The organism is Novosphingobium rhizosphaerae (genome assembly GCF_050920675.1).
GTDB classification, from domain to species: Bacteria; Pseudomonadota; Alphaproteobacteria; order Sphingomonadales; family Sphingomonadaceae; genus Novosphingobium; species Novosphingobium rhizosphaerae.
The window spans coordinates 3,429,640-3,658,116 of sequence record NZ_CP137861.1; the positions used below are offsets into that span (position 1 = coordinate 3,429,640).

Sequence of the window (228,477 nt, forward strand, 5' to 3'; positions counted from 1 at the left end):
AGCCCATAGGCATACGTGCGGGCGTTCAGCAGGTTGTTGGCAAAGGCCTTGATCGTGAAGCGGTCGATCGTAAGCGCGGCGGTGAGGTTCACCTTGGCATAGCCTTCCTGCTGCAATTCGCTGTTGCGCTGCGCCGTGCCCACGGCGTTCACCGCATTGAACGGCGAGAAGTATTGCCGCGAGAAATAGGCGACGTTTGGCGACACCGTCAGCCCGGTGCTGCCATTGCGGAACACGGTCACGTCAGCGCCCGCCTGCGCGGTGAAACGCGGCGCGAACGGCAGGTCGTTGCCCGCCAGATTGGTGCTTTGGAGCGTCAGTTCCTTGTACGTGGCGTGAAGATACCCGGCCGCCAGGTTGAGGACCAGGCCTGGCCCCACCCGCAGCCGCGCTTCGCCTTCGGCGCCATAGACTTCGGCCTTGGGCGCGTTGACCAGGTAGGACACGGGCCCCGGCCGCGTGTCCTGCACCTGCTGGTTGCGATAATCGTAATAGAAGCCGGCCATGGACAGCGTCAGCGCATTGCCGAAATAGCGCCCCTTGAGGCCGACTTCATAGGCGTTGACCCGTTCGGGCTCGATGTAGTTGATCCCCGCCGAAGAGGTATAGCCACCGCCGTTGAACGCGCCGGAACGATAGCCACGGTTGTAGCTGGCATAGACCAGCGTGCCGTTGTCGAACGTATAGCCCAGCGAGACACGCCCGGTGAGCGCGTTGTTGCGGCCATCCAACTGATAGCGCGCCGCCGCGTTATAGGCACAGGTCCCCGGCACCGTCGGGCAGGGCACGGTGGTTGCCAGCGGCGTCTGCGTCCCGCCGATATCGCCGGCAAACAGATAGGCGTAGCCATCGCGGTACTGGCTGCGGTCCCAGGTGTAGCGCGCGCCAAGCGTGAGGGTGAGCTTGGGCGTCAGGGCATAGTCGCCCTGTGCAAAGATGGCGTAAGAGCGGCGCACCTGGCGATAGTGCTGGAAGAAGCCGCCATTGATCGTTGGTGCGATCGCCTGGCCGATGTTGAACGTGTTGTCGGTGATCGTCTCATCCCAGCCATAGAAGCCCCCGCCCACCAGCTTGAGCTTGCCGGCGTCATAATTGAGGCGCGCTTCCTCGCTGAATTGCTGGAATTTCGACTGCCAGTTGATGTCGAGCACGTCGAGCGGGGAACCATCGGCGGCCTGCTGCAGGTTCTGCTTGCCGCCATCGCGCGAGGTGATCGAGGTAAAGGTGAGCGCGGGCGAGAAGCTGTAGGCGATCGTGGCCGAGGCGCCATAGGCCTCGGTCTTGTTCAGGCCGATGCGGTTCTCGTTGACCTGGAAGAAATCCAGCCCGCTGCGGTAGGGCTGCAGCCCCTGCACCGCCGCCTGGCTGCCGCGATCGCGCCCGCCATAGACTTTGAGCTTGATATCGAGCGGCCCGTTGCCCGGGCGCATGCGCAGCGTCAGGCGGCCCTGCAGCGTATCCTGCGAATTGGCGTCGCGCCCGCCGGGATAGACATTCTGGATCTGGCCGTCGCCCTTGGCATAATTGCCGGCGATCCGCACACCCAGTTCGTCCTGCACCATCGTCGCTTCGACCGCAGCCTGCGCGGTGAAGGTGTTGAAATTGCCATAGCCAACCTCGCCATAGCCCTGGTTGCCACTCAGCGTGGGGGTCTTGGTGATGAAGTTGATAGCGCCGCCCGTCGTGTTGCGCCCGAACAGCGTGCCTTGCGGCCCGCGCAGCACTTCCACGCGTTCCATGTCGAACAGGCCCATGCCGTGCGCGGTGCGGCTGGCGAGATAGATATCGTCCACATAGACGCCGATCGGCGACGCCTGGTTGGAGTTGTATTCGTTGGCCACGCTGATGCCACGCAGCGAGAAGTTGGGCTGGGTCGAGCCATAGGGGCTGCTGACCTGCAGGTTGGGCACGGCGGTTGCCAGGCTGGCGGAATTGGTAATTCCCTTGCTGCTCAGCGTGTCTCCGCCAATTGCCGAAATCGCGATCGGCACGCGCAGGATGGATTCCGCGCGCCGCTGCGCCGTGACGATGATCTCGCCCTCGCCGGCTATCCCGCTGGTTGCTGCCGGCGCCGCCTGATCCGGCGTGGCAGGCGCACTGTTGGCATCTGTAGTGGACTGCGCAAATGCCGACATGGGAAGTGTCGACGCGCCCCCCGCTAGCAGCGCAGCGATGATCCTGGCTTTCATGGTGCCTCTCCGTCTGTTTCAAGGCTCTGTCCCGGCCTTTTCCAGTTGACGGTGTAGCGCAGCATTTCGCGCAGCGCGTTGCACCGACTTGCCGCGCTTTTTGACATTTCTTGCGCACCGCACGGCAGGCATCGGGCGATCTGATACGCCCCCGGCAAGAGCGCGACCGCAGGGCATCGCGCCGACCAAACGGAGAGCGACATGGAGTTCGAAGCGTCTTTTTCGATGACCATCGGCGGCCAGGCAGTGACCGGCAAACACGGCTTCGACGTGGTCAATCCAGCAACCGAAGCCGCGATCGCCCGCGCCCCGGATGCGTCACGTGACGAACTCGATGCCGCGGTCGCGGCGGCACGGTCTGCCTTTCCGGGCTGGGCGGCCACCGCGATCGACACCCGCGGCGCGCTGCTCGTGCAACTGGCCGATGCGCTGGTGGCGGAAATCGACGGTTTTGCGAGACTGCTGACTGCCGAGCAAGGCAAGCCGCATGCCGACGCCCGGACCGAGATCCTCGCCTCGGCCTATTGGCTGAAGGGGGCGGCCAGGCTGGCGCTGCTGGCCACCGTCAACGAGGACAGCCCGGAACGCTATAGCGAGACGCGGCACGTTCCCATCGGCGTCGTCGGCGCCATCGCGCCCTGGAATTACCCGATGGTGCTGGCGATGTTCAAGGTCGGCCCGGCGCTGCGCGCAGGCAACACCGTGGTCCTCAAACCTTCGCCGTTCACCCCGCTGACGACGCTGAAATTCGGTGAGCTGGCCGCACGCATTCTGCCGGCCGGCGTGCTCAACACCATCAGCGGGGGCGATCAGCTCGGCCCCTGGCTGACCGAGCATCCCGGCATCGACAAGGTGAGTTTCACCGGCTCCACCGCAACCGGCCGCCGGGTGATGCAGAGCGCTTCGGCCACGCTCAAGCGCGTCACGCTGGAACTGGGCGGCAACGATCCCGCGATCGTGCTGCCCGATGCCGATGTGGAGGCGCTGGCCGAGCCGCTGTTCTGGGCAGCGTTTGCCAACAACGGCCAGGTCTGCATCGCCACCAAGCGGATGTACGTGCACGAACGGGTCTATGATCGGCTCAAGCAGGCACTGGTCGCCTATGCCCGCACGGTGAAAGTCGGCAACGGCGCCAAGCAGGGAACGCAGCTTGGCCCGGTCAACAACGCGGTGCAATTTCGCCGCGTGCGCGACCTGATCGCCGATGCACGCACACAGGGCTACCAATTCCTGACCGGCGGCGAACCGCACGCCGGGCCGGGCTATTTCGTGCCGGTGACGATCCTGGACAATCCGCCCGAAGCAAGCCGCATTGTCCAAGAAGAGCAGTTCGGCCCCATCCTGCCGCTGCTCAAGTTCAGCGACGTGGACGAGGTCATCGCCCGCGCCAATGCAAGCGAGTATGGCCTGGGCGCCTCGGTCTGGGGCACCGACGAGGACGCTGCGCTGGCCGTGGCGCGGCAGATCGCCAGCGGAACGGTGTGGATCAACGAGACCCAGCATCTCAGCCCGCTCGCGGCCTTTGGCGGCATGAAGCAATCGGGCCTGGGTGTCGAAGGCGGCACCGAAGGGCTGCTTGAATACACCAACGCCCAGACCCTGGTTCGCCGCCGGAAGGCAAGCGACTGCTAGGCGGCGTGGGCAAATTCTTCGAGCCTGCGGGGCGGGCCATCTCGCCCCGGGGCAACCGCCGGCGCCCGGCAAGCTCTGGCCATTTGGCCAGCAAAGCTCAGATGGATTGGATGGTATAGGCGAACCAGGCTTGTTCCGCGTGGTCGTAAAGCTGGAGCACCTGGCTCTCCGCCGTCAGTGTATAGTGGCTGGACGAGCCGCGATCGTACCCACGGGCCGTGTTGCCATCGATTTCGAGCGAAACGAATGCATCGTCGCCAGCATCGTGCAACTCGGGAAGGGTGCCGCCGAATTTGGCCGAACGATCGCCGTCTTGGCCTTGGAGGCGGCCGCCCCGAACCTCTGCCGCGATTTGCAGGTCCTGCCCGGTCGTATGGTCGTGGACACCTGCCACCTTCTTTTCGAAGATGAAGGCGTAGGCTGCGGCGGCGATCATCGCGCGAGTGTGCGGTAGCATTCCCACCAAGTGGGAGCGGCGGCGCCAAGATGCAAGCGGGCTACTTGCCCGCAACGCCTTTTGCGAGAACGATCTTTCCCGCAGATGCCTGGAGATCACCGTTCCGGGCGCTGCGCACCGCCTGGCCGTTGGATCGCCATGATCGGCGGCGCTGGCCGGCCGGTGCGGCGTTTTATAATTTCAGGTTATAAGATGATCCGTTCATTATATTTCACTTGATCACGCTGCCGCGCCATTCCGCCCCCACAACAAAACACCACCATGGTGGAGAGGGCAACGAGGCGAGCCAGCCTTACGGGCTGCTGCGGCGGCAACACCTCTTCGGCGATGGTGACCTGGAGGTGTACATGAAGGGCTTTTCAACGATCCGGTGCAATCTGCTCGTCGGTTCTGCGCTGGCGATCTATGTGATGGGCGGAGAAGGCACGGCGCAGGCGCAATCGGCTCCACCCGCGGATCAGCCGGCGCCGGCCGAACCCAAGCCGCAAGAGATCGTGGTGACCGGTTCCTACCTCGGCAACATTCGCCAGGAAAACCGCGCGTCGCCCATTCTTGCGGTGGACAACGCCGCCATCGCGCGCACCGGCTCATCCTCGATCGGCGATCTCACCCGCTTCATTCCGCAAAACGTCGGCAGCACCGGGGGCTTGCAGGATCTTTCCAAGGGCGGCGCCGATACGCGCGATACCCGCTCTGCCAACCTGCGCGGTCTTGGCGCCGGCTCCACCCTGGTTCTGCTCAATGGCCGCCGCGTGACCCCGCAGGGCGGCGACGATTACGTCAACCTCAACAGCCTTACCCCCGACATCGCGATCCAGCGGGTCGAAGTCCTGCTCGACGGGGCTTCGTCAACTTATGGCGCCGATGCGGTGGCTGGCGTTTTCAACGTGTTGACCGACACCCGGTTCACCGGCCTGAAGGCCAGCGCCCAGTTCACCAGCGTGGCGAAATCGCCGGCGTGGAACGCGCAGGCCATGCTGGGCGTGGGCAACGATCGCTTCCACACCGTGCTTTCGGGCTCCTATCGGTTTCAGGACAATCTCCAGAATTCCGATCGCGCGGTCACCAATTTCTTCAACCCCACGGCGGCCGGCTATCCCGGCAGCTATCTGCTGACCGGCCGCCCGCTTACCGCCACCGGGGGCCATGTGGTGATCAACGGCAACGATTACACCGCGCTTTACGATGCCAACAAATCGGCCACCGGCACGCTCAAGGTGGTGGACCCCAATTGCGGCGCGGATGGCACCAACAGCGTCTATTCCCCCGCCAGTGGCGCCACGTTCGGCCTGGGCAACTGCCTCTACAATTTCCAGCCCAAGAACCCGATCCGGCCGCGCGCGCGCAGCATCAACATCCACAACGACACTACGTTCGAAATCAACGACGCCAACACCCTGTTTGCCGAAATCAGCTATTACCATCAGGATTCCCAGCGGTTTGGCGTGCCGTCCTATGCGCAGAATGCCGGCAATGCGACGATGCCCGCGTCCAATCCCTACAATCCGTTTGGCGTGGACGTGCTGTTCTATGGCCGTGTCATCGGTGCTCAGGGCTTTCCGGGTGGCTACGAATATCGCGTGATGCGCGACACGGTGAACCAGCAGCATTATGTGGCCGGGGCGCGCGGCAGCCTGATCGGGCGATGGAAGTACCTGGCCACCGGCACCTACTCGGCCTCGCAGACCATCGCGCGCGATCGCGATACCGACATGAACCTGTTCCAGGCCGCCCTGCGCGGCTATGGCGGCCCTAACTGCAACACCAATTTCCTCGGTGGTGGTAGCGGCGCCGTGGCCGGACAGGGCAGTTGCCTCTATTACAGCCCGTTCCAGGCCAACCTTGCGCAGATGGATCCCTCGCTGATCCACAATCTGCAAAGCGACGTCTTCACCGATTTCAAGCGCGAATACTACATTGCCGAAGCGGTGGTGAACGGCCCGCTGGCCAGCATCGCCGGCCACGAGATCAACGTGGCGCTGGGCGCGCAATATCGCCGCGAGAAATCGACCACCACGTATTCCGACCTGCTGCTTTCGGGCTATGGCGGCTTCTTGGGCAAGCATCTCAACACCGCGTTCTCGCGCGAAGTGAAAAGCGTGTTTGCCGAAGCGAACTACCAGCCGATCGACAGCCTCACGCTCAACCTGGCGGCGCGATACGAAGACGCCGGCGGCTATAGCAAGGCCGTGCCAAAGGTGGCGGCCAATTGGCGCCCGACCGAATGGTTCTCGCTGCGCGGATCGTACAGCAAGGCATTCCAGGCGCCCACGCTGGCCAACGGATCGGCCTCGTTGATCGGCACCAACGTGGTCAATGTCACCGACCCGGTCGATGGCACCACCTCGTTCCGCACGATCCAGACTTATGGCAATCCCGATCTCAAGCCGCAGTCGTCCACGGTCTACAACATCGGCGCCACATTCGTGCCAAAGCGCGGCGCGCGCTTCTCGATCGATTACTGGAAGTATCAGTTCAACAACCAGATTTCGACGCAGAACCCGCAGCAGGTGGTCAACACCGCGCCCAACGGCAGCGCGGTCATCCGCGATCCGCTGACCGGCACGCTGCAATCGGTGATCGTGACCAGCTTCAACGCGCCCAGCGGCACCAAGACCGCCGGCCTCGATCTCCAGGGCCAATATGCGTTCGATGCCGGCCCCGTCCAACTGACGCTGCGGGACACGCTGACCTATCTCTTGGCCTATGACGTCGATACCGGCGTGCTGCTGCGCGATGCCAACGGCAAAGTGACGGGTTCGGTCGTCTATGATGGCGTAGGCTATCGCAATGCCTTCACCCAATCGCCCACGTCATCCTCGGCCGCGCCACGCTGGCGCAGCGTGGCCGGCATCGACGCCGGGTATGGCCCTCACACGCTGTCCCTCACCTGGCGCTACACCGCCGGCGTCAAGGACGATTACGGGCAAAGCCTCAACACCTCGGGCAGCGGCGCGGTGGTGCCGACCGTCGCCACCAGCGTCAGCGCCTTTTCCGTGTTCGACGCGCAATATAGCCTGAATTTCGGCAAGGAAGATCGCTATGCGCTCACGCTCGGCGTGATCAACATGTTCAACACCGCGCCCGGATTTGCCAAGTACAACGGCTACCTGCCCTCGATCGCCGATCCGTTCGGACGGCAGGTCTATGCGCGCATCGCGGCCAAGTTCTGACGATGGGTGGCGGGCTTGAGCGCAGCATTCCAGCCGGGGCCGGCGCCTTTGCCGCCTGCCTGCTGGACGACGCGCGCAGCGCCCGCCACCATGCGCCGGCCGCACGATCGCCCGTGCGGTTCCCTCTGGCGCACAGGTTCCGCATGCCCCGCACCCCCAGCCTTTCCACTTTGCGCCAGTTCCGCATCCTCGCCCAGGCGGCCAACTTCAGCCGTGCGGCAGAACTCGTGCATGTGTCGCAGCCGGCCCTTTCGCGCACCATTCGCCTGCTGGAAGAAGATCTCGGCGCCCGGCTGTTCGATCGCAACCGCCGCCATGTTGCCCTCACGCCGGCTGGCGAAGACCTGCTGCGGCTGACCGAGCGCCTGATCGCCGATTTCGACGACGCGTTCGATCAACTGGGCCAGACGTTGTCGGGCCAGCGCGGCCGGATCGCCCTGGGCGTGCTGCCGTCCTATGCCGTGGGCGACCTGCCCGGCGTGCTCAGCCGTTTTCGCGATGCCTGGCCCGGTGTCGATGTCACGGTGCGCGAGGGGCTCGCGGGCACGATCTACCAGAACTTGCGCGAAAGGCTGATCGATCTGGCGGTGATGACTCCGCCCGACGACGCCGGGGAGGACTTCACGTTCGTGCCGCTGTTCACCGATCCCTGCGCGCTGGTCTGCCGCGCAGGAGAAGCACCGGCCGATCCCGGCTGGCACAGCTTTGCCGATGCCCCCTTCATCGCCATGGCGCCCACCAGCAGCGTGCGCCAGATCACCGATGCGGCCCTGGCCCGCGCCGGGCTCGCCCCGCGCCCGCTCTATGAATGTGCACAGCCCGCCACGCTGGGTGCCTTCATCGCCGCGGGCCTGGGGATCAGCGCGCTGCCGCTCTCGTGCCGTCCCATGGTGGGGGCGCATGATCTGGAATGGCATCGCCTGGATGACAGCCGGGCCGAACGAGTGATCGGCATTGCCCATCTGTCGGGCCGCAGCCCCTCCCCCGCCGCCCAGAACATGCTGAGCCTGCTGACCGCCAAGGGAGCATGCTGATGTCGGTTGCAGCCGTCCTGCCCGTGGGGGTTCTGGCGCTGGGGGCGCTGGCCATCGTCGGCGTGATGCTGGCGGTCATTCTCACCAACCGGCTTTCCCCGCTCGCGGCAATGATCCTGGTGCCGGTGATCGGCGCGATCCTGCTGGGCCAGGGGGCCGGCGTTCCGGGCTGGATCATCGCGGGCGTGACCAAGATCGCGCCGGTGGCCGGCATGTTCGTCTTTGCCATCCTGTTCTTCGGCGTGGTCAGCGATGCCGGACTGCTGGCCCCACTGGTAGGCGCGGTCTTGCGCCTGGTGGGGCGCAAGCCGTCGCGCATTACCATGGGCACCGCGCTTTTGGCCTTGCTGATCCATCTCGATGGGTCGGGCGCGGTATGCTTCCTGATCACGGTGCCGGCCATGCTACCGCTTTACGACCAACTCGGCATGGACCGCCGCATTCTGGCCTGCTGCGCCTCGCTGGCTGCCGGCGTCAATTTCCTGCCGTGGACGGGGCCCACCTTGCGCGCCAGCGCCGCGCTGCATCTTACCCCGGCCCAGATTTTCACGCCGATGCTTCCGGTCCAGCTGGTCGGCCTCGTCTTCGTGTTCGCCGCAGCGTGGTGGATGGGACGAGGCGAGGAACGACGCCTGGCCGCCTTGCCCGGCGCGCCAGCGGCGGCCGATGCCGTGCCGACCGCCCCGGCGACCGCGGACCCGCTGCACCGCCCGCGCCTGTTCTGGCTCAACCTGGCGATTACGCTCGCGGTCATTGCCCTGATGGTCACCGGCGTGGCAGAGCCGGCCGTCGTCTTCATGGTCGCTTTCGCCCTGGTCCTGACGATCAACTATCCGCGTGCCGAAGAGCAGCGTCTGCGGATCGAGGCACACGCCCGCCCCGCCATGATGATGGCCGGCGTCCTGTTTGCAGCGGGCGCGTTTACCGGCATCATGAACGGCGCAGGGCTGATCCATGCTCTGGCGCAATCCAGCGTCGCGCTGGTTCCCGAGGGCATGGGGCGGAGCATTCCGCTGCTGGTCGCGCTCACCGCCATGCCGCTCAGCGTCGTGTTCGATCCCGACAGTTTCTATTTCGGCGTCCTGCCGGTGGTGGCGCAAGTGGCCGGCCATTTCGGCGTGCCCAGCGTGCAGGTGGCCCAGGCCGCGCTGCTCGGCATGCACACGGTCGGCTTTCCGATCAGCCCGTTGACCCCGGCCACCTTCCTGGTGGCAGGCCTGAGCCGCATCGAACTGGGCGCGCACCAGCGCTTTGCCTTTCCCTGGCTGCTGGGCGCCACCCTGGTGATGACCGTGGCGGCGCTGGGCATCGGCCTGATCGGCATATGAGTGAGAAAAGCATGAGAAGCATACGCATCGGTGCCGGGGCCGGCTTTGCCGGAGACCGGATCGAGCCGGCCGTCGAATTGGTCGAACGGGGCGAACTGGATTACCTCTGCTTCGAATGCCTGGCCGAACGCACCATTGCCCTGGCGCAACTTGCGCGGCGGCACGACCCGTCCGCCGGCTATGATCCCCGGCTGGCGCGTCGGATGCGCGCGGTGCTGGGCCCGGCCATGGCCCGCGGCGTGCGTATCGTGTCCAACATGGGGGCGGCCAATCCCTTGGCGGCCATGAACGCCGCGCTCGACGTGGCGCGCGAGATGGGCCTGGGCGGCATTCGCATGGCCGCCGTGCTGGGAGACGATGTCCTGACCAGCATTGCGGGCCAGGATCACCCGCTGATCGACCGCGAAGGTTCGCTGGCCGATCTGGCGCCGATTTCGGCCAATGCCTATCTCGGCGCCTTTCCCATTGCGCGTGCCCTGGCCGAAGGCGCGCAGGTGATCTTCACCGGCAGGGTGTGCGACCCTGCGTTGTTCCTGGCGCCGATGATCCATGCGTTCGGCTGGGCCGAAGACGATTGGACCAGGCTGGCGCGAGGGACGGTGGTTGGCCACTTGCTGGAATGCGCCGGGCAACTGACCGGAGGGTACTTTGCCGATCCGGGTTACAACGACGTGCCCGGCCTGGCGCGGCTGGGCTTTCCGCTGGCCGAAGTGGGCGAAGACGGCAATGCCGTGCTTACCAAGGTGGCCGGCACGGGCGGGCAACTGACGCTCGCCAATGCGCGAGAGCAGGCGATGTACGAAATCCTCGATCCCGCCCGCTATCTGCAGGCCGATGTTGTCGCCGATTTCACCACGCTCCAACTGGCGCAGGCCGGGCCCGATCGCATTGCGGTTTCCGGGGTTACCGGCCATCCGCGGCCCGAAACCCTCAAGGTATCCGTCGGCTATGAGGACGGCTTCGTGGGCGAAGGGCAGATCGGCTATGCCGGGCCGGGCGCGGCGGCGCGTGGGCAACTGGCGCTCGATATCGTGGCAGAGCGGCTGGCCTTGCTAGGCCTGCCGCTCGATGAAGTCCGCTACGACCTCATCGGTGTGAACTCCGCCAATGTCACGGGCCGGGCGCCAGATCCGGCCGAAGTGCGCGCGCGCGTTGCCGCTCGCTGCGCCGACCGCGCCATCGCGGCAGAAATCGGCGCGGAAGTGGAGGCGCTCTATCTCAACGGGCCCTCTGGCGGCGGCGGCGTGACCACCACGCTGCGCGAAGTGGTGGCCGTTGCCTCCATCCTCATCGGGCGCGAGACGGTGACGCCTTCCATTGTCCACGGGGTCAGCTGATGCAGCTGCGTGACCTCGCCCATGCCCGCACCGGCGACAAGGGCGACACTTCCCAGATCTGCGTCTTCGTGCGCGATGCTGCCCAGTTCGCGCGGCTCGAAAGGCTGTTGAGCGCCGAACGGGTGGCCGCGCACCTTGCAACGCTGCGGCCGCAGCGGATCGAGCGCTTCGTGCTGCCCAATCTGGGCGCGGTGAATTTCGTGTTGCACGGGGTGCTCTCGGGCGGCGTCACGCGCTCGCTGGCGCTCGATGCCCACGGCAAGACGCTGGGCGCGCAACTGCTGGATATGGAGATCGACGATGCGTAGCGCCCTTCTGCTCGGCGGTGCCCTGCTGGCCCTTGCCTCTGGCGCGCAGGCGCGGGTCACGGCCATCCATGTCGAGACACGCACACCCGCTCCGCTCACGCCCGGAGAGCGCCCTTACGAGATCATCACCGGCACGTTCGAGGGCGATGTTTCGCCCCAGCGCGATGCGATCATCACCGATATCGCGCAAGCGCCACGCCAGCCGAATGGCCGAGTGGCCTATAGCGCCACCTTTGCCATCGCCCGGCCGCTCAAGGGCGGCAGCGGCGTGCTGTTCTACGATGTTCCCAATCGTGGCAATGGCAAGGTTGGCCCGGACGAAGATGGCCACATCCGCGTGATCAGCGGTTGGCAGGGCGATCTCGCCCCGGCGCCGGGCGTACAGACGGCCACCGTGCCCACGGCCAAGGGCCTCACCGGCCTGGCCCTTGCCCGCGCCACCGATCTGGCGGGCAGCACTTGGGGGCTGACCGGCGGCATTGGGCGCCCGGTGCCGCGCCCCCTGCCCGTTGATCTCGACCCGGCCCATGCCCGGCTCTATCGCCAGGGCAGCGATGCCGCCCCGTTGCAGCCGATCCCGCCGGATCAATGGGCATTTGCCGATTGCCGCGCCGCGCCCTTCCCCGGCACGCCCGATCCGGCGCGCATCTGCCTCAAAGGTGGGTTCGATCCCGGCCAGGCCTATACCCTGGTCTATCAGGCGCGTGACCCGCTGGTGCTGGGTATCGGCTTTGCCGCCACGCGCGATCTTGTCGCCTTCCTGCGCCATGCCCGAACCGATGACCATGGCACGCCCAATCCGCTGGCCGGGCAAGTTCGCTGGAGCGTGGTCAGCGGCACGTCGCAATCGGGAAATTTCGTCAAGAGTTTCATCAACCTCGGTTTCAACCAGGATGAAACCGGCGCGCGGGTGTTCGATGGCGCCAACCCCAATATCGCCGCGCGGCAGGTGCCGCTCAACTTGCGCTTTGCCGTGCCCGGCGGAGCGGCCACCCTGTTCGAGCCTGGCAGCGAGGGCACCCTGTGGTGGACGCGCTATGCCGATACCTTGCGCGGGCGTGGGCGACACAGCCTGCTCGACCGCTGCTCCGCCACACACACCTGCCCCAAGATCATGGAGACGTTCGGTTCTACCGAGCTGTGGGGGCTACGGCTTTCTCCGGCGCTGGTCGGCACCGATGCGCGGGCGGATGTGCCGATCACGGCCAACGTGCGCCGCTATTACTTTCCCGGCGTTACCCATGGCGGCTCCTACACCGGGGGCATTTCGCTCGATGGTGACAAGCCCTGGCCTGGGGCACCGGTCTGTGTGCTGCCCAACAATCCCAACCCCTCGCTGCCCACCATGCGCGCGCTGCTCAAGCGCCTGGTGCAATGGGTCAGCACCGGCCGGCCCCCGCCACCCAGCCAGTATCCCACGTTGGCCCACGGCGATCTCGTCGCGCCAACGGCCGCCACTATGGGCTGGCCAGCCATCCCCGGTGCGCCGGTGCCGGACGGCAAGTTGAACGAACTGCTCGATTACGACTATGGCCCCGGTTTCGATTATCCCGATCTATCCGGAGTGATCACCCGGCAACCTCCGGCCATTCGCCGCACCATTCGCTCGTTGGTGCCGCGCGTGGATGGCGATGGCAACGAATTGGGCGGTGGGGTGCCTTCGGTCCAGCACCTGGTGCCACTGGGCACGTATCTTGGCTGGAACGTGCTGGCCCATGGCTATGGCGCAGGGGGCCCATGCGGGTTTGCCGGTGGTTTCATTCCGTTCGCCGTCACCCGCGCCGAACGCCTGGCCAAAGGCGATCCGCGCCCCTCTCTCGAAGAACGCTATGGCACGCACGCCGGGTTCGTCGCGCGGATCAAGGCCGTGGCCGCGAGGCGCGTAAAGGAAGGCTGGCTGCTACCTGACGATGCCGCGCGCCTCGTGGCCGAAGCCGAGACCAGCCCGGTCCTGCGCCAGCCTTGAACGGACCCGATCAGGTCCGCACGCGCCCATCGGCGCCACGAATGACATGTTGGCCTCGTTGGCGGTGGACAGGTAATCGATGAGGCCACCGCCATGTTCGGCCACCCGCGCGGCATAGCGGGCGAACAGTGCGCTCCCGCCTCACTCCCGACAAACAGACGACGATGCGCTTTCGCCGTCGCCGGCCCGCGCATGGGGCCATTGCGGATAGGGGCACAACAGGCGGGTTCGGCCCGGCCATGGGCTGTCTTCGCCCGCCGTGGCCGTGATTGCCTTGGGTGCCACACCCTTTTCCCGCCAGGCGACCAGCGAGGAGAAGATGTCAAAGCGATCGGTGGCGGGGCCACCGCGCCCGTGGTTCATGCCCGGCACCGCGTAGAAGCGGATGAACCGTGCCGACTTGCCATGTTCGTGCCGATCCACGGCCGCCAGCCAGCGGATCGTGTCCAGCACGGAAAAGACCGGGTCGCTCACGCCATGGAACAGGATGATCTTGCCACCGCGACGGTAGAACGGCGAAAGATCAGTGGCATCGGCGTGCATGAAATCCACCGGCGCTTCGTGCAACGGCCCCCATGGCACATGCGCGGCGCGATAGGCCTCGTCGATGTCCGCGCCAAGCGCATAGCGGGTGAGCGACGTGACGTTATCGGCCACATCGAGCGGCGGGGAGCGGAATACCGCCGAATTGCTGGGCGCGCCAAGGCGCAGCAACGCGCCGTTGTTGATGGGAGAGGCATAGGAACCCATTTTCCAGATGCGCCATCCTTGGGTTACGCCATTTGCCGTCTTTGCGCCGATTCCGGCATCCCACGCCCAGTCGGAATAGATTGCCTTGCCATCGCGGGTGTGCGGCCCACCCATCACCTGGCGCAGCGCCGCGACCTGCATGGGCAGCAGGCAATCAGGCGTCTTTTGCGCCGGGTCATCGCCATGGCACGTGACCTTGGCGAGTTCGGGAACGACACGCGCCGTGGTGCAGGCGGTGAAGTGCTCGATCATGCCATCGGTGCGCCCGTCCAGGCTATCGCAGGCCTTGAGGATCGCCCCTTGCGCCAGCAGGATGTCCTCGTCGCTCATCGCCTTGTTGACGAGCGGCAGGCCATCGCTGCCGACCTGGCCCATGGCCTTGGCCACGGCGGCAAAGGCCTGTCCATCCCAAAGCTGTGCGATGGACGCGTGGGCAAGGTGGAAACCTGGATACCCGATCAAGGCGGCATCGAATTCCTGCGGGAACCGCTGCACCGCCATCATCGCTTCCTGGCCACCCTTGGAACCGCCGACGAAATAGGTGAACGCAGGCGCGCGGCGATAGTAGGCGCGGATCAGCGCCTTGCCCGCCTTCACCACCGGGCCGATATAGCCAAAGCCATAGTTGTGGCGCGCTTGCGCATCGTGGCCGAACGTCACCACGCCCTGGCGCGCGGGATCGGTGTTGACCGCATTGTCATGCCCGGAATCCGAAGAAACGACGGCATAGCCCTGCCCCAGCGCGGTTACGCCCGGCTGGCTGGAAAAGCCGCCCGCCGCATCGCCAAGGTTGCCGTCAGACCCGCCACCTCCTTGAAACACGAAGCGGCCGTTCCACCCTGTCGGCAAGCGCACGTGGAACTTGATGGCATACGTCTGCCCATTGGCACCGGCGCGCTCCTGCATCTTGCCTATCACTTCGCAATGGGCGGGCATGGCCGGCGTGGATGATGCAGGCCGGCCTTCTTCTGCGGGGCGCGCTTGCGCAGGCGCCGCCTCGCGAAAGGCGGCAAGCGACAGCGTGGTGGACGCATCGGGAAAGGCCACCCTGGACAAGGCGGCGCAATCCTGCGCGGACGAAACGGGCGCGGCCTGCGCGGGGCTGGCCCAGGCCAGCAGCGTTGCCAGTGTCAGCGGGGCCATTGCCAGATCGTGCTTCATCGCCGCTCCTTCGCTCTGTTCTTGATCGCTATTGGGTTATGCTAAATAACACGGTCCGCGCAGGGCAACCGCCGGCGCCCCTCTTGCCCAGGCCGCATCAGATCGAGATGGACATTTCCATGGACAATCCGTTCCTCGCCTATCCCGGCTATCTTCTGCGCCGCGCGGCAAGCAGCCGCCTGGCCCAGTTGTCGCAGCATCTCGAACCCATGGGCGTGGGCGTTTCGGAAGGCTCGATCCTGGTTCTGATCGGCCGCAATCCGGGCCTGTCGCAGGCGGAATGCGGGCGTTTGCTGTCGATCAAGCGCCCCAACCTCAACCCCATCATCCGCCGCTTCGTGGAACGTGGCCTGGTGGTGACCAGCCCCGGCCGCGGGCGCATCCAGACGTTGAACCTCAGCCCCGCGGGCAAGGAACTGGCCACCCGCATCGTGGCTGAATTCTCTGCCCACGAGGCGCGCATCTATGCGTCGGTGCCAGAGCATCTGCGTGCCGAACTGGTTCCCTTGCTGCGGGCGCTGTGGTGCCCGCCTTGATCGGCTGCGCCGACAGGGCATGAGCCCTGCCGAGGCAAGCCAAGCCATCAGAACGTCTTGCTGAGGCGCACGCCATATTCGCGCGGCGCGCCATAGAGTTCGTTCTTGCCGTTCTGCCCGGCCACGTAAAACTTGTTGGCCAGGTTGGTGCCATAGACCTCAGCCTTGAAGGTCCCCATGTCGAGCGTGATACTGCCCTGGAGCAGGCCACGCGCGGCAATCAGGTCGGTAGAGGCCTGGTAGGTGGGATAAGCCCACTGCGAACCGATATAGGCATAGCCCAGGCGCGGGGTCAGCGTGCGATCCCCACCCAGTTCGATGCGATAGGCTGCCGAAACGTTCCACGTCCACTTCGGACTATAGAGGTTGGGCCCGCCCGCGGTGCTGGTGATCACATAGTTGAAGCAGCCCGTGCCCACCGTGCCGGGGGTGCCCGCCGGGTTGCACTGCGGCGTGTTGACGCCCGCCGGGATCGCCCACTTGTTGACCAGCGACAGCGCGCTGAGCGAACTGTCGACAAAAGACAGGCCACCATCGACCGACAGGGCATCGAACTTGCCCTGGAAGCTGGCCTCGAAGCCCTTGATATCGGAATTGGCGAGATTGACCACGCCGCTCTGCCCCGACAGCGGGTTGATCACGTCCATCTGGAAGTTGTTGTACTTCATGTAGAACGCGCCGATCTGCGTCTTCACGCGGCGACCGAACAGGGTGGACTTCCAGCCCGCTTCGTAATCCCACACCGTTTCCGGGGCGAACGTGCCGCCCGGCGGATTGATGCCGCCGTTCTTGTAGCCGCGCGCGGCAAACACGAAGAGCAGGTTGTCGGCATCGGGCTTGAAGTTGAGCGCCAGCTTGCCGGTCATGCGGCCATCGCCTTCGCTGCCGGTCTGCGGCACCAGCACGGTGGCGCCCACCGGCGGGGTGGACAGGACCTGGTCGATGGTGGAGCCGGCCGCCGCGCGATAGACCGCGCCAAAGCCATCGACGTGGAAATGCGAATAGCGCAGGCCGGCATCGACCGAGAACTTGGGCGCGATCTGGTAGCTGGCCTGGCCGAACACGCCGAGCAGGACCTTGTTGGTCATTGGCTGGGGCAACGTGGTGAACGCCCCATTGGTGCTGTTCCAGTTGCGCAGATCGATCTTGTTGCGCTGGGCATAGCCACCCAGCACATACTTGAACGCCCCGCTATCGGGCGAGATGATGTTGATTTCCTGGCTATAGACCCGCTCGCGCACATTGTTGGCGCCAACCACCTGGTTCTGCACTTTGCCCAGCGCGGCGAGCGCCGGATACGTGGACCAGTTGGTGGGATTGATCGAGCTGGCGTCGGTTTCGGTCACCGCCGAGAGGCGCTTGTTCTGGTACGCGGTAACCGAGCGCACGGTCAGCCCGCCGTCGAACTGGTATTTCGCTTCCAGCACCGTGGCGAACGCGCGCTCGAAATTGGCGATCGGCGAGTCATAGCTGACCGTCCAAGGGGTGTTGGTGCGGCCCACGACATAGGGATTGTTGGCCAGAGTGGTGTTGATCGGCTGCAGTGCGAAGCCGCCGGTGCGGCGCTGCACCGCTTCCACTTTCAGGTTGGCCTGGAACCCGCCGGTCTTGAACAGCGCCTGCACGCGGCCGTCGATCTCGTTGAGCCGCTCCGGCTGGTTCTTGGCCGGCCCGACATCCTTGAACCAGGCATCGTGGCGGTTGAACAGGCCAGAAGCGCGGATGGCGAAATTGTCGCCCACCGGCAGGTTCAGCGCCCCGTTGATGCCGGCATTGTTGTAATTGCCATAGTTGGCTGCGGCATAGCCACCCAGCTTGCCCAGTTGCGGTCGCTGCGTGGTGAGATAGACGGCGCCACCGGTCGAGTTGGCGCCCGAAAGCGTGCCCTGCGGTCCGCGCAGCACTTCGGCCCCGGCCATGTCATAGAACTGGCCGTTGGACACGATCGGCGTCTGGAACACGCCGTCGATATACGTGGCAACGCCGTTGGTCACCTGGGGCGAGGCAGATGCCAGGCCAATACCGCGGATGTTGAAGCTGTCGGTGATACCCGAGCGCGAAATGGTGATGCCCGGGGCGGCAGTCTGCAGATCGAGTGCGCGGCTCACGCGCTTTTCGGTCAGCGCTTCACCCGAAAGCGCGGTAACCGCGATGTTGACGTTCTGAACGCTCTCGCGCCGGCGCTGCGCGGTCACCACGATGTCTTTCACGCCGGGCTCGGTCGCGACGGCGGCCGGCTCTGTCGTTTCCGCCGCGAAAGCCGTGGTCGATGAAAGGGCCGAGCTGCTCAGCAGCGCGCAAGCCACCAAAGGTTTCACTCGAAATCCGGTCATATTCCCTCTCCACACCTGCAGCGCGTTTCGCGCCTTCAAGTTATGTTATATAACATATGATGGAGCTGATCCAGTGGCCTGTTGTGGCGCACGAAAGAGATTTTCACCTGTGGCCGCGCGGCAACACCTGCGCGTGGAAACGCGCCGGCAGCGGCCAACGCTCAATGGACGCGCAGCAGCTTGTCCGGGTTGCGGATGACGTAGATCGCCTGGATCTCTCGATCCACGACCAGCAGCGCGGTGGTTTGCAGCAAGCCGTCAGGTTCCCTGGTAATGAACCCCGGCAGCCCATTGATCACGGTAAAGCGCACGAGTTCCGAAGGGGCACGGCGCAACCGCGCCAAGGCCATCTGCGCGCGCAGATATTCGCTCGCGCCGTGCAGCACACGCGCCACCGACGGGCGCTTCCCACCGCCATCGGAATGGAACTGCACGTCCTGCGCGAGCAGAGCGCTCAATCGCGCCACATCGCCTTTCTGGGATGCTTCGAAAAAGGCGATCGCGATGGCCTTGCCTTGGCCGTGATCGATCGGAAAACGTGGGCGGGCATCGCGCACGTGCATCCGGGCACGCCGGGCACGCCGGGCGAGTTGGCGGCAAGCCGGCTCGTCCCTGTCGAGGATGAGGGCGACTTCCTCGAAGCTTTCCCCGAACACGTCGTGCAGCAGGAACGCCGCCCGCTCCAGCGGGGAAAGCCGTTCGAGCGCCAGCAGCAGAGGCAAGGTCACATCGTCGTCCAGCGCTTCGTCCACGGTCGGCTCGGGCAACCATGGCCCGATATAGCGCTCGCGCTGAACGCGCGCCGATTTCAGGTGATCAAGGCACAGCCGTGTTACGATCCGGCGCAGGAAGGCTGCCGGCGTGGCCACCTGGCCATGGTCCACGGCCTGCCAGCGCAGGTAGGCTTCCTGCACCACGTCCTCGGCATCGGCCATCGTGCCCAGCATGCGGTAGGCAACGCGCAGCAGGGTGGCCCGCTGCGCGTCGAAGATCTGGCCAACCGTTTGGCTCATTGCCAGCCCAGTTCGGGTGCATAGACGTTGAAGCCCACCGCCAGGCGATTCCAGCCGTTGATGACGTTGATGGCCAGCGTCAACTGTACCTGCTCGGCGGGCGTGAACTGCGCCGCCAGGGCGGCATGAACGGCATCGGGCGCCCTGCTGGTGGCGATCTGCGTCATGTGTTCCGTCCAGTCCAGCGCGGCGCGTTCACGGGCGCTATAGCACGGTGCCTCGCGCCATGTAGCCACAAGGTGGATGCGCTGCTCGCTCTCGCCTGCCTTGCGCGCGTCGAATGTGTGCATGTTCAGGCAATTGGCGCAGCCGTTGATCTGCGACGCGCGGATTTTCACCAGTTCGAGCAGCGACTTTTCCAATCCGCATTCCGCAACCTTCAGGGAAAAGGCAAACCACGCTTTGAAAACGTCGGGCGAAGCGGTGTAGAGATCGAGACGTGGGGTCATGATGGACATCCTTTCAGAGGGGGATGCCGTCATGACGAGCCTGATCCGCGGTTTGTGACATGGCGCACCAAATTTTCATGCGAGCCAAGCAGGTTCGGCGCGAAGCCGGCTTATCCGGCCGCGCGCCAAGGCGGCGCCCGTGCCCGCAGGCGCAAGCCAGGCTGGCGGCGTTCCGCTGCGCATGGAGCGGCAGGCCTCGCCATAGGAGTGTCAGGACTTAAGCGTTTCCTGGCACGTGGCCATGATCGTCTGGCGAAACCAGCGATGAGCCGGGTCAGCATCAAGGCGGGGGTGCCACATCGTGCTGATCGTCAGTTCCGGCGTCGACACTGGCAGCGCGAAGCCCCGAAGCCCTCTGGCGGCGCCCTGTCCGTCACGAAGGCAACTGCGTGGCACAAGCGCGACCAGGTCCGTGTCACGCGCGATATTCAACGCATCGATAAAGCTTGGCACGATTGCCGCGATCTCGCGTCGCAAGCCGATCGCATGCAGGGCATCGTCCACCGGCCCACGTGAAGCGCCGCGCCGCGAAGAGACCACATGCCGACAGGCCGCGTAGATTGGGGGCGTGATCGGGGCATCGAACAGGGCATGATCGGTTCGGGCCGCGCCGATGAAGCAGTCACGAAAGATCAACTGGCTGCGCATTTCAGGTGCTGACGAGCCGGTCGTCCCGATCTCCAGGTCCACTTGCCCATCGCGCAACGGTGCCGCCGCCTTGTTGGGCTTGGGGGCAAAGCGCAGGCGCACGCGCGGGGCGGCCTTGGTCACCGCCACGACCAGCGCCGCCGCGAACATGGCCACAAAGCCTTCGTTGGAGCGGATGGTGAAAGTGCGCTCCAGCAGCGCTGGGTCGATCGAGCCAGTCGTCGGGCCGAGAACCGCCCGCGCCTCCTGCGCCAGCAGGTGCACGCGCGTGGCCAGTTGCTCGGCATGGGGCGTCGGCACCAGCACACGCCCGGCCTGGACCAGCAGCGGATCGCCTGTCGCCAGGCGCAACCGGCTGAGCGTCCGGCTCATGGCCGATACGCTCAGCCCGAGACGCCTGGCCGCCCCCGTCACGCTGCGTTCCGCCAGCAGCACATCGAGTGCAGCGAGCAGGTTGAGATCGATCGGCGCCATGCCTCAGCTTTAGCGGCCACTGGCGCAGCGTTCAACGCAACCATGCTTTGCATGGCGCGCGTCTGGTGCAACCCGCCGCCAAGGCCCACAACCGTCAAAGGAAACAGTACGGGAACTTTGGCATGGAAGCAGGAAGGATCCTCCTGGTGGGCGCGTCGCGCGGCCTGGGCCTGGCGATGGCCGATGCGTTCATCCAGAAGGGTTGGCACGTGATCGGCACCGTGCGGGACGATGGCAGGACCGCCCTCCACGATGTGGCCGACGCCCACCCCGATCAGGTCACTATCGAACGGTTGGACATCACGGTGCCCGAGCAACTGGCCCGCTTGCACGCCAAACTGGCAGGGCAGGCGCTCGATATCCTCTTCGTCAACGCCGGCATCGCCAGCGGGCGGGCCGACGAAACGATTGCCGAGGTGGCAACAGACGAATTCGTGCGCGTGATGCTCACCAACACGCTCGGCGTGATGCGTGCGGTTGAGGCGTTTGAGGATCTGGTTCGTCCCGGCGGGGTTATCGGCGTCATGTCCTCTGGCCAGGGCAGCATCGCCAACAACACCAAGGGCAGCTTCGAAGTCTATCGCGCCAGCAAGGCCGCGCTCAACCAGTCCATGCGCAGCTTTGCCGCCCGCCGGCCTGGCGACCCACGCGCGATGGTGCTCATGGCACCAGGCTGGATTCGGACCGATATGGGCGGGCCCAAAGCCACGTTCAGCATCGAGGAAACCATCCCCCAACTCGTTGCGACGCTGATCGCGCAGCAGGGCACCCCCGGCCTGCGCTTCATCGACCGACACGGGGCGAGCGTACCGTGGTGATCGCCCGGCCGTCCCTCTAAGAACCGACAATGCCTGACTACGGCCAAGGCGTGGCGCCAGGACTGCAACGAAACCCGCCCCCACCCATCGCTGGGTTTCAGGGTATGGCCCTAGGCACCGTGGACGAATTCCACAGGGCGCCTAGGGGTTGATCAGCTTCAACCGCACAAGGCTTTCGGCGCTCGCCAGGATGGCTTCTTCCCGCGAACGTGGCGACCAGCCAAGCAATCGCTTGGCCTTGGCCCCGCTTGCATTCATGTTGATGCCCAGATGCGGCGCCACATTCTTCATCACCGGATTGAAGAGAGCCATCGTGCGGATCAGCCAATTGGGCAAAACGCGGGTCGACACTCCGGCCGCCGACTGACCCATGCGCACTTTCAAAAGCCTGGCGATATCCACCATCCACAGGCTTTCCCCCGATGTGGCCAGGAAACGCTCGCCCTTGGCCGCCGGATCGATCATCGCGCGCAGGTGCAGATCGGCCACATCGCGGACATCGACAACACAAGTGTTGACCTTGGGGCAGCCTGGCTGACCATCGAGCATGCTCTTGATAAGCCGGATTGAATGCGAATAGTCCGGCCCCAGAGCAGGGCCCAGAACGGTGGTGGGATTGACCGTGGCCAATTCAAGCCCATTGCCTTCCTGCTTGATGAAGTCCCACGCGGCACGCTCTGCCAGCGTCTTGGACCGCTGATAGTGGGCCACCTTGCCCGACAGATCGCTCCAATCCGTCTCGTCAAACGGGCGGCGGTGGTTGGGTGCATGGCCCATGCCGATTGCGCCAAACGCCGAGGTGAGCACCACGCGCTTGACCCCCGCATCGCGCGCCGCGCGCAAGACGCGCAAATTGCCTTCCACTGCTGGCCGAACCCAATCTTCCTCATGCGTCTGGGTTCCAGACGGCGTCGGGGAAGCCCCATGGAGCGCATAAGTGCAGCCCGCCGCTGCCTCTGCCCAGCCAGCGTCGGCGGTCAGGTCGGCAACGATGAATGACAGTCGATCGCCCGGTTCAACACCGCCCGTCCTGAGATTGGCGAGGACTTCGTCACGGCGCGCCAACGAACGCAGGGTCGTCTTCACCCGGAATCCAGCGCCCAGCAGCGCAATGATGCAATGCTGGGCGATGAACCCCGTGCCACCGGTTACGAGCACTTGCTTTTCCGTCATTGCCGTTTCTCCATGCTGGCGGTGCCGGCGTAGATAAGACAGGCACAGCGGACGGAGAATGCTTCAAAGTCCGGTATTCATGTGCGATAGTACGGAAATGCGCGTTGATCCTTTCTCCGACATTCTCAAACTGGCGAAAGCGGAAAGCCTGGTGACCGGCGGCTTCACCGCAGGCGGCCGCTGGGCCATTCGCTTTCCGGCGCCCAAGACGATCAAGTTCTTCGCTGTGGTGAAAGGCAATTGCTGGGTGACGCTCGATGGCGAAGCACCGATCCATTTCGAAACCGGCGACGTCGGGCTTTTGTCCGCCCCGCGCGCCTTCGTGCTCGCCAGCGATCCCGATGCTCCCGCGCTCGATGCTATGGACCTGTTCTCGGGCGCCGGCAGGACCGAAGCGCAACTCGGCGATGGCGGGGATTTTGCCCATATCGGTGGCCACGTCCTGCTCGATCCCGGAAACGGGCCGTTGCTCGGCAGTATGTTGCCGCCATGGATCCATGTTCGGGGCAAGCAGACTCAAGCGGCAACATTCCGCTGGCTGCTCGACCGTTTGAATGATGAACGGCGCTCGGCACTGCCGGGAGCGGGGCTTGCGGCAGGGCAACTGGCGCAGCTTCTCTTCATCGAAGTCATGCGCGCGCACATCGGCAGCCCCCATGCGGATCGCGCAGGCTTGCTGCGGGCATTGGCCGACCCCCGCCTGATCCCGGCCATCCGCCTGATTCATGGCGATCCAACGCGGCCCTGGCAGTTGACCGATCTTGCGGAAGCCTGCGCCATGTCGCGCACGACGTTTGCCGAGCGCTTTCGCACCGTTGCGGGCGTCACCCCCCTCTCGTATTTGACGCAATGGCGCATGCGCCTTGCCGAACAGGCGCTACGGGAGACAAGGGACAGACCCGTTGGGCTGATCGCCCAGGCCGTCGGCTACACCTCGGAAAGCGCGTTCAGCAATGCCTTCAAACGGGTGACGGGCACCTCGCCAAGGGCGTACCGAAACGCATGGAGACCCGCCGCCAAAACCTGAGCCCCCATGTTCAGGCTGGCATCAGGCCAGCTGCGATCGATTTCAAAGCGCAGCCTATGCCATGTGTCAGGCGGCCACGCTATGATCGACCAGGCCATCGGCAACCCAGCGTCCAAGCCAGTTGCCTGCAGTGCGCACGCCCTCGTCCTCGCCCAAGGCAAAGGCGAGCTCTCGACAAAGCGCATCGAAGCGCATTCCGCCAAGCAACCGATGGGCAAATTCGCTTTCGAGAGAGTCGAGCGTGCGAAAGCAAGCGATGTGCGCCTGTCGCCAGATCAACACGGTCGTGACCTGGGGCATCAAGCACGGCATGGGAATGTCCTGTGCCGACGTGTGGGCCGACCAGATCGCCGGGGCATTTGTCCGCAAGGGCAGCAAGCGGGCGGTTGGTACCCATTTGAGCATGGCCCGGTCCCAATCGATGCTGCCAAGCGAAGCCACCTGCAAAGGGGCAGCATCGGGCCCCACAAATGCCTCGGCCAATCCCAGTTCCAGCGCGGCCAGTTCTGCCACGGCCGGATCGTCGGGCCATTGCACGGCGAGGCTTTTGGGAAAGTTCTCCGCATAGTGGTCGAGCGACCAGCTATCGGGGGCGCATGCATCGATATGGAATGCCGCACAAGCGTGGAAATTCTCTGATCTCAACCACTTCTCGGTGTTTGGAAAGCTTTCCGCCAGGCAGGCCAGCAACGCGGCCCGATGGTTGTTTTGATAGACCAGGAGGCCCGCTTGCGCATCCGGCGCAAAGCGGGCCGCAGCGCGATCCGAGCCGGTCGCCAGCCAATCGCGAAAATCGGCCTGGAGCGTGCCGAGCGTCATGCTGCCATCCGGCGAGAGGCAAATGCCCGCGCTTGATCCAGTTCTGCCAGCAATTCGGCCAGCGGCGGAATGTTGTCATCGCGCTCGATCATCACCGCAACCGGGCCCACCAACGCCATCACATGCGCAAACAATGCCCAGACTGCGGGCGCGACGGGCTGGTCGTGCGTGTCGATCAACAACGTCTCGCCTTGGCTGTGGCCGGCCAGATGGATCTGCCTGACCCGATCCAGCGGCAGCCCCGCAACATAGGCAATGGGATCCAGGCCGTGATTGATTGCGGAAACGTGGATATTATTCACATCGAGCAGCAGTCCACACCCGGTCCGGTCAGCCACCGTGCGCAGGAACTCCCATTCGCTCATGTCCGACTGCGGATAGGTCATGTAGCTTGACGGATTTTCCATCAGCAATTGCCGGCCCAGCGCATCCTGGGCGCGCGCCAGATTGGCGCAAACGGTCTCCAGCGCTTCGGCATTATAGGGAAGCGGCAGGAGATCGTGCGAATTGAACCCCGGCGCGCGCGACCAACTGAGGTGATCGGAAACGAACAGCGGCTCGATCTCGTCGGCCAGCGCACGCAGACGGGTGAGATAATCTGGATCGAGCCCGTGGGCCGAGCCCACCGACAGCGATACGCCATGCAACGCCACAGGGTGGCGCTCGCGCACTTGCCGCAGGATGTGCCTTGGCCGCCCGCCCGCAACCATGAAGTTCTCCGAAATCACCTCGACAAAGTCTACCGGGACGGCGGTTTCCAGAAATTCGGCATAGTGCGGCTTGCGCAGGCCAAGACCGAAGCCGGAAAAGGTGGGTAGTGGCACGATCGCTCTCCTCGCACCTGCGCGCCGCCGCCCGTTGACGCAGGCAGCAGCACGCAGGCCGTTTGCTTCAGCGGGGTTACTTGGGCTCGGTCAGGCTCCCGCCGGCGGCCTTGCAGGCCTTGACTGACAGCGACTTGAAGCCCTGCCCCTTGCAGTCGTTCTGGCCCTTGCAATCGTGATTGCCGGACTTGCAATCCGACGTGCCCTTGCAACTGTTGACGCCGTAGCAGTGAACCGTGGTTGCGCCGCTGGCAGCCATGGCCGGGGTGGCAACCGCAGCAGCCGAAACGGCGACGATGGCAGCCGAGGCAGCCAGGCTGAGGCTTGCGTTGAAAGTGTTCATCATAGTGCTCCTGGGACGTGCATGTGCCGGGTGTGGCACCTGCTATTCGTCGCCGTGCCGGGCGCGGTTACAGCAGCGCGAAATTTACCAGCGCAGCAGGCGTGGGCCGACCAGCGCGCCCGCCAGGGCGGCCAGGCCGATGCCGAGCGTGTACCAGGTCAGCACGAAGATCGCGGAAACCTCCGGGCAGTGGAGGCAATAGAGCGTTGCGCCCCAGGCACCGGCCGTCAGCCCCGCCGTTGCGCCCGCCGCTCGCAGCCGGGTCGGCGCAAGATGCCGGAACGACCAGAGCAGGCCGCCGAAAATCGGCATCGACAGCAAGAACACCAGCGACGAGCATACGGTCCAGCTGTGGCCCAGCCACATCGCCAGCCACTGTGTCGGTGGTGCTCGGCTCATCTCGAAAAGGCCGATTACGGCAAGCGACAGGACCGGGATGACCATCAGCCACATCCAGCCGAGCTTGCCGCTATCGGGACGGGCAAGGCGTGCCGTCGCCACGACCGCGCAGCTGCCCAGCGAGACCGTATAGCCCCACTTCATCCAGAACGAGTAATGCTGGATGGCCAGGGCCAGCTGCGGGTTCAGCCCCAGCAGCCACACGATCGGCACGAGCGCAAGGATCGCCCCCGCGCCGATCCCGATGGCGAGGCGACGCCCGACGGCATGACGCGGCACGGGTTTCACGTCCTTGGCCAGCGCCTGGATCAGTTCGTCGGTGTTCATCCTAGATCTCGCCTCTGATACGGGCCGCGAGCGCTTTCAAGCCGCGGTGCACCGACACTTTTACGTCTGATTCCCCCATCTTTGCCCGCGCCGCCGCCTCTGAGGTATTGAGACCTTCGAGCCGGGTTGCGCGGATCGCCTGTGACTGCTTGGGTGGCAGTTCATCCAGCAGCCGGTCGACATCCAACCGCGCGTTGCTGGCATCCTCGAACCCTTCGGCGACAAGAATGTCGTCCAGCCCTTCGATCGTGCAGGTGCGGCCGCCGCGCCGAAAATGGTCGACCATCTTGTAGCGCGCGATGGCAAACAGCCAGCCACCGAACGGGCGATCCCGGTCGAACGTTGCCCGGCGCGTGTGCACGGCGATCAGCGTTTCCTGGACAAGGTCGTCGATGTCGTCGCGCCCGTCGCGCATCCGGCGGCGATAGAACGCCTCGAGCACTGGAACGAGCGCGCGCAGGAACTGGGTCTGGCAGGCCGTGTCGCCGTCCAGTCCGCCAATCATCCACGCCTTCAGTTGGGATTCGTCCGCTCGCATGTATGCTCCCGCCCCATGCTTCGCTGCAAGCTGCCCAACGGTTACACGCCCGATCACAAAAAAACGAAAAAAGATTCTGTAACCGGTTCCGCCCAGCCTGCGAATTGCCCCTTGCCGTTCTGGACCGGATCACCGTCCGGGCGGGCAACACCGCTTTTCCATTCGCAGGAGCTTCATCATGACCATTACCCAAGCCGCCGCCGCCGTCGCGCTGTCTGTCGCGCTGGCCGGAACGAGCGTTCACGCCGCCGACGCCCCCAAGACGGAGAAATGCTATGGCGTGGCACTCGCCGGCAAGAACGATTGCAAGGCCGGTGCCGGCACCAGCTGTGCCGGAACTTCCGTCAAGGACTACCAGGGCAACGCCTGGAAAGCCGTGAAGATCGGGACCTGCACCGCGATCAAGACCCCGCACGGCATGGGCTCGCTCACCCCGCGCGGCTGACCTTGATGGGCCCGGGCGCCGATGCCAAGCCGTCCGGGTCGCACCGCATGCCCCGTTGCTGGAGGCCAAAACGATGAAAATGCTGATGACTCACTATCAGCGCGCTACCGATCTAGCCGGGCAGCTGTTGCCGGACTGGCTTTTGCTGCTTGTGGCCCGGCTGGGTGCAGCGGCAATTTTCTTCCTGTCCGGTCGGGCCAAGGTCGAAGGTTGGTTCACGATTACCGACGGCACCTTTGACCTTTTCGCCACCGACTATGCCCTGCCGCTCATCCCGCCCCACATCGCCGCCTATGCGGCAACCATTTGCGAACACCTGTTTTCGGCGCTGCTGGTGCTCGGTCTGTTCACCAGAGCCGGGGCACTTGGCCTGCTCGGCATGACGCTGGTGATCGAGGTGTTCGTCTATCCTGATGCCTGGCCAACCCACCTGAGTTGGGCAGGCCTGCTCCTGCCTTTGCTGGCAAAGGGCGGCGGCCGCGTTTCGCTCGACAACCTGCTGCGCCACAAGTCCAGGCTGGCGCATGCCAAATAACGGCGATGGCCATTTGAGTAGCCCCTGGTCTTTAGCAGAGGTTCGTCTCCTCGCTCAAAAGCGAGCGCGTCCGGCGCCGGACCTGTAAAACCCGCGACCAAGCCCGGCAGGACGTGTTTGATTGCGTCGAGATGTTCTACAACCCGGTGCGCAAGCTCGCCAGGATCGGCATGCCGTCCCCCGCGAGTTCGAACGGCAGCAGATCCTGACAAACAAAAGGCGTCTAGAAAACTAGGGGCTATTCAGTATGCCCCAGTTCACCTGGCTCGCTGTCCCTTCGGCGCGCTGCTTTATAATGGCCAGAATATTGCTCTGAATGTCGCCCAACAGGATTTCGCCCCAAAGCTGGGCGTATAGATTGACGTGCGTCTTCGCGATGTAATGCGTCCGCAGGGTCAGCAACGTCCGGTTCGCGGCCAAAGGGGTCAGCGTGTAATCGCCGGTATCGATCTTCAGGAATTGCCCGTCCGGTGCAATATGCCGGTCCGTGTAGTCCTGGAGCGAGCTGTTGGTGAAGGCAAACGACCATCCAAGCCGCCGTCCCGGTTGCCATTGGATGATCCGCTCCTCGAAATTGATGTGACCACCCCAATAGGCGGTGCGGATGGCGCCCACGCCATGCCCACTCATTGTGGTTGCACGCGGACGCGGCAGGCGCAGGATGCTTTGCGTGAAATTCCATTGCCCTTCGTCGCCCCCAATATGCGCGTTGGCTACGGCAAATGGCCAGACTTGCGCGGGCGCAGCCTCGATCACGATCGAGCGGGTGAGCGTGACCGGCTGCTCGGTGATCGGGATCCGGCTTTCCACGCTGCCACACATCAGCGGCAAAAAGAGCAGCGAAGCCTGAAATCGAGCCGGATGAGCCCGCCCTTTGCGCACGCGACGCAGGATGTAGACGCCAAGCCAGCCAAAGGCCAACCAGATGGGTGCCAGCATGACAAGGCAGATGACGCCCTCGCGCAGGAATATTGCCGATCCTGCGCAGACAATCGCGCCGAACACCGGCGGCACTGAAAGGTAAAAGGACCGTGGTCTCTCCAGCGCGGGATCCCCGACATAGCAGATCAAGGCGCAAAGATAGGCTGGCAGAACGGCCAGGAACCACAGGCTGGCAAAGGCCACGCTGTTCGCCTTGCTGGCGTTTATCAGGATATAGGCGCTGAACGCGATGGCCAGTGCCAGCGTGAACCCCGCGAGGATGCGTCCGCGATAGAATGGAGCCTCGGTCATAGTGCAAACTCCGGTTTGGCGACCATCAGCCAGAAGATGGCGATGACGCCGACAAAGGCAGGCCAGCCCAAGGCGAACCACCAGCGCGCCAGGCGATAATAGTGCCGGGGCAATTCGGTCCCGTCTGGCGTGGCTTCGGCGATGCGGCGCATGGCGATCTGAATGGCCACCACCGGCAGCCAGCAAGCCCCCACCAGGATGTAGAGCACGATGGCGGCTACCAGCCATGGCGTGGTCAGCGGAAAGCCGGCCAGATGGGCCAGCCATACACCTGTCACCGGCTGCACAATGACGGCGGGCGTGGTGAACAGCCAATCGGCCAGTTCGACATTGCGGTTCACCACGCGTCGCGCCGCAAGCACACCCGAACGGTTGGCCATCCAGCCGTGAAACGCCGTGCCAAGGCCAGTGCCGAACAGCAGCGTCGAACTGAGGATATGGATGGTTTTGAGAAGCAGGTAATCAGGCACGGGGCTTCTCCATCGCGTTAATGGCGAGAGACAGGCCGAGGACGGCGAGGTTCTTGACCAGGGCTCCAAAGGGATCGCCCCAGAGTTCGGGCGCGATGGCGGCAAGGATCAGGCTGTAGGCAACCATCAGCGCGACCCCCACCAGTGCGGCCCCGCGGCAGCGCAGGATCAAGGCAAGGGCAACCGTCATGTCCGCCAGCGATCCGGCCCAGACGGTGCCAATCGCGGCCTCCCCCGTCAGGCCGAGGCGGGCCAACAAGTGGGTGTTGCGCCCCATGGGCGTGAGCAACAGTGGCACCAACCCACCGGCCAGCCAGACGGCTGCCAAAAGCCCGCGCAGCGCAGGCTCCATCGGCACCAGGCGGGCGGCCAGCACATCGCCGTGCGTCGCCGGATGAGCGGCCAGGAATTGCGCGACAGGTTGCGGCAAAAAACCCAGTGCAGTCACGAATGGCTCCACCGGCGCGGCATTTCCTGCCTCCAGCATCGTGAGGCTGTCGCGCGTCACCGGGCCGATGCCCAGAGAGGCGACGGCCCGGAGCATCCAGCGCGGCACCGGCAGGCTGCTGGCCACGCCAAGGCCCAGCCAGTGTCGCAGAATAGCCATCAGGTCCAGGATACGCATCGGTTGGGGTCCCACCGCATCCACCACCAAACTCATGGGTAGTGGTCGCTGCAAAAGGCGCCAGATCGCATCCACAAGATCAGCGATGGCGATGGGCTGCACCATGCCGCCGCCTATGTCGGGCATGAGCGGCAAGGCGGCCAAGGCGCTGAACAAGGCCGTGCTGCCCCCACCCCGCCCCACCACCAGCGAAGGGCGGACAATGGCCCAGCCCAGGTCCAGCTTGGTCAAGTGCTCGTCCGCTGCGCGCTTGCTGCGGTGATAGGCGGTGGTGCCCTCACTGGCACCGAGCGCCGAAATTTGAACCACCCGCGCCACGCCCGCACGTGCGGCGCCATCGAACAGGGCGATAGCGCCTTGGGCATGGACGCCATCATAGTCCGCCCCGGCAGCCAAGACGCCTGCGCAATTCACCAGCGCATCATGGCCACACAACCGCTCGGTCCAGACAGTTGCATCGTCCCGGGCAAGATCGCAGGCAATATCTGCGCTGCGCCGCCCAGCCACCGTCACCGCGCAGCCTTCGGCGCGCAGCCGCCCGGCCAGATGCCCGCCGATGAAGCCACCGCCCACGATCATCACACGCATCGCGGCTTCCTCAATCCATGTTTGGCTGTGGGACACGCCGCCATACGGCCAGGCCCAGTGTAACGGCATGGGCGGGCTGCGAGGCAGCAATCGGGATCAACATGGTTGGCTCCTTTCCCGAGTTGCGGCCGGGATGACCGCGTCATGCCCCCGGCTTCGCAACTGGCATGCCAATTGCGAAGATTGCCGGAAAACCGGGACTCTTGCCGGTGAAGACCTCGTGCGAATGTAAACGACGTAAACGGAAACGCCTGCTATGCCGTCAACGATGGATACAGCCCTTGGCATCATGGCCTATGTCGGCGCGCTGGGCCTGACCGCACTGGCGAGCTTGCTGCTGGCAGGCTTTGTCGCGGCCAAGGCGCGTGGTTTGCCGGGCGCATGGACGCTGGTGATATTCCTGTGCGGAGTGGCGCTGTGGAGCCTGGCCATGGCCGCTCCGGCGATGCTGGGCGCCAGGGCAGCGCCCTTTACGCTGACCGTGATCGCGCTTTCGCCATTGCCAGCTGCAGCCTTCGTGCATCTGGTATTCGCCTTCGCGCTATGCGGTGCGCTGCGACCGGTGGCTTGGACCAGTTATAGCGTGGCGTGCTTGGCAGTGGTCGCAGGCATTTGTCTGGGCGTGGGACGAATCGTACCCTGGCATGGCTTTGCGGGGGCCTTTGCGCCCTCGCTGGCGGGCTGGGGAGTGCTGGGCGTTACGGCGGTGCTGTCGGTGGCGGGCCATGTCCGCCTGTTCCAGACATGGCGTCAACAGAGCGGGCTGCATCGCGATCAGGCCGGCGCTGTGTTCGTGTCGAGCGGGATCGGACTTCTCGCGCTTACCGGCTTTGCCTTCCCCGCGCTGGGGATCGAGGCATATCCTTGGCCGGTGCTGGCGCTGCCGCTCTATTCGGTGGCCCTGGTCTACGCGGTGCTGCGGCATCGTTTCATGGCGGCCGATGTATGGGCGCGGCGGGGCTTGGCGTGGATCCTCCTTCTGGCGGGCGCGGGGGGCGCGGCAGCGCTGATCGCCACTTTGCCACTGGCGCTTGCCGGTCGGCCAGAGGGCTTTGTGGCGACATGGGCGGCCTTGGCGGGCGCCATGGCGCTTGGGCTTCTGGTTATGGCGCCGCTCAAGCGGCTGACCGACCGGCTGGTGTTCCCAGGCGCCCAGCTGGATGTGGAGCCATGGCGCGATGCCCTGGCGCAGGTGGCAGACGAGCAGGCGCTGGGTGAACTGGCCAACGCCATGCTGCGCCAGCACCTGGGCCTCGCCGCCGATGGGCCGGGGTTGGCGGTTAAGGGAGGGGCCGTGACGCTGGCCGGATGGGGCGATGCACCCGCCGCGCTGCGCCATACCGCCGCCCGCATCGCCGCGCTGGTGGAGGAAGCCGCTCGCCGCCTTGCCAGCGCACAGCGCATGGTGGAAGCAGAGCGCGAAGCGAGGCTCGCGGAACTGGGGGCGTTGGCGGCGACGATCGCGCACGATCTGCGGAACCCATTGGGCATTGTGCAGATGGCAGCCACCGGAGCCCCACCCGAAGTGCGCATGGAGATCGGCGAGCAGGTGGGGCGCATGAACGCGCTCGTCACCGACATTCTGGATTATGCGCGGGCATGGACCATTACGCCGCGCCCCATCGAACTGGCACCTTATCTGTCCGGATTTGGCGTGCCGGTGGATGTGCCCGAGGGCATGATGCTCCACGCCGATCCCGCCGCCTTGCGCCGTGCCCTGGCCAATCTGGTGGACAACGCCAGGGCGATGGGCGGTGACTGCATGATCATTGCCGATTGCTGCAGCATCGAGATTTGCGACAACGGCCCCGGCATCGCGCCTGAGATCGCCGAAAGCCTGTTCAAGCCCTTCGTTTCGCGCCGGGCCGGAGGCACGGGCCTCGGCCTCGCCATCGTCCGCCGTATCATGGAGGCGCATGGCGGCACTGCCACGCTGGCCCGGCGCGACGGGTGGACCACCTGTTTTCGCCTGACATTCGGGCCTGATTTGCGAGAGCGCCGATGATCCTGCTGGCCGATGATGAACCCGCCTTTCAGCGCCTGACTGCAGGCTGGTTGCGCACGCAGGGACATGAAGTGACCACGGTGGGTGATGGCGATGCCGCGCAAGCCGTCTTTGCGAAGCAGCGGCCCGATGTCGTGCTGCTCGATCTGGCGATGCCGCCACATCACGATCCGCAAGCGGGCATTGCGCTGATCTCCGCCTTTGCGCCTGCGCCGGTCGTGGTGATGACCGGCCACGCTGATCAGGCACTGGCCATGCAGGCGATCGAGGCGGGCGCCTGGGATTTTCTCGCCAAGCCGGTCGATCCCGATCTGCTCCGGGTCGTCGTCGCCCGCGCGGCAGAACGCGCGAGGCTTGCGAAGGAATTGGCCCTGCTGCGCGCGCGGGATGAAGCCAGCGAGGACATGGGCCTGATCGGGCAATCCCCGCCGATGGTCGCCTTGCGCGCGCTGATCCGCCGCGTGGCCCCTACCAACATGCCGGTCATGGTACTGGGGCCCAGCGGCACCGGCAAGGAACTGGTAGCGCGCGCGATCCACGCTACCTCGCCCCGCGCCAAGGGTCCCTTGGTCCCGGTACATTGCGGGGCGGTGCCGGCGGACTTGCTGGAAAGCGAGTTGTTCGGCCACCTGAAGGGCAGTTTCACCGGTGCCCATGCCGACCGTGCTGGCCTCGTCGAAGTGGCCCATGGCGGTACGCTGTTCCTGGATGAGATCGGCGAGATGCCGCCCGCCATGCAGGTCAAGCTGCTACGCTTCCTGGCCGATGGTACTTATCAGCCGGTTGGCGCACGCGAGATGCGCAAATCGGATGTGCGCATCGTCGCTGCCACGCATCGCGATCTTGCCGCCGCCGTCGCCGATGGCGTGTTCCGCGAGGACCTCTATTATCGGTTGAAAGGCCTGGTGCTGTCCACGCCAAGGCTGGACGAACGCGGGGCGGACAAGGCGTTGCTGGCGCAGATATTCCTTCGCCGCGCAGCACCCGGCATCAGCTTTGGCGTCGCCGCATTGGAGTGGATCGCCCAGCGCACCTGGCCTGGCAACGTGCGTGAATTGCGGGCAGCCGTGGAATGTGCAGTGGCCTTGGCGCAAGGCACTGCGATCAGCGTCGAGGACCTGGCCTTTGCCACCGGTGAAACCGCGCCCGTTACCTTGCCTGCCGCGAATGTGACCCTGGAAGAGGAGGTCGCCGCGTTGGAGCGCCGCCGGATTATTGAAGCGCTCGAGCGTACCGGCCACAACCATACCCACACCGCCCGCGACCTCGGCCTCTCGCGTGTCGGGCTGCTGAAGAAAATGGACCGCATGGGATTGCGGTAGGCGCCGCCAAGCACGACACTCATGCTCCTCACAAGGCACGCGAACCGGTCATATGCTCACCGTCATGGCAGAGCGTTGGCATGCCAGGGCTTGGGACCTTCCTACCGTACCCAGCGCTTTCGGCAATCGACTGCGTTGCGGAGAACAGCGGGCCTGCCACTGTTCGCCGGTGAACGACAGCGAGCAAATCTTTCAAGATGCTTTGGGTGCAACCTGCAGTGCGGCAATCTTCGTTTCGCAGAAGGGGGTGATGAGAGTTTTGTTCAATCGCCCAACCAATCGGTTATGATCTCGCCGCGATGCCCCTCTGGCGCCAGTGCGGCGCGCAGCGCTTCCAGCAGAGGCGGCAGAGCCTGCGTGAAGGCGTAGGGCGGGTTGACGATGAAAAGGCCAGCGCCATTATAGATGCCGGGCTGATCGCGATCGTATAACCAATGCTCCACCGTCAGAAATTTCGGGATGTTGAGCTTGCGCAACTGCTCCTTCCACCGCGAATGCGTGGCACGGTCTTTCAGCGGATACCAGATCACCATCACACCATGCGCCCATTTGCGGTAAGCTGCGGTGAGAGTGGCGGTGATCCGCGAGCGTTCGTCCGTCTGCTCATAAGGCGGGTCGATCAGCACCACGCCGCGAGGCGTTCGGGGCGGCACCATCGCCAGCCAAAGCTCGTAAGCGTCTCGCCCATGCACGGCAGCGGATGTATCACGCATCGCGCCGCGCAGGGTATTGACGTCCTCGGGATGCTTTTCGTTCAAGATCAGGAGATCCTGCGGGCGCAGCAACTGGGCCAGAATCCGCGGTGAGCCGGGGTAAAGGTGCAGTTCGGACCCTACATTCACCGCCTGAACGGCGGCACGGTAGGGATCCAGCAAGGGGTTCGGGTCGGCAAAGGCCCGTAGCACGCCCTGCGTGGCTTCCCCGGTGCGTTGGGCCTGCTCGCCGTCAAGGTCGTACAACCCACAGCCGGCGTGGACGTCGATCAGCGTCAGCGCACTCTGTTTTTGCTGCAAAGCCCGCACAAGGGCGATCAGCAAGCAGTGCTTCACGACATCGGCGCTATTGCCAGCATGGAAGGAATGGCGATAATTCATTGTAATTCAGTATCCTGACGATCTGCCTCTAGAGGAGTTGCAGGGCGCAGTTGCCGCGTGCAAGGCGATTGAAGAGACCAATCGGGTGCTCCTATAAAGTCAGGCGGAAACCTTCAACGCACTTCTGCGCGAGGCCGAAAGCCCGCGTTGGCGATCGTCACCAGAGGCGTAGGAGGCAAGGCTCGATCGGCAGACACCCGGCAGCACAACGAGGTCGGCGCCATGCCGGCCGCTCCGTGCCGATGCTGCTGCCCCCCTGATCCGGGTCAACATGCGCGCCGGCCAGTTTCGAACGGCATCGGCGAACGGCACCAGGACCCCGCGCGAACCGCTTCAAGCCTTGAGCGCATCCGGGTTGGACAGCACGATCCGGCGCATCACCGTGCGCAATGCGGTGTCGAGCTGGGCGCGGTCTTCGCTCGACAGATCTTCCAGCCATTCCTCGTACATGTGCGTGCGTTCCTCACGCACCATGGCGTAGATCGCCTTGCCTTCGGGCGTGAGCGAGATCAGGCTGCTCTTGCGGTTGCGCGGGTTGGGATCACGCTGGATCAACTGCCGCGATTCGAGTGCCGCCACGGCACGGCTCACCTCGGAACGATCTACAAACGCCGCCTCGGCAATTTCGGCCGCGCTACACTGCTTCATCAGTTCGACATGCGAGATCACGCGCCATTCCGCCAGCGACATGGCCGCGCGATCGCGCACGTGCTGCGACGTGACGCGGTCGATCATCTTGGCAAGCAGCAGGATGCGATAAGGCAAGTGGCTCGGCCCGAAGAGCTGCCAGCGGCGCTCTGATGCCGCCAGCATGGCGTGCCCGTCCCCCTCCACGAGCAAACTGTCGCTCGCGAGGAGCGCGTGGCTGGGATTTTCGCTGGCGCTGTCCGTGTCCATGCCGATTGCCATAGCCAAAAGATTGCCCCTTGTCATGCCGGACTTGTGGATGTATCAACAACTGACATAGTGAGAAATCAACAACTCACAAAATCACCCAGGAGAGGATCGCTTGGCCGAATCCCAACCCCCTGCGCCGGCACACCCCCCGGTGTCGGCGCCCCCCTTTGCGCCCGACCATCCGTTTGCGCCGCGCTGCGAATTTGCCTTCACCATTTCAATCGATCTGGCGGGCCTGCGCTGGATCGAACCCTCAGCCATTGGCGATACCCGCGCCGCGATCTATGCAGCCAACGGCACGATCGAGGGGCCGCGCCTCAATGGCCGTGTCATCCCCATGTCGGGCGGTGACTTTCCGCTGCAGCGCCCCAACGGCGTGATCGATTTCGATGCGCGCTACTTGCTCGAAGCCGATGATGGCGCGGTCATCTATATGCAGAATCGCGGCTATCGCTGGGCGCGCAGCCCTGAAATCGCAGCGCGCATGGCGCGCAACGAGGATGTGGGCAGCGATGACTACTACATGCGCGTGGCGCCGCGATTCGAAGCGCCCGAGGGGCCGCATGCGTGGATGAGCCAGCACGTGTTCATCGGCGTGGCGGAGAAAATACCCAACGCCAACCGCATCCATTACTTCGTGGTGCTGTGATGGACGCAGCCGCGTTTGCTCCGCTGATGCGCCCCGGCAAGGATCCCCATACCGCGCCGGGCAAGCCCCGCCTGCCCCCGCGCGACCATGCGATCGAGCAGGACGCCGGGCTGGCGATCGAGCGTAACTTGGCGATCCCGCTGCGTGATGGCGTGCGCATCTATGCAGATGTCTATCGCCCGGCAGGGTCGACCGGCCTGGCAGACCTGCCCTGCCTGCTATCGTGGAGCCCCTATGGCAAGCACGCCCGCAGCAACCGGGTGTTCTGGCCGCATTCGGGCGTCGATCCTGCTTGGCTTTCGCCACTGACCCCGTTCGAGGGCGCCGATCCCCTCGCCTGGTGCCCGCGCGGCTATGCCGTGGCAGTGGTGGATCCACGTGGTGCCTGGCTTTCGGAAGGTGATTTTCACCACAACGGCGCGATGGAGGCGCAGGATTGCGCCGACACCATCGCCTGGCTGGCCGAGCAGCCGTGGTCGAACGGCAAGATCGGGATGACCGGGGTTTCCTACCTCGCCGCGATCCAGTTCTGGGTCGCTGCGCTGGCCCCACCCGCCCTGGCGGCGATCAATCCGTGGGAAGGCTTTACCGACTGGTATCGCGAATTCGCCTATCATGGCGGCATTCTCGAAACCGGGTTCCTGCCCCGCGCATCAGACAACATCGCCTATTCGCTGGGCCAAACCGAAGACACCTGGGCCAATGCCCAGGCCCACCCGCTTTACGATGCCTTCTGGCAAGGCAAGGAAATCGACCTTGGCGCGATCCGCACGCCGGCCTGGGTCGTGGCAAGCTGGTCGGACCACGGGCTGCACACGCGCGGCACGCTTGAAGCGTTCAAGGCCATTGGCAGCCCGCAAAAATGGCTGACCGTGCACGGCCAAAAGAAGTGGGCCAACTATTACCGCCCCGAAAGCCAAGCCGGGCGCGAGGCGTTCTTCGATCACTTCCTGCGCGGCCACGAAACCAGGCTGCCCGCCTGGCCGCGCGTGCGGATCGAAGTGCGCGATCGCCATGATGCCGCCGTGTGGCGCGATGAAGCCGAATGGCCGCTCGCTCGCGCCGTGGCGACACCGCTATGGCTCGGCGCGGATGGAGGGCTGCACGAGGCTGTGCCGGAAGCGCCAGGCAAAACGGCTTATGACGCGCAAACTGGCAGCGCGGTGTTCGAGCATCGCTTTGCCGAAGATACCGAGATTACCGGCCATGCCAGCCTGCGGCTGTGGGTGGAGGCCGACGGCGCCGACGACATGGACCTGTTCGTTGCCCTGCAAAAGCTTGACGCCACAGGTGCGCCGGCAGGGCAGACGTTCTATGCCTTTTTTGAAGACGGCCCGGTTGCCTTGGGCTGGCTACGCGCCAGCCATCGCGCCACCGATCCGGCGCGCAGCACGCCGCTTCAACCGTTTCATTTGCACACCACCGAACAGCGCCTGAAACCCGGCCAGATCGTGCCGATCGACATCGAAATCTGGCCATCATCCACCCGCTTTGCTGCCGGGGAAAGCCTGCGCCTGGTCATCCAGGGGCGCGACGTACCCGATAAAGGCCTACCCGGCCTGCCCTTTGCGGCCCACGCGCAGACCCGCAACGCCGGGCGCCACGTGCTGCACCTGGGCGCTGCGCACCCGTCGCACCTGCTGCTGCCGGTCGTGCCGGCCAGGGAGGAGTAGCCATGGACAGTGCCGACGATCTTGCGCTCCATGCCGAGCACGCGTTCGACATCCGCATCAATTTCGACAAGCGCTGGGTCTGGCCCATCTCGGGCGGAGCCAGCGCCGGCTACACCTCGGTGGGCGCCGGCTGCACCGTTTCCGGGCCGCGGCTCAACGGCCGGCTGGTTGATTTCAGTGGCGCGGATTGGCCGGTCGTGCGCGCCGATGGCGTGGTCGAACTCAACGCGCACTACATGATCGAGGCTGACGACGGCGCCCAGATCTATATCCACAACCGTGGCTATGTGCATGGCCCGCTGCGCCTGCCGGGCATGGCCGAGGACGCGCCGCCAATCCCGCGCTATTTCCGTTGCACCCCCTATTTCCGCGCCCCGACCGGGCCGCACGAATGGCTCAACCGCAGCGTGCTGATCGGTGTCGGCGCGCGGCGACCACACGTGTCGCCCGGCGATCCGCCAGACCATTCGCTGTTTCGCTACTACCTCGTGCGTTGATCGGGGCCGGCCACCGGCCCGCCCTCTTCCGCCCGAGCATCGTCATCATAACCACAACCCCGAACATGCAATCGGGGAACCAGAGAGGACGCCATCATGAAGGGTAAGACTGCCTACGCTTCCGCCCGCCACGCCAGGCTGCTCGCCAGTGCCGCGCTTGGCCTTGCGGCGATGCCATCACTTGCGTCGGCGCAAGATGCGCCCGCCGCAACACCGGTCCCTGCCGCCGATCAACCCACCAGCGCCGAACGCGCCGAAGAACAGGCAATCATCGTCACTGGCTCGCGCCTTGCCAACAGCTCGTTCAACGCGCCCACCCCGGTCACTACGCTGGGCACCGAGCGCCTGCAAAAGATGGGCGCGACCAACATCGGCGAGGCATTGGCCACCCTCCCCTCGTTCCGCGCGTCATCCTCGCCCTCCAATTCGACGGTGGGGTCCAACATCAGCCCGGTCAATGCTGGCGCCCGCATCGCCGATCTGCGCGGGCTTGGCCAAAGCCGCACGCTGGTGCTGGTCGACAGCCGGCGCTTTGCCCCCAGCACGTCGACCGGTACGGTCGATCTCAACCTCATCCCGACGCTGCTGATCGAGCGGGCCGATATCGTTACCGGCGGCGCCTCGGCGGCCTATGGCTCCGACGCGGTTTCGGGGGTGATCAACATCATCCTCAACAAGCATCTCGAAGGGGTGCGCAGCAATTTCGAATATGGCGTGACCGATCGCGGCGATGGCAACAATTATGTGGCCCAGATCGCCGCCGGCACCAGCTTTGCCGATGGTCGCGGCCATGCCGTGTTTGGTGCCGAATACGACAAGGATCTGGGCGTGGGCGGGTGCTATACCCGCACCAACTGCTCGAACGAGGTCGGCAACCTGACGCAGACCGCCGGCGTCAACGGGCGGCCCGCCAACAACATCGCCTATAACGTACATACCGCGACGCTCACACCCGGCGGGTTGATCACCGGCGTCGTCAACGCCGCCGGCACGCGCTCGGCCGCGCGCGGTGGCCCGCTGGGCGGCTTGCAGTTCGACGCCAATGGCAACGCTGTGCCGTTCTCGTATGGCCAGAATGCCGGCGCTTTGTTCATGGAAGGCGGCACCGGTGCCGGCCTCAACAGCTTCTTCGGCGATCCGGCACTGTCGATCCCGGTCACCCGCTACAACGCCTTCGGCCATTTTGAGTACGAAGCCTCGCCCGCCTTCACCGGCTTTATCGACATGAGCTATGGGCACGTCACCGGCTATACCAGCGGCCCCGAAGTGCGCGATGGCGGTTTTCCCGGCAATGGCAGCCTGATCAAGATCGACAATCCGTTCCTGCCCGATGCGATCAAGCAGACGATGCAGGCCAACGGCATCACCGGGCTGGTCATCGGCAAGCTGGGTACCGATTTCGGGCAGATGGACAGCGTGTCCAAGCGTGACACATTCCGCATCGTGACGGGGGCCAACGGCAAGCTCGGCGGCAACTGGGCATGGGATGCCTATGTCCAGTATGGCGTGACCGATTATACCCAGTCCACCGTCAACGATCGTATCACCGCCAATTATGCCAAGGCGATCGATGCCGTGGCCGATCCGGTCACGGGCAAACCGATCTGCCGCGTTGCGCTGACCGATCCCAATACCGCGTGCCGCCCGCTCGACATTCTCGGCCAGGGCCAGTTTTCGCCCGAGGCCAAAGCCTATGCCTTTGGCACGACTTACCAGCACACCCGGTTCAGCCAGTGGGCAGGTGCCGGCAACGTGCATGGCACGCTGTTCGAAGGCTGGGCCGGGCCGATGACCGTGGCCACTGGGGTAGAAGCACGGCGCGACCAGTTGTCCATCACCGTCGATCCGATCTCGGCGGCCAACGGCTTTTACGTGTATAACGCGACGCCCACGCGCGGCCATGTGACCGTGATCGAAGGTTATGTCGAAGCCGGGCTGCCGCTGCTCAAGGACAGCCCGCTCGGCCGTAGCCTCGACCTCAATGGCGCGATCCGCCGCACCCATTACGAGACCGCCAACCTTACTGTATCCAACAGCTTCAACGCCACGACGTGGAAGATCGGCGGCACCTATGCGCCGATCGACGGTGTGCTGCTGCGGGTCACGGAATCCCAGGATATTCGCGCGCCCAACACGGCAGAGCTGTTTACCACCCCGGTAACCGGCGTGGGCGCGCTGTCTGACACCAAGACCGGCTCGCAGGTGTTCGCGACGATCTACACCGGCGGCAACATCAATCTTCACCCGGAAAAGGCGCGCACGTTTACAACCGGGATCACGCTGCAACCTTCAGGCGCGCTGCGCGGGCTGCGGCTGTCGGCGGATTACTACAAGATCAGCATCCGCGATGCGATCGCCACCTTGGGCGCCCAGGTCATCGTCAACACCTGCAACACCACTGGCGCTACCGATATCTGCGGGCTGGTGACGCGCAACGCCAGCGGCATTCTCCAGTCGGTGTCGGTGCTCTACCTCAATCTCAACCGCCAGGATCTCAAGGGCCTGGATTTCGAAGCCAGCTATCACACCAACCTCGGCGCGGAATCCGCACTCGATCTGCGCGCGCTTGCCACCCACACCATCAAGCTGACGAACAGCGCGGTGCTGATGCCGGGTACGACCACGCCGGTCAACCGCGCTGGCGACAACGGGCTCAACGGGGTGCCATCGTGGGTGGTCGACGGGTTCGCCTCGGTGACACTGCGCCGCCTGACGCTGAACCTGCAGGGGCATTTCATTTCGGGCGGCAAGTACGATGCCTCGCTGATCGGACCGGAAGACCCGGGCTACAACGTCAACCTGGTGAACAGCATCAACATCAACCGCGTGCCGTCCCGATTTTACACCAATATTGGTGCCAGCTTCGATCTGATCAAAAGCGGATCACGCACGCTTCAGGTCTATGGCAACGTCACCAACCTGTTCGACGTGATGCCGCCGCCATTGTGGAACGGCAACAACAACTCGGTCTATTACGACGTGATCGGCCGCCGCTATCGCGTGGGTGTGCGCTACAACTTCTGACCGATCCAGCCGGTCGCGGCAAACGGGGGCCTGCCGGCAGGCAGGCCTACACCCGCCCTTTTTCGGAGTGCATGCCATTTCCGCCAACGCACCATCGACCGCCACCCTGAACCGGCGCACCGTGCTGGGCGGCGCACTCGCCAGCGGCACGCTATGGCTGGCCCCGTCCATTCGGGCCGCCAATGCCGGCGTGGTGCGCACCACCAGCGGGCTGGTGCGCGGATCGGTCGAACAGGGCGTGCACGTCTTTCGCGGCCTGCCCTATGGCGCAGATACCGGCGGCGCGCGGCGGTTCCTGCCGCCGGCGCCGCCGCCGCAGTGGCCCGGCGTGCGCGACGCGCTGGCGTTTGGCGATCGCTGCCCCCAGCTTGCCCCGCCCGGCGCCCCCGTCGAAGCAGGCGTGCGGCAAAGCGAAAACTGCCTGGCCCTCAATGTCTGGACGCCTGGCGTGAACGACGGGCAGCGCCGTCCGGTCATGGTGTGGATTCACGGCGGTGGCTTTGCCCTGGGCGCGGGCGACGCGCCGGTCAACGATGGGCTGCGGCTATGCCAGCGCCGCGATGTGGTGCTGGTTTCGGTCAACCACCGCCTCAACGGATTTGGCTATCTCCATTTCGGCAATCTGGCAAAATCCGGCACGGCGGTGTCCAATGTGGGGCAACTCGATCTTGTCGCCGCGCTGCGCTGGGTGCGCGCCAATATCGTGGCGTTCGGTGGCGATCCCGGGCGTGTCACGATCTTCGGGCAATCGGGTGGTGGTTCAAAGGTCGCTGCGTTGCTGGCGATGCCGTCAGCGCGGCCTGTTTCAGCGCGCGATCCTGCAAAGCGGATTTGGCACTTATACCATCGCGCCAGACGATGCGGAGCGCCAGACCCGCGCGATCATGGCCGCCCTCGGCCTGGCGCCAACCGCGCCCGATGCCTTGCGCCAGGTGCCGGCCGATCGCCTGCTCGATGCCATTCGCCAGGTAACGGGCGGAGATCCCACCCGCGGGCCGGGCGTGGTGGCCGATGGCATCGTTGTGCCACACACCCCGTTCGGCCCCGGTGCACCGCCTGTCGCGCCAGATGTTCCCCTGCTGATCGGCCATACTGCAACGGAAACGACCGGGCTGTTTCCCCCGCCCCGCGCCTTCACCCTCGATTGGCCCAGCCTGCCGGAGATGCTCCCCGCCGCGGTGCATGACGCTGCGGGCTTGATTGCGGGCTTTCGAAGCCTTCACCCTGGGGCAAGCGCCAGCGACACCTATTTCGCCATCACGACCGAGCTTGGCATGGGCCGCAACGCCCGCATCGCGGCCGATCGCCATGCCGCCCTCGGCCGCGCGCCGGTGTTTGCCTATCTGCTCGATTGGCCGGTCATGCCACAGGGTGGCCGCATGCGCAGTCCGCATGGCCTCGACCTGCCGCTGGTGTTCGATACCCTGTCGCGCGCGCCCGGCGCTATTGGCCCGGATTATGCCGCTGCCCAGCCGCTTGCCGACACGATGAGCGCGGCATGGACGCACTTTGCCCGCCACGGCAATCCCAATGGCGCGGGGGTGCCACATTGGCCAGCCTATCGCCTGCCACAGCGGGAAACCATGGTGTTCGCCGCGATATCAGCCGCTCGCGCCGATCCACTGGGCGCGGAACAGGCCCTGATCGCACGGTATGCAGCATGATGCGCGGCTTCACACGCGCGCTCGGTCTCTGCTTGAGCCTGCTCTGCAGCGCCCCGGCCAACGCAGCCCCCGCTTCCCCGCTCATCGCGCTGCCGGAAAGAACCGCGCAGGCGCCCGTGGTCCCCTGCGCCGCCCTGGTTACCCCCATCACCGCGCGCGCTGGCGCGATTGCCTATCGCGTGATCAGCGCCCGCGAACAGGAAGCCACCTGCCTCGTCACCGGCTATGCCGCGCCGCAAACCCAGTTCGTGCTGCGGCTGCCCTTGTCGGGCTATCGCGGCCGGTTCCTTCAGGGCGGGTGCGGCGGCATGTGCGGCGTGATCGGCGAGACCATCGTCCCGCTATGCAGCAATGCCCATCTGGCCGATGGCGGCTTTGCCGTCGCTTTTGACAATGGCGGCCATTTCGGGGCGGGCATCGGGGACGCGACCTGGGCCAGTGACCCGGAGTTGCGGATGCAGTTCGCCCACAAGGCCACCCATGCCACGGCCTTGGCCGCCAAGGCGATCGTCACACACTTTTATGGCAAGCCACCCACGGCCAGCTATTTCGTCGGCTGCTCGGGCGGTGGGCGTGAGGCCCTGATGGAAGCGCAACGCTATCCTGATGATTTCGATGGCATCGTCGCCGGTTCCTCGGTCTCCATGCCTGCCGCCATGCAACTGTTCCTGTGGGAAGCGCAGCACGGGCTCGACGCCAGCGGCCATGAGGTGTTCACCACTGCCGCCGTCACCCTGCTCCACCACGCGGTGATCGACCACTGCGATGCGCTCGACGGCATTCCCGATGGCCAGATCGACGATCCACGCCGCTGCGATTTCGATCCGGCCACGCTGCGCTGCCCCGATAGCGGCGACAGCAATTGCCTTACGCCACCACAAGTCAGCGCCGCGCGCGCCTATTACCAAGGGCCTACCGCGTCCGATGGCACCGCACTGTTTCCCGGCGGCGCGCCCTATGGCAGCGAACTGGGCTGGGTCGGCGCGGGCGCGGCCACGCAGACGGGTAAGTTCGCCGCCGAAGCCTTTATTGCCCGGCTGCTCCTCCCCGATGGCCTGCCGGCCAACTTCGTTTGGCGCGACTGGCGCTTCACCCGCGCCAGCCTTGCTCGGTTGCTCGCCGCAGGGGCGCCGTTCGACGCGACCGATCCCGATCTCACCCGCTTTCACGCCCACGGCGGCAAGCTGATCCTGTGGCAGGGCCTGGCCGATAATGCCGCCGGCGCGCGCGGCATGCTCGACTATTACCAGGCAGTGCGCGACACCATGGGCGGCCTGGCCGCCACCCGCGCGTTTGCCCGGCTATTCCTGGTGCCCGGTGGCTATCACTGCCAGGGCGGCTATGTGCCCTATGAAGAAGACTTCCTGGGGGCAATGGTGCAATGGGTCGAACAGGGTCGTGCGCCCGATGCGGTGCCGGCCATCGCCCGCTTGGCGGATGGCACGCTGCGCGAGCGGCCGCTCTATGCCTATCCCACGGCCACGCACTATCTGGGTGGCGACGTCAACCGCGCGGCGTCATTCGCCCCGGCCCCACCCGCTTCCGAACCGGCCGATGGCTTTCCCTGGCCAGGCTCACACGCCAGAACCACGTCTCAAGCCAAGGGGCGATAAGCCCGCTTGAGCACGGCAGCGCGAATGCGGGTGTAATGCGGCCCGACGAAATCATAGAACACCAGGCTGTTGAGATAGCGCCGATCACCGCGCCGCATCGGCCCGGCGGCAAATTCCGGCAAGTCGGTCAGCGCCAGGAACTCGGATTCCAGCTCCGCCGCCAACACCTGGCTATCGTGAAAGCATTGCCGCACCGTGATGGTGCGCTGGGTGTGCTGCTTGATCGGGCGATAGAACGCCACGATCGCCGCCCGGCCCACCAGTTCGGTGCCGTTGCCGATCACCAGCCGCACATCGGGGGCATAGAAATCGCACAGCGCATCATAGTCGCTGCGGTTGAATGCATCGATATAGGCAGCGAGGCGCGCCTCGGGATTCATGTCCGGCCTTTGCCGAACCGGGCCGACCGCACACGCACAAAGTGCCCGTCTTCAATATCATAGAGCACGAAGTTCACGCTCTCCCGCCAGTCACCCGCCAGCATCGCGCCAGTCGGCATATCAGGCCAGTCACGCCGCGCCACCAGGCTTGTGCGCAATTCGGCGGCAATGCGACTGCCATCAGGCGCGCCGACAAACGTCAACAATTCCAGCGATTCATCGAGATAAGCTTTTACCGTGCGATAGAAATCGAGCACCGCGGCGCGCCCAACGACTTGTGCAGCCTGGCCGGCAAAGACCACATCCTGCGCGTAATAGGCGCCAAAGCGGTCAAAATCGTTGCGGTTGAACGCGGCGATATAGCCTTCGAACCAGGCGCGCAGATTGGCACTCACGCCGCCGGCTCCGCCACGAAATAGTCCTGGCGCAGGGTGCGCGCGGCCAGCAGGAACATCACCGCGGCAATGAAGAACACGCAGACCGATGCCATCAGGGCGGAACGCAGGCCGCTGGCAGAGGCTGCGGCACAGGCCTGGTGCGCGGCATCGAGCGCCCCCATGCCGGGCCGCGCCGCCGGGCAGCGCGCCAGGTAATCCGCCGCACCATAGGCGCGCGTGGCGAACCAGTCGCTCATCCAGCCCACGAACGTGGGTCCGCCACCATAACCCACCAGGGTGTAGAACATGCCGAATACCGCCGCCCCGGTGGCGCGCATACGGGGCTCCAGCAGGTTCTGGATCATGCCCGTGGTCGGCCCATAATACAGCAGCAGGAAACAGCCCGACACGATCAACAGCACCGTACCCGTGATCGGCGATGCAGCATTGAGCGCGATCCAATAGGAAAATGGCGCGATGAGCAGCCCGATCGCCGCGCCCCAGGCCGGCCAGCGTCCATCGCCACGCCGCGCCAGCCAATCGGTTCCGAACGAGCCGATCAGCAGCCCGCTGCCCAGCGCCAGCGCCGAAATCGTGCCATAGAGCGTGCCGGCCGTGCGCGCCGGCAGATCATAGGCGCGGCTGAGAAAGACAGCCAGGAACTGCGAGATCGAACTCATCCCAAAGCCCGCCAAGGCGCCGCCGGCGATCACGTAGACTAGTGCCGGCTTGCGTCCCACCACCTTGAGAAACGCGCGGAAATCCGGCGCCGGGCGCGGCGTGGCGGCCAAGCCATCGGCAAGCCCCCGACGCGGCTCGCGCAGCAACAGCACGACGAGCAGGCCGATCAGCAGACCCGGCAAGCCCATCACCACGAATGCCGTGCGCCAGCCCCACATTCCAGCCACTGCACCGCCAACCGAGGCGCCGACAAACGTGCCGATCGGCGAGCCGAGCAGGATCAAGCCCATGACCGAGGCGCGCCGCTGCCGTGGAAACAGATCGCCGACCAGCGACGAGGTAGCCGGCTGCGATCCCGCCTCACCCATGCCCACGCCGATGCGGCACAGCATCATCTGGACAAAGCTGCCGGCAGCAGCACATGCCATGGTCATTCCTGACCAGAACAGGATCGCCGCGGTGATGATGCCCAGCCGCGAACGGCGTTCAGCCAGTCGCCCGATCGGCACGCCCAGCAGCGCATAGAGCACCGCGAACGACAATCCCTGCAGAATGCCAAGCTGGAAGTCGCTGAGCGCCAGGTCGCTCTTGATCGCCTGGGCGGTGACCGCAAAGACCGAGCGATCGGCGAAGTTGAACGTCGCCACCAGGAAACTCATGGCGATGAACGTGCGGCCATACCTTGGCGACAATAGCCGCTCGTCTTCATCGTTGCGCATCGCTCTCCTCCGCACGGCATCGCGCCGCGCTTGTCTCGTGCAGCGCCGCTGCCATGGCAGTCTTGCACCTTCGCCACCGTTGTGGAGGAAGGTTGGTGATTAATCAATACATATCTCGAACAGCCCCGCAGCTCGGCGTCCCCTTGGCGGAAATCATCCTCGTCCGTTAATCCGGCCCGCGATAACGGTTCCACGCGATCCGGCGCACTTGGCGGGGGTCGCTTCCGTCGCGATCGGTGAAAGCGAAGACGTGCGTTGCCCGGCCTGCCTCATTGTATTGGGCCCAACCCGGTGAAATGCCTTGGGCAAAGTCCAGGAAGACCTGCCGGAAGCGCCGGCTTACCTCCCTGGAGCGCCGTTTGCGGAACAAGTCGAGCAGCCCGAGTTCCCCTTCCCCGGTCGTGCCAAACAGCATCGGCAGGTCGAGGCCGTGCGTCGCTTCCCCGAACACCAGCCGAGTGAGTGGCGTGGCGTAATCGAAGCGATAGACCCAGCAATCGCTGAACTGCGCGTGCCCCTCGCCAATCTGGATGGTTGGCAGCCAGAAATTGAGGTCTCCGGCGATGTCCACAGCGGTCCGGCGCGAAGGATACCCCGGATAGGCTGCGGCGATGCGGGTTCGGAGCGCGGGTTCCTCGCTGGCAAACATCGCCTCCAGCCGGTTTACCCGGCTGCACAGCACGGGCAGCGCCTTGTCGAGCATGGCGCCTTCGCGCGACATGGTGCCGATCACCAGGGGGACAGGATGAGCCTTGCCCTCGCGAAACGCGTCAATCGGGTGCTGCGGCAGGAAATCGCCGTCGATCACCGGCGAACTCGGCAGAAAGCCGGGGTATCGATCTGGTGCGATATCGTAGAAGAAGCGCGCCGCCACCGCGTTCAAATCCTGCGCAGGCAGGCGCTTGAGCGCGCGCGCCGCCACGTCCTTTGCCTCTGGATCGACACCCAACATGACCAGGAGTTCGCGGGCGAACTGCTTATGCCGCTGCGGACTGTGGACGCTGATGCCGGCGGCGCTCATGGCGAACACGCGATGGAACAGCCCCCGCGCAGCCGGAATGCCCATCAGCGTCACCGCCGACATCGCCCCGGCAGACTGGCCGACGATCGTGACGTTGCCGGGATCGCCGCCGAACGCATGGATATTTTCCTGCACCCAAGTGAGCGCCGCCACTTGGTCACGCAAGCCCAGATTGCTGTCGATCGGGTTCTCGTCGGTCGACCAGGCGCTGAAATCCGAAAAGCCGAAAACACCGACGCGGTAGTTGAAGCTGACGAAGACGATATCGCCTTCAACGACCAGATGCTGACCGCGATAGAGCGGCGTGCGGCTTCCCCCCAGCGAGAAGCCGCCGCCGTAGATCCACACCACCACCGGCCGTGGGCCTTTGCCCGCATCGAGCGGCGCGGAGACGTTGATGGTCAGGCAATCCTCGTCCATCGGCGTCGTGCGCCCCGCGCCGCCGATCGGCTCGAAACCGCGCTTCTGCACCGGGAGCGCACCGAATTCGTACGCATCGCGGATCCCCTGCCAAGGCTGCGGCGGGCGCGGACCGCGAAACCGCCAGTCGCCAACCGGCGGCGCGGCATAGGGAATGCCGCGCCAGGTGCGAACGCCGCCATCGACGACGCCCCGCACCGTACCCGATCGCGTCTTGATAAGAAGATCAACGGGTTGCGTGGGGTTTAGCGCCATTGTGTCCACCTCTCATCGATCGCGCTGCGCGGTCGGGGCCGACGAGGCCGCCAGCGGCAGCCCCGTCGCTCCGGTCAGGCCGGCAGCCGAAGGATCGGCTTGATGGTCTTTCCGCTCTCGCTGTCGCTGACCGCCTGGTTGATGTCGGCAAAGTCGTAGAACTTGACCAGTCGATCAAACGGGAAACGGCCCTGGCCGTGAAGCGCGATCAGTTCCGGGATGAAGACCTGCGGCACGGCATCCCCCTCCACGATGCCCATGATCCGCTTGCCCGGCACCATCACCATGTTCACGTCGAACTTGGCCTCGGTGCCAAGCTTGGGCGCGCCGACGATACCGCAGGTGCCCAGGATGGTCAGCGCGTCGATCGCCTGGCGCAGAACCTCGGGCCGTCCGCTGCTTTCCAGCGTGAAGTCCGCACCGCCTCCGGTGATTTCCTGGATCGCCGCCACCGGATCGGTTTCCCGGCTGTTGACCACATGGGTGGCACCCAGTTCCAGGGCCAGTTCCAGCCGGCTTGGCGTCACGTCCACCGCGATGATCTTTGCCGCCCCCGCAACACGGGCGGCCATGATCGCGCTCAACCCCACTGCGCCCGAGCCGAAGGCGGCAAAGCCGGCGCCAGCCGGCACCTTCATCGCGCGCAGCACCGCCCCCGCGCCGGTCTGGATGCCACACCCCAGCGGGCCAAGCAATTCCAGTGGCGCGTCCTTCGCCACTTTGACGACATTGCGTTCCTGCGCGATGGCAAAGCTGCCGAACGACGACTGGCCGAAGAAATGATCGTGCAGCACATGCCCATGCGCGTCGCAAGTGGCGGTGGAGCCATCCTTGCGGCCACCCCCGAAGTTCAGGCCGAAGAAATCGGCGCAATGCGCGGGATGCCCGGACAGGCAGGGATTGCACACGCCGCACGACGCGAAGCTGAGAACGACATGGTCGCCCGGCGCCACCGCGGCAACGCCAGCACCGATCGCCTCGACCACGCCCGATCCTTCATGGCCGAGCACAGCCGGAAGCGGCACTGGATAATACTGATCACGCACGATGATGTCGGTGTGGCAAACGCCCACCGCGACGATCCGAACCAGCACTTCGCCCGGCCCGGGCGCCGCGATCTTGGCGGTCTCGATTGCAAAGGGAGCGCCTTGTTCGCGAGCGACGGCGGCGGTGATTTCACGCATTTCGGTCATCATCATCTCCTGGGTGTTCTTGGCTTGGCCTTGCTGCGGCGAGGCGGCGGATCAGAACGGATAGGCGGGCGCGGCGGCCTTCACGGTCAGCCACTGCCAATGGGTGAATTCCTCCCAGTTGGCCGGGCCGCCGATCGACGATCCGTTGCCCGACGCACCAACCCCGCCAAAGGGATTGACCACCTCGTCGTTCACGGTCTGGTCGTTGATGTGAACCAGCCCGGCGCGCAGTTGTTCGCCCAGCGCCATGGCGCGGCCAACGTCGTTGGAGATCACGGCTGCGGACAGGCCATATTCGGTGTCGTTGGCCATCGCGATCGCCTGTTCGTCGGTATCGAACGGAACCAGCACGGCCACCGGCCCGAAAATTTCCTCGTCGAACGCGGCCATGCCGGGCGTCACGCCTTCCAGCACCGTGGGCGCAAGGCAGAGGCCATCGACGGTGCCGCCCGCCGCCACCCGTGCGCCAGCCGCAACGCTGCGATTAAGGATATCACGCGCATGATCAAGCTGTGCCTGGTTGATCAGCGGGCCGACCGCGACAGCGCCCGACATCGGATCCCCCGCCGGCAGCGCCCGCGCCTTGTCTGCCAGCTGCGCGGCAAAGGCGTCGAAGATCGCGCGATGGACGAGGATGCGCCCTGCCGTCATGCAGATCTGGCCCTGATGCAGCCAAGCCCCCCAAGCCGCGTTGCGCACGGCCAGATCGAGATCGGCATCCTCAAGCACGATCAGCGCATTCTTGCCGCCAAGTTCGAGCGAGACCTTCTTCAGGTGCCGGCTTGCGGCCTCGCCCACCTTGCGGCCCGCAGCGGTCGAGCCGGTGAACTGGATCATCGCGACATTGCGATCCTCGCACAGCGCGGCCCCCGCCGCGCTGCCACCCGGCAGCACCGCGAGCACCCCGGCCGGCAACCCGGCCAGTTCGAACAGGCGCGCGATCACATAGCCGCCGCACACCGCCGTGCGCGGATCGGGCTTGAGCACCACCGCGTTGCCCACCGCCAACGCCGGTGCCACCGCTCGCATGGCGAGGTAGAGCGGGAAGTTGAACGGCGCGATCACCCCGACCACGCCAAGCGGGCGACGGCGGGCAAGGCTCAGCCGACCTGCCTCACTGGGCAGAACCAGGCCCTGCGACTGATGCGGCATTGCGCCGGCCAGCTCGATCGCCTTGACGGTGATGGACAGCTCGAACTCCGCCTTGGCACGCACCGAGCCGCTTTCGCGCATGATCCAGGTGACGATCGATTCCCAGTGCGCACGCGCCAGCGCCGCCGCCTTGGGGAAGACGCTGGCCCGCACATCGGGAGCGGCCGTGGCCCAGCCGGCTTGCGCGGCGCGGGCTGCCGCCGCCGTGCGGACAACCGTTTCCGCATCGGCAGAGCCCGCACGCCCCAGCACCGCGCCGGTGGCCGGCTCGATCACGTCATAGCTATTGGCAGCCTGCACCCAAGCGCCATCGAACAGGCGACCATCGAGATGCCCATCGTCCAACAAGGTCGTCATATCACTCTCCGCTTGTTTTATTCAGATGATCGAGCAGCGCGGACGTGAAGGCAGCGGGCTGTTCGAGATTGGACAGGTGCGCCGCGTCCAGGATAACGCCGGTCGCGCCCGCGATTCCCTCGATCAAGGCCCTCGTCTGCTCGGGCGGGGTGGCGGGGTCCTGCGCGCCCCCGATCACCAGCGTGGGCGTTTCGATCAGCCCGAGCAGTGGGCGCAGGTCCATGTCCCGAATGGCAGCGCAACAGCCCGCATAGCCTTGTGGGTCGGTGACATGCAGCGTGGCAAGGATGGCTGCGGTATTGTCCGGATCGGCGCGAAAGGCGGGCGTGAACCAGCGCTCCACCACCGCGTCGGCAATGGCCGCCATGCCCTGGCTGCGCACCGTGGCGATCCGCGCATCCCATGCCGAGGGCGGCCCCAAATAGGGCGCGCTGTTGGCGATGACGAGACGGGTGAGCCGCTCGGGCGCATAGACACCCAGCCACTGCCCGGTCATGCCGCCAAGGGACAGGCCACAAAACGCGAACCGGGCAAGCCCGAGCGCGTCGGCCAGTTCCAGAACGTCGCGACCCAGCCGGTCGAGGCCATAGCCGCCGGGCCAGGCATCGGAGGCGCCATGGCCGCGCGTATCATAGCGAATGACGCGGAAGTGCTGCGCGAGAGGCGCCAGTTGCGGCGTCCACATCGTGCGATCGGTGCCCAGCGAATTGGACAGGATCAGCGGCGGCGCCGCCGGATCGCCATCACTGGTCCAGGCCAGGCGGCAACCATCGCCAAGGGTGAGATGGTGCGGGCTCATACGCGCTCCACCACCAGCGCCAGGCCCTGGCCCACGCCGACGCACAGCGTCGCCAATCCCAGCTTGCCACCGGATTTCTCAAGCTGATGCACCAGAGTCATGGCGAGGCGCGCACCCGACATGCCAAGCGGATGGCCGAGCGCAATGGCGCCGCCGTTCGGATTGACGCGGGGATCGTCGTCGGCCAGCCCCAATCCCCGCAGCACCGCCAGCCCTTGCGAGGCAAAGGCCTCGTTCAGTTCGATCGCGTCGATCGCCGCCAGCGACAGCCCCAGCCGGGCAAGGAGCTTCTGCGTTGCCGGCACGGGGCCGATGCCCATGATGCGCGGGGCAACGCCGGCACTCGCCATGCCCAGGATTCGTGCACGCGGTGTCAGGCCATGGTCGCGAACCGCCGCCTCGCTGGCGACGATCATCGCTGCCGCGCCATCGTTCACGCCCGAAGCATTGCCCGCCGTCACCGTGCCATCGGGCCGAACCACCGGGCGCAGCCGTGCCAGCGTGTCGAGCGTGGTATCGGCACGCGGGTGTTCGTCGGCATCGGTGCGCGTCTCGCGGCCCTTGCGGTCGGTGATCGTCACCGGCACGATCTCTTCGGCGAAGAAGCCGGCCGCCTGCGCGGCAGCGGCGCGCTGCTGGCTGCGCAGCGCGAACAGGTCCTGATCGGTGCGGTCGATGCCGAAATCGGCGGCCACGTTCTCGCCCGTCTCCGGCATCGAATCCACGCCATATCCCGCCCGCATGCGCGGATTGACGAAGCGCCAGCCGATCGTGGTGTCGTGAATTTCCGCCTGCCGGGAAAAACCGCTTTCCGCCTTGGCCAGGACGAAGGGAGCGCGGCTCATGCTTTCCACGCCCCCCGCGATCAGCAGGTCGGCGTCGCCAGCCAGGATCGCGCGGGCGGCAGTGCCGACTGCGTCGAGGCCCGATGCACAGAGCCGGTTGATCGTGACCCCGCCGACCGTTTCGGGCAGCCCGGCGAGCAGCGCTGCAATGCGCGCCACGTTGCGATTGTCCTCGCCCGCCTGGTTTGCACATCCCAGGATCACATCATCGACCGCTGCCGGATCGAAAGCGCCGCGTTCGACCAATGCCGCGATCGGCACCGCCGCAAGATCATCGGCCCGAACCGAAGACAGCGCGCCGGCATAGCGGCCGATCGGCGTGCGCACCGCATCGCAGAGAAACGCAGCGGTCACAGCAATGCCTCCGCTGCCAATGCGATCTGGAGCGGGGCACCGGTTTTCGCGGTCACTTCCTCTACCGAAATGCCGGGGGCCAGTTCGATCAAGCGCAGCCCGCCCTTTGCGCGATCGACCTTGATCACCCCCAGATCCGTGACGATCAGGTCGACACAGGCCCGCCCCGTCAGCGGCAAGGTGCAGCGTTCCAGGATCTTGGGCGTCCCGTCCTTGGCGACGTGGTCCATCACCACCACCACCTGGCGGACACCGGCGACGAGATCCATCGCCCCGCCCATGCCCTTCACCATCTTGCCCGGGATCGTCCAGTTGGCGAGATCGCCATTGGCGGCAACTTCCATCGCGCCCAGCACCGCCATGTCGATATGGCCTCCGCGGATCATCGCAAAGCTGTCTGCCGAAGAGAAGAAGCTCGACGTCGGCAGCGCGGTGACCGTCTGCTTGCCGGCGTTGATCAGGTCGGGATCCTGCTCGCCGGTATAGGGAAACGGGCCAATGCCCAGCATGCCGTTCTCGCTTTGAAGCGTGACGGTGATGCCCTCGGGCACATGGTTGGCAACCAGCGTCGGGATGCCGATACCCAGGTTGACGTAATAGCCGTCGCGCAGCTCGCGCGCCGCGCGCGCTGCCATGGCATCGCGGGTCCAGCCTTTCGCATCGGTGCCCATCAGGCGTGCTCCCTTTCGCGGGTCGTCAGCTTCTCGATCCGTTTCTCGTTGATCGTCGCGCGCACGATGCGATCGACATAGATGCCCGGCGTGTGGATGCAGTCGGGATCGAAGCTGCCCTCCGGCACGATCTCTTCCACTTCGGCCACCGTCACGCGGCCTGCGGTTGCCATGTTCGGGTTGAAGTTGCGCGCGGTCTTGCGGAACATCAGATTGCCCGCCGGATCGGCGCGCCACGCCTTCACGATCGCAAGGTCCGCGCGCAGCCAGGTTTCGCGCACATATTCCTCGCCCTCGAACGTCTCGACCGGCTTGCCCTCGGCCACCACGGTGCCAACGCCAGTGCGCGTGTAAAAGGCAGGAATGCCCGCCCCGCCGGCGCGAATGCGCTCGGCCAGCGTGCCCTGCGGGTTCAGTTCCAGTTCCAGTTCGCCAGACAGGTATTGCTGCTCGAACAGCTTGTTCTCACCCACATAGGACGAGATCATCTTGCGCACCTGCCGGCTTTCCAGCAGCATCCACAAGCCGAACCCATCGGCACCGGCATTGTTGGAAATGACGGTCAGCTGCCGGACGCCCGATGCCCGGATGACGGGAATGAGGCTTTCGGGATTGCCCGAAAGGCCAAAGCCGCCGGACATGATCGTCATCCCATCGAACAGCAGTCCATCCAGGGCGGCGGCCGGGCTGTCATAGATTTTGCTGGTCATGCTTGCGTCCGTTATCCGAGATCGCCACCCGCGACGGGCAGCACCGTTCCGGTGATGTAGGAAGCCTCGTCCGAGGCGAGGAACAGGATCGGCGCGACCTGCTCCGCGATGGTGCCATAGCGTTTGAGCAGCGCCGACTGGGTGACCTGCTCGACCACGTCCGTCATCCAGGCCTGCTCTTGCGCGGTATCGCCATCGGGATTGCGCGGCACCCGGCGCGGGGGCGCCTCGGTCCCGCCGGGGGCGGTTGCAACCACGCGAATGTTGTTCGCGGCATATTCCATCGCCAGGCTTTGGGTCAGCGCGTTCACCCCGCCCTTGGCGGCCGAGTAAGGCCCCCGGCGGATGCCACGGGTGGCGTTGGACGAGATATTGACGATCGTACCGCGCCCCCTGGCAAGGAAATGCGGCAGCGCGGCGTGGCAGCACCACAGCGTTGGCATCAAGGAGCGGCGGATCTCCGCTTCGATCTGCGCGGGTTCGAAAGCATCGAACGGGCGCATGCGGATCGCTCCACCAACACCATTGATCAGGATATCGAACCCGCCGAACCGGGCAATCGCCTCGGCCATCGCCGCCGATGCGCCTTCGTGGGTTTCCAGATCGGCAACGAAGGCGGCGGTTTCGCCTTCGGCGGCTGCGGCCACTTCGTCAACGAACGGCGCCCGATCGACGAACAGCACGCGTCCGCCTTCCAGGGCAGCGCGTTCGGCAACGCTGCGGCCGATGCCCTGCGCCGCGCCGGTCACCACCAGAACCTTGCCGGCAAAGCGTGCCTGCGCGCTCACGTCGGCACCGCTTCGGTCGGCGCGAACTTCTCGTAATGGAAATGCGCCGGTGCCAGCCCCCGGTCGCGCAGCGCGGTGCGCACCGCCTCCACCATCGGTGGCGGCCCGCACAGATAGAGATCGCAATTCCCCACATCGAACGGCACGCCGTCAAGGTGATCGGTGACATAGCCATGGCGCGGATGCGCGGCATCAAGGCTGCTGATGCATGCGCTCCAGCTGAAGCCCGGCAGCCGCGCCGCCAGTGCGTCAAGCCGATCGGTTTCCACCAGATCGCGCTCTTCGGTCACGCCATAAAGCAGATGGAGCGGCGCATTGCAGCTACGGTCGGCCAGCACTTCCAGCATCGACAGGATCGGGGCAAGCCCGGTGCCGCCGGCCAGCAGCAGGACCGGCCGGGTGACATCGCGCAGGAAGAAGCTGCCCTGCGGGCCGACCATCGACAGCCGATCACCAGGACGCGCGGTTTCCACCAGCCAGCGGCTCATCCGCCCGCCCGGCACATTGCGGATCAGGAACTGGGCCTCGGCGGCCCCGGGCTTGGAGCTGAACGAATAGGAGCGCGACTCCTTCGTGCCGGGCACGAACAGGTTCACGTATTGCCCCGGCAGGAAAGCCAGCGCCTCGGGCTGGTCAAGCGCGACGCGCAGTTGGATCGTGCTTTGCGAAACAAGCTCCACCGAGACAACTGTGCCCTCGTGCGCCTTGGGCGCCACCTTGCACGCCTGCGCAGGCACCGGCACGGCAACGACGCAGTCTGACGCGGGCACCATCTGGCAGGTCAGCACCAGCCCCTCGCCCACTTCGTCGGCGCTCAACGCTTCCTCGAGATAGTCGTCGCCCATATCGTAGCGGCCCTGCTCGCAGCGGCACTTGCAAGTGCCGCAAACCCCGTCCGAACAGTCCATCGGCAGGTTGACCTTCTGCCGATAGGCGGCGTCGAGCACGGTCTCGCCGGGATTGCAGTCGATGATGCGGGTGGCGCCGTCCTCGAAGGTGAGCGCGATGCGATAGGTCATTCCAGCCTCTCCCGGCCAGCGTCGCGGATCACAGGTGATAGATGTCCACGACCTGGTGAATATAATCGTTTTTCAGCACCACCTTCTTGGCGGTGATCACCGGCGTCTCGCCCGACACGTCGAGCGTGTAGAAGGACGTGCCGAAGAACTGGCTCGTCACCGCATAACGATGGCTGAGCGTGTGCCAGTTGAAGCGCAGATCCACCGCGCCTTCGCGTTCGGCCAGCAGTTCGACATTGGCGATCATGTGGCTCGTGCGCGGCTCGGGCGTACTGGCGCCCGAACGCTCGGTCTTGATGCGAAAGACGCGGTCTTCCAGCCCCTGCCGGTTGGGATAATAGATCAGCGAGATGTGGCGCTGTGGATCTTCGACCAGACGGTCATCGTCATCCCAGGCCGGCATCCAGAACGTTGCGTCCGGCGCATAGCAATCCAGCCATGCATCCCATTCGCGATCATCCAGCAGCCGTGCCTCACGGTGCAGGAAGGCAAGCACGTCCTCGCGCGCGATCGGGCGCTGCAGCAGCGCGGTCATGCCACGGCCCTCAGGCTGGTAGCTGGCGGCACCGCCGCGCCATCGCCGCCCCCATCACCTTCCGCTTCGATCGCCGCAAGCAGCGCCTGTGCCCAATATTCGTGCTGGCGCACGAACAGGCCTTCGTCCTCGCTGCGCTCGCCGCTCAGGATCGGCTCCAAACCCATCGCACGGGCATTGTCGTCCGGCCCTTCGATCCAGCGCGTGGCGCCGCGGCTCAGGTCGTTCCACAGACTGCCGGCGCCAGCATAGGCGGTCTGGCAAGCGCGGAACTCCTCGAGATCGTCAGGCGTGCCCATGCCGCTGACGTTGAAGAAATCCTCATACTGGCGCAGCCGCAGCGCCCGCTCGGTGGCGCTTTCGCCCTTGGGCGCAAAGCAATAGATCGTCACTTCGGTCTGATCCACGCTGATCGGCCGCACCACCCGGATCTGGGTGGAAAACTGGTCCATCAGATAGACATTGGGATAGAGGCAAAGGTTGCGCGTCTGATCGACGATGAACTTCGCGCGGGCTTCCCCCAGCCGCTGCGCCAGCGCCTCGCGATGGGCATGGATCGGCCGCACTTCAGGGTTGAGCAGTTGCGTCCACAGCAGGATATGTCCGTTTTCAAAGCCATAGACGCCGCCAACGCTTTTCGACCAGCCATTGGCATCGACGGTGCGCGTGCCTTCCTCGTCGTAGTCCCGATGCGCCATGGTGGCGGCATAGTTCCAGTGGACCGTGCTGACATGATAGCCGTCGGCGCCGTTCTCGATCTGGAGCTTCCAGTTGCCGTTGTAGGCGTAAGTCGAACTGCCGCGCAGCACTTCGATCCCGTCGGGCGCCTGGTCGACGATCTGGTCGATGACCGTGCGCGTCGCGCCGAGATAGTCGGCAAGCGGCTGCACGTCTGCGCGCAGGCTGCCGAACAGGAAGCCGCGATAGCTTTCAAAGCGCGCGATCCGCGTCAGGTCGTGCGATCCGGCCGTGTCGAAGGCGTCGGGATAGCCGCCGCTCTTGCCGTCTTTCACCTTGAGCAGCCGGCCGGTATTGCTGAACGTCCAGCCGTGGAAGGGACACGTGAAGCTGCCCTTGTTGCCATGCTTGCGACGGCACAACGTGGCGCCGCGATGCGCGCAGGCGTTGATGAACCCGTGCAGTTCCCCGCCCTTGTCGCGCGTGACGACAACCGGGGTGCGCCCGATCCAGGTGGTGAAATAGTCGTTCGGCTCGGGGATCTGGCTTTCGTGCGCCAGATACACCCAGTTGCCTTCGAAGATGTGCTTCATCTCCAGATCGAAGAGATCGGGATCGGTGAAGACATCGCGGCGGCAGCGGAACAGGCCGGCCTCGGGGTCGTCGACAACCGCGCTGGCGATGCGTTCGGCAAGGGTCGAAGTCACGGTCGGGCTCCTCTCAGGCCAGGGCGGGCTCGGCAGCCGCACGGCTGCGGGCGGAAAGCTGTTCGTCTTCGGCGCCGGCGGCGCGCTGCAGGCGGAAATCAAAGGCGATATAGGCGCTGTCGCCCTGACGCTGCGGCACCGGCAGCAGCCCCTCGCGCGTACCAAAGGCGAAATCGTCCTTGGCGAAGGGATCGTCGCCGAAGTTGATCTGCGTGGTCAGCGTACGATAGCCCGGCGCCTCGATGAAGAAATGGACGTGGGCCGGGCGATTGCCGTGACGTCCCAGCGCCTGCATCAGCACGTCCGTAGCTCCGCCCGGCGGCACGCTGTAACCGTTGGGCATGCGCGAATGAAAGCTGTAGCGCCCGTCCGGGCCCAGCTTGATGCGGGCGCGGTTGTTGAACGGCGTCTGCTCCCCGGTCGGGTCGAAATGCGAATACCAACCCTTGGAGTTCGCGTGCCAGACATGCAGGATCACGTCGGAAACCGGCTCGCCCTCCGGCCCGATGACCCGCCCGTTCATATAGAGCGCGCCGGTATCGTCAGGGTCCTTGCTCAGGTTGACATCGCCTTCCACCAGCGGCGCACCGGCGACGTAGAGCGGTCCTTCGATGGTGCGCGGCGTACCGCCGGTCAGCCCCGCCGCGGTATCCTTGGCGTCCATGAACAAGTCGAGGAAATGCTCCAGCCCGGTCCCGGCCACGAGCAGGCCGAACTCGTCCGCGCCCTGCTGCAGGAAGGTGACGGCCTGCCAGAATTCGCTTTCGCTCACGTCATGACGGACGATAATCGCGGCGGCAGCTTCAAGGATGTCGCGCATGATCGCCTTGACGCGCGGCGAACCTTCAGCGCTGCCGATGCCGGCCGCCGTGTCAAAAAGGGCGTGGACCTCGTGGGTCTTGACGAAACTGTCGTCCATTTTCTCTCTCCTTGTCGTCCGGCGCCTGGGACGCCTGTCGTTTGCTTGCGGATCAGCGGTCGTCGTCGTGCAGCGAGGATGGATGCCGGCAGAGCGGCGTGACGCGGATCGCCATGAACGGGTAAAGCGGCAAGCCGACCAGCAGATCGTGCAGTTGCGCATTGCTCTCGACATCGAAGATGCTGACGTTCGCATAGCGCCCGACCACCCGCCAGATATGGCGCCAGGTGCCTGCCCGCTGCAGTTCCTGGAACCGAGCCTTTTCCGCATCCTTGAGCCGCTGCGCTTCCGCCGGATCGAATCCCAGCGGGATGGCGACGTCCATTTCAACCTGGAACAGCATCAGCCGCGCGCTCCCAGCACATGAAGCGTCGGAGCCGTGCGGTCACGCCGGAAGCGGGCGAGCCGGTCTTCGTCGATGGCAACGCCCAGGCCAGGCCCGTCGGGCACTTGCAGCGCGAAATCGGCATAAACCAATGGCTCCTCGAGAATCTCCTCGGTGAGCAGCAGCGGCCCGAACAGTTCGGTCCCCCAGGCCAGGCGCGGCAACGTGGCAAAGAGCTGCGCAGAGGCGGCCGTTCCCACGCCCGCCTCCAGCATCGTGCCGCCATAAAGGCCCACGCCAGCTGCATCGGCGATGGCGGCCACTTCGCGCGCCGGCAAGAGCCCGCCCGACTGGGCGATCTTGAGCGCAAAGACGCGGGCGCCGGCATGGGCGGCGATCGTGAAGGCAGATCGCGGGCCGTGCAGCGCCTCGTCCGCCATCAGCGGAAGGGCATGCCGCGCCGAAAGACGCGCCATCGCGGCCAGCGCATCCCGGGCGACCGGCTGCTCGACGAGATCACATCCGGCTTCGGCCAGCAAGGCCATGCCGAGATCCGCCTGGGTCTCGTCCCAGCCCTGGTTGACGTCGACCCGCACGCTGCCGCGATCGCCGATCGCACGCTTGATCGCGGCAACGTGCGCCACATCCGCGCGCACGTCGCGCTTGCCGATCTTCAGCTTGAAGATGTTGTGGCGCCGCGCGGCGATCATCGCCTCGGCCTCCTCGATGTCGCGCCCGGTATCGCCGCTGGCCAGAGTCCAGGCGACCGGCATGCTGTCGCGCACACGGCCCCCACCGATCAGGTCCGCAGCCGGGATGCCCAGCCGCTTGCCAGCCACATCGAGCAGCGCGCTTTCCACCGCGCTTTTGGCGATGCGGTTGCCCACGACGTGGCGAGAGATCGCGGCCATCGTTTCGGCCACGCGGCCCAGATCGCAGGTCGCCAGGACCGGCGCGATATAGGTGTCGATCACCAGCTTGATGCCCTCGGCGCTTTCCTCGCCATAGCTGAGGCCGCCGATCGTCGTGCCTTCGCCGATACCCTCGATGCCATCTGCGGTACGGATACGCACCAGCACGATGGTCTGGCGGTGCATCGTCGCCATTGCCAGCACATGCGGACGGATCGTCGGTAGATCGACGAGAATGGCTTCGACCGACTGAAGCGCAACCTTCACAAGCAATTCCCGAAATTGGTGTTCGATGCCGGCTAGGTAGGATCCGGGAGGGCACGCGCCAAAGACTATTGCAGTCTCCATTCGATACCTATTAGGTATGGTGCATGATAAACCTGCGCCAGCTTCGCTATTTCGTCGCCGTTGCTGAAGAGCGGAACTTCACCCGCGCGGCAGACCGGCTGCACATCGCGCAGCCCCCGCTCAGCCGGCAGATCCAGCAACTGGAGGCCGAAATCGGCGCCCCGCTGTTCGATCGCGCCGCAAGACCCTTGCGCCTCACCCCCGTGGGTCGCCTGGTGTTCGAACAGGCGACGCAACTGCTGGGAAGAATGGGCGAAATGCGCGACATGGTGGCCCGCGCGGTGAAGGCCGAGCAGCGCCGTTTCGCCATCGGCTTCGTCGCCTCCACCATCTATGCACGGCTGCCACCGCTGATCCGCGAGTTCCGTCGCCGCGCCCCCCAGGTCGACTTGTCCTTGGGCGAACTGGTCAGCCTCGATCAGATCGCCGCGCTCAAGGAAGGGCGGATCGACGTCGGTTTCGGCCGGATCAGATTCGAGGATGACGCCGTGCGGCGCATCGTTCTCCGCGAGGAGCGGCTGGTCGTGGCCATCCCTGCGGAGCACCGGCTGGCGACGGCAACGACACCCCTGTCTTTCGATGAACTATCCGGCGAGCCGCTCATTCTCTATCCCCGCGAGCCGCGCCCCAGCTATGCCGATCAGGTGCTGAGCCTGTTCCGCGACCGCGGCATTTCACCCCGCATCGCCCACGAGGCACGCGAGTTGCAAATCGCCATCGGGCTGGTCGCCGCAGAGGAAGGGCTGTGCATCGTGCCGGAATCGGTGCGCAAGTCGCTGATCGACGGCGTCACATTCCACGATCTGGCCGAGCCCGCGACATCACCGATCATCATGAGCCACCGCGCCGAGGACCACACCCCCGAGCTGGCACTAATGGCCGAAATCGTCGCGCGCATGTACAGCCTGTGGGGCTACGCGGTGCCGGACAAGATCCTCAAGCTGGCCGGCCTGAGCGCCGATGCGCTCGTGCGGCCAGAGGCTTCCACACCCTGAAAGTATCGGCCACATATCGACATGGTCTTGGACGCTATCTCCGACCATCTGCCATGTCCCTGGTGAAGCCGCACCATCGGCCACATCGCCGCCGAACCGGCCGCAGGGAGAGAAAAAGATGAAAACGCCGCTCGTGGCAGCCAGCGCGCTTGCCATTGCCTGTTTCCCGACCATGGCACTGGCGCAAGACACGGACGGCACATCACCGCACTGGTATGTTCGGGCAGCGGTTGGCCACATCACCTTCGACGAAAAGGCGCAGGTCAAAGTGGGCGGCGAGCCCCTTCCCGGCGCCAACGGTACGCTGTCGAACAACACCACGCTGACGACGGAATTCGGCTACCATCTCACGCCGCACCTGTCTTTGGCGGCTACGCTGGGCATCCCGCCGGAAACCACACTCACCGCGGCCGGCTCGCTGGCGGGAGCCGGCGTGCTGGGCAAGGTGCGCTATGCGCCGGGCAGCTACACCCTGCGCTATCATTTCGGCGCACCCGGCGCCCGCATACGGCCTTACGCCGGCGCTGGCCTTAACTGGACGATCGTTCTCAAGAATCACGATGGCCTGCTGCGCAACATTCGCGCTTCGGACACCACCGGCCCGGTCGTGACAGGCGGCGCCGACATCGCCCTAAGCCACCGCCTGGGTGCCTTTGCCAGCGTTATGAAAGTCTGGACGCGGACGAACGCCAGCTTCGACATGCCGACCCCGGCCGGGCTGGTGCCAGGCACCACCCGCCTGCAGATGAACCCGACCCTGTTCCAGGCCGGCGTGCAGGTCCGCTTCTAAATCCGTCGGGAACGCCCTGCCGAGGTCTACACCCAAGCACCGCCCAGCAGAGCTCAGCAGCTTCAACCGCGGCTTGGCGCAACATCGGCATGCGATGGTTGGGGAGTTGAAGGCAAGCGCCGTCGCCATTCAAGCACGGTGGCGCTATGGCACGGCATGATGCAGATTCTGATCGATGCCGACGCCTGCCCGGTGAAAGAGGAAACCTACAAGGTTGCATTCCGCTACAACGTACCGGTGGTTGTGGTCAGCAACAGCCCGATCCGCGTGCCACGCGATCCGCTGATATCGCGCAAGGTCGTGAGCGACGCGTTCGACGCGGCCGACGACTGGATCGTCGAGAACACCGTCGCCGGTACGGTTGTGATCACCGCAGACATCCTGCTGGCCGACCGCTGCCTGAAATTGGGGGCCGCGGTGATCGCACCGAACGGCACCCCATTTACCAGCGCCTCGATCGGCAGCGCCATCGCCATGCGGGCGATCATGTCCGATCTGCGCGCCGGCGGTGAGCAGGTTGGTGGACCTGCCCCTTTCAGCAAGACCGATCGCTCACGCTTTCTGTCCGCGCTGGATCAGGCGCTAACCAGACTGCGGCAACGGAGCGGATGACGGCGAATTGTCCATTTTCACGCCCATTCGATACGCTCAGTGCGTGAAATTGAAGCGATGATCTGTCGGTATTTCCGGCTGTGATACGCTTGCCCTCCTGCTTCAGGCGACGCTTTGTGCGCGCTGAAACCAAGGTAAGATCGTCTCGTGATTGGCAGATGAATGATTTGCCGTTTGAAAGGGGCGGGATGCGAGCGATGAGCCCGACCTCTGAAAGCGGCAGCGATCGACCAGGCAACGCGCGCGGAATGGCAAGGATTGGCGTAAGCCGATGTCCTCGTGCCGCATCGGAACAGCATGGGTGGGTCGGGGCGCGCCATCTGCGTCCGTTGCGCTGGTTTGCAAAAGTCAGACGTTGACTGACAACCCGAAATTCAATCTGCCTTTCGCAACAGGCGGATCCGGACCAGACCGATGCGGTCCATAGGAATAATGGTCAGGCGTTCGTCTCCATTGATGACTCGCCCTGCCTTCCAGCCATCTTCGGTGAAGCGCCCTTCCTCGACCCGGTCGATTTCGACGAGGCCTGCCCTGTCAGCAAAATCAACCGTGAACCCACGACCCATTACCAGAAAGCTGCCGTTGCCCTCATCAATGACAAGGCCAAACGGGCGACCATCCCCTGGCGCTGGCTGACCATGCTCGGTTTCGCTGGGCAATGGCGCAGGCACAGGCGGGGCCTGAAGGCCAGCATCGAGCAACATTTGCTTGAGCAACACCTGCGTCTCACGCACCGTGATTGTATAACCGCCCAGATGAATTTCGGTCAGTTTCCCGTCGTCGATCAGAATTCCGGCAATGCGCTTCTGCGCCTGTGCCCGCGTGATCACGTCATCCATATTGGCCAGCATTGCATAGGCCTGCGCCAACTGACCGTCCGGCTTGCCGTCCTCGATGCCAAAGATGGAATAGCCGAGCGCGCCATGCTGGCCCAAGGCCCAGAACAGATTGCCGGTGCGGAATTGCGCCTCGGGCACAAAGAGTGGCTTACCCGCGTGATCATAATCGGCCAGCGGCACCTTGGCATCGGGTACGTAGATGTCTGGCGAAAGCATGTCGAGCGAAGGGGCTGCCGCCTTCCATACGTCCAGCACCCGCTTGGCAGGTCCGCCGCTGGGATATTGCCCAGCCACTGGCTGCCCATCCTGCGGCCCCAGCCAACCATTGACATACATGGGTAGAGGTAGGGCCTTTTTGCCCTCTGCGGCCAGCGCCTCCATATAGCGGGCGAAATGCCACGCCATAAACACTTCTTCAGCCTGCCAGTCCGTGCCGAAGACCTGCGCCCAGGTTCCACTGCCGCGGCGCCCCTGACGCGCCCACAAATCTGCCAGTTCGGGGCGCAAAGCCTGCCAGTGCGCGTTCAGATATTGGAGCAGGGACGCGGGTACCTGCTGCCCCCAAGCGGCATTCGCTAGTGATGAACGGTCCCGGCTATCATGCAACATGCCGGTTTCGTTGTTGACCTGCACCATGATGACGCGATGATCAGGATCGGCCTGTGCCAGATGCTTCATAAAGGCAGCAAAAGCGCGCCGATCAGCATTCAGCAGTTCGGGCGAAAAGACCGACAAAACAGGCTTGGGCATGGCGCCCGGATAGGTAAACGCTTCTGCAAACTGGCCTTTTGCCACGGCACGGGGGAAACGGGCAGGATTGGCGCGCACCCAAGTCGGCGCATAGGTCGAACTGGCATTCTTGAACGCTCCGAACCAAATCAGCACCAGCCGCATATCGTGCTGACGGGCCCGCGCAATCTGGGCATCGATCAGAGTATAATCAAAACGACCTTCCTGCGGTTCGAAGTCTTCCCAACTCACCGTGCTGACCACAGTGCGGACGTGCATCGCTTTTAATTTGTCCCACACCGGCTGCATATATTCGGAGTTGGAGGCGCTGGAATTGTGCAATTCGCCACCAAGCGCGAGGTATGGCTTGCCATCCACAAGCAGCTGGCGATTTCGGATGACCGGCAATTCCTCGGCATGCGCAGCAGGAAGGAGCGCCCCCGTCGCCAAGGCCATCAACGAGCCCAGCAGAATCCTCTTCACAATGCATGCCCTCTTCGATGTTTGCTCAATGGCGCGCGAAGCCTAAGTAGAACAAAGGTTCTTATATGACAATGGAGGCTCTTGCCGCGTGCGATCCAATTTGCGGGGCGACCGCATGTATGGCCGCTTTCGAGACAAGCGGGCGTTCGAGTGCCAAATGCCTGACGGCTTGACCTGATCAAAACTCGCCCTTTGGCATCGTTGGTCCCTGCACCTTGAACCAACTCGAAGCAACGGTGCCCCAACAAGTCAAATGCCGACCAAAGTGGTCGTTCTGGACTCTCCGCGAGAAAAGCCGAGGGCCAAACGGAATTTGGCCCCTTGCGGGCAGTCCACCAATTCAAGCTGCCCGCCGTGCCCTGTGACCAACGCGCGGGCGATGGGCAGGCCAAGGCCCGTGCCACCTTGCGCGCGTTTGCTGGTGAAGAAGGGTTCGAAAATGCGCGCGCGGTCTGATGGGGCGATGCCGCTGCCGTTGTCGGCTATGATCAGTTCCAGCGATCCCGCAATGCGTTTGCCTCCGAGGCTGACTTCGCTGGCCCCGGCCGCCTTGGCATTGTCGAACAGGATCATGAGCACCGTTTCCAGTGCCGCCCCGTCCATCGCAACCGGTGCTGTCACATCGCTCTCGTTGAAAATCACGCGGAAGTCTGGGCTGCCAAGGCCATCGGCAAGGCGAACTACCACATCCCGCAGATCGCAGGCCGCATCCCCGGGCCGCTGCATGTCGGCCTTGGCCAGATCGAGCAGGCGCGAAATCAGGCGGCTGAGCCTTTGAGTGTCTTCCGCCATATTGGCCAGGAACAGTGCGCGTTCCTCGACCGACATGGTCGCGCCATGGTCCTGTAGAAGTTCGATGCCGCCGGTCAGGCCGGCAAGCGGTGTCTTGAATTCGTGCGCTAGCGCGGCGGCAAAGTCGCGCAAATAATGCGATCGCGCCTCGATCGCGCTGGCCATGGTGGCAAAATCGCGGATCAGGCTGTCGATCTCATGCACGCGCAGCGTTGGTTGGGGGGGATCGGCCTTGCGACCTTCGGCCAGAGCGCGGGTGGCCAGGCTCAGAGCCTCGATCGGGCGGACGATCGTGCGGCCGAGCAGTGCAGTCATCATTACCAGGAACAGGAAGATGGCCGCGGTGCCTGCCGCGATCTTGCCCCTGTCTTCGTACATGCCGCGAAACAGCGCGCGTGGCGAGCGTGATGCAAGCACCACCCCAACCACGCGGCCGCCCGCGATGATCGGGCGCGCATGGTGCAGGCGAATATCGGTGGCGCGGCTGATCCATTCCAGCGGATAAGGATGCATGTAGGAGCCGTTGTGCCGCAACGTGGTGATCGGCCGGCCAGCAAGAGCCGCCCGAACCTCTGGCAGCGCGGCCAGGGAGCGCCCTGCATCGCGGCCATTGAGCACAATACCTTGACTGTCGAGCAGCAGGATCGAGGCCAGCGTCGCCTGTTTGGTCTGGTCCACAACCGGCGCCCACGCCTTGGCCATCGCAACGGCGGCAGGATCGGGGCGCAGCGGCGTTGGCACAGCGTCGGGCCGCTCGCCCAGCACGGGGCTGGAGCGCAGATCGATGCTGGTGGAGATGGCCCGATCATCGAGATCGGACGGATCGGCCGATGCGCCCGCGCGCGCTGGCGCCCCACCTGCACGAAAACCCAAGGCCGCGCTGGCGGCCAGGGCTGATCCTTGCGCGATCAGCTCGGCCTCGGTGCGGCGGACCAGCGCGTTTTCATAGACCCGCAGCCCGATCGCCGCGACACCCGGCAGCGCCGCCACCAGCAAAAGCAGCGCGAACATGATAGTCCGCAGCCGCATCACCGGCCACAACGCTGCGGCAAAGCGCTTCATCCCGCGCAGGCACCCAGCCGATACCCGATGCCCGTGCGGGTTTCGATCACGTCATGCCCGCCCCGTTCGGCGAATTTGCGACGCAGGTTGCGGATGTGGCTGTCAATCGTGCGGTCGGTCACGGCAAAGCCTGGGCCGTGCAGCCGATCGATCAGCGCCTCGCGCGAGAGGATGCGGGCAGGTGCCGCCGCCAGCGCCAGCAACAGCGAAAATTCGCTGACCGTCAGCACCACTTCCTGCCCATTCCAGAATGCCTGCCAGCCGCCCGTGTCGAGTTGGAGCAATCCATGCGACAGGTCATGGACTTGGCGCGTAGCAGGGCTGGCGGCGGCGCTGCGCCGCAGGATGGCGCCCGCGCGCGCCACCACCTCGCGGGGCGAGAACGGCTTGACCACATAGTCATCGGCCCCCAGCTCGATCCCCAGGATGCGGTCGATTTCCTCGTCACGCGAAGAAAGGAACAGGATCGGCACCGCGCATCCCATGGCGCGCAGGCGGCGGCAGACTTCCAGCCCGTCCATGCGCGGCATATTGATATCCAGCACCACCAGATCGGCCCCCGCGCCGGCCAGATTGGCAAGAGCGTCTTCGCCGTCGATAGCCTCGGTCGTCACCATGCCGGCCTTGGCAAAGGCAAAGGCCAGCAACTGCCGGATATGCGGATCATCATCGACAAGGAGCACCTTGTGCGGGTTGCCATGCGGATCGTTCATGCGCCGATCTGTCATGGTCTGGCCTCTCCGGTCAATGCGACCGATGCGTCGGTCGGCAGCTCCAGCCCCAGGGCAAGGCGCAGCGCGTGAACATCGCGCGTGCGACAATCAAGCACATCATGGGTCTGCGGGGCCAGCGCCGCCTTGCGCAATATGCTGCGCACTTGCGCAAGGCGCCAGGCATCCAGCAGGGCCCATTTGCCCTGGTCCAGATCATCGCTGACCCGGGCTTGCACATTCTCGCGCAGCAGGCGGGCCCACAGGTGGATCGGTTCGGGCGCGGGGCGCATTTCAAGTTCTGCCGCAGCGACCATCGCCGAACTGCCCATGCTTTGCAGATAACAGATATCGAGCGGCGCCCCATCGCCACCCAGTTCGCGTGCATGGGCGATGTTATAGCGTGCCGAAATGGCATCCAGGTCGACGAAGCTGCAGCCCACCAGCAGGGCCAGTGCCGCGGCTGAATTTGCGTTGATCAGCCAGGCCGCGCTCTTGCCGGCGAGCATGCGCCAAAGCACGAGCATCAGCCCGAGCGCCACCAGCGCCATCCACAGCAGCGCGGCGATGCGCATTTGCGTGAGCGAATAGGCGGCGATGTAATCCATCGTCCGCAAGGCGGCATTGCCAACCAGCAGAACGTTCTGCGCTGTCCACAAGACGACCAGACGACGCACCAGCGGCATCGCCGCCGTTTGCGAGCCGGGGCGCAAGGCCACCAGCACGAACCCGGCGGCCAGCAGCGCCGTCACGATCAGCGGATAGGCTCCGCGATGGGCATATTCTGCCAGCGTCATGCCTTCGGGCAAAGCCGCCAGGCCCCAAAGCCACGCGAGGTCCATCGCGTTTTGCAGGGCAAACAAGGCGTTGAAGATGATCAGCGAAAGGCGCACCGAGTTCGGTGTCACGCCGGGCATCGGCAGATCCCCACTACCGTCGAACGTGCCGATCAAGCGCAGCGCCATGCGTGGGCGCAACAGGCTCCAGGCAAATGTGAACCATACCGCACCAAAGACGAGACGACCCACCAGGTCGGCACGGGGCGAGAGCGACGACATGTCCGCCAACCATGCTGCGATGATCGGGTTGGCCGAAGCAAACAGACCCAGGATCACGAGGCTGCCGACTGCCGGCAACACCAACTGCGGCAGCGCGGCGCGAATCTGGCCTTTGCCACTTTTGCGGCGCACCTTGAGCCAGCGCCGCAAATCGATGGCAGGCGCGACAGTCGAACGCAGGGCATGCAACAGCAGCCGCTGCGCCCAGCACCAGGCATCGCCAAACCGCGCGGCTGCCGGCACCATGGCGCCAAGGCCGGCAAAGATCCAGAACAGCCCCCACGCCAATGCGCTGGGCATCACCACCATCGCCAGCGCCATCAGAGCAGCCAGCCCGAAACAAACCCGCGCCCGCCCATCGCGCCATACGGCGGGCCGCGCCAGCAATGCCGCTGCCAGCAGCACGAGTTCGAGCAGGCCGAATGCACCAGGCCCGGCATGCCACCCTTTCAGCAAGGCATCGAAAGCCACGGCAACCACAAGGCCCAAAGCCAACTTTCTGCAAAAACTGAATGCACGTCCCTGCCGCATCGCACAAACCTCCACCGCATGTGCGCCGACATGGCCCAGGCGGCGTGAGGAGCCTGACAAGACCGACGTGCTTTTCCGGTCAGGCGCTCGTGCAGATTGTGTGCAGAGGCTCGTTCACAACAGACGCTTGCTGGTGATGCCAAGGCACGTCGATCCACAGCCTCGCATGTGCAGCCCACGGTTCAAAGCCGCCGCTATGGCCGCCGCTCATGCGCGTGAGTTGAGGCGTCGGAACCTGTCGTTCGTTCAGAGCGACGAGTCCGGCATGGCCCGGCGGTAGAACTCCGCAGGCCGGAACGCGGTCTGCGCCTCGCGCTGACCGGTGCCTTCGATCCATCCCGTGTCGAGCAAGCGGCGGCGGAACGCCGGTTTGTTGACCGCCTTGCCGATGATCGCTTCGTGCACTTCCTGTAAGTCACGCAAGGTGAACAACTCGGGCAAGAGCGCCAGCGCAACCGGTGCATAGTCCAGCTTGCCGCGCAGGCGTTCGATCGCCAGTTCGATGATGGCAGCGTGATCGAAGGCCAGCGGCGCTTGCAAGCCTGCCACCGGCGCCAGCAGCAGGTCTTCTCGCTTGGCAACAGCATCGGCCAGGCATGCTGCAGGCATCAGGGCAAAGTAGGCGACGCTGACCACGCGCATGCGAGGATCGCGGTCGGGATCACCGAACGTGTAAAGCTGTTCCAGCCAGCCTTCCGCCATGCTGGCTTTCTCCATCAGAACCCGGCGCGCGGCCTGTTCCAGCGTCTCGCCTGGGCCGACGAAGCTGCCCGGGAGCGCCAGGGATCCGGCAAAGGGAGGGTGCGCGCGCCGCTGCACAAGCACGGACAAGCGCCCCTCAACCACCGTCATCAACACGAGATCGACCGTCACCGCCACTGGTGGGTAATCGGCAGGATTGTAAAGTTCGGGAGCAGTCTCAGCCATGCCTCACACTTAGATGTTGACGACATATATGCAAAATGGATATTAGAGTTCTATCGCGAGCCGGGGAGTCCGCCTCGCCTGACCATTCGAGGGAGTCTCGAACATGAGCACGATCGATTTCGGCGTCTTCATCGGACGCTTTCAGCCGCTGCATTTGGGCCATGAACACGTCATTTCCCATGCGCTGGAGCGGGTCAAACACCTGATCGTATTGGTCGGTTCGGCCAACGTCGCGCGTGATCCGCGCAATCCGTTCACCTATGCCGAGCGCGAAGCCATGCTGCGCCGCGCTTTCCGCCATGAAATGGCCGAGGGCCGCCTGATCGTCGCTCCGCTCGATGATCACCTCTATTCCGACACCGCCTGGGTTGCCCAGGTGCAGCGCGTGGTCCGCGGCATTGTCCTGGACCATGGCAATCATCATGGGTTCCAGAACCACGGGATCAGCGATTTCCGGGTGGCTCTCACCGGATACGGCAAGGATGCCTCTTCCTATTACCTGAAGCTGTTTCCCGAATGGGAAAACCTCCAGATCGACAGCCAGTACGGCACGTTCTCTTCCTCTCATGTCCGTCGCCGCTATTTCCAGCGTATTCCCGAAGTGCCAGCCACGATCCTCCCGGCCAGCGTTGCCCAGTTCATGCAAGAATTCATGCTGGGCGAGGTGTTTCGCGGGCTGCTGGAGGAAGCCGAATATCTGGAAGCCTACCCTGCGCAGTGGGGCAAGGGCCCCTTCGTGACGGCCGATGCGGTCGTGGTCCAGTCCGGCCACATCCTGCTGGTCGAGCGCGGCGGTCATCCAGGCAAGGGCCTGCTGGCACTGCCGGGCGGCTTCGTCGCGGCGGACGAGCGCATCCGCGACGCAGCAATCCGCGAGTTGCGCGAAGAGACCGCGATCAGTGATGGCAAGGGGCAGATCCCGCCCGCCATGCTGGCAAGCTTCATCGAGGATGCCCGCACCCGTGTGTTCGATGCGCCCACCCGCTCTCTGCGCGGCCGCATCATCACCCATGCCTTCCTGTTCCGCCTGCCCGAGCGGCGCAAGCTGTTCAGCGTCAAGGGGGGCGACGATGCCGCCCATGCGCGCTGGTACCGTTTCGGAGACCTCAGCCCGGACATGTTGTTCGAGGATCACTGGGCGATCATCGAGGCAATGGCCGACCTTTGAACGCCTGTGCGGGGGAGTCCCGCCCGGCCTGATCGTGTGAGGAGTTCACATCATGACCAATCCCATCCTGGCAACCGACAGCTACAAGCAGAGCCACTTCCTGCAATACCCGCCCGAAGCGCGCGCGATCAGTGCCTATGTCGAGGCGCGGCCTAACGACTTTGCCGACCGCGTGTTGTTCCTGGGGCTGCAACCCTACCTGATGGACTACCTCGGCCGTCCGGTGACGAGAGCCGACATCGAAGAGGCGGAAGCGATCTGCGCAGGCCACGGCGTGCCGTTCAACCGCGCGGGCTGGGAAGCGATTGTGGCCGATCACGGCGGCTACCTGCCGCTGGATATTCGCGCGCTGCCCGAAGGCACCATCGTGCCCACCGGTACGCCCCTGGTGCAAGTGGAAAACACCGATCCACGCATGCCATGGCTGACCACGTTCGTGGAGACCGCCCTGCTCCGCGCGATCTGGTACCCCACCACCGTGGCCACGCTGAGCTGGCAGTGCCGCCAGATCATCCGCGCCGGGCTGGAAAGGACCAGCGAGGAGCCGGATGGGTAGCTGCCGTTCAAGCTGCACGATTTCGGTGCACGCGGCGTCAGCAGCGCGGAGAGCGCAGCGCTGGGCGGCATGGCCCACCTCGTCAACTTCATGGGCACCGATACCATGGAAGCTCTGCTCGCCGCGCGCCGCTACTACGGGGCGGACATGGCCGGCTTCTCGATCCCTGCCGCCGAGCACAGCACGATGACCAGCTGGGGCCGCGAGCGCGAGGAAGCGGCCTACCGCAATATGCTCGATGCTTTTGAGGGTGAAGGCCGCCTGGTGGCAGTCGTCTCTGACAGCTACGACCTTGATGCGGCGCTGCAAAGCATCTGGGGCGGCGCGTTGCGCGAAAAGGTGCTTGGCCGGAAAGGCACCGTGGTCATCCGTCCCGACAGCGGCGATCCGGTCGAAACGCCGGTGCGCACGCTGAAGACGCTGTGGGAGGCTTTCGGTGGCAGGGTCAATGCCAAGGGCTACCGGGTGCTCGACCCGCATGTGCGCATGATCCAGGGCGATGGCATGACCATCGCCACCATCGCGCAATTGATCGATCGCGTGGTCGCAGAAGGCTTTGCCATTGACAACATCGCCTTCGGCATGGGGGCCGGAATGCTGCAGAAGGTCAACCGCGACACCTTGCGCTTTGCCATGAAGGCCAATGCCATGCGCGATGCACAAGGCCTGTGGCACGACGTCTTCAAGAACCCTGCAACCGACCCTGGCAAGGCCAGCAAGGCGGGCCGCCAGGCGGTTGTCCTGCGCGAAGGCAGGATGGTTGCCGCAAGGCGCGACGATACGTTGCCTGGCCAAGACCTGATGGTGCCGGTCTGGCGCAATGGCGAGTTGCTGGTGCGGCACACCTTCGACGACATCCGCGCCCGGGCCGCAGCATGACCGGCAAACAAAACGTAAGGGCGCTGGTGGTCACACCGCCGGCGCCCTTGCCACCCCCCGGCGATCGGCTGCGCATATTCCTGGCGGGCAGCATTGATGGAGGGCAGGCGCCAGATTGGCATGCCGAGGTGATTACCGTGCTGGCCGATTGGCGATGTGGCCATCTTCAACCCTCGTCGCGCATCTAGGTCGTGAACTCATAAATGGCGCCCCGAGGCGGCAGTTTCCGACGCACAACCTCCGGCCGGCTAGCGCCAACCAAGTGAGCCTTGGCACACAAAACAACCGCAAGCCCGCCCATTATCCCAGACTGCCCGCAAACCGTTCTGCCAGACGACCAAGCTTGAAAGCCTCGGATACACAGTCAACGAACGCGCGGGTTTTGCCGGGCAGCAGCGTCCGCGAGGCGAAATAGATCGAGATCGCTCCCGCGTCGGCGTACCATTTCGGCACCAGTCGAATGAGGGCGCCGCTTTCTAGATCGTTGATGACATCGGCCACAACAAGCATCGCAACGCCCAGGCCCAACAACGCGGATTGCCGCATCGCCGCCGGATCATTGAAGACAAATGCCTCCTTAAGTTGCACTGGAATTTGCTCTCCAGCGGCGTCCCGCATGATCCAGTGCCGTACCCGTCCTGACTGGAGCGAGCGCATGACGATACCGTCCAGGTGAGCCAAATCAGCCGGGTTGGCGGGGAGGCTGCGTCCCGCCATATAGGCCGGCGATGCCACCGCAATAATGTGAGCCGGGGCCAGATTGCGCGCCACGACGCCCGGGGACAATTCGAACCCGCCACCGATAGCGACATCGTAGCCTTCGGCGATGATGTCGACCTGCCTGTTCTCGAAATGCCATTCTGGACGGATGGCGGGATAGCGCGCGATGAAGCCGGGGAGAAGCGGCAGGATGTGCATGGTGCCCAAGGTCGGTGCCATACTCACCTTGAGCACGCCGGACGGCGCACCGCCAGCCCTCGCCACGCCTGCAATCGCCGCCTGTATGTCGCTCAGGCTTCCTGAAATCGCCTGTCGGAACGCTTCGCCCGCTTCCGTCAGCGTCAACCTGCGCGTCGAGCGGTGGAAGAGACGGACGCCCAGATTGCGTTCCAGCATGGCGACATTGCGGCTGACGGCAGCCGGCGTGATCGCGAGGCGGCGGGCCGCTTCGGAAAAGCTGCCATGATCAGCGCTGCGAACGAAGGATTCCAGATTGGCGAGCGTCTCCATAGCCTCATATTCAATCATCAATTGAAGATAATGCAAGCCATATACGGCTAATCGTTGATGTTAGCATGGGTCATATTCCCTTCAGCAACACAACTGGAGTGAAGATGATGACGACCAACTCCCAACCTCTCCTTGGCAAGGTAGCCTTGGTCACCGGCGGCACCCGTGGCATTGGCGCAGCCATTGTTCGCCGCCTTGCCCGCGATGGCGCAGACGTGGTGTTCAGCTATGCCGCTTCGGCGGATCAGGCTGCAGCCCTTGTGCAGGAACTCGAGGCCCTTGGTCGTCGCGCATCGGCCGTCCGCGCGGATCAAGCAGTCGCCGCCGAGGTCACTGCGCTCGTACGGGATGCACATGCCGCTTTTGGCCAGCTCGACATCCTCATCAATTCTGCAGGTGTCTTCGTCACCGGAATGGTCGATGATGCAGAGGCTGACCTTGCTGCGTTCGACCGTCAGATTGCGGTGAATGTAAAGGCAGTCGCGACAGCTGTTCGGGCGGCGGTGCCACTCCTCAGCGATGGCGGACGCATCGTCTCGATCGGCACGACCGGCGCTGTTCACGTCCCCTTTGCAGGCGCGGCGGACTATATTGCCACGAAGGCCGCAGTGGCAGCCTATAGCCGTGGTTGGGCACGCGACCTTGGTCCGCGTGGCATCACTGTCAACGTGGTTCAGCCCGGCGCGATCAATACCGACATGAACCCGGAAACCGGCGACTTTGCGGCCATGCTGAGCGGCCTTGCTGCGCTTGGCCGCTATGGCCAGCCGGAAGACATCGCCAATGCCGTCGCGTTCCTGGCCGGACCGGACGCCAGCTATATCACGGGCGCCACGCTCAACGTCGATGGCGGCCAGCTCGCCTGAGCGCGCGCTTCCCAACCACAATACGCACATCGAAGGATGAAAAGCATGACGAGCATCGGAATCATCGGTGCGGGGCAGATCGGCAGTGCCATCGCCCGCGCCCTGGCCAACAAGGGCATTCCCGCAACGATCGCCAACAGCCGTGGACCAGAGAGTTTGCAGGATTTCCTTTCCGAAGTCGGCCCTGCCATCACGGGCGGCACCGTCGCCGAGGCTGCCACGAAAGACATCGTCTTCGTCGCGGTAAACTGGTCGCGCTTGCCCGAGCTGTTCGCAACCCTGCCCGATTTTGCCGGGCGGATCGTGGTGGATACCAACAATCCCATCGAGGCGCCGCTATTCAAGCCGGTCGACCTGGGCGGGCTCGCCTCATCCGAGGTGGTGGCGGGGCTGGCGCGCGGTGCGAAGCTGGTCAAGGCCTTCAACCACTTACAGCCCCAACTCCTGTCCGGCGACCCGCACAGCGAAGGTGGTAGGCGCGTCTTGTTCTATTCGGGCGACGATGCACCAGCCAAGGAAGAAGTCGGCGCGCTCATCGACCGGCTGGGCTTTGCCGGAATCGATCTGGGTGCGCTCGCTATCGGCGCCCGCCTCGTGCAGTTTCCGGGTGGTCCGTTGCCCGCCCTCAACCTCGTCAAGTTTGGCTGACCTCCAGGGCGCCCAAAAAGGAATGTGCCATGACTGACACCACAGCCACACAACCCGCCGCAGAGCCAGACTATGACGCTCTGCTTCGCGCCAATCTTGAGCGCATCTTCAACGAGCGCGATCCAGCGCGACGCGACGCGGCCATCGCAGACCTCTATGTAGTCGATCCCGTCATGTACGAACCCGACGCCATCGTGGCAGGGCGCCAGGCCATCTCGGACGTCGCCGGAAAGCTCCTCGACAACTTCGGCCCGGATTTCGCGTTCGTGCCGGAAGGCAAGGGTCTGGGCCATCACGGAATGGCAACGCTCCGTTGGCACGCTGGTACACCCGGCAATCCCGCAACAGTCATCGGCGCTGATACCGCAGAAATCATCGACGGTCGTATTGCCCGGCTCTGGGTGCTGCTCGATCTCTCTCCGAACAATTGAAACACGCTCTGCATAAGGACGTTTTCCCATGACCGATCTTTTCTCCCCGTATCACCTGGGCCGACTCGCGCTTTCCAATCGTCTCATCATGGCCCCGATGACCCGCAGCCGTGCGCAGGGCGACGGCACTCCCGGCGCGAGTGCCGCGATCTATTATGGCCAGCGCGCCAGCATGGGCCTGATCATCAGCGAGGGTACGCAACCGTCTGACGACGGGCAGGGCTATCTGACCACGCCCGGAATCTACACGCCCGCCCATGTCGCCGGTTGGCGCAAAGTCGCCAATGCCGTGCATGCCGGGGGCAGCCACCTGTTCATCCAGCTCATGCATGTCGGCCGGATGTCACATCCTGACAACACGCCGCATCACCGGCAGGCGCTGGCCCCAAGCCCGATTGCGCCGGGCACGCCGATGTTCGCGGCCAGGGGCATGCTGGATATTCCCGTTCCACGCGCCATGACGCAGGCCGACATCGACCAGACCATTTCCGATTTTCGGCATGCCGCGCGTAGCGCCATCGAAGCAGGAGCTGACGGGGTCGAGATCCACGGCGCCAATGCCTATCTGATCCATCAGTTTTTGGCGCCAAGCGCCAATGCCCGCACCGACCGCTACGGCGGACCGATCGAGAACCGCGCTCGCTTCGCCATCGCGGTTGCGGCGGCCGTGGCAGACGAGATTGGCGCCGAGCGCACGGGCATCCGCTTGTCACCCGGAATGGCGATGTGGGGCATTGATGAGGGGCCGGACAGCGCCGACCTTTATCGCCATCTGGTAGCGGAGCTCGACAAGCTCGGTCTCGCCTATCTGCACATCACCCATAATGTGCCCGATGGCCTACTGCGCGAACTGCGAGCAGCGTGGCACCAGACCTTCATCCTCAACCGCCCCGGACGGGCGCGCGACACGATCGGTGCCGACATCGCGTCAGGCCTTGCAGACCTCGAATCATACGGCGTCATGGTACTGGCGAACCCCGATTTCGTTGAACGTGTCAGGGCAGATGCACCGCTCAACCAAGGCGACCGTGCGAGCTTCTTTGGCGGGAGCGATGCTGGCTATATCGATTATCCATCGATGGGAAACGCCACCGAAGATCAGCACGGGTGACCACCAGGATTCTCAATCTCGTGTCAGAAAAACCATCATGACCAACTTCATCACCGGCGGCCTACGTCGCCCGCTATGGCATAGCGCAGGGCCACCGATCATGCGGAAGACTGAACACTACCCTGGCAGCCTGCCGACCGAAATCTTCGACGGCCTGCGTGCCGGACTTGCTGGCAACCGGGCGCAATTTTTCCGCGTCTTGCATCGTATTTTAGGGTAGCCCGGCGCGCTGCCGGAGGGGGCACATGGCGGAGAGGGTGGAATCGAAAAAATCGTATAAGTAATTGTTTTGCAAAGAAAGAAAATTTTTCGCGCTTTACCCCACATTTCTGCCCCTTGATTGTCTATAATCGATAAATCACAACAACTTGTGCATTCTCCTCAGCCTTCAGACTGCCATGCCATCAGCCTGAGCAAGATCGCGATTTTCTGTGGGAAAGAACTTGGCCATGCTTCCTTCAAGCCGTTGACTCCAGTCTTTAGAAGCCATGGCGGGCGCCTAACAGCTAGCATCGCGATAACTATGCGGGCCAAGCGCAGCCGCCTTGCCTATAAAGAAGAGTCGGATCGACCTTGGTCAAGACGCTGGCAGTACGATTCGCAGTAAACCAGCGGGATTTCGCCATGATGGTACCAGTGGCGAGCCACTTTGCAGCAAAGACCTGCTCGATGGACTTCGTGGCCGACACGTTCGGCGCTTCCCGTCGGCTGCGCATCCTGGCGATCCACGATGGCGCCTGCCGCGAGAACCTGTGCCTGGTGAGGGACACCAGAAACTCGGGCGTGCAGGCAAGCATCTCGATTCTGCTGCTGCACTGCTGATCGCCGAGAACGGCAGGGGTATCGCCCATACTGTTGGTCGATAGCCCTTACAGGCTCTCCAGCGAAATGGCCGCCTGTTCCCGATGCTACCGTAATTCGTTTGTATGGCCTTAGTGCTGGCTGCGGCTTTAGCGCTGTTCTACCGGGACAGAAAAGCGGACTGAACGCCGTTGTTGCTCAGCGCGCCATCGCTTGCATGAGCGCGGTAGAGGTGTCGTCGGACAGTGCCAGGTCGCGCAGCCGGCGAATTTCTCCCGCACTGCGCGCTGCCCGCCCATGTTCGGTCACGATGCGCTCGTAATTGGCCAGACCGCGTTCGAATGTATCACCATAGCCTTTGATAAGGCGCTGGCACTTGACGAGCTCGAGCGCAGCCTCGCCGTCTCGCCGCAGTTCGGCCCGCACCAAATCGAGCCAGTGCTCGATGCGCGCCTGCTCTTCGGCGTAGCGCAGCGAGCGCCGGCGCAGAATACGCATGCTCGCCACCATATGCAGCACCAGGAACCAGCGCAGGCTTGTCGTTTCAACATGACGGCCTGCGCGGAAGAACCAGCCCAGCAGTTTCGACAAGCCCTGGCTGGCCAGAATGCGGCGGCCGATGCCTGCGGGCAGGGTTTCGCACACTTCCTGAAGGCGCGGGTGCATGAATTCCACGATCGAGACGACCTGGTCGGGCTGGGCCTTGATCTCGCCACGCACACGCGCGAAGCGGCTGCCCCGGATCTTGAGATCGGCCACCCGGATCGTGTCCTCGTAGGCCATCCACAGCGCCAGATGGCGTGCCGCTTCCGCCGTGACGGCATAGGGCGCCACGTCCAGCGCGGCGCAGGCCTCCAAGCGATCGAGATAAAGCGCAGCGTAGTCCGCGTCCTGATAGTCCATCAACTTGGCCACCCCGTGCAGGGCATTGGTCCGCGCGGCATTCGGCAGCGTGCGGGTGATCCGCGCCGCCAGCACGCGGCCGCGATCGGTCGTCGGCTCGGGCGCGGCGTGGACCGGCGCATCGGGCACGGCAACGGGCCCCTGCGCCTGCTCGAACCCGTCCTGGAAACCGCGCAGATTGCTCTGCACGGCAATGCCGCTTTGCTCGATCGCCTGGCGGAAGGTTTCGACCCGGAACGGCAGGGCGCCGCTGCCGGCCAGGGCGCCGAACATCACCGCGCTGATCACGCTGCCCGATCGTTCGGTCGCCGCGTCCATGTCGAAGCCGACGAAACGCCTGGACCGCTTGTGCGCCGCCTCGATGATCTTGTCGCTGTTGCCGCGCCCATCGCCCATCGCCTGCTTCTCGCCAATGGCATAGATGCGGTGGGTGGAACCGATCAGCGTGGTGCGCGCGGCGGTGGAAAACCCGCGCAGCAAGGCGCGGCCCGCTTCCATAAGTTCGGACGCGATCACCACGTCCACGTCGCCCGGCATGGGCATCTGCGCGAAAACGGGCACGCGGCCCGAGCCATCGGGCCGCGCCAGTTCCACGTAATAGACGGTCGATCCCGTGCGCTGCGCCACGCCGGGCACCGACGTGCCCTGGGCCAGCCAGCCTTCGGCGCGGGCAACGTCCTGGATCCAGTCGGCCAGGACGCCCCCGCCCTGCCCGCCCAACGCGAGAACGGCGATGGTCAGGCGATCTTGTGTTGCGACGGACATGGTCATTCTCTTGTTTGGGGTGCCTGGGCGATGGCGTGTCAGAATGCGCGCGCGGCGCGGCCGCGTTCGGCGGCCAACTGCCGGCTGGCGATGATCGCGCCGCCGATCCGGGCCTTGAGCCGTTCCAGCCGGCCGGGATTGGCCACGATCTTCGCGCGGTAGAAGCTGGGGCAGAGCACTGCGGCATGGCTGACTTCGCCGCACAGACCGCAGCCCACGCAGGAATTCTCCACATGGGCCACTGGGTCCTGCCGCAGCGGGTCAGGGTTGGGCTTGATCGTCAGCGACGGGCAACCCGAAAGGCGGATGCAGCTGTGGTCCCCGGTGCAGGTGTCGCTATCCACGCCAAAGCGTTCGCGCACGACCCGCTTGCCGGCCTTGAGCGCGGCAGCGGTGACCTTCTTTTCGCGGCGCTGCTTGTTGAGCATGCATTCCGACTGGGCGACGATGACCTTCGGGCCCTTTTCCGGCGTGGTCAGCGCCTCGCGCAGCAAGGACGTCATCCGCGCCAGGTCATACGTGCGGGTCGTTTCCCGAACCCATTTCGCGCCAACGCCGCGAACGGCTTTGGTAATCGGATTGCGCGTCTCGCGACTGGCATTGTCGGCCCGCGACGACAGGATGTCCTGCCCGCCGGTCGCCGCCGAATAGCCGTTGTCGATGATCATCGTGACGGTGTCGTCCTTGTTGAACACCGCGTTGCCGATGCCGGACGTCAGGCCGTTGTGCCAGAACCCGCCGTCGCCCATGATGGCGATCGAGCGCTTGCCACCTTCGCCGTCCTTGGGCTTGAATGCCGAAGCCCCCGCCGCGCCCAGACCATAGCCCATCGTCGTGTTGCCGATGTTGAAGGGTGGCAGGATCGAGAACAAGTGGCAGCCGATGTCGGCCGAAACGTGCGTAGGACCCAGATCGCGCTCCACCAGCTTCATCGCGGTGAAGATCGGCCGTTCCGGGCAGCCGGTGCAGAAGCCTGCCGGCCGCTGCGGGATTTCCTGGGCAACGGGCGCCGGCAGCGGATCCAGGGCGTCGGGGGCCGGCGCCAAGGCGGGTGCCTGATCCGCCAGGAACCGCGACAGGCCCTTGCGGATCACGTCGGCGGTATATTCGCCCGAGCGCGGCAGCATGTCCTTGCCCAGGATACGGGTGTCCAGCCCGGCGCGACGCACAAGCGTGTTGAGCTCGTGCTCGATGAATTCGGGCTGGCCTTCCTCGACAACCAGGACCGTACGCTTGCCCGCGCAGAACGCGGCCACTTCGTCGGGGATCAGCGGATAAGTGACGTTGAGGCAATAGATCGGCAGCTGCGCGGCGCCATAGGCATCGGCCAGCCCTAGGAGTTCCATCGCGCGGTTGAGGTTGTTGTAGAGCCCGCCCTGGACGATGATGCCGATGCCCGCCTCGCTCTGTGCCGGCCCGAACCATTCGTTGAGCCGGTTGTCGCGGACATAGGCCACGCCGGCTGGCCAGCGCTGCTCGATCTTCTCCACCTCGTGGAGGAAGTTGGCGGGGGGCAGCACGATCCGGTCGGTATCGCGCACCGGCGCCGCGGCCGCCTCACCCACGGTGAGCGGCGGGCGGCGGTTGTCCTTGGCCACGAACGAGCCGGTCATGTGGCACGATCGCACGCGCAGTTGCAGCATGACGGGCGTGTTCGACGCTTCGGAAAGGCGGAAAGCCTGTTCCACCGAATCCACGATGCTCGGCAGGTTGGGCCGGGGATCGATCAGCCACATCTGCGATTTCATCGCGAAGGCGTGGGTGCGCTCCTGCATGATCGAGGAGCCCTCGCCATAGTCCTCGCCCACGATGATCAGCGCGCCACCGGTCACCCCGCCAGAAGCGACATTGGACAGCGCGTCGGACGCGACGTTGGTGCCCACGACGGACTTCCACGCCACCGCCCCGCGCAGCGGATAGTTGACCGAGGCCGCCAGCATGGCCGCCGCCGTCGCTTCCGAAGCGCTCGCTTCGAAGTGCACTCCCAGATCACACAGCAGGTCGTTGGCATCGGCGAAGACATCCATCAGGTGGCTGATGGGCGAACCCTGATACCCGCCGACATAGGCGACGCCCGACTGCAACAGGGCCTTGGTCACGGCCAGAATGCCTTCGCCGGTGAAGACTTCGCCTTCGCCCGCCGTCAGCTTGACCACTTCACGCTTGAACGACCGCTCCGCCATGCCGGGTTACTCCGCAACCAGCGCGAGCACGCGGAGCGGGCTGCCCGACCCGTCGCGGATCTTGAGCGGCGCGGCGATCACCACCGCGCCGGTCGCCGGCAGCTTGTCGAGGTTTTCCAGGCACTGCAGGCCGTACTTGCCCGCCCCGTGCAACAGAGTATGCGCCGGATACATCGGGTCCAGCAGATGCGCCTGCCCGGCATCGGTACCGATCGTCTCGACGCCGAAGCCCAGCACATCGCGTTCTTCAACGAGGTAGCGCACCGCGCAGACGTCGGGGCCCGGCGTATGGGCGCCGTCCTCGCGGCGATTTGTGTAGCCTTGCGCATCGCGCTTGGACCAGTCGGTGCGGAACAGCACCCAGCCGCCGGCGGGAATCGTGCCGTGCTCGGCTTCCCAGGCCTTGATGTGTTCGGCCTTGAGCAGGAAATCGGCGTCGACCGCACATTGCGCGGAGAAATCGAGAACGACGGCCGGCGCGACCAGCTTTTGCGCGGGCACCTTGTCCACCGTGTTGTCGGCCAGATCCTTGCCCGAAACCCAGTGCACCGGCGCATCGAAGTGGGTGCCGGTATGCTCGCCCACCGTGAAGTTGTGCCAGTGCCAGGCCACGCCGCGTTCGTCATACCGGGATATTTCCGTGCGCGAAAACGCTGCCGTCTGGCCGAATGGTTCGGGCAAGACCAGCAAGGGCGTGTCTTCGGACAGCGTCTGGGTCAGGTCCACGACAGCGATGTCGCCTGTGGCAATAGCATGTGTGAAGGCAGCGAGAACGTCAGTCATGGACTCGGGCTCCTTTTCGGACCATTACCCCAAAGACTATCCCATTAACTTGCATATGCAACTAAAATGTTTTTGACCGCTGACTGCCGCTTGGAGTTTTGAATGAGTGAGGATCTGCGCCCCTTCGGCAATCCCGGATCGGAAAAATTCCGTCTCGATGCCTACCCGTTTTACCTACTGAATCGCGCGGCCAGCCGTTACAACGTGGTCATAGAAGCGGAGCTGCGCACCGTAGGCATCGATATTCCGACCTGGCGCGTGCTGATGATCTTGGGCGAAAAGGCTCCACTCGCGATCGGCCAGGTGGCCAAGTCTGCCGTGATCAACCTATCCACGGTCATGCGCATCGTCGAGCGCATGGCCAAGGCGGACCTTTTGGTCTCCGCCCCCAGCGAACAGGACGGTCGCGTCACCGAGCTGGAGCTGACCGACCGGGGGCGCGAAGTGCTGGCCGCAGCGCGCAAGGTGACTGCGCCGCTCTACGACAAGATCATCAAGGGCTTCTCGGCAGCAGACTTCGCGCGCATGCTGGACATCCTCGCGAGGCTGCACGACAACTTGAATTGAAGCCGCCGCGATCGGCCGCAACGCCGGCGCAGAGCATCAATTAAACTTGCACATGCAAGTTTATCGATGTACGCCTGGGATCTACCCAGGAGGCGTGATCATGCGTATCGCTTGTCTCGGCGGCGGACCCGCCGGCATCTATTTCGCGATCTCGATGAAGTTGCGCGACCCCTCGCACGAGATACACGTCTTCGAGCGCAATCGCTCTGGAGACACGTTTGGTTGGGGCGTGGTATTCTCTGATCAGACACTGGCCAATCTGCAGGCGAACGACCCGGTGAGCGCGGCCACCATTGCCGACAGCTTTGCCCACTGGGACGATATCGACGTCACCGTGGGTGGAAGCACGGTAACATCCTCGGGACACGGCTTCATCGGCATCGGCCGCAAGCGCCTACTCCAGATTCTGCAGGCGCGCGCGGCGCAGCTTGGCGTCGTGACGCATTTCGAAGCACAATTCGATGCCGACCTTTCGCCCTATGCCGATTTCGACCTGATCGTTGCCGCCGATGGCGTCAATTCCATGATCCGCGCCGCCAATGCCGACAAGTTCGAAGTCGACATTGAAACCCGGCGCAATACGTTCTCGTGGCTGGGCACCACCAAGCTGTTCGATGCCTTTGCCTTCATCTTCGAACAGACCGAGCATGGCTGGATCTGGGCGCACGCCTATCGCTTCGATGCCACGCATTCCACCTTCATCGTCGAATGCGCGCCGGAAACCTGGCGGGGCCTGGGCCTCGACACGATGGAGCAGGCCGAATCGATCGCGCTGTGCGAGAAGATCTTTGCCCGCCATCTCGACGGTCACCGGCTGATTTCCAACGCCACGCATCTGCGCGGGTCGGCCGCATGGATCAACTTCCGCCGCGTGATCTGCCGGCAATGGTCGTTCGACAATGTCGTCCTGCTGGGCGATGCCGCGCATACCGCGCACTTCTCGATCGGGTCGGGCACGAAGCTGGCGCTGGAAGACGCGATCAAGCTGGCGCAAGTGCTGGATCGGCCCGGGATCATCGGCCGCGAGGAACTGGCCGCAGCGCTTGCCGAATACCAGGCGGAGCGCCATGTCGAGGTGCTCAAGATCCAGAATTCCGCCCGCAATTCGACCGAATGGTTCGAGACGATCGACCGCTACCTCGGCTTCGACCTGCCCCAGTTTGCCTATTCGCTGATGACCCGCTCGCAACGCGTGAGCCACGAGAACCTGCGCCTGCGCGACCGCACCTGGCTGGAAGGCCTAGAGCGCTGGTTCTGGGCGGGTAACGAAGGGCGCAACACCCCCGTCCAGCCGATGTTCACGCCCTATGCCCTGCGCGGGCTGACGCTGCCCAATCGCGTGGTCGTGCCCGCGATGCTGACCTATTCCGCCGATCCGGACGGCTATGCCACGGACTTCCACAACGTGCACTATGGTGCGCGGGCCCTGGGCGGCGCGGGCCTGGTGGTGACGGAACTGCTCGCGGTGAGCCCTGAAGGCCGCGCCACGCCGGCTTGCCCCGGCCTGTGGCACGAAGGACAGACCGAGCGCTGGGCCGCCATCAATGCCTTCGCGCATCAGCATTCGGCGGCGAAGACCTGCGCGCAGATCGGCCATTCCGGCGCGCGGGCGGCCTGCCGCGTTCCGGGCGAAGGCGTCGGCTACGACGTGCCGCTGGCAGAGCCCTGGACCACGGTTTCGGCCAGCGCCCTGCCATGGCGCCAGGGTGGCTTGGTCCCTCGCGCGCTTGCGCAGGGCGAAATGGCCGGCATCGTCCAGCAATTCATCGCCGCCACCGAGCGCGCCCATCGCGCCGGTTTCGATATGCTGGAACTCCAGGCCGGGCACGGCAGCCTGCTGTCCAGCTTCATCACGCCGGTAATGAACCGGCGCGACGACGCATTCGGCGGCTCGCTCGAAAACCGCATGCGCTTTCCGCTTCAGGTCGTGGCCGCCGTGCGCGCAGCCTGGCCGGCGGACAAGCCACTGGCGGTGCGCCTCTCCGCCAACGACTGGGTAGGCGAGGAGGGCGTCACGCCAGCCGAAGCGGTCGTCATCGCGCGGCTGCTCGGCGAAGCCGGCGTCGATATCGTCGATGTCTCGGCCGGCGAAACCGCGCCCGAGGCGCGCCCGGTCTATGGCCGCATGTTCCAGACGCCCTTTGCCGACCAGATCCGCAACGAAGCGCGCATTCCCACGATTGCGGTGGGCAACATCGCGGACGCTGACCAGGTCAATTCGATCCTCACCGCCGGCCGCGCCGATCTCGTGGCCCTGGGCCGCACGCACCTGTTCGATCCGGTCTGGACGCTGCGCGCGGCCGTTGCCGCCGGCCACGAAGCGCAGACGGTGCCATTGCCCTACGTGACCGGCCATGCCATGGCCCAGCGCGCCGCGCAGGCGCCTGCGGCCGTCCGCGCCTGAGCGCCATCGTCCCATCTCATCCGGTCCGGAACACTGACCCATGTCTTTCACCACCCGCGCACAAGTCCGTTTCGCAGACGTCGATCCTGCCGGCATCGTTTTCTATCCGCGCTACTTCGAGATGCTGAACTGCGCGGTGGAGGACTGGTTCGAGCAGGATCTCGGGGTGGATTTCAAGACGATGCATCTTGAGCACCATATCGGGGTGCCCACGGTCAGGCTGGAAACCGAATTCTTGGCGCCGAGCAGCCTGGGCGACCGGCTGGACATCACGATCGCGCCCCGGCAGCTGGGCCGTACCAGCTGCGCGCTGTCCATCGAATTTGCGGGCAACGGCGTGACCCGGCTGCGCGCGCAGGTCGTGCTGGTGTGTATGGACCTGCACAGCAAACGCCCCATCGCCTGGCCCGAAACTTTGCGCACGGGGATCGAGCGAGGCCTGCCCGCGCCGATCGCGCCTGCCGCCTAAGCCCGTCAGATCAGCCGCCGGCGCAACGCCTCCGCGACGGCGGCCGAGCGCTTGTTGACGCCCAGCTTGCGATAGATATTGCCCAGGTGGAACTTGACCGCGCTCGCCGAGAGGCCAAGGTCGCGGGCGATCACTTTGGTGGAATGGCGCAGGGCGATCCCACGCAAGACGGACAGCTCGCGCGGTGCGAAGGCGATGCCGCCCGATGCATCGAAAGCATGCGCCGCGACGGTGCGCACCACGCCCGCGCAAAAACTGCGCACCCCCCGCCCCGCCGCGCGATAGGCCGGCACTGTCTTCATCGCATCGACCACCGGCAGCAGCGCCGGGCCCTGCTCTGCAAACGGCAGTACGATCCCTTCCGGTTGGGCCATCACGATCGCTTCGTAAAGGCGCTCGGCTGCCGCTTCGACGCGGTCCTGGTCGAACAGGCCCAGCGCCTGGATCACGAAAACGCGGATCGTCGTCACCGCGCGCCCGCTGTCCAAGGCCTGACGCTCCAGCCGATCCGCCACCGCGCGCAGCGCTTCGGCATCCTTGCCCAGCAGCGCGTCCTGCGCCTGAAGCAGCGCGGCCTCGTCGCGCGCGCGCCAGCCGACGCGGCTCGTGGCGATCGTGTCGGCCAGCGCCGGCACCAGATCGCGGCCCTGACGCCTATCCGCCACCACGCCCGCGTGCAGGATGCGGCAGAAGTGCTCGATATCGCCCAGCCGGCGCCCACGCATCAGGCGCATCGCGCGATCGAGCAGTTCCAGCGCGCGGGCATGGTCGTTGTGCATCAGTGCCGCCCGCGCACCCACGCGATAGCCGATGACGAAGGCATCGGGCCAGCCGTCGTGCGCCTCCAGATCGCGCAGCGCCGCATCGATCCGGTCAAACAGGCCTTCGGTTCGGCCGCGCTCCAGCTCCACCTCGCACAGCACGCATTCGCCAACGGCCCGCAGCCCGACGTCATCGGGCAGGGTGCGCGCAAACATCGCGCCGGCTTCGGTCGCCAGGCGGCTCGCCCGGCTCAGCTTGCCTTGCGCCAGGGCAATCATCGCATCGACCAGCATGGCCGAACCAAGCCCGTAATGCGCCGTAGCGCTTTCGTATTTGCGGCACGATGCCTCGATCTGTTCCTGCGCCAGGGCAAAGCGGCCTTGGCGGAAATAGTGCAGGCTGCGCAGCGCATAGACGAAGGCGGCATTGATCCGGTCGTTGGTATAGGTCGACCAGAAAAAGCCCTCGGCCAACTGGGCCTCGGTCAATTGGGTGTGCGAATGGAACGCCAGCACGTGCTGCGCGATGATGAAATCGGCATAGACCCGCGATTGCGACGGTGATTGGTAGGCCAGTTCCTCGGTCACATATTCGCGCGCTGCGTCGAGCAGGCGCCGCGCTTCGGGGAAATGCCCCTCCTTCATCAGCATCACCGCCTGGGTTATGGTCACCTGGCCGGACTGCGCCGCCTGCGGCTGCTCGGCAAAGTCGGGCAAGAGTTGCGACAGGGTATCCCGCACCCGCGTGTAGCCCGATGCGCCGAGCAATTCGCCGCTGGTAAAGGCTTCGAACGCCAGCCGCGCCAGGGCCTGGTCGCCGCAGTCCCGCACCAGCGCCATCGCAGCATCGGGCGCGCGCCGTTCGACGTGATAGTGCAGCGCCTCGCGATAGGCCTGCGCGCGGTCTGCCGGCTTGCCCTTGTCCAGTTCGCGCCGGGCAAACCCGCGCAGCAGCGCATTGGCGGAAAACCCGCCGTCCACGCCGCGCCGCACGCTGATCAGCGGCGCCAGCTGGCCCAGTTCCATCAGCACGGGAAACGCAAGGCGCGGTGCCAGCAGCCGGCCCAGGTATCGCTCGTCGACCCATTCGAGCATGGCCGTCTGCGTCAACGCCAGTTTGGCGTCCACGCTCAGCGCCTGCCAGATTCCTTCGCGCATGGCGGCTTCGAGCAGACCGCCGGCATGGTCGAGCACGGCCTCGACCGAACAGGGCCCGTCAATATCCGTCGCCACCGCTTCGGCCAGGGGCCAGCCGGAGGCAACCCCGGTACCTGGCCGAGCGGCAAGGTGCATCGCGGCATAGGCAGCCGCCTCGGCCGGATCGAACAGGAATTGCGCCGGGTCGAGGGAGCGGGTCAGATGGGGCGAGCGCACTTGCGCCAATAGCGCCGCGCAGGGGCGGCGCGAAACCAGCCAGACCTTGAAGCGTTCCGGCGTCCACAGCAGCAGCTGGCCAAGCGCCTGCCCCACGGGTTCGACATCCAGCGCGTTGGCATCGATCACCAGGATCAGCGGCCGCCCGTTAAGGCCGGCCAGAACCTGCCCGATGGCATCGGCCGTCGGCAAATCGCCACAGGCACCCACGGCCTGCGCGATGGCCCGCTCGAATACGCCGCCATCGCCCAGATCGCCGGCCCGCAGCGTCAACCAGCGGAACGAAGCCGCGCCTGCGGCTGGTCCGCGGACGTGGTTCGCGAGCAGCGTGGTCTTGCCCAGGCCCGTGGGCCCGAAGACCTGCACGATCCGCTCGCGCCCATCCGTCGCCAGCAGATCGGCAAACCGCGCCAGGCGCACATCGCCGCAGATCGGCACGGGCGGCCGCGCGTGCTGCGGTGCAGCGGGCCATTCAGCTTGGTTTCCCCCGGGACCGGCTGTCTCCAAAGCTTCATCCGCTGCCGCTACCCGAACGGGAAGACCGCGCCCGGTCATGGCGTCTGGCACGCAAATGGGGGCAGGAGAATCCGCATGGGGCGGACACTAACGCCCCGGCGCGCGGCGCTGCAAGCGCGCGCTGGGCCGTGACTGGCCGAATATGCACGATCCTGTCCATTCTGGCCCGTGCCTGCCGCCCGGCGCACCCGCTATCCTGCACTGCGGCAGACGCGTTGCCGGGCAATGCGTGGGGTGATGGAGGCGCCGATGTTGATGGATGTGGCAATGCGCTATTTCTACGAGGCCGCGAACCAGGGCTCGATGCGGCTGGCCAGCGAGAAACTGGGCGTCGCCGTCTCCTCGATCAGCCGGCAGATCGTCCAGCTGGAAGGTTATCTCGGCGTCAACCTGATCGAGAAAGGCCGGCGCTCGGTCAAGCTCACCGAGGCGGGCGAGCTGACTTACGACTTTCACCGCACCCAGATCGCGGAACTGGACAGCCTGCGCACCAAGATCCAGGACTTGCGCGGCGTGCGCAAGGGCTCCATCCGCCTGGCGGTGGGCGAAGGTTTCCTGTCGAGCGCGTTCTTCCAGACGATCGACGCGTTCCACAGCAGGAACCCCGGCCTGCGCATCGAAACCCATGTCGGCTCGACCAGCGAGATCGTGCGCATGGTCCAGGACGACGAAATGCACATCGGCCTGGTGCTCCAGATCGAGCCAGAACCCAAAGTGCGGGTGCGGCTCTCGCTGGCCCAGCCGCTGATGATCATGGTCCATCCCTCGCACCCGCTGACGCGCAAGAACACCGTCACGATCGCCGATCTGGCCCAGCACGACTTGTGCCTGCCGCCCCGGGGGTTTCGCATCCGCCAGATTGTGGGCCAGATGGAAGCGGTGGCGGGCATCCATCTCGAACCCGCGCAGACCACCTCCTCGATCGCGATGATGCGCGATCTTGCGGCCGAGGGACGCTTTGCCACCGTGCTGCCGCAGATCGCAGCGTTCGGGGAAGTGTCCGCCCGCCGGCTGGTGGCCATCCCATTCGAGGAGACCGAGGCCGATCCCGTCTCGGTCCACCTCATCACCCGCCTCGGCCGCCATCTGGAAGGCGCGCCCGCCAAGCTGCTGACCGTGCTCGAAGCCAAGATGCGCAGCTGGACGCACTGATCGCGCAACGAGATCGCCCCGCGCGCGCAATGAACGCGGCCTAGACTGCGAGGCGGACATGCGCGAAAAGGACGAGAACGTGAAGCCCGCATACTGGCCATCCGAATGGCGCGCGCCGCTGCCGCCCGTCCAGCCCTGGAGCGGCGCCAGCGAAGCGCTGATCCGGCCCGAAGACGATCCCTGGGTCTCGCCGGCGGAACGCTCGGATTTCGATACGACCCCAACGTATTCCGAAACCCTGGCATGGCTCGCTCGGCTGGCAGACGCGTCACCGCTGGTCCGCCTCTACGATTACGGGCTGTCGGCCGAAAGCCTGCCGCTGATGCTGGTGGTGGCCAGCACCGATCATCGGCGCATCGCGGCCCGCTTGCAGGGGCAGCGGCCGGACCTCTTCGCAGCAGCGGAACCGATCCGCGTCCTGAGCGAATGCGGCATCCACCCCGGCGAGATCGACGGCAAGGATGCCAGCCTCATGCTGCTGCGCGACATCGCGCTGGGCGGCAAGACGGACCTGATCGTCGGCTGCGACTGGTATTTCGTGCCAGTGCTCAATCCCGATGGCCACGAACGACGCTCTGCCTATAGCCGCCCCAACCAGCGCGGGCCCAATGTACAGGGCTGGCGGGCGTCGGCGCAGGGGCTCAATCTCAACCGCGATTTCGTCAAGGCACAGTCGCCGGAAATCCGCGCCATCCTGCGGCTGCTGACCCAGATCGATCCCGACCTGTTCATCGACATGCACGTGACGGACGGGCTCGATTACCAGTACGACATCACTTTCGGTTTCCAGGACCCGCTCTATTCCGCCTCTCCGCAAATCAGCGCTTGGCTGGAGCAGACCTATCGCCCGCAAGTGGATGCGCATATGCAGGCGCAGGGCCATGCTCCCGGCCCGCTGATCCTTGCGGCCGACGACCGCCGGCCGGAGCTGGGCCTGATGCTGCCCGCCTTCCCGCCCCGCTTCTCCCATGGATATGGAGACTTGCGCCATATCCCGACGGTGCTGGTGGAGAACCATTCGCTCAAAACCGTGCGCCGGCGCGTGCTCGGCACTTATGCGCTGCTCGAAGCATCGCTGCGCGTAGCCGTGATGCATGGCGCAGACTTGCGCGCTGCGCTGGCGGCCGATCGCGCCCGGCGCGAGCCGGAGCCGATTCTGGCCTGGGACATGGCGCCCGCGCCGGTGCGCACGATCACCTTCCACCCCATTGCCTCGAAGTTCTACGAAAGCCCGGCATCGGGCGCGCAGGAAGTGCGCTGGCTGGGCACGCCCCTGCCGCCCGTGGAAACGCCAGTGTTCGGATCGACACCCGCCACCCGCATTTCCCGCCCGCGCGGCTATTGGGTGCCCGCAAGCGAATTCGACGCGCTCGACCGCCTGCGCGCCCACGGCATCGCCATGGACATCGCGCCCGACTGGATCGAGATCGAAGTCGACATGCTGCGCCTATGCGACCTCGAAGTGGCCGGCGCCGTCTCCGAACGGCGCGTTACGCTCAAGGCCGGCGTGGCGCAGATCGAGCGACGCCGCGAACGCTTTGCGCCAGGTTCCGCTTTCGTTACCACGGACCAGCCGCTGGGCGACCTCGCCATCCACATGCTGGAGCCGACCTGCGCGGATTCACTGTTCGCGCAGGGGCTGATCGCCGGAATGCTCGACCCGGTCGAATATCTCGAAGCCTATGTCGTGGCGCCGATGGCCGAGGAAATGCTCGCCACCGACCCGGACCTGCGCACCGAATTCCAGGCAAAGCTCGCGGCCGACAACGCCTTTGCCGCCGATCCCATGGCGCGGCTTAAGTGGTTCTATCTGCGCTCCCCCTACCGCGACGAGCGCCACATGCTCTACCCCGTGGCGCGCTGCTGACCGGGGCCTAGGCCAATTCAACAGCGGTTGATTGGCCGAAACGGCCGGGAACGCCTCAAACAGCGGGACCTCGGATCAAGTCCGGGGTCCCGCTGTTTCCACGCGCAACGCCTAGGCCCCACGCAGCGCCTCGGTCTGGGCCTCGTCCACTGCGTCTCCGGCGATCGCCACCTTGTAGACCGCTTGCGCTGCCTCGCGCGACACATAACCATCGCGCACGTCTGCCAGCACCGCTGCGGGGTCGCGCTCCACCGCCCGGCCATAGCCCGCGCCGCCCGCGCCGCGCGCGATGGCGCGGTCTCCCACTGCTACGGGCATGCGATAGGTGCCCACGCGCTTTTCCTCGGGCGTCCCGAGGCGCACGATCATCTCGTTGGTCTGCGGCTGTTCGCCGCCGGCCAGAGCCCAGGGCTTTTCCTTGGAGCGCTTGGTGATCGAGAGGAATTCGCCGTCCTGGGTGAAGCGAATCACCCGCTGCGTGCCCATGCCGCCGCGCTGCCGTCCGGCGCCGCCCGAATCCTGCTGGATTTCGAACTGCTCCATCATCATGCCGGTCTTCATCTCGATCACTTCGATCGGCGTGTTGCGCACCAGACTGCCGGAAATGTGGTTGGTGGCATTGATGCCGTCGAACCCGGCGCTGCCGCCCCAACCCACCGGCTCGTTGTTCGACACGGCGTACATCGCTTTGGTGACGGGGTCGGTACCAATCATCATGAAGCCCAGCGTGTCCCCACCCGAACAGGCCGCGATGCGCTCGGGCATGCCCTGCGCCAGCGCCTTGTAGACCAGTTCCAGCGCCAGGTGGGCCGGCCACTGCGTGAACGTGGCGGCGGGATAGACCGCGTGGAACAGGTTGCCTTCGGGCGCGATCACCTGAAGCGCGCGGAACGAACCGGCGTTGTTGCGCTGGGCGGCCGACGTCAGGGACTTGAGCACGAACTTGCAGACCGTTTCGGTCAAGCCGATCGGAATGTTGATCGGCCCGCGCACCGCCGGCGACGAGCCCGAGAAATCGCAGGTCAGGCCATCGTCGTCGATCGTGACTTTCACGTGGATCGGCACCGGATCATCGGTGATGCCATCGTCATCGACCACGTCGCTCGCTTCCCAGGTGCCGCGCGGCAATTCGGCAAGCGCGCGGCGGACCAGCGCATCGCTGGCCAGCTTGATGCGGGCGACCGCTTCGTCAAACGCGGCGCGGCCAAACTTGGCGAGCACGGCGTTGAGCCGTTCCACCCCAGTGCGCGTTGCCGCCACTTGCGCATCGAGATCGCCCATCACCGGGCCGGGCATGCGCGAATTGAACTTGATGATGTCGATGATGTCCTTCACTGGCGCGCCATCCTTGTAGATGCGGGTGCCGGGAAAGATCAGGCCTTCCTGGTGCATGTCGGTGGAATCGAGCACATAGCCCGGATCCTTGGCGCCCAGGTCCATCCAGTGCGCGCGGATGCAGGTATAGGCAAAGGGCTTGTCGTCCCCTGCGGCAAAGACCGGCGCAAACAGCGTGGCATCCAGCGCGTGCGCCGAATTCCAGTAGGGATAGTTCATGATGAAAATGTCGCCCGGACGCATCGTCTCGGCGCCGGCAAAGGCCACGCCCTTGCGGATCGCATAATCATTGGCGCCGAGGAAAAACGCCAGGCCCGGCGCATCGGCGATCAGTTCCAGACCAGCGTCGTAGATCGAGATGCCGAAATCCAGGACCTCGTAGATCACGGGATTGAACGCGGTGCGGATCAGCGTGCGGCGCATTTCCTCTGCGGCCGAAACGAGATAGCTGCGGATGACTTCGATGGTGGCGCCATCGAGCGGTGCGGGCTGGTTCACGCGATCCCCCTGCTGAAGATGATCAGATGGCCGTATTCGTCCACGGCAACGGTCTGGTCGGAATGGATGACGGTGGTGGTCGTGCCCTCTTCCACGATGGCCGGGCCATCGAAGCGGTGGCCCGCGCCCAGACGCCCGCGTTCGTAGACGGTGAAGGCGGTGCGCTGGCGAAGCGCGAAGCAGAACGCATTGCGCGTGCCCGTGCTCGCTGCGCTGGTCGGACCTTGCGCCGTGGCGATCAACGGCAGCGTCGGCTTGGGCATCACCGCACTGGCGCGCACCCGCAGCGTCACGATCTGCACCGGCCCGGTGATCGCATGGCCATAGCGTTCGCGATGCAGATCGTCGAAGCGGGTGCGCAGCGCGGCCAGATCCTCGCCTTCGCCCAGTTCGATTTCCAGCGCATGCTCCTGCCCAGCATAGCGACATTCCACCAGGCGCAGGTAGCGGCGCTCGGTGTTGCTGCCGGTCTGGCCTTCGAGCTGTCCGCGCGCTTCTTCAACAAGTGTTGCAAACTTCGCTTCGATCGCCTCTCGCGCGGCGGGTTCGAGCAGGCGCAGTTCGGTCAGCGCCACATCGGTGACGATGTCCGACATCAGCATGCCCCAGGCCGAGAAGACTGCCGGGGATTGCGGCACGATCAGTTCGGCGTTCATCACCTCGCGCGCGATGAGCGGGGCGATCATCGGCCCGGCGCCGCCGAACGCCAGCATCGAGAAGTCGCGCGGATCGCGGCCCCGCTCGACGGTGATTTCGCGAATGGCGCCAGCGGTGCGGGCCACCAGCACGTCGAAGATGCCGGCGGCAGCGCGGTCGATATCGATGCCGAGCGGTGTGGCGACGCGATCCTGCATGCCCTGGCGCGCGGCCGGCACGTCAAGGTCCACGGTGCCGCCCAGGAACGTCGCGGGATCGAGGAAGCCCAGGATCAGCGCGGCGTCGGTGGTGGTGGGCTCCTGCCCGCCCCGGCCATAGGCGATGGGCCCGGGCTGAGAGCCTGCGCTTTGCGGCCCCACCTGGAGCAGGCCTTCCTGCACCCAGGCAATCGAACCGCCGCCCGCACCGATACAGCGGATGTCGAAGATCGGGATCAGGGCCGGCAGGTCGGCCAGCGGCGCCTCGTGCATGACCAGCGGCTCGCCATCCTCGATCACGGCGGCGTCGAGCGAGGTGCCGCCGTAATCGAGTGTCAGCAGCCGGTTGCGTCCGATCGCCCGCGCCAGCTGGCCCGCGCCGATCAGCCCACCCGCCGGCCCCGACAGCACGGTGTAGATCGGCGCCTGGCGCGCGGTCTGCGCGGTCATCGCGCCGCCGGCAGACCGCATGATCAGCAGTTTGCCCGCAAAGCCCGCATCGACCAGCCCGCTTTCCAGCCGGCCGACATAGTCGTTGAAGATCGGGTTGATATAGGCATCGACCACGGCGGTCGCCGTGCGTTCGTACTCGCGATATTCGCGGGTGATCGCGCTGGAGGCCGAGACCGCCAGTTGCGGATAGGCCGCGCGGATCAGCGCCGCCGCGCGTGCCTCGTGCGCGGGATTGCGATAGCTGTGCAGGAAGCAGATCGCCACCGAGCGAATGCCGGCCTCCACCAGCAGGCGTGCCGCATCGAGCACGGCGGCTTCGTCCAGCGGCTCGATCTCTATGCCCTGCGCATCGATCCGCCCGCCCACGCCATGGCGGTGCCGGCGCGCCACGATGCTGGGCGCGTGCTGATAGCGATAGTCGTACATCGAAGCGGCGGGCACATCGGCGCGGCCGATTTCGAAGATGTCGCGAAAGCCGGCATTGGTGATGATGCCGGTTTCCACGCCGCGCCGCTCGATCACGGCGTTGAGGCCGAGCGTGGTGCCGTGCACGAACAGCTCCGTATCCGACAGCGCCACGCCCAGCCGGTCGAGCGCGGCCAGTACCCCGCGCACGGGTTCGTCGGGCGTGGTCGATGCCTTGGCCAGCCGGGTCGTGCCGGTTTCGGAATCGAACAGGATCGAATCCACAAATGTGCCGCCGATATCGACTGCCACACGAAATCTCTTCATGCACGCGCTTCCCGGATCTGGATGAATCCCTCGAATACCGCGATGATATTGCGCAAACGGACCAAGAAGCGCCGATGTCGTTGCATCTGACGCAAGACCCGCTGCCCACCCTTGCCGCGGCCCACGCATCTGACACGATCGGGGGCACTATTCCCTTGGCCGGCCATGCTTTGGCGGCCGCCGGAGATCGATCGAATGCCCATGTTGAAGAGGATTGCCAGCATCGTCGAGCGCAATCCCGAGCGTCCCCCCGAAGCCGGCGCGCTGCGCAGCTGGCCGTTCCTGACCATGGTCCTGGTCGGGGTTTCGATTTCCGTGCCGTTCTTCGCGTTCGGCGGCACGTTGGGGCAACACGCCGATTTCCCGACCGTGGCCGCCGGCATCGTCATCGCCAGCGCGCTGCTGGGCCTGTGGGGCGTGATCACCGGGCATATCGGGCTGGTGGCGCGGCTGCCCACGGCGATGATCATCCAGCGCACGTTCGGACGGCAGGGGTCGATCGCCATCGTGGCGATGATGGTGCTTTCCTCGTTCTGCTGGTTCGGGCTGCAGACGCAAATCCTGGTCAAGAGCCTGGCGGCCATCCTGCGGACGCAACTGAGCTATCAGTTCGACGAGCGGATCGGCGTGGTCCTGGTCGGCGCGCTGATCGCCTCGACCGCCGTGATCGGCGTCAAGGCCATGGGCAAAGTCGCGGTGGTCAGCGTGCCGCTGCTGCTCCTGGCCACGCTCGTGCCGCTCGGGATCGGACTGGATCGCCACGGTCTGGAGCCGCTCCTGGCGATCCGCCCGATAGCCGAGCCCATGGGCCTCGGCATGATCGTGTCCACCGTGATCGGCGCCGAAGTGTTCGGCTGCTCGATCAACCCCGATCTCAGCCGCTTTCTCAAGACCTCGCGCGACAACGTGACGGCGATGACGATCAACTATGCCGTGGCCTTCCCGCTGCTGCTGATCCTCGCCGCCGCGCTGGGCACGATCTACAACAACGCCGATCTTGTCGCGACGATGCTGGCGGCGGGCATTGCCCTGCCCGGCAGCCTGATCATCATCCTCGCCACTTGGACCAGCAACGACAAGAACCTCTATGCCTCGGCACTGGCGCTTTCGGCGCTGTTCCCGAAAGTGGAACGCTGGCAATTGGCAGCCCTCGCCGGCATTCTCGGCACATGCCTCGCGGCCGCCGACATTCTCGGCCATTTCATCGTCATGCTCACGTTCATGGGCCTGCTGATCGCGCCCATGTCGGGCGTCTATGTCGCCGATTTCCTGCTGCGCCGCAGCCGCTACACCGACGTCGACGCGCCGGTGCCCGCGTTCCGCGTGCCACAGCTGCTGGCCTGGCTGTTCGGCATTGCCGTCGGCGTTTCCACGCTGCCGGTGGCCAATGTCGGCCTGGGTCTTGCGGAAATCACCCACGCCCCCACCATCGATGCCCTGCTGGCCGCGATGGTGTTTCTGTTCGCAGCCGATCGCGTGTCCCGCGCGCGGCCAGCCATCGCCTGACCATCACGGAGCGACCATGACCAGCACGCAAAGCCCCATCGCCCGCATGTTCGCGTGGTGGAACGAAGCCTATCACCAAGACGCCTTCACGCCGACCGGCTTTGCGCAGCACTTCACCGAAGATGCCCCGTTCCTGGTCGATGGCGGTCTGCGCGGCACCGGGCCCACAGAAATCAGCGCCCATTTCGCCCGTATCCGCCAGGCAACCGATACGGTGGAATTGCAGCCGCCCATCGCCTTGCTCAGCGACGAGACGCAGGGCTTCGTCCACTATCGCTGCACCTTCACCGCCGACGGCCTCGCCGGTTCGGAAGTCTGCATGGCCCACGCGCGCTTCCGCGACGGCAGGATCGCGCGTTTCGAAGTGATGGGCCGACCCGAGGAGAACTGACGGCGCGCCCGCGATTACATCAGCGGCGCCAGGTACTTCTGGGCATCGGCCGCGGTGCGCAGCGGGTCGGTCGGCACGTCGTATTCCACGAAGAAGTGCTCGACTCCCGCGCGTTCGGCCGCCGGGATGATCCTGCGGAAATCGACCATCCCCGTGCCGGGATCACGCACGCTGCCGTCTGCGGCAATGTCCTTCATGTGAACCATGCGGAACCGACCCGGATTCCGCGCGAAATAGCCGCGCACATCCACCCGGGCCTTGGTTGCCCAGGCCAGGTCGAGTTCGAACTTCAGCCTGGCCGGGTCGGTCTCTTTCAGGATCAGGTCATAGGGCACATCGCCGCCCAGCTTGCGGAATTCCTGGTCATGATTGTGGTAGGCCAGCTGGAACCCGCGATCGTGCGCGGCATCGGCGGCGCGGTTGAGCGCGGCAATCAGTTGCTTGATCTGCGCCAGCGATTGCAGCTGCGACGGCCAGGTGATCTGCCAGGTGATGTATTTCTGTCCAAGCGGGCCGGCCTGCTTGGCGCAGGCATCGATCAATCCCTCAACACGGGTGAAATCGAAGGCTTCGATGAACTTGCGCTCGAACGTCGCCCGGTCAATCCGGCCGGCCACGCCATCGTCGAACACTTCGTAGAGGCCCGGCGGCATGATGTGCTGCGAGGGCGAGACCAGGCCATGCCGGTCGAACACCGCGCGCACGAATGCGGGGTCGCGTCCGAAGCTGCCCAGCGTCTCGACTTCGCGATAGCCCATCGCCGCCACTTTGGCGATCGTGCCTTCGAAGTCGGCATCGAGCAGGGTCATCAGGGTATAGAGCTGGATGCCCAGAGGACGCCGCGGCGGGCGAGCCAGCGTCGCACCGCCGCCCAGCAAGGCCGCCGCTCCCACTGCGGCAGTCCCGCCGATCAGGCTGCGGCGCGACATCGCGAAGGGGTTCATCATAGCGCTCCTTGCTTCATCTGGTCCGCGGCAAAGGCAGCGGCGCGCGCGGTCAGCGCCATATAAGTCAGCGACGGGTTCTGCGCGGCTGAAGCGGTCATGCAGGCACCATCGGTCACAAAGACATTGGCCGCGTCGTGGCAGCGGTTGTGCGCATCGAGCACGGCCTGCCCCGGATCGGCCCCCATGCGCGCGGTGCCCATTTCGTGGATGGCCAGGCCGCCGGGCCCAAGGTCGGCGCTGGTGACGATGTCGGTGCCGCCCGCGCTCTCCAGCATAGCCTTGGCCTCGACAGCCATGTCCTGGGCCATGGCATGCTCGTTCGCGTGCCAAGTAAATGCCACGTCGAGCAGTGGACGGCCCCAGCGATCCAGTTCCTTGCCCAGCGTGGCGCGGTTGTCGGCATAGGGCATGCATTCGCCCATCGCGCCGATGAACATCTGCCACGGCCCCGGCCTACGCAGCCGGTGCTTGAGCGCGGGGCCGATGTCCTCGCCCTCGCCGCCGCGCGTCCACATCTGGCGCGAGGCGCTGCCCTGATAGCCATAGCCGCGCCGGAACGGCCGCTCATCCGCGCCGCCCTGGTCCGAGAGATTCTGGAAGCGGGGAATATAGATGCCGCTCGGGCGGTTGCCCCAGGGCATGCGGTCGGTAAAGCCGGGGATCGTCGCCAGGCCGAACGGCCCCATGACGTGATCCATCAGATAGCGGCCCAACGCGTCGGACCGGTTGGCGAAACTGCGCCCGCTGGCAGGATCGAGCGAATTGAGCAGGATCTGCGTCGTCCCCAACGTGGAGGCGTTGAGGAACACCACGCGCGCGCCCAGCGTCGTGCGCGCCTTGGTCTTGGCGTCGATCACCCGCACGCCGGTCGCCCGCCTTGTCGCGGGATCATAGACCAGCGAATCGACGATCGCATCGGTCATGATCTTGAGCCGGCCGGTGGCGCGCGCGGCGGGCAGCGTGGAACTTTCGCTGCTGAAATAGGATCCCGTCGAACAGCCGCGAATGCACGGGCCGCAATAGTGGCAGGGCTGGCGATCGCCGAGCGGCCGGGTGAGCACCGCGCTGCGCTCGTTGATCATCGGGCGCCCGGCGAACTTCTCGGCAAGGACCGCCTTCACATGCTCTTCCACGCAATTCATGCCGTGCGCGGGCATGAATTCGCCATCGGGCAGCGTGGCTATGCCGTCACGGTCGCCGTTGACGCCGATGAAGCGCTCGACATGCGCGTACCAGGGCGCGAGGTCGTCGTAGGTAATCGGCCAGGCGATGCCATGCCCGTCACGCCCGGCCTCGCTGAAGTTCAGCGGGCTGAGGCGGAACGACGCGCGGCCCCAGGTGATCGAACGGCCGCCCAGATGATAGCCGCGAATCCAGGCGAATTCGGCATCCGGGTGCGTCGCATAGGGATTGTCGACGTCATCGACGAACCAATGGTCGTTGGCATCCGAAAGACCGACCAGTCGCGATTGCACCGGCTTGCGCGCGGCATAGCGGCGGCGGTCGCCAAAGCCGCGATAGGGCAGCTGAAACGGCGCGAGATGTTCGGTGATATAATCGGTGCCAGCCTCCACATGGCGCCCGCGCTCCAGCAGCAAGACCGAAAAACCACGCTCGGTCAGCTCCTTGGCAGCCCAGCCACCCGAAATACCGGAACCGACGACGATGACGTCCGCGTCCATCACGCCGCTCCCTTCGCCGCAGGGGCGATCGCCGGCGGCGCGGCATCGGCGGCGCGCGGCCCCGGATCAAGCGAGAGCGAAATGCCCCAGACGTTGAGCGCGGGCGCCCGCCCGCCTGCGCCAAATGCGGCGCAGGCGTCATAGGCGCCAGGCACAAGATTGAGATCAAGCTCCTCGGTCGCGCCGATCTCGCTGGTGTAATAGCCATAGACGGTCAGCTTGCGCAGCGTCGGCGCCTTGAACCGCCGCCCGTCGTAAAGCGCCACGGCCGGATCGCCGCCGGCCGCGAACGCTGCCATGACGAGATCCAGCTCGGCATCGCAGCGGCGCTGTTCCTCCGGGCTCATCCAGTGCTGGTGCATCATCTCGATAAAGCCGGTAACCCCGGCTTCCTTTGCCCCCCGCGTGGTGTCGGCCGGAATGATCAGCTCCACCAGGCGATCGAGCGCCGCATGGCGCGCAGGCGCAAAGGGGGTGTAGGCCGGCGGCGCCAAGGCAGAGGGGGCCGCATCGGCCGCCATGGCATGATGGTCATGCCCCGCCATCGCCCGCGCCGCGCCGGGCGCAACCAGCGCCGCGGCGGCAATCCATTTGAGCGTTTCTCTACGATGCAACGGCAATACTCTGCTAGGGGAAAAGGCCGGCGGCGGGGAAAACCACCGCCGGCCCGAACCCGATCAGAACTTCACGCCCAGTTCCACGCCATACTGGCGCGGCGCGTTGTAGCTGGCCAGCGTGGACGTGCCATAGGCGTGGGCGCCCACCGCCATCGGCGTGCGCTCGTTGCTGAGATTGCGGCCGATCGCGGAGAGCGCCCAGGCCCCGCGCTGCAGCGTGACTTTGGCATTGAAGAATGTCTTGGGCCCGGTTTCGAGCGAATTGGCCACGTCCCAATAGACATTGCCGCGGTGCGCCATGTCACCGTGCACGACCAGCGTGAATGCGTCCGACAGCGGCGCTTCATAATCGATCCCCGCCTGGGCGGTGAAGCGGTAGATCTGCGGAATGACGTGGTCGTAATAGGTATCGGGGTCTTCGGGCAGGTACGATTTGATCTTCACGTCGGAATAGCCGACTGAACCCGACAGGCTGAGCCCGCGGGTGGGCCGGATCGTCAGTTCCGCCTCGGCACCCAGGACCCGCGTCTTGTTGATGTTCGAAATCGCGGTGTAGATGCCCACGCCTTCGACCACGCGCGAGGTGGAGAACTGTTGCCCGCGGAAATCGGTGTAGAACAGCGCCCCGTTCAGCGTCACCATGCTGCCGGCCAGATTGCTCTTGAACCCCAGTTCGTAGTTGTCGGCCGTTTCCGGCTTGTAGGTCAGGAACATCTCCGCGCTGCTTGGGTTGAAGCCACCCTTGCGATAGCCGCGCGAATAGCTCGCATAAGTGAACAGGTCGGGCGACCACTTGTACGATACCGAAGCCTTGCCCTGCGGTTCGGAGAACTTCTGCTTGAGCTGCTTGGGCCCGGTCGAGGCGGGATCGAGATCGTCGTAGGTCTGGTGCTCCCAGTCGTAACGGAAGCCGCCGGTCAGCTCGACCCGGTCGGTGATCTGGTAGGAAACCTGCCCGAACAGCGCGAAGGTCTTGTAGGTCCGCTTGGTATCGCTGTGCGAGAAGAACACCGGCGGATTGCCGGCATAGCCATAGTTGCTGGTGTAGAAACGCCGCTCGTCCTGATAATAGCCACCCACGTTCCACTTGAGCGGCCCGGCGCCGTTCGAAGTCAGGCGCAGTTCCTGCGACCAGGTTTCGTCGAGGAAGAAGACGTTCTGCGTATAGTTGTCGGCCGCCGAGAAATCGCCGTCCGCCGTGGTGTAATCCCGCCCGCGCGAATAGGCGGTGATCGCCGTCAGCGTGGCGAAATTGGGAATGGTCCAATCGCCCTTGAGCGAATAGGCGCGCAGTTTGGTCCGAACGATGCCCGGCTGGTTCTCGCTGGGATTGGGCACCGTATCGCGGAAATCGACATCTGGCACCGGAGCCAGCCACAGGCCGCCGACCTTGCTGTCGGTGGTCGAGGCGCTCAGCGCCAGCGTGAAGTCCGCGGTCGGCGTGAAGATCAGCGATCCGCGCGTGGTCACGCCCTCGCCGAAATCGGCATTGAGCGGGTTGGCCAGATTCTTGATCAGGCCATCGCCTTTGTAAGCCGTGGCACCGAACGTGAAGTAGAGCTTGTCCTTCACGATCGGGCCGGAAATGCTGCCGATCACCCGCTTCTCGTTGCCCGAGAGATATTGCGCCGAAACACTGCCGGTGAAATCGTTGGTCGGCTTGCGCGTCACGATATTGATCGCGCCGGCAATCGCACCGCCGCCATAGAGCGTGCCCTGCGGCCCGCGCAGGATCTCGATCTGCGAGACGTTGACCAGTTCCTGCTGAAAGAACATCTGGCCGGGCTGGACCACCCCGTCCACCACGGTGGCAAAGGGAAATTCGCCGTCGCGGCCAAGGGTGGTGAAGCCCCGGAACGATACCGTCTTGTACCCCGGATAGAGCCCGTCGAGCACGACGAGGTTGGGCGTCAGGCGCACGGCGTCCTGCAGGGTGCGCAAGTCCGAATTGGCGATCTTGGCGGCGGTGACCACGCTGATCGGGTCGGCCACGGTCTGCGCCGTCTCGTTGCGCTTGCGCGCGGTGACGGTGATTTCATTGGGCGCGAGCGTGTCGGACGCGTCTGCCTGCGGGGCTGCCTGCGCAAGGGCGGTCGTCGGCGCGAGAGTCGCCGCCGTGAGGGCCGCTGCCGATATCGCTGTCAGATAGTGCATCTTCATGATCAAAACCCCCATGAGCCAATTCGGTCGGCACCACCGCACCGGACGGCACGTGCCACGTGCTATTGCTGCTCCTGCCTGCGCCGTACGTCTTGCCGCGCACGGTCGCATCGCTTGCGGCACGGCGCGCCCTTCGCGCGCACCGGGTGAACCGCTGCCTGGGTGCGATGGTCACAGCAATGGCACGCGGGATCAATGCGATCGCCATCCCGCTTTCATTGTCGCTGGCGCAAATTAGGTCGTGGGGATCAAGGCAGGCTGCCGCTTTAGGAAAGTGCCCGCGTCCGGACTGCCGAGTGAATTTATGGGCACGCGGAGGCGCGGATATCCTATTTGTCCGGAATCGCCCCAGTTGCGGACATTGTCTTCTCGCCCAATCCAACGATAGAGTAGACCCGCCAGCGTGACGGAATTGGTAGACGTATCGCAACAGCGATCCCGGCAACGGGTGTGGGTTCGATCCCCTACCGCTGGCAACTCTCGCCCACTTGCGGACCATCGCCATATCGACGAAAATAGTCCCGATGGATCGTTCCCCCTTGATACACCGGCAGGGATGGCGCGGAGCGGCAATCGGCACTCTGATAGCGCTTGCGGCGATCGTGGCTGCGGTTTGGTTAGGGGGAGCAGGTCACGGCTCTTATGTCGCTGCTCGCGCACTTTTCCCGTTCTCTATGCTTCTGACGTTGCGCGAACGGAGCATTGGGCCAATTGGGATCGGCGTGGGTCTGGCTCAGTTTCCGCTGTACGGCACACTGATTGGCAGCGCCATAGCCACAAAAAATTACCGCGCCGTTGGTGTTGCGGCGGCTGCCCACCTCGTTGCCAGTCTCGCCTGTTTTTCGGGAACCCTGAGTGCTTTCGCTTAGCGAACGAATGACCGCTTCCCACCACTTGACGACAAAGGCACCGTCGCCGTGCAACGGTGCCTTCGCGCGCAAGAACAGGGGTTGGCGTTACGCCCGAATGGTGGCGATCGCTTCGATCTCGATCAGGAATTCGGGCATGGCCAGCGCCTGGACGCCGACGATGGTGTTGGCAGCGGGCATGGCACCGCCATAGAACGCGCCCAGTTCGGGACCGATCGCGCCCAGCATCGACACGTCGTAGTTTACCACGAAGGTGCGCAGGCGCAGCACTTGCGCCGGGCCGATGCCCAGCGAGTCCAGCACGGCCTTGATATTGGCCAGCGCCTGGCGCGCCTGAAGGCCCACGTCGCCGACGCCGACGACGGTGTAATCCTTGTCCCAGGCGACCTGCCCGGAGAGATGCACCGTGCCGGTGACCTCATCCAGAGTGGCATGGGAGAAACCGTATTGAACGCTGGGATAGAGCGTTTCGGGATTGATGCGGGTGCTGGTCATGTCGAATACACTTTCGCGAGGTTGCAACGATCAATCGACCAGTTCGAGCTGGTGGCCCCACGGGTCCTGAATATAGAGGTTCTTCTTGCCGGCGAGCGGGCCTTCGCTGATCTCGATCACTTCCATCGGCGTGCAGCCATGAGCGGCGAGATAGCGCGCGGCCTTCTCGACATCGTCGACCTTGAGGCCCAGGTGATGGCCACCCCAGTCGCAGTTGCGCGGCAGCACGGCGCCGCGATCGGCGGGCTTGTCGTATTGCACCAGCTGGAAATTGAGATTGGGCGTCAGCTTGAGCATGATCAGCCGCAGGCAGGCGCCTGGCACGTTGACGTGCGCGGCCATCCAGTCGCGGCCATCGGCGCCCACCGGAATGTCGGCCGCGTCGATCGGCCCCATGCGGAACAGTTCGCTTGCCCCGAGCACGTCGATGTAGAATTTCGCCACGGCATCGGCATCCTGGACCGTCCATGACACATGGTCGGCCTCGATGAAGACGGGACGGTCAAGGGCGGGCTCGGTCATGCGCATCTCCGGGCTGGGAACGGCTGTCAGCCTAAGCCGGGCCTTGTGCGCTGCAATGGCGGGCCTTGAACGAAAATGTTGCGCGCCGCGCAACATCCCGGGCCCGCGTGCCGCTTATGCGGGCCCGTCCAGCATGTCCGCGATCGAAACCGCGCGGGCGGGGAAGCGCGCGCGAAACCCGGCGACGTCGCGCTCGGCACAGCCGCGCGCAGCGGCAATGCGGCGGATCAGCGCATGTTCGCAGCTGCGCCCCTGGCACAGGCCCATGCCCGCGCGGCAGCGCAGCTTGATCGCACTGGCACCATAGGCCTGGCCGAGATGGCCGGCATCGGCAATCGCGGCATCGACCGCGCCGGCGGAAACATCCTCGCAGCGGCACAGCAGCGTTTCGCCCGCTGCCTCGGGCAGAAAGGCACACGGATCGGCAACCGCCCGCAGCAGGTCGATGAAGCCCTGCATCCGCGCGCGGGCGCGGCGCACCTGGCGCATGGCACGCTGCGCCGCCGGCTCGCCCAAGGCGCCGGCATCGCGCGCCATGCCGATCCCGGCCAGGGCGCCCTCTGCCATGGCGGCATCGCTGCCCGCCACGCCGGTCGTCTCGCCCGCGACATAAAGACCAGGCACGCTCGCGCGCATCGCATCATCGTGCACGGCTTCCCAGCCGCCGGCCGGACCGGACCAGCGCACCCGTGCGCCGATCTGCCGCACGAGATCGGCTTGCGGCAGGAAACCATAGCATTGGGCAGCAACATCGCAGGCCAGGGCCTCCTCGCCGTGGGTGCCGGCAATCACCACCCGCATCACGCCCTGGTCCGATCCTTCGCAGCGCACGACAGGCGCGCCGAAACGCACCGGCACGCCAGAACGTCGCAGCGCGGCAAGGCCGGCTGCTGCCGCCAGCAGCGGCGCGGGCGTCCACAGCGCGCGGGCCAGATGCGCCAGCGCGGCCTTGGCGATCACGGCAAAGGGCTGGGCAAAGCACACCGCATCCACCCGTCCGCCCGCCGCCACGATCTGCTGCGCCAGCACGATCATCAGCGGATGGGTGCCGAACAGCACGATACGCTGGCCAGGCAGCACCTGCTGTGCCTTGACCAGGGTCTGCACCGCGCCCGCGCTCATCACGCCGGGCAGCGTCCAGCCCGGCAGCGCCACCGGCATGTCATAGCAGCCCCCCGCCACCAGCACGCGCCGCGCCCGCACGTCGCGCAGGCCCTCGCACCCATCGGACAGGGAAAGGACGAAACCGTCCGCCTCGGGCGCAATGCCCAGCACCGAAACGCCGCCCCGCCAGTGGAGCGCCTTGTTCGCCGCCACGCGCGCGAGCAAGGCGCGCGCCTGGCGGTAGGGCGCACCATCCAGCCAACCGGCCACCGCGAACGTAGCGGGCGGCTGGCGGAGGATCTGGCCGCCCGGCCGCTGCTGCTCGTCGACGATGCAAGTGGAAAGCCCGGCCGCCAGTGTGCGCTCGGCCGCCGCCAGCCCGGCGGGACCGCCGCCGACGATCGCCACGTCGTAGGCGCTCATGCCGCCGCCTCCGGATCGCCGGTGGCGATGCGCAGGCCCGGCTCGACCGGGACAAGGCACGCCCGCAGCCGGCGCCAGGGCCCGTCTCCGCGCGCGATCCACACGGTGCATTCAGCGCAAGTGCCCATGTTGCAGAACATCCCGCGCGGCCGCCCCCCGCGATCGTCGCGAAACCGCCGGGTGTCCGAAGCCAGAACCGCCACCGCGACGGTTTCACCCGGATGGGCGCGCAAAGCGACTCCGTCGATCAGGACCGTGATCGACGCCGGGCGCGCGACATTGTCTTCGACCCGCTTCATGGCAGCACCGCAAAGGCATCGAGGTGGGCAAAGCGGCGCGGCTGGAACAGCGCCAGCGGCCCGGCCCCGATCCCCTGCGCGCTTCCTTGCGCTATCGTCTGCGCGAGCAGGCGCGCCAGCACCGGGCCCAGCGTGAACAGCGAGCCGCCCGCCGCGACGAACAGGCCTGGCGCCGCTGCAATCTCGCCCACGATCGGCAGCTGGTCGGCCGAAATGCAGGTCGTGCCCGTCCAGGTCCGCAGCAGCGCGCGGCGCTTGAGCAGGGGCATGACGCGCGCCGCCACGGCCAGGTTGGCGCGCAGGTTCGCCCTGTCCATAATCGCGGGCTGGTCCAGATCGGGCGTGCCGTCCGCGCGCTTTGCCAGCCGGGAAGCCCAGCCGCCGCCGATCAAAAGGTTGCCGTCCTCGGTCTGCTTCATCGACAGCCGCGCGCCGACATGCTGGATCAGGTAGGGCAACACCGGCTCGGTCCGGTCGGTCACGCTCATCATCAGAGGCGCGGCATAGAGCGGCACGTTGAGCCCGAGCAGCCCAGCCAGGTGCGGCACCCGGTGCCCCGCCGCCAGCAGGACGCGCGGCACCTGGACGGCAAGCGCGCCATCGGGCCCGTCGAGGGTGACACGATAAGTGCCATCGCGCGCCATGGCCATGGCGGTTACCGCCGTGCCGGTGCGGATCTGCGCGCCCTGCGCCTGGGCACCAGCGGCATAGGCATCGACCAGAATGCGTGGATTGGCATGGCCTTCGCTTTCCAGCCAGGCCGCCCCGGCCAGCGCCGGCGAGAGACAGGGTGCCCGCGCGCGCAACTGCGCGGCATCGAGCAGTTGCGTATCGAGGCCCAGCGCGTTCTCGCGCGCCACCTTGAACGCGAGCAGGTCCATGTCCGCTTCGGTTTCGGCCACCATCAGCCCGCCGTGCATGGCCACGTCGAGCGGGCGGCCCAGCAGGTTTTCCAACCCGCGCCATTCCTCGATCGCCAGGCGGTTAAGCGTGACGATGCGCGCGCCGTCGGCGGCAGCCTGCTCGCCCTGTTCCAGGAAGCGGCGCTCGATCTGGAAATGCAGCGAGCCAGCGTTCTGCCCCGAAGCGCCGGCATTGGGATGCCCGCGCTCCACCAGCAGGACCTTGAGCCCCAGCCTCGCCAGATGCCAGGCCGAAGCCGCACCGACGAGGCCGCCCCCGACGATCAGGATATCGAAGCTGGTGGGTACGGCCGCCATGGTCAGATCATATCGAGCTTTCGCAGCGTCGCGGCAATGCTTTCGCGATCGGCCTGGCTCACCGCCAGCAGCGGCTTGCGCACCGCGCCGCCGGGCAGGCCCATGGCATCGAGCGCCGCCTTGAGAATGGCGGGGCCCGAACCGAACCGGCCGATCAGGTCTGGCGTGTACCATTCCTCCATCAGCACGCGGTCCTTGCGCCCGCATTCGCGCGCGCCCTCCACGTCGCCGGCCCAGAGCTTGTCGTAGAAGCCGGTCTGGTTGCGCCCCAGCACGCCGCCCGCACCCATCGTGCCATCGCCGCCGTGGACGCGCAGCATGGTCAGGCCCAGTTCGTCCATCGGGAAGCCGAACACGCGCACCTGCTCGTGCAGCGCAAAGAAGGTTTCGGCAAAATGCGTGAAGCGCGGCGTCGATTGCTTGATCGCCACCACCGCGTCGATCTCGGCCAGGCGGCGCAGCAGATCGAGCGGCATGTCCACGCCCGTGCCCGGCGGCCAGTTGTAGACGCAGATCGGCAGATCGATCGCCGCGCCGATTTCCTCGTAGAAGGCGACGATTTCTTCGCCGCGCGGGCGGATATAGGGCGGCGGCGTGATCAGCACGCCTTCAAAGCCGCAGGTCGCTGCATGCTGGGCGTAGGCGATCGTCTCACGCGCGGTGAAGCTGGAACAGCCGGCGATCAGCGGCAGGCGCTTGCCCATCTGCGCGCCGGCGACGGTGAAGAGGCGCGCCCGCTCGGCCGGGGTCATGCTGGTCCACTCGCCGGTCGTGCCGGCCAGCACCAAGCCATGCATGCCCTGGTCGACCAGCCATTCGAGCAGCAGGCCGATGCCCTGATCGTCCAGGCCCTCTTCCCCGAGGAACGGCGTCGTGATCGCAGGGATGTACCCCCGCCAGTTGACCCGCGACCGCTTGCTGACTGCCATTCTTGCGTCCTTGTTCCTGACCTGCGCCGCCCCGGCCGAGCTTTTTTGAATCCCGGCTCGGTTGCCCGCTTTCATCACGACCGATGCCAGCGGGTCAGGTTTCCAACAATGGCGCGTATCGGGCGAATGCGTTGCATCGTGCGCAACGTAAGCGAAGCGCTCAGGCGGACGGCGCAGGAAGTGGCCTGCACAACGAGACGGCCACCGTCACCACGGCATTGGCGATCAGCGCCACCAGCCCCATTTCCCAGTGTGGAAACCACCGGCCGGCCAGCGTTCCCAGCATCGGTACCCACAACACGGCATAGCCGGTCGCCAGCCCGGCCAGCACCGCCGCCGCGCTGGTCCGGCGCAGCAGGAATGCGCAATAGACCCCCGGCGCCAGCATCCCGATCGCCGCATAGGCAGAGAGCCCGATCTCGACCAGCGAGCCGCCGGCGCCGAGCGTGAGGTAAAGCGCGATGCCGGCAAACCCGATCATCGACAGGCGCGATACCAGCAGTTCGCGGCCCTCGTCCATCGCCGGCACCAGCGGGCGCACGATGTTGCGCCCAAAGATCGCCCCGCAGGTCAGCAGCAGCACGCCGCCCGGAACCAGCGCCAGCAGCGATGCCGTGCCGGCCAGCAGGCCAAGCATCCAGGCCGGATAGCGTTCTCCCACAAAGGCCAGCAGCAGCGCATTGGGATCGCCGCCGGGCGCCTGCGTTCCGGCGAGCAGCGCGGCAAAGCCCAGCAGGATCACGAAAAAGTACGAGAGCGAATAGATCGGCTGGAACACCGCATTGCGGCGGATCGTGTCGCCGCTGTCGGCCGAAAAGCACAGCTGAAACATGTGCGGGAAGATATAAGTCCCCAGCGCCACGTTGATCGCCGAGGTCACCAGCCAGGTGACGTCAAGCCCCAGTTCTGGCTTGAGGCCGGGAAAGCGCACCGCCTGGGGAAAACGCTCCGCCACGGCGCTGAACACGCCTAGGATCGAACGCTCGCCCACCGCGTCCGCGATCGTCGCTGCCAAGGCGATCACCACGATCAGCATGAGCACGTCCTTGACGCCGGCGGCAAAGGCGGCCGAACGCAGCCCGGCCAGGAACACGAACAGCAGCATCAACACGACCGCGACAAGCGCCGCCGCCGCCGGGCTGACTTGCGGCCCGGCGGCAAGCCGCACCACCAGCGACAGCGCGGTCAGCTGAATCTGGACATAGACCACCAGCGCCACCAGCCCGGCAGCGGCGACGCACACGCCCAGCCAGCGCGCACTATAGCGGTGCGCGAAGAAATCCGCCTGCGTCACCAGGCCGTGCTGGCGGCCATAGGCGTGGATCAACGGCGTCAGCCAGTATCCCACCGCCGCCGCCAGCGAAACCGAGCAGAACGCCAGATAGGCCGGCGCGCCATAGGCCCAGGAAAAGCCTGAAATGCCCAGCACCGCGAATGTCGTATAGATTTCGCCGGCATTGAGGAACCAGAACACCAGCGTGCCCAGCTTGCGCCCGCCTAGCGCCCAATCCTCCATGCTGCGCGCGCGTTGCTGCCGGAGGCGGCCGTAGAGCATTGAACCGGCCACGGTGCCGCCCACGATCAGCAGGATCAGCGCCAGGATCATGCGCGTGCCCCGCCCTTGCGATCGATGCGATAGCGCAGCGCCAGCACCAGCGTGGCGAACACGATGCCCGCCATCTGCCAGGCCATGCCGAACGGCAATCCCAGCGGCCGCAGGCTCACCCCGTTGGCCCAGGGCGCCAGGCCGAGCTGCCACACGAAGGGCAGCAAAAGCAGGCAATCGGCTTTGCGCAGGCCGCCATCGGCGTTCGGGTTGTCCACGGAATCTGTCATGCTGGCGGCCCTGGTTGTGTCGCGATCAGCCTGACCAAGGCGGCCGTTGCATTCAATGACGAATTCTGCGCGCAACCGTTGCGATCAAACGAACGTTCGCGCGCCGTCGGTTCAGCGCTCGCGCCGCACCGGCTTGTTCCACTGGCGCAGCTGCGCCTCGATCCGCTTGAGCAGCCGCAGCGGCGCGCCTTCCAGCTGGCGGCCGGAACGCAGGACCAGACTGGTGGTCGTTTCCTCGATCGAATCGTCGGAGATCGGCACGCTCACCATCGTGCCTTCGATCAGTTCCGACCACACCGAAATCTGCGGCAGGATGGCCAGAGCCGTCCCCGCGCGCACCGCGTCCTGCATCACATGGATGGAATTGGAGGTGATCAGCGGCTGGAGATAGACTTTGTAATTGGCTTCGGCGGTGCCCAGGATCTGGCGGATGCGAAAACTCGCCGGCGGCAGGCAGAGCGGCGCGGTCGCCAGCTCGGCAATGGTCACGGTGGATTTCTGGGCAAAGGGATGGTCGGGCCGCATGATTGCCATCAGCGGCTGCGCGATCACCGCGCGCACGTGGATTTTCATGTCGTTGGGGGTGGAAAACACCAGGCCGAAATGCGCCTCGTCATCGGCGATCATGCGCAGGATTTCCTGCGTCGAGCCGGTCAGGATATCCAGCCTGATCTGCGGGTTCTGTTCGGAAAACTGGCTGACCAGCCCGGTGAAGGACTTGCCGGCAAAGCCTTCGCCGATCGCCGCGGTGACGTGGCCGGTGCGCACCGACCGCAGTTCCTCCAGCTTGGAACGCAGCGCCTCGCGATCGGCCAGCTGGTTGCGATAATGCGCGATGACGATCTCGCCCGCATGGGTCAGGCGTACGCCGCGCCGCCCCTTCTCGATCAGCGCCAGGCCATATTGGCTTTCCAGTTGGGCGATCTGCCGGCTGATCGAAGAGGGCGCTACGTTGAGCCGGTCGCCCGCCGCCCGCATCGAGCCGGCATTGAGCGCTTCCAGCAGGTACCGCATTCCGGCTTCGGACAACGCCCTCTCCTTTCATGCCGGCCATAGCAGGTCAGCGCGCGGGATCGAAGTCCCTCACCAGGCGAATGTCCCGCGAGCTCGCGCCCACCGCGATCCGGTACGTCCCCGTGGCCATGCGCCAGTCTTTCGCGGCTTCGTCCCAATAGGACAAGTCACGTGACGCAAGCGGAAACGACACCGTCGCCGCCTCACCCGGTGGCAGCGAGACGCGGGCAAAGCCCTTGAGCTGGCGCGGGGGTTCGCCCGCCGCCGCCGGCATCGCCACATAGAGTTGCGCCACTTCGTCGCCCGCGACGCGCCCGGTGTTGCGCACGTTCACGCGCACCGTCCAGCCCTGCCCGTCGCGCACCAGCGTCAGGCCGGAATAGCCGAACGTGGTATAGGACAGCCCGTGGCCGAACGGATAGAGCGGCGCGATCCGCTTGGCATCGTACCAGCGATAGCCGACCAGGATGCCTTCGTCATAGCGCGCGGTCGTGCCGATGCCCGGATAGCGCGCGGGCTGGTCGGTGGGGCCATGGGTTTCGTCGGCCGGAAAAGTCACCGGCAGCTTGCCCGACGGATTCGCCTTGCCGGTGAGCAGCGCGGCGATTGCATCAGCGGCCTGCTCGCCGGGATACCAGGCCGCAAGGATACCGGCGACTTTGTCGCGCCAGGGCATCAGGACGGGGCCGACCGTGTGCAGCACCACCACCGTGTTCGGATTGGCGGCAGCAACGGCCTCGATCAGCGCATCCTGGTCGCCCGGCAGCCGCAGGTCGGTGCGGTCCGCCCCTTCGGAGACGTGATCGGCGACGAACACCACCGCCACCTGCGCCTGCTTCGCGGCCGCGACGGCTTCGTCGATCAGCGTGCTGTCGGGCGCCTGCCAGCCCAGCCGCACTTCGTTGGCGGACAGCGTCGGCGCGTTGGAATAGGCGAGGTCGAGCGCGACGGCTTTGCCCGCTTCCAGCCAGACAGTGCCGTGGGTGACGAGGCGGAAGCTCTGCTTGGGAATGGTGACGACGCGCTGGCCGTCGATGGTCAGCGCCATTTCGCCCCCGCCGTTCAGCGAAAAGCGATAAGTGCCGGTGTGCCGCGGGATGAAGCGCGCAGTCCAGCGCGCCGACCACAGCGCCGGCAGCCCGGCAACGCCCGCCTTGAGGCCTGCCTCGGCATAGTCGATCGTTGCTTCCTTGCGGGTGACGACCGGCTGCCCGCTCCAGTCCGGCGACGCGTAATAGCGCGCGGTCAGGTCGTGAAACGCGCTGGCCGGCATAGCCGGCAGCGGCGCAATGCCCAGAGTGCCACGGGCATAACGCACCGCAACGCGCGGTCCCAGCGCCGCTTTGAGCGCATCGAGCGGCGCCCGCACCCCGCCGATGTCCTCGGTCTTGACGAAACCGCCATAGCGTTCGGACGTCTGCACATTGGCGCCGGCATCGTCGCCGATCACCGCCACGCTCGCGACTCTCCCCGGCCGCAGCGGCAAGATCCCGCGCGCGTTGCGCAGCAGGACGGTGCCTTCCTCGGCGATCCGCTCCGACAGCGCCAGATGCGCCGGATCGCGCACGTCGGCATTGGCATTGCCGGTTACCGGCCGATCGACCAGGCCCAGGCGGAACATCGGCGTGACGATCCGCGCCACCATGCCGTCGATGTCTGCCTGGATGATGGCACCGCGCGCGCGTGCCGCCTTGAGTTCCTTCACGCCGTAGAATTCGGCGAAGCCGAACGGGCTCACCCCGCCCGGCATCGAGATATCCAGCCCGGCCTTGACCGCCGCCACCGTGCTGCGATGGGCAAAGTACCAGTCCGCTACCACGAAGCCGTCAAAGCCCCAGGTCTTGAGCTGGCCCAGCGTTGCGGGGTTTTCGCAGGCATAGCGGCCATTGACGCGGTTGTAGGCGCACATGATGGAGCCGGCCCTGGCCGACTTCACCACGGACTCGAACGCCGGGAAATAGATTTCGTGCAACGCCCGCTCGGGCACCAGCGCGTCGGTCGCTGCATAGGCCGGGCCGTCGCCCAGGCGCAGCCATTCCTGGTTGTTGGCCACGAAGTGCTTGGGCGTGGCGATTACGCCCACGGACTGGATACCGGCAGTGATCGCACTGCCCAGCTGGCCGGCCAGATAGGGATCCTCGCTCAAGGTTTCGGCCAGGCGGCCCCACTTGGGCGTGCGGATGATATTGATCGTGGGCGCGAGGACGACATTGCGCCCTTTCCCGGCATGCTCAGTGCCCAGCGCCTGGCCATAGGCCTGCATCAAGGCGCGATCGAACGTCGCTGCACCCATCACCGGCGCGGGAAACTGGGTCACGCCTTTCATGCCGTTGCCAACGCCCGCCGGCCCATCGCCCATGCACAGGCCTGGCAGGCCCAGGCGCGCAATGCCGCTGATATGCCCGACACAGGCATTGACGCCCGTGCCATTGGCATCGAGTTCCGTATCGCCCTGGAGCAGCCGCAGCTTCTCCTCGTCCGTCATTGCCGCAACCACCAGCGCGGCCCGCTCTTGCGGCGTGCGGGCAGCGTCCAGCCAAGGCCGATCCCCGCCGCCACCCTCTGCCGCCGCCCACGCCGGCGACGCGCAAAGCGCAGCACTGAGAATGGTACGGGCGATCCCGGAAAGCATGGCTTTCCGGGATCGGGCAACCAACTGCGACCCGTAGGGAGAGAACGGGGTGGTTGCCGCCATGGTCAGAACTTGACCATGGCCGAAAGGCTGACGGTGCGGGGACGATTGGTATAGTATCCCAGCGGATAGACGCCCGGGACGATCTCGTTGAAGTTGATCGTCGTCTGGTCGTTGAACAGGTTCGTGACGTTGAGGTTGACCGACCAGGGCCCCTTGTTGACACCGGCGCGCAGCCCCACCAGCCAATAGGAGGGCAGCGTCTGGTAGTTGCTGATCGTCGAATTGAACTTCGTGGCCGTCGAACCCTGGTAGCTGGCATCGGCACCGACCGACCCTATCAGGCCCGAAGCGTCGATCGGCGCGGTATAGGCAATGCTGGCCGAACCCGTCACTTCCGGCACATAAGGGATGCGGTCCCCCTTGCGGCCGGTGCTCGCCACGGGATTGTCCCGTGCCAGCTTGGCCGTGTTGTAATTGCCCGACAGGTTGATTTCCAGGCCGTGGATCGGATGCGCCTCCAGCGTCATTTCGAAGCCCTTGACCGTGGCCTTGCCGCCGTTGCCGGTGTATCCGAAGGAAACCGTCCCGTCCGTCGCTTGCTCCGAAACCTGGATGTTCGTCCAATCGATGTAATAGACCGCACCGTTCAGGAACAGCTTGCGATCGAGCAGAGTGCTCTTCACGCCCCATTCGTAGCTCCACAACGAGTCCGAGCCATAGCCATCGGGGATCACCACGTTGGCCAGCGCGGCAGCGGTCTGGTCGTTGGTGCCGCCCGAACGATAGCCCTGAGCGATCTGGATGTAGGTGTTGACCTGGCTGCTCAGCTTGTAGGCCAGGTTGAAGCGGCCGATCAGGCCGTTGTCCTTGGTGTGGAGCACGGGGCCAGCGCCCGCGCCGGTGCCGCCGCCGAACGCGACATTGGCCACCGAGACCTGCTCCAGCTTGAAATCGAACAGGCGGCCGCCGGCGGTGAACGTCAGGCCGGGCACGAATTCATAGCTCGCCTCGCCGAACAGCGCGCGTTCCTTGATGCGCGTATCGACCGTGCGATCGAGGAACTCGCCCGCGTTGGCCGGAATGTTGCCGGTCGAGTCCGCCTTGGGCCAGGCGCTGTGGTAAAAGCGGTTTTCGTTCTGGAAGAACCCGCCGACCAGGATCTGGAACGGCCCGTCGAAGCTGGAGGCGAAGCGCAGCTCGCCACTGTCCACCCGGCGGTGCTTGTCCTGCTTGAGCGCGCTGAGACCGGTGGTGCCATAGGGCAGGCCCAGGAACGCCTGCGCCGCCAGCGACGCGTCGCGCACGAAGCTGGTGTCGCGCACGAAGCGCGATACGGTGCCGGTAAATGTGCCGAACGGCTGCTTGTAGTTGACCGTCGCGTTGTAGATCTCGCTCTGGTCGCCATAGGGCGCGCGCACCTGGTCGGCCTGGTAATGGGCGGGCAGCGCATTGCCGTCGTAATCGAGCTTGTTGTAGTAGTTCTTCGCGTCCTGGTGCACGTCCTGGTACATCGCCATCAGGTCGACGGTCAGGTCGGGCGTCGCCTGCAGCCGCGCGGAAAGGCGGCCGGCCTTGCTCTTTTCAGCGTTGGCGCCTTTCTGGAAGCGGTTGTCGATCCAGCCGGGCAGATCGGCATAAAAGCCGGAGGCGCGCACCGCGAAGACGCCCGGCACGATCGGCAGGTTGACCGCGCCATCGGTCTGGAGGCCCAGCGAGGCGCCCTTGGTGGCGCGCAGCGCGGACTGGGCATAGCCGCTCACTGCGTCGACGTCAGCCTTGGTGGTGATGTAGCGGATCGTGCCGGCCATCGAGGACGCGCCGAACGTCGTGCCCTGCGGGCCCTTGAGCACTTCGACCCGGCTGATATCGAACAGCTTGATGTCGGGCGCCTGGCCGCCGCCGTCCTGCGAGTTCTCGCCGGTGATTACCGTCTCGTCGAGATAGAGCCCCACGGTGCTCGCCCCGGCGGAGTTGATACCGCGGATCACATAGCGCTTATCGCCCGGACCTTCGTCCTGGACCGAGAGCGCAGGCACCGCATGATAGAAATCGGCAAAGTCGATCGCGCCCTTTTCCTTGAGGGCTTCGCCACCCAACGCCTGGACCGCGATCGGCGTATTCTGGATGGTGGTTGACGTGCGCTTGGAGGCGGTGACGACGATGTCGCCGCCGGTGCTTTCGGTCGTGCCGGCGGCTGCGTCCTGCGCCAGGGCGGGCGTCGCGCCCAGTATGCAACATGGCACGCAACACAAGGCGGTGCCGGCCAGGAAACCGGAAACGGACAGCGTGCGCGACCTGCTCTGCTTGATGCTCATGGAATCCCTTTCCAGATTTTATGCTTTTACCCGGCGCGACAGCAAGTGTCCCCACATTCACCGGACAGGGCAAAGCTCCCATGCGCGCGCTTGCGCTTCAATGCAGGCCAATCGCGAACTTCGTTGCGAACAGAGCAACGCACTCTAGGCGTCAGTTGCCGCCATAGGTGCGCCGTGCCACGTCTTTTTCCAAAACGGGCTCCATTCGCGCCGCAATACCGGCGTCACAAAAAAGAAGGGGGCCAAAGCCCCCTCCCCTTGCGCGATTCTGGTGGAAAGGCTTCAGGCCTTGACCACCGGATGGCGCAGCGTGCCGATGCCTTCGACCGTGGCGACGATCGTGTCGCCTGGCCAGACCCACTCCTGCGGGTCCATTCCGGCGCCCACGCCCGCCGGCGTCCCGGTGGCGATGATGTCCCCCGGCTCCAGCGTGATGCCCTGGCTGATGTCGGCCACCAGCTCGTCCACCTTGAACAGCATGTAGGCGGTGTTGCTGCGCTGCTTTTCCACGCCATTGACGGTCAGCCACAGGTCCAGCGTCTGCGGATCGGGAATCTCGTCGGCCGTCACGATCACCGGCCCCATCGGCGCATAAGTATCCTGGCCCTTGGAATAGATCCACTGGCCGGCGCGGCGATTGTCGCGCGCGCTCATGTCGATGCACACGGTGTAGCCGAACACATGGGCCAGCGCGTTCTCGCGCGCCACGCCCTTGGCGCGGGTGCCGATCACGGCGGCCAGTTCCACTTCCCAATCCAGCTGCTGCGTGATGGCGCCATCGTGGCGGATCGGTTCGCCCGGCGCGATGACGGCCGTCGGCGGCTTGGAAAAGATCACCGGCTGGCGCGGCAACTCGGGCGAGGTATCGAGCGACTTGGCGCTTTCGGCGACGTGCTCGGTATAGTTGAGCCCGATACCAAAGATGTTCTTGCGCGGGCGCGGAATGGGCGCAAGCAGCGTGACGTTGACGAACGGGATGGCCGTGCCCAGTGGAAACAGACCGTCGGCCTCGGCAATCAGCTTGCTCGCCAGGGCCACCGCCTGCGGACCGAGGTCGATGAATTCCAGCATGGTCGCGGGAAAGGGCACGCCCATTTCCGCGCCGAACGCTTCGAGATCGAGGACATGTTCGCCGCCCTGGGCCGAGACGAGCGCGCCGAGGCGGGCTTCGGCTTCGACATGGGCGCGATAGGTTACAAGACGCATGGGAAATCTCCCTGTTGGATCAGGTGCAAAGGCTGCGAATGGTTTCGGCGCCATCTGCGCCGGCCGGTTGTGGCGTCAGGCCAGTACGGGCTGGTGCCCGCCGTTTTCGGCCAGGGCTTCCTCGCGATAGAGGCCCAGCGCGCGCATCACGGGCAAGTCGTTGAACGTGAACAGGCAGGCGTCCTCACGGTCGGAAGCATTGGCATGTTCGTGCCAGGCCCAGGCCGGCACCACGAAAATGTCGCGCTCCTGCCAATCGAAGCGCTGGCCGTTGATGATCGACCAGCCGCTGCCCTTGGCGCATTGGTAGACGAAGCTGCCGGTCTGGCGGTGCGCCTTGGTCCGCTCGCCGGGGCGCAGCATCTGCATCGAAGCGCCAATCGTCGGCATCACCGGGCCGCCGGTATGGGGGTTGACGTATTCCATCATCACCCCGTCATAGGGTGAACCGTCGGTCACCCGCGCATAGTTCGAGAGGGCCTCGTAGGTCGGCGCCCATTCGTATTTCAGCAGCGGCGAATAGGCCTTGGACCAGGCCATGCCCGCCGGGCGCAGGCCAGTGCCGGCCCAGGTGGCGGTAGAATCATCGACCGGGTGCGAGACGGCCTGCTGCAAGTCCGGATGGACTTCGTAGAAATTGGCTTCCAGCGCGTTCATCAGCGGAATGTCGAGCCCGTCCTGCCAGATGCACGCGGTGCCGTCCTCGGCCACCCCATGTTCGTGCCAGGTGCCGTTGGGCGTGAGCACGAAGTCATTGGCACCCAGCGTCATCTTGTGCCCGTCCACATTGGTGAACGCGCCCTTGCCCTCCATGATGAAGCGCAGCGCCGAGGCCGAATGGCGGTGGCTCGAAGCCAGTTCGCCCGGCCCCATTACCTGTAGACCGGAATAGAGCCAGCCGACCGCCGCCACCACATCGGCCCGCCCCGGATTTTCCAGATAGACCACCCGCCGCCCGGCTTGCTCGGGTGTGACAAGGTCGAGAGCGCGCATCACGTCGTCACGCAATTCACGATAGCGCCAGATATAGGGGATTGAGGTCGAGACCGGCTGCCACGGCTCGATCTTGTTGGCCACCGTCCAGAGCGCCCCAGTGCCCAGTTCGCGCAGTCGCCCGTAATAGGCCACCAGTTCGGGCGTATCGGCCACATTGGCGCGACCGATCATGTCCTCACGGTACTGGTCGTAACTTTCCGTGGCCATGGTCCGCCTCTGCAACTGGTTTCCAGAGGCCTAAAAGAATTTGGAGAAACTGTCAAATGCAAGTATTATCGGCTGCGAAGAGACCAGATTTCCTGAGTTTTCCAATGTGGAGCGCCAATGAATCAGCCCTCTTGCCACGCGGCCCCATTCAGGGCCGCCGTCGTCCAGGCCGCCTCGATTCCTACCGATTCCATGGCCTCGGCCGCCAAGGCCGCCGACCTCGCGCGCCAGGCTGCAGCCGGCGGCGCCAGCCTGATCGTGTTTCCCGAAGCGTTCCTGGGCGGCTATCCCAAGGGCGCTTCGTTCGGCACGCCGGTCGGCATGCGCAAGCCACAGGGCCGTGACGATTTCCGCGCCTATCACGCCGCCGCCATCGATCTGGACGGACCGGAAGTGGCGCTTTTGGCCGAAGCGACAGCCGAAACCGGTGCTTTCGTGGTGATCGGCGTGATCGAGCGTGATGGCGGCACGGTCTATTGCACCGCGCTGTTCCTCGACGGCAAGAAGGGCTTGGTGGCCAAGCATCGCAAGCTCATGCCCACCGGGGCCGAACGCCTTATCTGGGGTTTCGGCGACGGGTCGACCCTGCCGGTCATAGACACGCCGCTGGGCCGGATCGGCGCGGTGATCTGCTGGGAAAATTACATGCCGATGCTGCGCATGGCGATGTACGATCAGGGCATCACGCTCTATTGCGCGCCAACCGCCGACGATCGCGACAGCTGGGCCGCCACGATGCAGCATGTCGCGCTCGAAGGCCGCTGCTTCGTGCTCTCTGCCTGCCAGCACATCACGCGCGGCGCCTATCCGGCCGATTACGACTGCGCGCTGGGTGACGATCCCGCCACCGTGCTGATGCGCGGCGGATCGTTGGTGGTCGATCCGCTGGGCCAGGTGCTGGCCGGCCCGGACTTTTCCGGCGAAACCATTCTCTATGCCGATATCGACCCCGGCCAGGTCGTGCGCGGCAAGTATGATTTCGACGTGGTTGGTCACTATGCGCGCCCTGACGTTTTCGAACTGGCAGTCAATGTCGCGCCGCGCCGGGCGGTTTCGCGTATCGGCGGGGAATAGGTCATGGAATTCGATTTTGCCAAAGTCAGCGCCGCCGATCGCTACAAGCTCATGGGTTCGTCGATCACCCCGCGCCCCATCGCGTGGGTCACCACTGTCTCCGGGTCAGGCGCGCGCAATGCCGCTCCATACAGCTTCTTCAACATGATGGGCGCCGATCCGCCGCTGGTCGCACTGGGCATGATGCGCCGGCCCGACGGCAGCTACAAGGACAGTGCTGCCAATATCCTGGAAACTCGCGAATTCGTGGTACACCTCGTCTCCGAGACCGACAGCGCGGCGATGAACTTTACCTGCATCGACGCACCGGCCGAATTCGACGAACTGACAGCAGCCGGTCTGCCCACACTGCCGTCCAGCGCGGTCGCCGTACCACGCATCGCCAGCGCGCCCGTTGCGATGGAATGCCGTCTCCATGAAGCGGTCGAAGCCGGGTCGACGACCATTGCCATCGGCAAAGTGCTTCGCTTCCATATCGACGATGCCTTCATCGACCCCGAGCGGCTGCACGTCGACACATTGGGCATGAACCTCGTGGCCCGCGTTCATGGTGCCGGCTGGTACGCACGTACCACCGACCTGTTTCAGATGACCCGCCCCACTTTCGAGCAATGGGCTGCCACGGCGGGGGAAGAGGACCGGGATATGGCGACACCCCCGCGTTAAGGCCGCGGCCAATCAATCCAGCCAGCCAAACGGTCCTTGTCTTTCCACAATGGTCGCTGCGCCAGTGGCCATTACCAAGCGCGCAAGATCGGATACCATTGGACAGGCGTGTTTCACCAATCCGGTTCTTATCGAAACCCCATTCTTGCTGATTTTTTCTTTTTCGACACCATGATACGATGCGTCCGCGCAACCGTAGGGAGAACAGGCGATGCCACGCCGAACTGCTCGCCCGCCGTGATAAGTTCGATCGGGCATAGCAAACGTTTCCTGCAACTGGGCAACACGGCAGTGTGGAACTTTGCCGACAATGCTCCTTTTCAGGCGATCACGATTGGAGCTTGGGCAGCCGATCCGTGCCATCGCGCGGTCAAGTCATGCCTTTGCATCTCACCGAGGAATTGTCCCACGACATCACCCAAGCGTTTGATCTTTCCAATTTGCATAGCGTCGTGCAGCGGGCCAGCAGGCGCATGGGCTTTGACCATTTCGCGCTCAATTTCGATCTTCATCAGCATCACGCATCGCCCGATGGCGTGCTGCTGCACGACTATCCCGATACCTGGGCGCAAGTCTACGTGGCGTTCGACCTGGCCGGCCAAGATCCGGTAAGGCGAGCGTGCGACAAAAGCCTGACCGGTTTTGCCTGGCGGGACCTGCCCCATCTCATCCCCATGACCAAAGGCGATCGCCAGATGCTGGCCATAGGTCGCGAGCTCGGCCTTGCCGATGGCTATACCATCGGCCGGCATCTTCCCGGCGAATCAAGCGGCTCCTGCAGTTTCGTCGTGCGCGCCGAGCGCAGCCTGCCACAAGGCATGCTGATGGTTGCCGAGCTGATCGGCGCTCTCGCCCTCGCCGCAGCACGCCGCCTCACCGTCGGACCAGCCACGCCGCCGCCGGTCCGGTTCACGGATCGCCAGCGCGAGTGCGTGCTGTGGGCAGCGCGCGGCAAGACGGCCTACGAAACCAGCATCATTCTAGGGATCAGCGAGGAAACGGTCATCCAGCACCTCAAGATAGCGCGTGAACGCAGCGCGCTGCATTCGCGCTCCGAACTGACGTCCTTTGCCCTGCGATTGCGCAAGACCATCTACCCCACGGACCCGGCGCTATCGTGGAGCTACGCCTACCAGCACCGCGCCGATGTCGAAAACCGTCTCAAGCAGGCAGGCGTACGCATTGCCGCCTATCTCAATACCGTACTCGATCCAGGGGCCACGGAACCCTGAAGGAACAGCAGGTTCCAGCCGGTGGCCCGATGGATTTTTTGCACCATCGCGTGAAGCCAAAGCATGGCTTGCGCGTTCGGGCACAGGACAGCAGCCAACAGCAGGAACAGCCTATGACCACCGTCGCCGATGTGATCGTGAAAACACTCGAAGCGGCGGGCGTCGAACGCTGCTACGGCATTCCGGGCGACACGCTCAACCACATCACCGATGCCATCCGCACGAGCGGAATCCGCTGGGTCCACGTCCGACACGAGGAAGCCGGCGGCTTTGCCGCCGGGGCCGATGCGATGCTGACCGGCAAGCTTGCCGCCTGTGCCGGATCGTGCGGCCCGGGCAGCCTGCATTTTATCAATGGCCTGTTCGAATCCCACCGCAATCGCGCCCCGGTCGTGCTGATTGCCAGCCAGATCGTGCGGGACGAACTGGGCTTCGACTTTCCGCAGGAGGTCGATTTCAAGGCGGTCTATGCATCCTGCAGTGTGTTCTGCGAGGAAATTCGCACACCAGGACAGGCCCGGCGGATGACCGCGATGGCAGCGCAAGCCGCACTGGCCAAGCGCGGTGTGGCGGTGCTGATCGTGCCTGCCGACGTGTCGAGCGCGAAGGCCGCAGACGAACCGGACTTTGCCGTGCATCACGCCACTCCTGTCGTTCGCCCTGCGGACGCGGAACTGGATCGCCTTGCAGCGGCCCTCAACAGCGGCCGGCGGATCGCGATCTACGGAGGGTCGGGGTGCGAGCAGGCACATGATGCCGTCGTGGCGCTGGCCGACCGGCTGCGGGCGCCGGTGGTGCGGACATCGCGCGCCAAGGACTTTCTCGAGCACGACAATCCCTTCGATGTCGGCATGACCGGCATCTTCGGCAGCGAGTCCGGCTATCACGCGCTGGTCTCCTGCGACGTGCTGCTGCTCCTGGGCTGCGACTTTGCCTGGCGGCAGTTCTATCCCGAAAAAGCCACGATCCTGCAGGTCGACCTGGATGGCACGCACCTCGGCCGACGGCATCCGGTCGACATCGGCGTTGTCGGCGACATCGCGCCGACACTCGAGGCCCTGCTGCTGCGGATCGCTCCACGCGACGACAATGCCTTTCTCGACGAATGCCTCGAACACCACCGCAAGGCACAGGCGGCACAGGCGAAGCACGCCACGGTCGGCAAGGGCGGCGCGATCCACCCGCAATATCTGACCGAGACCATTTCGCGCCATGCCGCGCCCGACGCGGTGTTCACCGCCGACGGCGGCTCACCCATGGTCTGGTCGCTGCGCCACATTGCGGCAACCGGCCGGAACCGCACGGTGGTCAGCCTGACCCACGGCACGATGGCCAATGCCATGCCGCAGGCGCTGGGTGCCAAGGCGGCCTTTCCCGATCGGCAGGTCATTGCCCTGTCCGGCGATGGCGGCCTTGCCATGTTGCTGGGAGACCTGCTGACCGCCGTGCAGGAAAAGCTGCCAATCAAGGTCGTGGTCTTCAACAATGGCGCACTCGATTTCGTGGAAATCGAGCAGAAAGTCGAAGGCTTGCTCGACGCCTATACGGAACTGGTCAATCCCGACTTCGCGCGCGTTGCCGAAGCGATCGGCTTTCGCGGGCGGCGCGTGGAACATGCCGAAGACCTTGACGCTGCTGTACAGGCCTGGTTGCAGGAGCCGGGTCCGGCGCTGCTCGACGTGGTCACTGACCGTTATGAACTGGTGATGCCACCGGCGGTCAAGCCCGGGCAAGTCGCGGGTATGGCGCTCTATTCCGCCAAGGCCGTGCTGGGCGGACGTGGCCGCGATGTGGTCGGGATCATCCGGAACCTGATCGCGTGAGCGGGCGCCCTACCCTCACCCAAGCGCTGTGGCGCGATCATGCGCTGTCGCGCAATGTGTTGTTGTTTGTGGCGCTGGCCGGAACCATCGGGTCCATTGCGGCAGGCCTGGACCATCCCCGCGCGTGGTGGTTGCTGTTCCTGTTCGTGCCCTTGTTGCTGATCACGGTGATCGACCTGGCGCAGACCCACCATTCGCTGCGCCGCAACTATCCCGGTTCAGCGCGCCTGCGTTGGTTCTTCGAATGGCTGCGCCCGTTCCTGCGCTCCTACATCGTCGAAAGCGATCTCGATGGGCGGCCGTTCAGCCACGACGAGCGCGCCCTGGTCTATGCCAGAGCCAAGGGCGACGTCTCGACCCATCCGTTCGGCACCGAACTCGACGTCTATTCCGAGGAGTACGAGTGGCTGCCCCACTCGATGGCGCCGACCCGCCAGGCCGAACGCTACACCCGCGTCACTGTCGGAACCGATCAGTGCAGCAAGCCCTACCGGGCAGCGCGGCTGAACATTTCCGCGATGAGTTTCGGCGCGCTCAGCGCCAATGCCATCGAAGCGCTCAACCTGGGGGCAAAGATCGGCGGCTTCTATCACGACACCGGTGAAGGCGGCCTGTCCCCCTACCATCTCAAGCATGGCGGCGACATCGTATGGGAAATCGGTTCGGGCTATTTCGGCTGCCGCGACGCCAAGGGCCATTTCCACCCCGAGCATTTTCGCGAACGCGCGAGGCACGATGCGGTCGTGATGACCGAGATCAAGCTCAGCCAGGGGGCCAAGCCCGGGCATGGCGGATTGCTGCCCGGTGCCAAGGTCACCGCTGAAATCGCGAAAATCCGTGATGTTCCCCAAGGCGAGGATTGTCTCTCGCCAGCCTATCACACCGCCTTTTCGACCCCGCGGGGCCTGCTCGAATTCGCTGCCCGGATGCGGGAGCTGTCGGGCGGGAAGCCGGTCGGCATCAAGCTGTGCGTCGGCTATCCGCACGAACTGTTCGCGGTCGTCAAGGCCATGGTCGAGACGGGGATACTGCTCGATTTCATCGTCATCGACGGGGCCGAAGGAGGCACCGGCGCCGCCCCGACCGAACTTTCCGACCGCGTGGGCATGCCGCTGCGCGAAGGGCTGATGCTGGCCCGCAATGCACTTGTCGGCACCAACCTGAAGGGCCGGGTCAAGCTGGCCGCATCGGGCAAGGTCAATTCCGGCGCTGCGATCGCGATGAACGCGGCGCTCGGCGCCGACTGGTGCAACGCCGCCCGGCCGTTCATGTTCTCGCTCGGTTGCGTGCAATCGCTGCGGTGCCACACCGATACGTGCCCGACGGGCATCGCCACCCAGTCCCTGGCGCGCCAGCGCGGGTTGGTCGTGCCGGAAAAGGCCGAACGCGTCGCCCGGTTCCAGAAGGCAACCCTCGACGCCTTGCATGACATCGTGGTTGCAGCCGGTCTGAACACGCCGGACGAATTCACGCCCGACAGCCTGCGCCAACGAATCAATGCATCGGAGATGCGCTCGTTCGACGAGCTCTACCCGTTTGTGGCTCCGGGTGAATTGCTCGACGGCGCGCGCGATCCCCGCCTTGCCGCATGGTGGCGCCAGGCCGACCCGGAAAGCTTTGCCAGGCGGGCATGACGCTATGCCGACAGCTTGGCCCAGAACTTCCTGGCCTTGATCCAATGAGGCGCAATGCGGCTGTGGGTCGGTGTTTATCAATCTGCGGCCTTTAGCCGACCCTGCTCGATCAATCGCGCTTCGCCAGATAGATCGATAGCCTACATGCATTCGCTGATGCTGCTCCTTCAGGCGCTGCCACGACGCACACGCGCATCATACGATGCCCGATGAAAGGAGACATCCAGCGCATCATTTGGCATCAGCTCGCCCGCTGATTGCCCATTGCCAACCGAAGGCGCGCCGCAATCGCCGAGTTCCCGAACTCTTGGGCATGCACTTTCGAACTGCGTGATCAGCCTTGAAAGAGAGGTGGCAAAATGCTACCTCTAAGTGCAGAGGTGAGGTATGGCCCAATCGATCAAACTTGCCGATGACATCATGAAGATCGTACGCCGGGAATCCGAACTGCAAAGCCGGTCGGTCGCTGGCCAGGTCGCGCATTGGGTGCGCATTGGTCGCGCGATCGAGCTGTCCGGTCATTTCGATCATGCCAGAATCACCGCGGCCCTTGCAGGGCAAATCGAGACCACGGCACTCACCAGTGAGGAAAAGGACGTCTGGCTCGACAGCTTCGTCGAAAAGATGGGACAGCCCGGGCCTGACGAAAAATCCTATTTCGCTGGTCGGCGACAGCTTGGTCTCGGCGTCGGCCTCGATGCCGCTGGCAATCTCGTACGCGGGAAAACTGCAAGCGAGGAATGAAACCGACACTGATCGTACTTGCCGGGCCGAATGGCTCCGGGAAGTCCACGCTCTATCAGGCTCGTGTTGCCCCCAGCTTCGCCGGCCCGTTCATCAACGCTGACATCATCCAGCGTGAGGAACTCCGTAATCCTTCACCACAGGCATCCTATGAGGCAGCACAGATCGCCACCGCGCGCCGAGCCGAATATCTCGCGCAGGGTCGGGATTTCGTAACCGAGACGGTCTTCTCCCATCCATCCAAGCTCGCGCTCATAGACGAGGCTCGCTCCAGCGGCTTCACTGTCATCGTGATGCATGTCGGCGTCAATACGCCGGAGCTGTCCGTAGCGCGTGTCGCCGCGCGCGTGGAGGAAGGCGGGCATATTGTACCGGAAGACAAGATCCGCGCCCGCTACACGCGCGGCGCGCCTCTCATTCGAGCAGCGATCCTCAAGGCTGACCGCGGCATGGTTTTCGACAATTCCCCCCTCAACCAGCCGCCGAACCATTGCCTCACTTTCTCGGATGGGCGGCTGGTCTTCGCTTTGCCTCATCTTCCAAGGTGGATCAGGTCTGTCTACGCGGCGGACCTGGTTATTTAGGATCGCCTTAAAAGCCGCCATATACGTTTTCCAAACCCACCCTGAAACCGACCCTTTGTTCATATCGACTGCCGACGCTGTGCTATTGCCACGTTGGCGCGGCTGAGCCATCCGCAGAGCAGCACCCGATAGGCGCCTCCCCCATTTGTCAATTGACGTCTGGCGCGGGGAAATCGGTCGAATGCGTAACGGCATGCCATGTAGAAAACTCGGCCTGAAGGCTCGCGATCTTTTCAGAAACGAAACGCGAGGCATCCGATCCCAAGAGCAGATGCGCAGGCGGATCCTGCGCATCAACAAGTTTCAGGACGGCTGCCGCCAACCGCACCGGATCGCCCGCCTGATGGCCGCTGATAGCTTCGCGCTTTGCCCGGATCGGGTCCATCAGCGCGTCGTAATCAGCGATTGAGCGCGGCGCCCGGACCATCGAACGCCCGGCCCAATCGGTGCGAAAAGATCCAGGCTCGACGGCAGTGACATGAATGCCCAGATGCTTAACCTCCTTGCCCAGACTTTCGGAAATGCCTTCCAGCGCGAATTTGCTGCCATGGTAATAGGCCAGTCCCGGCAGTGTCATCAAACCGCCCATCGAGGTGATGTTGAGAATGCGTCCACGGCGCCTCTGCCGCATGAAGGGCAAAACAGCCTTAATCGCCGCCACCGCGCCGAAGACATTGACGTCGAACCGGCGCCTCAGCTCATCTATCGTCGATTCCTCGACCAGCCCTTCATGGCCATAGCCAGCATTGTTGACGAGGACGTCAATCGGCCCGATTTCGCGCTCGATGCGCTCCACGAGTGGCGGAATTGCGGCATCCTGCGTGACATCCAGTAACACGCGATGCGCCAGCTCGGGAGACAGCGCCTCGAAAGCGGCGCAATCCTCCTCGCGCCGTAGACTGCCGACCACCGTATCGCCAGCACCCAAGGCTGCCGTCGCGATAGCTCGGCCGAAACCGCTGCTGACGCCCGTGATGAACCATATGCGCATGGAAACTCTCCTGCCTGATGCCGTGGGGCGGATTTACTCCGGCGCCAAACGTGAGATAATCGACGCAATTTTCCTCATCATGCTGAGTAAATTTCATCAATGAGCAGCATCGGCCCCGGCGACCTCGCCAGCTTCCTCGCCATTGCTCGCCATGGCAGCTTTCGCCGCGCAGCCGACGCCATCGGCTGCACCCCCTCCGCCCTCAGCCACGCCTTGCGGACATTGGAAGAGCGGCTGGACGTGCGCCTGTTCAACCGCACCACCCGCAGCGTTACCCTGACCGAAGCTGGAGCGCAGCTATACGCCCGCCTTGCCCCCGCCTTTCGCGACATTGACGACGCACTCGACGATCTCAACAATTTCCGGGGCACGCCCACCGGCACGCTCAGGCTCAACGCCGCGCGCTCCTCTGCCGAAATGGTGCTGCGCCCGATGATCAGCCGCTTTCTGGTGGCATTTCCGCAAGTCCGGGTCGATCTGGTCATCAGCAACGGGCTGATCGATCTGGTTTCGGGCGGCTTTAATGCCGGAGTCCGCTTTGGCGAAACCATTGCGCAGGACATGATCGCCGTCCCCATCGGCCCGCGCCAGCGATCGGCGGTGGTAGCCTCGCCCGCCTTTTTCAAGCGCTACCCGATCCCCAGGATGCCCCAAGACCTCAAGACCCTACCTTGCATCCGCCTTCGCTTCGAAAGTGGCCGTTACTACGCCTGGGAGTTCGAACGCGACGGCGTCGATCTGACTGTTGATGTCGATGGTCCGCTGTCGATGAACGATCAGTCGCTGATGATCGAGGCCGCGCTGGATGGTGTGGGCCTGGCGTATGCCTTCGAGGGACAAGTCGCCGATCTGGTCTCTGCGGGGCGGCTGGTGCGCGTGCTGGAGGATTGGTGTCCTCCTTACAACGGCTTTCATCTCTACTACCCCAGTCGCCGGCAACTCCCTGCCGTGCTTCGGGCCTTTATAGATTTTTGCCACGAGGAGGCGCACGTAAAGCTTTGATGATGCTGGTGCTCATAACGCCTTAAGAGCAGTCATTCGCGGCTCCTGCATGCTCCGTCTGAACAGGCCGTTGATTCATCGCGCCGAGATCAGGGATGATCGGCCCGCACGTCGGTATGCACGTGGATGGCGCGCAAGCTGTGGCAGGAAAGGGACATTGGTCGGAAGAGGTCGTTTTACCTGCTCTTCCGCGCAGAGTATCATCGCCCTTCCGGGTTTTTACCGTCGGACGTGTAAAAGATGTTGATGATCCTCGCCGCCATCGCTTCGACACTGCCTCAACAGGTGAATGGTCTGTCATGGATGGCAGGTCATTGGCTGGAATGCACGCCTCGCCATGAGACGTCCGAAATCTGGACCGATGCCCGAGGCGATGTGATGCTGGGTGTGAGCAAATCGGTACGCGGCAACCGAGCGGATTGGGAATTCGCGCGGATCGAGATCGCGCCGGAGGGACTCACCTTTTTCGCCCATCCCAAAGGGCAGGCGCCAACCTCTTTCCGCGCCATATCTGTCGGCCCTGGTCAGGTGATATTCGAGAATATCGGCCACGACTTCCCGCAGCGCGTGATCTACACGCGCCACGGCAACCGGCTGACGGGACGCATTGAGGGTATCATCGAGGGACAGGCTCGCTCGATCGAGTGGAACTATACCGCCGCGCCGTTGAACGCCGCATGCCCGGCCATGACACAGTGATTCCGACCTGGCGCGATGCTTATCAGGCATGATCGTGCTGATCTTCTTTCCGATACAGTTCACTCCGATCGCGCGGGACCGTCTCTTTTGCTCACGGTTTGCTTGTGAAACGAAAGGGCCGATCTTCGGAAGGAATCCGCATGCGCACGCCCGCCATCTTCGTCGCCCCGGCCCGCCCCTCGCGGGAAGTCTATTTTGCCAATGCCGCGCATGGCTTGCCCAGTGCGCCCGTGCTTCAGGCCCTGCAGGACTATCTGGTCGAGGAAGCCGAGTGGGGCGCCGCTCAAGCAGCGCAACGCCATGAGACACAACTGGCCGAAGCCTATGCCGCTGCCGCCAGGTTGATCGGCGCGGATGTGGATGAAGTGGCCTTCCTGGAAAGCGGCAACCGCGCGCTTCAGGCGCTAATTCTTTCGCTGCGGCTGGAACCGGGCGACCATGTCCTGGTCGATCGCAGCTGCTGGGGCGGCACGCTGGGCATGCTGGCCGATCTGCCCGGCGTGGTGGTGGACGTGATGCCCGCCGACGCCAATGGCCGCGTTGATGTGAGCGCCACGGCGGCAATGGTCCATCCGGCCACGCGCTGCATCCTGCTTACTTGGTGTCCGGCGACTAGCGGCATCGTCAATCCGGCGCAGGCAGTGGGGGCTCTGGCCCGCAACATCGGCGTGCCCTTTCTGATCGACGCCTGCCAGATGCTGGGGCAGCGGCCGGTCGATGTGCGGGCTTTGGGTTGCCACGGGCTGGCGGCCAGCGGACGCAAATGGCTGCGCGGACCGCGCGGCACGGCGCTGCTCTATGTCGAGCGCGATTTTCTGGCGGCCCATCCCGCCGTTATGGCCGACCAGATCGGGCGCCCGCGTTTGGATGCGCGCATGCATGAGCCGGGTGAAGCCAACCAGGCCGGGCGTATGGCACTGGGCGTGGCGATCCAGGCCGCGCTGACAGTGGGACTGGAACCCATCGCCGAACGCCTTGGCGCCCTGTCCGGTCGCCTGCGCGCAGGCCTGAGCGCACTGCCCGGGGTCACGATGATGGAAAGCGGCGAGGACCTTTCCGCCATCGTCGCCTTCCGCATTGCTGGCATCCCTGACGCTCAGGTCATGGCCGATCTGGCACGGCGGGGCATTCGCATCGGCGTTTTGGAAAAGGCGCATGCGCCCATCGATATGGCGGCACGCGGACTGGACACAGTGCTGCGCGCCGCTCCGCAGGTCTATACGAGCGAGCACGACGTCGATGCGCTGGTGCAGGCCGTGGCCGATTTGGCGGGCATGGCCTAGAACCAACCTACCCTGCTGCTCATCAGCTCTGCGGCCGAAAGCCCCATTCACCCCTTGCACAGCCGCTCCAACGCCACGTCGATACGCGGGTCATCCATCATCGCCACATTGAACCGCATAAACCCCGAGGCCGTCTGGCTGCTGCTGAAGACATTGCCCGGCGCCAACACGATGTCTTCCTCCAGTGCACGGCGCGCGAGCACGGTGGCATCAACCCCCTCGGGCAGGCGACACCACAGGAAGATGCCCGCCGAAGGCTCGATCCAGGGCGTCAGGCCAATGGCTTTCAGGCGACGGATCGCATTGCCCCGCGCATCGGCAAGCCGGGCGCGGATCAGCTCCATATGGCGGCGATAGCTGCCGTCGGTCAGGATCTGGTGGACCAGGTTGGCGCCCACGGTATTTCCGGGCATGCCGGTGGCCATGCGCAGGTCGGCCAGGCCCGCGATCCAATCTGCCCGCGCCGCGACATGACCGACGCGCAGGCTGCCCGAGAGCGACTTGGAGAAGCTGCCCACGCGGATCACCCGTTCCAGTCCGTCGAAACTGGCGTAGCGCGGGGCCTGGGTGGTTTCGAAATCGGCGAAGATGTCGTCCTCCACCAGGACCATGCCGGCGCTTTCGGCAATTTTCAGCACGCGCCGTGCCACTTGCGCCGAAAGTGTGGCGCCGGTGGGATTGTGGATCGCCGAATTGGTGATGTAGAGCCGCGGCGCATGAGCGGTCACGGCCTCCGCGAAGGCTTCCACATCGGGTCCCTGCGGCGTGAAGGGCACGCCGATCACCCTGGCGCGGTGCGCGCGCAGCAGGGCGTGGAAGTTGAAATAGGTTGGGTCGTCCACCAGCACCACATCGCCCGGTGCGATCAGATAGCGACAGACCAGATCGATCGCCTGCGTGCCCGAGGCGGTGAGCAGGATCTGATCGGGTGAGGTTTCGATGGTCTGATCCGCCAGCCGCCGCGCGATCAGCTGGCGCAGCGAACCGAGCCCTAGCGGTGAGCCGTAGCCCAACAGCGTGTCACCATCGCCATGGCGTGCCAGATGGCGCAATCCCTTGCGCAGCAGTTCTTGGGGCAGCCAGCTTTCAGGCAGCCATCCGCTGCCGGGCTTTAGCGCGCCGGGCCGCCCGTTGAGCGAGAGACGCAGCGCCCAGATCGGATCGACCTCTCTTTCGCGCTCGGGTTCAGCATCGGCGATCGTGAAAGGGGCGAGCACCGGTGCTACATAGAAGCCCGATCCGGGGCGCGCATGGATCGTCCCCCGCGCGGCGAGGCGCTCGTAGGCTTCCACTACCGTCGATTTGGAGAAGCCCGAACTGTCCGCCATCGCCCGCACCGATGGCAGGCGTGCGCCCGCTGCCAGCGCGCGGCGCTCGATCCGGCCCTGGATCAGGGCCATCACCTGTTCCACCTTGGTGCTGCCAGGCGCGTGCTGCGGCTGCAAGTGTACTCTCCATCATATCAGTACGGTTCATTACTATCGTACTGCATTGTCCATGGCACGGCCAGCCCCTGAAGTTCAGAGGCAGGCTCGTTCCCGCATGGAGTTGAGATGATGAATTCCCAAGGCTTGTACCGCTTCAGGCAACATTCCACCCCGATGCTGTTCGCCACTCTGGCGGTGCTGAGCGGCTGGGCCGTGCCGTCCAGCGCGCACACCGATCCCTTTGGCGAGCGGGTTGAGATCAAGGTGCACCGACCCGCCGCGCCGGTGCGCAGCGACGCCATGGCGCGGCATAACATCGCGCGTTTGGGAAAGGCCGCCATGCAGGCCTGCGGCGCATCAGACGAAAGCTTAGCCCAGGTACAAGCGGCGGTGCGCCGGTCCCCTTGCTGGCATCAGGCGATGGATAGTGCCGTCCGCCAAGTCGGCGATACACAGCTGAGCGCATGGTGGGCCGCGCATCGTTAGCGTCCGCGCGCGTGACGTCAATTTCGGTATAGATCGAGATGAGCGCATGGGGTGGAGCATGCCCCACCCCATGCGATTTCGATCTCGGAGCCCGACCCGCAGGACTTTCAGCCGGGTCGAACGAACAGGTCGACCATGGCACAGTTATGCGCTGCGGAGCCCGCGTCAGCGAAGCCGTGCGCGGTAGCGAACCGGATCGAACGCGCATTGTCGGAATTGTGATACCTGCCTTGAAACGCCGGAGGGTGTTCAAATCGGGCGTGGCCCGGGTAACAGCATGATGATCAAGGCTGGGTCACCGATGCTGCTGATGCGATCGGCAAGGTTCCACGGCTGGGTTTTGCGCTTATTCTCCATGACGCGAGCCAATCTCCTGCCACTTTGACCCAAGCATGGCTGCCGACGCGACTTTGCGCAAAGCAGCTCGCAACCGATCGACCTAGGTCGTGAACTCATAAATGGCGCCCCCGAGGCGCCAAAATGGCGAACATATCGGGCCAAAGTGCCCGCCGCGAAGGCTGGTAGCCTTTGCAAGGGCGCTTTGGGCTGAGATGGAAGCCATTTTGGCGTCCCTTCGGGATTTGACCCAAAGGCCCCCTCGCAGCGTCGAAAGCACTGGAAATATTGCCCATATTCCTGCGCGCTTTCTCCTCGCGACGGGGCCTTTGGCCCCAAACCTCGGGGGCGCCATTTATGAGTTCACGACCTAAACAGCAGTAAGTCTGTTTTCTACTCGCTGACTTCGAACTGCGAATGAGCCGCGAGTGATACAATCGTTCACTGTCAATGCGGATGCGTGGACGGCGTGAGTGGCCTCGAGCCAGGAACCACGTGAATCGCCGTCGAAGCTGCGGATCTTGGGCGCGCGACGATGCATCGAAAGTGGACCGTCGAACAAGGGCACAGGTCAGCCGGCGCGAATATTGCTTTGTGGTTAATCACTCCTAAGCACTCGACCTATAGCCAGTCTACATGAGACTGACGACCATCACGAACTGGGCTTATGGCGTCACCGTCGTATTGTCCCTCATTTCCGGGGGAACGATGCTGCTCGCTTCCCACGCCCAGGATGAGGAACGCACAGCGGTTGCCGAACGCGCCTTGCTGGATCGAGCCGCTGAAAAGATCGTGGAAGAGGAAGGTGCTCTGAGCGGTCTAGCTCGGCAATTCGTCATCAGCGGAGATGCACGAGATCTGGCTGCCTATCAGCAAGCAGGCCAAGGCCTGCGTTCGGTGGAGCAGCGCATGCGCGGCATGTTCGATGCAGGCGCATCGTCGGACGAGTTGGACGCGCTCAAAGCTGGCATGCTAGCCATCGACGAGCTTCAGGACGAGCAGCAGGAGGCTATTACCGCACGCCGGAAGGCCAACAAGTCCTTGGCCATCGAACGGCTGTTCGGGGCCGATTACGAACGCGATCTCGACCGGGCAATGGCCCAGTTCGACAAGTTCCAATACCAGCTCGATCAGCGCACCGAAACGGAGGTTGCCGGTGCCACGGCCCTGGCGCGAATTTGGAGGTCAGCCTCGGAAGCGGCGCTAGCCGTCACCGCTTCCCTATTCCTCTGCGTGATGTATTTCATCTTCCGCAGGCGGGTAATCCATCCGGTGGTGAAGCTCAGCGATGTGGTGGCGCGACTTGCGGCGGAAGATTACGCCGCCATCCCGCCCGAGTTCGCCCACGTCGACGAGATCGGTGATATGGCTCACGCCATCCGAACCTTTCGCGACAATGGTCTGGCGCGACAAAGGCTGGAGCAGGAACGCAGCAGTGATCGCGCCATCCGTGATATGCTTTCGCGCATGACCCAGCGCATGCAGGCCAGCGACACCTTTCACGATCTCAAATCCGTGATCGAATGCTTTATCCCGGAGATCGCGCCGGCCTATGCTGGCAGGCTGTATCTGCTGGATGAAACGCGCCAGGTGATGGTCGAGGCGGGGTCCTGGCTCTCTCCCACTTCTTCCCCGCCGGAATTTCCGCCCCTGTCTTGCTGGGCGCTGCGGCGCGGTCTGCCGCATCGGCCCGGCGGTGACGGCATAGATATTCCATGCGCCCATATCGAGGAGCAGGATCGCTCGATCGACTCGATTTGCCTGCCCTTGACCTCTCAGCGCGAAACGCTGGGCCTGCTCTATTTGGAGAGTCATCGCGCCGGTGAGAGCGATGCGGCTTCCGAAGCCAATCTTACGGTGCTGGCGGAGAACATTGCTCTGGCCGTCGCCAACTTGCGCCTGAGGGAAGCGTTGCGCGCCATGGCCATGGCCGATCCGTTGACCGGGCTCGCCAATCGGCGCCACCTTGAGGCGGTGTTGGAAGCTGAAATCGCCATGGCGCAGCAGCATCCCCACCCCCTCAGTTGCATCATGGTCGACGTGGATCATTTCAAACGCTTCAACGATACTTACGGTCATGATGCCGGCGACGTGGTGTTGCGTGAGGTGGCATCCGCCCTGAAAGGCTGCTTGCGGGATGGCGGATTTGCCGCACGGGTTGGCGGCGAAGAGTTTCTACTCCTCCTTCCAGGTCTGTCAGTGGAACAGGCCATCGACCGCGCGGAACTGATGCGTCAGCGGATCAGCGAACTGAAGTTGCGCGTGGACGGCGGCGACCTGGGGACGGTGACCGCCTCATTTGGCGTTGCGGGCACACCCGAGATTTGTGAGCCGCACAAGGTTCTTCAGACCGCCGATGCAGCCCTACTCCGTGCCAAGAAAGCCGGACGCAATCGCGTTGTCTGCGCCCAACCACGGCTGGACAAGGCGCACGGTTGATTGCGCCCCTATAGCCGACATTCTTCGTTCCGAAGACGATTGTTAGAAGCCGCCGTTGGCTCATTCAGCTGAACGACGGCGAGCCATCTGCCCAGCCGGACGCTTGCCAGAGGATGTTGAACTGTTCGCGCAGCAGCGGCTGCATCGGCGCGGAGAGATCGTCCACGCGTAACTCTGGCAGGAATAGCTCGGGTTTGCGGATACTCCGGCCGCTGCCCCGCGCGCGGGTGAGTTCGACATCTTCCACGCCGCGAAAGGCGATCGACACCAGTCCTGGACCAGTCAGCCCGACCTCGATGAGCACGCTGGCGAGGCGTTCGAAATGGGTGACGATCTTGGTCTCAAGCTCCCGGCCATTGACCGCGACCTGCGGATCGTCATCGATCCGCTCCCCGATCATCGCCTCATATTCGATGGCGCCAGGCCGCACGAAGCGGGTGCGCCACCGGGTTTCCGGATTGTTGTCGGTCGGGATCAGCGGAAGCCCATAGCTCCACCATTGGCGCTTATCCGAGCCGGATTGGACGCGAACCTGCATGTCGGGCGGAAAGCGCAAAGCGGCCGTTATAACGAGCTTCGGATCGATCGCCGGCCGATCCATGGCGGCAAGTGGCAAGATGCGCAGCGTCATGCTGAGCGTAGCGACTATCTCGGGGAGTCCACCGCACATCCGGTCCATCGCCAACTTATTGACCGCGGTCCCAGCTGCTTCCCATCGGGGATCGACCTGTGGGGCGGCGAGCGGTGGGGCAGCGACGCGAATTCGTGACCGCCCGACCTTCTCGAAGGCGTCGATCGCATCGATCAGGGCAGTTGACCGGCTGTCGAGCTCCTTGACGGCGGCCATGGTCGCCGGCTGCATGCCGCGCCGGACATCTTCGTCCGTCTTCACCCAGGCCATATTGTGATTCTGGTTCATGACGTGGACCCGCTCATAGACCAGCTCCATGAGCGACTTGTTCGCCGCGCGAACGGCTAGAGCTGCCTTCTGAAGTACCTCGTCCTCGAAATCGAACGCGGCGCCCGCCCAGGTGGCTGCCATCTCGTCGAGCGGATCGAGCGCCTTGCGCGGGTAAGGCGTCCCGAAATTATGTTCGCGCAGAAACAGGCGCAGCGACTCAGGGAGCTGCGCGCGATAGCGCCACAAAAGGCGACGTTCGGCGGCCAGGGGTGGAGCGTCGAAACTGGTCGTAGGCTCACCCCCCCCTAGCCGCACACTGGAATGTCGATGGCTGGGAAGCAGCGGTCATCCGAGATGCCTTCGCCGCGTGGTGGCTCTGCCCAAATGCGGTCGTTCCAACGTGTCAGAGCCGGGGCGGTGTTGGGCCCAGATGGTGGCGAAGGGTCGGGCTGTTTTCGGGTGGCAAGATGACGGTATCTGTCATCTTACAAGGAATTCTGCACACAGACTGTCCCATGCAGACCGTTTCGGACATCGAACGCGTCAGTTCGACATTCTATTTTTCTTCAAAGTGATCTTCTTTGGCAAGCAAATGCCGATCTTTGGCGATCAAGTCAGGCCGGCTTGAACCCGACATGAGATAGGTCCGCCAGAAGTCGGTGGTGAAACGGGCGACGGCATCGACGATATGCGCAGTGGCGCGCATGACAGGCATCCGTTTCGACTGGCCGCCCAGCATCATGTGATTGGCATCTTCGAGAACGAGCAGATACTTGCTCCCGGTCGGCATGGCCGCAAACGGCCGGGTACGATCCTGGGGCGCCACACTGTCGAGGAATGGCAGTTCGTCGCGTGTGCCCGTGATCGAGAAGAAGGGAATGGCGATCCCTCCGAAAGCCGAACGGTCGTCCTGCCTCAGTGCTGGTTGCGGACTGAGCGCAATCGCCGCCTTGATACGCGGGTCGTGCATGATCGCCGCGCCGCCGTAGCGCGCGCCCGACACGGCCAGCACCGTCTGGGCGCCAAAGCTGTGGCCCGCCATGCCGACGCGGTCCATATCGAGCCGTCCGAGATCGCATGCCCCTTCACGCCCGCCCTTTGCCAGCCGGTCGAGCACGAAATGGACATCGTCAACGCGCGCTTGTAGCTGCTGGCCGTTCATGGCGCGGCGCAGGCCCTGCATCGGCCGCATCCTGCCCTTCCAGATCGCTGCATCGCTGCCGGCATGCTCAATATTGACGGTTGCGAAGCCTGCCTCGGCCCAGACCGTCACCCAATCCGTTCCGGCGTCAAGGCTGCCGCCCAGGCCATGGCTGAAAAGAATGACAGGGACTTGGGCGCGTCCTTCGGGCATCCGTATTCGCACCGGAACGGGACGACCGCTTCTTGTCGCGTCGGTCCAAACCGCATTGCAGATGGCGGGCGCGGCGAAGGCCTGAGCCGGAGAAAAAGCGGCGGCGCTTATTGCCACGGCGGCTGCAGCGAAAAGCGGTTTCATGGCGCCAACTCCTGGGTCTTCCGGTGCTGTAGGACAGTGCCCGGCGGCGAGAGCGCGATGCGCACGGCGTAGCGCAACCCTTGCGCGGTTTTCATATCCTGCAACAGGTCGCGCCATTCGCGAACGGCCAAGCGCACGGGATTGGTTTCAAGCCCCCTGCCCTTGAGCCCGAACACCACCGGTTCCTCGGCTCGCTCGGCGCGGAAGGTCCCGAACAGGCGGTCGAAGACGATGACCACGCCGCCGTAATTGCAGTCGAGATATGCGTCGTTACAACCATGGTGCGCGCGGTGGTGGGACGGCGTGTTGAGCAGCCATTCGAGCGGCCCCAAGGACAGCTTAGCCTCGGTATGGAGGAAGAACTGGTAGCGCAGATCCAGCGCCAACAGCAGCACCACGAGCCGAGGATCGAACCCGACGAACACCAGCGGCACATAGCATACCCATCCCGCCGACAGGAGGTTGGTCCAACCGAGCCGGAGTGAGGAAAGCAGGGTCATCTCCCCGGGTGAATGGTGAACGGCATGCGTCGCCCATAGCCAGCGGACCCGATGGCTGGCGCGGTGGAACCAGTAATAGGCGAACTCGACCGCCAAGAACCCGGCTACCCAAGTCTTCCAGTCGTCGAGCGGAAGATGGATGGGGGCAATCTTCCACGCGGCATCGAATACTGCCCCGATGACCACACCATTGAGGATGGCGGTCGGAATGTTGCCGACGGCAAGGCCAAGCGTGGTCAGCGCATTGCCGCGATCGTAGCCGCGCCCGCTGCGCAAGCGCCAGACGATCTCGGCGAACACCAGCCCGACCACGACCGCCAACCAAGCCGGTGAACGGGTGAGCAGTGCGTCCACGTCACATCCCTCCCCGCATCGCCCGCGCGTTGGCGCGGAAGGCGGTGAGTTCGGACTGATCGACGAATCCATCGTGGTTGGCATCGGCCATGTCGAACATCGTGGTCGGCGCATGCGCCAGTTCCTGTTGCGTCACCCTGCCGTCATGATCGGCGTCGGCGCTCGTGATGAGTGCATCCATCTTCGCTTTCGCTGCGGCAAAGGCCGCCAGACGGGGAAAATCGGCGGCACTGATCACGCCGTCGTGGTTGCGATCCAGTTCGGCGAACCGGGCGCTCCGGCCCGCCATGAATTCATCGCGGCTAATGCGGCCATCGTGGTTGGCGTCCGCGCCGGCGAACATGTCGGCAAAGCGGCCACCCCTTTGCGCATGGGCCGTGCCGGCGATGGCAAGGGTGGCGGTCGCGGCGATGAAGAGGGACATTCTCATGATGCTATCCTTGTGAAAGTCGGCCCGGCCATCTGGGGGGAGAGGGCGAGATGGCCGGGCCGCGTGGCGGGGCGAGCTCAGTTCTGGGGCGGGGTCGAGCTCACCGTTCCCGACACGGTGCCGGTGCGGCCATTCGGGCCGGTCACAGTCGATGAGACGCTGCTTGTACCATTGCCGTTAGCAGTAACGCTGGTCGAGCGGCCCCAGGTCTGGCCATTGTTGGTGGTGTGCGTCGCGCCGCCCGAATAGGTGCCATTGACCCAGCTACCACCGCGCGTCGTCGTGGCGCCCATACCCGAATTGGTCTGGATGCCGCGGGTCACACTTGTGCTGCCAGGCTGGCGGTCGACGCTACGCGACAGGGTGCCGCCACGGCCGCCAGTACCCTGGACCGAAACCGCGCCGCCACGCGGCCGCGCTTGCACAGGAACAGCGGCAAGGCTGGCGGCGACGGTAGCGCCGGCAACGAGAGCGATAGCAAATTTCTTCATGGCAAATCTCCAAAAAGTGGATCGGCCGTTCTCGTCCGATACCGTCAATCTGGAATGTCGGTGTAACCCCTTTGCGAGCGGCGGATGAGCGTGTGTGAAGAAATGTAATCATGCCGATCGTCACTTTTCCTCGCCGCGTCCCACAAGCATGATGGGCCTATGGACAGCCAGACCGTCATTGCCGTCGTCGAGGACGATCCCGAGATCGGCCCCCTAGTTGCAGCCCTTTTGCGACGGGAGGGGTTCGAGGCGGAATTGTGCCCGACGGGCGAAGCATTCGACCGCCTGCGCGCGCGACGGCGGGTCGATCTCGTCGTGCTCGACGTCATGCTGCCGGGCGAGGACGGGCTTTCGATCTGCCGCCGGCTCCAGGCGGAGGGCGAAGTGCCCGTGCTGATGGTCACTGCGCGCGGCGATGACATCGACCGCATCGTCGGGCTGGAGATCGGCGCCGACGACTATCTGCCCAAGCCGTTCAACCCGCGCGAGCTGGTGGCCAGGGTCCGCGCGATCCTGCGCCGCACCCGCGACAGGCATCGGGTTGCCCCCATGCCAGCTGCCGAGGAACGCTGGCGTTTCGAAGGGTTCGAGCTCGATCTGGCGCGACGGACGCTGATCGATCCTGCAAGTAGGGAAATCGAGCTCACTGGGGGTGAATTCGACCTGCTTGCGGCCTTCGTGCGCCATCCACGGCGGGTGCTTTCGCGCGATCAATTGCTAGACTGGACGCGCGGGCGCGATGCGCAGCCCTTCGACCGCGCGATCGACGTGCAAGTGGGCAAACTGCGTCGGAAGCTGGAAGCTCATCCGGTTGGAGCAGGCCTGATCAAGACGGTGCGCGGCGGGGGCTATTGTCTTGCCGCCCAAGTAGAGCGTGGTTGAGCACCATGCAGCGCGGCACGCTCTCCTTCCGCATCACGGTGTTGCTGGTTGGCAGTTTCGTCCTGCTGCAGCTTGCGGTGTTCGCATTGACATGGACGCCCGGACGGGATGAGCCTTCGGGCGGCGGCGGGCTCCCCAGCGTCGCGCAAGTGCGCGCGATGGTCGATCTGATCGCGGCCGTGCCTCCGCCACGCCGCGTCGCGGCCGCGAAGGCGTTCGACGGCGCGCTCTATCACGTGTTGGTCCAAGGCGGCCCGCTGCCCGCCACGGTTGAAAGCGCGCAGGCCATGAACATCGGCCGCGTCTACAGCAGGGGATTGCCTGGATATCGCCTGTCCGTAACCGGACGTGCGGCACGGTTTCGCAGGCTGGCGCGATTAAACCCCTGGCCTGGATGGATGTCCGATCCGCTTGCCATCCATGTCACACTGGGCGGCGACCAGCCCGCCATGCTGACGATCGAGAGTCAGCCGTCACAGCCGGTTCGCACCCTGCTTCGCCAGCGCGCGGCGCTACTCGGGGTTGGCGGAATCGCGGCGCTGGTGGCGCTTGCCTTCGCGGTGCGCGCGACCACGCAGCCAATGGCACGGCTGGCCCGCGATATCCGCACCTATCGCGGCGAACCGGATTCCCCCGATCTCGCCGTCGCAGGTTCTCCCGAACTGCGCGAGCTGGCGCAGGCCTATAACGAGATGAAGGGCCGTATTACCGAGCTGATGGCCGAGCGCACCCGTGTCCTTGCCGCAATCGCGCACGACATGCGCACCTATATCACTCGCATCCGCCTGCGAGCCGAGTTCATCGACGACGCGGAGCAGCGTGAACGCGCCGCGCGCGACCTCGACGAGATGGCGGCCCTGCTCGAAGACACGTTGCTCCTCGCTCGGGCCGAGGCCAGCAGGGCCGGGATGCGACGGTCCTTGGATCTCGCCGCCGAGTTGCGCCGCGCCGTGGAAATTCACCAGGAAATGGGCGATGCCGTAGTTTTGTCGCTTTCGGTCGAGCAGGCAAGCGTTGTCGCCGCGCCGCTTGCGGTACGCCGTACATTGACCAACCTGATCGACAACGGCCTGCGCCATGGCACGCAGGTTGTCCTGTCGCTGTGCGAGGATCGAGGGCGGTGGCGGATCGACATAAGCGATGATGGGCCGGGCATAGCGGCCGATAAGCTCTCCGGATTGGGCCAGCCGTTCGGCAGAATCGATCCCTCGCGCGATAGGAGCGCCGGTGGCGGAGCAGGGCTTGGGCTGGCGATTGTCCGTGCGCTGATCACCGCCCAGGACGGCGAGATCGCATTCGCCAATCGGGACAAAGGAGGCTTTCTGGTCAGCATTTGGCTTCCGGCCAGCCTTTAGCATACCTGCTAGGCCACCCCACTCGCATCAACATTGGCCAATGGCGTCTCAGCGGCAGAGCCTGTCCCCTCCATAGCCTGAGAACCAATATCTAACGGTCGGAAGCGTGCAGATGAGCCAAGTCGATGTAGGGGAGCTCTGTAGGGTTGAAACCCAATCAGGCCATTGAAAATTATGCGATAGGCTGATTCAAAGGGCTTCCATGAAGGATGGAGGCCCTTTTGATGTCGCGCTCGTTGTTCTGGTTGTCGGATGATGCCTGGCTGGCGATCGAGCCGCACTTGCCAAAGAACCAGGCTGGAGCGCGGCGCGTCGATGATCGGCGGGTAATTTCGGGCATTTTCCATGTGCTGAAGTCCGGTTGCCGCTGGTGCGACTGCCCGGCGGACTACGGGCCTTCGACGACGATCTACAACCGCTTCAACCGCTGGTCGCGGCGAGGCTTCTGGACGAAGTTGCTCGACACGCTGGCTGAAGCGGGCGCAGTCACGAAGAGCACCGCGATAGACAGCACCTACATCAAGGCCCAGCGCTCGGCGTTTGGCGGAAAAGGGGGCGTCAGACGCAGGCGATCGGCCGTTCTCGCGGCGGCTGGACAACCAAGGTCCATGCCTTGACCGACGTGCTTGGCCGCCCCTACGCGCTGATGCTGACCGCTGGCAATGTCAGCGACGTAAAGGCTGCGCCAGCGCTGCTCGAGCGCGCCGGGCGAATGCGCTACTTGCTTGGAGATAAGGGCTACGATGCCAACAGCTTGCGCAAGGTCCTGCGAGACAACGGCACCAGCCCCGTTATCCCCGGCAGGCGCAACCGCAAGCGTGCCATCCGCTACGATCAGCAACGCTACCGCAGCCGACACCTCATCGAAAACGCATTCTGTCGGATCAAGGACTTCCGCCGTGTCGCGACCCGTTACGACAAGCTTGCCGCAAACTTCCTGTCAGGCGTCGCGTTGGTCGCCGCGCTCGCTTTCTGGCTCTGATTGAGTCATCGTGTAATTGCGGCTGCTTCCCTCGGACCTCGGCAGAGGCGCACACTTCTGGTTGTCGAATCCTGAAGGAAGGAAACAGCCATGAAGCATTATGCCGGACTGGACCTGTCGATGGAAAGCACGCAGCTCTGCATTGTTGACGAAAATGGGCGGAAGCTCGTGTCGGAGAAGGTCGAGAGTTCTCCGGAGCCGATCGCCGCGATGCTGGGTCGCTATGGCCCAGTCGAGCGGGCGGTGATCGAGACCGGGCGCATGTCGCCGGCGATCTGCCTGGGTCTACGCGAACTGGGTGTCCCGGTGGTGTGCATCGATGCCCGGCAGGCGCACCAGAGCCTGAAGGCGATGAAGGCGAACAAGACCGATCCCCACGATGCCGCCGGGCTCGCGCAACTTGCGCGGACAGGGTTCTACAAGGAAGTGCACGTCAAATCTCCGGCCGCCCATGGCGTGCGCAGCGTGATCACCGCGCGTGGCCACCTGGTCGAAGCACGTGTCCGGCTCGACAACATGATCCGCGGCCTTTGCGCCACTTTCGGCTACCGCCCTGGTCCCGGACAAGGGAGAGCATTCCTTGAGCGGATCATGCAGGCTGCCCACATTCCCGGCTTGGGCGAGGCAATCGCATCCCTGTTGGGGGTGCGCGCCGAACTGGTCGAGCAGATCAAGGAAATGGATCGCCGCCTGCGCATCATCGCCAGCCAGTCGCAGGCCTGCGAAATCCTTATGACTATCCCGGGGGTCGGCGTGCAAACATCCGCCGCGTTCGCCGCTGCGGTGGATGAGGCGGGCCGCTTCCGACAATCCCGCAATGCCGGCGCTTACTTCGGTCTGGTGCCCAGACGCCACCAATCGGGCGAGCTCGACTGGACTGGCCGGATCACCAAGCAAGGGGACGGAACCGTACGCAAGCTGCTCTATGAAGCCGCCAACTCGATCCTCACCCGAAGCCGGGAAACCTTTGCTTTGAAAACGTGGGCCATGAAGATCGCCAAGCGCCGGGGGCTCAAGAAGGCCCGTGTCGCGCTTGCGCGCCGCCTCGCGGTGATCATGCACGCCATGCTGCGCGACGGCACTTTGTTCCAGGCATGAGGTAGGGTAGAACTCGTTTGCCAGCGGTGAAGCGTCAAAGCTGATCCGAGGGCGGTGTCCCGCGAGGGAACGCAGGGACGAACGATCTGCGAAGGTTACCGGATGGGCCACCAAGCCCGCTTCGAGTCAATGCAACGTTCGCCTCTGTGAGACCCGATACAGCACGGCCAGGCCTAGCCTCGGTCAGTGCGGACAGATCCATGAACCCTCAAGGGATCACACCGCCTCGCTCTGCAATTACAGATCAACCCTAGTACCAGTGGGCGCCTTGAGGTCTCGACCACCATGTTTGATGGTCTGTCGGCCGACGGCATTTACGAAAGCACTCTCATCATGCACGACAATCTCGATAGGCGCTACGCCGCCATATTCGAACTCTATCCTCAGCGCCTTGCGAAAGAAGGTCGTTACTGGGATAATTGCAGAGACTGCGTCCGTCGGGACCTCAAGATCCAGGCCGTAAATCTCAGGCAAGAACATGAGGTTGAAGGGGAATTGAGGCGTCACGACAAGATGCTTACCGCGCACCACCACCAAGAGGCAGTTGCTAGCGCCACCTATCCTTGACATCAGGCCCCGGAGTGACTTCCCCGAACAGCCCTTCTCAGCAAACTGAGCATCGTCGAGTACTCGGGGGAAAGTCGGCCTCCCTTTAGAACGGCGATGCCATACCGATGCCGTGATTACCGCAGCGATCCATAAAGGCGAGGTCCAGAAAATCCAAGAATTGTCCGCCAATCCGGATACCTCTGCCATATCCAGTTGTTTCCCAGCACGACATTCCACACCAGTGTAATATCTGCAATGGTGTCTTGTCCAAATCGACCGATTTAGGCGATAGGGTGCCTATTGCCCCTCCATCGCGCCAACGCAACGCTCAAGTGATTGCCGCCGCGAAAGAAGACGTTGCAGGGCCTGAAGGCCGACCACGAAACCGCTCCTTCGTTCATCTTCTGGGGAGATACGGTGAACTGCGGGTGACAGCGCGGCCGTATGCATCGCCGATCCGCGGCAGTGGCTGGGGGATGCTGGCGTGCCCAAGGACTACCGTAAAGCAGCAACGGGCTGCAGTTCGTCCATAGTCACTCTGTATCCCCTTTTCCGGAGTTCGCGAACGAGGTTGGACCAGTAACCGCGCCAAGGCTCAAGCGCGTCATTGATACACGTTCTTCTGATCACCAGCGGCACGCGTAGCTGGCCCGCTTCCCAACGAGCTTCGGCACTTACACTTACCTTAGGACTCTGCATGGCTACGGTCTGCCGGAGCGTTTTGCCATGGCTATCCAACAAGCCTGAGCCCCAAGGTGTCATGCCGATGCGTTTGGCGGTCATTCGTACATACCGTACGGGGTTAGGTATGAAACATTGCGGCCCTGCGAATCCCTTCTAATAAGAATATCATGTTGAAGCGCTGGTGGCAGGATCGGAAAGAGCGTCGGAACGAACGGCAACGTCTGGCGCTGCTAGAAGCCGCTCTGGAGGTGCCGGTTGAACTGCGGGATCTGGACCATGTCCACCCCATAATCCTGCCGGGCGAGATTCTGGATCTGGATTGGGTTGGGCCCTGCATTCCCATCAACGAAACGCCCTTTGCGCTTGCCTGGGCAGAAGTGCGCGACGGTAATGCCTGGACCTATGTGAGCTTCGCGATGGCTGATTGGTGGAATGGCAAAGGCCTCGATTGGCAGCGGATGGCATTCCAAAATCTTCGCAACGCCAGCGAGCTCGGCGCAAACGGCGAGAAACTCGACTGCGAAGGACGCCCTTTCATGAAAGTCATGCTGCAGGCTGACGCCTTTGGGCCTTCGAGGCTGCTGATCCCTGGTCTGTTTCAGCACGAATTAGGAGCGGCGTATCAAGTGGCCATCCCAGAGCGCACATGTGCAGTGGCCCATCGCTCAGAGCTGACGGTCAGCGAAGCTTCCGATGTGGAAGGTGTGATCAAGGGTTGCTTTGCGCATGGAACGGAACCCATGTCACCGGAACGATTTCACGCTTCCACATTCTGGAAGCCAGCTATCTTTGGGGGGTGGTGACAGGTTCTACGATTTGCATATGGCGTGCGGGAGCGCGGAACTCCGCCCTCATTGCTGACGTTCAGAGGCCCTGGCTGCGGCGTCGGAACCAGTAGTACGTTCACCGCGATCGCAGTGCAGGGGAATGCCGGGGTCTGGGACATAGCGGGCATGAACAAAGGCTTCGGCGAATGGCCGCTTAATCCGGAAGCCGTCGGTTCATCCTAAGTTTAGCTTTTCGTCTTGTGACTGGGCTGTCACGACCTGCCGGTGCCAACCGCAACAGGGTGGCCATTTCCTCGCCCGGCCACCCCTTGCTGACATTTAACGCTGTAGCCAACGCGCAACGTGCGTAGACATGAAGTCAACGAAGACGCGCACCTTTGGCAAGGGGTACTGGCTCGCGGGCCATAGAATGTGCAGCGCCCCGGTTTCCTGGACCATTCCCGGCAAAAGCTCGACGAGCAGCCCCTTTTCCATGCTCGGTCGCACTGCAAAATCGGGCAGATGCGCGATGCCTCTCCCTCGGATCGCAAGTTCAAGAAGTGGCTCCATCATGGTCGCGGTGATGGTCGCATCAGGTAGTGACGCTTCGCCATTCGCGAGAGCTGGCCAAGGTAGCAGCCGCCCGGTTTCCGCGAGGCGCTGGCGTAAACAGGCGTGGCCCGCCAGATCCGCAAGGGATTTCGGCACGCCTGATCGCTCGACGTATCCTGGGGACGCCACGAAGCTCCATCCGAACTCTCCAAGTTTTCGATGCCGCAAACGGCTATCGGCTGGCGCGCCAGAACGAATAACCGCGTCGAAGCCCTCGTCGATCACGTCGACGAACCGATCGTTGATGTCGAGATCGAGTTGGATGTTCGGATAGGCCTCGTGGAACGCGGTGATCACCGGCAGCAACAGCGTTGGCTCGACCGGGAGGCCGATTTTCAACCGTCCGTGCGGCGCAGCGCGGGCATTGGAAACTTCCGCCTGGGCGGCTTCGATCTCGCTGAGGATACGACGGCAGCGATCCAGGACTAGCGTCCCTTCGTCGGTGATCGCGATCGATCGCGTCGACCGATGGAATAGCTGAACCGATAGCTGCTCTTCGAGCTTCTGGATGGCCTTGCCGATCGCGGAAGGTGTCAGCCCCATCGTCTGACCGGCGAGTTTGAAGCTCCGCTTCTCCGCCGCCAGCACAAAAGCCTGAATGGCGGCGATGCTTTCGACCTGGACACGCATGGTAGAATTATATTCTCTTTTGAGCAGAATTATAGCCGTTTTTCATATCATGCTGGAGGCCATAAATTGCGAGCATCACCAATCGCGAGGCGCGCATTATGGAAGCCCTTTTCAAACCTTTCGACCTGTCCGGCCTGAAGCTGCCGAACCGCGTCTTCATGGCGCCACTGACCCGCTCGCGCGGTCCCGACGATGCCGCCACGGATCTTGTCGCGCTCTACTACACCCAACGTGCGACTGCTGGCCTGATCGTGTCGGAAGGATCGCCGATTTCACAGGAGGGCCAAGGATATTTCCACAATCCCGGCATCTTCACGCCCGAACAGATAGCCGGATGGCGGCGGGTCACGGACTCGGTTCACGCAGTCGACGGTCGCATGTTCATCCAGCTCTGGCATGTCGGGCGCATAGCCCACACCTCGAACCAGCCCTATGGTCGCGCCCCAGTCAGTTCGACCGATCGGGTGGCTGAAGGCGCGATGGCGTTCGGCCGCGGCGATGACGGGACGATCGGCTTTGTCCCGGCATCCTGCCCCCGCGCACTAAAAACTGACGAAGTGGCGCGCGTTGTCGAGGACTTTGCAGTTGCAGCACGCAATGCGATGGCTGCGGGCTTCGATGGGATCGAACTTCACGCGGCAAACGGCTACCTGTTCGATCAGTTTCTTAACCCGCATATCAACGACCGGACGGATCGCTACTCGGCCGCGGCGATCGAAGGGCGGATGCGCTTCACCCTTGAAGTCGTCGATGCCGTCAGCGCGGCGATCGGCGCGCACCGTGTCGGCATCCGACTTACGCCTTATGGGGTCATCGGTTCGGTGCCGATGTTCGATGACGCGGAAGAAACCTACGTCGCTCTGGGCAAAGCCCTGGGTGAACGTGGGATCGCCTACTTTCACGTGATGGATCAGACGGGGTTCTTCAACACCCCCGCCGGCCAGAAGCCGACAAGCGAGCTCATCAAGGAATTGCTCATCAAATGGCGCGTGGTCGCGCCGCATACGGCAATCCTGCTCGACGGTGGAATGACGAAGTCCCGGGCGAACGAGCTTATCACCAACGGCGTCATCGACCTTGCCGGCTTCGGCCAGCCGTTCATCGCCAATCCCGATCTGGTCGCCCGTTTGCGTCACGACTGGCCGCTCAACCAGCCTGATCGCGCGACATATTATGAGGGCGGCGCCCATGGATATGTCGATTACCCCCCATACCGCCCCGCCGACGAGCGCGTTGCGGCCTGACGCCATTAACGCACCTCCCAAGCGAAGAAGGATCAACGCATGCCCCAATATTCCGAACTTAAGGGCAAAGTTGCCCTCGTAACCGGCGCTGGTTCGGGCATCGGCAGGACGACCGCCCTGGCGTTCGCAGGACAAGGCGCGCAGGTCGTCGTCTCGGATGTCAACCCCGACGCGGGCGAGGAAACCGTCAAGCTCATTCGCGATGCAGGCGGCGTAGCGATCTTTGTCAAGACCGATGTGAGCAAGGAGGACGAGGTGCAGGCCCTTGTCAGCCAGACCGTGACAGAATTCGGGCGGCTTGACATCGCCTTCAACAATGCGGGTCTGACGCAAAATTCTGCGCCACTCGCGGAGCAGCCTTCCGGCACCTACGACGAGATTTTCGACGTAACCGTGCGCGGCGTATGGCTGTCGATGCGTGCTCAGATCGGCCAGATGCTCAGGCAAGGCGGTGGCACGATCGTCAACATGGGATCGATGTCGGCCGTCGTCGGCATCCCCGGCCTTACGACCTATGCAGGCTCCAAACATGCCGTCCTCGGCCTCACGCGGGGCGCTGCCCTGGACTATGCGAAACAGGGCATTCGCATCAACGCAGTCGGCCCGGGGACGATCGACACGCCGATGATCGACCGCTTTGTGGAGCTGGCAGGATCGGACAGCGTCATGGAGCCGATCCGGGCCGCGCATCCGATCGGTCGCACCGGCAAGCCGGAGGAAGTCGCGGAAGCCGTGCTATGGCTCGCCTCCGACGCATCGAGCTTTGTCGTGGGTCACATCCTCATGGTGGATGGCGGCTACTCGATCCAATGACACCACCTTTCCGGCTGCCCCTTTGTGGGGTAGCCGGGGAGCCTTCAACGGAATTTCATTATGCAGACATGGTTTATTACCGGTGCAAGCCGTGGCTTTGGCCTAGAAATGGCCCGCGCCGCGCTGGCCGCCGGTCACAAGGTCATCGCGACGGCCAGGAATCGCCGGCACATTGTCGATGCCCTGCAAGGCGATCATGAGCGGCTTTGTGCGCTGACGCTTGATGTCACGCAGCCCGCGTCGATTGAGGCTGCGGTGCGCGATGCGGTCGAGCGTTTCGGCAGGATCGATGTGCTGGTGAACAATGCCGGCTACGGTCAGCTCGGGGCATTCGAGGAAGTGTCCCGCGATCAGCTCGTCCGCCAGTTCGATACGAACGTGTACGGTGTGTTTGATGTGACCCGTGCGGTTTTGCCGATCATGCGACGCCAGCGAGCAGGCCACATCATCACCATTTCCTCGATCGCCGGCATGAGCGGGGGCGCGGGATCATCCGTCTACTGCGCGAGCAAGCATGCGGTCAGCGGCTGGTCCGAGGCTCTGGCGGAGGAACTGGCGCTGTTCGGGATCAAGGTCACTTGCGTCTATCCGGGCCGCTTCCGCACGGATTTCCTTGATCGCAGCTCTGTCCGATACGGTGACATTAAGATTGCGGACTACGCCGCCTTTTCGACCGCACGCATTGAAGCGCTCGACGCTAACAATCACCTTCAGGCCGGTGATCCGCAAAAGTTCGCATTGGCGATCATCGACCTGGCCTCAAATAAGGCGCCGCCGGTCTGGCTAGCGGGCGGTTCGGAAGGCTATCGCGTTTTCATGGCGAAGGCCAACGCGCTACGCGACAACGCCGAGCGCTGGAAGGAGGTAGCCACCTCGCTTGATGTACAGGGCTGACAGCCGCTAGGGACGGCTTTCGGTAAACGCAGACGTTTCAGACGGAAGATGGGCAGGTGGTAATCTGGTCGACACTTGCCAGTTTCAGCGCCACGCGACTCGCCGCTGGGTCCGCCGCGATTCCGGTCGTTCACTGTCCTGTCCATTACCGTCTGAAGTGCCCCTTCATTCATCGAACCGCTTCGGGTGAATTTTGCGGCGTCTCATCGCGCCAATCAGCTGACCGAAAATGCGAGCGGCATCACGCCGGCGATCGGCGCCCCCGGCACGAACCTGTGCCATCCGCACCATCATGGCCGGCCTTTCCGCAGTTCGCGTGGAAACAGACTGTCGCGCGGCGGCACCCGAAGCGCGTCAACGCTGGCGGGATACGTCGACCGGTCCGTTCCGCCAAGCGGCCGGGGCGAAGAGAACAGTGGGACGGCACGCCAGTCTGGCATTGCCGCGTGCTCGTCCTGCGCCGCCGGCACAGTGGTGCCGAGATCCCCCGACAAGGCGAGCCGAGCGGACAGCCGGGCCACATAGCGCAGGGTCTCGGCAGGCAAGGGGCGAAGGCCGCAACGATAGGCGTCGTAGCGGGTCGGCCCGGCGTTGTAGGCCGCCAGAAAGCCGGGACGGCCATAGCGATCACGCAGCACCCGGACATAAGCCGCGCCGGCCAGGATATTGGCTCGCGGTGCGAAGGGATCCTCGCCCAATCCATAAGTGCGGGACAGCGCGCGCCAGGTGTCCGGCATGAGTTGCATCAAGCCCATCGCACCGGCCGGCGACACGGCCGCAGGATCGCCACCGCTTTCAGCAGCGAGGATCGCGGCCAGCCAGGTTTCGGGCACGGCGAACCGCGCGGCGGCTTCGGCGACAAGCGGCGCCCAGGGCGACCGGTCCGGCGGTGCCGCTGGGGACAAGCCAGTCAGCGGTTTTGCCTGGGCCACTGCGGTCGGCGAGGCCAGGCCGCAAACCAGCAGCCGCGCCGGCATCACCGTGATGCTGCGCACGACGCAGCGCATGCCGCTGGACCGCCCTGCCCAATACCAAACCAGGCCACGCCGCCCATTGCCGGCGCGGCACTGCCGACAAGGCATCGGCGCGAACCGGGCAGGATGGGCCCGATCGTCGGCGCCGGTGGGCCATGGACCACGCTCACCCTGCGCGCAAACCGATGCCAGCGCGCTCGGCGACCACCAGGCACGGCCTGCCGACCTTTGCGAGAAAAGACCAGGAGGGATCATAGCTGCGTCCTTGGCATGAGAGACAGAGACGACGGCGCGAACTGGCACGGGCGAAGCCAGCGCCTGCTGGACAGTTGCCACATGCTGCGCGGGCACGGCCGCGATACGGGCCGGAGGCAGGCAATGGTCCGCCCAGAGTTGCATCAGCCCACGCCGCTTGCGGAAAAAGTCCGTGCGCAAGTAGGCTGCCTTGGTCTTGTTGCCGATGGAATGCGCGAGGCAAGCTTTGGCCACCTCATCGGCAGTGTCGGTTTCATCGGCAACCCAGTCGCGAAAGCTCGAGCGAAAGCCATGGACCGTCACAGGGATGTCCATGCCGCGCACCAGTTCGAGCAACGCCATATCCGTCAAGGCCGCACCCGAAATCGGTCCTGGAAAGATATACATGCTGTCGTCGATCGCCAGTTGCCTGGCACGACGCAGCACGTCGGCGGCCTGGCGCGAAAGCGGCACGATATGCTCCACACCCATCTTCATGCGCTCGGCCGGAATGGTCCAGATCGTCAGATCATCGTCCACTTCCAACCAGAGCGCATGCCGGACCTCGCCCGAACGGACCGCGGTCAGGATAAGCCAGGATAAGCAATTCAAGGGCCAGCGTGCCGGCGCTGCTCGGCTTGGCACGCAGGGTCTCCAGAAAGGCCGGAACCTCGAAATGGGGCAGCGCGGCAAAATGCCCCTTGCGCTTGGGCTGGCGCGGCAAGCCGCGCGCGAGTGAGCGCATCGGCGCTTCGCTGTCACGCAACCCCTTGGCATAGCACCAGTCCAGCACCGCACCGATCCGTTGCCGCACCCGGCGCGCGGTTTCGGGAATATCCAGCCAGATTTCGGCCAAGACATCGCGGATCATCGGCCCATCGATCTTGTCGACCGTGCGCTTGCCCAGCTTGGGAAAGGCATAAAGTTCCAGCGTTTTGATCCACTGCTGCTGGTGCTTGCCGTTTTTCCAGCCCTTGCACATCTCGGCATGGGCCCGTCGGGCTGCCTCCTCGAACCGAGGGATCACTTTCTTGGCCTTGCGCCGCTCCTCGGCCGGATCGCCACCTTTCGCAACCTGCGCGCGCAGGGCGGCCGCTTCGAGCCGGGCGGCCTTCAGCGAGATGTGCCGAGCATCGCCGATGGTAATGTCGTTGCGTGTACGGTGGATCTGGATCCGCAACACCCACTTCCTGCCACCGGCAGGCGAAATGCGCAGATACAACCCCTCGCCATCAGCATAGCGACCAGGTTCGCTTAACGCGTTGACCATGGAGTTGGTGAGCTTTCCCATGCCCGGAATCTATCACTGGAAGGTCCGATTTCAAACCGACCGTCCCTGCGCTAGCCCACACTCTAGCCCACACTTCGCACTTCAACGGCTCGCCCAGCGAAAATAGGCGGTTTCAAAAAACGCTTATTTTTCCGTGCCTTGTGTCGTATTTTAGGGTAGCCCGGCGCGCTGCCGGAGGGGGCACATGGCGGAGAGGGTGGGATTCGAACCCACGGTACGGTTGCCCGTACACCGCATTTCGAGTGCGGCGCATTCGACCACTCTGCCACCTCTCCATGAAGTGCCCTGTGAAGGCGGCGCTGGCGCCGCCCCGGTCGAGGACCGCGCCACTAGCGCACGATTCCGGGCTTGCCAAGAGGAAAGAGGAGTTATCCCCAGGCGCATATTCCCCAAAAGCCTTGCTTGTTTCGCACCTGCCGCAAACCTATATTCACCCCATGTCGATCTTTGCCGAAAATACCAGTTACTTTTCGCCCCAGGCCGGCCGCCAGATTTCCGTTCCGGCGGTAAGCGAGGCACGCTTTGCGATCGGGGATGTGGTGCGCCACCGCCTGTTCGGATTTCGCGGCGTGGTCTTCGATATCGACCCGGTCTTTGCCAACAGCGAGGAATGGTACGAATCCATTCCCGAAGACATGCGACCGATGCGCGAGCAGCCGTTCTACCACCTGCTCGCCGAGAACGACGAGAGCAGCTACGTCGCTTATGTCAGCCAGCAGAACCTGGCGGCCGATGCGGAAGCCGGGCCGGTCGACCATCCCTCGCTGCGCGAGATGTTCGAAGGCTTTACCGACGGGCGCTATCGGCTAAGGCGCAGCCTGTCGCACTGATCTGCGCGGCACACGAAAAAGGGCGCCTTTCCTATGGGAACGGCGCCCTTTTTCGTATCCGTGAAAATTTCAGGCCTTGAGCTTCCAGCCTGAGCGCAGCAGGCCATAGACGATCAGGCCCAGCACCAGGTTGAGCACGCCCAGGCCGATCGCGCCGTGCAGCACGGCCATGTTGCTGCTGCCGATGTCGCTTTGCCCCAGGAAGCCATAGCGGAAGCCCGAGATCACGTAGAAGATCGGGTTCATCCGGCTCACGGTCTGGAACGCCGGCGCGAGCCGGTCGATCACGTAGAACGTGCCCGACAGCATCGACATCGGGGTGATGATGAAATTGGTCACCGCCGCGTTGTGATCGAACTTTTCCGCCCAAAGCGAGGTGGCAACCCCGATCAGCGAGAGCAGGATCGCGCCCATCAGGCCGAACCATACCACGGCCCAGGGGTGGCGCACCACGAGCGAGACGCCCGGCCAGAACATCATCGCGGCCGCCACGGCCAGGCCCACCAGGATCGCCCGCGTCACCGCCGCGCCGACCATGGCCGCCAGCAGTTCCCCTTCGGAAATCGGCGGCATCAGGTAATCGATGATGGTGCCCTGGATCTTGCCGCCCAGCAGGCCAAAGCTGGCATTGGCAAAGGCATTGTTGATCATGCCCATGGCGATCAGGCCCGGGGCCACGAAGCTGGCGAAGGGCACGCCCAGCACCACGCGGCCGCCACCACCCAGCGCGAGCGTGAAAATCATCAGGTAGAGCAGCGTGGTTACGGCGGGGGCCCAGATCGTCTGGGTCTGCACCTTGAAGAACCGCCGCACCTCCTTCATATAGAGGGTCCAGAGCCCGACACTGTTGAAGCTGCGGAAAATCGGCTGTCCGGGCGGCGGGAAACCGGCTAGATGCCCATAGGCATGACCGGCGGCGGCGCCTGCAAAGGTGTTGCCGGCGTCAAGCGGTTTCGTTTCTCCGGTGGGAGACGGGAATTGATTGGCCATGGGCTGCGCGGTATCGCGCGCACGGGCCGATGGCAAGACAATGAAAGGGCAAGGGGCAATCCCCTTGGCCCATGCAAAGGTTTTCGAACGGATGAGCTGGACCGACGAGCGGATCGAGAAACTGACCAAGATGTGGGAAGGCGGCGCCACCGCCAGCCAGATCGCCGAGGAACTTGGCGGGGTCAGCCGCAACGCCGTGATCGGCAAGGCCCACAGGCTGGGGCTGAAGGCGCGGCCTTCCCCGGTCAAGGCCAACGACAAGACCGAGGCGACCGCCGCGGCGCCCAAGCCGGCCAAGCCGACTGCACCCGCAGCGGCGCCAGCGCCGGTGGAAGCGCGTCCGGCAGCGCCCAAGCCTGCCCCGGCGCCCGCGCCGGTGGAAGCGCGCCCGGCCCCGGCCGCCCCGGTGGCCCGCCCTGCCCCGGCAGCCCCCGCCGCCCCGGCGCCTGCCAGCGCTGCGCCGGCGACGGACGCACCCACCCCGCCTGCACCGCGCGTGGTTTCGGTCGGCCCTGGCGGCTTCCTGCGCCAAGGCCCTGGCGACCAGCAAGCGCCGATCCCGCCCGCGCCGCCGCGCCGCCTGGTGCCCGCACGCCCGAGCCCGGAAATCGCCGACAAGACCAGCTTGCTCGATCTCAACGATCGCATCTGCCGCTGGCCGATGGGGCACCCGGGCGAGCCGGACTTCCATTTCTGCGGCGAAAAGGTGAACCCTGGCTTCCCTTACTGCGTGGAACACTGCGGCCGCGCCTATCAGGCGCAGTTGCCGCGTGGCCATCGCCGCCCGCCCCCGCCGATGCCGTTTGGCGGCCCGCGCGTGCGCTGATCCACGGGGCCTGGCATAGCCGCCGAGCCCCGTCGCACCATTGCCGAAAATAACGCAAGGCCGCGCCCTTAACCGGAACGCGGCCTTGTCGTTCTGGCGCGCATGGCCAAGCAAGACCGGTGGGCAGAGAGCCCTTTCCAGCGCCTGTGGCACAGGCTGGGCCTTGGCCCTGAACCGCACGCGTCTGCCGACGTGGCCGGCGTGGCCGGCGTGGCCGAAACGCTTGCGGCGCGCCGGGCGCTGCTGGCGCGCCTCGCCGCGCTATTGATCGATCACGACCTGCCGATCACACCGTTCACCCTGGTCATGGCGCACGATTGCGTGACCGGGGCCAATCCGCGTCTGGCCGAACTGCTGATTCAGCGGATCGGTGCCGGCCTGCCGGTGGACCTTGCCTGGCTGGAACAAGCGCTGCGCCATCCCGCGCAAGACCTGGCGGCCGAACAGCTCGTCACGCTGCTGTGCCATGTGCGCGAAAGCCTGACCGCCTTCGATCGCAGCACCCATGGCGCCATGCAGGCGAGCGGCGATTTTGCCGATAGCCTGCAAGCGCACCTGGGAGAAATGGCCAAGGCGGGCGCCGACAAGGCGCTGGTGCGCAGCCTGGCCGAAGCGACGCGCGCCATGCTGGCGCAGGCAGGCCAGTTGCATGCCGAGCTGGCCGCCAGCCGCAAGCGTACGGCCGAACTGCAGAGCACCCTGGAACAAGTGCAGCGGGTGGCCGATGAGGACCACCTGACCGGCCTGGCCAACCGGCGCGCGTTCGAACGCCAGTTCGCCCAGGCGCTGGAGACAGCCCGCGCCACAGCCGCGCCGCTGTGCCTGGGCGTGGTCGACATCGACCATTTCAAGCGGATCAACGATCGGCACGGCCACACTGCCGGCGACCGCGTGCTCAAGGTGGTGGCAGAAACCCTGGGCGTGCTGCGCGAGGCCGGCTGCATCGTGGGCCGGATCGGTGGGGAGGAATTCGGCGTGCTGTTTCCCGGCCGCAGCCCTGGCCAGGCCTTGGCGCTGCTCAATTCCGCGCGCGCCAGGATGGCGGAACGCCGCCTCATCAATCGCACCACCGACGTGCCGTTCGGGCCAGTGACGTTTTCAGGTGGTATCGCCGATGCCATTGCCTGTGGCGACCTGGAAAGCGCGCTGACCGCCGCGGACGGGGCGCTCTACGCTGCCAAGGGCGGCGGCCGCAATCGCGTGATGCTGACCGACCGCGCGTGGCCCGTGGCCAGATAGCCAATCGCGTCGCGATCACGCCGATCTGGCGCGATATGTATTTGTTGCCCAAGGCCTGTGATGGCACCCTGCCGATCGAAGGGAGCGCGTCCGTGCCTTATCCAAACCCATGGTTCAAGTTCTGCGCTTCAGTCTCGGTTGCCCTTCTGGCTTGGGCCGTGCCTCAGACGGGTTTGGCCAAGGAGGCGTTCGATCGGCAGGGCTATGAGGCGGCGATTGCCCGCGCCCAGAGCGGTGCTGCCGACGTGGACTATCTGTTCCTGCGCCAACAGGCCGCGATCAGCCACCACTATGCCTTTCCGCGCTGGGACGATCTGCCCAAGGCAGATGCCGCGCTCGACAGCGCACCCGCGCGGAGCCTCGCGCTGGCGCAGGCACGGCTCAAGGACGTGTGGGTCGACATGTTTGCCCATGCCGTGGCGCGCATGGCATTGATCAAGCTGGGCCGCACGGCGGAGGCGGCGCAGGAAAAGACCATCATCGATGGCCTGATCCGCTCGATCATGGGCGGCCATTCCGGCAAGAGCGCGCAGGATGCGTTCAACGCGGTGACCATCGACGAGGAATATGCGTTCCTGGCCCTGGGTGGGATGAAGACTCAGCGGCAGGCGCTGTCCAATGTCGAGGGCCACAATTTCGACGTCATGACGGTCAAGAGCGCGCAGGATAGCGGCGAGGAATTGACCTTGTGGTTCAATATCGATTCCTTCTTCGGGAAGGAATTCCAATAGCTTGGCCAAAGCGAGGCGTGCGCCTTCATCGTGACCGCCACTCTTTTGCAAACGGGAAAATCTGCTAGGCTCGCATCGGGATCGAAAGGCACGGAGATTGCCATGAAGATCCTGTTGTCCCTGCTTGCTTTTGCCCCGATCGCCGCCCACGCCGCGCCACGGCTGGACGAGGCCTGCAGCGGTTCGGAAACCTTGCAGGTCGGCACCCAGGCGCCGCGCACCCTGCCCTATGCGCTGACCTTTCACGCTGACCTATTGGCCGGCACCTATTGCTATGACCGCTGCACCGCGAATGAAACCTATCCCATCGCGCAGCGCCATGCCGTACCGATCAGGCTCGCCGATGTCTCCTGGCCGAGCCAGCAACGATGGATCACGTTCGATCCGCGAACCGGCATGCTTGCGGATCACCAGGTGATGACGCTGGGCGTCATGGGACGGATAGAGCGCGATGCCCACGCCAAGTGCGCGCCCGCCAGCCCGCTTGCGGTGCCGGCTATCAAGCCCTGACGCAGCGTCCACATACAAGAAAGGCCCGCACCGGGTGGGTGCGAGCCTTCCTTGTTGCCATCAGGCTGTCTTGTCCTCAGTCGTCAGACTTGAGGAACGCCGGCATGTGATCGGGGGCCGGGCCTTCGTCACGGTCGCGGCGCGGGCGGTCGCCACCTTCGCGGCGGGGGCCACGGTCGCCATCGCGGCGCGGACCGCGATCGCTGCGGGGGCCACGACGATCGCCGCCCCGGTCACCGCGATCGCCGCCACGGTCACCGCGCGGTTCACGCGGTTCGCGCGCCGGGCGGGTGTCTTCCAGCGCTTCGCCGGTTTCCTGGTCCACCACGCGCATCGACAGGCGCACCTTGCCACGGTTGTCGATCTCGAGGACCTTGACCTTGACTTCCTGGCCTTCCTTGACGACGTCGCCCGGCTTTTCCACGCGCTCGTTCTTCATTTCCGACACGTGGACGAGACCGTCCTTGCCACCCATGAAGTTCACGAAAGCGCCGAAATCGACGATGTTCACAACCTTGCCGTTGTAGACCTTGCCCACTTCGGGTTCTTCGACGATGCCGAGGATCCACGCCTTGGCCGCTTCGATCTGCGCGATATCGGAAGACGAGATCTTGATCAGGCCTTCGTCGTCGATGTCCACCTTGGCGCCGGTTTCCGCGACGATTTCGCGGATGACCTTGCCGCCGGTGCCGATCACTTCACGGATCTTCGACTTGTCGATCTGGATCGTTTCGATGCGCGGGGCATGGGCCGACAGTTCGGTGCGGGCAGTGCCCAGCGCCTTGGTCATTTCACCCAGGATGTGCGCGCGGCCTTCCTTGGCCTGGGCCAGGGCCTTGCGCATGATTTCCTCGGTGATCCCGGCGATCTTGATGTCCATCTGCAGCGAGGTGATGCCTTCGCTGGTGCCGGCCACCTTGAAGTCCATGTCGCCCAGGTGGTCTTCGTCACCCAGGATGTCCGACAGGACGGCAAAGTCCTTGCCTTCCAGGATCAGGCCCATGGCGATGCCCGAAACCGGGCGCGCGATGGGAACGCCCGCGTCCATCATCGACAAGCAGCCGCCGCACACCGTGGCCATCGACGAGGAGCCGTTGGATTCGGTAATGTCGGAGAGCACGCGGATCGTGTAGGGGAACTCGTCCTTGGTGGGCAGCACGGGGTTGAGCGCGCGCCAGGCGAGCTTGCCATGGCCCACTTCACGACGACCCGGAGCGCCGAAGCGGCCCACTTCACCCACCGAATAGGGGGGGAAGTTGTAGTGCAGCATGAAGCGCTGGTAGGTCAGCCCGTCGAGACCGTCGATCATCTGCTCCGCATCCTTAGTGCCAAGGGTGGTGGTGCAGATGGCCTGGGTTTCGCCACGGGTGAACAGCGACGAGCCATGGGTGCGCGGCAGGAAGCCGACGATCGATTCGATCGGGCGAACCTGCGTGACCGTGCGGCCGTCGATACGCTGGCCGTCCTTGAGGATGGCGCCGCGCACGATTTCCGCTTCCAGCTTCTTGAGCGTCTTGATCGCCACCATCTGCGTCTGCGGGGTTTCATCCGCAAACAGCGTCTTGGCCTTGGCGCGCACTTCGTTCAGGGCGTTGGAGCGGGCCGACTTGTCGGTCAGGCGATAGGCAGCGGCGATATCGGCGCCGACGCCCTTCTTGAGCTTCGCCTTGATGTCGGCCGTGTTGTCCGACAGGTCGATTTCCCAAGGATCTTTGGCTGCCTTTTCGGCCAGTTCGATGATCGCACCGACGACCTTGCGGCTTTCCTGGTGGGCAAAGACCACCGCGCCGAGCATTTCTTCCTCGGTCAGTTCCTTGGCTTCCGATTCCACCATCATCACGGCGGTGTCGGTAGCGGCAACGACCAGGTCGAGGCGGCCGCTGGCAGCTTCCGACAGCGACGGGTTGAGCTGGTATTCGCCATCCTTGAAGCCGACGCGCGCGGCGCCGATCGGGCCCATGAAGGGAACGCCCGAGATGGTCAGCGCGGCCGAAGCGGCGATGATCGCGACGATATCGGGTTCGGTCTCGCCGTCATAGCTCAGCACCTGGGCGATGACGTTGACTTCGTTGTAGAAGCCTTCGGGGAACAGCGGGCGCACCGGACGGTCGATCAGGCGCGAAACCAGCGTTTCCTTTTCGGTGGCGCCGCGTTCACGCTTGAAGAAGCCACCGGGGATGCGGCCGGCGGCCGAAAACTTTTCCTGATAGTGCACGGTGAGCGGGAAGAAGTCCTGGTCTTCCTTCACCGACTTGGCGGCGGTCACGGCGCAAAGCACCACGGTTTCGCCATAAGTGGCCAGCACCGCGCCATCAGCCTGGCGTGCGATACGGCCGGTTTCCAGGGTGAGGGTCTTTCCGCCCCACTCCAGCGATACGGTCTTGACGTCGAACATGAATTTTCCTTCGGCCCGCAGGCCCTATTGCCGGCGGGATTTGCTGCCGGGGATACCGTCCCGGTCCGGTCTGGGGCTTGGCCCCACAGAGCCCGCGCCGAATTGCGCAAGGCCCCTTTGCCTTACCATGGATTGCAGGGATGCCGAATGCCTTTTGCATCGGCTCGCAGCCCATCCTGGTCGATCCACCGTGACGGAGGATCAAATACAAAACGGCCCGCCTGGGGCGGCCGCCGCCAGCCTTGCTGGCGGATCTTGAAACAAAACGGCCCGCCGGGGGCGGGCCGTCTGTGAACTTACTTACGCAGACCAAGCTTCTGGATCAGCGCGTTGTAGCGATCGACATCCTTCTTCTTCAGGTAGTCGAGCAGCGAACGACGCTTGTTCACCATCTGCAGAAGGCCACGACGCGAATGGTTGTCCTTGTGGTGGCCCTTGAAGTGTTCGGTGAGGTTGACGATCCGCTCGGTGAGGATGGCCACCTGAACTTCGGGCGAACCGGTATCACCGGCGGCGCGCGCGTTGTCCTGGATGATTTCCTGCTTCTTTTCCGGGGTCACCGACATAAGTATTCACTCCGCGACATGCTATAGATTGAAACCCCGTTCAACGCGCAAGGCGCCGCCTGCCAGCATGACCAGCGCGACCGGCTTGCCGCCGCATCGCGCCCACCACAGCCCGTCAGGAAAGGGCAACCCCGATAGAACGCGGCCCTGGCGGACCGCCCCGGCCTGTTCGGGGTTGAGGTCAAGAGCCGGGATGTCGACCAGCCCTGCCTCCACAGGCAAGATCACGTTCTCAAGGGGCGCCCCTTGGCCCCATTCGTTCAATTTGTCCAGCGAAATCGCCTGATCGAGCGTGAACGGCCCGGCTTTCAACCTGCGCAGCATGGTCACATGGCCGCGCGTGCCCAGCGCCAGGGCCAGGTCGCGCGCCAGGCTGCGGATATAGGTGCCTTTGGAAACATCGGCCTCCAGCGTGGCGCTGTCCAGTGCTGAAGCGCGGCCGGTGGTTTCCAGCACGCGCAAGGCGTGGATCGTGACGTTGCGCGCCGCCAGTTCCACCACTTCGCCCGCGCGGGCAAGGTCATAGGCGCGCTGGCCATCGACCTTGAGCGCGGAATAGGCCGGCGGCACTTGCACGATCGGGCCGGTAAACGCGGCGAGCGCGGCATCGAGCGCAGCGCGCGCAGGGCGCACCGGGCTTTCGCCGATCACCGCGCCTTCCAGGTCGAGCGTGTCGGTTTCCGCGCCGAACGCCACGGTAAACGCATAAGTCTTGCTGGCGTCGAGCATCCGCCCGCACAGCTTGGTCGCCTCGCCCAGTGCGATCGGCAGCACGCCGGTGGCCAGCGGATCGAGCGTGCCGCCATGGCCCACCTTGGCCTTGCCCAAGCCGCGCGTCCGGGCATTGCGCTTTACCGCCGCCACGCCCTGGGTGGAGCCCAGGGCCAGCGGCTTGTCGAGAATGATCCAGCCATCTGCCATGGGCCTGCCCCCTAGGGGGCAAAGCCGACCGGCGCAAGCAAGGCTCAGGCGGCGGGCCTGCTGCTTGCAGTGTGCGCGGCCTTGGGGGCCACGCGCGAGGGCGGACCATCCACCTTGACCAGGCTTTGCACCGGATAGCTGTGCCCGCGCACCAGCACGCTGGCAAAGCGATCGAAGGTATCGGTGCCGCGCCCATCAAACCCGATCGTTTCCACGAAAGGCAGGTCGAATGCCGGCGCCATCAGCGTGGCGCGGTACCACTGGCGGTGCTGGTCCTGCACGTACAAGGTGCTGTCACCTTGCGCGCGCCAATCCTGGATGCCGCCATGGTTGACGAAGGGGATCGAGGCTTCGGCCGTTGCCGGGGCTGGCGCGGCGGGCGCCTGGGCGAGTGCCGGCGTGGCAGCCAGGGCCAGCGCGGCGAACAGTGCGTTGCGGATCATCAGATCTGCTCCATGCGTAAAATCATGCATGCGACATGGGAAGCCCGCCGCCCGCATCAAGCGCGGCGCGACAAATCGCGACCAAGCTGAAATTCCATTCAGCCCGAAACGGTATTCAAGCGAGCGGCCGCCCGGCCACCAGGCTGGCCAAGGCGAGATAGTGATCCGCCAACCAATTCACCGGCGGATCGATCACGGTGCGCAACGGATCGATAGCGGGAAACAACCAGGGCAGCCCGATCAGCAGCAACAGGATCACCGGAAAGCCAAGCGGCCGCAGCCGGGCATAGCCGCGCGCCAGGCGTTCGGGCAACAGCCCTTCGACAATGTGCGAGCCATCGAACGGCGGCAGCGGGATCAGGTTGAAGCAGGCGAGAAACAGGTTGATCGCCAGGAAATTGACCAGGTTGGCGGCGACGAACTGCGCCACGGCGCCCGGCCCGGTGACAAACCGGGCGAGCACGCCGATGGCCAGCGCCGCCACCACCGCCAGCGCGAAATTCATCGCCGGCCCGGCCGCGCCCACCAGCATCATCGCCCGGCGTGGCCGGGGCAGCCCGCGCACGTCCACCGGCACCGGCCGAGCCCAGCCAAACACCGGCGCATGGGCCAGCGCCAGCATGCCCGGCAGGATCACCGTGCCCACCGGATCGACATGGCGCAGCGGATTGAAACTCAGCCGCCCCAGATCCTTGGCGGTGCGATCGCCCAGCAGCAGCGCCATGCGGCCGTGGGCCACTTCGTGAAACACGATGGCCACGATCATCGGCACCGCCAGGGTGGCGACGGTATAAAGCGTCTCGTTCATCCCCGTGCCTCTTCCCATTCCTGGCGCAGCAGCGAAAACAGCACAGTATCGCGCACCCGCCCGGTCCAGGTGCGGCGCTCGTGGCGCATCACCCCTTCGGTCTGCGCGCCCAACTTGCGCACCGCCGCCTGGCTGCGGGCGTTCACCTGATCGACCTTGAACACCACGCGCTCCAGCCCGCAGGCAAAGGCGTGGTCAAGCATCAGGCGCTTGAGCCGGCCATTGAAGCCCGTGCCGCGCAGCCCCGGCACGATGAAGCTGTTGCCGATCTCGATCGACCAGCCCGGCGCGCCATGTTCGAGCCAGCCCGTCATGCCCGCCACCCCGCCATCGGCCAGCACGGCATAGACCCGCCGCTGCGGCGCGCTGGTCAGCAGGCGATCGAACTGCACATCGAAATCGCCACCCAGATAGTTGTGCGGATAGACCGCCCAGATCTCCGTATCCTGCGCGCAGGCCGCGCGCAGCCCCTCGCGATGGCGCTCCGCCAGCGGCTCCAACGCCAGGTTGCCCTCGGCCAGGGGCACATAAAGTTCGTCGCTCATTGGCCAAAGCTCATAGGCGTTCATCCGGGCGCATGGCCGCGCTGAAATGGGCGCGACACAGGGAAAGATAGCGTTCGTTGCCGCCGATTTCGGTCTGCGCGCCCTCGCGCACCGGGTGGCCGGCGGCATCGACGCGCAAGTTCATCGTCGCCTTGCGCCCGCAGTGGCACACGGCCTTCAATTCCACCAGGCTGTCGGCCAGGCCCAGCAGCGCGGCCGAACCTTCGAACAGGTCCCCGCGGAAATCGGTGCGCAGGCCATAGCACAACACCGGCACCCCGGCGCGGTCAGCCAGATCAGCCAGTTGCCAAACCTGCGTGCGTGTCAGGAACTGGGCTTCGTCCACCAGCACGCACGCCAGCGGCGCCTGTGCCAATTGCGTGCTCACCGCCTGCCACAGGTCGGTGTCGGGCGAAAAACGATGCGCGTCGGCATGAAGTCCCACGCGGCTGGCGATGGCCCGCCCTGGTCCGAGATGCTCTGCCCGGTCGTCAAGCGCAGCGGTCCACAGCATGGCGGCCATGCCGCGCTCATGATAGTTGAACGCGGCCTGGAGCAGGTTGGTGGATTTGCCGGCATTCATGCTGGCATAATAGAAATAGAGCTTGGCCATGGCGCCGCCCGCGGGCGCTCAGCCCTCCGCCTCGCCCGAGAGATCGCGCTGCACCCTCGGATCGGACAGCAACGCGTCGATCCGGCTCGCCTCGTCAAAGCTTTCGTCGCCCAGGAACTTGATCCGTGCGGCATATTTCAGCTTGAGCCGGCCGGCCACTTCCTTCTGGAAATAGGCGGTGTGCGTGCGCAGCGCCTTGAGCACGATATCCTCGTCCTCGCCCAGCAGCGGCTTGATGAAGACGGTGGCGTGGCGCAGATCGGGTGACATGCGCACTTCCGTTACCGAAACAGTGTGGGCAGACAGCACATCGTCGTGCACGAGTTGGCGCGTGAGCAGTTCGGAAAGCACGTGGCGCACCTGCTCCCCCACCTTGAGCAGGCGGACGGAGCGTTGTTCGGGAGAGGCATTCTGTCGGTTCATCGCCGGCCTATATGGGGCATTGGCCACGATTGCGCCAGAACCTGTGCACGATTGCCGGTGAAGATTTCATGCCAAGGCGGCACGGCCGGCCCCAGCGCCATGTCTCCCAGCGTTACAAAGCGGATACAAAATCAGACATTTGTTTCGGGAGCCGCAACCACGTTGCGGGGTTAAGGCAGAGTGCTTCCGGCATGACATGAAAGGACCGTCATGAACAAGCTTTCCTCTGCCCTGATCGCGCTTGCGATCACCCTGCCCGCCGCAACGCCGGCCCTGGCCCAGCACCGCGACGATCGCCACGACGACCGCCGTGGCCCCGCCGCCCATGGTCCGGCCCGCCCCGGCCCCAACCGCATGCAGGCCGGCAATCCGTTCCGCAAGGGCCAGCGCTTTGAAGCGCGCCGCGCGCCGAACTACCGCGTGGTGGACTATCGCCAGTATCGCCGCCTCGGCCCGCCGCCGCGCGGCTACCACTGGGTGCGCTCGGGCAATGACGCGCTGCTGGTGGCCATCGGCACCGGCGTGATCGCCTCGGTGATTGCCAACAACTTCTGATCACCCCCCCCCGATCGGAATAAGAAGGGGCGGCCTTGCAAGGGGCCGCCCTTTTTGCTTGCCCGAAAGCGCAAAACCCCGCCGCCGGGCAAGCGCCACGCACGCCTGGCTCAACCAATCGGCTATCGCGGCAGCGGACCGGCTGGATCGGGCGGGCGATTGGTGCGATGCTGCCTGGCATGGAACCGTTCGTCACCGCCTTTGCCAATTCGCCCGATCGCGGCCGGGGCCTGGCGCGCGACATGGCGGTGCGCTGGGCGCTGGAAGAAGTGGGGCAGCCCCATGCCGTGCACCGGCTGACCTTTGCCGAACTCAAGGCGCCCGAGCACCTGGCGCGCCATCCGTTCGGCCAGATCCCGACCTATGAGCAAAACGGGCTGGTCCTGTTCGAATCCGCCGCCATCGTGCTGCATATTGCCGAACGCCATGGGGGGCTGCTGCCGGCAGAGGCGCAGGCCCGCGCCCGCGCGATCACCTGGCTGTTCGCGGCCGTTGCGACGGTGGAGCCGCCGATCGTGGAGCGCAGCATGGCCCTGCTGCTGGAGGCGGACAAGCCCTGGCATGCCGAGCGCCTGGCCATGCTGAACGCGCGGGTGGCGGCGCGCTTGGCGCAGCTCGCCCACCATCTGGGCGAGAAGACCTGGCTCGACGGCGCGTTCTCCGCTGCCGATCTGGTGATGGTTGCCGTGCTGCGCCGCCTTTCGGGCTCCGGCCTGCTCGATGCCCATGCCCCCCTCGCCGCCTATGTCGCGCGGGGCGAGCAACGCCCGGCCTTCGTCCGCGCCTTTGCCGCCCAGCAAGCCGTGGCGCAACGCAACGCGTAAAGGTGGCGGTTACTGGAAATGCGCGAGATTGGCGAACCCGTCGTTCGCCTTGGCCTGCTTGATCAGCTTGCGCAGGCAAGCGCGCACCTCGCGCTCGAAGCGCCGGTCATCGTTAACCCCGGCCAGAAGATAGTCGTCCTTGGCCAATTGCGTGGTCAGGAACGCAACGAAGCTGGCCTGGTCTTCCACGCTGGGGCTGCGGCGGGCCAAACCGCAGACGTAGCCCTCGGCGGCGGCCTTGTCGTAGTCGTCGCGGTAGTCGCGGCCCTTGCGATCGGCATAGATCTGCTCCTGCGCGGCCGCCGCCATGCGGCTTTCCAGCCAGGTGCGCACTTGCGCTGGGTTCCATTCCCCCCCGCCTGCAATATCCCTTGTTTTAGCCAACCGCCTGCTCCCGTCTGCCAAAAGAAAGGGCGGCCTTTCCAACAGGAAAAGCCGCCCTTTTGATAACCGATCCGAAGATCAGAGCGTGCGTTCGCGCTCTTCCACTTCGAACACTTCCAGCATGTCGCCAGCCTTGATGTCGTTGGTGTCGTGCAACACCACACCGCATTCCAGCCCGGCGCGCACTTCGGCCACGTCGTCCTTGAAGCGACGGAGCGACGCGATGGTCGTCTTGGAAACGATGACATCGTTGCGGGTAAGACGGGCGTGGATGCCCTTGCGGATATAGCCTTCCAGCACCAGCAGGCCTGCGGCCTTGTCCTTCTTGCCGGCGGGGAACACTTCCTTGACCTCGGCACGGCCGACCACGGTTTCGATGCGTTCCGGACCCAGCTCGCCCGCCATTTCCTTGGCGATGTCGTCGGTCAGCTGGTAGATCACGTCGAAGTACTTCATCCGCACCTTGTTGCGCTCGATCAGCTCGCGCGCCTTGGCGTTGGGACGGACATTGAAGCCCACGATCGGTGCACCCGATGCCTGGGCCAGGCCCACGTCGCTCTCGGTAATCGCACCCACGCCCGATTGCAGGATGCGGACCTTGATCTCGTCGGTCGACAAGCGGTTGAGCGCATTGACGATCGCTTCGGTCGAGCCCTGCACGTCGGCCTTGATCACCACCGGGTATTCGATGACGGTCTGCTTGGCAGCCAGCGCCGAGAACATGTTCTCGATGCTTGCCGGAGCCACGGCGGTGCGCTTGGCCGTCGCCTTTTCCTGGCGATAGGCGGCCACTTCGCGGGCGCGGGCTTCGTTTTCCACCACGGTGAGCGTGTCACCAGCCATCGGCACGCCGCCGATGCCCAGCACTTCGACCGGCAGCGAAGGCGGCGCGGATTTCACCTGGCGGCCCTTGTCATCCAGCATGGCGCGCACGCGACCAGACTGGGTGCCAACCACCAGGATGTCGCCCACATGCAGCGTGCCGCGGTTGATCAGCACGGTGGCGAGCGGACCCTTGCCCTTGTCGAGCTTGGCCTCGATCACGGTCGCCTCGGCGGCGCGATCGGGGTTGGAACGCAGTTCCATCAGTTCGGCCTGGAGCAGGATCTTCTCGATCAGCGTGTCGAGCCCGGCCCCGGTCTTGGAGGAAACTTCCACGTCCTGCACGTCGCCCGACATGTCTTCCACGATCACTTCGTGCTCGAGCAGGCGCTCGCGGATCTTCTGCGGGTTCGCCTCGGGCTTGTCGGCCTTGGTGATCGCCACGATCATCGGCACGCCGGCCGCCTTGGTGTGGTTGATGGCCTCGATCGTCTGCGGCATGATGCCGTCATCGGCCGCCACCACCAGGATGACGATATCGGTGACATTGGCACCGCGCATGCGCATCTCGGTAAAGGCTTCGTGGCCCGGCGTGTCGAGGAAGGTGATGTAGTCACCGCCCTTGGTCTTGATCTGATAGGCGCCGATGTGCTGCGTGATGCCGCCGGCTTCGCCGCGCACCACGTCGGTGCCGCGCAGCGCGTCGAGCAGGCTGGTCTTGCCATGATCGACGTGGCCCATGATCGCCACCACCGGGGGACGCGGCTTGAGCGACGCCTCGGCATCGATGTCCGAAGCGGTGTCGATATCGACGTCGCTTTCGTTCACGCGCTGGATGTTGTGGCCAAATTCGGTGACGAGCAGTTCGGCGGTGTCCTGGTCGATGGTCTGGTTGATGGTGACCATCATGCCCATCTTGAACAGCGCCTTGATCAGGTCCGCGGCCTTTTCCGCCATGCGGTTGGCCAGGTCCTGCACGGTGATCGCCTCGGGCACGACCACGTCGCGCACCTGCTTTTCACGCTGCTGGGTCTGCCCGGCAAAGTGCGCACGACGTTCCTTTTCACGGGCGCGCTTGAGCGCGGCGAGGGAGCGGGCGCGGGCGCCTTCATCTTCGTTGAGCGCGCGCGTCACGGTCAGCTTGCCCGCCTGGCGGCGGTCGTTGGCGTTCTTGTCGCGCGGGGCATGGGCCGGCTTCTTGGCCGGTTCGGGGCGCTTGGGCGCCACAACCGGGGTGAAGCGACGCGGTGCGGGCACGGCGGCCTGCGCCGGAGCAGCAGCAGCCGGCTTGGCCGCAGCCGGAGCGGCAGCCGCCACGGGCGCAGCGGCCGGGCGGGCCGATTCTTCGGCCGGGGCAGATGCCTCCGGCTCGGCAGCGGGCGCAGCGGCAGCAGCGACAGGCTCGGGCGCCGACGGCGCAGCGGCCGGGTCGGGTTCGGCAACCGGCGCAGGTTCAACCTCGCCGGCTTCCTGCGCGGCAGCAGCCTTGGCAGCCGCTTCCTTTTCCTCGGCGCGGCGGCGCTCGTCCTCGATCGCGCGCAGGCGTTCTTCCTGCTCGCGGCGGTTGGCCGCTTCCAGCGAAGCAAGGCGGGCTTCCTCGGCCTGGCGCAGCAGGCGGGCCTGCAGTTCCTGGCGTGTTTCGCGCGATGCGGTGGGCGAGACCGGCGGCGGCGGCGGCGGCACGACCGGGGCGCGGGCTGCAGGCACAGCCGGACGCGGCGCCGCGGCAGGGGCGGCGGCTGCCGGCGCAGCGGCTGCGGGCTGCCCGCCGGGCACCAGCTTGCGGCGCTTGACCTCGACCACCACCTTGTTGGTGCGACCATGGCTGAAGGTCTGCTTGACCTCTCCGGCCTCAACTGCGGTCTTCAGGCCCAGTGGCCTGCGGCCCAGTGTCGGCTTCTTGTCGCTATCGCTCATCGAACTCATTCGCCCTTCGTATCCAAATCGTCGTTCGCTGCTTGCGCAGCCGGTGCAGTGGCAGGGGCAGGCCCGCCTGGAGACTCGATCCCAATCGGGGTCCCAGGTGGTCCTTCCGGTGCCGCAGCCCCGATAAAGTGCATCAGACGGTCCAGTGGACCGGCAATCCGTTCGGCCGCAGCCGGATCGGTAACGCCCAGGTGAACGACGTTGTCGCGGCCCAATGCCACAGACAACGCCGCCCGGTCCAGCGGCAAGATGACCCCAGCCATCCCCGATCCTTCGGCCATTTCGCCCACGCGCCAGGCCTGTGCCAGCTTGCCCACGCCATCGGCGCGCGCATCGCTGGCGTGGGCCAGCCACGCTATCGCCCCCGAACGGGCGGATTGGGCAATTTTTTCGGTGCCCAGCACCAGATTGCCGGCCCGCAACTCGATTCCGAGTCGGTCCAGCGTGGCGCGCTTGAGGCCCTGTTCGATCAGATCGGGCAGGTCGGCAGGAATGGTGAGCGGCGCGCCCTTGAACGCACGCGCCAGCGCTCCCCTAAGTTTGCCATTGGCAAGCGCAATTTCAAGGTCTGCCCGCGACACGCCGATCCAGGCGCCGCGCCCGGGGGCACGCGCCAATGGGTCGGGCAGGACCAGGCCATCGGGCGAGATCGCCAGGCGCAGCAACGCGCCCCGGCCATCGTGGCGGGCGGTGAGGATGCATTTCCGCTCCGGCAAAGCCTTTTCAGGCCTTGCCGGGCGGTCTTGCGGCCCTTGCGCGCTCAGCGTCTCATTGTGAGGATTCCGCATCGGCGGCCTCCTCGGTTGCGGGGGCTTCGTCAGCCACCGGTTCGTCGTCGAACCAGTGGGCGCGTGCCGCCATGATGATTTCGTTGCCCTGCTCGTCGCTCAGGCCATATTCGCCCAGCACGCCACCCTTGTCTTCGCTGCGCTCCGAACGATCGCGCTCGCGGCGGTCGTTGCGGCGGCGCTGGTCGTTGTTGCGCTTCTTGGCGATCAGCTCGTCGGTGGCCAGATCGGCCAGATCGTCGAGCGTCTTGATCCCGGCCTTGCCCAGGGTCACGAGCATCGCTTCGGTCAGGTGCGGCAATTCGGCCAGGGCATCGTCCACACCCAGGGCGCGGCGTTCCTCGCGCTGGCCTTCCTCGCGGCGCTCCAGCGCTTCAAGCGCACGGTTCTGCAACTCGGACGCCAGCTCGTCGTCGAAACCTTCGATATTGGCCAGTTCGCTGATGTCGATGTAGGCCACTTCCTCCAGCTCGCTGAAGCCTTCGGCCACCAGCAGCTGCGAAAGGGTTTCGTCCACGTCGAGTTCTTCCTCGAACGTCTTGGAGCGTTCGGAGAATTCCTTCTGGCGCTTTTCGCTCGCCTCGGCCTCGGTCATGATGTCGATGGCCGAACCGGTGAGCGAGGAGGCCAGGCGCACGTTCTGGCCGCGACGGCCGATCGCCAGGCTGAGCTGGTCATCGGGCACGACCACTTCGATGCGGCTTTCTTCCTCGTCGATCACCACGCGGCTCACGGTTGCCGGCTGCAGCGCATTGACCACGAACGTCGCGGTGTCTTCGCTCCAGGGGATGATGTCGATCTTTTCGCCCTGCATTTCCTGGACCACCGCCTGAACGCGGCTGCCCTTCATGCCGACGCAGGCGCCGACCGGGTCGATCGAGCTGTCGCGGCTGATCACACCGATCTTGGCACGGCTGCCCGGATCGCGCGCAGCGGCCTTGATCTCGATGATGCCGTCATAGATTTCGGGCACTTCCTGGGCGAACAGCTTCTTCATGAAGTCGGGGTGTGCCCGGCTCAGGAAAATCTGCGGCCCGCGATTCTGGCGCTCGACCTTGAGGATCAGCGCGCGCACCCGCTCGCCCACGCGGGGCACTTCGCGCGGGATCTGCTGGTCGCGGCGGATCACGCCTTCGGCACGGCCCAGGTTGACGATCACGTGGCCGAATTCGACCGACTTGATCACGCCGGTGATGATTTCGCCGGCACGGTCCTTGAACTCGTCATACTGGCGATCGCGCTCGGCATCGCGCACCTTCTGGAAGATGACCTGCTTGGCCGACTGGGCGTCGATGCGGCCCAGGTCCACCGGGGGCAGCGGGTCGACGATGAAGTCACCCACCTTGGCGCCCGGCTGCAGCTTTTCGGCCTGCTTGAGATCGACCTGCTTGAAGTAGTCTTCGACATGCTCGACCACTTCAACCACGCGCCACAGGCGCAGGTCGCCGGTGCGCGGATCGAGCTTGGCGCGAATGTCGTTCTCGGCGCCATAGCGGTTGCGCGCCGACTTCTGGATCGCCTCTTCCATCGCTTCGATCACGATGGACTTGTCGATCATCTTTTCGGCAGCGACCGCGTTGGCAATCGCCAGCAGCTCGGCACGGTTGGCGGAAATCGCACTGGCCATGGCTTAGTCTTCCTGTTCCTCAAGAAATGCGTCGGTTTGCGCCAAAGCGTCTTCGTCTTCGAAATCTTCCTCGTCCACGCCGGAGGCATCCACCGGGCGGGAGGCAGCAATCAGCCGATCGGTCAGGATCAGCTTGGCATTGGTGACCAGGGCAAACGGCACGGCATAGACCCGGCCATCATCCTCGATCGAAATCGTGCCGGTATCGGCATCGAAGCCCTTGAGATCGCCGCGAAAGCGCTTGCGATTGTCCAGCAGCTCGACCAGCTCGATGCGGGCTTCGTGCCCGATCCAGGCAGCAAAATCCTTGGGACGGGTCAGCGGACGGTCGATCCCGGGCGAGCTGACTTCGAGGCGATAGGCTTCCTCGATCAGCATTTCGCCGGCTTCTTCGAGCGCGTCGATCTTGTCGGAAATGCGGTGCGACAAGGCGGCGCAATCGGCGATTACCAGCTGCCCGGTCTCGGGCCGCTCGGCCATGATCTGGAGCGTATGCTCCTCGTCGCCCACTTCGCTTTTGCCATAAAGGCGCACGCGCACGAGATCGAATCCCAGGGCCTTCACCTCGGGCTCCACAATCTCGATGATCCGCGCGATATCCGTCATGCCGTCTCCAATGACCCGAACATGCCCCTGGCATGCAAACCCATGCAGGCAACGGAGTTTCGCGCCGGCCCCTTTCGGCGCCAGCCCGCTCTTGCCTTCACAATGTCGGGATGAATGTGCAGATAAGGCAAGCAGCCCAAAATTGCAAGAACAAAGCGGCGACGCCGTTCCTTGCACGCGAAAATCCATGCTCGTCGCGGCAAAACAGGACGGGAGCCGCCGAATTGCTCCGGCGGCGCGCCACGGTGGGCCCGCCCGGCCCACGCGGCTCGCCTGCCTTCCAAGGGGAAAAGAAGGCCGGCTCCCGCCCTCAAAAGCTGCGCGGCATGCGAATCGCGTCAGCCATGGAACGCATCATCCAAATTATCGGTGAATAATCCCAATCCTTGGCATTCATTTGATGTTCATTCCCAGCGCGGGCGTGAAAAAATCTCGGAAAACCGCCACTTTCTGAATTTGGCACGGCCCATGCAAAGCAGGGAGCATCGGCCGGAAGCAAACGCTCCGGCGCCACTTTCAGGGAGTACCTCACGATGAACACCTTGCTTGCCATTGCCGGCCGCGCCTCTGCCGCGGTTGCCGCCCTCGCCCTTTCGCTGGCCCTGATCGGCCAGACCGTGGAAACGCCGGCCGTCACCGCCCAGGGCGCAGCCCCCGTCGTGGAGATCGCATGATGACCGACCTGCGCTTTGAAGACAGCCCCGTCCGCCCCGCCCGCCGCCGTGGCAGCATTTTCCGCCGCGACCGCCAGAACGGCAAGATCTTCGGCGTCTGCGCCGGCATGGCCGAAGCGCTGGATCTCGATGTCACGCTGGTGCGCGTTGCCTGGATCGCCGGCACGCTGCTGGGCTTCGGCTCGCTGCTGCTGATCTACCTGGCCATCGCCCTGCTTGCCGATTGATGCGGGCCGGATTCGACCCGCACCTCTTCACACCGAAGCGGTGCGGGCAAACGGCGAAAAATCGGTGTCGGTGTCGAACACGTCCACGCCTTCGCGCCGCTTGAGGAAATTGACCACCGCATAAGTCAGCGGCGTCAGCACCACTTCCCACAGCACTTTCATCGCCCAATTCGTGATCATCACGTGCACGACATCGGCGTTGGTCCAGGTGCCAAGGAACGCCACGGGATAGAAGATCAGGCTGTCAACCGCCTGGCCCACGATGGTGGAGCCCCAGGTGCGCGTGAACAGATATTTGCCGCCCGTCCACACTTTCATCCGCGCCATGACGAATGAATTGACGAACTCGCCCGCCCAGAACGCCGCGACCGAGGCGAGCACGATGCGCCAGGTGCTGCCGAACACCGAAACATAGGTGGTCTGGCAGACGGCCCCGGCGGAAGACTTGGCGACAAGACCGGCAAACTGCGGGTCACCGCTCGATGCGCACCCCCAATCGGCCGCCGGAGGCATCGCCACCACCACGAAACTCATCACCGCCATGAACAGCAGCGCGAAAAAGCCCACCCACACGCAGCGACGTGCATTGGCATAGCCGTACACTTCGGTGAGCACGTCGCCCAGGATGTAGGAGATCGGGAAGAACAGGATGCCCGCGCCAAAGGTGAACCCGCCCACGCTCGACAGCTTGGACGCGCCGATCAGGTTCGACAGCAGCAAGATCGCCACGAACGCGGCCATCATATAGTCGAAGAAGCGGAAATGGCGGCGTGCGCCGAGCGAGCCCCCAATCTTTTCGAGCGCAGGCTTTTCGAGCGTCGGCGATGCAGGAGCGGGATCGTTCATGGGGATGAACTGCTATCGCCATTTGCACCAAAGGCAAAGCCGTCTTATGGGCACGGCTGTGCGCGCCCTTAGCTCAGCTGGATAGAGCATCGGCCTTCTAAGCCGGTGGTCGCAGGTTCGAATCCTGCAGGGCGCGCCATCACCGTGCCCTCACCATGCCTCGTCGCGGCGACAATCGGGGCACATGTCGATCAACTTGCAGTTCGGGGCGCCATAGGGGCAGCGCCAACTGAAAAACCGACGCAGAAAATCGACAATCGCGCGCATCCCTGAACAGCCCCCCGATCATTCCGTTCAGCGCCAATACTGCCCGGTCCCACGAGGGCATTTAGACCAAGCCAACTCGAATCGCCAGTGTAAGTTGCTGCAAATATGGCAATACTTCAAATTGGGTATTGATTTCCCCGTCTCAATGCGTTCCTGCAAATTGCCCCAAACTCTGCCGCGCCAGGCGCCGGCGCCAACAAAGGAGCCTCCCCCGATGCCCCAAAAGCCCCCCATCGGCCGTGACACTCGCTTGTGCATGTCGCTTTCGGGTCGCCCCGGGAATGCCGGATCGCGCCTGCACAACTTCCTCTATGAAGCGCTGGGCCTCGATTTCCTCTACAAGTCTTTCTCCACGCGCGATCTTCCTGCTGCCGTCGCCGGGATTCGCGCGCTCGACATTCGCGGCAGCGCGATTTCGATGCCGTTCAAGGAAGCGGTGATCCCGTTGCTCGATGCGCTGGAGCCCTCCGCGCTCGCCATCGACAGCGTCAACACCATCGTCAACGACGACGGCCGCCTCACCGGATACAACACCGATTACACCGCCTGTCGCCAGTTGCTGGAAGCCAGCCCGGCCGATCGCGCCGCGCCCTTCATCCTGCGCGGCAGCGGCGGCATGGCCAAGGCGGTGGTTGCCGCGCTGCGCGATGCCGGGTTTACCCAGGGCACGATCGTGGCGCGCAATGGCGTGGCCGGCCCGGCACTGGCGCAACGCTATGGCTTTGCCTGGGCAAGCGAACTGCCAGCCCAAGGTGCGCCGCTGCTGGTCAATGTCACGCCGCTGGGCATGGAAGGCCCCGAGGCATCGACGCTCGCCTTTCCGGCAGCCATGATCGCCGCCGCGCAAGTGGCGTTCGACGTGGTCGCCCAGCCGGCGCAGACCCCGTTCATCCAGGCCGCGATCGCCGCCGGCAAGCCGGTGATCTCTGGCGCGGAAGTCATCGTGCTCCAGGCGGTGGAGCAATTCGTGCTCTACACCGGGGTGCGCCCCTCGGCCGATCTGGTGGTAGAAGCGGCGCGGTTTGCCCATGGCGATGCCACGGCCGCGCGCCTCGCCGCGGCCGGCCTTGCCCAGGCATAACAAACCTTGGGCGCCCCCCTTTCCGTGGTGGGCGGGCATCCTATATGATGCGCAAGAAGCCAGACCGCCCACGATCGACGGTCCACGCAGGCGCAGGAAGGACATGAGGGATATGGGCAAGGCCGACGTGGAATTTCCCGAGCCACCATTTGCCGTCAACGAAGTGGTCGAGCGGCTGCGCGACGTGCGCGAAAACTGGCGCGACGCACGCAGCAAGCGCGGCGATTACGGCGCCGTGGGATTCCCGTCGCGCCATGCGCTGGGCCGCATCATCGACGTGCTCGCCGCCGCCCTGTTCCCGCTGCGCCTGGGGCCGGCAGAAGTGACTGCGGTCAACGAAGACATCTTCGTTTCGGCCAGCCTGCAATCGGCCCTGCCGCTGCTCGCCGCGCAAGTGCGGATGGAACTGCACTACAGCCATCCAGAAGATGGCGACGCCATCGTCGACGCCGAAGTGAACCGCATCGTCGGCACCCTCGCGGCGCGCCTGCCCGAAATCCGCCGCCTGCTCGACAGCGATGTGGAAGCCGCCTTCGATGGCGACCCCGCCGCGCGCTGCGTCGATGAAGTGCTGCTGTGCTATCCGTTCGTCACCGCCGTGCTGCATCACCGCGTGGCGCACGAACTCTACAAGCTCGGCGCGCCGCTGGTGGCCCGCATCCTGGCTGAAATCGCCCATTCGCGCACGGGGATCGATATCCATCCCGGCGCCACGATCGGCGAAAGCTTCTTCATCGACCATGGCACCGGCGTGGTGATCGGGCAGACCGCAATCATCGGCAAGCGCGTGCGCATCTACCAGGCCGTAACCCTGGGCGCGCGCAGCTTCAGCACCGACGAGGACGGGAAACTGGTCAAGGACGAACCGCGCCATCCGATCATCGAGGATGACGTGACGATCTATGCCGGGGCCACGATCCTGGGCCGCGTAACCATCGGGCGCTGCTCCGTCATCGGGGGCAATGTCTGGCTTACCCGCTCGGTCCCGCCGGGCAGCCGCGTGCGCCAGACCCAGGCCAGCGTCACGGTGGAAGCCGGCGACCCCTGCGACTGATGGCGCGCCGTCAATGCGCGGCGGAAACCTCCAGGTCACGCCGCGCGCCGCGCCCGTCCCCGGTCACCGTGATGGCCGCGCTGTCTTGCGCCACCAGGCCATAGCGGCGAACCTGATCCGGATCGACACGCAGGCGATATGTGCCGGGCCGCACCTGCTCGAAAAGGTAGAACCCGTCCGCTTCTGACCGCACTTGCGCCACCACGGTGCCCTTGGCGTCAACCAGTTGCACCGCCAGGCCCGAAACTTCGCGGCGCCGCCCACTCCCGGCGCTGGCAAAGCGCGCGGTGCCTTCGATCTCGCTCAGGGCCTGGATGGCAAAATGGCTGACATGGATGCGGCCGGGCCGGGGCACCACTTCCACCCCGCGGGTCACCGGGGCCAGGGCAATGTCGGGCAGGCTGTCTATGTCCACCTGCACGCTGGTGCGCGTGCCGCTGCCCAATTGGCCCAGGAAGGCCTGGCCGTGCCGGTCGCTTTGCACCACGTCTGCGCCCGACGTAAACGCCGCGCCCGGCAAGGCCAGCTCGCCATCATCGTGCCGCCCGTTGCCGTTGTTGTCGCGAAACGCATCGACCATCACCGCGCCGGACGAGGCCAGCCCCGGCCTTGCCAGAAAGAGGCGTCCATCCAGCGGATTGCGCCCGATGCTGAACCCCAGGCGCACCATCGCGGCATAGCTGCGATCGGGAAACCCCACCGCCGCATCGAATCCTATGGTAAGGCGCGGCAGGCGGCGAATGGCGCTCACCCCCAATTGCGTCTGGTGGTTGTCAAAGGCGTGGGAGGCCGTGGCCGCCACCAGCGTCTGTTCGCCGATGCGCCGGTTCACTTCCACCGCCGCGCTGGCAAAGGCCGGGCGCGGCAGCACCCGCGTGCCCAGCCCGGCGCGCACCTGCCAGCGAGAACCCGACAGCGTGGCAAGGTCAAAGCTCGCCAGCAATTGCCGGCTCGTCGCCATGCCCGGCGCGCTGGTGCTGGTCAGTTCCCACGCGCTCGACACCAGCACGCCACCCCGCGCCAAGGAAGAGCGCAGGCTGGCGGTCACATCGCGCTGTCCATCAAGGTGGTCCACCATGCGCCAGCGCGCGGCAAGCGGCAGCGTGAGGCCGTTGCCACGATGCGACAGCACCAGTTGTCCCGAAAGTTCAGCCTCGCTCACCGCGCGCAGCGGCTGGGCGGAAAGCGCCTGTACCTCGTCGACAAAACCCCGGCGATATTCGCTGTGCGCCGCAGTGAACGACAGCCCCAGCACGCGTGCCCCGCCGCCCAGCGTGATGCCATAGGCCCCGCCCTTTTCGATACCGGCATCCGCGCGCAAGGCCACCGGCCCGATCCCGGTGCGCAGGCCCAGGCTGGCCAGATAGTTGCGGCCGGCATCGCCATCGAACCAGGCCAGGCCCCCCAGCACGGTCAGCGCCGGATTGATCCCCCAGCCCAGCTGCGCACCGGCGCGCCAGCGGCCATAGTCCTGCCCTGGCTGAAACGCGGCGCCATGCGCGCCCAGCACACTCGATCCGTTCTGCAGGGCTGCCAGGCTATAGACGAACTGGCCGGGCGACAGCCGCCCATCGCCCACGCTGATCCGCCGCACTTCCTCGCGCCGCTGGCCTTGCGGGCCATAGAACACCAGTCGCAAGACATTGAGGCCGAAATCCACCGGCACCGCCAGGAATTCGTACTGGCCATTGACCGGCTTGGCCGTCGATCCCACCAGGATGCCGTTGCGATAGAGTTCCACTTCATAGCCAGCGAGCAACGGCCCGCGCAGGTCGAGCGTATCGAAAACGCTGGTCTGTTCGATCGGCGCGTTGGTGACTGCCACGCCCCGGCCCGAAACCCCGCGCAGGCCGATCGCCATGGGCATGCTGGCCACATCGCCCAGAGCAAAGCCGGTGGCGCGCAGCGGCCCCAGCAATTGCCCGTCGGGATCGCGCCGGCCCATTTCCACGCGGGCCGCCACCAGGCCTTCGGCGCTATCGAGGCTGGCATAGGCCTGCGCGGTCATCCAGGCCAGGTCACCCGCCAGGCGCACGTCGGCCTGGCCGCGCGTGCCGCGCTGATCGTCGGACACGGCGCGCAATTCCGCTTCGGCCGAAGGCACGCTGGCGGCGAGCCACGGCGTTTCCTCGCGCGGCCAGCGCTGCGGCCCCTGGTTGCGATGCAGCCCCGCCAAGCGCTCGCGCTCGGCCTCGCGCGCCAGGCGCTGTTCAAAGGGAAACGGCTCGTGCGTGCGGATCACCAGCGACTGGTCGCGCAAGTCGGCCCGCGCCTCCAGTGGCAGCAGGGTCGCCACGCGGTCGGCCCGCACATACAGCTCCCCGTCAAAGGCCGTGGCTTCACCTGTTTCGGTCGCGCGTTCCTTGCCGGCCACGGCAATCTTGCCCTGGCGCAGGTCCACACTCAACGTGCGGTTTTCGGCCAGGAACCAACCGCTGGCAAAATGCCCCTCGTCGCTCACCCGGATCGGCAGATCGAGGAAGCGGGCCAGCGCGCCCAGCGGCAGATAGACCCCGGCACGCGTGCCATAGGCAATCACCGTGTCTTCGAAGCCGCCCTTTTCGGTGCGCATCTGCAGCACGAGTTCGTCGTCATAATCGAACAGCGGCGCGCCTTTGGCCGATGGCGCGTGATCGGCCGGCGCGCGTGGTGCCTTGGCCTGTGCCTTGTCTGCAGGCGCGGCGCGCGGCGGGGGCGCTTGAATCTGCGCCGGCGTTGGTGCCGGCGCCTCGGCAACCGGCCCGCTCGCGGCTTTGGCGCCAAACATCGGCCGTGGCAGACGCGGGCCAGCGCTCGCCGACGCCCGGCTCCTGCGCGGGGCCATGCCGGCGTGTGCCAATGCCTGCGGCGCGACAGAAACCAGCAGGTTGCGCCGTATCACCGCGCGGCGATGCATGCGCCAGGCGCGCCACAGGTGGCGCCTGCGATGATGGTCCCACCGCCGCGCATGATGGCCCTGGAGGAAGCGCAAGCCCGGCATGGCAAATCGCTGGCCATGGCCATGCCCGCATGAGGGCCGGGCGATTCCCGCGTGCACGGGAGCGGCGTGACATGGCTGTGCCCATGCAGGCGTGCCATGGGCCAGGCAGCCCAGCCCCAAACCCAGGCCCGTGCTCCACCAGGTGGCCCGCGCTGCCAGGGCCTGCGGCAAGGCAGGGCCCATGGCAGGCGGGCATGGCGGCGTGATCACGGCACGGTGAAGTCCTGCTTGGCCAGCGTCTGGCCGGGGGCAAAGTCATCGTCGGTGTACGTCACCGTGACGCGCGCGCCCGGCGCCAGCGGCCCCGCGGCAGGGTTGAGCGGCAAGGTCACCGTGCGGCCATCCACTTCGGGATAGATGCCCACCCCGCGCGCCACCGCCAGTGGCCCCTTGGCGCCCGGCGCCGTTACCGTGATGTCTCCGAACGCGGACCGCGTGCCGCCGCGGGTGATCGCAAGCGCCAGCGCCTGGCGCCCATCGGGCAAGGCCGTGCGCCGCACGCTGGCTAGGCCCACGGTCAGCGTGGTTTCGCCCACGCGCACGATCACGGGAATGGAAATGCCAAAGCGCGGCACGATCTTCACGCCGATGGCGTTCTTGGGCGGGTTGCCGGCCGCATCGGCAATCGACAGGCCCTGGTCCACATCGGGCGGCACTGCCACGGCGGAAAAATGCGCACGATATTCGCCCGGCGGCAGCCCTTCGGGCAGGCGCGCCATGACGCGCACGGTCTGCGCTTCATTGCCTTGCAACACCACGCGGCGCGGCGACCAGCGCAGCATGTCGGCCGCGGTCTTGACCCGGGCCTTGAGCGCAGGATCGGTGACGGCGGCCAGGTCCACGATATCGCCGCCCGGCGTCATCGCGCGGTCGGTGATGGCGATTTCATAATCGCCCGATCCGGCACTGCGATTGTAAAGCCCGATCGTGGCCACACGCTGGCGATCATCGAGCACCACGCGCTTGGGAAACAGATTTACATCGCCAAGCCCGCCTACCGCCCCTTCGGGTGGCACTGCATTGGCGACCGGCGCAGTTGGTGGCGGATCATCGGCGGCGCGCACCGCGCCCGAAACCATTCCCCCAACCATAGCCGTGGCGATGATGCCCAAGATCCGCAACCCGGCATCCCGCACGCCAATAGCCCGCGCGCCTTTAGCCCGCACTGGGGCCCCCGCCCCCGCGCAACGCATCCCCTTCATCGCTTACCCCCGTACAGCTTGGCGGAAGCTATAGGGATTTTTCCTAGGGGTTCACAAGATGGATATCGCGAAACAATACGGCGCCATCACAGGTAGGTGACTGTCACCGCATAGGTTCCTCGATAGGTTCCAACAGCTTGCCGTGCATTCACGTTGAGTTGCGCGCCCACGTTAAGCGTGAATTCGCCATCGCTGTCCGTCCAGGCAAAGCCGAAAAAGGTGGATTGGGTGAAATTGCTCACCGTCATGCTCGCGCCGTTACCCGTCAACGTGATCGACGAAGGCAGCGTCACATAGAACAGCCGGCCGGCATCCCCATCCACGGCAAATTGCCCGGCGCGCGGCGGATTTGCGCTGTTTTGCGCGATCGTGGTCTGCGCGCCCATGCCGCCCGAGGCGGTCAGCGTGCCATCGGTGGTCAGCACAAGCGCGCCCGCCGATGCGGGCTGAACGAACTGGCCAAAGCTCATGCCATTGATCTGGCGAACCGAAATGGGGGCGACCACCGTTCCCGCGGCAGTCCCGCTGACGGTAACCTTGTTCGGCGCCGCTTGGGCCGATCCGGGCGCCAGGCCCAGGACGATCCCGCTCGACCACACAAGGCCCGCTGCCGCCCATCCCGACCAGGTCCTGCGGCCAGGTTTGCGGTTTCCAATCATGGTTAATTATCCTGTACCGAAAGAGACCGGCTCACCCCCCGATGAGCCGGCCCCTCGTCGCGATCAGTTGTAGGTGACCGTCGCGCTATACGTGCCCGAATAGGCACCAGCCGGTTCCGTGCCGGCCAGGGTCAGCGTACCGCCAACCGTAAACGATGCATTGCCCTTGCTGTCGAGCGCGCCGGTGGCGGCAGACGCTGCGGTGGTGAAGGGAATGGTGTTGGTGCCGTTGGCGATCGTGCCACCCGTGGTGGTGATCGCAAACGAACGGCTGGGATCACCGGTCACGGTGAACGCATCGGCCGCGTTGGCATTGCCCGTCACGAACACCACGCCGCCCGAAACCGAGCCAGCGCCGCCGGCGCCCACGGTGATCGAGCCCGCACCGGTGGTGAAGGTGCCGAACTTGAGCGCCGCGCCCGAAGTGTGGGCCAGCGTGATCGGCGCGATCACCGTGGCGGTGGCCGTACCGTTGGTGGTGGCAGTGTTGCCGGCGGCAAAAGCCGGAACGGCAGCAGCAGCGGCGATCACGGCCGCGATAACAGCAATCTTCTTCATCGTCTTTACCCCTTAAAGACCCCCTGGGTGCTCTCTGCGAGAGACACCGCACCAGCACGTTCTACGTACTTTCCCCGTCCTGCGGTGCAGGCCTTCTTTAATCTGGGTTAAGTTAACAATTCACCCAATTGGCGTTTACCCCTGGCTTTGGCAAAACAAGCACATAGGGAATTTCCCCTGTAAATTTCCCGCCACATCGCAAAAAATTTCGCCAGTCCGGCACGAAAAAAACGCGCGCGAGAATCAGCCGTAAGTGACGATCAGGGGAATCGTCAGGCGATAGCGCGCTGCCGGGGCATCGGCAGGGACAGTCAGCGTTCCACCCACGCTGAACGTATCGGTGCCCTGCGCATCAAGCAGCCCGGCATTGCCGGTGGGCCCCGGGGTGTGCGCGAGCACGGCCAAGGCATCGACCGTCAGCACGGGGCCTTGGCCATCGCCACTGACCACCAGGCTTTCCGGCACGGACACGAGATAGACGCGCCCCGCCTCGCCATGCACGGCAAAGCGGGCAGGATGCGCCGCAGCGCAGGGCACGCCGGCCCCGCACGCCGCGATGGCCCCTCCGCCATAGCGCGGCGCTCCGCCGGCGGGATCGACCGCCACGGTGCCGCCTGTCGTGGCGCGGCCCACCACGACGCCAAAATCCAGCGCGTCGAGCGCATCGACGGATAGCGCGGCGACGACCCGTGCCTGCGCCTCGCCGGTGGCGGTGTTGGCCTGGGCTGCCTGGGCGCTGCCCGGCAAGGCAAGCACGGCCATAACGGCACACCTACGTGCCAATTTGGCCCGAAACTTTGGTGAACGATTATCAACCACCTGATTGCCTTGCGTTTCCCATTGGGAGGAAACCACGAAGCGTATCGCAGAACAAGAGGCTAAAGCACGGCCAGCAAGATGGCGGTGACCGGCAAGGGGATCGTCAGGTCAGCCCCGCCCGCCTGCCGATCCACATCGATGCGCGCACCAATGGCGAAATTGGCGGTGCACACCCGCGTGGTGCAATTGGCGATCGTCACGGTGACGGGCATTCCCGAAACCAGCAGGCTGCCGCCCGGCAGATCGGATTCGAATGCGGAAAGGCGCGCCACGACGCCATCCTTGATCAGTTGCCCCGGCGCGATCAACATCACTTGCGCGGCCACTGTGATCGGGCGGGTGCTGGTACTGCCGCGATCGTAGCGGAGGGTGAATTGCGCCGGGCCGGTGCTGCTGCCGGCCACCGCCATGATCCCGCTGCCACTCACCGCACCACTGGCACCCACGGAACGCCAGCCACTGGCAAACACGGCAAAGCGGCCGAACCGCAAGTCTGCCGTGCGCTGGATCGAAAAACTGTCCGCCTGCGCTGCCGGCGCTAGCGACAGCGCCACGACCAGCGCCGCCATGCCCAAGATGCCCCGCCCCATGGCCTGCCTATAGCGCAAGTCTGGCGGATGGTCATCAAGGGCATTGGGGCAACCCCCCTCCCCTAACCCCTCCCGCACGCGGGAGGGGGATTTTGCCTTAAGCTCCCCTCCCGCTTGCGGGAGGGGCTGGGGGAGGGCATGTTCCCGTCAAATCAAAGCTTCGCCACCAGCTCCGGCACGGCGGTGAACAGGTCGGCGACCAGGCCCACGTCGGCCACCTGGAAGATCGGGGCGTCTTCGTCCTTGTTGATGGCGATGATGGTCTTGGAGTCCTTCATCCCCGCCAGGTGCTGGATCGCGCCGGAAATGCCCACCGCGACATAGACTTGCGGCGCCACGATCTTGCCGGTCTGGCCCACCTGGTAATCGTTGGGCACATAGCCCGCGTCCACCGCCGCGCGGCTGGCGCCGATCGCGGCGCCCAGCTTGTCGGCCAAGGGCGTGATCGTCGCGGCAAAGGTTTCCGCGTCCTTGAGCGCGCGGCCACCCGAGACGATGACCTTGGCGCTGGTCAGTTCCGGGCGCTCGCTCTTGGCGATTTCCGAACCGACGAAGCTGGACAGGCCAGCGTCGCCCGCGCCGCTCACCGCTTCGACAGCGGCGCTGCCACCGGTCACGTCCGCCTTGGCAAAGGCGGTGCTGCGCACGGTGATCACCAGCTTGGCATCGCCCGATTCGACCGTGGCGATGGCATTGCCGGCATAGATCGGCCGGGTGAAGGTCTTGGGCCCTTCCACGGAAAGAATGTCCGAGACCTGCGCCACGTCGAGCAGCGCGGCGACGCGCGGCGCGACGTTCTTGCCGGTGGTGGTGGCCGGCGCCACGAAGGCGTCGTAATCGGCCATCAGGGCGGCCACGAGCGGCGCGACGTTCTCGGCCAGGGCATGGGCATAGGCCGCGTCATCGGCCTTGAGCACGGCAGAAACGCCGGCGATCTGCCCCGCCGCAGCGGCCACGGCATCGACGCCTTCGCCCGCCACCAGCGCCACCACGTCGCCAAGCTGGGCTGCGGCGGTCACCGCGCTCAGCGTCGCGTCCTTGATCGCGGCGCCATCGTGCTCGACCCAGAGAAGAACCTTACCCATCACGCGACTCCCAGTTCCTTGAGCTTGGCCACCAGCGCATCGACATCGGCCACTTTCACGCCCGCCGCGCGCACCGGCGGCTCGGCCACTTTCAGCGTCTTGAGGCGCGGCGCCACGTCCACGCCCAGGTCGGCGGCGGTCTTGGTGGCGAGCGGCTTGGACTTGGCTTTCATGATGTTGGGCAGCGAGGCATAGCGCGGCTCGTTCAAACGCAAGTCGGTGGTCACCACCGCCGGCAGCGCCAGCTTGACCGTTTCCAGCCCGCCGTCGATCTCGCGCTTGACGATCAGCTGATCGCCTTCCACGCTGACTTCATTGGCAAAAGTGCCCTGCGGCCGGCCGAGCAGCGCGGCGACCATCTGGCCCACCTGGTTCGAATCGTCGTCGATCGCCTGCTTGCCGGTGATGATCAGGCCGGGCTGTTCCTCGCCGGCAATCGCCGCCACGATCTTGGCCACGCCCAGCGGCTCCACGTCTTCGTCAGACTGCACCAGGATCGCCCGGTCCGCGCCCATCGCCAGCGCCGTGCGCAGCGTGTCCGCCGCCTTGGCCGGCCCCACCGAAACCGCAACCACTTCCGAAACCACGCCCTTTTCCTTCAGGCGAATCGCTTCTTCCACCGCGATCTCGTCGAACGGGTTCATACTCATCTTCACGTTCGCCAGCTCGACACCCGTGCCATCCGCCTTCACCCGCGGCTTCACGTTGTAGTCGATCACCCGCTTCACGCAGACCAGGGCTTTCATCGATTGTGTCTCCTCGAACTCGCTCAGCATTCCACCACGTTGACGGCCACGACGTTGACCGCCAAGCCGCCTAGCGAGGTTTCCTTGTATTTGTCACGCATGTCTGCGCCGGTTTGGCGCATGGTTTCGATCACCTTGTCAAGGCTCACCATGTGCTGCCCATCGCCCAGCATGGCCAGGCGCGAGGCGTCGATGGCCTTAACCGCGCCCATCGCATTGCGCTCAATGCAGGGGATCTGCACCAGGCCGCCCACCGGGTCGCAGGTCAGGCCCAGGTTGTGCTCCATGCCGATTTCGGCAGCGTTTTCGATCTGAGCGTTGTTGCCACCCAGCGCTGCGGTGAGGCCGGCTGCCGCCATCGAGCAGGCCACGCCCACTTCGCCCTGGCAGCCCACTTCCGCGCCAGAGATGGAGGCATTGCGCTTGTACAGCGCGCCGATGGCCGCCGCCGTGAGCAGGAACGTGCGCCGCCCTGCCCGATCGCCGCGATAGCAGCGTTCGTAATAACGCAACACCGCCGGAATGATGCCGGCCGCGCCGTTCGTGGGCGCAGTCACCACGCGGCCGCCGGCCGCGTTTTCCTCGTTCACCGCCATGGCCCACAAGTTGATCCAGTCGAGCACGGCCAGCGGTTCCGACAAGGACATCTGCTGGCGGTGCTGCAATTCCTGCGCCAGCGGCGCGGCGCGGCGCCGCACGTTGAGCCCACCAGGCAGCGTGCCGGTCTGTCCGCAGCCGCGATCGATGCAGGCGGCCATGGTATCGGCCAACAGGTCGAGCCCGGCGTCAACCTCAGAAGGGCTGCGCCAGGCCAGTTCGTTGGCCAGCATGATCTGGGCAAAGGTCAACCCCGTCGCCTCGCCGATCTCGATCAGTTCGGCCGCGCTGGCAAAGGGATAGGGCAGGTCCGGCAGGTCTTGCGCCGGGGCATTGCGGATCACTTCGTCTTCATCGAGCACGAAGCCGCCGCCGACCGAATAATAGAGCCGCCGCGTGAGCATGTCGCCCGCCGCATCCCAGGCGGCCAGCGCCATGGCATTGCTGTGATAGGGCTGCCGCTCGCGCTGGAGAAAGCGCATGTCCTGCGCCGGGGCAAAGGCCACGTCGTGCCGGCCCAGCAGGGCAACACGGCCACGTTCATTGACGCCCGCCACGATGCCGGCCACGGCATCGGGCGCCACGGTTGCAGGAACTTCCCCGGCCAGACCCAAAATCACTGCCACATCGGTGGCGTGGCCCTTGCCGGTCAGCGCCAACGACCCATAGAGATCGACCGAAACCCGCGCCGTCGCGCCCAGCAGGCCAGCGGCATCGAGTGCTTCGGTAAAGCGGCGGGCCGCCACCATCGGCCCCACCGTGTGCGAGCTGGATGGCCCGATGCCGATCTTGAACAGGTCGAAGGTGCTGACAGTCATGGCCGCTCCGGAATGCCTGACACGATCGGGGCGTGATTCCAGCCTGCCAAGGCGCGCAACAAATCACCACCGGAAAGACCGATCGTTGCCGTGTTGCGCAAGGGATGAACGTGAACCTTCGCGGCGTCAACCAAGTCCGCATCGATCACCACGCGCACCGCGCCGCCCGCATCGTTGATCGCGGCAAGCGGCGTCACCGCGCCCGGCGTCACCCCAAGCAGACGCTCCATGTCCTCGGCCTTGCCGAAACTGAACTTCTTGGCGCCCACCGCGCCGGCCAGCGCTTTCAGATCCACGCGCTTGGCATGGTCCACGGTCACCAGCCAGAACGTGCCGTCGGCGTTCTTGAGAAACAGGTTCTTGGTGTGCGCGCCAGGCAGCGCGGCGTGGATCGCTTCGCTTTCCTCCACGGTGAACACCGCTTCGTGTTCCAAGGCATTCCAGGCGATGCCCAGGGCGGCAAGATCGGCGTAAAGCTGCGCCTCGCTCATTCGAACACCCCCTACTTGAACACGACGGTGCGATGGCCGTTGAGCATCACGCGATGCTCGCAATGGGCCTTGACCGCGCGGGTCAGCACGCGGCTTTCGGTTTCCTGGCCCTGGGCGATCAGGTCGTCGACGGTATCGGCATGGTCCACCATCGACACATCCTGCGCGATGATCGGCCCTTCATCCAGATCGGGTGTCACGTAGTGCGCGGTGGCACCCACCATCTTCACGCCGCGCTCATACGCGCGGTGATAGGGCATGGCGCCCTTGAAGGCCGGCAGCGACGAATGGTGGATATTGATCACGCGGCCCTCGAGCGCGCGACACGTCGCGTCCGACAGCACCTGCATGTAGCGCGCCAGGATGACGAGATCGCCATTCTGCTGCGCGATCATCTCCAGCAGGCGCGCTTCCTGTTCGGCCTTGTTTTCCGGCGTGATCGGCAGATGATGGAACGCGATGCCCTCGTGCTCCACGCGGCGCTGCCAGGTTGTGTGGTTCGACACCACGCTGGTCACTTCCATCGGCAGATAGCGCGTGGCCGTGCGATAGAGCAGGTCGTTCAGGCAATGCCCGCCCTTTGAGACCATGACGATCGCGCGCACCTTGACCGACAGGTCGAACACCTTCCAGTCGATGCCATAGGCGCTGCCCACCGACAGGAATGCCTCGTTGAACTTTTCCACCGTCATGCCCGCAGGCGCGGTGAACGCAACGCGCATGAAAAAGCGGCCGGTCACGGCATCATCGAACTGCGCGCTTTCTACTATGTTGCAATCCTGCGCCGAAATCGACGTGGCGATCGCCGCCACCAGGCCCTTGCGATCCACACACGAGACAAGCAGGACGAAATCCGGTTTCAAAAGCGCCACGTCAGCTCCCTTCCGCTGGTTGCCACCCTGATAGGACGGCTTGCCCGCGACAGGAACGGGCCAGCACACACAATAAGCAGATATAATCTGGTAGTTCAGGCTTCATGATGGCACAAGGAAAACACCGGGGGGCCGGCAAAGGGCGGCCCCAGAGGATCAATGCCCATGCGCCTGCCCGCCGAATTCGATCTGCACGGCTTGGAAGTGTTTGTCCTGACTGTGGAACTGGGCGGGATGACGGCCTGCGCCCAGCAATTGCGCATCACCCAGTCGGCGGTTTCGCAAACCATCACCCGGCTGGAACAGGGCATCGGTGCGCCGCTGTTCGATCGCTCGTTGCGGCCACTGGGGCTCACCCCGTCGGGCCGTGCCCTGCACGAACGCGCGCGCAAGCTGCTCGCCAACGCCCGCACCGCTTATGATGAAGTGCGCGAAGGCGCGCAGCAGCCGATCGACCAGTTGACGGTGGGCATGTCGGAAAGCCTGGCCAACCTGCTGACCGCGCCGCTCCTGCGCCGCCACGGCATGCGCGTGGGATCGTGGCGCGTGCGCTCGGGCATCTCGCTCAAGCAGCAGCAGGAATTCCTGGCCCGCCGCTGCGACATGCTCGTCACGGGCAGCAACACCTTGGAAAAGCATCCGGGGATCGAACACCACGACGTGATCGACGATCCTTTCGTGATGATCTTCCCGGCCGATCACACCGGCAGCGTGGAACCGGCCGACGTGGCCGAGCGCCTGCCCTTCGTGCGCTATTCGCTCGACACCGGGATGGGCCAGCGTATCGAAAGCCAGCTCACCCGCATGAAGCTGCGCCTGCCCAACGTGATCGAGGTGGAAATCATCCACCAGCAATTGACCACCGTGGGCATGGGTATCGGCTGGAGCATCACGTCGCTGCTGTGCCTGGCCGCCCTGCCCCAGCTGATGCCGCAACTGCGGGTCGAGCCGCTGCCACGCGGCCGCTTCGCGCGGCGCATCCAGGTGGTGGCGCGCATGGGCGAACTGGGCGACCTGCCCGGCCAGACCGCCTCGCTGGCGCGCGAAACCCTGCTGGACCAGGTCTTGCCACCGCTGATCAACGCCCACCCCTGGGCCGGGCCGCTGCTGGGCTGAAGCCATGGCGGCGTGAACCATGTTGCTGGGCCGCAATCGCCCCGTTGCCGACGTTCAAGTTGGATCAGCGGGTGGCCTTCCTCATCCCGTGAGCTTCGGGGTCGAACCCCTGCGGGAATTGCGTCGCATCATTGTATTCAGCGCCAGTCAGCAACGCGCCTTGCAGCTTAGCGTCGGCGAGGCAGGCACCTTGCAGTTGCGTAGCTCCTCCGACATTGTCCTGGGTAAGATTGGCACCCCGCAGGTCTGCACCAGCCAGTCTGGCCTCTTTCAGGTCGGCACCGCGCAAAACCGCGTCACGTAGATCAGCGTCCGTCAGATCGGCACGGAACATGATTGCCCAGTAGAGGTCGGCGTTTCGGAGATCGGCCGAACGTAAGCTGGCGTCACTGAAGTTGAAGCCTTCAAGATCCGCCTGGCGAAGATCACGGCCAGACAGATCGATGCTGTCGAGGTCGTGGCCGGACCGGTCATCACCTGTATCGAGTAGCTCTCGGCCTGCGGAAGTGTAGAGTTTCATTGGGGCGCTATATCGACCAGTTTCCTAATGTCCGCTTTCCGCCCCCGTTCTTTGCTCCCGCTGGCGATCTGCGCCGAGTCAAAACGGCATAGCGGCTGCCGTCCTCAGTTGGACATTGCGAACGTTCCGCATACGTGCAAGCTGGCGCGGCAATAACCTCAACGCGCGGCATGAAGGTGCTTGGAGGTAAGAAGGTCGTATAACTGGGGTACATCGAGTGAGCGGGTCAGCCCTATTGATCATACTCGCCGTCGTGACGACGGCTGGCGCTTTCCTTCCCAAGTTTCTAAGGTTGGCTGCGGCAATTGCCGGCGTTGCAAGCCTTTCAGTTGCCGCGTTGATCTGGCGCCGAGATGGCGATTGGACCTTCATCCACAACGATATCGAAATATTTCTGGTCGCTGGAATCACCGGCTGCTTAGCTGGCGGCGCCCTACTTCGAGAAGCTGTCGTTTTCGTTTCCTCATTTGCTCAAGGCTTACGTCGTGACCTTCGATAGGAAATGATCGCTCCCACAAGTCTCGGCCCGTTCGGCGCAGTGGGCTTGGCAAAGCCGCTAGTCAGCTGGCGCCCACTTGCGGACGATAGTGCCTACTGACATTTATGTAGCATGATGGCTGAGAACTCGGGCAAAGACACGCCGGCTGATTGCTACGGCTACTTCATGACAGCACTTATGGGGCTGGAGGATGACGCTGCCCTTTCGGGTTATTCCGCGGCGGGCCAAGAGCTTCTTAGAGAAGCGATCCGGATTTTCGGCGCTGAGTTTGACGATAGGCACCGCGCCCATTGGGGCAAGCCAAGCTCATAAAGCACGGTCGGCATCGTTCCTGCGCCAACGCCCGGTTCCCACCAATTCCGGCCCCCTGCCCGCTACCACCTTTCCCAAGCCGCCTATTCGATGTTGACGATATTATACCGCCGCAGGCCGGTATCGTTGACAAAGCACACGCCAAGCTGGCGCTGGCCGAACATGCCGCCCAGGAATTCCAGCGAGGCCGACATTTCCACCAGATAGCGGGCCAGCCGTCCGGCCGCGAGCGCGGTGCCGCGTTCGTAATCCATCATGATCTCGCGATAGACTTCCGAAGACGTGCCCTTCTTCACGCGCTCGGCCGCCACCAGCAGCTTCATGAGTTCCACCTGTCGTGCCGCCGCTTCCTTCTTGTCGAAGAACAGCGAGAACATGTGAATGCCGTAATAGCCGCCGTTGTCCACGGTGCGCAGCGCCCCGCCCAGGAACGCCACGGTGCAGGCGCTGATGCAGGCGCGCCCTTGCGGCACCCGCACCAGCACGCGGCGCGCGCGCAGCGCCCGGCCCATGGCCATGCCCTGCTCCAGATTGCCGCCGGGCGAGGATAGCCACACTTCGTCCACGTTCCCCGCCTGCGAAAGCGCGGCGGCGAGGCGGCTGCCTTCCTCGTCCCCCACGCCGCCGCTGGCATAGAGCACGCGCACCCCACCCTGCTCGATGACCGAATAGGTCATCTGCTCATCGTCGAAATGGGGCACGGCGAAAACCGCGTCGGGCGGCTCCGCCCCGCAATAGGTGCCTTGGGCGCCAGCCGGTGGCACGGCCAGCGCCAGACAGGCCGGAAGGGCGATCGCCCACCTCAACTTGGCCATGGCGCGGCGGCTCAGGCCGGCGCCCAGGCGCTGCTGGGCGGCGTGCGACAGAACCGCGGATTGTCCTTCATTTCCTGCCCATCCACATAGTTCACCTGGCTGACATTGCGGCACACGCGCCCGTCGGGCTGGGCCTGGGGCGTTGAGGCCACCACCGTTCCGCCCACGCCGGGCCGCGTCTCGCTGGTCCATTTCTGTGTCGACGCCTGATCGCTGCCCTTGGCATTGAGCGCCGCTTCGGTGGCCGTGGCCATCTTCTCCTGCTCGCAGCGATCAAGTGACTTGCCGATCCGGCTGCCGACGACCACGCCCAGTGCGCCGCCCAGCACGGTGCCCAGGGTCTTGTCCCGTCCGCCAGCCACGCTGCGCCCCAACAGGCCGCCCAATACGCCGCCGACCACGGCCCCGGCCACTTGCCCGCCATTACCGCCGCACTTGGCTTGCGCCTCCACCGGCATCAAGACAAGACCCAAGGAAGACAATACCATGACAATTGCAATAAGGTTCTTTTGCATAAGCCCCCGTCCCCATGCTGGTTCACTCTAGAAGATGCTAGCATCAAGCCGCATGGTTCGGAAGTAACGAATCGAGACAGGGCATTTCCGTATGTACCCCATTTGGGTTATGTCGCTATATTTCAGGCCCAATGCGGTCTTGACTGTCATTGCGCTTGCCATACTTGCCCTTCCCGCCAATTCGGTGGCACAGGAAAGCGGCGGCCGCGAATGCAAGACGATGCAGGCAACCAGCGGCGATGTCGCCGTGCCAGTGCGCGTGTGCCGCGATCCCGGCGGCGTCTGGCACCGCGTGGAAACGCCGCTCGCACCCACGACAGAGGCTGCCTTTCGCGGCCATCTTGTCTACGCGGGCCAATTTTCCGGCAATGCCGGGCGCATCCAGCGCACGCCGGCCTCGCTGAACCTGGGCCGCACAAGAATCGACCTGGGCTTTTCGACGACGGCCTATCGCAGCCGCCGCGACGTGACCGGCACGGCCCGCATCGATCTGGCCATCCGCAACGGCACGATGCAGGCAACCATGGCGCTGGCCGGACCGGGCCTCAACCAGCGCATCGCGCTGGGCGGCGCGGTGCGGGCAGGCGCCTGTGCGCTCGACAGCGCGTCGGGCGACGCCCACTTTGCCGGCACCTGCACGGAAGAGCGCATGACCGGCAAGCTGGTGGTGGAAAACGCCAGCGGCTGGCGGCTGGAGACGGGCATCGATGCCATGCTGCAAAGCCGACAGAACGATGGCGATGCAGCTCTGGCGGCCGCGGCCGAGCGGCAACGCCAGCAGGAAAGCCAGCGGGCGCAGGCCGAACGAATCTCGCTCTATATCGGCAAGCTGACATTGCGCGCCCGCGGCGGAGACGTGGATGCGATGGGCACGCTTGGCGATATCTATTCCGATGACAGCGTGGTTTCGGCAGACCTGCAGAAAGCCGTCTATTGGTATGGCATGGCCGCCGGGCACAACGATCCGCGCGCGATGTTCAACCTGGCGCTCAGCTATGCCAAGGGCGAAGGCGTGGGCAAGAACTCCACCATCGCCAGCGATCTCTATGCCAAATGCGCCCGCATCGCCTCGAAATACCAGCCCGACTGCGCGCGCAACCTGGGCCTGGCCTATGCGCTGGGCGAAGGCGTGCCGCAAAGCAAGAAGACCGCGCTGTTCTGGCTGCGCGCCTGCGCCCGAATGGGCGACAGCAAGTGCGACGAGATCGCCAATGTCGTGGAGCGCAACTAGGCAGCGTGGGCTGCGGTGTTCGGCGCCAAGCCCAAAAATTGCCCATCTGTCTCCGATCGCGGGAACCAAGATCGTTCCCACCGATTTGATAGCAATCGTGAAGGTGCGCGCGCAGCCCGCCTGACCGGATGTGATGGGGAACTCCGGCAGCAGACATGACGAACATCAAACTTTCCCAACAAGTTGCCGGAATTTCCCACGTCTCCCTGGCCACCGCGTTGGACCAGAGCGTAGACTGCGTGAAAGTCATCGGGCTCGATGGCACGGTCGCCTACATGAACCCCAACGGCATCTGCGCCATGGAAATCGATGCCCCCGTCGACGTGATCGGCAAGCAGTGGGCCGATCTTTGGCCTGCCGAAGCCAGGCCCCATATCGAGAGCGGCTATGCCGCAGCGCTGGACGGCGGCATGTCTCGGTTCCGGGCGCACTGCCCAACGGCCAAGGGCAAAAGCCGCTGGTGGGACGTGAGCGTTTCGGCGCTGTGCGATGACACGGGCAACCTGATCAGCTACCTGGCCGTTTCGCGCGACGTGACGGACGCCGAACTGGCCCGCCAGGTGCTGGAAACGGCCACCCGCGAACTGCACCATCGCCTCAAGAACACCTACACGATGATTTCCAGCCTGATCCGCGGCTTTGCCCGTGGGGACGCACAGAACGCCGAATTCGCCACCGAAATGGCCGAGCGGCTGCTGGCCATGGGCCGTGCCCAGGCGCTATTCACCAGCCGCGATGTGCCATGCAGCCTGGTCGACCTGATCGAGGCCTTGACCATGCCCTTCAGCAGCGGGTTCTGCCCGGTGGCGATGGACGCCGTGCAAGACATCCCGATCGCCCGCGCCTTGGCCGACACCATCGCGCTCGTCGTGGGCGAATTCGCCGTCAATTCATCCAAGCATGGCGCCATCGCCCATGGTGGCGAGATCCGGCTCGCCAGCCGCGACGAGGATGGCGACCTGGTGATCGTGTGGCAGGAAAAATCCAGCCGTCCCGTTGCGGCCACCTCGCGCGAGGGCGGACAGGGGCTTAACCTGATCGACCGCATCGTGCGCCTGCGCGATGGCGCCATCACGCTCGATTGGCAGGCCGACGGCCTGGTTGCCACCTTGCGCTTCAAGGGCGCGGCGCACCCCGGGCCCGACTGAGCGTCAGCCCAGTTGCACCGCCTTGAGCGCGTGCCACAGCCAAGGGGCAAAACTGCGCCACACGAACACGCGAAACATGTCCGCCTGTTCGCGCCAGACGATCACTTCCACCGTCTCGAACACCGTGCGCGTGGCCCGGCCCACGGCAAAGCGTTCGAGATCAAGCGGGCAGCCCGAACACAGCACCCGCGCGGCACTGGCGCCTTCCACGCGGATCACCACGCCGCGCGCGGACACGTCCACCACGCTGACGGGCTGCCCAGCACCGTCGGGCACGACGGTTCCGGCGGGCAGATCGGCCAGCCATTCATCAGGACCAAGGCAGGCGATGCCATCCAGTGTCTCGCCGATGCGGGTCGGCACGGCGCGGCCGATCACGGCACCAAGCGCCTCGGCCGTGCGCGCGCGCAAGGACCAGCGGCTTGCCGGCGGCTCCAACGTCAGCGTCACGCCGCCGGGCAGGACCGCGTTGTTTTCCAGCGCCAGGTCGGTGCCGGCCACGGCCAGCGGGGGAATCGCAATGGCGTCAGACATCGAGGCGGCTCCCTTGCGCATCATAGAACACCGTGCTGGCCGTGACCCGCGCGCGGATCGTACGCCCAGGCATCGGCACATGGATCACCTGGCCATCGCGCGCGCGGCCATCGGCGATCACGGCCATGGCGATCGACCGCCCCAACGTGGCACTGTGATACGACGAGGTGACGTGGCCCAGCATCGTCATCGGCACCGGCTGGGCCGGATCGGCCACGATCTGTGCGCCTTCCTCCAGCACCTCGTTCGGATCTTCGGTCAACAGCCCGACCAGTTGCTTGCGCCCTGGTGCGGTCATGTCGGGCCGCGCCAGCGAACGCTTGCCCACGAAGTCGGGCTTCTTGGCGCCCACGGCCCAGGCCATGCCGGCGTCATCGGGCGTCAGCGTGCCATCGGTATCCTGGCCAACGATGACATAGCCCTTTTCGGCGCGCAGGACGTGCATCGTCTCGGTGCCATAAGGGGTGATGCCGTGCGGCTGGCCGGCGGCGTGGATCGCTTCCCACACCATGCGGCCATGCTCGGCCGGCACGTTGACTTCATAGCCGAGTTCGCCGGTAAAGCTCACGCGGAACAGCCGTGTCGGCACGCCGCAGATGCGCCCCTCGCGAATGGCCATGTGCGGGAAGGCTTCGCGCGACAGGTCGATGCCTTCCACCAGCGGCGCAATCACATCGCGCGCCAGCGGGCCTTGCACGGCGATCACCGCCCATTGCTCGGTCGTGCTGGTCAGCCAGACGTCCAGATCGCTCCATTCGGTCTGGAGATAGTCTTCCATCATCGCCAGCACGCGCGCCGCGCCGCCGGTCGTGGTGGTCAGGTGAAAGCGGTCGGGCGCCAGCCGCGCCGAAACGCCATCGTCGGTGATGAACCCGTCCTCGCGCAACAGCAGGCCATAGCGGCAGCGGCCCGGCGCCAAGGCCTTCCACGGGTTGGTGTACATGCGGTTGAGGAATTCGGCGGCATCCGGCCCGACCACTTCGATCTTGCCCAGGGTGGAGGCATCGAACATACCCACCTGGCGGCGCACGGCCAGGCATTCGCGCGCCACGGCGGCGTGCATGTCCTCGCTCCCTTGCGGGAAATAGCGCGCACGGCGCCACTGCGCCACGTTCTCGAACACCGCACCGCGCGCATCGGCCCAGCCATCGATCACCGTCTTGCGGATCGGCTGGAATAGCGCGTCCTTGTGGTGCCCCATCAATGCGCCAAAGGTTTGCGGCGTATAGGGCGGGCGGAACGTGGTGAGGCCGATATCGGTCACGGCACGCCCCAAGCTGCCCGAGGCGATCTGCAACCCATTGAGGTTGCTGGTCTTGCCCTGGTCGGTCGCCATGCCGTTGGTGGTATAGCGCTTGATGTGCTCGATCGAGCGCATGCCCTCGCGCACAGCCAGATCGATGTCGCGCGCTTTCACGTCATTCTGGAAATCGACGAAAGCCTTGGTCTGCCAGATCGGCTTGGGGCCGGGCAGCGTACCCAGCGCCAGGCCGCTGCCCAGATCCCAAGCCCCGGCACCAGCGCCCACGGCGCGGCAGTTTTCCTGTGGCACGTCGGGCAGATAAGCGCCCCATCCGGCGTCCCAGCGCAGGCTGCCCTTGGCGTGGCTCCACAAATGCACCGTGGGCGTCCACCCGCCGGCCATCAGCAGCGCATCCACGGCCAGTTGCTGCGAATGGCCGGTGCCATCGGCGGCAAAGGTGATGCCGGAAACGCCATGGCGGCCCGAAACGCCCGTCACCGCGTGGCCCAGATGCACGGCAATGCCTGCCGCGCGCACGGCGCCGACCAGGTCGGCGGCCACTTGCGCGCGCAAGTCGATCACAGCCACCACGTTGACGCCCGCGGCCGTGAGCGCCAGCGCATCGCGCCAGCCGCTGTCGTGCACCGCCATCACCGCCACGGCGCGGCCCACCGCCACGCCATAGCGCACGGCCAGGGTGCGGCCTGCGCTCGACAGCATCACGCCTGGCACATCGTTGCCATCGAACACCAGCGGGCGCTCGATCGCGCCTTGCGCCAGCACCACTTCGCCCGCGCGGATGCGCCACAGCCGCTCGCGCGCACCCTTGGCCTCACCCGGCGCCAGATGATCGGTGAGTTGCTCCACCGCGCCCACGAAGTTCTGGTGGTAATAGCCAAAAGCCGTGGTGCGGGTCAGCACCGTCACGTTGTCCAGTCGGCGCAGCGCCATCGCCTTGTCCGCCACTTCGCCCCACAGCGCCTGGTCAGACAGCGCACCACCGCCCAGTTCTTCCTGTTCGTCGATCAGGATCACCCGGCTGCCACCTTGCGCCGCCGCCAGCGCGGCGTCGATGCCGGCCAAGCCACCGCCCACTACCAAGACTTCGCAATGGGCATAGGTCGCGTCGTAATGATCGGGATCGCGCGTCGTCGGGCTGGCACCCAGCCCGGCCATGCGGCGGATCGCCGGCTCATAGAGCTTTTCCCAGGCCGAGCGCGGCCACATGAAGGTCTTGTTGTAGAACCCGGCGGGAAACAGCGCGCCCAGCCGGTCGTTCACCGCGCCCAGGTCGAACTTGAGCGAAGGGAAGCGGTTCTGGCTCTGCGCGTCCAGCCCCTGATACAGCGCGACGGACGGCGCGCGCAGGTTGGGCGTGGCGCGGCCCCAGCCCGGCCCGGTTTCGCCGCGATCCACCGTCACCAGCGCGTTGGGCTCTTCCGTCCCCATGCCCAGGATCCCGCGCGGGCGGTGATACTTGAACGAGCGGCCGAACAGCATCTGGCCCGACGCGACCAGCGCCGAAGCCAGGCTGTCTCCGGCAAAGCCACGATGCGCGCGGCCGTCAAAGGTGAAATCCAGCGGCGCGGCGCGGTTGATCCGGCCGCCGGCAGGAAGACGATAGCCGCTCATCGGCGCGCTTCTCCGGCCTTGTAGGTTTGTTCGAAACGGTCGCTTACGGTGTCGCGCACCGCGTTGAAAAAGCGTCCGCAGCCGTGGGTGTGGCGCCAGCGTTCATGGTGCCGCCCGCGCGGGTTGCGGCGGATGTAGAGGTAATGCTCCCAATCCTGATCGCTCAGCGCGGCCGGGTCGAGCGGCCGGGCGATATGCGCCTCCCCGCCATAGACGAATTCCACCTCGGGGCGGTCTTCTTCGCAATAGGGGCAACGAATCAACAGCATGGCTTGGCTCCTGCCCCTTGCTCAGTGGGCCACGGCGGCCGCGGCCGCCTCGTCGATCAGCCGCCCGTTGCGGAAGCGATCCAGGTTGAACGGCGCGTTGATCGCATGGGGCGCATCGTGGGCGATGGTATGGGCCAAAAGGTCCGCCGCGCCTGGCGTCGCCTTGAACCCGCCGGTGCCCCACCCGCAATTGACATAGAGCCCAGCCACCGGGGTCTTGCCCAGGATGGGCGAGCGATCGGGCGTCACGTCCACGATCCCGCCCCAGGTGCGCAACATGCGCATGCGGGTAAAGATCGGGAAAATCTCGCAGATCGCCGCCAGCGTATGCTCGATGATGTGCAAGGCGCCGCGCTGCGAATACGAGGTATACTGGTCGGTCCCCGCGCCGATCACCAGCTCGCCCTTGTCGGACTGGCTGATATAGGCGTGGACGGTGTTGGACATGACCACGCAAGGGAAGATCGGCTTGACCGGTTCGGACACCAGCGCCTGGAGCGGATAGCTTTCCAGCGGGAATTCCAGACCCGCCATGTTCATCACGACCGAAGTGTTACCCGCCGCCGAAACGCCGATCTTCTTGGCGCCGATGAAACCGCGCTCGGTCTCCACCCCCAACACCGCGCCATCCGCGCCCCGGCGAATGCCGGTGACGGCGCAGTTCTGGATGATGTCCACGCCCAGCGCCGTGGCCTTGCGGGCATAGCCCCAGGCCACGCTATCGTGCCGGGCGGTGCCACCGCGCCGCTGCAACGCGCCGCCCAGCACCGGATGGCGCGCATTGGGCGAAATATCGAGCGGCGGGCAATAGGCCTGGCACTCTTCCGGGGTGAGCCATTCATTGTCCACGCCGTTCAACCGGTTGGCGTGGATGTGGCGCTTGAAGCTCTGGATGTCGTGCACGTTGTGCGCGAGCATCAGCACGCCCCGCTTCGAATACATCACGTTGTAGTTGAGCTCCTGGCTCAACCCGTCCCACAGCTTGACCGCGTGGTCATAGAGGTGGGCGCTTTCATCGTAGAGGTAGTTCGAACGGATGATCGTGGTGTTGCGCCCGGTGTTGCCACCGCCCAGCCAGCCCTTTTCGATCACCGCCACATTGGTGATCCCGTACTTGGCCGCCAGGTAATAGGCCGCGCCCAGGCCGTGCCCGCCGGCGCCCACGATGATCACGTCGTAGGCCGCCTTGGGCGCCTTGTCGGGCCACTGTTCGGGCCACGACTGGTGCCCCGAAAAGGCCTGCGCGATAAGATTGAGCCCGGAAAAGCGCATCATCTCAGGATTGTCCTGCCGCTTCCAGCGCAGCCTTGCCGCGCTCGACGTAGAAGGTCTTGAAGGCATCGACGAGGTTTTCCTCCAGGGCATAAGGCCCGGGACGATAGCCATCGGTGGCAATGCCGGCGTGGTTCATTTCGGCAAGGCGCCGATCCTGGCGATTGGTGGCTTTCCATACGTGCGTCAGGTTCTCGACGGTGTAGTCCTCGCCTTCCACGGCGTCTTCGTGGACCAGCCACGAGGTGCGCAGGATCGAACGATCCGGCCCCTGCGGCATCACGCTGAACGTGACGACATGGTCACAGCAGAAATGGTGCCAAGAATTGGGCTGGGTCCACACCGAAACGCTGGTCGGCTCGGCATGATCGACCGACCAGATCAGCTTCCGTGACGCCGGCTGTCCGTCGATCGTCTGAGACAGCGCACCATGGGCCAGGCCCAGCCGCCCCACCCGGTGCCAGCCGCCATCAGGGAATTCGACCAGGTCCTGCCACACGCCCAGCGCCTTCCAGTGCTCCACCTGGTCGGCCACATCGGCTTCGTCGCTGGCATCGCCATCTTCCGGGTTGCCCCGGCCAAAGCCCGATCCGCTCAGCGAATTGAGCAGTTCGGGATGGTTCGCCTCGCAGTGATAGCACTCGCGGTTGTTTTCCATGACCAGCTTCCAGTTGGCCGTGTCGTGCAGGTCTTCCACCGCCGCCACTTTCAGCTTGTCCAGGTTGTAGATGCCGATCGCCGCAGCGATGTCGGCCTTGGCGCGGTCGATCGGCGGCGGATTTTCCGCCAGGCAGATGAACAGCAGGCCGCCGCAATTTTCCAGCGCCACTTCGCGCAGGGCATGCGCGCTCTTGTCAAAGCCTTCGGGCATGCCGCGCGCAGCGATCAGCTTGCCGTCCAGCCCGAATGTCCAGAAATGATAGGGGCACATGATGCGCGGCATCGTGCCGGCCTGCACCTGGCAGATGCGCGAGCCGCGATGGGTGCAGGTGTTGTAGAACGCGCGGATCGCGCCATCCCGGCCGCGCACGATGAACACCGAATTGTTGGCCATTTCGAACACATAGAAATCGCCGGGGTTCTTCACGTGGGCCACGGTGCAGGCATAGAGCCACACCGACTTGAGCATGACCTCGGTATCGAACTTGAACGCCTGCTCGCTCGTATAGAGCGCCTGGGGCAAGGTATATCCGGGACGATCCTGGTTCAGCAGTTCGGCAATCGATTCCAAATCGCGCATGGGACTAGCTCCGCAAGGCAAGGTTTTCGGGGTCGAAGGGCGAGTCTGGGATCACCACGGCCTTGTGCACCGTGCCGAGAATGGAAATTTCCAGCTCGGTGCCAAGGTTTGCGTGTTCGGGTGCGATCATCGCCAGCGCCAGCGACTTGGCCGTGCGCCAACCATAGCCGCCCGACGTGGCGCGGCCAACAAGTTGTCCATCGCGATAGATTGCTTCGGAGCCGCGGGCATCGGCATCGGTAACGCCCAGCACCTCCAGGGTAACAAGGTTCCAGGAAAGGCCGGTTTCCTTCTTCGCCAGCAGCCCGTCACGGCCAACGAAGTCCGGCTTCTTGAACGAAATGAAGCGCTCAAGCCCGCTTTCCAGCGCGTTGTATTCCACCGACAGTTCGCGGGGGATCAGCTTGTAGCTCTTCTCCAGCGCCATCGACGTCATCGCCCGGATGCCAAAGGGCTTGATGTCGAATTCGGCGCCGGCGGCCATCAGCTTGTCGAAGATGTAGTTCTGCATCTCGATCGGGTGGTGGAATTCCCAGCCCAGTTCGCCGATGAAATTCACCCGCAGCGCGTCGCACGGCGCGGCGCCGATGGAAATGCGCTTGCCGGTCAGCCAGGGGAAGGCCTCGTTCGACAAGTCGGTGTGCGTCACCTTGGCCAGCACGTCGCGCGCCCGCGGCCCGGCGAGGACCAGCACGCCCATCGCCGTGGTCAGCCGCTCGAACTTCACCGAACCATCGGCGGGCAGCGCCTTGATCAGGTAATCGTGGTCATGCGATTCCAGGGCGCCGGCCGAAACCAGATAGTAGCTCTGCGGGCCGCGCTTGTAGACGGTGAATTCGCTGCGCACGCCGCCGGCCGGGGTGAGCAGGTAGGACAGCGTGACGCGGCCGATCTTCTTCGGGATAGCGTTGGACAAGAGCTTGCCCAGCCATTCTTCCGCACCGGGGCCGGAAATGAGGCACTTGGCAAAGGCGCTCATGTCCTGGATGCCAACCTTTTCCGACACATGGCGGCATTCGTTGCCAACATGCTCGAAATAGTTGGAGCGGCGGAACGACCACTTTTCGCGGATCGGCGCGCCCGGCACATCGGGGTGGTTGTGGTTGAGCAGCGTCTCGGGCTTGTCGAGATCAGCCTCGCTCAGCTCGTAGCCTGCGGGCGCGAACCAGTTGGGGCGCTCCCAGCCGAACACGCTGCCGAACACCGCGCCAAGCGCCTTCATCCGGTCATAGCAGGGCGTCTGGCGCAGGGGCCGCGCGGCCTCGCGCTCTTCGTCCGGGTAGTGGACGGTGAACACCTTGGCATAGGCTTCCTCATTCTTTTCGATGAGATAGCCTTCATCGGCATAGGTGCCGAAGCGGCGCGGGTCCACACCCATCATGTCGATGGTGGGTTCTCCGCCCACGATCCAGTGGGCGAGCTGCCAACCCGCGCCGCCTGCCGCCGTGATGCCGAAGCTGTGGCCTTCATTGAGCCAGAAATTCTTCAGCCCCGGCGCCGGTCCGACGATGGGCGACCCGTCGGGCGTGTAGGCGATGGCACCGTTGTAAACCTTCTTGATTCCCAGCTCGCCAAAGGCGGGCACGCGCTCGATGGCCGAGAGGATATAGGGCTCCAGGCGTTCGAGCGCATCGGGGAACAGTTCGTATTCGCTGTTGGCCGCCGGACCCTTCACATAGCAGGCCGGCGCGCCCACTTCGTAGGGGCCAAGCAGCAGGCCGCCGGCTTCCTCGCGCATGTACCAGCTCGAATCGCTTTCGCGCAGCACGCCCATTTCGGGCAGGCCCTTGGCGCGGCGCTCCATGATGGCCGGGTGCTGCTCGGTCACGATGTACTGATGCTCAACCGGGATCACCGGCACGTCCAGGCCGACCATCGCGCCGGTCTGGCGGGCAAAGCTGCCGGTGGCCGAAACCACATGCTCGCAGGTGATCTCGCCCTGGTCGGTTGCCACCACCCATTCGCCGTTCGGCTTTTGCGTGATGCCCGTGACCGTGGTGTTGCGCATGATCATGGCGCCGCGCTGGCGCGCGCCCTTGGCCAGGGCCTGGGTCAGGTCGGCCGGCTGGATATAGCCATCGGCCGGGTGCTGGATCGCGCCGAGCACGCCATCCATCTGCGCCAGCGGCCAGATTTCATGCACTTGTTCGGGCGTCAGAAAATTGACGTCGACCCCGATGGTCTTGGCCACGCCCGCGTAATAGCGGTATTCGTCCATCCGGTCCGGGCTGTTGGCCAGGCGGATATTGGACACCCGCGAAAAGCCGACGTTGAGTTCGGTTTCGGCCTCCAGGCTGGGATAGAGATCCACCGAATACTGGTGCAGCTTGCCCACCGAATAGGACAGGTTAAACAGCGGCAGCAGGCCGGCGGCGTGCCAGGTGGACCCAGAGGTCAGCTCCTTGCGCTCGATCAGCACGACATCGGACCAGCCCATCTTGGCCAGGTGATACAACGTGCTGACGCCGACGACGCCGCCACCAATCACCACAACGCGCGCAGTAGTCTTCATGTCATGCCTCGGCTTTGCTTGGCTGCCTGTTGACAATAGCGCTATGCCAGCGCGTGCGCCTTCGCAATCACGGCACTGCACCATTTCACAAACTAATGCGAGGGATTAGAAATAGTGCTTCCCGAAAGGGTGATCCGGCCCCTTGGACGACTCCTCGCCGGGCCTCTGACACGATGCCCTGGCCGTTGCCGAACGCCGCCCCCGCCCAGCCTATCCCGCCATTAGGCAAGTTAATGAGAGTAGTAAGTAGGTGTTATTACCAAAAGCAACCGGAAATTCCGAGTTAATCTAATTTAATCAGCACTATACACCCAAAGTCCGCAACACTTCCGCTTAGCTTGCCAGGGCTTTCACTCTGTTGCCAGAGGGTTGCTGCGCCTGCGTTCCTGATGCACGATCCGGGTGCAGGTATTGTGCCCCCACAACGAGGGGCCGGCTTGGAGGGAAGCTGTCATGCGTAACCTGGTGCTTTCGGGCCTTGGCCTCGATCAAAACAAACAAAAATCTTCATCCGCAACGCGCCGCCGCTTGCGCGGCATGGCCCTGGCGGCCACCGCCATGATGCCGGCGGTCGCCTTGGTGCCCGGCGTGGCCCAGGCGCAAACCGCCGCCCCGGCGGATGCCCCGGCTGTCGCGCCGCAGGCTGAAACCGGCAGCGGCGATATCGTGGTGACCGCGCAGCGCCGCGAACAGAAGCTCAACGATGTCGGCATCGCGGTCTCGGTCATTTCGGCCAAGGACCTGCGCGCGCTCAACATCAACAACGCCACCGATATCGTCCGCGCCATCCCCAACCTGAAGTACAATGCCTATGGCTCCAGCCAGGTGGTGTTCAACATTCGCGGCGTGTCGCAAAACGACTATGGCGACCAGCAGGAACCGCCCGTCGCGGTCTATCAGGACGATAGCTACGCCGCCTCGATCACCACGGCCAGCTTCCCGATCTTCGACCTCGCCCGCACCGAAGCGCTGCGCGGGCCGCAGGGCACCCTGTTCGGCCGCAACGCCACCGGCGGCGCGGTGCAGTTCATTTCCAACCAGCCCACGCACGATTTCGGCGGTTATGTTTCCGCCACCACCGGCAGCTTCAACCAGTCGGTGTTCGAAGGCGCGCTCAACGGCGGGCTCACCGATACCCTGGCCGCGCGCATTTCGGGCATCTACGATCGCGATTCCGGCTATATCAAGAACCTGCTGCCCGGTGGCGCGGATCTGGGCGCCAACAACCACTGGGCCACGCGCGGTATCCTGCAGTGGGACCCGTCCAGCGATTTCCGCGCCCGCCTGACGGTGCGCTATGCCCAGGCCGATCACGAGCGCCAGGCCGGCGTCTATACCCTCACCCCGGCCTGCCCCAATGCGCAATTCCAGGGCGAATTCCTCGCCGCCAACCAGGTCTGCGATTATTGGAACAACTACGGCGGCACGTCCTACAACAACGGCGTGCCCGGCTCGGTCGCCAATGGCTATGCCAATCCGGCGATCACCGCCACCCAGGGTGGCAACCCGTGGCAGACCTATAGCGCGGGCGAAAACTATGTGAACCGCAAGCAGTTTGCCGCCACGCTGCGCCTGGAAGCCAAGCTGGGCGCGTTCGACGTCACCTCGATCACCGATTACCAGAACCTCGCCAAGTTCTATATCGAAAGCGATGATGGCGTGCCGGGCCTGCCCTATCAGGAAGGGGTGGCGCTGCCGCCCTATACCACCGGGCCCTGCGCCACCGCGCCGAGCATCACCTGCTATGCCTCGGGCACGATTTTCTACCAGCGCGCCCGCACCCAGCAGATCACCCAGGAACTGCGCGCCGCCACCCGTTTCGGCAACAACTACCTGGCGTTCGGCGCCTTCGGCATGCTGCTGACCGGCAACTATGGCGCCAAGTACGCCACCCCGTTCGACCAGTACGATCCCACCGTGCGGTTCTATCAGCGCACCAAGTCTTTCGCCGTGTTCGCGCAGGACGAATACAAGTTCGACGATCACTTCAAGCTGATCCTGGGCGCGCGCTATTGGCGTGACAGCAAGCTGGCCTGGTACACGGCGAAGGAGTCGATCTCGGGCCTGACGGTGAACTGGGGGCCTAGCGGGATCAATTTCTTCGATCCCACCGGCGCTGCCGATGCGGCCGGCATCACGGTCACCCCTTCGGCGGCCAAGCCCACCTATGACGGCGTCACCGCGCGGGCAGAGCTGGATTACAAGCCCGGCCCCGACACGCTGCTCTATGCCAGCTACAACCGCGGCTCCAAGTCAGGCGGGTTCACGTTTTCCACCGGCACGCCGTTCCCCGGCCAGGCGTTGATCGATACGCTCAACAACATCCCTTACCGGCCGGAAACGCTCAATGACTACGAAGTGGGGCTGAAGACCAAGATCGGCCCGGACGTGCAGTTCAACCTTGCGGCGTTCTATTATGATTACAAGAACTACCAGGCCTATGTTCAGGTCGGCTATACGCAGCTGGTGCGCAACCTGCCCGCCACGATCAAGGGCGTGGAAGCCGAATTGACCGCCCACCCGATCGAGGGCTTCACGCTCCAGGCCTCGGCCGCGGTCCAGGACAGCAAGGTCAAGAACGTGCTGCTGCCCGATGGCGTCACGGTGGTGAACCACGATCTGCCGCAGGCGCCGGGCTTTTCCGGCAATGCCCTGGTCCGCTATGAGTTCGGCCTGGGCGGCGCGCGCGTTTCGCTCCAGGGCGATGCACTCTACACCGGCAAGTTCTGCTTCTCGGTGCTCTGCGCGCCCGACGAGCGTGAAGGCGCCTACCACGTGGAAAACGCGCGCATCGGCGTGATCCCGGCGGGCAACAGGCTGGAACTGGCGTTCTTCGTCAACAACCTGTTCAACCGGGTCTATCGCTCCTACGCGTTCGACGGGTCGCTCTATTGGGGCGATGCGCTCAGCGTCTATGGCAAGCCGCGCACCTGGGGCCTCACCGCCCGGGTCAACTTCGGCAACTGATCACCCCGACAGACAAGGCCCGAACCCCGGCAAAGGGTTCGGGCCTTGGTCATGATGGCCATGGCGCACGCGATGCCTCGCGCCGAATGGGCGGGCGGCGGTCGGCGATTGCGGCTGTGGATAAACTGTGATCTATCTTGCCAAACGCCCTCCCCCGCCGGAAAGTGCCAGCCCATGAAAACCCTGCGCGCCAGAAACCTGCGCCGGCCCGCCCTGCTCCTGCTTGCCTCCGCCGTGCTTAGCTCGGGCGCGCTGCTGCTCAACGCCTGCACCAGCGCCCGCGCCGATGTCGCGTCCGATACGCCGGGCCATCGTGCTGCCGCGCCGCTCGCCGGGGCGGAATGGCCGCTGACCGGGGGAGATACCGCCGGCACGTGGTTTTCCGCGCTATCCGATATCAACGAAACCAACGCGGGCGATCTGGGCTATGCCTGGTCCTATGACATGGGCACCGAACGGGGGCAGGAAGCAACGCCGCTGGTGATCGACGGGGTCATGTACACCTCGGGCATCTGGGGCAATGTCTACGCCCTCGATGCCGCCACCGGCAAATTGCTGTGGCAATACGATCCGCAGGTGGATGGTCAGTGGGGGCGCAACGCCTGCTGCGACGTGGTCAACCGGGGCGTCGCCTATCGGGACGGCACGGTCTTCGTCGCTTCGGAAGACGGGCGGCTCCACGCGATCGACGCCAAGACCGGCCAGGCGCGCTGGATCGCGGATACCATCGTCAACCACAAGCAGCCCTATGCCTCCACCGGCGCGGTGGTCCTCACCAAAGACAGCGTGGTGATCGGCAACGCCGGGGCCGATATCGGCGATGGCGACCTGCGCGGCTATATCTCCGCCTGGGACATCAAGACCGGCGCGTTCAAATGGCGCTTCTTCACCGTGCCGCCCGCGCCGGGCCAGCCGTTCGAGCATCCCGAACTCGAACGGGCCGCCAAGTCGTGGGGCCCCAACCGCGACGGACGCACCCAGAACGGCGGCACCGTGTGGGACGGGCTGTCCTACGATCCCGAAACCGACCAGATCGTGTTCGGCACCGGCAATGCCTCCCCCTATCTGCGGTCTGCCGACGGCAAGCGCCACGACGATCTCTTCAACGCCTCGATCATCGCGGTCAACGCCCAGAGCGGGCGGATGAACTGGTACTACCAGACCACGCCGGGCGACGAGTGGGACTATGACGCGGTCCAGAAGTTCGTGTTCGCCAACCTGGACCTGGGCGGCCAGCCCCGCCGCGTGGTGATGCAGGCCTGCAAGAACGGCTTTTTCTACACGCTGGACCTGAAAACCGGCAAACTTCTGTCGGCCGATCCGTTCACCTATGTGAATTGGGCCAAGGGCGTGGACCTGGCGACCGGCCGTCCCATGGTCACGCAGCAGGCGGACTATTCCAAGAGCCCGAAGAACGTATACCCCTCGTGGGCCGGCGGGCACACCTGGAACCCGATGTCGTTCAGCCCGCAGACCGGCCTGGTCTATATCCCGGCGATCGACGCGGGCAACGTGCTGCTCAACATGAAGGCCAACGGCGGCTCGCTCACCCATCTCGAAGGGTTTTTCTCGTCCGACGGCATTTTCCCCGACGATCTCTACGATCCCGCCGCGCTCAAGCGCACGCTGGGGCCGCTGCCGGCCAAGGACGAATTGCAGAAGGAGCGTCCCGGCGTGAAGCTGGTGCGCGAAGTGCTGCGCGCGTGGGACCCGGTGGCCCGTAAAGTGGTGTGGGAACGCGTCACCTCGCAAGGGGTGCGTGGGTATGATGGCGGGGTGCTGAGCACGGCGGGCAACCTGGTGTTCCAGGGGCGTGGCGACGGCAGCTTGTGGATCTACAACGCCCGCACCGGCGCGCCGATCAAGACGATCCACACCGGCAGCCACATCATGGCCGCGCCGATGACCTACAAAATCGCGGGCGTGCAATACGTGGCGGTGCAGGCCGGCTATGGCGGATCGGGCATCACGTTCCCGATTCCCCCCTCCAGTGCCGCCTATGGCAACCGCAACGCCAACCGCATCCTGGTGTTCAAGCTGGGCGGCGGCGCCGTGCCCATGCCCGACAAGCGCGAGCCGCTGCCCTATCCCGCGCCACCACCGCTCAAGGCCAGCCCGGCACTGATCGCGCGCGGCGAGGACAAGTTCACCGAAAACTGCTCCCGCTGCCACGTGCTGGGTACGCCGGGCGTCACGCCCGACCTGTCGCGCCTGCCGCGCGAGGTGCATGGCCTGTTCAACGACATCGTGCTCAAAGGGGCGCTGGCGCCGCTGGGCATGGCCCGCTTCGATGACGTGGTGACAAAAGCCGATGTGGAAGCCATCCATGCCTATCTGATCGACCAGCAGGCGCGTGGCTATCGCGCCCAGCAGTCTGCCAAGAAAGCGAGTCACTGATCATGTCTGCATCTCCCCCCGGCGAAGCGCTGGCCCATTCGCTCAAAGCGCGCCACGTCACCATGATCTCGATCGGGGGGATCATCGGCGCCGGCATCTTCGTGGGTTCGAGCGCGGCGATCCATATCGCCGGGCCGGCAGTGCTGCTGACTTATGCGCTGTGCGGCCTGCTGGTTTTCGTGATCATGCGCATGCTGGGCGAAATGGCCATGGCGCGGCCCGGCGTGGGCTCGTTCACCGGCTATGCCGCGCTGGGCCTGGGGCCCTGGGCGGGCTTCACCACGGCCTGGCTCTATTACTATTTCTGGGTGATCACCATCGCGGTTGAGGCGATTGCCGGGGCGAACATGCTGATGCCGTTCATTCCCCTGCCGATGTGGGCGCTGGCTGCGCTGCTGATCGCGGCAATGACCATGGTCAACCTGTTCTCGGTCAAGACCTATGGCGAGTTCGAGTTCTGGTTCGCCTCGCTCAAGGTCGTGACGATAGTCGGTTTCATGGCGCTGGGCCTGGCCTACATCTTTGGGTTCGGGCCGGGGCTGGCACGTCTGACCAGCAACTTTGCCAACCATGGCGGCGCCTTTCCCACCGGGCTAGGCGCGGCGTTCACCGCAATTCCAGTGGTGATCTTTTCGATGATGGGTTCCGAAGTGGCGACCATCGCCGCGGTGGAAACCGAAGACCCGGCGCGCAACATCGTGCGGGCGGCGCGCACCGTCACGTTGCGCATCATGTTCTTCTACATCGGCTCGATCGCGGTGATCCTGGCGATCCTGCCGTGGGATACGGTCGTTTCCGGACAATCCCCGTTCGTCGCCGCCCTGTCGATCATCAAGGTGCCCGGCGCCAAGGGCGTGATCGGGGCGGTGATCTTCACCGCGATCGTCTCGTGCCTCAATTCGGCGATCTACGTCACCTCGCGCATGCTGTTTGAAATGGCCCAGCGCGGCGATGCCCCGGCCGCGTTCGGGCGGGTATCGCCGCGGCGGGTGCCGGCGCTGGGCATCGTGGTTTCGGGCGTGGCGGGCTTTGCCGTGGTGCTCACCTCGGTGTTCTCGCCCGATGGGCTGTTCACCTTCCTGCTGCAATCGTCGGGCGCGACGATCCTGTGCGTCTACCTGCTCATCTCGATAAGCCAGATCGCCCTGCGGCGCCGGCTGGAAGCGGCGGGCGAAAGACTGGCGGTGAAAGTCTGGGCCTTCCCGGTGATCTCATGGGTCGCGGTGGGCGGGATCATCGCAGTGCTGGTGATGATGGCGCTGATGCCCGATCAACGCCTGCAGGTGGCCTTGAGCCTGGCCGTGTTTGCCGCCTGCATCGGCGCGCATTTCCTGCGCCGGCAGCGTGCCCACAACGCGCAGGTGGCGTGATCGCCCACGCCTGCGCCATTCTGCCAACGACATGCTGGCATCGACAGGCGGCTTTGCTTTCATCGGAAACCATCGGCTAGCGCAGCGGTGTGGTCGTCGTGCCCTCGACGACCCGATCCCCCCGCTGCCGCGCCCGGCGCCCCCCCAATGCGGGCGCGGCAGCCCCCTGAACGCCCAAGAATGGATTTGCCGATGAACCGCCGCCACATCCTCAAGGCCGGTGTCGCCAGCGCCGGGCTGGCCGCCTTTTCCACGCTTGGCCAGGTTCGTGCCGCAACGCCCGGCACCAGCCCGGCGAGCGCCGAAGGCAGCGCGGAAGACCGCCGCCTCAACACCCTGTTCGATGCGATGCTGGCCGAGCAACTCGCCCATTCGCCGGAAATGGCCACGGGCCTGGGCGTGGACAACGGTGCGCGCGCCGGTGCCAAGGCGCGGCTGGACGATCGCTCGCTCCACGCCTGGGAAGAGGCCAAGGCCCGCACCGCGCGCGACCTGGCCGCGCTGCGCAAGATCGATGCAGCCAAGCTGACCGGCAACAACCGCTGGAACCATGCCAGCATCCTCTATTCCACCCAGCTCAACGATACGATGAACCGCACGTTCGCGACCGTGGGTTCGCCCTATGTCGTGACGCAGTTGACCGGCTGCTATCAGCAGATTCCCGATTTCCTCGATAGCCAGCACACCATCGCCAATGCCGCCGATGCCGATGCCTATCTTTCGCGCCTGGATGCCTTTGCCACGGCGATCGACCAGGACAGCCAATCGGTGCGCCATGATAGCGCCGCCGGCGTGGTGCCGCCCGATTTCATCCTGGCCAAGGCGCTCACCCAGTTGAAGGCCCTGCGCGACGTGCCCGCCGCGCAATCCAACCTGGTTTCCTCGATCACCCGCCGCACCGCCGAGCAGCACATCGCCGGCCCATGGGATGCGCGCGCGCAGGCCATCGTGGCCAAGCGCGTGCAACCCGCGCTCGATCGCCAGATTGCCCTGCTGGAAAGCCTGCTGCCCAAGGCAGTGCACACCGCCGGCGTGGCGCGCCTGCCCAAGGGCGAGGAACTCTACCGCCTCTCGCTGCAAAGCTATACCACCAGCGACATGGCGCCCGAGGAAATCCACCGCACGGGCCTGGAACTGATCGCGCAGCAAAGCGCGCAAGTGGACGCGATCCTGCAAAGCCAGGGCTATACCCAGGGCACCGTGGGCCAGCGCCTGCGCGGGCTCTATGACGATCCCAAGTTCCGCTATCCCAACACCGATGCGGGCAAGGACAAGCTGCTGGCTGACCTCAACCGCCAGGTCGAGGCCATGGAAGCGCGCCTGCCGCAATACTTCGGCACCCTGCCCAAGACCGCGCTCAACATCCGCCGCGTGCCCAAGGCGATCGAAGCCGGCGCGCCGGGCGGGTATTACCAGAACGGCTCGCTCGACGGTACGCGGCCGGGCGCCTATTACATCAACCTGCGCGACACCGCCGAAGTGCCGAGCTGGACCCTGCCCACCCTCACCTATCACGAAGGCGTGCCGGGCCATCACCTGCAACTCTCGCTGGCGCAGGAAGCGGGCCTGCCCACGCTGCGCAAGATCCAGTTCTTCTCCGGCTATGGCGAAGGCTGGGCGCTCTATGCCGAGCAGTTGGCGGTGGAAATGGGCGTTTATGAAAACGACCCGCTGGGCCATGTCGGCCAGTTGCACGACAGCATTTTCCGCGCCGTGCGCCTGGTGGTGGACAGCGGCATGCACGCCAAGGGATGGAGCCGCGAACAGGCGGTGAAATTCTACACCGACACCATCGGCGATCCCGAAACCATGGCGATCACCGAAGTGGAACGCTATTGCGTGTGGCCGGGCCAGGCGTGCAGCTACATGCTGGGCAAGCTCGATTGGCTGCGCCTGCGCGACAGGGCACGCACCGCGCTGCGCGACCGGTTCGACATCCGCAAGTTCCACGATGCCGGCCTGCTGCCGGGCGCCATGCCGCTGCCCGTGCTGGACCAGTGCATCGACGCCTATATCGCGGCGGCCAAGGCCTGATCGGAGTGGCGTGACGCGGGGCCAAGGGCCACCGCGTCACGCCCTCTTCCATTCACTCATCCCAGGGCGGAATTTCCCCGGCGCCCACTTTGCTCGATGTGCCGAGCAGGAACCCACCATAGACTTCGGTGGCGTCGGGATAGGCCTTGTTCATGGCCGCGGCGATTTCGGCCGCGGAATGGCTGGCCGCGCGCGCGGCCACGAAGGTCTTGATATAATCCCGCGTCCAGCCGATCGCGCCATTGTCGTTCGGCGCGCCGGGATGGCGGTGCCCGGCGACGACCGTGACCGGATGCAGCGCATCGAGCCGGTCGAGCGTGGCGAGCCAGGCGGCATAGCGTTGCGGCGTATGCTCGCCCAGCCAGACGTGGACGCCGTTATAGAGCACGTCTCCGGCCACCAGCGTGCGGCTTTGCGCGTCCCACACCACGGTGGAATCCACATGGTCGCCCTGCATCGGCCCCAAGACCTGCAAGCGGTGCCCTTCCAGATCGACACTGTCGCCGGTCATGGCCACGGGCTGCACCGGGCGGCGCGGGGCGTTGGTGCCCAGTTGCCCGCTCCAGCGCTTGAACTTGATCGGTATGGACCGCGCCATGTCTTGCGCGGCGACGGGATTGGCCACGATCTGCGCATCGGGAAAGGCATCGGCCAGCACGTCCAGCCCAAAGAAGTGATCGGGATGATCATGGGTGATCACGATGGTCTTCAAGTGCTTGCCGCTGTCGAGCACCGCGGCCGCCACGCGATAGGCATCGGAACGGGCAAACGGCACGTCCACCAGCACCGCGTCCTTGTCTCCCTTGATCAGGGTGACATTGGCGAACATGCTGATCGGGCCGGTGGGAATGACTTCGTATTGCAACGGCTTGGCCGCCGATTGCGCCAGGGCCGGCGCCGCGCCGAGCAGCGCGGCGGCCAGGATGAACATCCGCATCTTCATGACAGGTATCTCCCTCAATGTGCCGACCTTCCTCAATGAGAAGTCTGGCCGCCGTCGATCACGAACAGGGCGCCGTTGCAGAAGCTGGCCGCGTCGCTGCACAGATGCAGCACGGTGCCGGCCACTTCCTCGGGCGCGCCGGCGCGGCCCGATACGTTGTGGGCAAAGAACGCCTTCCGAAAATCCTCGCTGTCGAGCCAGGCCTGGGTCATCGGCGTGGCGATGAAGCCGGGCGCGATAGCGTTGATGCGGATATTGCGCGCGGAATATTCCACCGCCGCCGCCTTGGTCAGCCCGACCACGGCGTGCTTGGCCGCCACATAGTGTGACATGTTGGGATCGGCGACCACGCCGGCGACCGAGGCGGTGTTGACGATGGCGCCGCCGCCCACGCTCAGGAAATGGCGGATCTGCGCCTGCATGGCATAGAACACGCCCTTGATGTCCACGTCGAAGATCAGGTCGAGGTTTTCGGGCGGCACTTCGTGCAGCGGCAGCGGCGGCGGCAGGACACCGGCGTTGTTGAACGCCATGTCCAGAGAGCCATACGTGTCGAGCGCCAAGGCGACGAGATCGCCATGCACGGCAGGATCGCGCACATCGGCCTTGCGGAACGCGGCCTTGCCGCCGGCCGCAACGATCGCCTCGGCCACGCGGGCCGCCTCCTCGTTCCAGTCCCCGATCACCACGGCTGCCCCTTCCCGGGCAAAGGCCACGGCCGTGGCCGCCCCGATGCCGGTGGCGCCGCCGGTCATCACCACGGTCTTTCCGGTAAAACGCATCAGATGATCCCCGATTTGCCAGGCGAGAGGATCCCGTTGGGATCGATCGCGTGTTTGAGCGTTGCGTTGAAGCGGCGGTTCACCTCGCCATATTGCTGCGCCACCAGGTCCATCGAATTGACCCCGGTGCGATAGCTGGCCCAGCCCTTGGCCCCGAACTGCACCACCAGATCGCGATAGCATTCGTCCGCCCGCTGGTGTTCGGCCGGATCGGCCTTGTCGAACAGCAGGGCAATGATGTGGTGCAGGTCGCGCCAGCCGATGGCATAGGCGGCGGTGTAATCGAAGCCGTGGCGCTCCACGATGGCCTTGGCCAGGGCGGTCTGCCGCTCCGCCTCCACCCCGCGCGCGGCGGCCACCGGAGCGAACCAGGCCAGCCCGCCGCCCGATCCGCGCCAGCGCAGCAGACCGATCTCGTCGAGGTTGAGGCCGCCCTGCATCAGCGTCTGGTGATGGTGGAACCACGGGTTGTCGCCCATTTCCGCCGCCGTCAGCACTTCGCCACCGCTTGCCGTCAGGCTGGCGCGGATGATCGGCTCTACCCCGGCAATCGTCTGGTCGGTGCCATAGAGCGCGAAATAGGTGTTCCACATGCCCAGGCCATTGGCCTTGGCCGCCTTTTTCAGGCTCGCCTCGTCCAGCGGCGCGCCATCGGGCACGATTTCGTTGCGGCGCTTGAACATAGCCAACTGGTAGCTGGCGCTCATCATCAGGTTGCAGTTGGCCACCAAGTTCGACACGCGCAGCGGGCGCATCGCCTCGATGATGCGGGGCACGTCGGCCATTTCGGCGTGGCGCACCATGAACGGCTTGTAGACCGGGGGCCTCGGCATCAGCCACATGCCCATCTTGGTGACGATGCCAAAGTTCGATTGGGTGAACAGCCCGTCCAGATAGGGGCCATAGCCCCATTTGAACGCCTGCCAGGCGGTGCTGCCCTTGATGCTGCCCATGCCGGTGCGCATCACTTCGCCGCTGGGCAACACCACTTCCATGCCGCACTGGAACATGAAGTGCTCGCCATAGGGCGTGTACCCCACCCCGCGATCGAGCGTGTTGCCCACGGGCGAGGCAATCGGCCCCACGGTGGGCACGTCGATCCACAAGGGGATCTTGTTCTCGTCGAGATAGTCCTTGAGCTGCTGGTAGGTAACGCCCGGCTCCAGCAGGCAGGTGCCCAGTTCCGCATCCACTTCCAGGATGCGGTTCATGCGCTTGAGATCGAGCACGACCTGGCCCGGCGTGGCCGGCGAGGTCATGCCATAGCCCATGTTCTTGCCGGTGGAGACGGTCCACAGCGGCTGGCGATATTCGTTGGCGATGCGCACGATCGCCTGCACTTCTTCCAAGGATTGCGGGCACACCGCGCCAACCGGTTTGTAGCGGTGCGCGGGATCGGGGATATAGGCCTTGTCATAAGGGGCGACGGCTTCCTCGTCGCCAAACACCCATTCCGCACCCACCACGCCGCGAAAGGCTTTCATCGCCCCGGCAAAGTCGGCCACGCTGCGGCCGGGGGCAAGCGGCGCCGGCTTGGCCGCCGTGGCGCCGGTGCCCCAACCCACGCTGGCCACCCCGGCCAGCCCCGCGCCCAGCAGGCCGCGTCGATCCAGGTCCAGGCTCATTGTCCGTGCTCCTCGCTGCGGGCCGGGCTGGTGGAAACCCATTGCGACAGGGCATCGAGTTCAGCCGGGGAAATTTCGGTGGGGCGAAACGCGGGCATGGCGTTCTGGCCATGGCGGACGATGTATTTCACCGCCTCGGCCGGCAGCTGGCGTCCCAGGATGATCGGCCCCACGTTGCGCCCGTGGCAATAGCCGCAGACCTTGGCATAGACTTGCGCCGGGGCGCGCTGTGGCTGGACTTGCCCCAGGCGCTGTGGCGCTTGCGCGGGTTGGGCACCGGCGGGCGGGGCCGGCAGCTGCAGGGCAGCCGCCAGCATGATCAGCATGGACCTTGTCATCATCCCCTCTCGTCTGCCGGCCGGCGTGGCGTGTGTGCCCGCATGGCCTTGCCCGAAAGGGTGTATCCCTGCCCCGCGCCCCGCGCCACGACGCGGCGTGCCTGCCGTTTCATGAGGTGAAAAGCGCGCTGGCACGCGGACAGACCGATCAATCCATGCTATCGATCGATCCTGCCACCAACCATCGACAGGCAATTCATGCGCTTCAAGGGTCTCGATCTCAACCTGCTTGCCGCGTTCGACGTGCTGCTGGAAAACCGCAGCGTTTCCGCCGCCGCCCGGCAGATGAACCTGAGCCAGCCGGCGATGAGCGCGGCGCTGACCCGCCTGCGCGAATTCTTCGCCGACGACCTGCTGGTGGCCCAGGGCAAGCGCATGTACCCCACGGCCTTTGCCGAAGCGCTGGTGCCGCAAGTGCGCGAAACCTTGCGCACGGTCGAAGCCATGCTGGTCACCGCCAGCCGGTTCGATCCCACCACCACGCAGCGCACCTTCCGCCTGGTGGCGTCGGACTATGTGGTAACCGCCGTGCTCGCCCCCGTGCTTCAGGCCCTGCCGCGCCTGGCGCCGGGGATGCGCATCGAGTTGGTCCTGCCCAGCGACGCTGCCCATGCCGACCTGCGCGAAGGCCGCGCCGACCTGCTGATCGCGCCCGAGCAGTTCATCGTGTCCGACCACCCGAGCGAACTGCTGTGCGAGGAACGCCATGTGGTGATGGGTTGGGCGCAGAACCCGGCCTTTGCCGGGCAAGGACCCGATCGCGATGCCTTCCTGGCGGCAGGCCACGTTTCGGTACGCATCGGCGCCTCGCGCGATCACGCCTTTGCCGACCGCCAGCTCAACCAGATCGGCATGGCGCGGCGGATCGAGATCGAGGCGCCCTCGTTCAGCACGATCCCGTGGATGCTGATGGACACGCAGCGCATGGCCGTGGTGCAGGAACGGCTGGCGCGGCGCATGGTGGCGGCCTTTCCGCTGGCGATGGCGCCGCTGCCCTTCCCGTTCCAGCCGATGCGTGAGATGATCCAGTACCATCGCACCCGCACCAGCGACGAAGGGCTGCGCTGGCTGATGGCGCGCCTGCGCGAGGCGGCGTTTCGCAGTTGATCCATTTCATGGATCGATGACGATCAAAACAATCTAGTATCTCAATTCCTATTCTCCTTTAGGGTGCGGGCCACAAGCAGTCCTTGGGAGAGACCTGACGTGCAAGATTTGCCCATTCTGGTGGTAGGTGCCGGGATCGGCGGCCTTTCGGCCGCAATCGCGCTGCGCCGCGCCGGCCATCGTGTCACCGTGATCGAAAAAGACCCCAACTGGTCGGTCTATGGCGTGGGCATCATCCAGCAATCCAACGTCATCCGCGCGATGGACCAGTTGGGCGTGCTCGATTCCTTCCTCGATGCCGCCTGCGGCTTTGACGCGGTGGAAATCTATGTGCCCGATGGCACGCGCGTGGCCCGCGTGCCCACGCCGTCGCTGGTGGAAGGCAAGCCTTCGAACGTGGGCATCGGCCGCCGTGCCCTGCAAAAGGTGCTGGGTGACAGCGCCCGCGACCTTGGCGCGGAAATCCGCCTGGGACTGACCGTGACCGCGCTGGACCAGGATGCCGATGGCGTCGACGTGACGCTGTCCGATGGCAGCCGCGAACGCTATGCCGTGGTGGTGGGCGCCGACGGGGTCTATTCGCAGACCCGCCAGACCGTGCTGCCGCAGGCCGAAAAGCCGCAGTTCACCGGGCAAGCGGTGTGGCGCTACAACTTCCCCCGCCCGGCCGACCTTGACGCGCTGCACGTCTACAACGGCCGCACCGGCGTGGGCCTGGTGCCGATCTCGGCGCAGACCATGTACATGTACGTGACCACGCCCGAACCGGACAACCCGCGCTATCCCACCCAGGGCATCGCAGAGGCCATGCGCAGCAAGCTGGTCGGCACCGCCCCGCAGATCCAGGCACTGGCCAGCCAGATCACCGACGATGAAGGCGTGGTCTATCGCCCGCTCGAAGGCATGATGCTGCACGGGCCGTGGCACCAGGGCCGCGTCGTGCTGCTGGGCGATGCGGTGCACGCCACCACGCCGCACCTGGGCCAGGGCGCGGGCATGGCGATCGAAGATGCGATCGTGCTGGCACAGGAACTGACCGCTGCCGACAGCGTGGAAGCGGCTTTCACCGCCTACCGCACGCGCCGCTACGAACGCTGCCGCTATATTGTCGAAAGCTCGCTGGCGATCTGCATGGGCCAGCTGGGCAAGGCACCGCCGGTGGATAACCACAAGGCCACCGCCGAAATGTTCGCCGTCGTCGCCCAACCGATCTGATTTCCCTCTTCCCTCCTTTCTATTCAGCCAGGATCCCAAACCCATGAGCCGAGTGACCGAAATCCGCTATGTCGGATATGGCGTCGAAAACTTCGACGCCGAACGCGCCTTTTACGCAGACGACTGGGGCCTTACCGAAGTGGCCGCCAGCGATGGCCTGGCCTGGTTCAAGGCCCAGGGCCACGATGAACACCACGTGGTGCGCCTGCACAAGGCCGATGTGAACCATGTGGAAGTGATCGCCTTTGCCGCCGAGACGCCCGCCGATGTCGATGCCCTGCACGACAAGATCGTGGCGGCCGGCTGCAAGGTGATCCACGCCCCTGCCACGCTCGATGCGCCGGGCGGTGGCTATGGCTTCCGCTTCTTTTCGCCCGACGGGCTGCCGTTCGAAATTTCGGCGGACGTGGCGCGGGGCGACAAGCGCCCGCTCGAACGCTGGGAAGGCGTGCCGGTCAAGATCAGCCACATCGTGATGCATTCGCCCGATCACCAGGCCATGGTGGCGTTCTTCACCGACGTGCTCGGCTTCAAGGTGTCGGACTGGCTGGGCGATTTCATGTGCTTCCTGCGCTGCAACGAGGCGCATCACCGTGTCGCCATCCTGCCCGGGCCGCCGTGCCTCAACCACGTGGCTTATGACATGCTGTCGGTGGACGACATGATGCGCGGCGCCAGCCGCCTCAAGAAGCGCGGCACCGATCTGCGCTGGGGCCCTGGCCGCCACACCGCCGGCAACAACACGTTCAGCTATTTCACCACGCCCGCCGGCTTTGCCGTGGAATACACCGCAGACCTCGAAGTGGTCGATTTCGAAACGCATGAAGCCAAGGTACACGTTCCCGCGCCGAACGTGATGGACCAGTGGGGCATCGGCGTCGGCGGACCGCAGACCATGCCGCATCCCGCGCCCGACGCGCGCCTGTTCCAGCCGGCGGGAGTTTGATCGTCATGGCGTTGTTTGAATACTTCCCGAACTACATCTGGAACCTGTCGGTTGCCATCGCCATGGAATCGGGCGGCAAGATCGGCGAGATCGTCGACATGTGCCAGCCGATCAAGGACGCGGCCGCCAACGGTTCGGATGCCGGCACGCCGCAGTTCATGAAGGCCTGGGTCGCCATGGGCGACAAGCTGCTCGAACTGGCCGGCGAAGACGAAGCCAAGGGCCGCCTGTTCTCTGCCTCCACCAAGCTGGAGCGCGCCTCGCTCTACCTGTTTACGGCAGAGCGCATGCAGGGCCACGGCGCACCCGGTCGCAAGGAAACCTATGCCAAGGCGCGGGCCGCGTTCGACAAGTCCACGCAGCTGGGCAAGATCAACCGCGAGCGGGTGGAAATCCCGCTCGAAACCGGCACCATGCCCGCCCTGTTTACCCGCGCCCCGGGTGAAGGAAGAAAGCCCGTCGTGGTGTTCTGCAACGGGCTCGATAGCTGCAAGGAACTGCTCTACTGGACCAACCTGCCGGTGGAACTGGCGCGTCGCGGCATTTCCACGCTCTGCGTCGACCAGCCCGGCTCGGGCGAGACGCTGCGCCTCCAGGGCCTGCCGGTCGATCCGCATTCGGAAAGCTGGGCATCCAAGGCGGTGGACTGGCTGGAACAGCAACCCGAGGTCGATCCCAAGGCCATCGGCATGACCGGCATTTCGCTGGGCGGGCACTTTGCCCCGCGCGCGGTGGCTTATGAGCCGCGCTTTGCCAGCGGCGCGGTGTGGGGTGCCAACCACAACTGGCGCGAAGTGCAGGACAAGCGGATGCAGCGCGAGGGCGAAAACCCCGTACCGCATTATTGGGCGCATGTGCACTGGGCCTTTGGCGCCAAGGACCAGGACGATTTCCTGGCCAAGTCCGAAGCCATGAACCTCAACGGCCACATGGACCACATCAAGGTGCCGTTCCTGGTCACCCATGGGGCCAACGATCGCCAGATCAGCGTCGCCTATGCCGACGATCTCTATGATCAGCTGGTCAATTCCCCACGCCGCGAAAAGGTGATCTTCACCCCGCGCGAAGGTGGGGTGGAGCATGTCGGCGCTGACAACATGTCGTATGGACGCGACTTGCTGGCTGACTGGTTTGCCGAGACACTGGGCGGCAAGACCGCCTGAGCATAAGAATGCCGGCCGGCTCGCGCGGATGCGTGGGGCCGGCCGGCATCGTCACGAGAGGATCCCAAAATGGCCCGCCGTTTCATCGATCTGTCGATCACCCTGTGCAACGACGTGGTGAGCGACCCGCCGTTCATGCGGCCCGAGATCACCTATCAGACCCATGCCGATACCGTCGGCGAACTTGGCCACTTCTTTCCCGGCGTCACCCAGGACGACATGATCGACGGCGCCGGCTTTGCCGCGGCCGAATGGGTCAAGCTGACCACGCACAACGGCACGCACCTGGATGCGCCGTGGCATTTCCACCCCACGATGGACGGTGGCAAGCGCGCCATCACCATCGACGAAGTGCCGCTGGAATGGTGTTTCCAGCGCGGCGTGAAGCTGGACTTCCGCCACTTTCCCGATGGCTATGTCGTCACCGGGCAAGACGTGGAAGACGAGTTGAAGCGCATCGGCCACGATCTCCAGCCGCTGGACATCGTGCTGGTCAACACCGCAGCCGGCCAGGCCCTGGGCCGGCCCGATTTCGTCAACGTGGGCTGCGGCATGGGCTATGAAGCCACCATGTACCTGACCACGCGCGGCGTGCGCGTGACCGGCACCGACGCCTGGAGCTGGGATGCGCCGTTCAGCTATACCGCCGAAAAGGTCAAGGAAACCGGCGATACCTCGCTGATCTGGGAAGGCCACAAGGCCGGCCGCGACATCGGCTATTGCCACCTGGAAAAGCTGCACAACCTGGAAAGCCTGCCCCCGCACGGCTTCACCGTCAGCTGCTTTCCGGCCAAGATCCAGGGTGCCTCGGCCGGGTGGACCCGCGCCGTCGCGATCATCGAGGAGTGAGCGGCATGCGCCTGGCAACTTTGCGCAATGGTGCGCCCGACGGGCAACTGGTGGTGGTTTCGGCCGATGGCACGCGCCATCTGCCCGGCGGCCCTGCCCTGCCCAACCTGCTCGCCGCGATCGAGAACTGGAGTGAAGCCGAACCGGCGCTCGCGGCCCTGGCCGACGAACTGGCCGGCGGCGCGGGCCTGCCGCTCGATCCGGCGCTTCTCGCAGCGCCGCTGCCGCGCACGTGGCAGTGGCTCGATGGTTCGGCCTTCGGCACGCATGGCGATCTGATGCAGGTGGCGTTCAACATGCCGCCGATCGAGACCGACCTCCCGCTGATGTACCAGGGCGTGTCGGACCGGTTCTATGGCCCGCGCGATCCCGTGCCCTTTCCCGACGTTGCCCACGGCATCGATTTCGAGGGGGAATTCGGCGTGATCGTGGATGCCGTGCCGATGGGCACCAGTGCCCAGGACGCGGCCGCGCACATCAAGCTGGTGGTGCAGATCAACGACTGGTCGCTGCGCACGCTGGCACCGATCGAAATGAAGACCGGGTTCGGCTGGATCCAGGCCAAGCCACCGTGCAGCATGGCTCCCTTTGCCGTGCCGCCTGCGGCGCTGGGTGATGGCTGGCGCGATGGCCGCGTGGCGCTGGACCTGGCGGTGGACTGGAACGGACAGCATTTCGGCCATGCCAACGGCGGGGCGATGGATTTCAGCTTTCCCGAACTGGTCGCCCACGCGGCGCGCACGCGCGATCTGGTCGCCGGCACGGTGATCGGATCGGGCACGGTGTCCAACCCGGAACACGCCACGGTGGGATCGAGCTGCATTTCCGAACGCCGCGCGATCGAGATCATTGCCGATGGCAAGCCGGCCACTGCGTTCATGGCCTTTGGCGACACCGTGCGCATGGCTGCGCAAGGCGCGGACGGCAGCACGCCGTTTGGTGTGATCGAGCAGACCGTGGTCCAGGCCGCACGCGCTGCCTGACCGGTTGCGCCTGCGCGGCTAGAGGTGATCTCGGCTGAAAAAATTGGCGGGGCGAAGTGCGGCGCCCCGCCAAAAGTTCAGGGAGATCAGGATGGCAGCCAGCCATCCGCAGACGGGAGGAGGGTTCGCCCCGTTGCCCGATCGGTTTATTGATAATGGATCGCAATTGCAAGTAATAAATCCGTGGGCGTGCATTCTCACCTGTCGGGCCACCGTTTTCGTCCCGATTGCCCTTGCGCCGCGATTCGCCTAATATGTTGCGATGCAGCAGAATCAGACTTCCTCCAGCAACGCCGAAACGGCGGACAGCGCACCCGATATCGAACAGTCGGTGCACATGTTGGGCTTTGCCATTGCCAACAAGCTGTGCGTGCGCGCGGTCTATAACCGTGGCGATGTGACGCTGGCGCCGCACGCCCTGTTCGAGCGGCACGGTGCCCCCCATGTCGATGCCGTGGTGCGCGAACGCGATGGCGTGGCGCCTGTCGAAGAAAAGCTGGGCACGTTCCGCTTGTCTGGCCTGCGCGATGTCGTGCTCACGTCTGAACCGGCCAGCGTGTTCGCCGGGTTCGACCCGGCCGATGAACGCTATAGCGAGAAGCTGCTGGCCGCCATCGCGGTCTGAGCGCCTCGTTTTACCTACCCATGTTTCCGGGCGGGCATCCATCGCGATGGCCGCCCTTTTTTTGCGCCGTCCAAACACAATACTTTCCTGGATCAGCATCGGCTTCTGCCCGGCGCGCTGGCGGCACAGGCCATCCCTTTGGCGCGTCCCAGGGCAATCTCTTCGCGGCCATTCCGGGTTGTCGGGAAAAGCACAGCACAGGAGAGTACCGATGGCTGAAAGCATTGCCACCCAGGAAACCGGCAGCCTGATCGCCTCCAACAAGGTGGAAGGCACCGCGGTCTACGGCGCCGATGGCGAACGGCTCGGATCGGTCTACAACTTCATGGTCAACAAGCGCACCGGCCAGGTCGAATACGCCGTTTTGCAGTTCGGCGGCGTGCTCGGCTTTGGCAGCGACTATTATCCGCTGCCCTGGAACACGTTGAACTACGACACCAGCCAAGGCGGCTATGTCGTCAACCTGGACCGCGACACGCTTGAAAACGGGCCGCATTATGGGGCCACAGCGGAACCGCTGCACGACCCGGAATATGGCCGCCAGGTTCATTCGCACTACGGCCTCTCTTACCCATACTGATCCAGCGCCCTCGCCACGTCACGCGAGGAGAGGCCGGCCCTGCATTTGGCAAGGTCGGCCTCTTGCGTATCGTGGCACGGCGGCTGTCTCAGACAGCGCCGGCCTTGCGGTCTGCCAGGGGGTAGTCCTCGGGCGTGACATGGCTCACGCTGGGGCGCTTCTCCACCGGTTCGGCTCGCTGGCCGCCGGCGGTGCGGGCATCGCGCCCATCGTTGGTGGGAATGGCATCGCCGGCCGGGCCGCGTTGCTCTTCCACCGGGTTGCGTTCGTTGCTCATCGTCGTTCTCCTGTGCGGGGGCACAAAACATCAACGCGCAGATGGTGGTCGCACCCGCCCCGGTGCAACCAGGGTTAGCGACACGAGGCGAAACCCCGTCATGCCAGGCGGAGCGGCCCGTGCGGCTCCAGATAAGCAGGATCGAACAGCGTGCGCTGCGCCAGCGCGGAAAACTGCAGGATGCGCAGGGCACGGTGTTCCAGGTCGATCAGCCCCTGCAGGCGCATGTCGCGCAGCACGCGGTTGACGTGCACCGGGGTCAGGCCCGTTGCCTCGGCCAGTTCCACTTGCGTGACGGGAAAGGCAAAGCTGTTCTCGTGCGCCAGCCCGATGGCATCGAGGCGATGGTGCAATTCGCAAAACAGGTGGCCGATCCGCTCGAACGCGGTGCGCTGGCCCAGGTTGACCAGCCAGCGCCGCTGAACCGCTTCGGCCACCCGATCCTGCGTGGCGAGGGCCATGGCGATGCCCGGATGCGCGGTGACAAAGGGTTCGAACGCACCCGATGCAATCGGCACGACCATGGCCGGCGTCAGCGCCAGGATCGAGAAGTCCATGCGCACGTCGCCCATCGGCCGCCAGAGGATGTCGCCGGGCAAGTGAAACGCGGTGATCTGGCGGCGGCCATCGGGCAGCATCACCAAGCGGCTGGCCCACCCTTCCAGCAGGATATGCACTTGCCCGGGGCGATCGCCCTCGCGCAGGAATTCCCGCCGCGCGGCGACGCGTCGGCGCGGCACGGCGCAAAGCCGGTCGATCGCGCGCAGGTCGTCCTCGTCAAGCGGGAAGCAGCAGGCCAGGCGCCGGGCCAGGGCGTTGTACGGCATCGCAGGCAGGCTCAAGGCAGGTCGATGATCGGGGCAACGACGCAAACGGGAATCGTGGCGGCGATCATGGCGGCGGCGCGGACAAGCGCCCCGAAACGAGCATCGAAGTGGCGCGGCAACATCGCATCCTCAAACCATGAGCGCGCCCCCGCGCCGTCGGCGGCCTTATGAAATGACTGTCACACAGCCTTCTTCACATATGTAAAGCCTTGCCACCTTTTCTTGTTTTGGGGGTTTTCAAAAGCATCCCCGATGCGCGGCGCGTGCCGCCTGCCCCTGCAAGGACCGTTTTCATGACCGATTCACAAGCCGCCAGCCTGGGCAAAGTGGGCGAGACCCAGCACGAGCAGGCCGGCAAGGCCGCCGATGCCCAGGCCGGCACCGCTGCCGCACCCGATCGGCAGGGCCAGGAACAATCGATGGCCCGCGATCCCAAGTGGCAACCGATCTATCCCGGTTCCGGCCGCCTCGCCGGCAAGGTGGCGATCGTGACCGGGGGTGACAGCGGCATCGGTCGTGCCGTGGCGGCGCTTTATGCCCGCGAAGGTGCCAATGTTGCCATCGTCTATCGCCACGATGAGCAGGACGCCGAGAACACCGCCGCGATCGTGGGCCAGGAAGGGGCTGACGCCCTCACCCTGCAGGGTGACGTGGGCGATCCCGCCTTCTGCCAGGACGCCGTCAACCGGGTGATCGATCGCTTTGGCCGGATCGACATCGTGGTCAACAACGCGGGCGAACAGCACCCCGCCAAGGACATCCGCGATATCAGCAAGGAGCAGTTGGAGCGCACGTTTCGCACCAATATCTTCGGCATGTTCCACATGGTCCAGGCCGCGGTCGGTCACCTGGGCGCAGGCAGTGCGATCATCAACTGCACCAGCGTGACGATGTACAAGGGCGCGCCGCAACTGTTGGACTATAGCGCCACCAAGGGCGCTATTACCGCCTTCACCCGCTCGCTCAGCGAAAACCTGGTGGGCAAGGGCATCCGCGTCAATGCGGTGGCGCCCGGCCCGATCTGGACCCCGCTCAATCCCCAAGGCGGCGCCGATCCGGAAAAGGTGCGCAGTTTCGGCGAAGACACGCCGATGGGCCGCCCGGGCGAACCGAACGAAGTGGCGCCAGCCTTCCTGTTCCTGGCCTGCGCCGACAGCAGCTATATGAGCGGGCAGGTGCTGCACCCCAACGGCGGCACCGTGGTCAACGGATGATCGCGCGGCCCCGCCCGGTCGGTCAGGCCGCGCGGGGCATGCCGGGGCCGGGCTCTGTGGCAACATCGCCCAGTCGTTGCAGCGCCGCAAGGTCGCGCACCTGCATCCACCGGCCCTTGAGATCGAGCAACCCATCGCCGCGAAGAGTTTGCAACACGCGGTTCACGTGAACGGGTGAAATGCCGACGATATCGGCCAGATCATATTGCGTCAGCGGCATGGCGCAGCGGTCTTGCACAACCCGGTTGCGTGCCTGGAGCCGCGCGTACAATTCGCACAAGAGGTTGCACAACCGCTCGGTTGCGGTCATCCGGCCCAGGTTGAAAATCCATTTCTCGCGGTTGCGCAGCAGCACCAGCATGGCATCGAGCACGCGCGTCATGCTGTCTTCTTCATGCGGCGCGCGCGCCTGGATGCGGGCATGGGGCAACGCACGGGCACGCACCCGCGTCAAGGCCACGATCGGCAACGTCGCCCGCCCCTGCAACAGCCATTGCGGCTCGCAATAGTCGCCCGGCAGGAACAGGGTGATGATCTGGCGCCGGCCATCGGGCACCAGGCGATATTGCGCCGCCCAGCCTTCCTCGATCCGCAGCACGCAGTTCTGGCGTTCGTCGGCGCGCGCCAGAAATTCGTGGCGACGGAACGTGCGCACGTGGCTGGTCGCTTGCTGCATTTCCTGCGTCATGTCCTTTCTCCCGGTTTCTGGCGCGATGCCTTTGTCGAATCAGGAGAAAACGTAGGCGCGAAGCATTCGGCACAATTCACATAGGTTTGCTTTACCAAGGTGGGGCGACCAAGCGTGGCGTGTCAGAGACAGGGCGCATCTGGCGCCGCGACCGGGCTGGCCTGGCGCGCGACCACGCGCGCCCCACCGTTCATTCCCATCGCGATGCCGCGTTCTCGTCCACCTCGGCTTCGCCATCCTCTGCGTCGGCATCCGCAGGGGGCTTGGGCAGCTTGTCGCCGTCGAGACGTTGCGAACCGTCCTTGGCTTGGCTGCCGGGGGGCAGTGCAACAGGGTCGGGCACGGGTTCGTCGATCGGCTGCTCCCTGGGCGGTGGCGTCCCCATGCCGCCGGTGCCGCCGGTCATCTGGCCGGGATTATCGCGTTCTTCGTCATGGTTCGATTGCTGGCCCACGGGTGCGCCGCGCACCTGGCGCGGGGCAATGGCGGGTTGGGCTGGAGAACGATCTGTCATGTTCAGGCATCCTTTGGTGACAATGATTTCCCGCAACATGCTTCAATCCCTGCGCCTGCCCATCGGCCCCGAAAACCAATCTGCGAGAGCAAGGGGAACAAGCACCGACATCGGGTGTTGCGTTTGACATGCCGGCGCGCCGCGCCGGACACTTGCCCCCACCACGGAACCGCATGAATCCCCTCCAGGCCAAATTTGCCCGCTATGTCGAACTGGATTTCCAGGACCAGGTGACGCTTGACGCGCTGCTGCGAACCGAAGCGCGCCTGGTGCCCGCCGGCACCGATCTTATCCGCGAGGGCGAACCGATCCATTTCGTGAAGCTGGTGACCGAAGGTTGGGGGTGCCGTTACAAGCTGCTGGAAGACGGGCGGCGCCAGATCGTGGCGTTCCTGCTGCCGGGAGACTTGTGCAATCCCGATGCCCTGGCGGCCGAGCAGATGGATCACTCGATCGGCGCCGTGGGCGAGATGCATTGCGCGTTGATTGCGCCCGACGTGTTCGATCGCGCCTGCCTGCGCTCGCGAAAGCTGCGCCAGGCCCTGGCGTTCGATGCCTGCGCCATGCTGGGCACGCAGCGGGAATGGACGCTCAACCTGGCGGCACGGCCGGCGCTGGCCCGGATCGGTGCGCTGTTGTGCGAATTGCACTATCGCCTGGCCGCCCTGGGCCTTGCCGAAGGCGGGCGGTTTGTCGCGCCGGTGACCCAGATCACCCTGGCCGAAGCCACCGGCCTCACTTCGGTTCACGTCAACCGCGTGGTGCAGGACTTGCGCGGGCGGGGCTTGCTGCACTGGCAAGGGCGCAGCATCACCCTGCCCGATCCTGACCACCTGGCCCAGCTTTCCGGCTTTACCCCCCGCTATCTGCACATGCCCCGCTTCACGCCGGGAACCTTTGCACCCGATCGGCAATTGCATGCCGGAACGCCCACGCCGCCGCCCGGCAACGCCGGAAAATCGACCGGGGCATTCTGATACAACTTGAGAGACAAGACGGCTTGCACCGCGCCGGACCATCGCCGAAAACGCGGGTGCTCGATCCGGGACCGTCGAGTCGCAGGTGTTGCAAGGGTTTGCTAAATGAGCGCTGCCGACGCGAGTACCCCCGTTTCCCCGGATCAAGAACCGCCCGTTCATCGCTCTGCCAACCGCAAACGCACGGTCCTGATCGCACTGGTGATTATCGCCGTGTTCCTGGGCCTGGCCCTGGGCGCGCGCTGGCTGGCCAAGGGCGGCGGTGACAAGCGCGGTGGCCGGCCGCCGGCCGCCGTCAATATCGCGCCCGCCACCAAGGCCGATGTGCCGGTGACCGTGGCCGCGCTCGGCACGGTGCAGCCCATCGTCACGGCCACCGTGCGCACCCAGCTTTCGGGCGTGCTGTTCAAGATCATGTTCCAGGAAGGGCAGATGGTCCGCCAGGGGCAGGTCCTGGCGCAGATCGATCCCCGGCCCTATCGCCTGGCGCTCGACCAGGCGCGCGCCAACTTCGCGCGCGACGAGGCACAGCTGGTTTCGGCCCGCCTCGATCTCAACCGCTACCAGACGCTGCTCAAGCAGGATTCGATCGCCAGCCAGCAGGTCGATACCCAGCGCGCCACGGTGGGCCAGCTGGTCGGCACCGTGGCGGCCGATCGCGCCGCCATCGGCACGGCCGCGCTCAACCTGGACTACACCGCGATCAAGGCGCCGATTTCCGGCCGCGTGGGCATTCGCCAGGTGGATATCGGCAATTACCTGACCCCGTCCGATACCAACGGCTTGGTGGTGATCACCCAGGTCGATCCCATCGACATCAGCTTTGCCCTGCCCCAGACGCAGCTTTCCGCCATCGGCCAGGGCGCTGGCGCCGGCAGCGGCTTTCCGGTGGAAGC

General features: G+C 65.0%; 207 protein-coding genes, 3 tRNA genes and 3 pseudogenes (2 of these 213 cut by a window edge). 92 read left to right on the forward strand and 121 right to left on the reverse strand.

Translation table 11 applies throughout. The annotated features are described in order from the left end of the window. Window positions 1-2,135, reverse strand: partial view of a TonB-dependent receptor gene (locus tag R9J51_RS15560; protein ID WP_432787563.1) — the 5' portion only. 88 nt of this gene lie to the left of the window's left edge; only the first 2,135 of its 2,223 coding nucleotides appear in the window; it begins with the start codon at window positions 2,133-2,135; the stop codon falls past the left edge of the window. Window positions 2,136-2,390: 255 nt separating this feature from the next. Between R9J51_RS15560 and R9J51_RS15565 the strand changes: the two genes are divergently transcribed. After that, on the forward strand, window positions 2,391-3,821 hold the full coding sequence (locus R9J51_RS15565) for an aldehyde dehydrogenase family protein (RefSeq protein ID WP_179504994.1): 1,431 nt from the start codon (window positions 2,391-2,393) through the stop codon (window positions 3,819-3,821). Window positions 3,822-3,918: 97 nt separating this feature from the next. On the opposite strand, the gene R9J51_RS15570 is transcribed toward R9J51_RS15565, so the two are convergent. Beyond that, window positions 3,919-4,257, reverse strand: a complete 339-nt coding sequence (locus R9J51_RS15570) for a hypothetical protein (protein ID WP_248290353.1) — start codon at window positions 4,255-4,257, stop codon at window positions 3,919-3,921. A 368-nt stretch (window positions 4,258-4,625) separates the two neighbouring features. Here R9J51_RS15570 and R9J51_RS15575 point away from each other — a divergent pair, with 368 nt between their 5' ends. Genes R9J51_RS15575 through R9J51_RS15600 form a run of 6 tightly spaced genes read left to right on the forward strand, consistent with a single transcriptional unit; the run spans window position 4,626 to window position 13,424 of the window. Next, window positions 4,626-7,451 carry a TonB-dependent receptor domain-containing protein gene (locus R9J51_RS15575; RefSeq protein ID WP_179504995.1) on the forward strand — a complete coding sequence of 942 codons (2,826 nt, stop codon included), beginning with the start codon at window positions 4,626-4,628 and terminating at the stop codon, window positions 7,449-7,451. Between the two features lie 2 nt (window positions 7,452-7,453). Further along, the gene (locus tag R9J51_RS15580; RefSeq protein ID WP_184117313.1) at window positions 7,454-8,485 is read left to right on the forward strand and encodes a LysR substrate-binding domain-containing protein; all 1,032 of its coding nucleotides are present in this window, start codon (window positions 7,454-7,456) and stop codon (window positions 8,483-8,485) included. Further along, the gene (locus R9J51_RS15585) at window positions 8,485-9,813 is read left to right on the forward strand and encodes a citrate:proton symporter (protein WP_179504997.1); all 1,329 of its coding nucleotides are present in this window, start codon (window positions 8,485-8,487) and stop codon (window positions 9,811-9,813) included. The genes R9J51_RS15580 and R9J51_RS15585 overlap by 1 nt, the downstream gene beginning before the upstream one ends. A gap of 11 nt (window positions 9,814-9,824) precedes the next feature. Next, the gene (locus R9J51_RS15590) at window positions 9,825-11,150 is read left to right on the forward strand and encodes an acyclic terpene utilization AtuA family protein (protein WP_179504998.1); all 1,326 of its coding nucleotides are present in this window, start codon (window positions 9,825-9,827) and stop codon (window positions 11,148-11,150) included. Further along, window positions 11,150-11,458, forward strand: a complete 309-nt coding sequence (locus tag R9J51_RS15595) for an AtuA-related protein (protein ID WP_179504999.1) — start codon at window positions 11,150-11,152, stop codon at window positions 11,456-11,458. Before R9J51_RS15590 ends, R9J51_RS15595 begins: the two co-directional genes overlap by 1 nt. Continuing rightward, a complete protein-coding gene (locus R9J51_RS15600) occupies window positions 11,451-13,424 on the forward strand; it encodes an alpha/beta hydrolase domain-containing protein (RefSeq protein WP_179505000.1) in 1,974 nt (657 codons plus the stop codon). The genes R9J51_RS15595 and R9J51_RS15600 overlap by 8 nt, the downstream gene beginning before the upstream one ends. Window positions 13,425-13,565: 141 nt before the next feature. Here the strand turns inward: R9J51_RS15600 and R9J51_RS15605 are convergent, their stop codons facing one another. Continuing rightward, on the reverse strand, window positions 13,566-15,335 hold the full coding sequence (locus R9J51_RS15605) for a tannase/feruloyl esterase family alpha/beta hydrolase (protein WP_179505001.1): 1,770 nt from the start codon (window positions 15,333-15,335) through the stop codon (window positions 13,566-13,568). A 119-nt stretch (window positions 15,336-15,454) separates the two neighbouring features. Here R9J51_RS15605 and R9J51_RS15610 point away from each other — a divergent pair, with 119 nt between their 5' ends. Then, window positions 15,455-15,871 carry a MarR family winged helix-turn-helix transcriptional regulator gene (locus tag R9J51_RS15610; RefSeq protein WP_168555274.1) on the forward strand — a complete coding sequence of 139 codons (417 nt, stop codon included), beginning with the start codon at window positions 15,455-15,457 and terminating at the stop codon, window positions 15,869-15,871. Window positions 15,872-15,918: 47 nt separating this feature from the next. Here R9J51_RS15610 and R9J51_RS15615 read toward each other — a convergent pair whose 3' ends face one another. From R9J51_RS15615 to R9J51_RS15630, 4 genes are all read right to left on the reverse strand, one after another. Further along, window positions 15,919-18,204, reverse strand: a complete 2,286-nt coding sequence (locus R9J51_RS15615; RefSeq protein WP_179505002.1) for a TonB-dependent receptor domain-containing protein — start codon at window positions 18,202-18,204, stop codon at window positions 15,919-15,921. A 161-nt stretch (window positions 18,205-18,365) separates the two neighbouring features. Continuing rightward, entirely contained in the window at window positions 18,366-19,217 is an 852-nt protein-coding gene (sigJ, locus tag R9J51_RS15620; protein WP_179505003.1) for an RNA polymerase sigma factor SigJ, read from the reverse strand. Further along, entirely contained in the window at window positions 19,214-19,666 is a 453-nt protein-coding gene (locus tag R9J51_RS15625; RefSeq protein WP_169474722.1) for a carboxymuconolactone decarboxylase family protein, read from the reverse strand. Before R9J51_RS15625 ends, sigJ begins: the two co-directional genes overlap by 4 nt. Window positions 19,667-19,876: 210 nt before the next feature. After that, a complete protein-coding gene (locus R9J51_RS15630; protein WP_179505004.1) occupies window positions 19,877-20,788 on the reverse strand; it encodes a LysR family transcriptional regulator in 912 nt (303 codons plus the stop codon). Window positions 20,789-20,910: 122 nt separating this feature from the next. Between R9J51_RS15630 and R9J51_RS15635 the strand changes: the two genes are divergently transcribed. Continuing rightward, entirely contained in the window at window positions 20,911-21,606 is a 696-nt protein-coding gene (locus tag R9J51_RS15635; RefSeq protein WP_179505005.1) for an SDR family NAD(P)-dependent oxidoreductase, read from the forward strand. 141 nt (window positions 21,607-21,747) lie between these two features. On the opposite strand, the gene R9J51_RS15640 is transcribed toward R9J51_RS15635, so the two are convergent. Continuing rightward, window positions 21,748-22,779: an SDR family oxidoreductase gene (locus tag R9J51_RS15640; protein ID WP_179505006.1), complete on the reverse strand. Its 1,032-nt coding sequence runs from the start codon at window positions 22,777-22,779 to the stop codon at window positions 21,748-21,750. 97 nt (window positions 22,780-22,876) lie between these two features. On the opposite strand from R9J51_RS15640, the gene R9J51_RS15645 reads away from it, so the two are divergent. Beyond that, entirely contained in the window at window positions 22,877-23,806 is a 930-nt protein-coding gene (locus R9J51_RS15645; RefSeq protein WP_179505007.1) for an AraC family transcriptional regulator, read from the forward strand. A gap of 66 nt (window positions 23,807-23,872) precedes the next feature. On the opposite strand, the gene R9J51_RS15650 is transcribed toward R9J51_RS15645, so the two are convergent. From R9J51_RS15650 to R9J51_RS15670, 5 genes are all read right to left on the reverse strand, one after another. Continuing rightward, window positions 23,873-24,625 (reverse strand): HvfC/BufC N-terminal domain-containing protein, encoded by a 753-nt coding sequence (locus R9J51_RS15650; protein WP_179505008.1) that lies wholly within the window; start codon window positions 24,623-24,625, stop codon window positions 23,873-23,875. Further along, window positions 24,622-25,449: an MNIO family bufferin maturase gene (gene bufB / locus R9J51_RS15655; protein ID WP_432787565.1), complete on the reverse strand. Its 828-nt coding sequence runs from the start codon at window positions 25,447-25,449 to the stop codon at window positions 24,622-24,624. Before bufB ends, R9J51_RS15650 begins: the two co-directional genes overlap by 4 nt. A gap of 76 nt (window positions 25,450-25,525) precedes the next feature. Next, window positions 25,526-25,792, reverse strand: a complete 267-nt coding sequence (gene bufA2 / locus R9J51_RS15660) for a BufA2 family periplasmic bufferin-type metallophore (RefSeq protein ID WP_169474728.1) — start codon at window positions 25,790-25,792, stop codon at window positions 25,526-25,528. Window positions 25,793-25,876: 84 nt separating this feature from the next. Beyond that, window positions 25,877-26,518, reverse strand: a complete 642-nt coding sequence (locus R9J51_RS15665) for a DUF1109 domain-containing protein (RefSeq protein ID WP_169474729.1) — start codon at window positions 26,516-26,518, stop codon at window positions 25,877-25,879. 1 nt (window position 26,519) lies between these two features. Then, complete coding sequence (locus tag R9J51_RS15670) at window positions 26,520-27,056, reverse strand: sigma-70 family RNA polymerase sigma factor (protein ID WP_179505009.1); 537 nt, start codon at window positions 27,054-27,056, stop codon at window positions 26,520-26,522. 178 nt (window positions 27,057-27,234) lie between these two features. Here R9J51_RS15670 and R9J51_RS15675 point away from each other — a divergent pair, with 178 nt between their 5' ends. From R9J51_RS15675 to R9J51_RS15685, 3 genes and pseudogenes are all read left to right on the forward strand, one after another. Then, entirely contained in the window at window positions 27,235-27,501 is a 267-nt protein-coding gene (locus R9J51_RS15675) for a BufA1 family periplasmic bufferin-type metallophore (RefSeq protein ID WP_179505010.1), read from the forward strand. 79 nt (window positions 27,502-27,580) lie between these two features. Further along, entirely contained in the window at window positions 27,581-28,036 is a 456-nt protein-coding gene (locus tag R9J51_RS15680; RefSeq protein ID WP_432788001.1) for a DoxX family protein, read from the forward strand. Between the two features lie 47 nt (window positions 28,037-28,083). Beyond that, window positions 28,084-28,271, forward strand: a pseudogene (locus R9J51_RS15685) (IS3 family transposase); the annotation flags it as partial. On the opposite strand, the gene R9J51_RS15690 reads toward R9J51_RS15685, so the two are convergent. The 3 genes from R9J51_RS15690 to R9J51_RS15700 are packed head-to-tail and all read right to left on the reverse strand — an operon-like array spanning window position 28,268 to window position 31,042. After that, entirely contained in the window at window positions 28,268-29,269 is a 1,002-nt protein-coding gene (locus tag R9J51_RS15690; protein WP_179505012.1) for a hypothetical protein, read from the reverse strand. The pseudogene R9J51_RS15685 and the gene R9J51_RS15690 overlap by 4 nt on opposite strands. Then, window positions 29,266-29,739, reverse strand: coding sequence for a DUF2269 family protein (locus R9J51_RS15695; RefSeq protein ID WP_169474733.1), 474 nt, complete (start codon window positions 29,737-29,739; stop codon window positions 29,266-29,268). The genes R9J51_RS15690 and R9J51_RS15695 overlap by 4 nt, the downstream gene beginning before the upstream one ends. Continuing rightward, window positions 29,732-31,042 (reverse strand): SDR family oxidoreductase, encoded by a 1,311-nt coding sequence (locus R9J51_RS15700; protein WP_432787566.1) that lies wholly within the window; start codon window positions 31,040-31,042, stop codon window positions 29,732-29,734. Before R9J51_RS15700 ends, R9J51_RS15695 begins: the two co-directional genes overlap by 8 nt. A gap of 178 nt (window positions 31,043-31,220) precedes the next feature. On the opposite strand from R9J51_RS15700, the gene R9J51_RS15705 reads away from it, so the two are divergent. Then, a complete protein-coding gene (locus R9J51_RS15705; protein ID WP_432787567.1) occupies window positions 31,221-32,957 on the forward strand; it encodes an ATP-binding protein in 1,737 nt (578 codons plus the stop codon). Next, on the forward strand, window positions 32,954-34,279 hold the full coding sequence (locus R9J51_RS15710; RefSeq protein WP_179505014.1) for a sigma-54-dependent transcriptional regulator: 1,326 nt from the start codon (window positions 32,954-32,956) through the stop codon (window positions 34,277-34,279). Before R9J51_RS15705 ends, R9J51_RS15710 begins: the two co-directional genes overlap by 4 nt. Window positions 34,280-34,542: 263 nt before the next feature. Here R9J51_RS15710 and R9J51_RS15715 read toward each other — a convergent pair whose 3' ends face one another. After that, window positions 34,543-35,373 carry a 23S rRNA (adenine(2030)-N(6))-methyltransferase RlmJ gene (locus R9J51_RS15715; protein ID WP_179505015.1) on the reverse strand — a complete coding sequence of 277 codons (831 nt, stop codon included), beginning with the start codon at window positions 35,371-35,373 and terminating at the stop codon, window positions 34,543-34,545. A gap of 333 nt (window positions 35,374-35,706) precedes the next feature. Next, window positions 35,707-36,270 carry a MarR family winged helix-turn-helix transcriptional regulator gene (locus R9J51_RS15720; RefSeq protein WP_169474737.1) on the reverse strand — a complete coding sequence of 188 codons (564 nt, stop codon included), beginning with the start codon at window positions 36,268-36,270 and terminating at the stop codon, window positions 35,707-35,709. 151 nt (window positions 36,271-36,421) lie between these two features. Between R9J51_RS15720 and R9J51_RS15725 the strand changes: the two genes are divergently transcribed. The 7 genes and pseudogenes from R9J51_RS15725 to R9J51_RS15755 all read left to right on the forward strand — a co-directional run bounded on the left by R9J51_RS15725 (window position 36,422) and on the right by R9J51_RS15755 (window position 45,390). After that, window positions 36,422-36,919 (forward strand): DUF3237 family protein, encoded by a 498-nt coding sequence (locus R9J51_RS15725; protein ID WP_168555283.1) that lies wholly within the window; start codon window positions 36,422-36,424, stop codon window positions 36,917-36,919. Further along, window positions 36,919-38,592: a CocE/NonD family hydrolase gene (locus R9J51_RS15730; RefSeq protein ID WP_218847404.1), complete on the forward strand. Its 1,674-nt coding sequence runs from the start codon at window positions 36,919-36,921 to the stop codon at window positions 38,590-38,592. Before R9J51_RS15725 ends, R9J51_RS15730 begins: the two co-directional genes overlap by 1 nt. Window positions 38,593-38,594: 2 nt before the next feature. After that, window positions 38,595-39,089, forward strand: coding sequence for a DUF3237 domain-containing protein (locus R9J51_RS15735; RefSeq protein WP_179505017.1), 495 nt, complete (start codon window positions 38,595-38,597; stop codon window positions 39,087-39,089). Window positions 39,090-39,185: 96 nt separating this feature from the next. Then, a complete protein-coding gene (locus R9J51_RS15740) occupies window positions 39,186-42,113 on the forward strand; it encodes a TonB-dependent receptor domain-containing protein (protein ID WP_179505018.1) in 2,928 nt (975 codons plus the stop codon). A gap of 238 nt (window positions 42,114-42,351) precedes the next feature. After that, window positions 42,352-42,852 (forward strand): annotated as a pseudogene (locus R9J51_RS15745) (carboxylesterase family protein); the annotation flags it as partial. A 16-nt stretch (window positions 42,853-42,868) separates the two neighbouring features. Beyond that, complete coding sequence (locus R9J51_RS15750; RefSeq protein WP_179562266.1) at window positions 42,869-43,777, forward strand: carboxylesterase family protein; 909 nt, start codon at window positions 42,869-42,871, stop codon at window positions 43,775-43,777. Further along, window positions 43,774-45,390 (forward strand): tannase/feruloyl esterase family alpha/beta hydrolase, encoded by a 1,617-nt coding sequence (locus R9J51_RS15755; protein WP_218847403.1) that lies wholly within the window; start codon window positions 43,774-43,776, stop codon window positions 45,388-45,390. Before R9J51_RS15750 ends, R9J51_RS15755 begins: the two co-directional genes overlap by 4 nt. Here R9J51_RS15755 and R9J51_RS15760 read toward each other — a convergent pair. The 17 genes from R9J51_RS15760 to R9J51_RS15840 form a co-directional block, all read right to left on the reverse strand. Beyond that, window positions 45,372-45,770, reverse strand: coding sequence for a nuclear transport factor 2 family protein (locus R9J51_RS15760; RefSeq protein WP_179505022.1), 399 nt, complete (start codon window positions 45,768-45,770; stop codon window positions 45,372-45,374). The two genes, R9J51_RS15755 and R9J51_RS15760, sit on opposite strands and share 19 nt — an antisense overlap. After that, window positions 45,767-46,165 (reverse strand): nuclear transport factor 2 family protein, encoded by a 399-nt coding sequence (locus R9J51_RS15765; RefSeq protein ID WP_179505023.1) that lies wholly within the window; start codon window positions 46,163-46,165, stop codon window positions 45,767-45,769. Before R9J51_RS15765 ends, R9J51_RS15760 begins: the two co-directional genes overlap by 4 nt. After that, a complete protein-coding gene (locus tag R9J51_RS15770; protein WP_169474745.1) occupies window positions 46,162-47,547 on the reverse strand; it encodes a spinster family MFS transporter in 1,386 nt (461 codons plus the stop codon). Before R9J51_RS15770 ends, R9J51_RS15765 begins: the two co-directional genes overlap by 4 nt. Before the next feature lie 166 nt (window positions 47,548-47,713). Next, window positions 47,714-49,243 (reverse strand): carboxylesterase/lipase family protein, encoded by a 1,530-nt coding sequence (locus R9J51_RS15775; protein ID WP_179505024.1) that lies wholly within the window; start codon window positions 49,241-49,243, stop codon window positions 47,714-47,716. 74 nt (window positions 49,244-49,317) lie between these two features. Next, on the reverse strand, window positions 49,318-50,442 hold the full coding sequence (locus tag R9J51_RS15780; RefSeq protein ID WP_179505025.1) for an NAD(P)-dependent alcohol dehydrogenase: 1,125 nt from the start codon (window positions 50,440-50,442) through the stop codon (window positions 49,318-49,320). Between the two features lie 45 nt (window positions 50,443-50,487). Further along, window positions 50,488-51,945, reverse strand: a complete 1,458-nt coding sequence (locus tag R9J51_RS15785) for a benzaldehyde dehydrogenase (RefSeq protein WP_179505026.1) — start codon at window positions 51,943-51,945, stop codon at window positions 50,488-50,490. Between the two features lies 1 nt (window position 51,946). Next, window positions 51,947-52,744, reverse strand: a complete 798-nt coding sequence (pcaD, locus tag R9J51_RS15790) for a 3-oxoadipate enol-lactonase (RefSeq protein WP_179505027.1) — start codon at window positions 52,742-52,744, stop codon at window positions 51,947-51,949. After that, window positions 52,741-53,943, reverse strand: a complete 1,203-nt coding sequence (pcaF, locus tag R9J51_RS15795; protein ID WP_179505028.1) for a 3-oxoadipyl-CoA thiolase — start codon at window positions 53,941-53,943, stop codon at window positions 52,741-52,743. Before pcaF ends, pcaD begins: the two co-directional genes overlap by 4 nt. Beyond that, window positions 53,940-54,614 carry a 3-oxoacid CoA-transferase subunit B gene (locus R9J51_RS15800; protein WP_179505029.1) on the reverse strand — a complete coding sequence of 225 codons (675 nt, stop codon included), beginning with the start codon at window positions 54,612-54,614 and terminating at the stop codon, window positions 53,940-53,942. Before R9J51_RS15800 ends, pcaF begins: the two co-directional genes overlap by 4 nt. Next, the gene (locus R9J51_RS15805) at window positions 54,614-55,324 is read right to left on the reverse strand and encodes a CoA transferase subunit A (protein WP_168555297.1); all 711 of its coding nucleotides are present in this window, start codon (window positions 55,322-55,324) and stop codon (window positions 54,614-54,616) included. The genes R9J51_RS15800 and R9J51_RS15805 overlap by 1 nt, the downstream gene beginning before the upstream one ends. 11 nt (window positions 55,325-55,335) lie before the next feature. Continuing rightward, window positions 55,336-56,112, reverse strand: a complete 777-nt coding sequence (gene benD / locus R9J51_RS15810) for a benzoate diol dehydrogenase BenD (RefSeq protein WP_179505030.1) — start codon at window positions 56,110-56,112, stop codon at window positions 55,336-55,338. Beyond that, the gene (gene benC / locus R9J51_RS15815; RefSeq protein WP_179505031.1) at window positions 56,109-57,131 is read right to left on the reverse strand and encodes a benzoate 1,2-dioxygenase electron transfer component BenC; all 1,023 of its coding nucleotides are present in this window, start codon (window positions 57,129-57,131) and stop codon (window positions 56,109-56,111) included. The genes benD and benC overlap by 4 nt, the downstream gene beginning before the upstream one ends. Before the next feature lie 28 nt (window positions 57,132-57,159). Beyond that, complete coding sequence (benB, locus tag R9J51_RS15820; protein WP_168555300.1) at window positions 57,160-57,666, reverse strand: benzoate 1,2-dioxygenase small subunit; 507 nt, start codon at window positions 57,664-57,666, stop codon at window positions 57,160-57,162. Beyond that, window positions 57,663-59,051 (reverse strand): Rieske 2Fe-2S domain-containing protein, encoded by a 1,389-nt coding sequence (locus R9J51_RS15825; RefSeq protein ID WP_179505032.1) that lies wholly within the window; start codon window positions 59,049-59,051, stop codon window positions 57,663-57,665. The genes benB and R9J51_RS15825 overlap by 4 nt, the downstream gene beginning before the upstream one ends. Before the next feature lie 13 nt (window positions 59,052-59,064). Next, the gene (locus tag R9J51_RS15830) at window positions 59,065-59,970 is read right to left on the reverse strand and encodes a dioxygenase (protein WP_179505033.1); all 906 of its coding nucleotides are present in this window, start codon (window positions 59,968-59,970) and stop codon (window positions 59,065-59,067) included. A 52-nt stretch (window positions 59,971-60,022) separates the two neighbouring features. After that, a complete protein-coding gene (gene catC, locus R9J51_RS15835) occupies window positions 60,023-60,313 on the reverse strand; it encodes a muconolactone Delta-isomerase (protein WP_179505034.1) in 291 nt (96 codons plus the stop codon). Beyond that, window positions 60,313-61,473 carry a muconate/chloromuconate family cycloisomerase gene (locus R9J51_RS15840; RefSeq protein ID WP_432787571.1) on the reverse strand — a complete coding sequence of 387 codons (1,161 nt, stop codon included), beginning with the start codon at window positions 61,471-61,473 and terminating at the stop codon, window positions 60,313-60,315. Before R9J51_RS15840 ends, catC begins: the two co-directional genes overlap by 1 nt. 107 nt (window positions 61,474-61,580) lie before the next feature. Between R9J51_RS15840 and R9J51_RS15845 the strand changes: the two genes are divergently transcribed. From R9J51_RS15845 to R9J51_RS15855, 3 genes are all read left to right on the forward strand, one after another. Next, a complete protein-coding gene (locus R9J51_RS15845; RefSeq protein ID WP_168555586.1) occupies window positions 61,581-62,549 on the forward strand; it encodes a LysR substrate-binding domain-containing protein in 969 nt (322 codons plus the stop codon). Window positions 62,550-62,667: 118 nt separating this feature from the next. After that, window positions 62,668-63,339, forward strand: coding sequence for an OmpW family outer membrane protein (locus R9J51_RS15850; protein ID WP_179505036.1), 672 nt, complete (start codon window positions 62,668-62,670; stop codon window positions 63,337-63,339). Window positions 63,340-63,498: 159 nt separating this feature from the next. Next, window positions 63,499-63,951, forward strand: coding sequence for a YaiI/YqxD family protein (locus tag R9J51_RS15855; protein ID WP_179506517.1), 453 nt, complete (start codon window positions 63,499-63,501; stop codon window positions 63,949-63,951). A gap of 374 nt (window positions 63,952-64,325) precedes the next feature. Here R9J51_RS15855 and R9J51_RS15860 read toward each other — a convergent pair whose 3' ends face one another. The 5 genes from R9J51_RS15860 to R9J51_RS15880 all read right to left on the reverse strand — a co-directional run bounded on the left by R9J51_RS15860 (window position 64,326) and on the right by R9J51_RS15880 (window position 71,028). Further along, complete coding sequence (locus R9J51_RS15860) at window positions 64,326-66,002, reverse strand: DUF5597 domain-containing protein (RefSeq protein ID WP_432787572.1); 1,677 nt, start codon at window positions 66,000-66,002, stop codon at window positions 64,326-64,328. A 249-nt stretch (window positions 66,003-66,251) separates the two neighbouring features. Then, a complete protein-coding gene (locus R9J51_RS15865; RefSeq protein WP_179505037.1) occupies window positions 66,252-67,856 on the reverse strand; it encodes a sensor histidine kinase in 1,605 nt (534 codons plus the stop codon). Next, window positions 67,853-68,584 carry a response regulator transcription factor gene (locus R9J51_RS15870; protein ID WP_432787574.1) on the reverse strand — a complete coding sequence of 244 codons (732 nt, stop codon included), beginning with the start codon at window positions 68,582-68,584 and terminating at the stop codon, window positions 67,853-67,855. Before R9J51_RS15870 ends, R9J51_RS15865 begins: the two co-directional genes overlap by 4 nt. Then, a complete protein-coding gene (locus tag R9J51_RS15875) occupies window positions 68,581-70,104 on the reverse strand; it encodes a DUF4153 domain-containing protein (RefSeq protein ID WP_432788002.1) in 1,524 nt (507 codons plus the stop codon). The genes R9J51_RS15870 and R9J51_RS15875 overlap by 4 nt, the downstream gene beginning before the upstream one ends. Window positions 70,105-70,401: 297 nt before the next feature. Then, the gene (locus tag R9J51_RS15880) at window positions 70,402-71,028 is read right to left on the reverse strand and encodes an NUDIX hydrolase (protein ID WP_432787575.1); all 627 of its coding nucleotides are present in this window, start codon (window positions 71,026-71,028) and stop codon (window positions 70,402-70,404) included. A 157-nt stretch (window positions 71,029-71,185) separates the two neighbouring features. Between R9J51_RS15880 and R9J51_RS15885 the strand changes: the two genes are divergently transcribed. Genes R9J51_RS15885 through R9J51_RS15895 form a run of 3 tightly spaced genes read left to right on the forward strand, consistent with a single transcriptional unit; the run spans window position 71,186 to window position 73,685 of the window. After that, a complete protein-coding gene (locus R9J51_RS15885; RefSeq protein WP_179505041.1) occupies window positions 71,186-72,250 on the forward strand; it encodes a bifunctional nicotinamide-nucleotide adenylyltransferase/Nudix hydroxylase in 1,065 nt (354 codons plus the stop codon). Window positions 72,251-72,302: 52 nt separating this feature from the next. Further along, on the forward strand, window positions 72,303-72,806 hold the full coding sequence (locus R9J51_RS15890) for a nicotinamide phosphoribosyltransferase domain-containing protein (protein ID WP_218843495.1): 504 nt from the start codon (window positions 72,303-72,305) through the stop codon (window positions 72,804-72,806). A gap of 12 nt (window positions 72,807-72,818) precedes the next feature. Then, window positions 72,819-73,685, forward strand: a complete 867-nt coding sequence (locus tag R9J51_RS15895; protein ID WP_432788003.1) for a hypothetical protein — start codon at window positions 72,819-72,821, stop codon at window positions 73,683-73,685. 300 nt (window positions 73,686-73,985) lie between these two features. On the opposite strand, the gene R9J51_RS15900 is transcribed toward R9J51_RS15895, so the two are convergent. Further along, window positions 73,986-74,915 (reverse strand): LysR family transcriptional regulator, encoded by a 930-nt coding sequence (locus R9J51_RS15900; protein ID WP_179505042.1) that lies wholly within the window; start codon window positions 74,913-74,915, stop codon window positions 73,986-73,988. A 104-nt stretch (window positions 74,916-75,019) separates the two neighbouring features. On the opposite strand from R9J51_RS15900, the gene R9J51_RS15905 reads away from it, so the two are divergent. From R9J51_RS15905 to R9J51_RS15930, 6 genes and pseudogenes are all read left to right on the forward strand, one after another. Further along, window positions 75,020-75,781: an SDR family oxidoreductase gene (locus R9J51_RS15905; RefSeq protein WP_432787576.1), complete on the forward strand. Its 762-nt coding sequence runs from the start codon at window positions 75,020-75,022 to the stop codon at window positions 75,779-75,781. A gap of 45 nt (window positions 75,782-75,826) precedes the next feature. Beyond that, window positions 75,827-76,429, forward strand: coding sequence for an NAD(P)-binding domain-containing protein (locus tag R9J51_RS15910; protein ID WP_179505043.1), 603 nt, complete (start codon window positions 75,827-75,829; stop codon window positions 76,427-76,429). A gap of 29 nt (window positions 76,430-76,458) precedes the next feature. Beyond that, window positions 76,459-76,860 (forward strand): nuclear transport factor 2 family protein, encoded by a 402-nt coding sequence (locus R9J51_RS15915; protein ID WP_168555308.1) that lies wholly within the window; start codon window positions 76,459-76,461, stop codon window positions 76,858-76,860. A 28-nt stretch (window positions 76,861-76,888) separates the two neighbouring features. Then, window positions 76,889-77,971, forward strand: coding sequence for an alkene reductase (locus R9J51_RS15920; protein ID WP_179505044.1), 1,083 nt, complete (start codon window positions 76,889-76,891; stop codon window positions 77,969-77,971). Between the two features lie 37 nt (window positions 77,972-78,008). Next, complete coding sequence (locus R9J51_RS15925; protein WP_432787577.1) at window positions 78,009-78,191, forward strand: hypothetical protein; 183 nt, start codon at window positions 78,009-78,011, stop codon at window positions 78,189-78,191. A gap of 446 nt (window positions 78,192-78,637) precedes the next feature. Next, a pseudogene (locus R9J51_RS15930) lies at window positions 78,638-78,766 on the forward strand (IS3 family transposase); the annotation flags it as partial. 204 nt (window positions 78,767-78,970) lie between these two features. Here R9J51_RS15930 and R9J51_RS15935 read toward each other — a convergent pair. The 3 genes from R9J51_RS15935 to R9J51_RS15945 are packed head-to-tail and all read right to left on the reverse strand — an operon-like array spanning window position 78,971 to window position 83,406. Beyond that, entirely contained in the window at window positions 78,971-80,440 is a 1,470-nt protein-coding gene (locus R9J51_RS15935) for an indolepyruvate oxidoreductase subunit beta family protein (protein WP_179505046.1), read from the reverse strand. Between the two features lie 38 nt (window positions 80,441-80,478). Further along, a complete protein-coding gene (locus R9J51_RS15940) occupies window positions 80,479-82,623 on the reverse strand; it encodes an indolepyruvate ferredoxin oxidoreductase subunit alpha (protein WP_179505047.1) in 2,145 nt (714 codons plus the stop codon). Window positions 82,624-82,629: 6 nt separating this feature from the next. Beyond that, complete coding sequence (locus R9J51_RS15945) at window positions 82,630-83,406, reverse strand: cyclase family protein (RefSeq protein WP_179505048.1); 777 nt, start codon at window positions 83,404-83,406, stop codon at window positions 82,630-82,632. A gap of 102 nt (window positions 83,407-83,508) precedes the next feature. Between R9J51_RS15945 and R9J51_RS15950 the strand changes: the two genes are divergently transcribed. The 3 genes from R9J51_RS15950 to R9J51_RS15960 all read left to right on the forward strand — a co-directional run bounded on the left by R9J51_RS15950 (window position 83,509) and on the right by R9J51_RS15960 (window position 86,846). After that, window positions 83,509-83,973 (forward strand): MarR family winged helix-turn-helix transcriptional regulator, encoded by a 465-nt coding sequence (locus R9J51_RS15950; RefSeq protein ID WP_168555315.1) that lies wholly within the window; start codon window positions 83,509-83,511, stop codon window positions 83,971-83,973. 100 nt (window positions 83,974-84,073) lie between these two features. Continuing rightward, a complete protein-coding gene (locus tag R9J51_RS15955) occupies window positions 84,074-86,377 on the forward strand; it encodes a bifunctional salicylyl-CoA 5-hydroxylase/oxidoreductase (protein ID WP_179505049.1) in 2,304 nt (767 codons plus the stop codon). A gap of 40 nt (window positions 86,378-86,417) precedes the next feature. After that, window positions 86,418-86,846: an acyl-CoA thioesterase gene (locus R9J51_RS15960; RefSeq protein WP_179505050.1), complete on the forward strand. Its 429-nt coding sequence runs from the start codon at window positions 86,418-86,420 to the stop codon at window positions 86,844-86,846. Window positions 86,847-86,851: 5 nt separating this feature from the next. On the opposite strand, the gene R9J51_RS15965 is transcribed toward R9J51_RS15960, so the two are convergent. Beyond that, window positions 86,852-89,419, reverse strand: a complete 2,568-nt coding sequence (locus R9J51_RS15965) for a LuxR C-terminal-related transcriptional regulator (RefSeq protein WP_179505051.1) — start codon at window positions 89,417-89,419, stop codon at window positions 86,852-86,854. Window positions 89,420-89,746: 327 nt separating this feature from the next. Between R9J51_RS15965 and R9J51_RS15970 the strand changes: the two genes are divergently transcribed. Continuing rightward, complete coding sequence (locus R9J51_RS15970; RefSeq protein WP_432787579.1) at window positions 89,747-90,649, forward strand: LysR family transcriptional regulator; 903 nt, start codon at window positions 89,747-89,749, stop codon at window positions 90,647-90,649. Window positions 90,650-90,707: 58 nt separating this feature from the next. Continuing rightward, window positions 90,708-92,516 carry a M14 family metallopeptidase gene (locus tag R9J51_RS15975; protein ID WP_179505052.1) on the forward strand — a complete coding sequence of 603 codons (1,809 nt, stop codon included), beginning with the start codon at window positions 90,708-90,710 and terminating at the stop codon, window positions 92,514-92,516. Between the two features lie 111 nt (window positions 92,517-92,627). Here R9J51_RS15975 and R9J51_RS15980 read toward each other — a convergent pair whose 3' ends face one another. After that, the gene (locus tag R9J51_RS15980; protein ID WP_179562250.1) at window positions 92,628-94,349 is read right to left on the reverse strand and encodes a hydantoinase B/oxoprolinase family protein; all 1,722 of its coding nucleotides are present in this window, start codon (window positions 94,347-94,349) and stop codon (window positions 92,628-92,630) included. After that, window positions 94,346-96,388 (reverse strand): hydantoinase/oxoprolinase family protein, encoded by a 2,043-nt coding sequence (locus R9J51_RS15985; protein WP_179562262.1) that lies wholly within the window; start codon window positions 96,386-96,388, stop codon window positions 94,346-94,348. The genes R9J51_RS15980 and R9J51_RS15985 overlap by 4 nt, the downstream gene beginning before the upstream one ends. Window positions 96,389-96,589: 201 nt before the next feature. On the opposite strand from R9J51_RS15985, the gene R9J51_RS15990 reads away from it, so the two are divergent. Beyond that, window positions 96,590-97,894, forward strand: a complete 1,305-nt coding sequence (locus R9J51_RS15990; RefSeq protein WP_179505054.1) for a cytosine permease — start codon at window positions 96,590-96,592, stop codon at window positions 97,892-97,894. A 16-nt stretch (window positions 97,895-97,910) separates the two neighbouring features. Further along, window positions 97,911-98,285, forward strand: coding sequence for a nuclear transport factor 2 family protein (locus R9J51_RS15995; RefSeq protein WP_179505055.1), 375 nt, complete (start codon window positions 97,911-97,913; stop codon window positions 98,283-98,285). A 14-nt stretch (window positions 98,286-98,299) separates the two neighbouring features. Here the strand turns inward: R9J51_RS15995 and R9J51_RS16000 are convergent, their stop codons facing one another. The 4 genes from R9J51_RS16000 to R9J51_RS16015 form a co-directional block, all read right to left on the reverse strand. Beyond that, entirely contained in the window at window positions 98,300-99,232 is a 933-nt protein-coding gene (locus R9J51_RS16000) for a sugar phosphate isomerase/epimerase family protein (RefSeq protein ID WP_179505056.1), read from the reverse strand. Further along, complete coding sequence (locus tag R9J51_RS16005; RefSeq protein ID WP_179505057.1) at window positions 99,229-100,914, reverse strand: GMC family oxidoreductase; 1,686 nt, start codon at window positions 100,912-100,914, stop codon at window positions 99,229-99,231. The genes R9J51_RS16000 and R9J51_RS16005 overlap by 4 nt, the downstream gene beginning before the upstream one ends. Then, window positions 100,914-101,528: a gluconate 2-dehydrogenase subunit 3 family protein gene (locus tag R9J51_RS16010; protein WP_179505058.1), complete on the reverse strand. Its 615-nt coding sequence runs from the start codon at window positions 101,526-101,528 to the stop codon at window positions 100,914-100,916. Before R9J51_RS16010 ends, R9J51_RS16005 begins: the two co-directional genes overlap by 1 nt. Before the next feature lie 63 nt (window positions 101,529-101,591). Next, on the reverse strand, window positions 101,592-103,691 hold the full coding sequence (locus R9J51_RS16015; protein ID WP_179505059.1) for a TonB-dependent receptor: 2,100 nt from the start codon (window positions 103,689-103,691) through the stop codon (window positions 101,592-101,594). Between the two features lie 397 nt (window positions 103,692-104,088). On the opposite strand from R9J51_RS16015, the gene R9J51_RS16020 reads away from it, so the two are divergent. Next, a tRNA-OTHER gene (locus R9J51_RS16020) sits at window positions 104,089-104,167 on the forward strand. A gap of 480 nt (window positions 104,168-104,647) precedes the next feature. Here R9J51_RS16020 and R9J51_RS16025 read toward each other — a convergent pair. The 13 genes from R9J51_RS16025 to R9J51_RS16085 all read right to left on the reverse strand — a co-directional run bounded on the left by R9J51_RS16025 (window position 104,648) and on the right by R9J51_RS16085 (window position 119,761). Next, window positions 104,648-105,055, reverse strand: a complete 408-nt coding sequence (locus tag R9J51_RS16025; RefSeq protein ID WP_179505060.1) for a RidA family protein — start codon at window positions 105,053-105,055, stop codon at window positions 104,648-104,650. A 30-nt stretch (window positions 105,056-105,085) separates the two neighbouring features. Continuing rightward, window positions 105,086-105,577 (reverse strand): VOC family protein, encoded by a 492-nt coding sequence (locus R9J51_RS16030; protein ID WP_169474780.1) that lies wholly within the window; start codon window positions 105,575-105,577, stop codon window positions 105,086-105,088. Window positions 105,578-105,691: 114 nt separating this feature from the next. Then, on the reverse strand, window positions 105,692-107,104 hold the full coding sequence (locus R9J51_RS16035) for an FAD-dependent oxidoreductase (RefSeq protein ID WP_179505061.1): 1,413 nt from the start codon (window positions 107,102-107,104) through the stop codon (window positions 105,692-105,694). Next, the gene (locus R9J51_RS16040) at window positions 107,101-107,403 is read right to left on the reverse strand and encodes a (2Fe-2S)-binding protein (protein ID WP_179505062.1); all 303 of its coding nucleotides are present in this window, start codon (window positions 107,401-107,403) and stop codon (window positions 107,101-107,103) included. Before R9J51_RS16040 ends, R9J51_RS16035 begins: the two co-directional genes overlap by 4 nt. After that, window positions 107,400-108,623 (reverse strand): FAD-dependent oxidoreductase, encoded by a 1,224-nt coding sequence (locus tag R9J51_RS16045; RefSeq protein WP_179505063.1) that lies wholly within the window; start codon window positions 108,621-108,623, stop codon window positions 107,400-107,402. The genes R9J51_RS16040 and R9J51_RS16045 overlap by 4 nt, the downstream gene beginning before the upstream one ends. Window positions 108,624-108,625: 2 nt before the next feature. Further along, window positions 108,626-109,552, reverse strand: a complete 927-nt coding sequence (locus tag R9J51_RS16050) for a dihydrodipicolinate synthase family protein (protein WP_168555335.1) — start codon at window positions 109,550-109,552, stop codon at window positions 108,626-108,628. Between the two features lie 160 nt (window positions 109,553-109,712). Next, window positions 109,713-111,158 (reverse strand): sodium:solute symporter family protein, encoded by a 1,446-nt coding sequence (locus tag R9J51_RS16055; RefSeq protein WP_179505064.1) that lies wholly within the window; start codon window positions 111,156-111,158, stop codon window positions 109,713-109,715. Further along, window positions 111,155-111,388 (reverse strand): DUF3311 domain-containing protein, encoded by a 234-nt coding sequence (locus tag R9J51_RS16060; protein ID WP_168555337.1) that lies wholly within the window; start codon window positions 111,386-111,388, stop codon window positions 111,155-111,157. Before R9J51_RS16060 ends, R9J51_RS16055 begins: the two co-directional genes overlap by 4 nt. Before the next feature lie 111 nt (window positions 111,389-111,499). After that, on the reverse strand, window positions 111,500-112,417 hold the full coding sequence (locus R9J51_RS16065) for a LysR family transcriptional regulator (RefSeq protein ID WP_432787582.1): 918 nt from the start codon (window positions 112,415-112,417) through the stop codon (window positions 111,500-111,502). Between the two features lie 31 nt (window positions 112,418-112,448). Then, window positions 112,449-115,034 (reverse strand): glycoside hydrolase family 3 C-terminal domain-containing protein, encoded by a 2,586-nt coding sequence (locus tag R9J51_RS16070; RefSeq protein WP_179505065.1) that lies wholly within the window; start codon window positions 115,032-115,034, stop codon window positions 112,449-112,451. Between the two features lie 65 nt (window positions 115,035-115,099). Continuing rightward, on the reverse strand, window positions 115,100-117,352 hold the full coding sequence (locus tag R9J51_RS16075; protein ID WP_179505066.1) for a TonB-dependent receptor domain-containing protein: 2,253 nt from the start codon (window positions 117,350-117,352) through the stop codon (window positions 115,100-115,102). Window positions 117,353-117,634: 282 nt separating this feature from the next. Next, the gene (locus R9J51_RS16080; protein ID WP_169474788.1) at window positions 117,635-118,558 is read right to left on the reverse strand and encodes a fumarylacetoacetate hydrolase family protein; all 924 of its coding nucleotides are present in this window, start codon (window positions 118,556-118,558) and stop codon (window positions 117,635-117,637) included. Window positions 118,559-118,633: 75 nt separating this feature from the next. Continuing rightward, window positions 118,634-119,761, reverse strand: a complete 1,128-nt coding sequence (locus R9J51_RS16085) for a cupin domain-containing protein (RefSeq protein ID WP_168555341.1) — start codon at window positions 119,759-119,761, stop codon at window positions 118,634-118,636. Window positions 119,762-119,878: 117 nt separating this feature from the next. On the opposite strand from R9J51_RS16085, the gene R9J51_RS16090 reads away from it, so the two are divergent. Beyond that, window positions 119,879-120,835, forward strand: coding sequence for a carbon-nitrogen hydrolase family protein (locus R9J51_RS16090; protein ID WP_179505067.1), 957 nt, complete (start codon window positions 119,879-119,881; stop codon window positions 120,833-120,835). Window positions 120,836-120,838: 3 nt separating this feature from the next. Further along, on the forward strand, window positions 120,839-121,501 hold the full coding sequence (locus tag R9J51_RS16095; RefSeq protein ID WP_179505068.1) for a flavin reductase family protein: 663 nt from the start codon (window positions 120,839-120,841) through the stop codon (window positions 121,499-121,501). Between the two features lie 12 nt (window positions 121,502-121,513). On the opposite strand, the gene R9J51_RS16100 is transcribed toward R9J51_RS16095, so the two are convergent. Continuing rightward, window positions 121,514-121,864 carry a hypothetical protein gene (locus R9J51_RS16100; RefSeq protein WP_179505069.1) on the reverse strand — a complete coding sequence of 117 codons (351 nt, stop codon included), beginning with the start codon at window positions 121,862-121,864 and terminating at the stop codon, window positions 121,514-121,516. 14 nt (window positions 121,865-121,878) lie between these two features. On the opposite strand from R9J51_RS16100, the gene R9J51_RS16105 reads away from it, so the two are divergent. From R9J51_RS16105 to R9J51_RS16125, 5 genes are all read left to right on the forward strand, one after another. After that, entirely contained in the window at window positions 121,879-122,733 is an 855-nt protein-coding gene (locus tag R9J51_RS16105) for an autoinducer binding domain-containing protein (RefSeq protein WP_179506522.1), read from the forward strand. Window positions 122,734-122,846: 113 nt separating this feature from the next. Next, a complete protein-coding gene (locus R9J51_RS16110; RefSeq protein WP_179505070.1) occupies window positions 122,847-124,556 on the forward strand; it encodes a thiamine pyrophosphate-dependent enzyme in 1,710 nt (569 codons plus the stop codon). Then, entirely contained in the window at window positions 124,553-126,190 is a 1,638-nt protein-coding gene (locus tag R9J51_RS16115; protein WP_179505071.1) for an FMN-binding glutamate synthase family protein, read from the forward strand. Before R9J51_RS16110 ends, R9J51_RS16115 begins: the two co-directional genes overlap by 4 nt. Window positions 126,191-126,577: 387 nt before the next feature. Further along, window positions 126,578-126,934, forward strand: a complete 357-nt coding sequence (locus tag R9J51_RS16120; protein WP_179505072.1) for a ParD-like family protein — start codon at window positions 126,578-126,580, stop codon at window positions 126,932-126,934. After that, window positions 126,931-127,518 carry a zeta toxin family protein gene (locus tag R9J51_RS16125; protein WP_179505073.1) on the forward strand — a complete coding sequence of 196 codons (588 nt, stop codon included), beginning with the start codon at window positions 126,931-126,933 and terminating at the stop codon, window positions 127,516-127,518. The genes R9J51_RS16120 and R9J51_RS16125 overlap by 4 nt, the downstream gene beginning before the upstream one ends. A 148-nt stretch (window positions 127,519-127,666) precedes the next feature. On the opposite strand, the gene R9J51_RS16130 is transcribed toward R9J51_RS16125, so the two are convergent. Further along, entirely contained in the window at window positions 127,667-128,509 is an 843-nt protein-coding gene (locus R9J51_RS16130) for an oxidoreductase (protein ID WP_179505074.1), read from the reverse strand. A gap of 99 nt (window positions 128,510-128,608) precedes the next feature. Between R9J51_RS16130 and R9J51_RS16135 the strand changes: the two genes are divergently transcribed. From R9J51_RS16135 to R9J51_RS16145, 3 genes are all read left to right on the forward strand, one after another. Next, window positions 128,609-129,511, forward strand: coding sequence for a LysR family transcriptional regulator (locus R9J51_RS16135; protein WP_179505075.1), 903 nt, complete (start codon window positions 128,609-128,611; stop codon window positions 129,509-129,511). Between the two features lie 240 nt (window positions 129,512-129,751). Beyond that, the gene (locus R9J51_RS16140) at window positions 129,752-130,210 is read left to right on the forward strand and encodes a DUF6265 family protein (RefSeq protein WP_179505076.1); all 459 of its coding nucleotides are present in this window, start codon (window positions 129,752-129,754) and stop codon (window positions 130,208-130,210) included. A 140-nt stretch (window positions 130,211-130,350) separates the two neighbouring features. Beyond that, on the forward strand, window positions 130,351-131,493 hold the full coding sequence (locus R9J51_RS16145) for an aminotransferase class V-fold PLP-dependent enzyme (RefSeq protein ID WP_179505077.1): 1,143 nt from the start codon (window positions 130,351-130,353) through the stop codon (window positions 131,491-131,493). A 47-nt stretch (window positions 131,494-131,540) separates the two neighbouring features. Here R9J51_RS16145 and R9J51_RS16150 read toward each other — a convergent pair whose 3' ends face one another. Beyond that, window positions 131,541-132,938 (reverse strand): PLP-dependent aminotransferase family protein, encoded by a 1,398-nt coding sequence (locus tag R9J51_RS16150; protein WP_432787583.1) that lies wholly within the window; start codon window positions 132,936-132,938, stop codon window positions 131,541-131,543. 108 nt (window positions 132,939-133,046) lie between these two features. Here R9J51_RS16150 and R9J51_RS16155 point away from each other — a divergent pair, with 108 nt between their 5' ends. Together R9J51_RS16155 and R9J51_RS16160 are read left to right on the forward strand one after the other, a co-directional pair. After that, window positions 133,047-133,406: a UrcA family protein gene (locus tag R9J51_RS16155; protein ID WP_179505078.1), complete on the forward strand. Its 360-nt coding sequence runs from the start codon at window positions 133,047-133,049 to the stop codon at window positions 133,404-133,406. Window positions 133,407-134,378: 972 nt separating this feature from the next. Further along, a complete protein-coding gene (locus tag R9J51_RS16160; protein WP_179505079.1) occupies window positions 134,379-136,181 on the forward strand; it encodes a diguanylate cyclase in 1,803 nt (600 codons plus the stop codon). Between the two features lie 64 nt (window positions 136,182-136,245). On the opposite strand, the gene R9J51_RS16165 is transcribed toward R9J51_RS16160, so the two are convergent. From R9J51_RS16165 to R9J51_RS16185, 5 genes are all read right to left on the reverse strand, one after another. Further along, on the reverse strand, window positions 136,246-137,328 hold the full coding sequence (locus R9J51_RS16165; protein WP_179505080.1) for a hypothetical protein: 1,083 nt from the start codon (window positions 137,326-137,328) through the stop codon (window positions 136,246-136,248). A 310-nt stretch (window positions 137,329-137,638) separates the two neighbouring features. Continuing rightward, on the reverse strand, window positions 137,639-138,580 hold the full coding sequence (locus tag R9J51_RS16170; protein WP_179505081.1) for a dienelactone hydrolase: 942 nt from the start codon (window positions 138,578-138,580) through the stop codon (window positions 137,639-137,641). Then, the gene (locus R9J51_RS16175) at window positions 138,577-139,434 is read right to left on the reverse strand and encodes a sterol desaturase family protein (RefSeq protein ID WP_432787584.1); all 858 of its coding nucleotides are present in this window, start codon (window positions 139,432-139,434) and stop codon (window positions 138,577-138,579) included. Before R9J51_RS16175 ends, R9J51_RS16170 begins: the two co-directional genes overlap by 4 nt. Window position 139,435: 1 nt before the next feature. Further along, window positions 139,436-139,864, reverse strand: coding sequence for an EF-hand domain-containing protein (locus R9J51_RS16180; RefSeq protein WP_179505082.1), 429 nt, complete (start codon window positions 139,862-139,864; stop codon window positions 139,436-139,438). A 77-nt stretch (window positions 139,865-139,941) separates the two neighbouring features. Continuing rightward, window positions 139,942-140,355: a hypothetical protein gene (locus R9J51_RS16185; protein ID WP_179505083.1), complete on the reverse strand. Its 414-nt coding sequence runs from the start codon at window positions 140,353-140,355 to the stop codon at window positions 139,942-139,944. A 159-nt stretch (window positions 140,356-140,514) separates the two neighbouring features. Here R9J51_RS16185 and R9J51_RS16190 point away from each other — a divergent pair, with 159 nt between their 5' ends. The 4 genes from R9J51_RS16190 (at window position 140,515) to R9J51_RS16205 (ending at window position 144,672) form a co-directional block, all read left to right on the forward strand. Then, on the forward strand, window positions 140,515-141,237 hold the full coding sequence (locus tag R9J51_RS16190) for a response regulator (protein ID WP_179505084.1): 723 nt from the start codon (window positions 140,515-140,517) through the stop codon (window positions 141,235-141,237). Window positions 141,238-141,242: 5 nt separating this feature from the next. Further along, the gene (locus tag R9J51_RS16195; RefSeq protein ID WP_179505085.1) at window positions 141,243-142,592 is read left to right on the forward strand and encodes an ATP-binding protein; all 1,350 of its coding nucleotides are present in this window, start codon (window positions 141,243-141,245) and stop codon (window positions 142,590-142,592) included. Between the two features lie 224 nt (window positions 142,593-142,816). Then, window positions 142,817-143,574, forward strand: a protein-coding gene (locus R9J51_RS16200; RefSeq protein ID WP_179505086.1) for an IS5 family transposase whose coding sequence is annotated in 2 segments (ribosomal slippage) — window positions 142,817-143,156 and window positions 143,156-143,574 — 759 coding nt in all. Because the reading frame shifts where the segments join, the coding sequence is not laid out codon by codon here. A gap of 90 nt (window positions 143,575-143,664) precedes the next feature. Then, entirely contained in the window at window positions 143,665-144,672 is a 1,008-nt protein-coding gene (locus tag R9J51_RS16205) for an IS110 family transposase (RefSeq protein WP_179505087.1), read from the forward strand. Window positions 144,673-144,909: 237 nt separating this feature from the next. Here the strand turns inward: R9J51_RS16205 and R9J51_RS16210 are convergent, their stop codons facing one another. Further along, on the reverse strand, window positions 144,910-145,209 hold the full coding sequence (locus R9J51_RS16210) for a hypothetical protein (protein ID WP_218847398.1): 300 nt from the start codon (window positions 145,207-145,209) through the stop codon (window positions 144,910-144,912). An 863-nt stretch (window positions 145,210-146,072) separates the two neighbouring features. On the opposite strand from R9J51_RS16210, the gene R9J51_RS16215 reads away from it, so the two are divergent. Further along, on the forward strand, window positions 146,073-146,708 hold the full coding sequence (locus tag R9J51_RS16215; RefSeq protein WP_179505089.1) for a hypothetical protein: 636 nt from the start codon (window positions 146,073-146,075) through the stop codon (window positions 146,706-146,708). Window positions 146,709-147,011: 303 nt separating this feature from the next. Here R9J51_RS16215 and R9J51_RS16220 read toward each other — a convergent pair whose 3' ends face one another. Continuing rightward, entirely contained in the window at window positions 147,012-147,914 is a 903-nt protein-coding gene (locus tag R9J51_RS16220; RefSeq protein WP_179505090.1) for a LysR substrate-binding domain-containing protein, read from the reverse strand. Between the two features lie 98 nt (window positions 147,915-148,012). Here R9J51_RS16220 and R9J51_RS16225 point away from each other — a divergent pair, with 98 nt between their 5' ends. Genes R9J51_RS16225 through R9J51_RS16235 form a run of 3 tightly spaced genes read left to right on the forward strand, consistent with a single transcriptional unit; the run spans window position 148,013 to window position 150,865 of the window. Next, window positions 148,013-149,158 carry an alkene reductase gene (locus tag R9J51_RS16225; RefSeq protein WP_179505091.1) on the forward strand — a complete coding sequence of 382 codons (1,146 nt, stop codon included), beginning with the start codon at window positions 148,013-148,015 and terminating at the stop codon, window positions 149,156-149,158. A 39-nt stretch (window positions 149,159-149,197) separates the two neighbouring features. Then, a complete protein-coding gene (locus R9J51_RS16230) occupies window positions 149,198-149,971 on the forward strand; it encodes an SDR family oxidoreductase (protein ID WP_179505092.1) in 774 nt (257 codons plus the stop codon). A 60-nt stretch (window positions 149,972-150,031) separates the two neighbouring features. Continuing rightward, complete coding sequence (locus tag R9J51_RS16235) at window positions 150,032-150,865, forward strand: oxidoreductase (RefSeq protein WP_218843497.1); 834 nt, start codon at window positions 150,032-150,034, stop codon at window positions 150,863-150,865. A 290-nt stretch (window positions 150,866-151,155) separates the two neighbouring features. On the opposite strand, the gene R9J51_RS16240 is transcribed toward R9J51_RS16235, so the two are convergent. The 3 genes from R9J51_RS16240 to R9J51_RS16250 all read right to left on the reverse strand — a co-directional run bounded on the left by R9J51_RS16240 (window position 151,156) and on the right by R9J51_RS16250 (window position 153,639). Then, complete coding sequence (locus R9J51_RS16240) at window positions 151,156-152,718, reverse strand: transglycosylase SLT domain-containing protein (RefSeq protein WP_432787585.1); 1,563 nt, start codon at window positions 152,716-152,718, stop codon at window positions 151,156-151,158. Beyond that, entirely contained in the window at window positions 152,603-153,364 is a 762-nt protein-coding gene (locus tag R9J51_RS16245; protein ID WP_432787587.1) for a tyrosine-type recombinase/integrase, read from the reverse strand. The genes R9J51_RS16240 and R9J51_RS16245 overlap by 116 nt, the downstream gene beginning before the upstream one ends. Window positions 153,365-153,549: 185 nt before the next feature. Further along, a tRNA-Ser gene (locus R9J51_RS16250) sits at window positions 153,550-153,639 on the reverse strand. A 162-nt stretch (window positions 153,640-153,801) separates the two neighbouring features. Here R9J51_RS16250 and hspQ point away from each other — a divergent pair. Next, window positions 153,802-154,194 carry a heat shock protein HspQ gene (gene hspQ / locus R9J51_RS16255; RefSeq protein WP_168557775.1) on the forward strand — a complete coding sequence of 131 codons (393 nt, stop codon included), beginning with the start codon at window positions 153,802-153,804 and terminating at the stop codon, window positions 154,192-154,194. Between the two features lie 69 nt (window positions 154,195-154,263). Here hspQ and R9J51_RS16260 read toward each other — a convergent pair whose 3' ends face one another. Beyond that, window positions 154,264-155,058: an ABC transporter permease gene (locus R9J51_RS16260; protein ID WP_432788004.1), complete on the reverse strand. Its 795-nt coding sequence runs from the start codon at window positions 155,056-155,058 to the stop codon at window positions 154,264-154,266. 217 nt (window positions 155,059-155,275) lie between these two features. Between R9J51_RS16260 and R9J51_RS16265 the strand changes: the two genes are divergently transcribed. The 4 genes from R9J51_RS16265 (at window position 155,276) to R9J51_RS16280 (ending at window position 158,490) form a co-directional block, all read left to right on the forward strand. Next, a complete protein-coding gene (locus R9J51_RS16265; RefSeq protein ID WP_168557773.1) occupies window positions 155,276-156,010 on the forward strand; it encodes a GcrA family cell cycle regulator in 735 nt (244 codons plus the stop codon). 102 nt (window positions 156,011-156,112) lie between these two features. Next, window positions 156,113-157,249: a diguanylate cyclase gene (locus tag R9J51_RS16270; protein ID WP_179505093.1), complete on the forward strand. Its 1,137-nt coding sequence runs from the start codon at window positions 156,113-156,115 to the stop codon at window positions 157,247-157,249. 158 nt (window positions 157,250-157,407) lie between these two features. Next, window positions 157,408-157,980 carry a hypothetical protein gene (locus tag R9J51_RS16275; protein ID WP_179505094.1) on the forward strand — a complete coding sequence of 191 codons (573 nt, stop codon included), beginning with the start codon at window positions 157,408-157,410 and terminating at the stop codon, window positions 157,978-157,980. A 102-nt stretch (window positions 157,981-158,082) separates the two neighbouring features. Next, complete coding sequence (locus R9J51_RS16280; protein WP_179505095.1) at window positions 158,083-158,490, forward strand: hypothetical protein; 408 nt, start codon at window positions 158,083-158,085, stop codon at window positions 158,488-158,490. Window positions 158,491-158,566: 76 nt separating this feature from the next. Here the strand turns inward: R9J51_RS16280 and pnp are convergent, their stop codons facing one another. The 8 genes from pnp to rbfA all read right to left on the reverse strand — a co-directional run bounded on the left by pnp (window position 158,567) and on the right by rbfA (window position 165,204). Beyond that, on the reverse strand, window positions 158,567-160,885 hold the full coding sequence (pnp, locus tag R9J51_RS16285) for a polyribonucleotide nucleotidyltransferase (RefSeq protein WP_179505096.1): 2,319 nt from the start codon (window positions 160,883-160,885) through the stop codon (window positions 158,567-158,569). Window positions 160,886-161,181: 296 nt separating this feature from the next. Continuing rightward, entirely contained in the window at window positions 161,182-161,451 is a 270-nt protein-coding gene (rpsO, locus tag R9J51_RS16290) for a 30S ribosomal protein S15 (RefSeq protein ID WP_022677134.1), read from the reverse strand. A gap of 21 nt (window positions 161,452-161,472) precedes the next feature. Next, window positions 161,473-162,372 carry a tRNA pseudouridine(55) synthase TruB gene (gene truB / locus R9J51_RS16295; protein WP_179505097.1) on the reverse strand — a complete coding sequence of 300 codons (900 nt, stop codon included), beginning with the start codon at window positions 162,370-162,372 and terminating at the stop codon, window positions 161,473-161,475. A gap of 44 nt (window positions 162,373-162,416) precedes the next feature. Next, window positions 162,417-162,815 (reverse strand): DUF6491 family protein, encoded by a 399-nt coding sequence (locus R9J51_RS16300; RefSeq protein ID WP_169476263.1) that lies wholly within the window; start codon window positions 162,813-162,815, stop codon window positions 162,417-162,419. Window positions 162,816-162,930: 115 nt separating this feature from the next. After that, window positions 162,931-163,623, reverse strand: coding sequence for a site-2 protease family protein (locus R9J51_RS16305; protein ID WP_179505098.1), 693 nt, complete (start codon window positions 163,621-163,623; stop codon window positions 162,931-162,933). Beyond that, complete coding sequence (locus tag R9J51_RS16310; RefSeq protein ID WP_179505099.1) at window positions 163,620-164,168, reverse strand: GNAT family N-acetyltransferase; 549 nt, start codon at window positions 164,166-164,168, stop codon at window positions 163,620-163,622. The genes R9J51_RS16305 and R9J51_RS16310 overlap by 4 nt, the downstream gene beginning before the upstream one ends. Before the next feature lie 10 nt (window positions 164,169-164,178). After that, complete coding sequence (locus R9J51_RS16315; protein ID WP_179505100.1) at window positions 164,179-164,781, reverse strand: thymidine kinase; 603 nt, start codon at window positions 164,779-164,781, stop codon at window positions 164,179-164,181. A gap of 18 nt (window positions 164,782-164,799) precedes the next feature. Continuing rightward, window positions 164,800-165,204: a 30S ribosome-binding factor RbfA gene (gene rbfA / locus R9J51_RS16320; protein ID WP_168557763.1), complete on the reverse strand. Its 405-nt coding sequence runs from the start codon at window positions 165,202-165,204 to the stop codon at window positions 164,800-164,802. A 210-nt stretch (window positions 165,205-165,414) separates the two neighbouring features. Between rbfA and R9J51_RS16325 the strand changes: the two genes are divergently transcribed. Then, window positions 165,415-165,759, forward strand: a complete 345-nt coding sequence (locus R9J51_RS16325) for an RcnB family protein (RefSeq protein WP_168557762.1) — start codon at window positions 165,415-165,417, stop codon at window positions 165,757-165,759. Between the two features lie 179 nt (window positions 165,760-165,938). Beyond that, on the forward strand, window positions 165,939-166,583 hold the full coding sequence (locus R9J51_RS16330; protein WP_179505101.1) for a glutathione S-transferase family protein: 645 nt from the start codon (window positions 165,939-165,941) through the stop codon (window positions 166,581-166,583). A 9-nt stretch (window positions 166,584-166,592) separates the two neighbouring features. Here the strand turns inward: R9J51_RS16330 and R9J51_RS16335 are convergent, their stop codons facing one another. The 6 genes from R9J51_RS16335 to R9J51_RS16360 all read right to left on the reverse strand — a co-directional run bounded on the left by R9J51_RS16335 (window position 166,593) and on the right by R9J51_RS16360 (window position 173,268). Further along, window positions 166,593-166,916, reverse strand: a complete 324-nt coding sequence (locus R9J51_RS16335) for a hypothetical protein (protein ID WP_432787590.1) — start codon at window positions 166,914-166,916, stop codon at window positions 166,593-166,595. A 129-nt stretch (window positions 166,917-167,045) separates the two neighbouring features. Beyond that, window positions 167,046-169,706 carry a translation initiation factor IF-2 gene (infB, locus tag R9J51_RS16340; RefSeq protein WP_179505102.1) on the reverse strand — a complete coding sequence of 887 codons (2,661 nt, stop codon included), beginning with the start codon at window positions 169,704-169,706 and terminating at the stop codon, window positions 167,046-167,048. 5 nt (window positions 169,707-169,711) lie between these two features. Then, window positions 169,712-170,503 carry a DUF448 domain-containing protein gene (locus R9J51_RS16345; protein WP_169476269.1) on the reverse strand — a complete coding sequence of 264 codons (792 nt, stop codon included), beginning with the start codon at window positions 170,501-170,503 and terminating at the stop codon, window positions 169,712-169,714. Beyond that, the gene (gene nusA, locus R9J51_RS16350) at window positions 170,484-172,130 is read right to left on the reverse strand and encodes a transcription termination factor NusA (RefSeq protein ID WP_168557758.1); all 1,647 of its coding nucleotides are present in this window, start codon (window positions 172,128-172,130) and stop codon (window positions 170,484-170,486) included. The genes R9J51_RS16345 and nusA overlap by 20 nt, the downstream gene beginning before the upstream one ends. A 3-nt stretch (window positions 172,131-172,133) precedes the next feature. Continuing rightward, window positions 172,134-172,736, reverse strand: a complete 603-nt coding sequence (rimP, locus tag R9J51_RS16355) for a ribosome maturation protein RimP (RefSeq protein WP_179505103.1) — start codon at window positions 172,734-172,736, stop codon at window positions 172,134-172,136. Window positions 172,737-173,046: 310 nt separating this feature from the next. Continuing rightward, window positions 173,047-173,268 (reverse strand): hypothetical protein, encoded by a 222-nt coding sequence (locus R9J51_RS16360; protein WP_179505104.1) that lies wholly within the window; start codon window positions 173,266-173,268, stop codon window positions 173,047-173,049. Window position 173,269: 1 nt separating this feature from the next. On the opposite strand from R9J51_RS16360, the gene R9J51_RS16365 reads away from it, so the two are divergent. Next, window positions 173,270-173,410, forward strand: a complete 141-nt coding sequence (locus R9J51_RS16365; RefSeq protein WP_168557756.1) for a hypothetical protein — start codon at window positions 173,270-173,272, stop codon at window positions 173,408-173,410. Continuing rightward, window positions 173,407-173,637 (forward strand): PspC domain-containing protein, encoded by a 231-nt coding sequence (locus R9J51_RS16370; protein ID WP_248290551.1) that lies wholly within the window; start codon window positions 173,407-173,409, stop codon window positions 173,635-173,637. Before R9J51_RS16365 ends, R9J51_RS16370 begins: the two co-directional genes overlap by 4 nt. A gap of 27 nt (window positions 173,638-173,664) precedes the next feature. Here R9J51_RS16370 and R9J51_RS16375 read toward each other — a convergent pair whose 3' ends face one another. After that, on the reverse strand, window positions 173,665-174,483 hold the full coding sequence (locus tag R9J51_RS16375; RefSeq protein WP_168557755.1) for a queuosine precursor transporter: 819 nt from the start codon (window positions 174,481-174,483) through the stop codon (window positions 173,665-173,667). Between the two features lie 62 nt (window positions 174,484-174,545). Between R9J51_RS16375 and R9J51_RS16380 the strand changes: the two genes are divergently transcribed. The 3 genes from R9J51_RS16380 to epsC all read left to right on the forward strand — a co-directional run bounded on the left by R9J51_RS16380 (window position 174,546) and on the right by epsC (window position 176,885). Beyond that, window positions 174,546-174,622: transfer RNA gene (locus R9J51_RS16380), tRNA-Arg, on the forward strand. A gap of 342 nt (window positions 174,623-174,964) precedes the next feature. Then, the gene (locus tag R9J51_RS16385; protein WP_179505105.1) at window positions 174,965-175,831 is read left to right on the forward strand and encodes a shikimate 5-dehydrogenase; all 867 of its coding nucleotides are present in this window, start codon (window positions 174,965-174,967) and stop codon (window positions 175,829-175,831) included. 112 nt (window positions 175,832-175,943) lie between these two features. Beyond that, on the forward strand, window positions 175,944-176,885 hold the full coding sequence (gene epsC, locus R9J51_RS16390; protein ID WP_168557800.1) for a serine O-acetyltransferase EpsC: 942 nt from the start codon (window positions 175,944-175,946) through the stop codon (window positions 176,883-176,885). Window positions 176,886-176,895: 10 nt separating this feature from the next. Here the strand turns inward: epsC and R9J51_RS16395 are convergent, their stop codons facing one another. The 11 genes from R9J51_RS16395 to purU all read right to left on the reverse strand — a co-directional run bounded on the left by R9J51_RS16395 (window position 176,896) and on the right by purU (window position 188,293). Further along, entirely contained in the window at window positions 176,896-179,652 is a 2,757-nt protein-coding gene (locus R9J51_RS16395; protein ID WP_179505106.1) for a hypothetical protein, read from the reverse strand. 419 nt (window positions 179,653-180,071) lie between these two features. Continuing rightward, window positions 180,072-180,944 carry a hypothetical protein gene (locus R9J51_RS16400; protein WP_218847397.1) on the reverse strand — a complete coding sequence of 291 codons (873 nt, stop codon included), beginning with the start codon at window positions 180,942-180,944 and terminating at the stop codon, window positions 180,072-180,074. Between the two features lie 209 nt (window positions 180,945-181,153). After that, entirely contained in the window at window positions 181,154-181,726 is a 573-nt protein-coding gene (locus tag R9J51_RS16405; RefSeq protein ID WP_179505108.1) for a DUF4402 domain-containing protein, read from the reverse strand. Window positions 181,727-181,789: 63 nt separating this feature from the next. Then, window positions 181,790-182,284, reverse strand: a complete 495-nt coding sequence (locus tag R9J51_RS16410) for a DUF4402 domain-containing protein (RefSeq protein ID WP_168557750.1) — start codon at window positions 182,282-182,284, stop codon at window positions 181,790-181,792. A 243-nt stretch (window positions 182,285-182,527) separates the two neighbouring features. After that, a complete protein-coding gene (locus R9J51_RS16415) occupies window positions 182,528-183,046 on the reverse strand; it encodes a DUF4402 domain-containing protein (RefSeq protein ID WP_179505109.1) in 519 nt (172 codons plus the stop codon). 116 nt (window positions 183,047-183,162) lie between these two features. Beyond that, a complete protein-coding gene (locus tag R9J51_RS16420) occupies window positions 183,163-183,672 on the reverse strand; it encodes a DUF4402 domain-containing protein (RefSeq protein WP_179505110.1) in 510 nt (169 codons plus the stop codon). Between the two features lie 173 nt (window positions 183,673-183,845). After that, window positions 183,846-184,778 (reverse strand): FAD-binding protein, encoded by a 933-nt coding sequence (locus R9J51_RS16425; RefSeq protein ID WP_179505111.1) that lies wholly within the window; start codon window positions 184,776-184,778, stop codon window positions 183,846-183,848. Continuing rightward, a complete protein-coding gene (locus R9J51_RS16430; RefSeq protein ID WP_168556115.1) occupies window positions 184,778-185,524 on the reverse strand; it encodes an electron transfer flavoprotein subunit beta/FixA family protein in 747 nt (248 codons plus the stop codon). Before R9J51_RS16430 ends, R9J51_RS16425 begins: the two co-directional genes overlap by 1 nt. Window positions 185,525-185,547: 23 nt before the next feature. Further along, window positions 185,548-186,939: an L-serine ammonia-lyase gene (locus R9J51_RS16435; RefSeq protein ID WP_168557746.1), complete on the reverse strand. Its 1,392-nt coding sequence runs from the start codon at window positions 186,937-186,939 to the stop codon at window positions 185,548-185,550. Further along, entirely contained in the window at window positions 186,936-187,430 is a 495-nt protein-coding gene (locus tag R9J51_RS16440) for a prolyl-tRNA synthetase associated domain-containing protein (protein WP_168557745.1), read from the reverse strand. The genes R9J51_RS16435 and R9J51_RS16440 overlap by 4 nt, the downstream gene beginning before the upstream one ends. An 11-nt stretch (window positions 187,431-187,441) precedes the next feature. After that, on the reverse strand, window positions 187,442-188,293 hold the full coding sequence (gene purU / locus R9J51_RS16445) for a formyltetrahydrofolate deformylase (protein ID WP_218843650.1): 852 nt from the start codon (window positions 188,291-188,293) through the stop codon (window positions 187,442-187,444). A gap of 174 nt (window positions 188,294-188,467) precedes the next feature. On the opposite strand from purU, the gene R9J51_RS16450 reads away from it, so the two are divergent. Next, the gene (locus R9J51_RS16450; RefSeq protein ID WP_168557743.1) at window positions 188,468-189,418 is read left to right on the forward strand and encodes a LysR family transcriptional regulator; all 951 of its coding nucleotides are present in this window, start codon (window positions 188,468-188,470) and stop codon (window positions 189,416-189,418) included. A gap of 64 nt (window positions 189,419-189,482) precedes the next feature. On the opposite strand, the gene R9J51_RS16455 is transcribed toward R9J51_RS16450, so the two are convergent. The 3 genes from R9J51_RS16455 to R9J51_RS16465 all read right to left on the reverse strand — a co-directional run bounded on the left by R9J51_RS16455 (window position 189,483) and on the right by R9J51_RS16465 (window position 192,052). After that, a complete protein-coding gene (locus R9J51_RS16455) occupies window positions 189,483-189,938 on the reverse strand; it encodes a pentapeptide repeat-containing protein (protein ID WP_169476284.1) in 456 nt (151 codons plus the stop codon). An 894-nt stretch (window positions 189,939-190,832) separates the two neighbouring features. After that, on the reverse strand, window positions 190,833-191,564 hold the full coding sequence (locus tag R9J51_RS16460; protein ID WP_179505114.1) for a hypothetical protein: 732 nt from the start codon (window positions 191,562-191,564) through the stop codon (window positions 190,833-190,835). Window positions 191,565-191,575: 11 nt separating this feature from the next. Beyond that, window positions 191,576-192,052, reverse strand: coding sequence for a glycine zipper 2TM domain-containing protein (locus R9J51_RS16465; protein ID WP_168557740.1), 477 nt, complete (start codon window positions 192,050-192,052; stop codon window positions 191,576-191,578). 166 nt (window positions 192,053-192,218) lie between these two features. On the opposite strand from R9J51_RS16465, the gene R9J51_RS16470 reads away from it, so the two are divergent. Together R9J51_RS16470 and R9J51_RS16475 are read left to right on the forward strand one after the other, a co-directional pair. After that, window positions 192,219-193,310, forward strand: a complete 1,092-nt coding sequence (locus R9J51_RS16470) for a tetratricopeptide repeat protein (RefSeq protein ID WP_218847395.1) — start codon at window positions 192,219-192,221, stop codon at window positions 193,308-193,310. Window positions 193,311-193,465: 155 nt separating this feature from the next. Further along, a complete protein-coding gene (locus tag R9J51_RS16475; protein ID WP_179505115.1) occupies window positions 193,466-194,458 on the forward strand; it encodes a PAS domain-containing protein in 993 nt (330 codons plus the stop codon). 3 nt (window positions 194,459-194,461) lie between these two features. Here R9J51_RS16475 and R9J51_RS16480 read toward each other — a convergent pair whose 3' ends face one another. The 6 genes from R9J51_RS16480 to R9J51_RS16505 are packed head-to-tail and all read right to left on the reverse strand — an operon-like array spanning window position 194,462 to window position 203,160. Further along, entirely contained in the window at window positions 194,462-194,992 is a 531-nt protein-coding gene (locus R9J51_RS16480; RefSeq protein ID WP_179505116.1) for a sarcosine oxidase subunit gamma family protein, read from the reverse strand. Further along, entirely contained in the window at window positions 194,985-197,867 is a 2,883-nt protein-coding gene (locus R9J51_RS16485) for a 2Fe-2S iron-sulfur cluster-binding protein (protein WP_179505117.1), read from the reverse strand. The genes R9J51_RS16480 and R9J51_RS16485 overlap by 8 nt, the downstream gene beginning before the upstream one ends. Continuing rightward, the gene (locus tag R9J51_RS16490; RefSeq protein ID WP_169476291.1) at window positions 197,864-198,136 is read right to left on the reverse strand and encodes a sarcosine oxidase subunit delta; all 273 of its coding nucleotides are present in this window, start codon (window positions 198,134-198,136) and stop codon (window positions 197,864-197,866) included. Before R9J51_RS16490 ends, R9J51_RS16485 begins: the two co-directional genes overlap by 4 nt. Window positions 198,137-198,157: 21 nt before the next feature. Then, a complete protein-coding gene (locus R9J51_RS16495; protein WP_179505118.1) occupies window positions 198,158-199,411 on the reverse strand; it encodes a sarcosine oxidase subunit beta family protein in 1,254 nt (417 codons plus the stop codon). 1 nt (window position 199,412) lies between these two features. Further along, window positions 199,413-200,648 carry an aromatic ring-hydroxylating oxygenase subunit alpha gene (locus R9J51_RS16500; protein WP_168557733.1) on the reverse strand — a complete coding sequence of 412 codons (1,236 nt, stop codon included), beginning with the start codon at window positions 200,646-200,648 and terminating at the stop codon, window positions 199,413-199,415. A 4-nt stretch (window positions 200,649-200,652) separates the two neighbouring features. Beyond that, a complete protein-coding gene (locus tag R9J51_RS16505) occupies window positions 200,653-203,160 on the reverse strand; it encodes a GcvT family protein (protein WP_179505119.1) in 2,508 nt (835 codons plus the stop codon). A gap of 453 nt (window positions 203,161-203,613) precedes the next feature. Between R9J51_RS16505 and R9J51_RS16510 the strand changes: the two genes are divergently transcribed. From R9J51_RS16510 to R9J51_RS16525, 4 genes are all read left to right on the forward strand, one after another. Further along, window positions 203,614-206,127, forward strand: a complete 2,514-nt coding sequence (locus R9J51_RS16510) for a TonB-dependent receptor domain-containing protein (RefSeq protein WP_179505120.1) — start codon at window positions 203,614-203,616, stop codon at window positions 206,125-206,127. Window positions 206,128-206,301: 174 nt separating this feature from the next. Further along, window positions 206,302-208,524 carry a PQQ-dependent dehydrogenase, methanol/ethanol family gene (locus tag R9J51_RS16515; protein ID WP_432787593.1) on the forward strand — a complete coding sequence of 741 codons (2,223 nt, stop codon included), beginning with the start codon at window positions 206,302-206,304 and terminating at the stop codon, window positions 208,522-208,524. 2 nt (window positions 208,525-208,526) lie between these two features. Beyond that, a complete protein-coding gene (locus R9J51_RS16520) occupies window positions 208,527-209,894 on the forward strand; it encodes an amino acid permease (protein WP_168557730.1) in 1,368 nt (455 codons plus the stop codon). Window positions 209,895-210,086: 192 nt separating this feature from the next. Then, window positions 210,087-211,928 (forward strand): DUF885 family protein, encoded by a 1,842-nt coding sequence (locus tag R9J51_RS16525; protein WP_179505121.1) that lies wholly within the window; start codon window positions 210,087-210,089, stop codon window positions 211,926-211,928. A 52-nt stretch (window positions 211,929-211,980) separates the two neighbouring features. Here the strand turns inward: R9J51_RS16525 and R9J51_RS16530 are convergent, their stop codons facing one another. Genes R9J51_RS16530 through R9J51_RS16545 form a run of 4 tightly spaced genes read right to left on the reverse strand, consistent with a single transcriptional unit; the run spans window position 211,981 to window position 215,604 of the window. After that, window positions 211,981-212,871: an MBL fold metallo-hydrolase gene (locus R9J51_RS16530; RefSeq protein WP_179505122.1), complete on the reverse strand. Its 891-nt coding sequence runs from the start codon at window positions 212,869-212,871 to the stop codon at window positions 211,981-211,983. A 32-nt stretch (window positions 212,872-212,903) separates the two neighbouring features. Then, window positions 212,904-213,653 (reverse strand): glucose 1-dehydrogenase, encoded by a 750-nt coding sequence (locus R9J51_RS16535; RefSeq protein ID WP_179505123.1) that lies wholly within the window; start codon window positions 213,651-213,653, stop codon window positions 212,904-212,906. Continuing rightward, complete coding sequence (locus R9J51_RS16540) at window positions 213,653-215,278, reverse strand: FAD-binding oxidoreductase (protein ID WP_179505124.1); 1,626 nt, start codon at window positions 215,276-215,278, stop codon at window positions 213,653-213,655. Before R9J51_RS16540 ends, R9J51_RS16535 begins: the two co-directional genes overlap by 1 nt. Continuing rightward, window positions 215,275-215,604 carry a c-type cytochrome gene (locus tag R9J51_RS16545; RefSeq protein ID WP_432787594.1) on the reverse strand — a complete coding sequence of 110 codons (330 nt, stop codon included), beginning with the start codon at window positions 215,602-215,604 and terminating at the stop codon, window positions 215,275-215,277. Before R9J51_RS16545 ends, R9J51_RS16540 begins: the two co-directional genes overlap by 4 nt. A gap of 210 nt (window positions 215,605-215,814) precedes the next feature. On the opposite strand from R9J51_RS16545, the gene R9J51_RS16550 reads away from it, so the two are divergent. From R9J51_RS16550 to R9J51_RS16585, 8 genes are all read left to right on the forward strand, one after another. After that, the gene (locus R9J51_RS16550; RefSeq protein ID WP_168557725.1) at window positions 215,815-216,723 is read left to right on the forward strand and encodes a LysR family transcriptional regulator; all 909 of its coding nucleotides are present in this window, start codon (window positions 215,815-215,817) and stop codon (window positions 216,721-216,723) included. Between the two features lie 99 nt (window positions 216,724-216,822). After that, window positions 216,823-217,938: an FAD-dependent oxidoreductase gene (locus R9J51_RS16555; protein WP_179505125.1), complete on the forward strand. Its 1,116-nt coding sequence runs from the start codon at window positions 216,823-216,825 to the stop codon at window positions 217,936-217,938. A 43-nt stretch (window positions 217,939-217,981) separates the two neighbouring features. Beyond that, a complete protein-coding gene (locus tag R9J51_RS16560; RefSeq protein ID WP_179505126.1) occupies window positions 217,982-218,884 on the forward strand; it encodes a VOC family protein in 903 nt (300 codons plus the stop codon). Window positions 218,885-218,889: 5 nt separating this feature from the next. Further along, window positions 218,890-220,047, forward strand: a complete 1,158-nt coding sequence (locus R9J51_RS16565) for an alpha/beta hydrolase family protein (protein WP_168557722.1) — start codon at window positions 218,890-218,892, stop codon at window positions 220,045-220,047. Between the two features lie 69 nt (window positions 220,048-220,116). Next, window positions 220,117-220,896 carry a cyclase family protein gene (locus R9J51_RS16570; RefSeq protein WP_168557721.1) on the forward strand — a complete coding sequence of 260 codons (780 nt, stop codon included), beginning with the start codon at window positions 220,117-220,119 and terminating at the stop codon, window positions 220,894-220,896. Between the two features lie 5 nt (window positions 220,897-220,901). Continuing rightward, entirely contained in the window at window positions 220,902-221,879 is a 978-nt protein-coding gene (locus tag R9J51_RS16575) for a fumarylacetoacetate hydrolase family protein (protein WP_179505127.1), read from the forward strand. A gap of 262 nt (window positions 221,880-222,141) precedes the next feature. Further along, a complete protein-coding gene (locus R9J51_RS16580; protein WP_246866308.1) occupies window positions 222,142-222,504 on the forward strand; it encodes a WYL domain-containing protein in 363 nt (120 codons plus the stop codon). Between the two features lie 211 nt (window positions 222,505-222,715). Continuing rightward, a complete protein-coding gene (locus R9J51_RS16585) occupies window positions 222,716-223,084 on the forward strand; it encodes a PRC-barrel domain-containing protein (protein WP_169476303.1) in 369 nt (122 codons plus the stop codon). An 88-nt stretch (window positions 223,085-223,172) separates the two neighbouring features. Here the strand turns inward: R9J51_RS16585 and R9J51_RS16590 are convergent, their stop codons facing one another. After that, window positions 223,173-223,361, reverse strand: a complete 189-nt coding sequence (locus R9J51_RS16590; RefSeq protein WP_179505128.1) for a hypothetical protein — start codon at window positions 223,359-223,361, stop codon at window positions 223,173-223,175. A 98-nt stretch (window positions 223,362-223,459) separates the two neighbouring features. Next, window positions 223,460-224,203 carry a Crp/Fnr family transcriptional regulator gene (locus R9J51_RS16595; protein ID WP_218847394.1) on the reverse strand — a complete coding sequence of 248 codons (744 nt, stop codon included), beginning with the start codon at window positions 224,201-224,203 and terminating at the stop codon, window positions 223,460-223,462. 404 nt (window positions 224,204-224,607) lie between these two features. On the opposite strand from R9J51_RS16595, the gene R9J51_RS16600 reads away from it, so the two are divergent. Continuing rightward, window positions 224,608-225,402: an SDR family oxidoreductase gene (locus tag R9J51_RS16600; protein WP_179506529.1), complete on the forward strand. Its 795-nt coding sequence runs from the start codon at window positions 224,608-224,610 to the stop codon at window positions 225,400-225,402. A 22-nt stretch (window positions 225,403-225,424) separates the two neighbouring features. Here R9J51_RS16600 and R9J51_RS16605 read toward each other — a convergent pair whose 3' ends face one another. Further along, window positions 225,425-226,090, reverse strand: a complete 666-nt coding sequence (locus R9J51_RS16605; RefSeq protein ID WP_168557715.1) for a Crp/Fnr family transcriptional regulator — start codon at window positions 226,088-226,090, stop codon at window positions 225,425-225,427. A 190-nt stretch (window positions 226,091-226,280) separates the two neighbouring features. Continuing rightward, window positions 226,281-226,604, reverse strand: a complete 324-nt coding sequence (locus tag R9J51_RS16610) for a hypothetical protein (protein WP_179505129.1) — start codon at window positions 226,602-226,604, stop codon at window positions 226,281-226,283. A gap of 173 nt (window positions 226,605-226,777) precedes the next feature. On the opposite strand from R9J51_RS16610, the gene R9J51_RS16615 reads away from it, so the two are divergent. Both R9J51_RS16615 and R9J51_RS16620 read left to right on the forward strand, forming a co-directional pair. Next, a complete protein-coding gene (locus R9J51_RS16615) occupies window positions 226,778-227,581 on the forward strand; it encodes a Crp/Fnr family transcriptional regulator (RefSeq protein ID WP_169476308.1) in 804 nt (267 codons plus the stop codon). 105 nt (window positions 227,582-227,686) lie between these two features. Then, a protein-coding gene (locus R9J51_RS16620; protein ID WP_179505130.1) for an efflux RND transporter periplasmic adaptor subunit crosses the window boundary here: on the forward strand, window positions 227,687-228,477 show its 5' portion. Its footprint extends 493 nt past the window's final position; 791 of the gene's 1,284 nt are visible here — the first part of the coding sequence; it begins with the start codon at window positions 227,687-227,689; its stop codon lies beyond the right edge, outside the window.

Bases quoted from the DNA above. Each gene is read 5' to 3' on its own strand.
- R9J51_RS16535 (WP_179505123.1), bottom strand. From the start codon at position 213,653: ATGCGTTTTACCGGAAAGACCGTGGTGATGACCGGCGGCGCCACCGGC.
- R9J51_RS15635 (WP_179505005.1), top strand. From the start codon at position 20,911: ATGGAAGCAGGAAGGATCCTCCTGGTGGGCGCGTCGCGCGGCCTGGGC.
- R9J51_RS16085 (WP_168555341.1), bottom strand. From the start codon at position 119,761: ATGGCCACGGAAAGTTACGACCAGTACCGTGAGGACATGATCGGTCGC.
- R9J51_RS16090 (WP_179505067.1), top strand. From the start codon at position 119,879: ATGAATCAGCCCTCTTGCCACGCGGCCCCATTCAGGGCCGCCGTCGTC.
- R9J51_RS16375 (WP_168557755.1), bottom strand. From the start codon at position 174,483: ATGAACGATCCCGCTCCTGCATCGCCGACGCTCGAAAAGCCTGCGCTC.
- R9J51_RS15780 (WP_179505025.1), bottom strand. From the start codon at position 50,442: ATGATGATGACCGAAATGCGTGAAATCACCGCCGCCGTCGCTCGCGAA.
- R9J51_RS15760 (WP_179505022.1), bottom strand. From the start codon at position 45,770: ATGAATCCCGAGGCGCGCCTCGCTGCCTATATCGATGCATTCAACCGC.
- R9J51_RS16205 (WP_179505087.1), top strand. From the start codon at position 143,665: ATGAAGCATTATGCCGGACTGGACCTGTCGATGGAAAGCACGCAGCTC.
- R9J51_RS16440 (WP_168557745.1), bottom strand. From the start codon at position 187,430: ATGAGCGAGGCGCAGCTTTACGCCGATCTTGCCGCCCTGGGCATCGCC.
- R9J51_RS16520 (WP_168557730.1), top strand. From the start codon at position 208,527: ATGTCTGCATCTCCCCCCGGCGAAGCGCTGGCCCATTCGCTCAAAGCG.
- R9J51_RS15885 (WP_179505041.1), top strand. From the start codon at position 71,186: ATGAGCACGATCGATTTCGGCGTCTTCATCGGACGCTTTCAGCCGCTG.
- infB (WP_179505102.1), bottom strand. From the start codon at position 169,706: ATGAGCGATAGCGACAAGAAGCCGACACTGGGCCGCAGGCCACTGGGC.
- R9J51_RS16400 (WP_218847397.1), bottom strand. From the start codon at position 180,944: ATGGTTTCGGGCGCGGTGCGCGCCGCCGATGATCCGCCACCAACTGCG.
- R9J51_RS16025 (WP_179505060.1), bottom strand. From the start codon at position 105,055: ATGACCAGCACCCGCATCAATCCCGAAACGCTCTATCCCAGCGTTCAA.
- R9J51_RS15900 (WP_179505042.1), bottom strand. From the start codon at position 74,915: ATGGAGACGCTCGCCAATCTGGAATCCTTCGTTCGCAGCGCTGATCAT.
- R9J51_RS15650 (WP_179505008.1), bottom strand. From the start codon at position 24,625: ATGACGCTCGGCACGCTCCAGGCCGATTTTCGCGATTGGCTGGCGACC.
- R9J51_RS16095 (WP_179505068.1), top strand. From the start codon at position 120,839: ATGGAATTCGATTTTGCCAAAGTCAGCGCCGCCGATCGCTACAAGCTC.
- R9J51_RS15670 (WP_179505009.1), bottom strand. From the start codon at position 27,056: ATGCGAGCGGACGAATCCCAACTGAAGGCGTGGATGATTGGCGGACTG.
- R9J51_RS16495 (WP_179505118.1), bottom strand. From the start codon at position 199,411: ATGATGCGCTTTTCCGGGCTCAATCTTATCGCGCAGGCCTTTTCGGGG.
- truB (WP_179505097.1), bottom strand. From the start codon at position 162,372: ATGGCAGATGGCTGGATCATTCTCGACAAGCCGCTGGCCCTGGGCTCC.
- R9J51_RS16180 (WP_179505082.1), bottom strand. From the start codon at position 139,864: ATGAGAATGTCCCTCTTCATCGCCGCGACCGCCACCCTTGCCATCGCC.
- R9J51_RS15645 (WP_179505007.1), top strand. From the start codon at position 22,877: ATGCGCGTTGATCCTTTCTCCGACATTCTCAAACTGGCGAAAGCGGAA.
- R9J51_RS15675 (WP_179505010.1), top strand. From the start codon at position 27,235: ATGACCATTACCCAAGCCGCCGCCGCCGTCGCGCTGTCTGTCGCGCTG.
- R9J51_RS16170 (WP_179505081.1), bottom strand. From the start codon at position 138,580: ATGAAACCGCTTTTCGCTGCAGCCGCCGTGGCAATAAGCGCCGCCGCT.
- R9J51_RS16605 (WP_168557715.1), bottom strand. From the start codon at position 226,090: ATGACGCAGGAAATGCAGCAAGCGACCAGCCACGTGCGCACGTTCCGT.
- R9J51_RS15830 (WP_179505033.1), bottom strand. From the start codon at position 59,970: ATGGACGACAGTTTCGTCAAGACCCACGAGGTCCACGCCCTTTTTGAC.
- R9J51_RS16565 (WP_168557722.1), top strand. From the start codon at position 218,890: ATGGCGTTGTTTGAATACTTCCCGAACTACATCTGGAACCTGTCGGTT.
- R9J51_RS16140 (WP_179505076.1), top strand. From the start codon at position 129,752: ATGTTGATGATCCTCGCCGCCATCGCTTCGACACTGCCTCAACAGGTG.
- R9J51_RS15955 (WP_179505049.1), top strand. From the start codon at position 84,074: ATGCGTATCGCTTGTCTCGGCGGCGGACCCGCCGGCATCTATTTCGCG.
- R9J51_RS15865 (WP_179505037.1), bottom strand. From the start codon at position 67,856: ATGAAGCGCTTTGCCGCAGCGTTGTGGCCGGTGATGCGGCTGCGGACT.
- R9J51_RS15615 (WP_179505002.1), bottom strand. From the start codon at position 18,204: ATGACCGGATTTCGAGTGAAACCTTTGGTGGCTTGCGCGCTGCTGAGC.
- R9J51_RS16155 (WP_179505078.1), top strand. From the start codon at position 133,047: ATGATGAATTCCCAAGGCTTGTACCGCTTCAGGCAACATTCCACCCCG.
- R9J51_RS16190 (WP_179505084.1), top strand. From the start codon at position 140,515: ATGGACAGCCAGACCGTCATTGCCGTCGTCGAGGACGATCCCGAGATC.
- R9J51_RS16230 (WP_179505092.1), top strand. From the start codon at position 149,198: ATGCCCCAATATTCCGAACTTAAGGGCAAAGTTGCCCTCGTAACCGGC.
- catC (WP_179505034.1), bottom strand. From the start codon at position 60,313: ATGCTGTTCCAGGTTGAAATGGACGTCGCCATCCCGCTGGGATTCGAT.
- R9J51_RS15940 (WP_179505047.1), bottom strand. From the start codon at position 82,623: ATGGCGGAGCGGTCGTTCAAGCGTGAAGTGGTCAAGCTGACGGCGGGC.
- R9J51_RS15605 (WP_179505001.1), bottom strand. From the start codon at position 15,335: ATGAAGCACGATCTGGCAATGGCCCCGCTGACACTGGCAACGCTGCTG.
- R9J51_RS16225 (WP_179505091.1), top strand. From the start codon at position 148,013: ATGGAAGCCCTTTTCAAACCTTTCGACCTGTCCGGCCTGAAGCTGCCG.
- R9J51_RS16185 (WP_179505083.1), bottom strand. From the start codon at position 140,355: ATGAAGAAATTTGCTATCGCTCTCGTTGCCGGCGCTACCGTCGCCGCC.
- R9J51_RS15680 (WP_432788001.1), top strand. From the start codon at position 27,581: ATGCTGATGACTCACTATCAGCGCGCTACCGATCTAGCCGGGCAGCTG.
- R9J51_RS16615 (WP_169476308.1), top strand. From the start codon at position 226,778: ATGAATCCCCTCCAGGCCAAATTTGCCCGCTATGTCGAACTGGATTTC.
- R9J51_RS16365 (WP_168557756.1), top strand. From the start codon at position 173,270: ATGAACACCTTGCTTGCCATTGCCGGCCGCGCCTCTGCCGCGGTTGCC.
- R9J51_RS15915 (WP_168555308.1), top strand. From the start codon at position 76,459: ATGACTGACACCACAGCCACACAACCCGCCGCAGAGCCAGACTATGAC.
- R9J51_RS16245 (WP_432787587.1), bottom strand. From the start codon at position 153,364: ATGGGAAAGCTCACCAACTCCATGGTCAACGCGTTAAGCGAACCTGGT.
- R9J51_RS16435 (WP_168557746.1), bottom strand. From the start codon at position 186,939: ATGACTGTCAGCACCTTCGACCTGTTCAAGATCGGCATCGGGCCATCC.
- R9J51_RS16045 (WP_179505063.1), bottom strand. From the start codon at position 108,623: ATGGCGGCCGTACCCACCAGCTTCGATATCCTGATCGTCGGGGGCGGC.
- R9J51_RS15600 (WP_179505000.1), top strand. From the start codon at position 11,451: ATGCGTAGCGCCCTTCTGCTCGGCGGTGCCCTGCTGGCCCTTGCCTCT.
- R9J51_RS16110 (WP_179505070.1), top strand. From the start codon at position 122,847: ATGACCACCGTCGCCGATGTGATCGTGAAAACACTCGAAGCGGCGGGC.
- R9J51_RS16125 (WP_179505073.1), top strand. From the start codon at position 126,931: ATGAAACCGACACTGATCGTACTTGCCGGGCCGAATGGCTCCGGGAAG.
- rimP (WP_179505103.1), bottom strand. From the start codon at position 172,736: ATGACGGATATCGCGCGGATCATCGAGATTGTGGAGCCCGAGGTGAAG.
- R9J51_RS16505 (WP_179505119.1), bottom strand. From the start codon at position 203,160: ATGAAGACTACTGCGCGCGTTGTGGTGATTGGTGGCGGCGTCGTCGGC.
- R9J51_RS16305 (WP_179505098.1), bottom strand. From the start codon at position 163,623: ATGAACGAGACGCTTTATACCGTCGCCACCCTGGCGGTGCCGATGATC.
- R9J51_RS16610 (WP_179505129.1), bottom strand. From the start codon at position 226,604: ATGACAGATCGTTCTCCAGCCCAACCCGCCATTGCCCCGCGCCAGGTG.
- R9J51_RS16455 (WP_169476284.1), bottom strand. From the start codon at position 189,938: ATGAAACTCTACACTTCCGCAGGCCGAGAGCTACTCGATACAGGTGAT.
- R9J51_RS16465 (WP_168557740.1), bottom strand. From the start codon at position 192,052: ATGGTATTGTCTTCCTTGGGTCTTGTCTTGATGCCGGTGGAGGCGCAA.
- R9J51_RS15570 (WP_248290353.1), bottom strand. From the start codon at position 4,257: ATGATCGCCGCCGCAGCCTACGCCTTCATCTTCGAAAAGAAGGTGGCA.
- R9J51_RS16385 (WP_179505105.1), top strand. From the start codon at position 174,965: ATGCCCCAAAAGCCCCCCATCGGCCGTGACACTCGCTTGTGCATGTCG.
- R9J51_RS16580 (WP_246866308.1), top strand. From the start codon at position 222,142: ATGCAGCAGAATCAGACTTCCTCCAGCAACGCCGAAACGGCGGACAGC.
- R9J51_RS16120 (WP_179505072.1), top strand. From the start codon at position 126,578: ATGGCCCAATCGATCAAACTTGCCGATGACATCATGAAGATCGTACGC.
- R9J51_RS16525 (WP_179505121.1), top strand. From the start codon at position 210,087: ATGAACCGCCGCCACATCCTCAAGGCCGGTGTCGCCAGCGCCGGGCTG.
- R9J51_RS16510 (WP_179505120.1), top strand. From the start codon at position 203,614: ATGCGTAACCTGGTGCTTTCGGGCCTTGGCCTCGATCAAAACAAACAA.
- R9J51_RS16550 (WP_168557725.1), top strand. From the start codon at position 215,815: ATGCGCTTCAAGGGTCTCGATCTCAACCTGCTTGCCGCGTTCGACGTG.
- R9J51_RS16500 (WP_168557733.1), bottom strand. From the start codon at position 200,648: ATGCGCGATTTGGAATCGATTGCCGAACTGCTGAACCAGGATCGTCCC.
- R9J51_RS15950 (WP_168555315.1), top strand. From the start codon at position 83,509: ATGAGTGAGGATCTGCGCCCCTTCGGCAATCCCGGATCGGAAAAATTC.
- R9J51_RS15905 (WP_432787576.1), top strand. From the start codon at position 75,020: ATGATGACGACCAACTCCCAACCTCTCCTTGGCAAGGTAGCCTTGGTC.
- R9J51_RS16545 (WP_432787594.1), bottom strand. From the start codon at position 215,604: ATGCTGATCATGCTGGCGGCTGCCCTGCAGCTGCCGGCCCCGCCCGCC.
- epsC (WP_168557800.1), top strand. From the start codon at position 175,944: ATGGGCAAGGCCGACGTGGAATTTCCCGAGCCACCATTTGCCGTCAAC.
- R9J51_RS16270 (WP_179505093.1), top strand. From the start codon at position 156,113: ATGGCCAAGCAAGACCGGTGGGCAGAGAGCCCTTTCCAGCGCCTGTGG.
- R9J51_RS15590 (WP_179504998.1), top strand. From the start codon at position 9,825: ATGAGAAGCATACGCATCGGTGCCGGGGCCGGCTTTGCCGGAGACCGG.
- R9J51_RS15800 (WP_179505029.1), bottom strand. From the start codon at position 54,614: ATGGGCACCGATGCGAAAGGCTGGACCCGCGATGCCATGGCAGCGCGC.
- R9J51_RS15995 (WP_179505055.1), top strand. From the start codon at position 97,911: ATGACCAGCACGCAAAGCCCCATCGCCCGCATGTTCGCGTGGTGGAAC.
- R9J51_RS15870 (WP_432787574.1), bottom strand. From the start codon at position 68,584: ATGACAGATCGGCGCATGAACGATCCGCATGGCAACCCGCACAAGGTG.
- R9J51_RS16070 (WP_179505065.1), bottom strand. From the start codon at position 115,034: ATGCTTTCCGGGATCGCCCGTACCATTCTCAGTGCTGCGCTTTGCGCG.
- R9J51_RS15855 (WP_179506517.1), top strand. From the start codon at position 63,499: ATGCAGATTCTGATCGATGCCGACGCCTGCCCGGTGAAAGAGGAAACC.
- R9J51_RS16590 (WP_179505128.1), bottom strand. From the start codon at position 223,361: ATGAGCAACGAACGCAACCCGGTGGAAGAGCAACGCGGCCCGGCCGGC.
- R9J51_RS16310 (WP_179505099.1), bottom strand. From the start codon at position 164,168: ATGAGCGACGAACTTTATGTGCCCCTGGCCGAGGGCAACCTGGCGTTG.
- R9J51_RS16330 (WP_179505101.1), top strand. From the start codon at position 165,939: ATGGAACCGTTCGTCACCGCCTTTGCCAATTCGCCCGATCGCGGCCGG.
- R9J51_RS16300 (WP_169476263.1), bottom strand. From the start codon at position 162,815: ATGATCCGCAACGCACTGTTCGCCGCGCTGGCCCTGGCTGCCACGCCG.
- R9J51_RS16005 (WP_179505057.1), bottom strand. From the start codon at position 100,914: ATGGACGCGGACGTCATCGTCGTCGGTTCCGGTATTTCGGGTGGCTGG.
- R9J51_RS16395 (WP_179505106.1), bottom strand. From the start codon at position 179,652: ATGTTTGGCGCCAAAGCCGCGAGCGGGCCGGTTGCCGAGGCGCCGGCA.
- R9J51_RS16450 (WP_168557743.1), top strand. From the start codon at position 188,468: ATGCGCCTGCCCGCCGAATTCGATCTGCACGGCTTGGAAGTGTTTGTC.
- R9J51_RS16315 (WP_179505100.1), bottom strand. From the start codon at position 164,781: ATGGCCAAGCTCTATTTCTATTATGCCAGCATGAATGCCGGCAAATCC.
- R9J51_RS16220 (WP_179505090.1), bottom strand. From the start codon at position 147,914: ATGCGTGTCCAGGTCGAAAGCATCGCCGCCATTCAGGCTTTTGTGCTG.
- R9J51_RS16145 (WP_179505077.1), top strand. From the start codon at position 130,351: ATGCGCACGCCCGCCATCTTCGTCGCCCCGGCCCGCCCCTCGCGGGAA.
- R9J51_RS15585 (WP_179504997.1), top strand. From the start codon at position 8,485: ATGTCGGTTGCAGCCGTCCTGCCCGTGGGGGTTCTGGCGCTGGGGGCG.
- hspQ (WP_168557775.1), top strand. From the start codon at position 153,802: ATGTCGATCTTTGCCGAAAATACCAGTTACTTTTCGCCCCAGGCCGGC.
- R9J51_RS16035 (WP_179505061.1), bottom strand. From the start codon at position 107,104: ATGAGCGCCTACGACGTGGCGATCGTCGGCGGCGGTCCCGCCGGGCTG.
- R9J51_RS16105 (WP_179506522.1), top strand. From the start codon at position 121,879: ATGCCTTTGCATCTCACCGAGGAATTGTCCCACGACATCACCCAAGCG.
- R9J51_RS16575 (WP_179505127.1), top strand. From the start codon at position 220,902: ATGCGCCTGGCAACTTTGCGCAATGGTGCGCCCGACGGGCAACTGGTG.
- R9J51_RS16485 (WP_179505117.1), bottom strand. From the start codon at position 197,867: ATGAGCGGCTATCGTCTTCCTGCCGGCGGCCGGATCAACCGCGCCGCG.
- R9J51_RS16325 (WP_168557762.1), top strand. From the start codon at position 165,415: ATGAACAAGCTTTCCTCTGCCCTGATCGCGCTTGCGATCACCCTGCCC.
- R9J51_RS16000 (WP_179505056.1), bottom strand. From the start codon at position 99,232: ATGATGAACCCCTTCGCGATGTCGCGCCGCAGCCTGATCGGCGGGACT.
- R9J51_RS16475 (WP_179505115.1), top strand. From the start codon at position 193,466: ATGACGAACATCAAACTTTCCCAACAAGTTGCCGGAATTTCCCACGTC.
- R9J51_RS15715 (WP_179505015.1), bottom strand. From the start codon at position 35,373: ATGAATTATCGCCATTCCTTCCATGCTGGCAATAGCGCCGATGTCGTG.
- R9J51_RS16370 (WP_248290551.1), top strand. From the start codon at position 173,407: ATGATGACCGACCTGCGCTTTGAAGACAGCCCCGTCCGCCCCGCCCGC.
- R9J51_RS15665 (WP_169474729.1), bottom strand. From the start codon at position 26,518: ATGAACACCGACGAACTGATCCAGGCGCTGGCCAAGGACGTGAAACCC.
- R9J51_RS16570 (WP_168557721.1), top strand. From the start codon at position 220,117: ATGGCCCGCCGTTTCATCGATCTGTCGATCACCCTGTGCAACGACGTG.
- R9J51_RS16130 (WP_179505074.1), bottom strand. From the start codon at position 128,509: ATGCGCATATGGTTCATCACGGGCGTCAGCAGCGGTTTCGGCCGAGCT.
- R9J51_RS15735 (WP_179505017.1), top strand. From the start codon at position 38,595: ATGGACAGTGCCGACGATCTTGCGCTCCATGCCGAGCACGCGTTCGAC.
- sigJ (WP_179505003.1), bottom strand. From the start codon at position 19,217: ATGAGCCAAACGGTTGGCCAGATCTTCGACGCGCAGCGGGCCACCCTG.
- R9J51_RS15565 (WP_179504994.1), top strand. From the start codon at position 2,391: ATGGAGTTCGAAGCGTCTTTTTCGATGACCATCGGCGGCCAGGCAGTG.
- R9J51_RS16585 (WP_169476303.1), top strand. From the start codon at position 222,716: ATGGCTGAAAGCATTGCCACCCAGGAAACCGGCAGCCTGATCGCCTCC.
- R9J51_RS15575 (WP_179504995.1), top strand. From the start codon at position 4,626: ATGAAGGGCTTTTCAACGATCCGGTGCAATCTGCTCGTCGGTTCTGCG.
- R9J51_RS16015 (WP_179505059.1), bottom strand. From the start codon at position 103,691: ATGAAGATGCACTATCTGACAGCGATATCGGCAGCGGCCCTCACGGCG.
- R9J51_RS16265 (WP_168557773.1), top strand. From the start codon at position 155,276: ATGAGCTGGACCGACGAGCGGATCGAGAAACTGACCAAGATGTGGGAA.
- R9J51_RS15925 (WP_432787577.1), top strand. From the start codon at position 78,009: ATGACCAACTTCATCACCGGCGGCCTACGTCGCCCGCTATGGCATAGC.
- R9J51_RS16420 (WP_179505110.1), bottom strand. From the start codon at position 183,672: ATGGCGGCGCTGGTCGTGGCGCTGTCGCTAGCGCCGGCAGCGCAGGCG.
- R9J51_RS16405 (WP_179505108.1), bottom strand. From the start codon at position 181,726: ATGATTGGAAACCGCAAACCTGGCCGCAGGACCTGGTCGGGATGGGCG.
- R9J51_RS15770 (WP_169474745.1), bottom strand. From the start codon at position 47,547: ATGCGCAACGATGAAGACGAGCGGCTATTGTCGCCAAGGTATGGCCGC.
- R9J51_RS15740 (WP_179505018.1), top strand. From the start codon at position 39,186: ATGAAGGGTAAGACTGCCTACGCTTCCGCCCGCCACGCCAGGCTGCTC.
- R9J51_RS16560 (WP_179505126.1), top strand. From the start codon at position 217,982: ATGAGCCGAGTGACCGAAATCCGCTATGTCGGATATGGCGTCGAAAAC.
- R9J51_RS15690 (WP_179505012.1), bottom strand. From the start codon at position 29,269: ATGACCGAGGCTCCATTCTATCGCGGACGCATCCTCGCGGGGTTCACG.
- R9J51_RS16530 (WP_179505122.1), bottom strand. From the start codon at position 212,871: ATGAAGATGCGGATGTTCATCCTGGCCGCCGCGCTGCTCGGCGCGGCG.
- R9J51_RS16515 (WP_432787593.1), top strand. From the start codon at position 206,302: ATGAAAACCCTGCGCGCCAGAAACCTGCGCCGGCCCGCCCTGCTCCTG.
- bufA2 (WP_169474728.1), bottom strand. From the start codon at position 25,792: ATGAACACTTTCAACGCAAGCCTCAGCCTGGCTGCCTCGGCTGCCATC.
- R9J51_RS16160 (WP_179505079.1), top strand. From the start codon at position 134,379: ATGAGACTGACGACCATCACGAACTGGGCTTATGGCGTCACCGTCGTA.
- R9J51_RS16490 (WP_169476291.1), bottom strand. From the start codon at position 198,136: ATGCTGTTGATTCGTTGCCCCTATTGCGAAGAAGACCGCCCCGAGGTG.
- R9J51_RS16030 (WP_169474780.1), bottom strand. From the start codon at position 105,577: ATGACCGAGCCCGCCCTTGACCGTCCCGTCTTCATCGAGGCCGACCAT.
- R9J51_RS15920 (WP_179505044.1), top strand. From the start codon at position 76,889: ATGACCGATCTTTTCTCCCCGTATCACCTGGGCCGACTCGCGCTTTCC.
- pnp (WP_179505096.1), bottom strand. From the start codon at position 160,885: ATGTTCGACGTCAAGACCGTATCGCTGGAGTGGGGCGGAAAGACCCTC.
- R9J51_RS16540 (WP_179505124.1), bottom strand. From the start codon at position 215,278: ATGAGCCTGGACCTGGATCGACGCGGCCTGCTGGGCGCGGGGCTGGCC.
- R9J51_RS15730 (WP_218847404.1), top strand. From the start codon at position 36,919: ATGGACGCAGCCGCGTTTGCTCCGCTGATGCGCCCCGGCAAGGATCCC.
- R9J51_RS15630 (WP_179505004.1), bottom strand. From the start codon at position 20,788: ATGGCGCCGATCGATCTCAACCTGCTCGCTGCACTCGATGTGCTGCTG.
- R9J51_RS15720 (WP_169474737.1), bottom strand. From the start codon at position 36,270: ATGGACACGGACAGCGCCAGCGAAAATCCCAGCCACGCGCTCCTCGCG.
- R9J51_RS15775 (WP_179505024.1), bottom strand. From the start codon at position 49,243: ATGGCGCTAAACCCCACGCAACCCGTTGATCTTCTTATCAAGACGCGA.
- R9J51_RS15960 (WP_179505050.1), top strand. From the start codon at position 86,418: ATGTCTTTCACCACCCGCGCACAAGTCCGTTTCGCAGACGTCGATCCT.
- R9J51_RS15785 (WP_179505026.1), bottom strand. From the start codon at position 51,945: ATGACGACCTTGTTGGACGATGGGCATCTCGATGGTCGCCTGTTCGAT.
- pcaD (WP_179505027.1), bottom strand. From the start codon at position 52,744: ATGAGCCCGCACCATCTCACCCTTGGCGATGGTTGCCGCCTGGCCTGG.
- R9J51_RS16280 (WP_179505095.1), top strand. From the start codon at position 158,083: ATGAAGATCCTGTTGTCCCTGCTTGCTTTTGCCCCGATCGCCGCCCAC.
- R9J51_RS16195 (WP_179505085.1), top strand. From the start codon at position 141,243: ATGCAGCGCGGCACGCTCTCCTTCCGCATCACGGTGTTGCTGGTTGGC.
- R9J51_RS15755 (WP_218847403.1), top strand. From the start codon at position 43,774: ATGATGCGCGGCTTCACACGCGCGCTCGGTCTCTGCTTGAGCCTGCTC.
- R9J51_RS16235 (WP_218843497.1), top strand. From the start codon at position 150,032: ATGCAGACATGGTTTATTACCGGTGCAAGCCGTGGCTTTGGCCTAGAA.
- R9J51_RS16060 (WP_168555337.1), bottom strand. From the start codon at position 111,388: ATGACAGATTCCGTGGACAACCCGAACGCCGATGGCGGCCTGCGCAAA.
- R9J51_RS15890 (WP_218843495.1), top strand. From the start codon at position 72,303: ATGACCAATCCCATCCTGGCAACCGACAGCTACAAGCAGAGCCACTTC.
- R9J51_RS16410 (WP_168557750.1), bottom strand. From the start codon at position 182,284: ATGAAGAAGATTGCTGTTATCGCGGCCGTGATCGCCGCTGCTGCTGCC.
- R9J51_RS15625 (WP_169474722.1), bottom strand. From the start codon at position 19,666: ATGACCCCACGTCTCGATCTCTACACCGCTTCGCCCGACGTTTTCAAA.
- R9J51_RS15610 (WP_168555274.1), top strand. From the start codon at position 15,455: ATGGACAATCCGTTCCTCGCCTATCCCGGCTATCTTCTGCGCCGCGCG.
- R9J51_RS15985 (WP_179562262.1), bottom strand. From the start codon at position 96,388: ATGAAGAGATTTCGTGTGGCAGTCGATATCGGCGGCACATTTGTGGAT.
- R9J51_RS16050 (WP_168555335.1), bottom strand. From the start codon at position 109,552: ATGGCAGTCAGCAAGCGGTCGCGGGTCAACTGGCGGGGGTACATCCCT.
- rbfA (WP_168557763.1), bottom strand. From the start codon at position 165,204: ATGAACCGACAGAATGCCTCTCCCGAACAACGCTCCGTCCGCCTGCTC.
- benB (WP_168555300.1), bottom strand. From the start codon at position 57,666: ATGACCGCGCTGCTGCAGCGCCCGATCGCGCGCGAGGACGTGCTTGCC.
- R9J51_RS15850 (WP_179505036.1), top strand. From the start codon at position 62,668: ATGAAAACGCCGCTCGTGGCAGCCAGCGCGCTTGCCATTGCCTGTTTC.
- R9J51_RS15975 (WP_179505052.1), top strand. From the start codon at position 90,708: ATGCGCGAAAAGGACGAGAACGTGAAGCCCGCATACTGGCCATCCGAA.
- R9J51_RS16215 (WP_179505089.1), top strand. From the start codon at position 146,073: ATGTTGAAGCGCTGGTGGCAGGATCGGAAAGAGCGTCGGAACGAACGG.
- R9J51_RS16415 (WP_179505109.1), bottom strand. From the start codon at position 183,046: ATGGCCGTGCTTGCCTTGCCGGGCAGCGCCCAGGCAGCCCAGGCCAAC.
- R9J51_RS16425 (WP_179505111.1), bottom strand. From the start codon at position 184,778: ATGGGTAAGGTTCTTCTCTGGGTCGAGCACGATGGCGCCGCGATCAAG.
- R9J51_RS15640 (WP_179505006.1), bottom strand. From the start codon at position 22,779: ATGACGGAAAAGCAAGTGCTCGTAACCGGTGGCACGGGGTTCATCGCC.
- R9J51_RS15990 (WP_179505054.1), top strand. From the start codon at position 96,590: ATGTTGAAGAGGATTGCCAGCATCGTCGAGCGCAATCCCGAGCGTCCC.
- R9J51_RS15935 (WP_179505046.1), bottom strand. From the start codon at position 80,440: ATGTCCGTCGCAACACAAGATCGCCTGACCATCGCCGTTCTCGCGTTG.
- R9J51_RS15910 (WP_179505043.1), top strand. From the start codon at position 75,827: ATGACGAGCATCGGAATCATCGGTGCGGGGCAGATCGGCAGTGCCATC.
- R9J51_RS16135 (WP_179505075.1), top strand. From the start codon at position 128,609: ATGAGCAGCATCGGCCCCGGCGACCTCGCCAGCTTCCTCGCCATTGCT.
- nusA (WP_168557758.1), bottom strand. From the start codon at position 172,130: ATGGCCAGTGCGATTTCCGCCAACCGTGCCGAGCTGCTGGCGATTGCC.
- R9J51_RS16100 (WP_179505069.1), bottom strand. From the start codon at position 121,864: ATGGCACGGATCGGCTGCCCAAGCTCCAATCGTGATCGCCTGAAAAGG.
- R9J51_RS16600 (WP_179506529.1), top strand. From the start codon at position 224,608: ATGGCCCGCGATCCCAAGTGGCAACCGATCTATCCCGGTTCCGGCCGC.
- R9J51_RS15945 (WP_179505048.1), bottom strand. From the start codon at position 83,406: ATGACTGACGTTCTCGCTGCCTTCACACATGCTATTGCCACAGGCGAC.
- R9J51_RS15580 (WP_184117313.1), top strand. From the start codon at position 7,454: ATGGGTGGCGGGCTTGAGCGCAGCATTCCAGCCGGGGCCGGCGCCTTT.
- R9J51_RS16055 (WP_179505064.1), bottom strand. From the start codon at position 111,158: ATGATCCTGGCGCTGATCCTGCTGATCGTGGGCGGCACCGTGGCCGGT.
- rpsO (WP_022677134.1), bottom strand. From the start codon at position 161,451: ATGTCGGTGACCCCGGAAAAGAAGCAGGAAATCATCCAGGACAACGCG.
- R9J51_RS15595 (WP_179504999.1), top strand. From the start codon at position 11,150: ATGCAGCTGCGTGACCTCGCCCATGCCCGCACCGGCGACAAGGGCGAC.
- R9J51_RS16430 (WP_168556115.1), bottom strand. From the start codon at position 185,524: ATGAAAGCCCTGGTCTGCGTGAAGCGGGTGATCGACTACAACGTGAAG.
- R9J51_RS15705 (WP_432787567.1), top strand. From the start codon at position 31,221: ATGGATACAGCCCTTGGCATCATGGCCTATGTCGGCGCGCTGGGCCTG.
- benC (WP_179505031.1), bottom strand. From the start codon at position 57,131: ATGACCTATCGCATCGCGCTCACCTTCGAGGACGGCGCCACCCGCATC.
- R9J51_RS15710 (WP_179505014.1), top strand. From the start codon at position 32,954: ATGATCCTGCTGGCCGATGATGAACCCGCCTTTCAGCGCCTGACTGCA.
- R9J51_RS15805 (WP_168555297.1), bottom strand. From the start codon at position 55,324: ATGACCAGCAAAATCTATGACAGCCCGGCCGCCGCCCTGGATGGACTG.
- R9J51_RS16480 (WP_179505116.1), bottom strand. From the start codon at position 194,992: ATGTCTGACGCCATTGCGATTCCCCCGCTGGCCGTGGCCGGCACCGAC.
- R9J51_RS15970 (WP_432787579.1), top strand. From the start codon at position 89,747: ATGTTGATGGATGTGGCAATGCGCTATTTCTACGAGGCCGCGAACCAG.
- R9J51_RS16080 (WP_169474788.1), bottom strand. From the start codon at position 118,558: ATGCGTCTTGTAACCTATCGCGCCCATGTCGAAGCCGAAGCCCGCCTC.
- R9J51_RS16040 (WP_179505062.1), bottom strand. From the start codon at position 107,403: ATGAAGCGGGTCGAAGACAATGTCGCGCGCCCGGCGTCGATCACGGTC.
- R9J51_RS16345 (WP_169476269.1), bottom strand. From the start codon at position 170,503: ATGCGGAATCCTCACAATGAGACGCTGAGCGCGCAAGGGCCGCAAGAC.
- R9J51_RS16460 (WP_179505114.1), bottom strand. From the start codon at position 191,564: ATGGCCAAGTTGAGGTGGGCGATCGCCCTTCCGGCCTGTCTGGCGCTG.
- R9J51_RS16075 (WP_179505066.1), bottom strand. From the start codon at position 117,352: ATGAGCATCAAGCAGAGCAGGTCGCGCACGCTGTCCGTTTCCGGTTTC.